The sequence below is a fragment of the Acinetobacter modestus genome, from assembly GCF_014636095.1.
GTDB lineage: Bacteria > Pseudomonadota > Gammaproteobacteria > Pseudomonadales > Moraxellaceae > Acinetobacter > Acinetobacter modestus.
Genome location: NZ_BMDV01000002.1, coordinates 287,915 through 462,810, shown reverse-complemented (window position 1 = coordinate 462,810; position 174,896 = coordinate 287,915). Strand labels below are relative to the sequence as shown.

169 protein-coding genes, 2 tRNA genes, 1 other RNA gene and 1 pseudogene (1 of these 173 cut by a window edge) are annotated in these 174,896 nt (G+C 37.9%); 92 read left to right on the top strand and 81 right to left on the bottom strand.

Annotated elements, in window-relative coordinates; genetic code table 11:
* Positions 1 to 1,409 (bottom strand): ESPR domain-containing protein (locus tag IEV17_RS06305; RefSeq protein ID WP_227554453.1); only part of this gene is annotated, 1,409 nt, incomplete at its 3' end.
* A 272-nt stretch (positions 1,410 to 1,681) separates the two neighbouring features.
* Here IEV17_RS06305 and IEV17_RS06300 point away from each other — a divergent pair.
* From IEV17_RS06300 to IEV17_RS17140, 4 genes are all read left to right on the top strand, one after another.
* A complete protein-coding gene (locus IEV17_RS06300) occupies positions 1,682 to 2,017 on the top strand; it encodes a helix-turn-helix transcriptional regulator (RefSeq protein WP_081399781.1) in 336 nt (111 codons plus the stop codon).
* Between the two features lie 72 nt (positions 2,018 to 2,089).
* On the top strand, positions 2,090 to 2,689 hold the full coding sequence (locus IEV17_RS06295; protein WP_004661524.1) for a phage tail protein: 600 nt from the start codon (positions 2,090 to 2,092) through the stop codon (positions 2,687 to 2,689).
* A 332-nt stretch (positions 2,690 to 3,021) separates the two neighbouring features.
* Complete coding sequence (locus tag IEV17_RS06290) at positions 3,022 to 3,723, top strand: response regulator (protein WP_034601242.1); 702 nt, start codon at positions 3,022 to 3,024, stop codon at positions 3,721 to 3,723.
* 682 nt (positions 3,724 to 4,405) lie between these two features.
* On the top strand, positions 4,406 to 5,002 hold the full coding sequence (locus IEV17_RS17140) for a sensor histidine kinase (RefSeq protein ID WP_227505844.1): 597 nt from the start codon (positions 4,406 to 4,408) through the stop codon (positions 5,000 to 5,002).
* Between the two features lie 46 nt (positions 5,003 to 5,048).
* Here IEV17_RS17140 and IEV17_RS06280 read toward each other — a convergent pair whose 3' ends face one another.
* The 5 genes from IEV17_RS06280 to IEV17_RS06260 are packed head-to-tail and all read right to left on the bottom strand — an operon-like array spanning position 5,049 to position 8,918.
* Entirely contained in the window at positions 5,049 to 5,528 is a 480-nt protein-coding gene (locus IEV17_RS06280) for a type II secretion system protein M (protein ID WP_004661518.1), read from the bottom strand.
* Positions 5,528 to 6,667: a type II secretion system protein GspL gene (gspL, locus tag IEV17_RS06275; RefSeq protein ID WP_004661516.1), complete on the bottom strand. Its 1,140-nt coding sequence runs from the start codon at positions 6,665 to 6,667 to the stop codon at positions 5,528 to 5,530. Before gspL ends, IEV17_RS06280 begins: the two co-directional genes overlap by 1 nt.
* 38 nt (positions 6,668 to 6,705) lie before the next feature.
* Positions 6,706 to 7,161: a phosphohistidine phosphatase SixA gene (sixA, locus tag IEV17_RS06270; protein ID WP_004661514.1), complete on the bottom strand. Its 456-nt coding sequence runs from the start codon at positions 7,159 to 7,161 to the stop codon at positions 6,706 to 6,708.
* Positions 7,162 to 7,218: 57 nt separating this feature from the next.
* A complete protein-coding gene (locus IEV17_RS06265; RefSeq protein WP_004661512.1) occupies positions 7,219 to 8,292 on the bottom strand; it encodes an NAD(P)H-dependent glycerol-3-phosphate dehydrogenase in 1,074 nt (357 codons plus the stop codon).
* Positions 8,293 to 8,339: 47 nt separating this feature from the next.
* Positions 8,340 to 8,918 carry a nitroreductase family protein gene (locus IEV17_RS06260; RefSeq protein WP_034601240.1) on the bottom strand — a complete coding sequence of 193 codons (579 nt, stop codon included), beginning with the start codon at positions 8,916 to 8,918 and terminating at the stop codon, positions 8,340 to 8,342.
* Between the two features lie 195 nt (positions 8,919 to 9,113).
* Between IEV17_RS06260 and IEV17_RS06255 the strand changes: the two genes are divergently transcribed.
* Complete coding sequence (locus tag IEV17_RS06255; RefSeq protein WP_004661508.1) at positions 9,114 to 9,497, top strand: hypothetical protein; 384 nt, start codon at positions 9,114 to 9,116, stop codon at positions 9,495 to 9,497.
* Positions 9,498 to 9,543: 46 nt separating this feature from the next.
* Here IEV17_RS06255 and IEV17_RS06250 read toward each other — a convergent pair whose 3' ends face one another.
* Positions 9,544 to 9,786: a hypothetical protein gene (locus IEV17_RS06250; protein ID WP_004661506.1), complete on the bottom strand. Its 243-nt coding sequence runs from the start codon at positions 9,784 to 9,786 to the stop codon at positions 9,544 to 9,546.
* Between the two features lie 140 nt (positions 9,787 to 9,926).
* On the bottom strand, positions 9,927 to 11,114 hold the full coding sequence (locus IEV17_RS06245) for a phosphoglycerate kinase (protein WP_004661505.1): 1,188 nt from the start codon (positions 11,112 to 11,114) through the stop codon (positions 9,927 to 9,929).
* Between the two features lie 139 nt (positions 11,115 to 11,253).
* On the opposite strand from IEV17_RS06245, the gene IEV17_RS06240 reads away from it, so the two are divergent.
* Both IEV17_RS06240 and IEV17_RS06235 read left to right on the top strand, forming a co-directional pair.
* Positions 11,254 to 11,637 carry a DUF2237 family protein gene (locus IEV17_RS06240; RefSeq protein ID WP_004661504.1) on the top strand — a complete coding sequence of 128 codons (384 nt, stop codon included), beginning with the start codon at positions 11,254 to 11,256 and terminating at the stop codon, positions 11,635 to 11,637.
* Positions 11,637 to 12,230 (top strand): Maf family protein, encoded by a 594-nt coding sequence (locus IEV17_RS06235; RefSeq protein ID WP_004661503.1) that lies wholly within the window; start codon positions 11,637 to 11,639, stop codon positions 12,228 to 12,230. Before IEV17_RS06240 ends, IEV17_RS06235 begins: the two co-directional genes overlap by 1 nt.
* Positions 12,231 to 12,310: 80 nt before the next feature.
* On the opposite strand, the gene IEV17_RS06230 is transcribed toward IEV17_RS06235, so the two are convergent.
* Both IEV17_RS06230 and IEV17_RS06225 read right to left on the bottom strand, forming a co-directional pair.
* The gene (locus IEV17_RS06230; protein ID WP_004661502.1) at positions 12,311 to 12,688 is read right to left on the bottom strand and encodes a hypothetical protein; all 378 of its coding nucleotides are present in this window, start codon (positions 12,686 to 12,688) and stop codon (positions 12,311 to 12,313) included.
* Positions 12,689 to 12,886: 198 nt separating this feature from the next.
* On the bottom strand, positions 12,887 to 14,377 hold the full coding sequence (locus tag IEV17_RS06225; RefSeq protein WP_004661501.1) for an MFS transporter: 1,491 nt from the start codon (positions 14,375 to 14,377) through the stop codon (positions 12,887 to 12,889).
* 125 nt (positions 14,378 to 14,502) lie between these two features.
* Between IEV17_RS06225 and IEV17_RS06220 the strand changes: the two genes are divergently transcribed.
* On the top strand, positions 14,503 to 15,099 hold the full coding sequence (locus IEV17_RS06220) for a TetR family transcriptional regulator (RefSeq protein ID WP_004661499.1): 597 nt from the start codon (positions 14,503 to 14,505) through the stop codon (positions 15,097 to 15,099).
* Between the two features lie 131 nt (positions 15,100 to 15,230).
* Here IEV17_RS06220 and IEV17_RS06215 read toward each other — a convergent pair whose 3' ends face one another.
* From IEV17_RS06215 to IEV17_RS06205, 3 genes are all read right to left on the bottom strand, one after another.
* Complete coding sequence (locus tag IEV17_RS06215; RefSeq protein ID WP_004661497.1) at positions 15,231 to 16,484, bottom strand: serine hydrolase domain-containing protein; 1,254 nt, start codon at positions 16,482 to 16,484, stop codon at positions 15,231 to 15,233.
* Positions 16,485 to 16,566: 82 nt separating this feature from the next.
* Positions 16,567 to 17,421, bottom strand: a complete 855-nt coding sequence (locus IEV17_RS06210; protein ID WP_004661494.1) for a MaoC family dehydratase — start codon at positions 17,419 to 17,421, stop codon at positions 16,567 to 16,569.
* Between the two features lie 66 nt (positions 17,422 to 17,487).
* A complete protein-coding gene (locus IEV17_RS06205; RefSeq protein ID WP_004661493.1) occupies positions 17,488 to 18,879 on the bottom strand; it encodes a 3-oxoacyl-ACP reductase in 1,392 nt (463 codons plus the stop codon).
* Positions 18,880 to 19,103: 224 nt separating this feature from the next.
* Between IEV17_RS06205 and IEV17_RS06200 the strand changes: the two genes are divergently transcribed.
* Positions 19,104 to 20,630 (top strand): acetyl-CoA C-acetyltransferase, encoded by a 1,527-nt coding sequence (locus IEV17_RS06200; protein WP_004661491.1) that lies wholly within the window; start codon positions 19,104 to 19,106, stop codon positions 20,628 to 20,630.
* 155 nt (positions 20,631 to 20,785) lie between these two features.
* Here the strand turns inward: IEV17_RS06200 and IEV17_RS06195 are convergent, their stop codons facing one another.
* The 5 genes from IEV17_RS06195 to IEV17_RS06175 all read right to left on the bottom strand — a co-directional run bounded on the left by IEV17_RS06195 (position 20,786) and on the right by IEV17_RS06175 (position 24,006).
* Positions 20,786 to 21,481: a hypothetical protein gene (locus tag IEV17_RS06195; protein ID WP_004661489.1), complete on the bottom strand. Its 696-nt coding sequence runs from the start codon at positions 21,479 to 21,481 to the stop codon at positions 20,786 to 20,788.
* A 59-nt stretch (positions 21,482 to 21,540) separates the two neighbouring features.
* Entirely contained in the window at positions 21,541 to 21,894 is a 354-nt protein-coding gene (locus IEV17_RS06190; protein ID WP_034601236.1) for a hypothetical protein, read from the bottom strand.
* Positions 21,895 to 22,017: 123 nt separating this feature from the next.
* Positions 22,018 to 22,803 (bottom strand): glutathione S-transferase N-terminal domain-containing protein, encoded by a 786-nt coding sequence (locus IEV17_RS06185; protein ID WP_004661485.1) that lies wholly within the window; start codon positions 22,801 to 22,803, stop codon positions 22,018 to 22,020.
* A gap of 11 nt (positions 22,804 to 22,814) precedes the next feature.
* Positions 22,815 to 23,327 (bottom strand): ribonuclease E activity regulator RraA, encoded by a 513-nt coding sequence (gene rraA / locus IEV17_RS06180; protein ID WP_004661483.1) that lies wholly within the window; start codon positions 23,325 to 23,327, stop codon positions 22,815 to 22,817.
* A gap of 13 nt (positions 23,328 to 23,340) precedes the next feature.
* Complete coding sequence (locus IEV17_RS06175) at positions 23,341 to 24,006, bottom strand: NAD(P)H-binding protein (protein ID WP_004661481.1); 666 nt, start codon at positions 24,004 to 24,006, stop codon at positions 23,341 to 23,343.
* A gap of 211 nt (positions 24,007 to 24,217) precedes the next feature.
* Between IEV17_RS06175 and rpsT the strand changes: the two genes are divergently transcribed.
* Positions 24,218 to 24,484, top strand: a complete 267-nt coding sequence (rpsT, locus tag IEV17_RS06170) for a 30S ribosomal protein S20 (protein ID WP_004639414.1) — start codon at positions 24,218 to 24,220, stop codon at positions 24,482 to 24,484.
* Between the two features lie 117 nt (positions 24,485 to 24,601).
* On the opposite strand, the gene IEV17_RS06165 is transcribed toward rpsT, so the two are convergent.
* Positions 24,602 to 25,333 carry a histidine phosphatase family protein gene (locus tag IEV17_RS06165; RefSeq protein ID WP_004661479.1) on the bottom strand — a complete coding sequence of 244 codons (732 nt, stop codon included), beginning with the start codon at positions 25,331 to 25,333 and terminating at the stop codon, positions 24,602 to 24,604.
* 51 nt (positions 25,334 to 25,384) lie between these two features.
* Positions 25,385 to 26,242 carry a 3'(2'),5'-bisphosphate nucleotidase CysQ family protein gene (locus IEV17_RS06160; RefSeq protein ID WP_004661476.1) on the bottom strand — a complete coding sequence of 286 codons (858 nt, stop codon included), beginning with the start codon at positions 26,240 to 26,242 and terminating at the stop codon, positions 25,385 to 25,387.
* Positions 26,243 to 26,253: 11 nt separating this feature from the next.
* On the opposite strand from IEV17_RS06160, the gene IEV17_RS06155 reads away from it, so the two are divergent.
* The 4 genes and pseudogenes from IEV17_RS06155 (at position 26,254) to IEV17_RS06140 (ending at position 29,031) form a co-directional block, all read left to right on the top strand.
* Positions 26,254 to 26,958, top strand: a complete 705-nt coding sequence (locus IEV17_RS06155) for an HAD-IA family hydrolase (protein WP_004661475.1) — start codon at positions 26,254 to 26,256, stop codon at positions 26,956 to 26,958.
* Positions 26,942 to 27,370: an RNA-binding S4 domain-containing protein gene (locus IEV17_RS06150; protein ID WP_004661474.1), complete on the top strand. Its 429-nt coding sequence runs from the start codon at positions 26,942 to 26,944 to the stop codon at positions 27,368 to 27,370. Before IEV17_RS06155 ends, IEV17_RS06150 begins: the two co-directional genes overlap by 17 nt.
* Before the next feature lie 158 nt (positions 27,371 to 27,528).
* Positions 27,529 to 28,502 (top strand): annotated as a pseudogene (gene recA / locus IEV17_RS06145) (recombinase RecA).
* 46 nt (positions 28,503 to 28,548) lie between these two features.
* Positions 28,549 to 29,031, top strand: a complete 483-nt coding sequence (locus IEV17_RS06140) for a regulatory protein RecX (RefSeq protein WP_004661472.1) — start codon at positions 28,549 to 28,551, stop codon at positions 29,029 to 29,031.
* Between the two features lie 10 nt (positions 29,032 to 29,041).
* On the opposite strand, the gene ffs is transcribed toward IEV17_RS06140, so the two are convergent.
* Positions 29,042 to 29,138: signal recognition particle sRNA small type (ffs, locus tag IEV17_RS06135), an RNA gene on the bottom strand.
* A 319-nt stretch (positions 29,139 to 29,457) separates the two neighbouring features.
* On the opposite strand from ffs, the gene IEV17_RS06130 reads away from it, so the two are divergent.
* A complete protein-coding gene (locus tag IEV17_RS06130; RefSeq protein WP_004661471.1) occupies positions 29,458 to 30,321 on the top strand; it encodes a YbgF trimerization domain-containing protein in 864 nt (287 codons plus the stop codon).
* Positions 30,322 to 30,389: 68 nt separating this feature from the next.
* On the opposite strand, the gene IEV17_RS06125 is transcribed toward IEV17_RS06130, so the two are convergent.
* From IEV17_RS06125 to IEV17_RS06115, 3 genes are all read right to left on the bottom strand, one after another.
* Positions 30,390 to 32,261 carry a SurA N-terminal domain-containing protein gene (locus tag IEV17_RS06125; protein ID WP_004661470.1) on the bottom strand — a complete coding sequence of 624 codons (1,872 nt, stop codon included), beginning with the start codon at positions 32,259 to 32,261 and terminating at the stop codon, positions 30,390 to 30,392.
* Between the two features lie 128 nt (positions 32,262 to 32,389).
* Complete coding sequence (locus tag IEV17_RS06120; protein ID WP_004661469.1) at positions 32,390 to 32,662, bottom strand: HU family DNA-binding protein; 273 nt, start codon at positions 32,660 to 32,662, stop codon at positions 32,390 to 32,392.
* 166 nt (positions 32,663 to 32,828) lie between these two features.
* Entirely contained in the window at positions 32,829 to 33,284 is a 456-nt protein-coding gene (locus IEV17_RS06115; RefSeq protein WP_004661467.1) for a phasin family protein, read from the bottom strand.
* A gap of 210 nt (positions 33,285 to 33,494) precedes the next feature.
* On the opposite strand from IEV17_RS06115, the gene IEV17_RS06110 reads away from it, so the two are divergent.
* The 8 genes from IEV17_RS06110 (at position 33,495) to fdx (ending at position 39,627) form a co-directional block, all read left to right on the top strand.
* Positions 33,495 to 34,142, top strand: a complete 648-nt coding sequence (locus IEV17_RS06110) for a hypothetical protein (protein ID WP_004661466.1) — start codon at positions 33,495 to 33,497, stop codon at positions 34,140 to 34,142.
* Between the two features lie 108 nt (positions 34,143 to 34,250).
* Positions 34,251 to 34,724 carry an Rrf2 family transcriptional regulator gene (locus IEV17_RS06105; RefSeq protein WP_004661463.1) on the top strand — a complete coding sequence of 158 codons (474 nt, stop codon included), beginning with the start codon at positions 34,251 to 34,253 and terminating at the stop codon, positions 34,722 to 34,724.
* Position 34,725: 1 nt separating this feature from the next.
* Positions 34,726 to 35,943 carry an IscS subfamily cysteine desulfurase gene (locus tag IEV17_RS06100; protein ID WP_004661462.1) on the top strand — a complete coding sequence of 406 codons (1,218 nt, stop codon included), beginning with the start codon at positions 34,726 to 34,728 and terminating at the stop codon, positions 35,941 to 35,943.
* Positions 35,944 to 36,034: 91 nt separating this feature from the next.
* Entirely contained in the window at positions 36,035 to 36,421 is a 387-nt protein-coding gene (gene iscU, locus IEV17_RS06095; protein WP_004639432.1) for a Fe-S cluster assembly scaffold IscU, read from the top strand.
* Between the two features lie 29 nt (positions 36,422 to 36,450).
* Positions 36,451 to 36,771: an iron-sulfur cluster assembly protein IscA gene (gene iscA / locus IEV17_RS06090; protein ID WP_004661460.1), complete on the top strand. Its 321-nt coding sequence runs from the start codon at positions 36,451 to 36,453 to the stop codon at positions 36,769 to 36,771.
* 83 nt (positions 36,772 to 36,854) lie between these two features.
* Complete coding sequence (hscB, locus tag IEV17_RS06085) at positions 36,855 to 37,373, top strand: Fe-S protein assembly co-chaperone HscB (RefSeq protein ID WP_004661458.1); 519 nt, start codon at positions 36,855 to 36,857, stop codon at positions 37,371 to 37,373.
* Positions 37,374 to 37,411: 38 nt separating this feature from the next.
* On the top strand, positions 37,412 to 39,271 hold the full coding sequence (hscA, locus tag IEV17_RS06080) for a Fe-S protein assembly chaperone HscA (RefSeq protein WP_004661455.1): 1,860 nt from the start codon (positions 37,412 to 37,414) through the stop codon (positions 39,269 to 39,271).
* A gap of 17 nt (positions 39,272 to 39,288) precedes the next feature.
* Positions 39,289 to 39,627 (top strand): ISC system 2Fe-2S type ferredoxin, encoded by a 339-nt coding sequence (gene fdx, locus IEV17_RS06075; protein ID WP_004661453.1) that lies wholly within the window; start codon positions 39,289 to 39,291, stop codon positions 39,625 to 39,627.
* A 53-nt stretch (positions 39,628 to 39,680) separates the two neighbouring features.
* Here fdx and IEV17_RS06070 read toward each other — a convergent pair whose 3' ends face one another.
* The 5 genes from IEV17_RS06070 to IEV17_RS06050 all read right to left on the bottom strand — a co-directional run bounded on the left by IEV17_RS06070 (position 39,681) and on the right by IEV17_RS06050 (position 46,960).
* A complete protein-coding gene (locus IEV17_RS06070) occupies positions 39,681 to 40,451 on the bottom strand; it encodes a hypothetical protein (RefSeq protein WP_004661451.1) in 771 nt (256 codons plus the stop codon).
* 33 nt (positions 40,452 to 40,484) lie between these two features.
* On the bottom strand, positions 40,485 to 41,921 hold the full coding sequence (locus tag IEV17_RS06065) for an adenylate/guanylate cyclase domain-containing protein (protein ID WP_004661449.1): 1,437 nt from the start codon (positions 41,919 to 41,921) through the stop codon (positions 40,485 to 40,487).
* Between the two features lie 49 nt (positions 41,922 to 41,970).
* On the bottom strand, positions 41,971 to 42,405 hold the full coding sequence (locus IEV17_RS06060) for an HIT domain-containing protein (protein WP_004661448.1): 435 nt from the start codon (positions 42,403 to 42,405) through the stop codon (positions 41,971 to 41,973).
* A gap of 199 nt (positions 42,406 to 42,604) precedes the next feature.
* The gene (gene mfd / locus IEV17_RS06055) at positions 42,605 to 46,066 is read right to left on the bottom strand and encodes a transcription-repair coupling factor (protein WP_034601229.1); all 3,462 of its coding nucleotides are present in this window, start codon (positions 46,064 to 46,066) and stop codon (positions 42,605 to 42,607) included.
* A gap of 81 nt (positions 46,067 to 46,147) precedes the next feature.
* Entirely contained in the window at positions 46,148 to 46,960 is an 813-nt protein-coding gene (locus tag IEV17_RS06050) for an SDR family NAD(P)-dependent oxidoreductase (RefSeq protein ID WP_004661444.1), read from the bottom strand.
* 267 nt (positions 46,961 to 47,227) lie between these two features.
* On the opposite strand from IEV17_RS06050, the gene IEV17_RS06045 reads away from it, so the two are divergent.
* Complete coding sequence (locus IEV17_RS06045) at positions 47,228 to 47,818, top strand: DUF4291 domain-containing protein (protein ID WP_004661442.1); 591 nt, start codon at positions 47,228 to 47,230, stop codon at positions 47,816 to 47,818.
* Between the two features lie 99 nt (positions 47,819 to 47,917).
* Here IEV17_RS06045 and aceI read toward each other — a convergent pair whose 3' ends face one another.
* Positions 47,918 to 48,352, bottom strand: a complete 435-nt coding sequence (aceI, locus tag IEV17_RS06040; RefSeq protein WP_004661441.1) for a chlorhexidine efflux PACE transporter AceI — start codon at positions 48,350 to 48,352, stop codon at positions 47,918 to 47,920.
* An 87-nt stretch (positions 48,353 to 48,439) separates the two neighbouring features.
* On the opposite strand from aceI, the gene aceR reads away from it, so the two are divergent.
* From aceR to IEV17_RS06020, 4 genes are all read left to right on the top strand, one after another.
* Positions 48,440 to 49,333, top strand: coding sequence for an HTH-type transcriptional regulator AceR (gene aceR / locus IEV17_RS06035; RefSeq protein WP_004661440.1), 894 nt, complete (start codon positions 48,440 to 48,442; stop codon positions 49,331 to 49,333).
* Between the two features lie 107 nt (positions 49,334 to 49,440).
* Positions 49,441 to 50,430, top strand: a complete 990-nt coding sequence (gene tal, locus IEV17_RS06030) for a transaldolase (RefSeq protein WP_004661439.1) — start codon at positions 49,441 to 49,443, stop codon at positions 50,428 to 50,430.
* A gap of 72 nt (positions 50,431 to 50,502) precedes the next feature.
* Positions 50,503 to 51,153, top strand: coding sequence for a leucine efflux protein LeuE (gene leuE / locus IEV17_RS06025; protein WP_004661438.1), 651 nt, complete (start codon positions 50,503 to 50,505; stop codon positions 51,151 to 51,153).
* A gap of 107 nt (positions 51,154 to 51,260) precedes the next feature.
* Positions 51,261 to 52,439: a benzoate/H(+) symporter BenE family transporter gene (locus IEV17_RS06020; protein WP_004661437.1), complete on the top strand. Its 1,179-nt coding sequence runs from the start codon at positions 51,261 to 51,263 to the stop codon at positions 52,437 to 52,439.
* A 43-nt stretch (positions 52,440 to 52,482) separates the two neighbouring features.
* On the opposite strand, the gene IEV17_RS06015 is transcribed toward IEV17_RS06020, so the two are convergent.
* The 6 genes from IEV17_RS06015 to pepN form a co-directional block, all read right to left on the bottom strand.
* A complete protein-coding gene (locus tag IEV17_RS06015; protein WP_004661436.1) occupies positions 52,483 to 54,315 on the bottom strand; it encodes a monovalent cation:proton antiporter-2 (CPA2) family protein in 1,833 nt (610 codons plus the stop codon).
* Positions 54,316 to 54,431: 116 nt separating this feature from the next.
* A complete protein-coding gene (locus tag IEV17_RS06010; protein ID WP_004661433.1) occupies positions 54,432 to 55,151 on the bottom strand; it encodes an MgtC/SapB family protein in 720 nt (239 codons plus the stop codon).
* A 56-nt stretch (positions 55,152 to 55,207) separates the two neighbouring features.
* On the bottom strand, positions 55,208 to 55,900 hold the full coding sequence (locus IEV17_RS06005; RefSeq protein WP_004661432.1) for a PA4824 family protein: 693 nt from the start codon (positions 55,898 to 55,900) through the stop codon (positions 55,208 to 55,210).
* Between the two features lie 310 nt (positions 55,901 to 56,210).
* Positions 56,211 to 56,627: an RDD family protein gene (locus tag IEV17_RS06000; protein ID WP_004661429.1), complete on the bottom strand. Its 417-nt coding sequence runs from the start codon at positions 56,625 to 56,627 to the stop codon at positions 56,211 to 56,213.
* A gap of 69 nt (positions 56,628 to 56,696) precedes the next feature.
* Entirely contained in the window at positions 56,697 to 57,380 is a 684-nt protein-coding gene (locus IEV17_RS05995) for a dienelactone hydrolase family protein (RefSeq protein ID WP_004661428.1), read from the bottom strand.
* A 111-nt stretch (positions 57,381 to 57,491) separates the two neighbouring features.
* Positions 57,492 to 60,098, bottom strand: coding sequence for an aminopeptidase N (gene pepN, locus IEV17_RS05990; RefSeq protein ID WP_004661426.1), 2,607 nt, complete (start codon positions 60,096 to 60,098; stop codon positions 57,492 to 57,494).
* Between the two features lie 344 nt (positions 60,099 to 60,442).
* Between pepN and IEV17_RS05985 the strand changes: the two genes are divergently transcribed.
* Complete coding sequence (locus IEV17_RS05985) at positions 60,443 to 60,700, top strand: hypothetical protein (protein WP_004661424.1); 258 nt, start codon at positions 60,443 to 60,445, stop codon at positions 60,698 to 60,700.
* Positions 60,701 to 60,760: 60 nt separating this feature from the next.
* Here IEV17_RS05985 and IEV17_RS05980 read toward each other — a convergent pair whose 3' ends face one another.
* From IEV17_RS05980 to IEV17_RS05965, 4 genes are all read right to left on the bottom strand, one after another.
* Positions 60,761 to 61,234: a DUF2147 domain-containing protein gene (locus tag IEV17_RS05980; protein ID WP_034601217.1), complete on the bottom strand. Its 474-nt coding sequence runs from the start codon at positions 61,232 to 61,234 to the stop codon at positions 60,761 to 60,763.
* A gap of 206 nt (positions 61,235 to 61,440) precedes the next feature.
* Positions 61,441 to 61,878 (bottom strand): DUF2147 domain-containing protein, encoded by a 438-nt coding sequence (locus IEV17_RS05975; RefSeq protein WP_427832718.1) that lies wholly within the window; start codon positions 61,876 to 61,878, stop codon positions 61,441 to 61,443.
* A gap of 240 nt (positions 61,879 to 62,118) precedes the next feature.
* Positions 62,119 to 62,595, bottom strand: a complete 477-nt coding sequence (locus IEV17_RS05970) for a DUF2147 domain-containing protein (protein WP_004661419.1) — start codon at positions 62,593 to 62,595, stop codon at positions 62,119 to 62,121.
* A gap of 142 nt (positions 62,596 to 62,737) precedes the next feature.
* Positions 62,738 to 63,211 carry a DUF2147 domain-containing protein gene (locus tag IEV17_RS05965; RefSeq protein WP_004661417.1) on the bottom strand — a complete coding sequence of 158 codons (474 nt, stop codon included), beginning with the start codon at positions 63,209 to 63,211 and terminating at the stop codon, positions 62,738 to 62,740.
* A 228-nt stretch (positions 63,212 to 63,439) separates the two neighbouring features.
* Here IEV17_RS05965 and IEV17_RS05960 point away from each other — a divergent pair, with 228 nt between their 5' ends.
* Both IEV17_RS05960 and thiM read left to right on the top strand, forming a co-directional pair.
* A complete protein-coding gene (locus tag IEV17_RS05960) occupies positions 63,440 to 64,600 on the top strand; it encodes a hypothetical protein (protein WP_004661416.1) in 1,161 nt (386 codons plus the stop codon).
* Positions 64,601 to 64,635: 35 nt separating this feature from the next.
* The gene (thiM, locus tag IEV17_RS05955; RefSeq protein WP_004661413.1) at positions 64,636 to 65,451 is read left to right on the top strand and encodes a hydroxyethylthiazole kinase; all 816 of its coding nucleotides are present in this window, start codon (positions 64,636 to 64,638) and stop codon (positions 65,449 to 65,451) included.
* Positions 65,452 to 65,482: 31 nt separating this feature from the next.
* Here thiM and IEV17_RS05950 read toward each other — a convergent pair whose 3' ends face one another.
* The 3 genes from IEV17_RS05950 to IEV17_RS05940 form a co-directional block, all read right to left on the bottom strand.
* Entirely contained in the window at positions 65,483 to 66,334 is an 852-nt protein-coding gene (locus tag IEV17_RS05950; RefSeq protein ID WP_004661412.1) for an AraC family transcriptional regulator, read from the bottom strand.
* An 87-nt stretch (positions 66,335 to 66,421) separates the two neighbouring features.
* Positions 66,422 to 66,784 carry a 5-carboxymethyl-2-hydroxymuconate Delta-isomerase gene (locus IEV17_RS05945; protein ID WP_004661411.1) on the bottom strand — a complete coding sequence of 121 codons (363 nt, stop codon included), beginning with the start codon at positions 66,782 to 66,784 and terminating at the stop codon, positions 66,422 to 66,424.
* A 9-nt stretch (positions 66,785 to 66,793) separates the two neighbouring features.
* Positions 66,794 to 68,506, bottom strand: coding sequence for an AAA family ATPase (locus IEV17_RS05940; protein WP_004661410.1), 1,713 nt, complete (start codon positions 68,504 to 68,506; stop codon positions 66,794 to 66,796).
* Positions 68,507 to 68,665: 159 nt separating this feature from the next.
* Here IEV17_RS05940 and IEV17_RS05935 point away from each other — a divergent pair, with 159 nt between their 5' ends.
* Together IEV17_RS05935 and IEV17_RS05930 are read left to right on the top strand one after the other, a co-directional pair.
* Positions 68,666 to 69,631 (top strand): alpha/beta hydrolase, encoded by a 966-nt coding sequence (locus tag IEV17_RS05935; RefSeq protein WP_004661407.1) that lies wholly within the window; start codon positions 68,666 to 68,668, stop codon positions 69,629 to 69,631.
* Positions 69,632 to 69,662: 31 nt separating this feature from the next.
* Complete coding sequence (locus IEV17_RS05930) at positions 69,663 to 70,376, top strand: glutamine amidotransferase (protein WP_004661406.1); 714 nt, start codon at positions 69,663 to 69,665, stop codon at positions 70,374 to 70,376.
* A 411-nt stretch (positions 70,377 to 70,787) separates the two neighbouring features.
* Here the strand turns inward: IEV17_RS05930 and IEV17_RS05925 are convergent, their stop codons facing one another.
* Complete coding sequence (locus IEV17_RS05925; RefSeq protein ID WP_004661404.1) at positions 70,788 to 72,515, bottom strand: glutamine--tRNA ligase/YqeY domain fusion protein; 1,728 nt, start codon at positions 72,513 to 72,515, stop codon at positions 70,788 to 70,790.
* Positions 72,516 to 72,682: 167 nt separating this feature from the next.
* On the opposite strand from IEV17_RS05925, the gene IEV17_RS05920 reads away from it, so the two are divergent.
* The 3 genes from IEV17_RS05920 (at position 72,683) to nfsB (ending at position 74,798) form a co-directional block, all read left to right on the top strand.
* Positions 72,683 to 73,192: a peptidylprolyl isomerase gene (locus IEV17_RS05920; RefSeq protein ID WP_004661403.1), complete on the top strand. Its 510-nt coding sequence runs from the start codon at positions 72,683 to 72,685 to the stop codon at positions 73,190 to 73,192.
* A 21-nt stretch (positions 73,193 to 73,213) separates the two neighbouring features.
* Positions 73,214 to 73,930, top strand: coding sequence for a UDP-2,3-diacylglucosamine diphosphatase (locus tag IEV17_RS05915; protein ID WP_004661400.1), 717 nt, complete (start codon positions 73,214 to 73,216; stop codon positions 73,928 to 73,930).
* A gap of 214 nt (positions 73,931 to 74,144) precedes the next feature.
* Entirely contained in the window at positions 74,145 to 74,798 is a 654-nt protein-coding gene (gene nfsB, locus IEV17_RS05910; protein ID WP_004661399.1) for an oxygen-insensitive NAD(P)H nitroreductase, read from the top strand.
* 44 nt (positions 74,799 to 74,842) lie between these two features.
* Here the strand turns inward: nfsB and IEV17_RS05905 are convergent, their stop codons facing one another.
* From IEV17_RS05905 to tsaE, 5 genes are all read right to left on the bottom strand, one after another.
* The gene (locus tag IEV17_RS05905) at positions 74,843 to 75,703 is read right to left on the bottom strand and encodes an EamA family transporter (RefSeq protein ID WP_004661397.1); all 861 of its coding nucleotides are present in this window, start codon (positions 75,701 to 75,703) and stop codon (positions 74,843 to 74,845) included.
* Between the two features lie 79 nt (positions 75,704 to 75,782).
* Positions 75,783 to 76,295: an RNA chaperone Hfq gene (gene hfq, locus IEV17_RS05900; protein ID WP_004661396.1), complete on the bottom strand. Its 513-nt coding sequence runs from the start codon at positions 76,293 to 76,295 to the stop codon at positions 75,783 to 75,785.
* 90 nt (positions 76,296 to 76,385) lie between these two features.
* A complete protein-coding gene (gene miaA / locus IEV17_RS05895) occupies positions 76,386 to 77,330 on the bottom strand; it encodes a tRNA (adenosine(37)-N6)-dimethylallyltransferase MiaA (protein WP_004661394.1) in 945 nt (314 codons plus the stop codon).
* A 6-nt stretch (positions 77,331 to 77,336) separates the two neighbouring features.
* Positions 77,337 to 79,277, bottom strand: coding sequence for a DNA mismatch repair endonuclease MutL (gene mutL / locus IEV17_RS05890; RefSeq protein WP_004661392.1), 1,941 nt, complete (start codon positions 79,275 to 79,277; stop codon positions 77,337 to 77,339).
* The gene (tsaE, locus tag IEV17_RS05885; RefSeq protein ID WP_004661391.1) at positions 79,267 to 79,743 is read right to left on the bottom strand and encodes a tRNA (adenosine(37)-N6)-threonylcarbamoyltransferase complex ATPase subunit type 1 TsaE; all 477 of its coding nucleotides are present in this window, start codon (positions 79,741 to 79,743) and stop codon (positions 79,267 to 79,269) included. The genes mutL and tsaE overlap by 11 nt, the downstream gene beginning before the upstream one ends.
* Positions 79,744 to 79,850: 107 nt before the next feature.
* On the opposite strand from tsaE, the gene IEV17_RS05880 reads away from it, so the two are divergent.
* The 4 genes from IEV17_RS05880 (at position 79,851) to IEV17_RS05865 (ending at position 82,354) form a co-directional block, all read left to right on the top strand.
* Positions 79,851 to 80,483, top strand: a complete 633-nt coding sequence (locus IEV17_RS05880) for a hypothetical protein (RefSeq protein WP_004661389.1) — start codon at positions 79,851 to 79,853, stop codon at positions 80,481 to 80,483.
* Positions 80,480 to 81,388: a pseudouridine synthase gene (locus IEV17_RS05875; RefSeq protein WP_004661388.1), complete on the top strand. Its 909-nt coding sequence runs from the start codon at positions 80,480 to 80,482 to the stop codon at positions 81,386 to 81,388. Before IEV17_RS05880 ends, IEV17_RS05875 begins: the two co-directional genes overlap by 4 nt.
* A 109-nt stretch (positions 81,389 to 81,497) precedes the next feature.
* Positions 81,498 to 81,812 (top strand): type II toxin-antitoxin system RelB/DinJ family antitoxin, encoded by a 315-nt coding sequence (locus tag IEV17_RS05870; protein ID WP_004661385.1) that lies wholly within the window; start codon positions 81,498 to 81,500, stop codon positions 81,810 to 81,812.
* 98 nt (positions 81,813 to 81,910) lie between these two features.
* The gene (locus tag IEV17_RS05865; RefSeq protein ID WP_004661384.1) at positions 81,911 to 82,354 is read left to right on the top strand and encodes a GNAT family N-acetyltransferase; all 444 of its coding nucleotides are present in this window, start codon (positions 81,911 to 81,913) and stop codon (positions 82,352 to 82,354) included.
* On the opposite strand, the gene IEV17_RS05860 is transcribed toward IEV17_RS05865, so the two are convergent.
* Positions 82,355 to 83,071 (bottom strand): pseudouridine synthase, encoded by a 717-nt coding sequence (locus tag IEV17_RS05860; RefSeq protein ID WP_004661382.1) that lies wholly within the window; start codon positions 83,069 to 83,071, stop codon positions 82,355 to 82,357.
* A gap of 246 nt (positions 83,072 to 83,317) precedes the next feature.
* On the opposite strand from IEV17_RS05860, the gene IEV17_RS05855 reads away from it, so the two are divergent.
* Together IEV17_RS05855 and IEV17_RS05850 are read left to right on the top strand one after the other, a co-directional pair.
* The gene (locus tag IEV17_RS05855) at positions 83,318 to 83,833 is read left to right on the top strand and encodes a glycine zipper domain-containing protein (RefSeq protein ID WP_004661380.1); all 516 of its coding nucleotides are present in this window, start codon (positions 83,318 to 83,320) and stop codon (positions 83,831 to 83,833) included.
* 144 nt (positions 83,834 to 83,977) lie between these two features.
* Complete coding sequence (locus IEV17_RS05850; RefSeq protein WP_004661379.1) at positions 83,978 to 84,979, top strand: LLM class flavin-dependent oxidoreductase; 1,002 nt, start codon at positions 83,978 to 83,980, stop codon at positions 84,977 to 84,979.
* A 40-nt stretch (positions 84,980 to 85,019) separates the two neighbouring features.
* Here IEV17_RS05850 and IEV17_RS05845 read toward each other — a convergent pair whose 3' ends face one another.
* Together IEV17_RS05845 and ppsR are read right to left on the bottom strand one after the other, a co-directional pair.
* Positions 85,020 to 85,736 (bottom strand): hypothetical protein, encoded by a 717-nt coding sequence (locus tag IEV17_RS05845; protein ID WP_004661376.1) that lies wholly within the window; start codon positions 85,734 to 85,736, stop codon positions 85,020 to 85,022.
* Between the two features lie 66 nt (positions 85,737 to 85,802).
* On the bottom strand, positions 85,803 to 86,639 hold the full coding sequence (gene ppsR / locus IEV17_RS05840; protein ID WP_004661375.1) for a posphoenolpyruvate synthetase regulatory kinase/phosphorylase PpsR: 837 nt from the start codon (positions 86,637 to 86,639) through the stop codon (positions 85,803 to 85,805).
* A 158-nt stretch (positions 86,640 to 86,797) separates the two neighbouring features.
* On the opposite strand from ppsR, the gene ppsA reads away from it, so the two are divergent.
* The 14 genes from ppsA to alr all read left to right on the top strand — a co-directional run bounded on the left by ppsA (position 86,798) and on the right by alr (position 102,105).
* Complete coding sequence (gene ppsA / locus IEV17_RS05835; protein ID WP_004661374.1) at positions 86,798 to 89,176, top strand: phosphoenolpyruvate synthase; 2,379 nt, start codon at positions 86,798 to 86,800, stop codon at positions 89,174 to 89,176.
* Between the two features lie 65 nt (positions 89,177 to 89,241).
* On the top strand, positions 89,242 to 90,003 hold the full coding sequence (locus IEV17_RS05830) for an RDD family protein (RefSeq protein ID WP_004661373.1): 762 nt from the start codon (positions 89,242 to 89,244) through the stop codon (positions 90,001 to 90,003).
* Positions 90,004 to 90,303: 300 nt separating this feature from the next.
* On the top strand, positions 90,304 to 91,356 hold the full coding sequence (gene cyoA, locus IEV17_RS05825; protein ID WP_004661372.1) for a ubiquinol oxidase subunit II: 1,053 nt from the start codon (positions 90,304 to 90,306) through the stop codon (positions 91,354 to 91,356).
* A gap of 3 nt (positions 91,357 to 91,359) precedes the next feature.
* Positions 91,360 to 93,351 (top strand): cytochrome o ubiquinol oxidase subunit I, encoded by a 1,992-nt coding sequence (gene cyoB / locus IEV17_RS05820; protein ID WP_004661371.1) that lies wholly within the window; start codon positions 91,360 to 91,362, stop codon positions 93,349 to 93,351.
* A 4-nt stretch (positions 93,352 to 93,355) separates the two neighbouring features.
* Entirely contained in the window at positions 93,356 to 93,976 is a 621-nt protein-coding gene (gene cyoC / locus IEV17_RS05815; protein ID WP_004661370.1) for a cytochrome o ubiquinol oxidase subunit III, read from the top strand.
* Positions 93,976 to 94,305, top strand: coding sequence for a cytochrome o ubiquinol oxidase subunit IV (locus IEV17_RS05810; protein ID WP_004661369.1), 330 nt, complete (start codon positions 93,976 to 93,978; stop codon positions 94,303 to 94,305). Before cyoC ends, IEV17_RS05810 begins: the two co-directional genes overlap by 1 nt.
* 10 nt (positions 94,306 to 94,315) lie before the next feature.
* A complete protein-coding gene (cyoE, locus tag IEV17_RS05805; protein WP_004661368.1) occupies positions 94,316 to 95,194 on the top strand; it encodes a heme o synthase in 879 nt (292 codons plus the stop codon).
* Between the two features lie 87 nt (positions 95,195 to 95,281).
* On the top strand, positions 95,282 to 97,393 hold the full coding sequence (locus IEV17_RS05800) for a tetratricopeptide repeat protein (protein WP_004661367.1): 2,112 nt from the start codon (positions 95,282 to 95,284) through the stop codon (positions 97,391 to 97,393).
* Positions 97,394 to 97,399: 6 nt separating this feature from the next.
* Positions 97,400 to 98,137: a DUF3142 domain-containing protein gene (locus tag IEV17_RS05795; RefSeq protein ID WP_004661366.1), complete on the top strand. Its 738-nt coding sequence runs from the start codon at positions 97,400 to 97,402 to the stop codon at positions 98,135 to 98,137.
* Positions 98,138 to 98,265: 128 nt separating this feature from the next.
* Positions 98,266 to 98,649, top strand: coding sequence for a 30S ribosomal protein S6 (gene rpsF / locus IEV17_RS05790; protein ID WP_004654408.1), 384 nt, complete (start codon positions 98,266 to 98,268; stop codon positions 98,647 to 98,649).
* An 11-nt stretch (positions 98,650 to 98,660) separates the two neighbouring features.
* Positions 98,661 to 98,888 (top strand): 30S ribosomal protein S18, encoded by a 228-nt coding sequence (gene rpsR / locus IEV17_RS05785; RefSeq protein WP_000090661.1) that lies wholly within the window; start codon positions 98,661 to 98,663, stop codon positions 98,886 to 98,888.
* A gap of 12 nt (positions 98,889 to 98,900) precedes the next feature.
* On the top strand, positions 98,901 to 99,347 hold the full coding sequence (gene rplI, locus IEV17_RS05780) for a 50S ribosomal protein L9 (RefSeq protein WP_004661365.1): 447 nt from the start codon (positions 98,901 to 98,903) through the stop codon (positions 99,345 to 99,347).
* Positions 99,348 to 99,529: 182 nt separating this feature from the next.
* Complete coding sequence (dnaB, locus tag IEV17_RS05775) at positions 99,530 to 100,975, top strand: replicative DNA helicase (protein WP_004661364.1); 1,446 nt, start codon at positions 99,530 to 99,532, stop codon at positions 100,973 to 100,975.
* Positions 100,976 to 101,034: 59 nt separating this feature from the next.
* Positions 101,035 to 102,105: an alanine racemase gene (gene alr, locus IEV17_RS05770; protein WP_004661363.1), complete on the top strand. Its 1,071-nt coding sequence runs from the start codon at positions 101,035 to 101,037 to the stop codon at positions 102,103 to 102,105.
* Positions 102,106 to 102,151: 46 nt separating this feature from the next.
* On the opposite strand, the gene IEV17_RS05765 is transcribed toward alr, so the two are convergent.
* The 4 genes from IEV17_RS05765 to IEV17_RS05750 all read right to left on the bottom strand — a co-directional run bounded on the left by IEV17_RS05765 (position 102,152) and on the right by IEV17_RS05750 (position 105,919).
* Positions 102,152 to 102,886 carry a proteasome-type protease gene (locus IEV17_RS05765; protein WP_004661362.1) on the bottom strand — a complete coding sequence of 245 codons (735 nt, stop codon included), beginning with the start codon at positions 102,884 to 102,886 and terminating at the stop codon, positions 102,152 to 102,154.
* Between the two features lie 18 nt (positions 102,887 to 102,904).
* Complete coding sequence (locus IEV17_RS05760; protein ID WP_004661360.1) at positions 102,905 to 103,684, bottom strand: transglutaminase family protein; 780 nt, start codon at positions 103,682 to 103,684, stop codon at positions 102,905 to 102,907.
* The gene (locus tag IEV17_RS05755; RefSeq protein ID WP_004661357.1) at positions 103,681 to 104,283 is read right to left on the bottom strand and encodes an alpha-E domain-containing protein; all 603 of its coding nucleotides are present in this window, start codon (positions 104,281 to 104,283) and stop codon (positions 103,681 to 103,683) included. Before IEV17_RS05755 ends, IEV17_RS05760 begins: the two co-directional genes overlap by 4 nt.
* A gap of 85 nt (positions 104,284 to 104,368) precedes the next feature.
* Positions 104,369 to 105,919 carry a circularly permuted type 2 ATP-grasp protein gene (locus IEV17_RS05750; protein WP_004661356.1) on the bottom strand — a complete coding sequence of 517 codons (1,551 nt, stop codon included), beginning with the start codon at positions 105,917 to 105,919 and terminating at the stop codon, positions 104,369 to 104,371.
* A gap of 212 nt (positions 105,920 to 106,131) precedes the next feature.
* On the opposite strand from IEV17_RS05750, the gene IEV17_RS17135 reads away from it, so the two are divergent.
* Complete coding sequence (locus tag IEV17_RS17135) at positions 106,132 to 107,142, top strand: helix-turn-helix transcriptional regulator (protein ID WP_004661355.1); 1,011 nt, start codon at positions 106,132 to 106,134, stop codon at positions 107,140 to 107,142.
* A 373-nt stretch (positions 107,143 to 107,515) separates the two neighbouring features.
* Here IEV17_RS17135 and IEV17_RS05740 read toward each other — a convergent pair whose 3' ends face one another.
* From IEV17_RS05740 to IEV17_RS05720, 5 genes are all read right to left on the bottom strand, one after another.
* Positions 107,516 to 108,835 (bottom strand): adenylosuccinate synthase, encoded by a 1,320-nt coding sequence (locus IEV17_RS05740; RefSeq protein WP_004661353.1) that lies wholly within the window; start codon positions 108,833 to 108,835, stop codon positions 107,516 to 107,518.
* A gap of 58 nt (positions 108,836 to 108,893) precedes the next feature.
* Entirely contained in the window at positions 108,894 to 110,060 is a 1,167-nt protein-coding gene (locus IEV17_RS05735) for an ATP phosphoribosyltransferase regulatory subunit (protein WP_004661352.1), read from the bottom strand.
* 198 nt (positions 110,061 to 110,258) lie between these two features.
* Positions 110,259 to 111,296, bottom strand: coding sequence for a carboxypeptidase-like regulatory domain-containing protein (locus IEV17_RS05730; protein ID WP_004661349.1), 1,038 nt, complete (start codon positions 111,294 to 111,296; stop codon positions 110,259 to 110,261).
* A gap of 267 nt (positions 111,297 to 111,563) precedes the next feature.
* Complete coding sequence (locus tag IEV17_RS05725) at positions 111,564 to 111,878, bottom strand: hypothetical protein (RefSeq protein WP_004661347.1); 315 nt, start codon at positions 111,876 to 111,878, stop codon at positions 111,564 to 111,566.
* 39 nt (positions 111,879 to 111,917) lie between these two features.
* On the bottom strand, positions 111,918 to 112,943 hold the full coding sequence (locus IEV17_RS05720; RefSeq protein ID WP_004661344.1) for a type I glyceraldehyde-3-phosphate dehydrogenase: 1,026 nt from the start codon (positions 112,941 to 112,943) through the stop codon (positions 111,918 to 111,920).
* Positions 112,944 to 113,197: 254 nt separating this feature from the next.
* Between IEV17_RS05720 and alaS the strand changes: the two genes are divergently transcribed.
* From alaS to csrA, 3 genes are all read left to right on the top strand, one after another.
* The gene (alaS, locus tag IEV17_RS05715; RefSeq protein ID WP_171062406.1) at positions 113,198 to 115,888 is read left to right on the top strand and encodes an alanine--tRNA ligase; all 2,691 of its coding nucleotides are present in this window, start codon (positions 113,198 to 113,200) and stop codon (positions 115,886 to 115,888) included.
* A gap of 66 nt (positions 115,889 to 115,954) precedes the next feature.
* Positions 115,955 to 117,235, top strand: a complete 1,281-nt coding sequence (locus tag IEV17_RS05710) for an aspartate kinase (RefSeq protein ID WP_004661340.1) — start codon at positions 115,955 to 115,957, stop codon at positions 117,233 to 117,235.
* Between the two features lie 240 nt (positions 117,236 to 117,475).
* Entirely contained in the window at positions 117,476 to 117,739 is a 264-nt protein-coding gene (gene csrA, locus IEV17_RS05705; RefSeq protein ID WP_004661337.1) for a carbon storage regulator CsrA, read from the top strand.
* Positions 117,740 to 117,817: 78 nt separating this feature from the next.
* On the opposite strand, the gene rnhB is transcribed toward csrA, so the two are convergent.
* The 3 genes from rnhB to IEV17_RS05690 form a co-directional block, all read right to left on the bottom strand.
* Positions 117,818 to 118,384 (bottom strand): ribonuclease HII, encoded by a 567-nt coding sequence (rnhB, locus tag IEV17_RS05700; RefSeq protein ID WP_004661335.1) that lies wholly within the window; start codon positions 118,382 to 118,384, stop codon positions 117,818 to 117,820.
* A gap of 60 nt (positions 118,385 to 118,444) precedes the next feature.
* Entirely contained in the window at positions 118,445 to 118,810 is a 366-nt protein-coding gene (locus tag IEV17_RS05695) for a hypothetical protein (protein WP_004661333.1), read from the bottom strand.
* 145 nt (positions 118,811 to 118,955) lie between these two features.
* Entirely contained in the window at positions 118,956 to 119,330 is a 375-nt protein-coding gene (locus tag IEV17_RS05690; protein WP_004661331.1) for a hypothetical protein, read from the bottom strand.
* Between the two features lie 215 nt (positions 119,331 to 119,545).
* On the opposite strand from IEV17_RS05690, the gene IEV17_RS05685 reads away from it, so the two are divergent.
* Positions 119,546 to 120,100 carry a cytochrome b gene (locus tag IEV17_RS05685; RefSeq protein WP_004661330.1) on the top strand — a complete coding sequence of 185 codons (555 nt, stop codon included), beginning with the start codon at positions 119,546 to 119,548 and terminating at the stop codon, positions 120,098 to 120,100.
* Positions 120,101 to 120,144: 44 nt separating this feature from the next.
* Here IEV17_RS05685 and IEV17_RS05680 read toward each other — a convergent pair whose 3' ends face one another.
* The 4 genes from IEV17_RS05680 to IEV17_RS05665 form a co-directional block, all read right to left on the bottom strand.
* The gene (locus tag IEV17_RS05680) at positions 120,145 to 121,143 is read right to left on the bottom strand and encodes an adenosine deaminase (RefSeq protein ID WP_004661329.1); all 999 of its coding nucleotides are present in this window, start codon (positions 121,141 to 121,143) and stop codon (positions 120,145 to 120,147) included.
* Positions 121,144 to 121,224: 81 nt separating this feature from the next.
* A complete protein-coding gene (locus IEV17_RS05675; RefSeq protein ID WP_004661328.1) occupies positions 121,225 to 122,544 on the bottom strand; it encodes an NCS2 family permease in 1,320 nt (439 codons plus the stop codon).
* A gap of 330 nt (positions 122,545 to 122,874) precedes the next feature.
* A complete protein-coding gene (locus tag IEV17_RS05670; protein WP_004661327.1) occupies positions 122,875 to 123,072 on the bottom strand; it encodes a hypothetical protein in 198 nt (65 codons plus the stop codon).
* A gap of 333 nt (positions 123,073 to 123,405) precedes the next feature.
* Positions 123,406 to 125,610 carry a TonB-dependent receptor gene (locus IEV17_RS05665; RefSeq protein ID WP_004661325.1) on the bottom strand — a complete coding sequence of 735 codons (2,205 nt, stop codon included), beginning with the start codon at positions 125,608 to 125,610 and terminating at the stop codon, positions 123,406 to 123,408.
* A gap of 284 nt (positions 125,611 to 125,894) precedes the next feature.
* Here IEV17_RS05665 and IEV17_RS05660 point away from each other — a divergent pair, with 284 nt between their 5' ends.
* On the top strand, positions 125,895 to 127,958 hold the full coding sequence (locus IEV17_RS05660; RefSeq protein ID WP_004661324.1) for a TonB-dependent receptor plug domain-containing protein: 2,064 nt from the start codon (positions 125,895 to 125,897) through the stop codon (positions 127,956 to 127,958).
* 164 nt (positions 127,959 to 128,122) lie between these two features.
* Positions 128,123 to 128,344, top strand: a complete 222-nt coding sequence (locus IEV17_RS05655; RefSeq protein ID WP_004661322.1) for a DUF6500 family protein — start codon at positions 128,123 to 128,125, stop codon at positions 128,342 to 128,344.
* A gap of 9 nt (positions 128,345 to 128,353) precedes the next feature.
* Here IEV17_RS05655 and IEV17_RS05650 read toward each other — a convergent pair whose 3' ends face one another.
* The 3 genes from IEV17_RS05650 to IEV17_RS05640 are packed head-to-tail and all read right to left on the bottom strand — an operon-like array spanning position 128,354 to position 132,039.
* Positions 128,354 to 129,826 carry a sulfite reductase subunit alpha gene (locus IEV17_RS05650; protein WP_004661321.1) on the bottom strand — a complete coding sequence of 491 codons (1,473 nt, stop codon included), beginning with the start codon at positions 129,824 to 129,826 and terminating at the stop codon, positions 128,354 to 128,356.
* A 10-nt stretch (positions 129,827 to 129,836) separates the two neighbouring features.
* Complete coding sequence (locus IEV17_RS05645; RefSeq protein WP_004661319.1) at positions 129,837 to 130,427, bottom strand: PepSY-associated TM helix domain-containing protein; 591 nt, start codon at positions 130,425 to 130,427, stop codon at positions 129,837 to 129,839.
* Positions 130,428 to 130,461: 34 nt separating this feature from the next.
* A complete protein-coding gene (locus IEV17_RS05640; protein ID WP_004661318.1) occupies positions 130,462 to 132,039 on the bottom strand; it encodes a DUF2271 domain-containing protein in 1,578 nt (525 codons plus the stop codon).
* 312 nt (positions 132,040 to 132,351) lie between these two features.
* Here IEV17_RS05640 and IEV17_RS05635 point away from each other — a divergent pair, with 312 nt between their 5' ends.
* The 4 genes from IEV17_RS05635 (at position 132,352) to IEV17_RS05620 (ending at position 136,617) form a co-directional block, all read left to right on the top strand.
* Complete coding sequence (locus tag IEV17_RS05635; RefSeq protein WP_004661316.1) at positions 132,352 to 133,233, top strand: DUF4198 domain-containing protein; 882 nt, start codon at positions 132,352 to 132,354, stop codon at positions 133,231 to 133,233.
* Between the two features lie 115 nt (positions 133,234 to 133,348).
* Positions 133,349 to 134,350 carry an AraC family transcriptional regulator gene (locus IEV17_RS05630; protein ID WP_004661314.1) on the top strand — a complete coding sequence of 334 codons (1,002 nt, stop codon included), beginning with the start codon at positions 133,349 to 133,351 and terminating at the stop codon, positions 134,348 to 134,350.
* A 97-nt stretch (positions 134,351 to 134,447) separates the two neighbouring features.
* Positions 134,448 to 135,071, top strand: coding sequence for a sterol desaturase family protein (locus IEV17_RS05625; protein WP_004661313.1), 624 nt, complete (start codon positions 134,448 to 134,450; stop codon positions 135,069 to 135,071).
* 133 nt (positions 135,072 to 135,204) lie between these two features.
* A complete protein-coding gene (locus tag IEV17_RS05620) occupies positions 135,205 to 136,617 on the top strand; it encodes a hypothetical protein (protein WP_004661310.1) in 1,413 nt (470 codons plus the stop codon).
* A 60-nt stretch (positions 136,618 to 136,677) separates the two neighbouring features.
* Here IEV17_RS05620 and IEV17_RS05615 read toward each other — a convergent pair whose 3' ends face one another.
* A complete protein-coding gene (locus IEV17_RS05615) occupies positions 136,678 to 137,010 on the bottom strand; it encodes a DMT family transporter (RefSeq protein WP_004661309.1) in 333 nt (110 codons plus the stop codon).
* A gap of 102 nt (positions 137,011 to 137,112) precedes the next feature.
* Positions 137,113 to 138,993 carry a tRNA uridine-5-carboxymethylaminomethyl(34) synthesis enzyme MnmG gene (gene mnmG, locus IEV17_RS05610; RefSeq protein ID WP_004661307.1) on the bottom strand — a complete coding sequence of 627 codons (1,881 nt, stop codon included), beginning with the start codon at positions 138,991 to 138,993 and terminating at the stop codon, positions 137,113 to 137,115.
* A 251-nt stretch (positions 138,994 to 139,244) separates the two neighbouring features.
* On the opposite strand from mnmG, the gene IEV17_RS05605 reads away from it, so the two are divergent.
* From IEV17_RS05605 to IEV17_RS05565, 9 genes are all read left to right on the top strand, one after another.
* Entirely contained in the window at positions 139,245 to 139,559 is a 315-nt protein-coding gene (locus IEV17_RS05605; protein ID WP_004661306.1) for a hypothetical protein, read from the top strand.
* 202 nt (positions 139,560 to 139,761) lie between these two features.
* Positions 139,762 to 140,667 carry a 50S ribosomal protein L11 methyltransferase gene (prmA, locus tag IEV17_RS05600; RefSeq protein WP_004661303.1) on the top strand — a complete coding sequence of 302 codons (906 nt, stop codon included), beginning with the start codon at positions 139,762 to 139,764 and terminating at the stop codon, positions 140,665 to 140,667.
* Between the two features lie 14 nt (positions 140,668 to 140,681).
* Positions 140,682 to 141,545 (top strand): DUF3426 domain-containing protein, encoded by an 864-nt coding sequence (locus IEV17_RS05595; RefSeq protein WP_004661300.1) that lies wholly within the window; start codon positions 140,682 to 140,684, stop codon positions 141,543 to 141,545.
* A gap of 375 nt (positions 141,546 to 141,920) precedes the next feature.
* The gene (gene fis, locus IEV17_RS05590) at positions 141,921 to 142,190 is read left to right on the top strand and encodes a DNA-binding transcriptional regulator Fis (RefSeq protein ID WP_001086304.1); all 270 of its coding nucleotides are present in this window, start codon (positions 141,921 to 141,923) and stop codon (positions 142,188 to 142,190) included.
* Positions 142,191 to 142,271: 81 nt separating this feature from the next.
* Complete coding sequence (gene purH, locus IEV17_RS05585) at positions 142,272 to 143,846, top strand: bifunctional phosphoribosylaminoimidazolecarboxamide formyltransferase/IMP cyclohydrolase (protein ID WP_004661299.1); 1,575 nt, start codon at positions 142,272 to 142,274, stop codon at positions 143,844 to 143,846.
* 106 nt (positions 143,847 to 143,952) lie between these two features.
* Positions 143,953 to 145,239, top strand: a complete 1,287-nt coding sequence (gene purD, locus IEV17_RS05580; protein ID WP_004661296.1) for a phosphoribosylamine--glycine ligase — start codon at positions 143,953 to 143,955, stop codon at positions 145,237 to 145,239.
* Positions 145,240 to 145,840: 601 nt separating this feature from the next.
* Positions 145,841 to 146,716, top strand: coding sequence for a MetQ/NlpA family ABC transporter substrate-binding protein (locus tag IEV17_RS05575; RefSeq protein ID WP_004661294.1), 876 nt, complete (start codon positions 145,841 to 145,843; stop codon positions 146,714 to 146,716).
* Between the two features lie 69 nt (positions 146,717 to 146,785).
* On the top strand, positions 146,786 to 147,811 hold the full coding sequence (locus IEV17_RS05570) for a methionine ABC transporter ATP-binding protein (RefSeq protein ID WP_004661292.1): 1,026 nt from the start codon (positions 146,786 to 146,788) through the stop codon (positions 147,809 to 147,811).
* Complete coding sequence (locus tag IEV17_RS05565) at positions 147,808 to 148,503, top strand: methionine ABC transporter permease (RefSeq protein ID WP_004661291.1); 696 nt, start codon at positions 147,808 to 147,810, stop codon at positions 148,501 to 148,503. Before IEV17_RS05570 ends, IEV17_RS05565 begins: the two co-directional genes overlap by 4 nt.
* A 57-nt stretch (positions 148,504 to 148,560) precedes the next feature.
* On the opposite strand, the gene IEV17_RS05560 is transcribed toward IEV17_RS05565, so the two are convergent.
* Both IEV17_RS05560 and IEV17_RS05555 read right to left on the bottom strand, forming a co-directional pair.
* The gene (locus IEV17_RS05560; protein WP_004661290.1) at positions 148,561 to 149,427 is read right to left on the bottom strand and encodes an arginase family protein; all 867 of its coding nucleotides are present in this window, start codon (positions 149,425 to 149,427) and stop codon (positions 148,561 to 148,563) included.
* A complete protein-coding gene (locus IEV17_RS05555) occupies positions 149,421 to 150,407 on the bottom strand; it encodes a hypothetical protein (protein ID WP_004661289.1) in 987 nt (328 codons plus the stop codon). The genes IEV17_RS05560 and IEV17_RS05555 overlap by 7 nt, the downstream gene beginning before the upstream one ends.
* A gap of 373 nt (positions 150,408 to 150,780) precedes the next feature.
* Between IEV17_RS05555 and gloB the strand changes: the two genes are divergently transcribed.
* The 8 genes from gloB to IEV17_RS05515 all read left to right on the top strand — a co-directional run bounded on the left by gloB (position 150,781) and on the right by IEV17_RS05515 (position 162,119).
* Positions 150,781 to 151,512, top strand: coding sequence for a hydroxyacylglutathione hydrolase (gloB, locus tag IEV17_RS05550; protein ID WP_004661288.1), 732 nt, complete (start codon positions 150,781 to 150,783; stop codon positions 151,510 to 151,512).
* Positions 151,513 to 151,798: 286 nt separating this feature from the next.
* A complete protein-coding gene (locus IEV17_RS05545) occupies positions 151,799 to 152,005 on the top strand; it encodes a hypothetical protein (protein ID WP_004661287.1) in 207 nt (68 codons plus the stop codon).
* A 298-nt stretch (positions 152,006 to 152,303) separates the two neighbouring features.
* The gene (gene ahcY / locus IEV17_RS05540; RefSeq protein ID WP_004661286.1) at positions 152,304 to 153,686 is read left to right on the top strand and encodes an adenosylhomocysteinase; all 1,383 of its coding nucleotides are present in this window, start codon (positions 152,304 to 152,306) and stop codon (positions 153,684 to 153,686) included.
* Positions 153,687 to 153,760: 74 nt separating this feature from the next.
* On the top strand, positions 153,761 to 154,597 hold the full coding sequence (gene metF / locus IEV17_RS05535; RefSeq protein WP_004661285.1) for a methylenetetrahydrofolate reductase [NAD(P)H]: 837 nt from the start codon (positions 153,761 to 153,763) through the stop codon (positions 154,595 to 154,597).
* Positions 154,598 to 154,618: 21 nt separating this feature from the next.
* The gene (locus IEV17_RS05530) at positions 154,619 to 155,341 is read left to right on the top strand and encodes a 16S rRNA (uracil(1498)-N(3))-methyltransferase (protein ID WP_004661282.1); all 723 of its coding nucleotides are present in this window, start codon (positions 154,619 to 154,621) and stop codon (positions 155,339 to 155,341) included.
* A gap of 114 nt (positions 155,342 to 155,455) precedes the next feature.
* Positions 155,456 to 158,332: an EAL domain-containing protein gene (locus tag IEV17_RS05525; RefSeq protein WP_004661281.1), complete on the top strand. Its 2,877-nt coding sequence runs from the start codon at positions 155,456 to 155,458 to the stop codon at positions 158,330 to 158,332.
* Positions 158,333 to 158,524: 192 nt separating this feature from the next.
* Positions 158,525 to 160,795 carry an NADP-dependent malic enzyme gene (locus IEV17_RS05520; RefSeq protein WP_004661278.1) on the top strand — a complete coding sequence of 757 codons (2,271 nt, stop codon included), beginning with the start codon at positions 158,525 to 158,527 and terminating at the stop codon, positions 160,793 to 160,795.
* Positions 160,796 to 160,892: 97 nt separating this feature from the next.
* Positions 160,893 to 162,119: a multifunctional CCA addition/repair protein gene (locus IEV17_RS05515; protein ID WP_004661277.1), complete on the top strand. Its 1,227-nt coding sequence runs from the start codon at positions 160,893 to 160,895 to the stop codon at positions 162,117 to 162,119.
* A 74-nt stretch (positions 162,120 to 162,193) separates the two neighbouring features.
* Here the strand turns inward: IEV17_RS05515 and tsf are convergent, their stop codons facing one another.
* Both tsf and rpsB read right to left on the bottom strand, forming a co-directional pair.
* Positions 162,194 to 163,072 (bottom strand): translation elongation factor Ts, encoded by an 879-nt coding sequence (gene tsf, locus IEV17_RS05510; protein WP_004661274.1) that lies wholly within the window; start codon positions 163,070 to 163,072, stop codon positions 162,194 to 162,196.
* Between the two features lie 137 nt (positions 163,073 to 163,209).
* Positions 163,210 to 163,962: a 30S ribosomal protein S2 gene (gene rpsB, locus IEV17_RS05505; RefSeq protein ID WP_004661273.1), complete on the bottom strand. Its 753-nt coding sequence runs from the start codon at positions 163,960 to 163,962 to the stop codon at positions 163,210 to 163,212.
* 222 nt (positions 163,963 to 164,184) lie between these two features.
* On the opposite strand from rpsB, the gene map reads away from it, so the two are divergent.
* The 4 genes from map to IEV17_RS05485 all read left to right on the top strand — a co-directional run bounded on the left by map (position 164,185) and on the right by IEV17_RS05485 (position 169,304).
* Positions 164,185 to 165,009 (top strand): type I methionyl aminopeptidase, encoded by an 825-nt coding sequence (gene map / locus IEV17_RS05500; RefSeq protein ID WP_004661270.1) that lies wholly within the window; start codon positions 164,185 to 164,187, stop codon positions 165,007 to 165,009.
* Between the two features lie 194 nt (positions 165,010 to 165,203).
* The gene (locus tag IEV17_RS05495; RefSeq protein WP_004661269.1) at positions 165,204 to 166,259 is read left to right on the top strand and encodes an OmpW/AlkL family protein; all 1,056 of its coding nucleotides are present in this window, start codon (positions 165,204 to 165,206) and stop codon (positions 166,257 to 166,259) included.
* Positions 166,260 to 166,649: 390 nt separating this feature from the next.
* Positions 166,650 to 167,999, top strand: a complete 1,350-nt coding sequence (locus tag IEV17_RS05490; RefSeq protein WP_004661267.1) for an MFS transporter — start codon at positions 166,650 to 166,652, stop codon at positions 167,997 to 167,999.
* A 90-nt stretch (positions 168,000 to 168,089) separates the two neighbouring features.
* Positions 168,090 to 169,304, top strand: a complete 1,215-nt coding sequence (locus tag IEV17_RS05485) for an alginate export family protein (protein WP_004661266.1) — start codon at positions 168,090 to 168,092, stop codon at positions 169,302 to 169,304.
* Positions 169,305 to 169,499: 195 nt separating this feature from the next.
* On the opposite strand, the gene IEV17_RS05480 is transcribed toward IEV17_RS05485, so the two are convergent.
* Positions 169,500 to 170,684 (bottom strand): trypsin-like peptidase domain-containing protein, encoded by a 1,185-nt coding sequence (locus IEV17_RS05480; RefSeq protein ID WP_004661264.1) that lies wholly within the window; start codon positions 170,682 to 170,684, stop codon positions 169,500 to 169,502.
* Positions 170,685 to 170,879: 195 nt separating this feature from the next.
* Between IEV17_RS05480 and IEV17_RS05475 the strand changes: the two genes are divergently transcribed.
* The 4 genes from IEV17_RS05475 (at position 170,880) to IEV17_RS05460 (ending at position 172,716) form a co-directional block, all read left to right on the top strand.
* Positions 170,880 to 171,638 (top strand): Nif3-like dinuclear metal center hexameric protein, encoded by a 759-nt coding sequence (locus IEV17_RS05475; protein WP_004661263.1) that lies wholly within the window; start codon positions 170,880 to 170,882, stop codon positions 171,636 to 171,638.
* A gap of 144 nt (positions 171,639 to 171,782) precedes the next feature.
* Positions 171,783 to 172,409 carry a superoxide dismutase SodB gene (sodB, locus tag IEV17_RS05470; protein ID WP_004661260.1) on the top strand — a complete coding sequence of 209 codons (627 nt, stop codon included), beginning with the start codon at positions 171,783 to 171,785 and terminating at the stop codon, positions 172,407 to 172,409.
* A 146-nt stretch (positions 172,410 to 172,555) separates the two neighbouring features.
* Positions 172,556 to 172,631 (top strand) — tRNA-Asn (locus IEV17_RS05465).
* Positions 172,632 to 172,640: 9 nt separating this feature from the next.
* A tRNA-Asn gene (locus tag IEV17_RS05460) sits at positions 172,641 to 172,716 on the top strand.
* Positions 172,717 to 172,827: 111 nt separating this feature from the next.
* On the opposite strand, the gene IEV17_RS05455 is transcribed toward IEV17_RS05460, so the two are convergent.
* The 3 genes in view from IEV17_RS05455 to recO are tightly spaced (at most 55 nt apart) and all read right to left on the bottom strand, a layout consistent with a single transcriptional unit that may run on beyond the window.
* Positions 172,828 to 173,484: a MiaE family protein gene (locus IEV17_RS05455; protein WP_004661259.1), complete on the bottom strand. Its 657-nt coding sequence runs from the start codon at positions 173,482 to 173,484 to the stop codon at positions 172,828 to 172,830.
* 4 nt (positions 173,485 to 173,488) lie between these two features.
* Positions 173,489 to 174,217 carry a pyridoxine 5'-phosphate synthase gene (pdxJ, locus tag IEV17_RS05450; RefSeq protein WP_004661256.1) on the bottom strand — a complete coding sequence of 243 codons (729 nt, stop codon included), beginning with the start codon at positions 174,215 to 174,217 and terminating at the stop codon, positions 173,489 to 173,491.
* Positions 174,218 to 174,272: 55 nt separating this feature from the next.
* Positions 174,273 to 174,896 carry the 3' portion of a DNA repair protein RecO gene (gene recO, locus IEV17_RS05445; protein WP_004661253.1) on the bottom strand. It continues 84 nt past the right edge of the window, so 624 of the gene's 708 nt are visible here — the last part of the coding sequence; its start codon lies beyond the right edge, outside the window; the stop codon is at positions 174,273 to 174,275.

The following is a 174,896-nucleotide window of genomic DNA, read 5'->3' as shown; positions in this document are numbered from 1 at the left end:
TCGCCCTTGTCACCTTGAGCGCCTGTGGCTCCAGTTGCACCCGTAGCACCTACATCACCTTTATCGCCCTTGTCACCTTGAGCGCCTGTGGCTCCAGTTGCACCGATATCACCTTTGTCGCCTTTTGCTCCAGTTGCACCTGTAGCACCGATATCACCTTTATCGCCCTTGTCACCTTGAGCACCGGTAGCTCCTGTTGCACCAGTCGCGCCCGTAGCACCTACATCACCTTTATCGCCCTTGTCACCTTGAGCGCCTGTGGCTCCTGTTGCACCAGTTGCGCCCGTAGCACCTACGTCACCTTTATCGCCCTTGTCACCTTGAGCGCCTGTGGCTCCAGTTGCACCCGTAGCACCTACATCACCTTTATCGCCCTTGTCACCTTGAGCACCCGTAGCTCCAGTTGCACCCGTAGCACCGATATCACCTTTATCGCCCTTGTCACCTTGAGCACCCGTAGCTCCTGTTGCACCAGTCGCACCCGTAGCGCCGATATCACCTTTATCGCCCTTGTCGCCTTGAGCACCCGTAGCTCCTGTTGCACCAGTCGCGCCTGTAGCACCGACATCACCTTTATCGCCCTTGTCGCCTTTGTCACCTTTTAAAGAGGCTAGCCACTGCGTTTGTGTACCAACATATCCACCTACAACTGCAAGTTCATAAGCACTTTTACCATCAGCTCCACCGCCTGTTGGTAAACCATCAATTTGGCTTTGTAAACTCGTTAATTTAGTATTTACAGCAGTAAAAGCACTTCCTATATTTGTATAATTTGACCCTTGTATGACATAAGTTGGGCCAGTAAATACGCCTCCGCTAAAACCTGCACCACCACCAAAAACATTGGCCAACGAATTTAGTTGGCCAAAATTAACTGCATCATTTGTAGATATACCGTTTGATAGGTTGGTGATCTTATTATTATTGAAGGAAATTGAACCATTTCCAGGATCATTCCCTAATGCTCCCTTAGAGGTAATTCCGCCTGCTCCAACTTTTAAAGTATCAGTGCTAATTGTTACATTTAAATCATCATTCAACAGTTTATTATCGGAAACCAATGTACCTGAAGGTTGATTTAAACAATAAAGTGTTCCCCAGTATTGTTGTGAAATAATCGTATTATTCAATGCAGCAGTCGCAATACTCGGATTATTGTTAGAGCCTTGTGCGCCACATGTAATCACTTGCTCAGCAAACACTTGTTGTGAAACCAAACTGATTAAAGATAGACCTGTAGCCACAACCAATGGTTTTAACTTAAATAACTGGATGTTACTGGCTATTTTTGATGGTTGTTGCACGCTTCCAGTGACCTGACTCCCCTTACCTGAATTTTTGGTATTTTCTGATACAACGACACAGCACCCTAGAGATTTATTCCAAATTTTTTTAAAGATAAGATTCATACTATTCCCTTCTTTTTGTGAATATAAACACATAAATTAGAGAGTATTTTTAGTAATAAAGAATCATTGAAATTTGGTAGAAAAATAAAAAAATATCGATAAAAAAAACTGTTTGGAATAACAAATTTCAATGATGTAAATCATCTTCAACTCACATTTAATAACGTGAAAACAAAACAAGAAAAAATTAAATATTTTTTATCATTAAAAACAAGGATTAAACATGAGTATCTTAGAAAGACTAAGCAAGCGCGAACGTCAAATTTTTTTAAATGTTGGTATACAATTATCGCGTTAAAGAAATATCCATCAAACTACACATCAGTGAACGTACTGTCACAACCCATCAAGAAAATATTTACCAGAAATTAAAAATCCATCACCGCGCCTGCTTAATTCAATTTTGCCCCTATTATTCAGAATTCCTAAACAATCTTACCTCTAGAGAACGCAGCATCGTTCAGCTATTGACCCAAGATCTATGTAGTTCAGATATTGCCGTACAGCTCAATCTAACAATTGAAACTATTTATAGTTATCGCAAATCGATAAATCGAAAATTCAAAGCAATCCAAGAAAAATACGATGTTTTGGGGGTATGCGCCTAACTCAAGATCAATTTTAATGACTTACACAACAATGACTAACAACACTTCTGAAAACTAAAAGGAAAAAATTATATGAGCGCAGATCCATTTGTTGGTGAAATTATTCTTGTTCCGTACAACTTTGTCCCTCGCGGCTGGGCTATTTGTAATGGACAATTACTTTCGATCGCACAATACCAAGCATTATTCAGTTTATTAGGTACAACCTATGGTGGTGATGGTGTGAGAACATTTGCATTACCGAATTTAGTAAATCGATTTGCGCTAGGCGTAAATACTAATGCACAGCTTGGTCAGGCGGCTGGTAATAATAGTACGACCATATTAGCGAATAACTTACCACCTCATAACCATGTGATTGCAGCTCAAACTGTCTCTGCAGCAGTAACGTTTACTCCTCAAGCAAGTTCTGCTGGTGGTAATACATCAAGTCCAACAGATGCTATCTGGGCAAATGCGAATGATACAACCACAGGTGGAACACTTGATACTTTCGCTCAAAATGTAGCCCAACCAGTCAACATGAAAGCAATACAAGGTAGTGCTCAAGTGACCATACCTTTGCAAACCACTTCTAATACAGGTTCTGGACAACCAATTAATATAACAAACCCATATTTAGGCTTGTATTACATCATTAGCTTGGAAGGCATTTATCCTTCACGACAATAATTGTATTTTTATCACAATGAATCTAGATATGTTAATTCAAACTAGATTCATTGTACTGAGATAATTATTTGAGGAATACAACGTAAAGCATAAGTTACAGAATATTTTTAAAAGTTAAAATTAAAGTAATTTTTAGGTGAATTATAGTATAAAAATCAGATATTAAAAAATATAGATTAATAATAATGATAATTAATAAGTTATCGTTTATTATTATTAAAAATTAAAACAAGTATTAATTTAAAATAAATAAATGAATTATTATTAAAAAAATATAGAAAATATAGAAAGCATGTTTATAATTAAAAAAGCTTCACTACTTGATAATTATGATGATCGAACAAACGATAGAAAAAGAAGCACATTTTGACAGCCCTCTATTTTCATTCGACTTACCTAAACCGGTATTGATTGTCGAAGATGACAGCATTATTCAAAATAGATTAAAAAAACTATTAATAGATCTTAATTACAATAATGAAGATTTAATCTTTTCTAATACACTGGACCAATCAATAGCCTCAGTAAAAGCAAAAAAAATTGCTTTTGCTCTAGTCGATTTGGGCCTACCCGATGGTAATGGCACTAAACTAATCAGAACTTTACGCCAAAAGAATCCCACTGTTCCAATTTTAGTTATATCTGCATGGAGTACAAGAGAGGCTATTTTTAAAGCGATTCAAGCAGGTGCAACTGGTTATTTATTAAAAGAGCGAGATGATTTTGAAGTCCTCATGTCTATTAAGCAAATCTTAAAAGGCGGCATACCAATCGACCCTTTTCTTGCTCAGATTATTTTAACAAATATGGTCAAAAAGCCACAAAAGATTAAAAACTCACCAGAAAATTTATCTGCAAGAGAATTAGAAATTCTAGATTACGTTACTCAAGGATTTAACAATCAAGATATAGCAAATGAATTAGGATTATCGCGTTATACCGTAGAAGCTCATTTACGCAATATATATAGTAAGCTTGCGGTAGATAGTCGTTCTAAAGCAATAAAAATTGCATATTCATTGGGTTTATTCTGAAAATTGGGAAAGAAATTATAAATAAATGTCGATTATTCAAAATTCATTTAACCTATTTATTCCTATTTTCATCATAGCATTTGGTGCTATTTTACTAACCACAACTTTAAAAAAATATTTACCTCCTTCTATTTCTTGGTTATCAATTTTCCTAATGATGACAGGATCTAGTTTATTAATTCTGCATTTAGCCCCTGTTCAAAAAACACCTCATTGGTATTTCTTTTTCAGCTTAATTTATTTAGGTGTATTTTTCTCATTTGCTCAAGCAGTTTTATATAAGTTCAATCAATCTTTTTCTTTCAAATTCAGTTTTATTCTGGTTAGTATTTTTATTCCTATATTATTTTATTTCGCTTATCTAAATTCAAAATTAGAACTTACTTTGCTTATTTCTTTCCTTTTTTCGGCGTGCATTGTTGGCTTAAAATTTCCAAAAATCTTCGCTGTAAATAGCTATAGTATGATAGACAAAGTGATCAAAATTATTTTTCTATCATCAGGTTTAATTTTTATAGTCCCTCTCATCGATCAGAAAATTATTTTTCAAACAGTGCACACAGATCATGATTGGTTTCAAATACAATTGTGCTTTTTATTTGGGCTGCTGATTTTTTCAACATTATTAATTATCAGTAATGTCAAAGATATTTTAAACATTCATCAAACAGAATTAGAAAGAATGAGACGTCAGGAGCGACTACAATTTTCTCATGATTTACATGATATTTTAGGCAGTTCTTTAGTTCGTTCTATTGGTGTGATTAGCCAAAGTAAAGAAAATTTTGATAACCAACAGTTCTTATCTATTCTGAAACTGCTACGTGATGATCTCAGAGAAGTCATCGACAGTGGATCAAGTGTCTCAGGTGAAGTTCCGAAAACACCTATTTTATGGGGAGCGCCTGTTAGACATAGATTTAGTCAAATTTTCAATGAGTTAAGTATTCAATCTGTTTGGGATTTTGCAGAAGTTTGGCATTCACAACCTAGTGCATTGGAATGTTTGACATTATTGCGGATTACAGAAGAAGCACTTACCAATGTCATCAAACATAGCTACGCCAAGAAAGTCATTGTTCGTTTGTATTTTTCTGACCTTAAACAAATTATTTTAGAGATTGAAGATGATGGGATCGGCTTTAATGTCGATGAAGTGAATAGTGCAAATGTCAATATTGGTTTACGTAGCATGAAAATTCGTCTTGAGAAAATTCATTCTGTCATGGATGTTCAGTCCAAGCGTGGTCAAACCATCATTAGAGTTATTCAGAGTTAATCATGATGAATCTATAAATATAAAGGAGCTACAAGCTCCTTTATATTTATTGCACGGTCGCAGTTAACTTGATTTGATTGTTATTTGAAACCATGTCCATTTTTTGGATGCTTAACCCCATTTGAGAGAGTTGCATTAAAAAGTTTGCAAGAACAGCATAATTTTGATGTTCAGCGACAATTTGAATTTGCTCACCATTTTGCTGTGAAGAAACTGATAAGCCTTGTTGTTGTGCCGTACGTTGAATTTTATCTGCTGCTGATAGCTCCAGATCATTTGCAGGTTTCATTGTTGCTGCATTACTTTGCATCCAAACCGTTAAATCTTTTAATTCATTTAAACGTTTTTGCTGTTGCTCGGCCAAAGCATGCATTTTCCATAATGCAAAACCAATAATCACAACAACTAAAAAAACTGTTGTGAAAATTACCATCACGCGTTCACGTACAGATAAGCTCTGTAAATATTGATTTAAGGTTTCAATTTTTTGATCGAAACTATTTTGTAGACCTGTTAATGCTTTCATTATTTTACTTTTACCACCCCAATCGCACCAATCGAATCTGCTTGAACGTTACCCAATTCAGCTTGGAAACCTTGTTGGTTTAATTGTTGAGTTAATCCTTGTAAGTCATCTGCGGATTTAGCTTTTAATGACATTGCTAAAGTCGAAGCATCATAATTGACTTGCTGAGCAATGATCTGTTTCTGCATTAAAATCGGTCCTACTCTACTCAACAACGAAAGTGCTTGTGTATCACCTAGCTGACTCATACGTAATTGACTTTCAAACTGACTTTTAATGTTTTGCTCAGTAACGCGACTATTTTCACCAAACCAGAATTTATATTGATCTATCGCCTGAGCCGATGTCTGATCAGCCACTTTTTTTAGTTTAGACCAACGCAAAGCATCATAACCTAATTGAACAAAAATAACGGCAACCAAAACCAATGCTGAAGCTTTCCAATAACCTGACCACTGAACTTCTGCATTCTTGGATTTTGGCAAAACATTAAATGGATGCTGTTTTGCCTTTGCCAAGGGCTGAAATTGGTAACTAAATTCAGTGTATTGATCTTGGCTTGAAGCAGCCATAACAGTTGCTAATTCAGTTGAATTAAGATTTGCCAGCTTATAGTTCGTTTCAGGTGTTTGAAACTCGAGGAATAATCCCAAGTCATCCACTGAATTACCAGACCATTCCGATTCTCTTACCAATAAGTGATCATACAGGTTTGCAATCACAACTTGGTTTTCTTCTGGTGTTGGCAATATTAGAAAATCAGGTAAAAACGCTGCAATTTGAATTGGCAAAAGACTAAGTGCGTGTTGCCATGTCTCAACTGTGGAATGAGCCACGCCCATCACATTAAGCTGATCATTTTGAAAATGATGAACCACCTTCATTTGATCGATTGGCAAAGTCACATATTCTTCTAATAAGTATTTAAGCCCTTCTTGCCCTAACTGCTTGTAGTGCATTTTTGTCATAGGTTGCTGCAAGATTTGCGCATTACGACTTGGAAAATAGACCATCGCCTCTTTTCCATTATGCGCTTGTAAGTCCTGAATCAACTGCTCAAGACTATTTGCCTGTAACCAATTTTCCCCTGCCGACCAATACCATGTTCCATTGGTTTCGGGCATCCATATATACAGCATCGGTGTTCAGTACCCTTATCCTATCGCGGATATATAAATTATAGTGTTGGTATAAAACGATTCTTTTGTGTTGATAAACCATTGGCAATCACAGCTTGATCATAAATACGTGCTTCTGCTAATGCAAACGGATTAAAATTCTCATGGGTCAATTGCTCTGCGATATGTGCAACTACATTCATATGACAGACCACAGCAATGGATTCATAGGGTAATTTAGATAACCATTCAATTGCATCTTTAGCATCATCATCAGGTTTAATTTTATCGCAAATTAAAACAGGAATACCGTGAAAATGAGCCTTGATGTGTGCCAAAGTTTCTTGGGCACGTAATAGCGGACTAACAATAAAAATTTCAGGCTGAATGACATCTTTTAAAAAATGTCCTGTTTGCTCTGCTTGTTGATGTCCACGCACTGTTAATGGGCGTTGCGTATCATTACCGTTAATTGCTGGAGATGCTTCACCGTGACGTACTAAAGTTAACTGCATAAAACGACCTTATTATTTATACCTATATATTAACAATGATTGATGACAGTTTTCTGATTAAACTTCATGATGTGGTAAAACAAATTCTACATCACTACGATGACCATTTTTCATCAATGATAAAGCGATCGTCATTGGTGGCGCATTTTCAAAAATAACTTCATATAAAGCATTGGTAATCGGCATGTAAACATCCAGTTCTTGTGCTTTAGCACGTACTTGGACAATGGTATTAATCCCTTCAGCTGTTTGACCTAACTCTTTAGTTGCTTGATCAAGTGTTTTACCCGAACCGAGTGCAAAACCAATTTGATAGTTACGACTTAATGGACTATTACAAGTTGCAAATAAATCACCTACACCAGAAAGCCCTAAAAAAGTTAAAGGATTTGCACCCTGCTTGACTGCAAAACGACTCATTTCCGCCAAAGCACGGGTTAAAATCATGCTTTTGGTATTTTCACCGATGTTATAAGCAGCACCCATACCCATCGCAACTGCATAAATATTTTTTAATGCTCCACCCAGTTCTACACCGTGTACGTCATCGCTACCAAACACACGGAATAACGCACTATGCAAAGCATGTTGTACCGCATAACGTACCAATTCCGATTCACTTGCAATCACTGTTCCTGATGGCATACCTGCCATAATTTCTTTTGCTAGATTTGGACCTGATAAAACGCCGTAAGGAACTTCTGGTAATTCTGCACGAATAATCTCACTCATGAAACTAAAGGTTTTTGCTTCAATTCCTTTGGTTAATGAAACTACTGCTTGGGCTGTAATAAACGGCGCAATTTGTTTTAAAACATCACGAAATGAGTGACTCGGAATTGCGACCAAAATAATATCTCGATCTCTTACTGCTAATTCTAAATCAGCAACAGCGCGCAAAGCTGGCTCTAATGGATAATCAGGTAAATAACGTTTATTAATATGTGTTTGATTAATTTCTTCTGCTACAGCCGCATCTCGAATCCAAATCATGGTATCGCAACCATTGCGTACAGCTAAATTTGCCATTGCTGTACCAAAACTTCCACCACCTAATACAGTAATTCTTAATGCTGTTTTTTGATCTACTGCCACAGGCTCAACTAAATCACTAAATTTTAACTCTGTCATTTTTTTTCCTGAAACCAATTTCTTTCTTTAATCATTCATCAATAAGATTAAACTTGTTGCCATACTTTTAAAAAATCTTGACTCTCTATTTCTGCACGAGGTGCAATCGTTTTAGCAGCTGTTCCAATATAAATAATACCCGAAATCAAATCTTGCTCTTTTAAGCCAAATTGTTGCTTAAGCCAATTGGATTCTACAACTGCACCAGAACGCCACATACTCGCAAAACCTTGTGCTTGTAATGAGAGTAAGAAGTTTTGAACAGCGGCACCCGTACTTAAAATTTGTTCGAAGTGCGGAACCTTTGGGTGATCTTGGATCGTAGTTAAGGCTAAAACAAGTAAAGGCGCGCGAAATGGATGATGCTTCACTCTTTCTAATTGTGCAGGGTCATTTTCGCCCATATCAGCTAAAGCATTTGCTAAAAACTCACCAAAAGCCGCTCGTTGCTCAGGTGTTACAATCACAAAACGTGTTGGTTTTAAACGATGATGATCAGGTGCAGTCAATGCAGCTTGTACTGCTTTTTCGAGTTGTTGTAAATTTGGCGCTGGTTCAACAAGCTGACCAATAGATTGACGTTGATGAATATTTTGATGAATTGTCTCTATATTTGAGTCCGTCATTGACATGAATCTAACTAACACAAGGATTTGTTTAGATTAGCATAATCTAGCCAATTTCCACCACGTTTAATCCTTGCTTAATCATCAATTTGAGAAATTTAACAGAGCGTCACTACAAACTGTACATAACCTGCAAAAGCAATTAAAAATAATATGTTCAAATAATCCAATTAGGTAACTACTTGAGAACAAGCAATGAAAAAAACGTTAATCATGAGTTTATTAGGTGGCTTGGTACTCGGGCTCACCGCATGTGCATCTACACCAACCAACACCTTAGCGATCCAAAAAGAAAATAATCAATATGAAGTGACGGGAATTGGTAAAACCAATTTGATCGCTAAAAATAATGCCATTAGTGCCGCTCAAAAAACTTGTACCCGAAATACATCACCAGTAGTGGTTGATGAGAAAACTGCATATCAAGGCGTTTTAAAAGGTGTAGTCGATGAACAAACAGGCAAATTGGTTGAAGCTGCTGCGGGTGTACTTGGAACGATTACAGGTAAAAATGCTTCATTAGCCAAAGATGATGACTATCAAACAACGCTTACTTTCTATTGCAAAGCCAATTCATAAATATAAAAAAGCCGATATTAATATCGGCTTTTTTATTACATTCAGCTTAGTGAGCTTCGCTCGCAGCCTCTTCTGAAGCTGGGCTTACTGCTTCAGCATTTTTCTTATCTTGTAATTCTGGCTTATCAATTGCGTTGATCGCAGCTTGTTGCTCTGGAGTAGTCGGTGCTGATACTTCTGAAGCTACTTGTTCTTGCTGTTCAACATTTTTTGCTTCTTCTTTCTTTCCACATGCAGTCAACATGATTGGAGCAATAATTAAAGCGGCAAGGGTTAATTTCATTTTCATCACGGCTTTCCACAGTTACTTGGTTAAGTTGATGACAATCATATTGCAAATATATGACATTTTAATGACACAATAAAAAGAGCCGATTGATATCGACTCTTTTTTAAATCAATTGTTATATAACGGAAGCTAAACCTTACTTAAGCACGCTCAAGTAAAACAGCCACCGCAGGTAATGTTTTGCCTTCTACAAATTCTAAGAATGCACCACCACCCGTTGAGATATAACCGATTTGATCAGCTACTTCATATTTATCAATAGCTGCTAATGTATCACCACCACCTGCAATTGAAAAACCAGCAGATTCAGCAATTGCCAATGAAAGCGTCTTGGTTCCTTCACCAAATTGATCAACTTCAAATACGCCTACTGGACCATTCCAAAGAATCGTTTTTGATGTTTTTAAGATTTCTGCAAAAGCTTGTGCAGTTTCAGGACCAACATCTAAAATCATGTCAGTATCTGCAACATCTTCTACTTTCTTAACAACTGCTTGAGCATTTGCTAAAGAACCCAAGAAGTCACTGAAGTCGATTTGAGTTGCATCAGCAACAACGACATCAGTTGGTAATGGAACACTTACTTTTGCAGCAATTTGTTTTGCAGTGTCAATTAAATCAGCTTCATAGAGAGATTTACCAACATTGAAACCAGCAGCAGCAAGGAATGTATTAGCAATACCACCACCCACAATCAATTGATCACAAATAGTAGAAAGTGAATTTAATACATCAAGTTTTGTTGATACTTTAGAACCTGCAACAATTGCTACCATTGGTTTTTCAGGTGTTTGCATTGCTCGACCTAGCGCATCTAATTCAGCGGCTAATAACGGACCAGCAGCAGCAACTTTTGCAAAACGTGCTACGCCTTCTGTTGACGCTTCTGCACGATGAGCAGTACCAAATGCATCCATAACGAATACATCACAAAGTGCTGCATATTTTTGTGCAAGCTCTTCTTTGTTTTTCTTTTCGCCATGATTGAAACGTACATTTTCAAGTAATACCACTTGACCCGCTTCAACCTCAACGCCATCTAAATAATCAGTAAATAATTTAACATCCTGACCCAAAGCAGTGCTTAAATAAGCTGCAACTGGTGCAAGTGATTGCTCTGGCTTTGGCTCACCCTCTACAGGACGACCAAGATGAGAAAATACCATTACCGCAGCGCCTTTATCTAACGCAGCTTTGATTGTTGGTAATGCAGCACGTAAACGTGCATCGCTGGTAATTTCCCCATTTTTTACAGGAACGTTTAAGTCTTCACGAATAAGAACACGTTTACCTGCTAAATCAAGGTCAGTCATGCGCTGAAAATTCATGGATGGCTCTCTAGTTGATTTTAAAAACGGCACAATTTTAAATGATTCTCTGAAATAAAGGTGAGTTTTTTTGCAGAAAAGCTGTCTAAAATTTCACTTTTGATTATCATAATCATCGTCATTAAATCTTTGTATTCTTATGTCTATTCATCCTGATCCAAAAATTAATCGTTTAAATGTTCTTGGCGAACCTTTATCTAGTTGTTGCTTTGACCCGATCACGGGCTATTTTCGTAATGGTTTTTGCCATACGGCGATCACGGACTTAGGTCAGCACACCATGTGTGCGCAAATGACTTCAGATTTCTTAAATTTCTCACAAAAAGTTGGGAATGATTTAATTACGCCTTTACCAGAAGTGGGTTTCCCTGGATTAAAACCAGGTGATTTTTGGTGTATTTGCGTCACACGTTGGGTTGAAGCATACGAAGCAGGTCATGCCCCACCGATTAAGTTGAATGCATGCCATAACGCGGTTTTGCATTATGTGCCACTGAATATTCTCGTGGAATATGCGGTCTAATGAATCAGTTTGAATTGATTTTGGCATCGAGCAGCCAAACCCGTAAAGACTTGATGGATCGTTTACGATTGGACTATCGTTGTATTTCACCTGATATTGATGAATCTGCAATGGGTGAATTACATGCCGATGATTTGGCTAAACGTCTGGCTTATGAGAAGGCACGTGTCATTGCTGAACAAAATCCAAATGCGATTGTCATTGGTTCTGATCAAGTCGCTTGGCGTGAACACGCGCCATATGATTTTATCGGTAAGCCTTTAAGTGTTGAAAATGCTATTCAACAATTACAAGAAAACTCAGGAAAAATCGTGTTTTTTAGCACCGCTCTCAGTGTTCAGCACTTGCAATCAGGATTTAAAAGAACACTGGTTGAGCATTACCAAGTGAAATTTCGCCAATTGACACTGACTGAGATTGAACATTATATCGAGATTGATCAACCGTTACATTGCGCAGGCAGTTTTAAGTGTGAAAGCTTAGGGATTAGCTTATTTGAGAAAATGGTTGGTGATGATCAAACTACATTGATGGGTCTACCCATGATTCAATTATGCAAGATCTTACGTGCTTTCGAGCTTAAAGTTCCTTAGAAAACCTTATCTAAGCTTATTGAGACAAGGTATTTTTTCAGGTCAATTAAGTTAGATACAGCTCCAATCCCCTTTTTTCACTATAAACACTTATAACCAGTGCTTTGAAGACCTTGTTTAATAAACTTTGCATTATCTTCAGGCATTGTTTCTCTTAACTGGTCGATTGATTTCTGAAAATATGGATGAACTTTAGATTGATTAGCTATATAAGTAATCCTTTCCGCTGCCTGTACCGCATCACAAACGGTTTTTTTATCTTTAATTTTATTCAGATCAAAATCATTATCTATTAAAACTTCAAATCCATTCATTAATGCAGGCATATCACTGTAAATAATTTTTAGTAAAGCATAAAATTCCTTCATATCTTTTTTCGTTGGTTCTACTTCATAAGCCTGTGTTGAAGTTGATCCCATCAGAGCGATTAATGTAAGAAATAGCGCAATCTTTTTCATTTTATAAGTTATTGCAAAATATATGAAAAATTAGTATAGCATTTCATTATTAGCACTGAAAACTACATTTATGAACCTTTATTACTACATAACAAATTATTAATATTCGATTTTGCTTTAACGCTATCAAATTTTAATAATAACTGCTTATTTTAGCCACACCCTTACCCAAACCCAATTTGGATAAGGGTAAACCACCTATTCTTCAACTGAAGAAACTCTCTTCGGCAAAGCAAACCAAATAAAAATTGACAAGATCAAGAACAAGAGCGCAGCCAAATTCAGTACGGAACGATGCGATTGACTAAAGGCCTGTTTTGCAGCTTCAATCAAATGTTCAGCAATTGTTGGCTGTAATTGCTTAGCGGCTTGAACTGCCTCACCAATCGAACTACTCACCTGTTCGATAATGTTATGTGGCACATCGACTGGAACCACAATCGAGTTGGCATAAAACCATGACAACATCAAACCGAAAAAGGCAATTCCTAAACCTGCTCCCAACTCATACGCCATTCCCTCAATTGCCCCTGCTGCGGTCGCCTTACTTGACGGCACAGAAGACATAATTGCAGAGGTTGAAGCCAGTAAAGCAATTTCAACACTGAGGCCCAACACAACCATCCAGCCCCATACTTGCATCTGCGCCTGCATAAAGTCAGTATTTGCCAAGCCCCATAAACTTAAAGCACTCATCAACATACCAAGCGATGCAACTGAGCGCAGACCGAAATGATTGACCAGCATACTAGCAATCGGACCACCTAAACTAATCGCAATCATAAAGGGTAAAATAAATGCCCCAGCTGCCAATGGTGAAAGCTGATAAACAAATTGTAATTCCTGTGAAATCAGCAATTCAAAACCGACCAGTGCCATCATAGATACAATCGCCATCACTACACCTGTCGCAATCACAGGATGTTTGAATAATTGAATATCAATCATTGGAGAGGTTGATGTGAGCTGTGTACGAATAAAGCCAATCAATAAACTAAAACCCACTGCAAAGATCAAAACCGACCAGATACTAAAACCATGCATCACTGTTTTAATCGCATAGATCATACTTAGGATAGCTACCACCAACACAATAGCCTGTAACAAGTTAAGATTCTGCTTCGGTTGCCCTGCCTGTTTCGGAATGACAAATATAGTAAAAATAATGACAGCAAGCATAATCGGAACATTAATCAAGAAGACTGAGCCCCAATGAAAATGCTCCAATAGAAAACCACCCAATAATGGACCAAATGCAGCACCGCCGCCGCCAACTGTAGCCCAAATGCCTAGAGCAAAATTACGTTGTTTTTCATCAAGAAAAGTATTACGAACTGCAGATAAAGTCGCAGGCAAAATCATGGCTGCACCAACCGCCAATAAAGCACGTGAACTAATCAGTGCATATGCAGTAGAAGAAAATGCGGCCGCCAATGATGCTAGGCCAAACAAAATCCCACCAATCACCATGAGCTTTTTAAAGCCAATACGATCTCCCAATGCCCCCATCGGCAAAATAAGACCTGCCATGACTAAAGAATAAATATCAATAATCCACAGCAACTCATTTGCCGATAATGAAAGGGACTCGCTTAAAGTCGGTGTTGCGACATGGAGGACAGTTGCATCAATTGATACAGGGAGATAGATCAATACAACGATTGCAAGAATTAACCACTTGCTAGACATAAATTTCTCTAAATTGGACAAATGTTCAAGTCGATGTTATTATAACCAAAATTGAACACTTGTCCAATTTAAAGATATGCGTTATTTTGTTTGTGTTTGTGACTATCGCCTAAGGCGCTGAAAGTATGGCTTATTTAAATAAAGAACAACGTCGTGAAATGATTCTACAAGCAGCCATGCAGGTTGCCTTGAACGAAGGCTTCTCTGCGATGACCGTTCGCCGTATTGCCACCGAAGCACAAACATCAACAGGACAAGTCCACCATCATTTTGCTTCTAACTCACACCTCAAAGCAGAAGCATTTATTAAGCTCATGCAGCAACTTGATGAGATTGAAAACCAAGTTCATACCACAAATTATTTACACCGCCTCTCGCTTCTACTTGGATGTGAAAATATTGAACAAATTCAACCCTATTTACGACTGTGGAATGAAGCTGAAGTGCTCATTGATCAGGATCAAGAAATCAAACTTGCCTACAATATTGCCATGCAAGATTGGCATCGTTCTATTATTCGTATGATTGATGAAGGTCAAGCTCAAGGGGAATTCGAATTTGACACGAATAGTCATGATATTGCTTGGCGATTGATTGCTTTTGTCTGTGGGCTAGAAGGCATTTATAAACTGGGTTTGAATGGTTTAAATGAGGTCGATTTTAAAAGACATACTGATGCAATTATTCAGGCAGAGCTATTTAAAAAAAATTTAGATAAATAATACCTAGATTTAGTACAAATCCTAAAACCACTTTTTTTAAACAATTATTGCATTTTGAAGAGAGTTGATAACTTTGAAAATAAATGTGAGGCTGTTATTTACTATATGCAGCCTCATTACACAAGATCAAATTAAAACCAACCTTTCCGTCCATTTAAAATCGCATCTGCACAGCGTAGCGTTTCTTGGCTCAAACCCCACAAACGATAATCCCCTGTTGCAGAGGTAATATTAAAATTATGCGTATAAGCAAAACTGAGTTCACGGTCTGGATCACACCATGCCCCTGAACCATTAAAACCAACATGTCCAAAACCATGTGGCGCACGCTTACCCATTGTTAAAATACGGTGATAGCCTAAACGCCAATGCATTGGAATTGGCATCACTCGATCACGTGCTTTAGATTGTACGGTGCTTAACTGCTTAAATACTTCTGGACGAATCAATTGTTGACCATTCCACTGTCCTTGATTGGCAAGCATCGCATAGACTTTTGCCAAACTATCTGCGGTAAAGACTCCATTTGCCGCTGGAATAACAGCTTGTAAACCAGCATCACTATAGAAGCTAAAATTACGCATGCCTTTTGGAATCATGGCATCTTGGAAATCTTGAGGGCTTTGTCCTGAAAGTTCTAAGAACTTTTCTGATAATGAGGCTTTGCGAGGTTGATCAGTTTTTTTAACTTGTGGCTTTGGTGCAGATGGTTTTTTAGGTTTTTCAAGTAACCGAGCAACTCGCTGTAATTCAGAGTTTGGTGTACCAAAATATGCACCATCCAATTCAAGCGGTTGCACCAGATAACGCTGCATTAACCAACTTAAAGGCTGTTTCGCTGCTTTTTCAATGACCCCACCTACGAGCCAACCATAGGTCAGCGGTTGATAAGCAAAGCTTTGTCCTGCTGCAAAACGAGGAGTAGCAGCTGCCATTACCTCTAACATATGCGACCAATCCAACATTTCTGTTGCTGTCTCAATCGTATTGCGAATATCGAATAAACCACTTTGATGCGATAAAACATGACGCAATGTTATATTGGCTTTACCATTTTGGGAAAACTCAGGCCAATAATGTGCAATAGGCTGATCATAATCCAGTAAGCCTTCACTTACTAAAATATGTGCAAGCGTTGCTAAAATTCCTTTACCTGTCGAATAACACATTGCCAAAGTATCAGATTGCCAATCTTGTTCTTGAGATTTTTTACCAGTAAAAATATCAACAACTTTCTGACCTTGGAAATATATCACCAATGCAGCGCCACCCTGATGACTTCTCGCATCTTGCAAACGACTGAATTGGGTTGCTAGGTCAATAAAACGATGATCAACCTTGCCATGATAATTATGCGTATCGGCAAATAAAATCTCTTTAATCAATGCACACATCCTTATGATATTTATATTTTTTAGAATAACCCTCTTGCGAACAAAAGGGCTGACTCAACAATACTATTCAGTATTAAAGTGCTTTCACTGTTCCCGCAACATGCGGCTTTTTAGATTTAACGTTACGAATCAAGAAGTCAGTTTGTTTTGATTCAGCAGCTGTTAAAAACTCAACAGTTGATGGTAAATACATCGGCAATTTAAACCAAACATCTGCTTCATAAGCAGCGGGTAACTCAATACTCGCCAAAGCTTTTGCCTTACTCCACATGCCATGTGCAATCGCTTGTTTAAAACCAAATGCTTTAGCTGTGACTGCATGAATATGAATCAAGTTAAAATCACCTGAAATCAATGCGTAGCGGCGACCAGTATTCTCAGAAATATTCCATTCTGCTTTTGGCTGATATGCAGGTTCTTTAGATTCTTTCGATTTTTCAGAAGCTTTTTTCTCAGTTTTTTGACGTGATAAATAAGTCGTTAAACTTTCCATCACCACTTCACCGCCCACTTTGGCAGTTGTAATGAAATCGAATTGTAAGCCTTTATCATGTGGCTGAAGTTCGCCAAATTTACATGACAACGTAATTTGCTCATTTACAGCGATTTTACGTGTTTGCTTGATTTGGTTACGAATATGTACCAATCCTAAAATCGCAAATGGAAATGCTTCACTTGTCATCATGTGCATTTGCAGACTTTGCGAGAGTACTGCTAGATAAATTGCTGGTACAAAACCATCATTTTTAAAACCACAAATTTCGTTATAGCTTTCTAAATGTTTTGCATCAATGTTAAGCGTATCTACCACATATTCAACTTGTGGTAATACTTTTTCGCCTTTTGGCTTTTTAAAAATTAAACCTTGAATAACTTTTGGATAAGCTAAGTAAGGCTTTGGTAATTGACTAAAATGGCGTGTATTCATAATGAACCTTTCTATATTTTTATAAAAAAGGGATGCACAAGCACCCCTCTTCAAAACTTTTAACGCTTAAGCGCCCAACAAGCTTTGACCGCATACGCGAACAACGTTGCCTGTCACACCTGTTGAACCAGTAGAAGCATACCAAGCAATTGCTTCAGCAACATCTACAGGTAAACCACCTTGGTTCATTGAGTTCATACGGCGACCTGCTTCACGAATCGCAAATGGAATCGCAGCAGTCATTTGAGTTTCAATAAAGCCTGGTGCAACCGCGTTGATCGTAATACCATTCTTCAATGTTGGTGCAGTAAATTTAACCAAACCAATTACGCCTGCTTTAGACACTGCATAGTTGGTTTGACCCAAGTTACCCGCGATACCACTGATTGATGATACACAAACGATACGACCATTTGCATTTAAACCATCATTAGAAAGTAAGTAATCGTTAACACGTTCAATTGCAGACAAGTTAATGTTGATGACTAGATCCCAAAGCTCTGGCTTCATGTTTGCCAAAGTTTTGTCACGAGTAATACCAGCATTGTGTACGATGACATCCAAACCGCCTTGTTTAGCAGCAGCAGTTTTGATTTTTTCGCCAGCGTCAGCAGCAGTAATATCGATTGCCAATACTGAACCGCCAATTGAACCCGCAACACGCTCAAGATCAGCTTGTTGTTGCGGAACATCTAAGCAAATCACATGTGCGCCATCACGTGCCAATACTTGTGCAATTGCCTCACCAATACCACGGCTTGCACCAGTTACTAGTGCAGTTTTACCCGCAAGTGGCTTAGCCCAATCTAATTTCACTGTTTCTGCTTTAGAAATACGGATCACTTGACCAGATACATAAGCAGAACGTGGTGAAATTAAGAAACGTAAAGTAGACTCTAAGTTTGCTTCAGCACCTTGATCTACATAAACCACTTGAGCAGTGATACCCTTTTTGAATTCTTTACCAACAGACTTCACAAAACCTTCAAGCGCACGTTGAGCAATCGCTTGTTTTACGGTTTTAGCTGTTTCAGGTGTTGTACCAATTACAATTACACGACCAGAACTTGAGATTTGACGTGCGATTGGATTAAAGAAGTTATACAACGCTTTTAACTGTTCAGAATCTTGAATACCTGATGCATCAAATACGACTGCTTTAAACTTAGATTCTTTATCATCTGCATTTAAAGGACGAAGGTTTAAACCTACTTTTGCAGCAGTTTGTTGTAATTCAACATTATTGCCTACGTAGCTATCTGCATGGATATTGCTAAGAACTTGTGCAATAGAAGCAGAAATAGTGCTTGAAGGTGCTGCGCCAAGCAATACGGCACCATTTACAACAGGTTGGGCACTTTCAAAACGATCTAAGCTAACTGGTGATGGTAAACCTAAATTTTTTACAACAAATTTACCCAAAGGTGATTGTGTAAATGCTTGGTATTGATCGGTCATGATTATTATCTCTCATACAAATGAATTTTTTACAAACATCTAAACCATGTCAGCAAAATAACATGAAACCAATGTTTGATTGACTCACAATAAATCATACTTGACTTCATGTCTGGATGTCTTGACCTGAATGTGGTCTAAAGCGTCATTCTAGTCAATACAGCAGTATTGGAAATATGCTATGGTTATAGCAAGAATATCGCAATTATGCTTGGAAAAGCCTTATGAGCAAAACAACTCAAGAAAATCCAGCAGTCGAGAATTCTGCTCAAGAGACTGTGTCAAATACATCAAAAGCAACTTCTACTCCAAGTAAAAGTGCTGACGCAACTCCTAAAGCAGCAAGTACGACAACTAAAACGACTCGTCCTCGTTCTACCAGTCGTAGTACAAAAAGCACTGCTTCTTCTACATCTACAAAAGTAGCACCAGCTAAAACAACCAAACCTTCTGTTCAACAGGATAAAATCATGAGCCAAAACACTGTTCGCCGTGTTGCCATTATTGGCGGTAACCGTATTCCTTTCGCACGTTCTAACGGCGCTTATTTTACAGCTTCTAACATCGACATGTTTACAGCTGCATTAAACGGTTTGGTTGAGCGTTTCAACCTACAAGGTCAACGTTTAGGTGAAGTGGTTGCTGGTGCAGTATTAAAACACAGCCGCGACTTCAACATGACACGTGAGTGTGTGTTAAATACTCAACTTGCTCCTGAAACTCCAGCTTGCGATCTTCAACAAGCTTGTGGTACTGGTTTACAAGCTGCATTCCAAGTTGCAAACAAAATTGCTTTAGGCCAAATCGAAGTAGGTATCGCTGGTGGTGTTGATACTACATCTGACGCTCCGATCGCTTTCGGTGATGGTTTACGTAAAGCTTTGCTTGAGCTCAACATCGCTAAAACAGGTAAAGATCGTTTAAAAGCTTTATCTAAAATCAACGTTAAAGATCTTATGGATGCACCTAAAAACGGTGAACCACGTACTGGTTTATCTATGGGTGATCACCAAGCAATCACTGCCCTTGAATGGGGTATTGCTCGTGAAGATCAAGACGTTTTAGCTGCCTCTTCTCACCAAAAAATGGCAAAAGCATACGAAGAAGGTTTCTTCGATGACTTAATCACGCCGTTCTTAGGTTTAAGCCGTGACAACAACTTACGTGCTGACTCAACTGCTGAGAAATTAGCAAAATTAAAACCAGTATTTGGTAAAGGCGAAGCTGCAACAATGACAGCGGGTAACTCTACTCCACTTACTGACGGTGCTTCATGCGTACTTTTAGCTTCTGAAGAGTGGGCTAAAGCAAATGGTCATGAAGTTCTTGCTTACTTAACATTCTCTGAAACTGCTGCAGTTGATTTTGTTGGTAAAAAAGAAGGCTTATTGATGGCTCCTGCTTATGCAGTTCCACGTATGCTTGAGCGTGCTGGTCTTAAACTTCAAGATTTCGACTACTACGAAATCCACGAAGCGTTTGCATCACAAGTACTTTCTACTTTGAAAGCTTGGGAAGATGAGAAATTCTGTAAAGAGCGTTTAGGCTTAGATGCACCTTTAGGTTCAATTGATCGTAGCAAATTAAACGTTAAAGGTTCTTCTTTAGCGGCGGGTCACCCATTCGCTGCAACTGGTGGTCGTATCATCGCGACTGCTGCGAAAATCTTAAACCAAAAAGGTTCAGGTCGTATCTTAGTTTCGATCTGTGCTGCTGGTGGTCAAGGTGTAACGGCTATTATTGAAAAATAATCGCTAACCTGATCAATAAGGGGCTATATCTTTGGATTTAGTCCCTTTTTATTATATTGAGACAGGAAGATATAAACCGCTACAATAATCAATCTTTGGCTATCTATCTTTTTAATAGTTATAAATATGCTTTCTATTAAAAACCCTAGAAACTATTAATGTAAAAATAATCGATGGGATATAAATAAAAAATAGAAAATATATTTCTTATTTTCTTTGTACAACCTTATTAACTCATCACTTTCAATATTAATATTCTTACTTTTAAAACCATAAACCAAACTATAGTTTTTTAGAGGATACAGGCTCTCTTTTGATATTTTTATTTGTGCATATTCTCCTTTAAAACGACCAAAACTACACTCATTTACATCAACAAGATTACAAATTAATACAAAATCTTTATATTTATCATTAACTTCTGCAGCATAAGCCCAAGTATCTTGTCGTCCTCCACGTCCAGAATTAAAAAAACCCTTTATTTGAACATTATATATTTCTGCACTCTTATAACTTTTATCAATATTATAAAAAAATAAAATAGAAAGTTTTTCTGATAAGTCAAAAACCATTATTGGTACTAAAAGAAATGCTATTAGAAATAATTTCATTTTATCTTTCCTGTAGTTACTCCAATCTACTTGAGGCTTAGTTCCGAAATCATAATGCAAACTCACAAAAAGTAAGACTAGAAGCAACATCATAGCAATAGATCCTATGGATAGAACCCTTAATCCATAGAAACCATCATAATGCATTACACAATAAGAGGCTAAAATTGAATAAAAAAATATAGCCAACAACCATATAATTTTTAGAGTAGAATTATTCACCAAATACGTTAATTTCATCAGATAAAATATCTCCTTAGGTTTTATATATTTTAATTAATGATTTATTCTCTTAATTTTTATTTTTTCGCTCTTTGAAACCTTACATAATAATCATTTAAAACTTTAATCACCTGTTTCAACTCTCTCAAATTTTCTTCTGTATTTCCTAAGCGCTCAACAAATCGCTGTAAGTGCAATTCCAAATCAATCTTTTCATTAATTTGCGGTGCAATCCTAAACAGCTTCTCTAGATCATCAAATCGATCTAATTTTCGATTTGAGAAATATTCCAGACGAAATCCTAACTCATTCAAAACGATGCCTTTATAAATTGCACCACGACTATCAAAAACCAAGTCATTTTCTTTAAGGAATAACTGTTCAGGTGTTTCCTTTGAACTTTTGAATAAGTTAGTCAGTTGGCTTAACATTTTGGGAATGATCATGTGGCTATTTCGAGCCTATTAAACCGCTAAACCAATCATTGAAGCAACTGCTAGACTCAATATATAAAAAAAGCATCTTCTAAAAGATGCTTTTTACAATTTATTCTATTATCCGTACTGCTTCTTGAGATACTCAACAATTTTAGCTGACTCAAACATTTTCACGCCTGTGTTCGGATCAACCAAATATGGAACTTGAATATCTCGCCCCATCACTTCAACAACCTTTTCGCGCTTCCCATTCGGTAATGGAATATATTGACCAGGTTTTAAACGCAAAATTGCTGGTCCAATATCTTGCCAACGTTCTTTCGCAACATTATGCAAAATATACGGAATTTCCAACTCAGTCAGAACTTCACGAACCAATCGTGTATAGGGACTTCCTTCAAAACTCCACAATTCAAGTAATTGTTCTGGTGCTGCTCGATTAACAATTTTCTTGTTAATCCATACACCACGTGCTGCATTTGCAAGTGAGGCTAAAGCAGAAACATAAGGAAGCTTTGGATAGTGGCTGAATTTTTTCGGCGTTTGCCCTGTTTTACCGTAGTGCTTGAATAGATGGTGGATAATCTGTTGTGACTCGTATAACTGATCACCCGTGTTTTCATCAATCAAAAAAGGAAACTGTTTCTTACCACCTTTTTCCTTGACGATTTGGCGATATTTTTGACCACCTTTCGGACATGGATAAATTTCCACATCTAGGTTCAGCATGGTAATCACTTCACGGACACGGCGACAAAAGGGTGAACCTTCAAACTCATAAAGTTTTAACGGTTTTGAAGGCTGATTCGGTTGGGGTGTTCCCATCACACCTCTTCCGCCTTCAATTAAAGTTGCAACAACAGATTGTAAAACCTTAAATTGATGATTCACCATTTTGAGCATATTGCTATCCTTTAGCAGTCAACTAGTTTTTCTTTCGCGATTACGATGCCATTATTATCGGCATAGATATAATCGCCAGAATTGATCGTCACACCACCAAAATACAATGTAATATCAACTTCACCTATGCCCTTACGATTACTTTTTTGTGGAATTGCAGCCAATGCATGCACACCTAAATCAAGTTCGGCAATTGCATCAACATCACGCACACAACCGTAAATCACAACACCATTCCAATGATTCTTCACAGCTGATTCAGCAATCAAATCGCCCATCAAAGCACAGCGCATCGAAGCACCACCATCAACAACCAAGACTTTTCCTGCACCATCTGTTGCTAAAAGCTCTTTTACACGTGAGTTATCTTCAAAACACTTAACTGTTACAACCTGCCCACCAAAGCTCTTGCGTGCACCATAACTCTTAAAAAACTTCCCGTCTAAAGATGGTGTTACGACCTGTAAATCTTTCTCAGGATTATCATCTAACAAGTCGCAAGTTACAAAAGGAATCGTAGTCACTGAAAAATCTCCATTATTGGGTTTGTTGTATCATCAAATTATCGTACAGCTTGAATGCAGCTGTCTGAGTTTGAGCTGCATTTAGCATAGTATGCGCCAATTGTTCTGCGGTTACAGGCTTATATTTAAACGGCTTGGTCCAAGTTTTTTCGACCAATTTAAATAGCGTTTGCGCCACATCTTCTAAAACTCGTACTTCACTACGCTTACCAATTAAGAGTGACGGTTGAAAAATTGAGAGCTTATACATCGACAAGCTTTTTAAGTAGTTTTCTAACTCGCCTTTAACTTTATTATAGAAAACTGGTGAATTAGCATTCGCTCCTAAGGCACTGACCACCAATAAATGAATATTTTTATCTTGGATTAAATCAGCAAAATGAGCGTTAATTTCATAGTCAATTGCGTAAAATGCTTGTTTCGATCCAGCTTGTTTAATCGTGCTACCTAAGCAACTAAATGCATGAGTATAAGTACTTACATCTTCATCATTCAAAAGCAAAAAATCTTCTAGAACAAGTTGGGTCACTTTACTATAAGATTTTAATTTATCTGAATTTTTCCTTACTACAACAGTCACAGAACTAAAATCATTTGACTGTTCCAATTCAGCCACTAGCGCTTCACCCACTAGCCCGGTAGCACCAATAACAATTGCCTTTTTGTCACCTATTCTCATTTTTATTTATTCCGACTCATAACTAAGCCTAATGTAACGTTTTCTTGCAAGATTATCACCTGTTAAATGTACTTAAAAGTATCACAAGGCTTGACTTCGGGGCTTAGTTTCCTCAAAATATGGCACTTGTTTACGGGCTGGTGAATGTTGCCAATATTTTTGGTTTTAACTTCAGCCCGCCCAGACCAACTTATTTTCAAGGAGTGCACGAGTGGCAAACTCTGCTCAAGCTAAAAAACGTGCTCGTCAAAACGTTAAAGCACGTAAACACAACGCAAGCTTGCGTTCTATGGTTCGTACTTACATCAAACGTACTGTAAATGCGATCGCTGCTGGTGACTATGCTGTTGCTTCAGAAGCTTATAAAACAGCTGTACCTGTAATCGACCGTATGGCTGATAAAGGCATCATCCACAAAAATAAAGCTGCTCGTCACAAGAGCCGCTTAAACGCTCAAATTAAAGCTTTGGCTAACTAATTTGATGCATGTAAAAAAGCCCGATTTTCGGGCTTTTTTATTGTCTTCAATTTAGTAATGCAACGTTAGTATTTTTTAATTTTAAATTGCACAATTCAATCATACTTTTCAAAAATCTTATTTATTCTGAAAGTCTTTAATGACCAGTTCATGCTTTTGACCACGCCAAATCCATTTTAGCTTACTATTGCTAAAATCCTCACCCTCAAACCACACAAATAAGCCCTCCATCATCTCAGGCCAATCCGACTTATCAATCTGTGTTTGACCTGAAATCACTGCAACAATCGCAGCAATAATGGTGTCGTGGCTAACGGCCAAGCTTAAACCCTGATGTTGCGTCGGATGGGTATGATATAACAGCTCCAAAACATCAAAAACGCCTGTAATTGGATGTTTCATACCAGGCAAAGCATTGTTCACAAAACTATTAATAAACCCTAATGCGCCTTGTTTACGAAAGTAAGGGGCTGCTTGCTGAATATCCAGCACAAAGCTTCCGGGTTCTACTAACAATCGCTGCTCAACAATTTCGATCGTATGCGTATTTATTGCCTCATGAATCCCATCTGCACCTTGAATCATTAATGCAGCCGTATCAACACAACGCTGAATCGGACTAGAGATACAATGCTGAATTGCTCGATCCGTATTTTTAATAAGATATTGACCCCATGCATAAGCCAAATCTCGACCTTGCTCCGTTAATTGCAAGTCATAACCAGCCAATCCCTGCCCATTCACCAACTCACGTAAAGAGTGACGAGTAAACAACGTGACAGGAGTTGAAGCATCTGGCAGTAAATCAATTGCTTCAAACATACTTTTAGGCAATAAATGCAGGGCCATATTCACATACAAGCTTAAATTTAGCTCACTATACCACGCACGCTAGAAGACTCAATCTAAAATGCCTGAATGCGCCAACGCCTCGTAAGCAATTTTTTTGCAATATTGATCTCTAAATGCGATAAAACCACCATTCAAAACAGTCTCACGCTGATTATATTGAAATGGTTTTCCATCCAGAGTCATCAATCCACCACCGATACTTTCAAGTAAAGCTTGTCCTGAACTCGTATCCCACTCTGAAGTTGGATGAAATCTTGGGTAAATATCAATTTCACCCTCTAACATCATGCAGAACTTATAGGCACTCCCTGCCTCACGTCTTTCTACAGCACGATCTCGCAAAATTGGTTCGATAAAGTTTTTATATTTGGGGTTTTTACTGCTATGGCTTAAACCAATTTGAAGTGGTGCTGCCAAATCATGTTCTTCGATCTTGTATTGAAACCATTCTTGACGGCTAAAACTATACTTATAAGGTAAGTGTGACTGATAACCAATATACATGACCTGTTCACAGGGTACGGCGATAATTGCAAAAGTCGTTTCATTACCCTCGATCAAGCTTAAATTAATCGTAAATTCATCACGCTCATGAATAAACTCTTTCGTACCATCTAAAGGATCGAGCATCCAGCAACGCGACCAAGCAGATCGAGCAGAATAATCACTCTCCTCTGACAACACTGGTAACTCCGGTGTAAATTCTGCTAACTGCTTTAATAAAAAACGATTTACTTTTAAATCTGCCTGAGTCACAGGCGAATCATCACTTTTTTCCTGAATATTAAACTCACCACCCGCACAATAATTTTGATATTCTTCCAATAATATTTGACTTGCCTGCGCCATGATTGGCACAAGTTTCAGAATAAATTGATCTTGTGGGGCAAGCGTTTTAATAAACATAGATCAGCCTTATGTCATATTCAGATTTACAGCAGCAGCCTATCGCCATGTTCGACATGGATGGCACATTACTCGATTTAGCCTTCGATGATTTCATTTGGAATCATTGTTTACCTGAACGTCATGCCCAAACACATCAATGCAGTTTAGAGCAAAGCAAACAAACACTATTCCAATTTTACCAACAACATAAGCATACACTATCTTGGTATTCTTCGGCGTATTGGACTGCTAAAGTTGGCGTAGATGTTTTACAACTACAATATGAACACCGTGAAAAAATTCGCGCACGTAAAGGTTGTCATGAATTATTAGAACAACTCAAAGCTCAAGGCTATCGCTGTTGGTTACTGACCAATGCCGATCGAGCAGGCTTGCAACTGAAGCTTGAAAATGTCGAACTTAGCCCTTACTTTGAAGTCATGATCAGTAGCGAAGAGCTTGGGCATGCCAAAGAAGAAGTCGCTTTTTGGCAAAAGTTACAACAAATACATCCATTTGATCCAGCTCAAGCAATATTTATTGATGATACGGTTGCGGTACTCCAAGGCGCTGAGCGTTTTGGTATTAACCAATTGTTTAGCATTTTACAACCATCTAGTGCTAAACCAGCTCGACTCGCCACGGAAGTAGCGTACCCATCACTCGATCATTTAACCAATCTCTTTGATTATCTTGACACCAACTTACAGGTAACAGATGCCAAAACAGCATGAATCAGACAACATGGATGCCATGCGCATTGATAAATGGCTTTGGGCTGCACGTTTTTTTAAAACACGCTCTATTGCCAAAGCCGCAATTGAAGGTGGTAAAGTCCATCACAACAATGACCGCGTTAAAGTTTCTAGAGACGTCCGTATTGGAATGGAACTCACCATCCAGCAAGGTTTTGAGAAAAAGACCGTTGTTGTGAAAGCACTATCGGCTGTTCGAGGTGGCGCCCCAATGGCTCAACTTCTTTATGAAGAAACACCTGAAAGTATTGAGCGTAGAGAGTTGCATGCATCACAGCGAAAATTGCATAATCTAGCCCGACCTGATCACCGACCAAGCAAAAAAGATCGTCGTGATATCAATCGTTTTAAACAAGAAAATGTACAATCATGGTCATATCATGATGAATAAAATTTTCTAATTTGGATGCGTCATCTTGTGTCGTATTAGCACAGATCAGATGTGGAATATACAACTAGAATCTGCCACTATACTCAAGTCCCAACAAGTTGAGATTCAATACATCCACTTGGGTTAGTCGTTAAGAAATAAAGTTTTGAGGTTTTGAGATGGATGATAATAAAAGCAAGGCGTTACAAGCAGCCTTAAGCCAAATTGAAAAGCAGTTTGGTAAAAATACCGTGATGCGCTTAGGTGATAATACTGTACAAGCTGTTGAAGCGGTTTCTACAGGTTCTTTAACTCTCGATATCGCATTAGGGATTGGCGGATTACCTAAAGGTCGTATTATCGAAATTTATGGTCCTGAATCTTCAGGTAAAACGACCATGACATTACAAGCGATTGCTCAATGTCAAAAAAATGGCGGTACCTGTGCCTTTATCGATGCAGAACATGCATTAGATCCAGAATATGCACGTAAGCTTGGTGTAGATATTGATAACCTTTTGGTTTCACAACCTGACCACGGTGAGCAAGCACTCGAAATCGCCGATATGTTGGTGCGTTCTGGTGCAATCGATTTAATCGTTGTCGATTCTGTAGCAGCATTGACCCCTAAAGCCGAAATTGAAGGCGAAATGGGTGACTCACACATGGGCTTACAAGCACGCTTAATGAGTCAGGCTCTACGTAAAATTACAGGTAATGCGAAACGCTCGAACTGTATGGTGCACTTAAGTTCTACGCTTCTGTACGCTTAGACATCCGTCGTATTGGTCAAGTGAAAGAAGGTGACGAGATCACAGGTAACGAAACGCGTGTTAAAGTTGTAAAAAACAAAATGGCGCCTCCGTTCAAAGAAGCTGTGTTCCAAATCATGTATGGCAAAGGCACTAATCAGTTAGGCGAATTGGTTGATCTTGCTGTTCAACAAGACATCGTACAAAAAGCGGGTGCTTGGTATTCTTATCAAGGCAATAAAATTGGTCAAGGTAAAAATAACGTGATTCGACATTTTGAGGAAAATCCAGCAATGGCTCAAGAAATCGAAAAGGTCATTCGTGAACAACTTCTTACTAAAAACAACAAAGAAGCAGCTCAAACTGAAGATGAAGAAGAACCAGATTTTTTAGAAAGCTAAGCTGAAACGCCCTTCGGGGCGTTTTTCTTTCATGAGGATATAAAACTTGTTTAATTCTGAAAAAATAGAGAAACCCAAAACATTGACAGGTGCAAGATTACGCTCTTATGCATTTGCCCTTCTTACACGTCGAGATTATTCCAAAGCAGATCTCGAAGCAAAATTAAATCAATATGCGATCAATCCAGAAGAGGTCGCAAATCTAGTTGATGAGTTAGCACAACAAAATTACCAAAGCGACCAACGTGTTGCAGAACTCACACTAGCCAGTCAACTTAAAAAAGGTAAAGGATTACAAAGAATTAAACAGGCTTTAAAAGCAAAACAACTCGATACAGAACTTATTACTGAAGAACTTTCAGAAGTAGATTGGCTAGATCAAGCTTATCAACTCAAAATAAAGAAATTTGGGATAGATGTAGAGACAGATCCAAAACTAAAAGCAAGACAAATTAGATTCTTACAATACCGAGGATTTGATATGGGAATAATTATGAAAGCAATTGCTCGAACGAGCGATGAAGAATAAATGGTGGCAGCCCTACTAGCATTACTTCGGCACATCATAGATCTATTACCGTTGCTACCTTCCGGTCCTGGCGGGGTTCATAGAGTACAATTGCGAAGCTACCAGCAGGGCTACCATTGCCTGACAAAGTATAGAGATTTTTGCCTGAGTTGCAAGACTTGTATCTGTTTTTAAGTGACTTTTTGATTCAATTGCTTATTTCATCAGCAAAATCTATCTCTATATTATCTATTTAATTTAAAAGTGTATAAACATTAAACAACAGATAATTTCTTTATTCGAAAAATGCTTGAAGATTGTAAATGCTTATTGCATTTAAATGAGTTGCTGCTTTAATGACTAAATCAAAAACATAGATCTAGTGTGCTACAAGTAAACATGAGGACTTGTTCGCTCACGGCTTTTTAACTTTATGGATGAATTTTTATGCTAAAAAAGTATTCCGTACTTTTTACTGCCTTACTCGCTAGCGCACATTTATATGCAAATGTTCCCATTGAATCTCGTGCACTCAGCCAGACGATTGCAGATAATACAAATATCTCTAATACTGGCTCAAACCTAAATTGGGATCTCATTCAAAAGAACCAAAAACTAGAAGAAGAAGTTCGAAAATTACGAGGCCAATTAGAAGAGCATGACAATTCAATTGAGCAACTGAAAAAAGAGTTGGCCAATCGCTATACAGATTTAGATCAACGCTTAGAATTACTCTCTCAAAAAATTGACCCACCAGAAGAAAATACAGAACCAGAAAATAGTACGACAACTGATACAGTAAAAACAGAAACAAACTCAGCTCCAACACCTGCACCCACATCAACAGCTCCTAGTCCTGTAAAACAGGATTCAGTGCCTCAAACACCTGCCGTACAACCGAAGTCAAATACCGCTACCACGAGCAATACCAACAACCAAATTGAGCTAGAAAAAGCAGCATATACGGTTGCACTAGATGCCTACAAACAAGGCGGGGCAAAAAAAGCCATTCAACCAATGCAAAATTTCATTAAGAACCACCCAAATGGAATTTATGTTGGAAATGCTTACTTTTGGCTGGCTGAGTTTTATTTAGCTGTTGAACCTGTTGACTATAAAGCAGCCAAACAAAACTATAATATCGTAGTAACACGCTATCCTAATTCAGCAAAAGCTTCTCGAGCGGTTTATCAACTTTATAGCATTGCAAAAGAAGTCGATAAAAATACTGCTCTTGCCAACCAGTATAAAACAAAGTTGCTTAACCAATATCCACAATCCGAAGAAGCTAAATTTATTCAGAAAAAATAATGCTTATAATGCATAAAAAAGCCAGTTCATAAGAACTGGCTTTTTAAATTTCAAAGCTTAGATCAAACTTATTTGATCTTCGCCTGTGATTTTAAATAATCAGTATAGTCTTCTAGTAACTGCTGACCACGGAACTGCTGATACAACTTAGTTAACTCAGTAATTTGCTCCGGCGGCAACTCATTTGCAGCATTAGTATTCACGTTTGAAACTGCAACGATAACCAACTCATTAGGTAATTTTGCTGTCGTAGCAGACCACATACCTTCTTTAGTTGGCGCTGGAATACTGAAAGCAGCACGCTCAATTGCACGTTTTAAACCTTGAGAACGCGCAAATGTACCTGCATCTTCAAAAGTGACTTGTGATTTTGCAACAACTTGTGCAGCAGGTAATGCTTTAAAATCAGCTAAAATTTTTGCAATTTTTGCTTGAGCAGCTTTATATGCCTTTGCTTCAATGACTTTTGCTTTTACTTCAGCAGTCGCTTGATCTAATGGTTTAACGCCCGCTGCATGGTAATTACGGACTTTAATCCAAATCGTATCACCATTCGCTAACTGAATATTAGAAGATGCATTACGGTCACCGTTTTTCACATCATCATTAAACAGTTTTGCTTTAACATTTAAATCGCTCAAATAAGGATTTTGAGTGGTTAAGGTCACCCCATTTAAAGATTCAACACGAGCACCCTTTACCTCTTGAGCAACTGCTTCTAAAGAGTCATTACCCACAACCATTTCATTTAAGCTATTTACAGTATCGCTAAATAAATTTGCAGTTTTTGCCTTCTGCACTTCAGCTGTTAAGCGAGCTTTCTCACTCTCAAAAGAAGGAATATTTGCAACTGGTGCATTTGCTTCAATAATATGGTAGCCATATTGTGTTTTAACAGGCTTAGAAACTTCACCATTCTTTAAGGCATTAACCGCATTATCAAAGTCGGCTGAGAAAATACCTGGCGCATAAGCATCAACTAAACCACCCTGTGCTTTTGAAGTCGGGTCTTCTGAGAATTGTGCAGCCGCTTGAGCAAATGACATTCCACCTTGAATCTTGGCATAAACATCATTCGCAATTTTTTGAGCTGCTGCAGCATCACGTGCATCAGTTGTAATTAAAATATGCTTAACTTCACGTTTTGCATCTTTCTGCTGCTTTTCAACAAAAGCCTTATAAGCCTGTTGTAAATCAGCCTCAGTGATATTTAAATTAGTTTGAGGCAATAACGCTGGGCTTAAAACCACATAATCAACATCAACACTTGCAACTTGCTTAAATTCATTTTTATGCTTGTTGTAGTACTCTGTTATTTCTTGAGTTGACGCAGTCAAACCTTTTTTATAATCATCCAACTTAATACTTGCTAAATGCAAAGTACGCTGTTCTGTTTGCAAACTCGCAAGCTGATGTAAATCAGATTTACTCACCAACGCATAATCTAACAAAGTCGATGAAATCATTTTTAGTGCATGATCTTGACGCAAGCTAGCAATTAGAGCTTGGTTAGTCATTCCGACTGAACGTAAATAATTTTCATACAACTTTTGAGAAAACTTTCCATTTTCTTGGAAACTTGGCTGTTGTGCCAACATTTGCTCCAGCTGAGTATCGCTTAAAGAAATACCCAGCTTTTCCGCCTGCTGTTGCAATAAAGAGCGTGCAATCAGCGCATCTAAAGCTTTTTGCTGAATAACTGGCTGATTTAAAAGAGACTCATCACCCTTTACCATTGATAAATATTGATCTTTATAATTTTTAGTCGCACTTTCCAAGTCTTTATTAGAAATATCTTGTCCGTTAACAGATTTCGCAACGTCTGCTTTATTACTGCCGCTAAAATATCCTTCAATACCTACAAGCGCTAAAGGGGTCAAAAACAAAACTAATAGGACTTTGCCAAGCCAACCCTTAATGACTGTACGAAATGATTCCATAAGTATTCCAATATTTTATTTCGGGGCAATTTTAACTGAAAAACCAAAGCGAATGAATGCTGAATAAAGTATTTCATTCAATAAATAAAAAACGCACCCAAAATGGTGCGTTTTCTGATTTAAAAAGATTACGCAACTGAATCTTTTAAACCCTTACCTGGTTTAAAACTAGGTACTTTGCTTGCTTTAATTTGAAGCTCTTCACCTGTTTTAGGATTACGACCAGTACGTGCAGCACGTTCTTTAACGCTAAATGTACCAAAACCAACTAAAGTAACCGTATCACCGCTTTTAAGTGCTTCAGTGATTGACGCAATTGTTGCATCGAGTGCCTTACCAGCATCCGATTTAGATACTCCCCCTTTTTCAGCAATCGCATCAATTAATTCTGATTTATTCATGATAAAAAATATCCTCTTAATATCGTTTGTTAAGATCCAAGGCTATAGTTTAAAAGGCCATGCCGCCTTTATAGCAATGCTTTAGGGGAGAACGCAATACTAGAAAGGCTTTTTAGCAAAAATAAATACTCAAAAACCACATAAACAGACGAGTGCCTATATTTTTTTACTTTTTATTCAATTTACTCTTTAATTGATTATTTTCTTCAATCAATGCATCTACTTTAATATGTAGCTGAACTAAAAGTTGCTCGATATGCTGGAGATCTTTTGGAGTCACTAGACCAATACGATTCAACGAATGATTCACACCTGTGTCTAAAATTTTTTCAACTTTATCTTTAGTATCCGTCACTGATTCTTTGGCTTTTTCAGTCACTTTTCCAACAGTGTTATCAGCAAAATCGACGGTCTTGGATTCTAGCTCTTCACCCACCTTGACTAAAGAGTCAAATAATTTATTTCCCTCTTCTTCGGCGCGTGAAAAAGCACCTAATCCAGCCAGCCAAATCTGTTGCGTATACTTTTTGAAATCAAGGGCAGATTTTTTAGAACTCTTTGATTTTAGCTTAGTTTTTACCTCTGCCTCATCAGTTGGGTGTTCTACATTTGAGTTGTCCATTAACCATTACTCCCAAGCACTTTACAAACAGTATGTCGTATTTAACCATAAAAATGTTTTTATAATATCAAAGTTAAGACTTGATCGTTTTAAAAAACTGTTCTACAAAGCAATAAAGTCATGTAAATTATTTTTAACAATTGAGTATGGATACTCAGATTTACGTGCTTTATGAAATTTATAGTGTGATTGGCAAGGATAAAGAGACCTATGAGTGATACGCAACAAAGACATAAACACCCCCATTTGTTGCTAAACATTGTCATCATTGTTTTAGAAACTTTTTTTTCATTCATTCTCACGCATGATGCAACTTTACGCTTGCAAGCGAAAAAACTTATCGATGAAAAAGTTACCATTCGAATCAACAGTTATATTCCTTTTTTTGACTTTTATGTCCAATTTACCGAAAAAGGAATTTTATTTGATATGAAAGCACTAGATCGAAAAGTTGATCTAGAAATAAATAGCACACTCATCGATTTGATTAAAATTTTCGTATTTAATAATCAGCGCAGTATCTACAATATGCGTATTTTAGGTGATGCAAGACTTCAAGAAGATGTGATGGATTTAATCCCTCACCTCACACTCACGAGTATATTCGCAAATTGGAAACAATGGTTCAATGCATTTGATAGTGATGCAGAAGCTATCGCGTCTCAGCAACGAATTGCGCCATTGCTTGATAAAATCGATCAGCAACGCTCTGAGATCAACTCATTATTGGTTGAAGTTAAACAATATCAAAACCGCATTCATCGCCTGCAAAAACGCCAACGTTGGATTAATATTTCATTTGCTGTATTCAGCTTTATTTTAATAGGCTTTTTCGTTTATAATATGTGGATACAATAATTCCAACATATTTCACTTTTCACACGCATTTTGGCAATTAAAAAACTTGACTATTTTAGTCGGAATTCATAAAATTTAGACATCTAGTCTAACCATGTGTACCGAATCATGCGTCTTACAACTCGCGGTCGTTACGCAGTGACTGCTCTACTTGATTTAGCTTTGCAGCCAACTGAACAAACGATCACGCTTGCCGAAATAGCAGCACGTCAATCCATATCAGTCGCCTATTTAGAACAGTTATTCGCAAAACTTAAACGACATGGGTTAGTTTCGAGTGTTCGTGGTGCTAATGGTGGATATCATCTTGCACGAAATGCAACTGAAATTACCGTGCTAGAAATTATCGAAGCTGTAAATGAAACCGTCGATGCAACACGTTGCGACCATAAAGGCAATTGTCAAAATGGTGCAATGTGCTTAACACATGACTTATGGCAAGAACTCTCCCACCATATTGCCGATTATCTCGCAAAAATCTCTCTTGCAGACCTGATCGCACGCGACAATGTTCAAACTGTTGCACTTCGCCAAAACTCAGCAAGTTTAGATTCAGCCCTCCTATCGGTTACAGGTATTTGACATGAAACGTCCAATTTATCTTGATTATGCAGCAACAACACCAGTACTTCCTGAAGTTGCAGAACGTATGATGGAATGTTTAACCTTCGAAGGGACTTTTGGTAATCCTGCATCACGCTCACATGCCTATGGTTGGCAAGCTGAAGAAAAAGCTGAATATGCACGTGAACAAGTTGCAAACCTAGTTAAAGCAGATCCACGTGAGATCGTTTGGACTTCTGGTGCGACTGAATCTGACAACTTAGCACTAAAAGGTATTGCTCAGTTTTACGGTTCAAAAGGCAAGCACATCATTACTAGTAAAATCGAACACAAAGCTGTGTTAGATACTTGCCGCGAGCTAGAAGAACAAGGTTTTGAAATTACTTATTTAGAACCTGAACCACGTACAGGTTTAATTACGCCTGAAATGGTGAAAGCAGCTTTACGTCCAGATACCATTCTTGTTTCACTGATGATGGTGAACAATGAAATCGGTACGATTACTGACGTAGCAGCTATTGGCGAGTTAACACGTTCGAATAAAACATTCTTACACGTTGATGCTGCACAAGCCGCTGGTAAAGTTGAAATCGATCTTTCAACTATGAAAATTGATTTAATGAGCTTCTCTGGTCATAAAATTTATGGCCCTAAAGGAATTGGTGCTCTATTTGTCCGCCGTAGCCCACGTGTTCGCTTAAAAGCACAAATGCATGGTGGTGGTCATGAGCGCGGTATGCGTTCTGGTACTTTAGCAACTCATCAAATTGTAGGTATGGGTGAAGCTTTTGAAATTGCTGGTAAAACTATGCAAGCAGAACAAGAGCGTCTTCGCCACCTACGTGACAAACTATGGAATGGCTTCCAAGACCTTGAGCAAGTGTTCTTGAATGGTCATCCGACTGAGAACGTTGCAAACTATCTTAATGTCAGCTTTAACTTCGTTGAAGGTGAATCATTAATGATGGCGTTAAAAGATCTTGCAGTGTCAAGTGGTTCAGCATGTACTTCTGCAACACTAGAGCCTTCATATGTATTACGTGCTTTAGGTTTATCTGATGAATTAGCACATAGTTCAATTCGTTTCAGTTTTGGTAAATATACAACTGAAGCTGATATTGATCATGTGTTAACAATTACCAAAGCTGCTGTTGAGAAATTACGTGAACTTTCTCCGCTTTGGGATATGTATAAAGAAGGTATCGACCTTTCAACAGTTGAATGGGCTGAACACTAATTCATTGTAGTTTGAATTGAACTCTTCATTGAAAACAGTGTTTTAACCCTCATATTAATATTAGGCTGACCCCGAGGTTTGGAGAAGCGACATGGCTTATAGCGAAAAGGTAATTGATCATTACGAAAACCCTCGTAATGTTGGTGTATTAGACAAAAATGCAGAAAACGTAGGTACAGGTATGGTCGGCGCACCTGCATGTGGCGACGTGATGCGTTTACAAATTCAAGTCGATGACAATGGCGTAATTGAAGAAGCTCGCTTCAAAACTTACGGCTGTGGTTCTGCAATCGCATCAAGCTCTCTTGTAACTGAATGGTTAAAAGGTAAAACGCTTGATGAAGCTCAAGCAATCAAAAATATTGATATTGCGACTGAGCTTGCGCTTCCACCAGTAAAAGTACACTGCTCTGTATTGGCTGAAGATGCAATCAAAGCTGCGATTGAAGACTATCGTGGTAAGAAAGCGAAAGCTTAATTGATGACCGAAATAATATTGGAGTTTTCATGATCCATTTAACTGAAAATGCTGCGACTCACATCAGCAATTACCTGCAAAACCGCGGTAAGGGTGAAGGCATTCGTATTGGTGTGAAAACTTCGGGTTGTTCTGGGTTGGCTTATGTACTTGAGTTTGTCGATGATATCGATACACATGATCAAGTGTTTGAACAACTCGGTGTTAAAGTTTTTGTTGACCCTAAAAGCCTCGTTTATCTCAATGGTTTAGAGATGGATTATGTGAAAAATGGTTTGAATGAAGGCTTTGAATTTAACAACCCTAACCAAAAAGGTGAATGTGGTTGCGGTGAATCATTTACCGTCTAACTAGCAACACCCTCTTTCTTTTCGTCAAAACAGTGTGTTCCGCACTGTTTTAACGTATTTATTAATAGCGGAATTCATCTCCCATGAATCATTTTGAGTTGTTCCAATTACCAGAAGCACTCGATATAGATTTAGCAGCTTTAAAAAAACAATTTTTAAGTTTGCAACAGCAATATCATCCCGATAAAGCCACTGACAAAGATCAAGCATTGATCAAGTCGAGTGAAATCAATCAAGCGTATAAAGTGCTCTCACAAGTTGATAGTCGTGCGGCGTATTTACTTGGCTTAAAAAAACAAGATCATCACTTGGATCAATCCATTAGCGATTTTGAATTTTTACAATCTGCACTCGAAATGCGTGAACAGCTTGATGAGGCCACCTCTACCGAGCAACTTAGTACCTTAAAAGTTGAAGTTCAGCAATGGATTGACGGGTTAGTTCGTGAATTTAAAATCGATTTTGCTGAAGAAGACTGGGCTGAGGCTCGTGATACCGTTCGTAAACTACGTTTTTTTCAACGTGTAATGAATGATATTGATAAAGCTGAAGATCGTATGTTGGACGAAGAAGACAGCTTCGATCTCGATGATGATTTTTAATCCGCTGTTACCGAATATTTTCAAGGGATACCTCACGCATGGCACTTTTGCAAATTGCTGAACCAGGTCAATCTACTGCTCCGCATCAACATCGTATTGCGATCGGTATTGACTTAGGGACAACCCACTCTTTAGTGGCGACAGTGCTATCGGGAAAACCGAAAGTTCTGCAAGATGATAAAGATCGTGTACTACTACCATCGATTGTTCATTACGCAAAAGATTCAACGACGTTTGGTTATGAAGCCAAGCCGTTTATGATGACTGACCCCAAAAATACTGTTGTTTCAGTAAAACGTTTTATGGGTCGCTCACAAGCAGATATCAAATTCCAGCATCCGTATACACTTGTTGGTGCAGAAAATGAGATGCCAGCATTTGAAACTGCTGCTGGTCGCAAAACGCCTGTCGAAATTTCTGCTGACATTTTAAAACAGTTAAAAGACCGTGCCGAAGCAAGCCTCAACAACCCTATCAACGGTGCAGTGATCACTGTTCCAGCATATTTTGATGAAGCACAACGCCAAGCGACACGTGATGCTGCTCAACTTGCAGGTTTAAATGTTTTACGTTTGCTGAATGAACCCACTGCGGCAGCTGTTGCCTATGGATTAGACCAAGATACCAACTTGAGTACCGATCGTAACTACGTGATTTACGACCTAGGTGGCGGTACATTTGACGTTTCAATTTTACGTTTCTCACAAGGTGTCTTTGAAGTTCTCGCAACAGGTGGACATACCGCACTTGGTGGTGATGACCTTGACCGCCTAATCGTGAAATGGGCAAAAAAACAGCTTAATATCGAAACTCTAAGCGATGAAGAATATGCTGTTTTTGTTGTTGCAGCGCGCCAAGCCAAAGAATACTTAACAAATCATGAAGCTGCTGAATTAAAACTACTGGATGATCGCCTCACTTTAGATCGCCCAACTTTTGAATCGATTATTCAAGTTGCACTCGATAAAACCATGAGTGTATGTAAACGTGTACTGCGTGATGCGAAACTTGAACTCGATGAAATCGAACATGTGGTTTTAGTAGGTGGTTCAACACGTTCGTATGCCGTACAAAAAGCTGTACACGAATTATTTGAACGTGAACCACTCTGTACTATCAATCCTGATGAAGTCGTTGCAATTGGCGCATCTATTACCGCCAACCAGCTCATAGGCAACAGTCAAGATGGCTCATTATTACTTGATGTCACGCCACTTTCTCTTGGTCTAGAAACCATGGGTGGATTGGTTGAACGTTTGATTTCACGAAACACCGCAATCCCTGTAGCTCGCCGTCAAGAATTCACCACTTATCAAGATGGTCAAACAGCGATGTTGATTCATGTGGTACAAGGTGAACGTGATTTAGTCGAGCATTGTCGCTCATTGGGTCGTTTTGTTTTACATGGCATCCCACCAATGACTGCTGGTCAAGCACGGATTGAAGTGACCTTCCAAGTTGATGCGGATGGCTTACTGACAGTATCTGCGAAAGAAACTACTTCTGGTGTTCAAGCGCAAATTGATATCAAACCATCTTATGGTCTATCTGCAGCGGATACTGAACGCCTCTTGGTTGAAGGTTTCCAACATGCGGAAGAAGACAAACAATTGCGCCATCTGCAAGAAACAAAAGTGGAAGCACAACGTGAGTTGGAAGCTTTAGAACAAGCGTTAAAAGCAGATACCGATTTACTCTCTCAGCAACAAGCACGAGATCTAATTCTTGCTGCTGAAGCGTTAAAAGCTCGTCTTAAAACCGATGAGCTTGCAGCGATTGAACATGCCGTTCAACAACTTAAAATTCACAGCGATGCCTTTGCAGCACTTCGTATGAATCGACATATTGACCATGCCTTAAAAGGTACAAAACTTGAAGATTGGTCAAACTCAAACTAAAGGTATAGGTGATCAATATGCCACGTATTAAAGTTCTTCCTCATGCACTCATTTGCCCTGAAGGTGCAGAATTTGAAGTCGAACAAAACGCCAATTTATGCCAAAGCTTATTGAAACAAGGCATTAAAATTGAACATGCTTGCGACATGTCTGCGGCATGTACGACTTGCCACGTGATTGTTCGTAAAGGATTCGATAGCCTTGAAGAAATGAACGATGTTGAAGCGGATCTACTTGATCGTGCATGGGGCTTAGAACCTGACTCTCGCCTGTCATGTCAAGTTGAGATCGTTGATGAAGATTTAGAAATTGAAATTCCGAAATATACGATTAATCATGCTTCGGAAAATCACTAAGCTTTATCCATAAAAGAACTCCTCTTTATTAGAGGAGTTTTTTTAATTTAAATTTATTGATCAACATCATAATCATCAAAATATTGCCAAATAGACTCCACATGATCTCTATAAGCACCTTTATCTATAGGTAGATCATATAATATTTGCAAATCTGGATTATATTTGAGTAATTGTGCCATATTGGTCAATTGAATATTTTGCTCAAAATCCAAACTATTTTCAGAAAAATCATGTGCATCCACATGACAATACATTTGCCAATCTCCGCCTGCATGAGATACCCAGCGTATTGGCAATTTTCCATCAATGACACAAGAACACGCAATAACCCCTAAATATTGTGGGAATGCTTTGTATGCTTGCGGATTAAAATCTCTGGTGAAAGGAGTCGCATCCATCACTTCCTGATAGCCTGTAAATGCAATTCCCCGTTCCGCAAAGAAATTTTCAATATCACCATCTTGACGTTTTGCATTATTCAACCAGATTACTTGCCATTCAGTTAGACGTTCTCCACGGTCAGCAGTAAATACGCCTGTTTGAGGTTCATTAATCCAGCAGCTTTGACGTATCAAAACCAAAGGATGTTCCGCTCCCGCAGTTTGTTCGGAAAACTGTTGAGCATCTTCATAACTGGAAAATGCACAATAATAATCTTGCCCCTCATATTCATCTAGCGCACCACGTTCTGGATGACACCAAACTCGATATTCAAGAACATCATCATAAAAATAACCTGCACCTGACTTTACCAAAGCAGGATACTCACCCACCATACTCTCATCAATAGCCACTGGATACTGTGAAACGAATGCAGACATTATTTCAACTCTATAATTAATTATTGAATGTTTTTATCTTACTTCATCATCCAAAGTCAGTTTTGGAATACCCTGAGCATTGGTAATTTTTTGTTGTGTTTTGATACGCTGAACCATATTCTCCAAAATTTCAACTAATTCTGGATATTCATAATTCTGCACTTCCTCTAAGTTCAAGACCAGATGGAAGCCTTTATAATCGAAATCAAACCATTTTTGTGTATCGGATTTCTTACCTGTGAATTTTTCCATTACCTGCCAAGTTTTAACAGGTCCTTGAATCCCTTTTAAATAAATTGGCACTTTCGGTACACACAAAAACTCACCTTTAATCAGTTGGTGAGTGTCATCCGCAATTAAGATTTCATCAACTTCAGCAGCAGACTGCAAACGTGCTGCTAAATTAACATCACGACCAACAATGGTGTAAGCCATACGATGCGAAGCCCCGTAGTTGCCTACGTGACAATAACCCGTACTAATACCCATTCGAATGTGCAATGCTGGATAGCCCATTTTCTTCCAACGCTCACGCAACAATTTCATTTGCTGACGCATTGCGATCGCCATTTCTACACAAGACTTCGCATCTTGTTCAACACCCTGAGAATTTGGATCACCGAAGAAGATGAGAATCGCATCGCCCATAAACTTATCAACGGTTGCTTCATACTGTTTTGCTATTTCAGTCATATGACTTAAATAATCATTAAGTAAAAAAGCTAAATCATCAGGAATAAGGCTTTCTGAAAGTTCAGTAAACCCTTGAATATCGGAGAAGAAAATGGTTAATTTCTTACGTTTGTATTCAATTTTAGCTTCAGCTTCCCCACGCATGATCGACTGCCATAATTGTAATGGCGCATATCGACTCAATTGGTTAGCAAAAGCAATGTAGCGTGTCATTTGGTTATGATAATGCTGACGCTGTTGCCCTAAAATATTGATTCTTCTATGTTGATAATAGTTACCAATCACAATAAACATCATTAAACCAAATAAACTAACAACAGTCAGTTCTGGATTTGTAGGTTCGAAATATTCTTCAGCACCAAAAATTGCAAAAGTACAAAAGTAAAAAGTGAGAACACCGATCAGTCCGATTAAACACGCAACAGGGAGTGTAATTTTATTATTTAAACCAACGTAAAGAAGTCCAAATAAAATCGTAAAAGTAGGAACTAAACTTAGGTGTAACCCTGCAAGTACAATCGCAACGATGACCGCTTCAAAAGCAAAAAGTACGTTTTTTTCAGTATTCTTATCAAATTTGTATTGGAGCCAGTTGTCTAATTTAGGACAGATTAGGAAATGAATCAGTAATAAAGGAAGGATGTAAAGCTGATAGTTAGCACTCGGTGCGGTAAATGTATAAATTACCAAAATCAATGACAATATCGAATATCCCATCAAACGATGAAAATAAGCGAACTGTCTAGGTTCTTTATCTATTAACCTATCTAGTGGCACCCTATCCTCCTTCCTTATTATAGAAGATTGTTTTTATTTTATATTTCCATCAATCCATACGCCAATCGAATGGCATATCGCCTTGACCACGTAATGCAAGCATCAAGGTTTGACGCATATGCGCAAGTACATCATTACTATAAGGTACCGCAGGCGTGCCCCAAACAGGTTTCGGCCACGCAACATCATTTTGATAACGCACAACATGATGAAAATGAAGTTGTGGTACAACATTACCTAATGCAGCAACGTTCATTTTGTCTGCACGAAAAACCCGTGACAATTGACTAGATAACCAGCTAGATTCGCGCAAGAACTGCTCTTGATCAGCTTGGCTTAATTCATATAACTCGGTAATTCCCGGTACACGTGGTACAAGAATCAACCATGGAAATTGCATATCATTCATTAAACGACATGTTGAAAGCGGAAAATCGCCTACAAAAAATGTATCTTGAGCAAGTTGTGGATGCAAACTAAACATATCTTTATAAATGATGCAGAATAATGATGATGGTCAATACTATCACATCAGTTTTGATGTGAGTATTATTAGTCACCTGTTTGATTACAAATAACAATGATTTTCTTTATTTATTACATCAACATCTGACAAAAAACAGATTCTTTGCTTAAAGAAAATCAAAGTAGTTTAATTATGCAGCAAAAAATTTACTTTTCAACTAACTATGTAGTTCGTTGAGTAGTTTATTCAATAGATCAACAATAAACTGAATCCGCTTATCGTACTCAGCCATTTGCACTGTGATCTTTAAGCGTTGACCACCTTCCATACGATAGTGGGTTGGATTCTTTTGCATTAATTGAATGATACTGATTGCTTGCACTGGTGTGTCTGGCGAAAATTCAATGTATCCACCATTATTATTGACATCAATCTTAGTAATCCCTAGCTGCTCTGCCTTCAAACGTAATTGATGCACACTAAACAATTGTTTGACTGACTGAGGTGGAATGCCAAAACGATCAATGAGTTCCATCCGAATATTATCAAGTTTCTCTTGCGTATCAGTATTACTAATACGCTTGTAAAACAGCAGACGTTGATGAACATCCCCTAGATAATCATCTGGAATCAGCGCAGGCATGTGTAGGTTAATTTCAGCAGTTAATGACAAAGGTGCATCAAAGTTTGGCGTTTTACCTTTTTGGATGGCTTTGGTCGCTTTCTCTAGCATTTCCATATACAAGCTATAACCAATCGCTTGCATCGAACCACTTTGCTGCTCACCGAGTAATTCACCCGCACCCCGAATCTCCAAATCTTCAGTTGCAAGCATGAATCCTGCACCCAGTGTTGAAGCACGTTGAATGGCATCAAGACGCTTTTCTGCATCGCCTTTGAGATGTTTTAGCGATGGAACCAATAAATAAGCATACGCTTGGTGATGCGAACGCCCAACACGACCACGTAATTGATGCAATTGCGCCAAACCTAACTTATCTGCTCTTTCAATGATAATCGTATTGGCATTGGGTACATCAATACCCGTTTCGATAATGGTTGAACATACAAGAACATTATATTCTTTGTGATAGAACTGTTGCATGACCTGCTCAAGTTCACGTTCGCGCATTTGTCCATGTGCAACTGCAACACGTGCCTCTGGAACTAAATTACGAATCGTTTCTGCTGCTCTTTCAATGGTTTCAACTTCATTATGTAATAAATAAACCTGACCACCACGTAACAACTCACGCAAAATCGCTTCTTTAATTGAGTCATCCGTATGTTCTTGAACAAAAGTTTTGACGGCTAAACGGCGAGCAGGCGGCGTTGCAATAATCGAAAGATCACGCATCCCAGAGAATGCCATATTCAGAGTTCGTGGAATCGGTGTCGCCGTTAGTGTCAGCATATCCACATCGGCACGTAAAGCTTTAATCCGTTCTTTATCACGAACACCAAAACGATGTTCCTCATCAACAATCATTAATCCAAGGTTTTTGAATTGAATGTTTTCTTGCAGAATTTTATGCGTTCCCACCACAATATCAACTTTGCCTTCAGCTAAATCTTCAATCGTTTTCAGATGCGTTTTATTACTACCAAAACGAGACAGCACTTCAATACGCACCGCTGTATCAGCAAAACGATCTTTAAAGGACTCATAATGCTGCTGTGCCAGTAGCGTAGTAGGAACTAATACCGCAACTTGCTTGTTGTTTTGTACTGCAACAAAAGCTGCTCGCATCGCCACTTCAGTTTTACCAAAACCGACATCACCGCAGACCAAACGATCCATTGGTTTCGCCAACTGCATATCATGGAGGGTTGCTTCAATCGCATTGGCTTGGTCTAAAGTCTCTTCATAGGCAAAGCCACTGGAGAATTGCATATATCCAGTATGATCCAATTCAAAGGCAAAACCCGGTTTCGATTGACGGCGTGCCTGAATATGTAACAACTCAGCCGCAACATCATGGATTTGCTCTAAAGCTTTCCGCTTGGCTTTACTCCATGTATCTGTACCTAATTTATGCAAAGGTGCTAAGTCTGGATCGCCACCACTATAACGACTGATCAGGTGTAAATTGGTGACAGGCACATAAACTTTTGCACCATCCGCATAATCGAGCTGTAAAAACTCATGATCCTGTTGATCAATTTCTAAGGTAATTAAGCCTGCATAACGCCCAACACCATGATCGATATGTACTACAGGCGCGCCAATACTGAGTTCAGTTAAACTCCGAACAAGAAACTCTTCAGAAACTTCTTGTTGACGCTTACGACGTCTTTGTACTACCCGATGTTCATAAAGTTGATTTTCAGAAATGACTGACAGTTGATTGCTGAGCACCAGTCCACGATCTAATGGCGCGCTTGTGATTGCAACTTGTAGCTTGTCTTTCTGAAATTGAACAAAACTCTCTACATTTTGGATTTCGCCTAGAACCGAACGTAATGCATCTTTTAAAGTTTCACGCCGACCTGCGCTTTCTGCTACCAATAAAACAGGATGTTTAACTTGGTCAATATAATGTTTAACTGCTTCAAAGGGCTGTTCTTTTTTAGGATCAACTGCAAGCTTTGGTGGTTGTTCTGCTGCAAGATTTAAAACACCTACTTTTTCATCAAATGCTTCTGCTGAAGCTAAAATCCTTGGAAATTGGTTTAATGCCTGTAACACATGATTTGGCATTAAAAAAAGTTCTTCAGGCGGAAGAATTGGTTGGTCGATGTTATGACGGCGATCTTCATAACGACGAACCACTTCTTTCCAAAAATTGATTAATTCATCTTCAACTTCGTTATTTGTAATGACAACGCAATTCTTTGGTAAGTATGTCATAAGCATACTTTGCGCTTCCATCACCTTTTTCTCAAAGAATAAAGGTAAATAGAACTCTAATCCCGGTGTTGCAATTCCTTCAAGTACATCTTGATAAATTGGGTTTTTCTTAGGATTCGCAGTTGGAAAACTTTCTGCGTAACGATCTCTAAAGGTAGAACGTCCCTCTTTTAAAGGAAATTCTTTTGCTGGTAAAACGGTGAAGTTTTTTAAAGATTCAGTGGTTCTTTGCGTTTCTGGATCAAAAAATTTTAAGCTTTCAATTTCATCATCAAATAAATCAATTCGAATCGGTTGATCTTGTCCAGATGCATAAATGTCCATGATACTGCCACGAACTGCAAATTCCCCATGATCATAAACAGTATCAACCAAACGATAACCCGCCTGCACCAGTTGCTTTTTCTGTGCTTCCAAATCGAGTCGTTGTCCAACTTTAATATCAAAGTGTTCACCAACCACCCATGAGTACGGTGCAACACGTTGCGCTAAGGTACTTGCAGAAACCAGTAGAATACCCTTTTGTGGCATATTCGCTAAAATCGCCAAACGTTCAGAAACAATATCTTGATGCGGAGATAAACGATCGTAAGGCAAGATTTCCCAATCAGGAAAAATCGTTGGTTTTATCCCGTAAAATTCAAGTTCACTTTCGAGCTGAGCAAGATGCTGATTATTTCTCGCAACAATCACATATAAATTTGAACTTTGCGTGGCAATTTCTTTGAATAATAATGCTGCTGATGATCCAAGTAAGGAACCAATCCAGCGTTTTTCGCCTGCTTTGAATTGTTGTAGGTTTAATTGAGAGATTTCTTGTTGAAACATAGAGAAAATCATGTAATCGAAAAGACAATAGGCTTAGTTTAACATGGAGTTTTTTATGTGGATATGAATCCAGAAAGAAGACTAACTGGATTTATCCTTTAATTTTTTCTCTAATCGACGATCCATCAAACGAAATAATGGTCGAGTTAAATTCATCACTGTTGTCGGCGCTGTATTCAGTAAAGCATTGGCAATTGCACCACTGGTACTGGTAATACGATAAGATTTTTGCTGTACAGCTTTGACAATCCAGCCTGCGGCGGTGGACGTATCTAGCATCCGCATATGTTTATAAATCGTTGTTTTAGATGACATGGGGGTTCTGACCATTGGAAAATAAACAATACTCACATCAATTCCTTGATCACCTAGCTCCATTCTGAGCGAACGTGAAAAGGATTCTAAAGCCGATTTACTGGCTAAATATGCTGAAAATAATGGAATTGGAACTTGAGTTGACATAGTAGAAATATTGACAACATGTCCCTCACCTTTTTCCAGAAAGTGTGGCAATAAGGCTAATGTCAAACGCACTGCTGCAAAATAATTGATTTGCATGGTACGCTCAAAATCGTGCAGCCGATCTAATGCCTGAATAATTGGACGACGTATTGAACGAGCAGCATTATTAATCAGGACATCAACTTTTGCATGTTCACTAAGTATTTGTTCAATACAGTTTTTAGCATGATCTTCCTGAGTAATATCTACAGGATAAATCCATACTTGACCGCCTTGCTGTTGAATGACCTGCTGTACTCGTTCCAATTCATCTTTACGACGAGCAATTAGACAAATTTTCGCACCCAATTCAGCTAGCTGAATCGCAGCCTGTTCACCAATTCCACCTGATCCACCTGTCAATATAATGGTTTTTCCTTGTAGGTTTGTCATACGTTTTCCTATTTTTTATACAATATATAATTATCCATTTTGATCTTATTCATTTAGCTTCTAGGAGAAAAGTCTTCTTCGGAAAAACTCAAAGAAAGCCTTTCTCAAATTATGATTAAGCTCACCAATAATTTTGATTTACTTAGGCTATTTAACTCGCTATCCTATTCAAATCGTTTATATGCGATAAAAATGAAACTTACGATCATTTAAAAATCGAATAGTTATCTTATTTTTAATAAAAAGAGAGAAATTTAATCTAAATCTATGTCAATAATCATTCCCACTCAACAAATTCGAGCTGTTTATAACGAACAGACGATTCGAGTTTATCAAGCTTATTCTGATGCTATTGCAAATGCCGCCCTTCTTAATCAAACTTTTGTCTCACCACCATTTAAAATGGAAAGAATGACATGGATCAAACCATCATTCCTTTGGATGATGTATCGTGCAGGCTGGGGTTTTAAAGACAACGGACAAAATCGTATTTTAGCTATAGACATCACCCGTGAAGGTTTTGAATGGGCATTGGCACATAGCTGCCTCAGTCATCGTGATCCGTCATTAAGCGAAGAAGAATGGCAACAACGCAAAGATCATTCACCTGTACGGATTCAATGGGATCCTGAACGTGATCTATTATTACAACCACTTGAACATAGGGCGATACAAATCGGACTGAGTAAAGAAGCGGTTCAACGCTATGTCAATCAATGGATTGTTTCGATTACAGACCTTACACCACTTGCACATCAGATTTATGCTTTAGTACAAAAGAATAAAATGGAAGAAGCTCAATTATTATTACCAAAAGAAATGGTATATATTCCTTCAATAAAAAGAGATTCACTCTGATTGAGTTACTTTTTATTGAAAAATAGGATTTTCTAAACTTTTTTCAGCATCAAATCGTAAAATAATAAAGGCTGATTTCTCAGCCTTTATCTATATTTATTAATTTACAGAAGCCAACTTCACATCAGGAAAGAAACGCTCTTCTACCATGTCATAACACCATTGGAAGATAAAGGTATAAACCAAAATACACATCGTTAGACCAAAATCTAAAATTAATGCATCAATAAAGCTCATCTTCATCATATAAGCAATAATTGGAATGGTCGCAAGCATCAAACCACCCTCAAAACCAATCGCATGCAAGATACGCACAGGGATAGTTCGTTTCCACTGATATTTATGTTCAACTTTCTCAAAATAATGGTTAAAAATCATGTTCCAAATCACTGAAATGACGGCCATGATTACACCTAGAATACCGGTCACCTCTAAAGGCATACTAAAAATAAAACTTAACGCAATTGCGATGATGACCAATAAGATCACTTCATAGCTAATTGCATGAATGAGTCTTCTTCTGGAAATCAACATTTTATAACACTCTTTTGTTTGGATACTTGTCATTTTATTTTTATAATTTTGATTAATCTAATCAGGTTCTTTCAGTTTTTTTGACAGATGAATATTAATCAAGAACAACTTCTAATGTTCCAGACCGTAATCGAAACAGGTTCATTTTCGGCTGCTGCGCGGAAACTCGGTAAAGTTCCTTCGGCAGTGAGTATGTCAATTGCCAATTTAGAAATTGATCTCAATCTCAATTTATTCGAGCGAATTGGACGTGAACCTACACCAACACCTGCGGCTATGGTTTTATATGAGAAAACTCAACAACTTTTGATTGAGATAAATCAATGGAAACAGCATGCTCATGCACTCAGCACTGGACTAGAGTCAACCTTAAACATTGTCGTGGTTTCTGAATTGCTGCATACCAATTGGACAGATTACATCACGTTGCTTGAACAACATTTTCCAAATCTGACCATTAATATTTTTTCTGCTCCTCAGGAAGATGCTTTACAGATGTTACTGGATCAGTCTGCGCAACTTGCACTCATGTTTGAACGAGAACAGTTAGATAGTCGTGAACAATTTGTTGAATTAAAAAGAGAAGCTCTTATTCCAGTGATTGCTCAAGGTCATGCTCTAGCCCAATTTGAGCAAATTTCATTTGAGCAAATGGTGCAGACACGCCAAATCGTGGTCGCTAGCCGTGACCATAGCATCAAGCCAGAACTACTATTTTCTAAAAATTATTGGCGCACAGATAATCATCACTCTGCGTGTATGATGATTCTTCGGAATTTAGGTTGGGGTGTTTTGCCCTTAGAAATGTTTAATGAAAACCCTGAATTAAAGAAAAAGCTAAAAGTTTTGCAACTTTATGATTTCACACCTAAGTTTGAATACTATGTCGATCTAGTTTGGAGTCGGGAAAGCGAGTTAGGTGTTGCTGCTAGATTTTTGATTGAACACATTCGACTACTACGTCAGCAACCTAGAAAATAGAGTAAATCACTCAGGTTTAAATGTATTGAATGCGATGCTTTGCTTTCCTGTAGATTGTGCTATAAAGAAGTTATCCATAATTTTGTTTAAGTAAGAACGCTATATCAATGACTCAGACTGCATTACACCAATTAAAAAATTTAACAACCGTTGTTGCCGATAGTAGTGATCTAGAAGCGATTGAAAAATTTCGTCCCTTAGATGCAACAACCAATCCATCACTTATTACAGCAGCGGCTGAACAACCTGAAAGTAAGCAACTGATTGAAGATGCTTATACACAAGCAAAACAAGAAGGCTATCAAAGTGATGAACTGATTGAACGCACCATTGATATTTTGACGGTGAAGTTTGGCGTTGAAATTTTAAAATTGATCGATGGACGTGTTTCAACTGAAGTCGATGCTTCTCTTTCTTATGATACTGATGCGACGATTGCCAAAGCGCGTGAACTTTCTAAACTTTACCAAGGTTATGGTATTGAGCAATCTCGTATCTTAATCAAGATCGCATCAACATGGGAAGGCATTCAAGCAGCTAAAGTTTTAGAGGCTGAAGGAATTCCATGTAACTTAACATTATTGTTTGGTTTGCATCAGGCCCAAGCTTGTGCAGATGCAAAAGTAACCCTTATTTCTCCTTTTGTCGGTCGAATTTTAGACTGGTATAAAAAAGCGGAAGGCATCGAGCAATACCCAATCGAAAACGATCCAGGTGTTCTTTCAGTCAAGAAAATTTATAACTATTACAAACAACACGGCATTGCGACACAGGTCATGGGAGCAAGTTTCCGTAGCACAGCACAAGTCCTTGGTTTAGCAGGTTGTGACTTACTCACAATTGCACCAAATCTATTGGCTCAACTTGAACAAGATCAACAGGTTGTTGAAGCTCAACTCAGCTCAACTTCGGCGCAACAAGCTGAGAAAATTGAACGTACAGCTCAAAGCAAAGAAAGTTTTAAAGCTGAACTTGAGCAAGATTTAATGGCTTTCCAATTACTACAAGGTGGTATTGATGGCTTTATCAAAGCACGTGATCATTTGAGTTTATTACTGCGTCAATCTTTTGGTATTGATGCAGAGATTCGACCTTAATTAGTTTATTTTTCACCTATAAAAACCGATTTTTGTTATATTAGCGAAAATCGGTTTTTTAATGAGTAGATTGTGTTCGGCATAACAGATTTAACCACTTTCATTATTGGTACAATCTTAATTGTGTTATTGCCTGGCCCAAACTCTTTATATGTAATGTCAGTCGCTTCACGTTATGGCATTCGCACGGGCTATGCAGCAGCATGTGGTGTATTTACAGGTGATTCGATTTTAATCCTGTGTACGGTATTAGGTGCAGCGTCATTATTAAAAGCCTTCCCGATTTTATTTGTCGTTTTAAAATTAACAGGCGCTTGTTATCTCGCATATCTAGGTTTCAAACTATTACAAAGTGCGTATCAGACATGGAATAAGCCTCCACACCCTACAGAAATGGCTGATTTACCACGTTTAGATCAAATTCATCCCTATCGTACCGCCCTCAGTATCAGTTTACTTAATCCTAAAGCGATTCTGTTTTTCCTGTCTTTTTTCGTGCAATTTGTACAACCCAATTATGCTTATCCAGCACTCAGCTTTCTGGTCTTAGCCATTATTGTTCAACTGGTCAGTTTTACCTATCTGACAGCTTTGATTTTCTCAGGTGTTAAATTAGCAAACTTTTTCAAACATAATTACAAACTTGCCGCTGGAGGTGTTTGTAGCGTGGGTATTTTATTCTTTATGTTTGGATTACGACTAGCAACGTCTACCCTTGCATAATCCTGTTTTGATCATATGATCAATTAATTCCATCATTTTAAAACTACGATTTCCGCTGAATTAACGATATACTTTTCAACAAATTTTAATCAAGTATAGATGCATTGATGCAACGTCTAATTCAAGATTTTTCGATTCCTGCTGTTTTTGCTGGCTTTATTACCTTCCTGATTGGAATAAGTGTTTCTGCGGTACTGGTCATTCAAGGCGCGCAATCTCTCGGTGCAAATACAGCACAAATCAGCTCTTGGTTTTGGGCATTAGGTTTGGCAATTGGATTATCAGGACTCATCTTATCTTGGAAATATAAATATCCAGTTGCTACTGCATGGTCGACGCCCGGAATTGCTTTAATTATTGCATCGACTGGTCATTATGATTTGTATGAAGCAATTGGTGCTTTCTTAATTTGTGGCGTCGCAATCGCAATCGTTGGATTTTCAGGCATTTTCCAAAAGTTACTGGCTCATATTCCTCAAAGCCTCACGTGTGCGATGCTTGCAGGGATTTTATTAAAATTTGGAATTCAAATCTTTAGCAGCTTAGAAAGTCAGCTCGGTTTTATCTTAAGCATGTTAGCAATTTATCTTGTTTCAAAACGCTTATTGCCTCGTTATAGCATTGTGCTGACAGTGATTTTAGGTGCAATGATTTGCCCTCTATTTATTGATTTTCAATTACATTCAATCACTTGGTCTTTTACTCAACCTGTATGGATGCAACCCTCATTTTCATGGTCTGCATTACTGGGTCTAGCCTTACCGTTGTTTGTCATCAATATGACTTCGCAAAATTTGCCCGGTATTGCCATGATTAAAAGCTATGGTTATCACCCACACGTCAATCAACTAGTAGGCTGGACAGGTATTGCACATACGATTTTCGCCCCTTTTGGTTGCTTCTCGATAAATTTAGCCGCGATTAGTGCAGCGGTCAGCTTAGATGATCAAGTGCATCCTGATCCGAGCAAACGCTATATTGCAGGTATAAGCTGTGGTTTGTTTTATATTTTAATGGGGCTTTTCGCTGCAACCTTAGTCAGTTTGCTCATGTCATTTCCGCCTATTTTTATTGTTGCACTTGCAGGTATTGCTCTATTTGCCACGATTAGCCATAACATTGCAGTGGCTTTTGCAAACGTAGAAGAACGAGAAGCAGCATTACTCACCTTTTTATGTAGCGCATCTGGGATTCAGTTTTTCGGAATTGGTTCTGCATTTTGGGGACTTTTATTGGGTATTTTTGTTTTAGTTTTATTCAAATTTAAATTAAAAAATAAGTCTTAGTCTAGCTAAGACCTATTTAAATCCATTTTATTTCAAAGTCGATTTACCTATCTTCTACATCCTTTTCGGTTTCTTCACCATTTAGAATTCGTCCTGCTTGTTTAGGTCGAATCAATGGTGCTGTAGGTCGAGGATGGGAATGTGAGTATTGTAAACCCACCCCTGCGTAGACATCATCCGCAGCAATTTCTGTTTCAAAACGCTCATTATCACGTTCTCGAATTTCATTTGAGATCATGCGAACCTCATCTTCATCGACACCTAATTGCTCTAAAATGACTTCACCGAATTTAATCGCAGATTCAAAGGTTTCACGAATCAGATAATCGACTTTTTGTTTGACCAAATGTAGTGAATGTTCCCGATCATAAGAACGAACCAAGACTTTGGCTAACGGAAATTCATGCGTGACCAATTCCACAATTCGATTGGTTGTTTGTTTACTGTCAACACAAATCACGATTGCTTCTGCCGTTGAAGCGCCTGAAGCATGTAAAATATCAAGACGACAACCATCGCCATAGTAGATTTTAAAACCAAATTTTTCTGCGTTTTGAATCATGTCGATGTCATTATCAATAATCGTGACATCCACTCCTCTTGCCAAAAGCAATTGACTGGTTACCTGACCAAAACGACCAAAACCAATCATTAGAATACTGCCGCTTAGACCTTCAGCAATATCGACATTATCAAGAGAAACTGTATCTTTGGTTTCGGTAAATCGTTTAAAAAGAATGCCTAAGATTGGAGTTAACACCATAGACAGTACAATAATTGCTGTTAAATTCGACTTAACTGTATTATCAATCACTTGGGCAGAGACAGCAGCAGAAAACAGAACAAATGCAAACTCACCACCTTGAGCCATCAGTAAGGCGCGATCCAAAGCTTCCGTATGCCGACTTTTAGTCAGACGAGCAACAATATAAATCATGACTGATTTAGCAAACATCATTGCAACTACGCCACTCAAGATTAATTGCCAATTTTGCTTCACGATTGATAAATCTAGTGACATTCCAACACCAAGGAAAAATAGTCCTAATAAAATTCCTCGAAATGGCTCAATATCGGCTTCAATTTGGTGTCTAAAAGTTGATTCTGATAGCAACACACCTGCAAGGAATGCACCCATTGCCATGGATAAGCCACTAACTTGCATCAATAAAGCAGCGCCCAACACCACTAAAAGTGCAGCAGCAGTCATCACTTCTCGTGCTTTTGCGGCAGCGAGTAATCTAAATAAAGGATTGAGTAACCAATAACCTGCGACGATTAAACCTGCAATTGCAATTAAACCAATACCTATATTTTCTAAACGTGCTGAGGTACTTTCCACCACATGATTCGGTGCCATAAAAGCAACAATTGCCAGTAATGGGACAATCAATAAGTCTTCAAATAATAAAATTGCGACAATCTTTTGCCCTTGTGGCTGAGCGATATCACCGCGATCACCCAAGAGTTGCATCACAATTGCGGTAGACGTCAGTACAAAACCTGCTGCGCCAATAAATGCAACTTGCCATCTAAATCCAAATAAAAGTCCAACACCTGTTAATGCCAAAGCACAAGCAATAATTTGCAAAGTTCCTAAGCCAAAAATCTCACGCCTTAGACTCCATAAATGTGAGGGCTGCATTTCCAACCCAATCACAAATAAGTACATGACAATACCAAGCTCTGCAATATGTAGAATCGAAGCAGAATCATGAAAAAATGCGAATCCAAATGGACCAATAACTAAACCAGCAATCAAATAACCAAGAACTGAGCCTAAGCCAATTCGTTTAAAAATAGGAACGGCTATTACGGCCGCTGCCAATAAAACGACAGGGGCAATTAAACTGATTGAGTGTGCTTCTGAACTCATACTGTTCTCATTTTTATTTATCTGATTTTATTGTATGTGAAACAATAAAAGACTTATATATCAATTACGAGATAGTTATTCCCAATAGAGCTATTTAAAGTATTGATATACATAACTTAGTTAATTGCATTTTTATCCCAGAAAGCTTGACGAATTTGTGGCATCGCGTTCAGATGATTAATAATATGCTGCGCATCTTCAGTCTCAATTGAACTCGCAATCAGTGTCGCCTCGATCTCAACCTCTTTTTCACCAAACGGCGTTACATCAATATCTTTGGCAGGATAGTTATGATGTTTCAAAGTTAGATTCAACTCGTCCATGACTACCTTACTCTGAGTACGATCACAAATAATATAGATGACATGTAAGACTTCTGCCTCATCATCTAATGGACGACGATCTATGGCATGAACAATAGGTCTTAACAACGTATTTGCCGCTAAGATACAAGCAGTTGCAAGTATCGCTTCAACAATCAAATCAGCACCTGCTGAGGCACCGACAGCAGCAGAACACCATAATGTCGCAGCCGTATTTAAACCATGAATGTTGCCTTCTTGGCGCATAATCACACCTGCACCTAAGAAACCAATTCCTGAAACGACATAAGCAATCACTCGAACTGCTCCATCAGCTCCAGTCAAATTAATTGCAATATCTACAAAAATTGCTGCGCCTACAGCAACTAAAACATTTGTTCTAAGTCCCGCTGTACGCTGTCGATATTGACGTTCAAATCCAATCAATGCACCTAAAATGAATGCAACAGATAAACTAATTAAAGTATCAATGATATTGGATAAATCTGTATTTTCTAGAAATTTTAATTGCATTTGACACCTATTTATTATTAGTGATTCTAATAATGGATAAAATGAATCTAAGATAATTATGATGATGGCGTATAGCTTAAGCCCAGTCCAAACCAATGCTGTTTTAAACGATGTAGACGATCGCCGAAGGAAGCTTCTAAAGTAAGTACATTGGGAATCAAACTATATTGCAACGCTGTCTGGAAAAATTGCGCTTGGCGATCTTGATTATATGTTTCAAGTGTTACACCGACATGCTCAGTCACCGTATAGGTTGAAGCAATTCCCCAACGAACGAGACGCTCATCGCTCTGTTGATAACCGAGATTGGTATCCAATGCTAAACGTTGATCTAAAAGTTGAAAACTGACAGGAATATTCAAAAACCAGTTTAAATCCCCATGATGAGCAACATCATCACGGGATATCTGTAAACTACTGGCAACACCCCAGTCATTTTCCATTGGCTTTAAAATGCTTTTCGCTTGAACCGAAAAGCCATGAATCTGATCCTGATCTTTACTTGAGTGATAGCCCAAAGATACTTCTAAATTTTGATTGAGATTACAAGCAGGTACAACTTGATAAGACCAAGTTCCATCCTTGTTATAACTATAAGTGCTTTCTAGCTGACACTGCTGTGCTGCTGTAATAGAGACATCATCGGTGTTGATGAGTGGACCCGCCTTACTCTTTTGAGTCAGCAATAATCCACACAAAATAAATACGTTAACAATAGCAAGCCATTGAATGGAAGCGTGAAAAAACATAGGCTTCTCCCCATTTTAGGTGAGAAACTAAACAGGATGCAGTCAATACAATAAATTTTGTGGGTACAGCAAAATTTTATAGAAGGGTTTAGAATATTTTTAACAAAGCTATCTAATTGCAAGATAGCCGACCTAAATAGCTCGCTTGCTCAGTATTCGCTTTGGCTTAATCCTTTATTAAACCCGAACCTCGAACAACTTCCCATTTAGGATCTCCGTGAATAAACTCAATGGCATTATAGGACACGCGAATTGATCCACAAGCCCTATCGTATGAATTTTTCATTACATGAGAGAATTTCACTCTAAATTAAAGTTCTCTAACCACTACTGTTTTTGCCATTTTGTCGTGCCAGCCTTGTTTCTTAGAATCAAAAGCTACCCAAATCAAACCAATAAATAGAACTAATATTGCTGGGAAATAACCGATATATCGAATAATTCCTTGTCCAACAGTAATATTTTCACCAGTCCTTTCATCTAGTACTTTTAAACGTAGTAAACGTTTTCCTGGCGTACCTGCAAATTTAACCCAACAAAATACAAAAAATACTGCAAACAGAATTTGCCAGAGCCAGTCAATTCCTGAACTTAAGCGAGATGAATAGGTTGATTCCCAGCCTAAAAGCATTGCAATAGGAATCAATGCAACAAAAATAATAATGTTATCAATTATTGATGCTGCAAAACGTATCCAAAAACCAGCATATTCGTACTTATGTGACATGTTCCCCTCTCTTCTATTTCTCTAGAATATAAATACTTATAAATTATCTATTTATCAGCATATCACTCATCAAGTATTTTGTTTTAATTCTCGATCAAAAAAATCAACCGTGCGCTGCCAAACGACTTTAGCCTCTGGAAGTCCACGACTAACACTGCGGAAACCATGTGGCATATTGTAAGTATAAGCTTCCACTCGATCACCCAATTGTTGAATCAGTTTATTGCGCTTAGTTGCTGGACAAAATGGATCAACCGTAGACCAATGCCCTTGTAAAATACGCACTTCATCTAAAGATTCTTTTTTCGGTACACCTGCACCTTCAATTCCCAAAGAATGATGATAAACCACGGGTGCCAACATATCTTCGCGCTTGGCCATCTGAATCACATAGCCCCCTGTTAAGCACTGCCCTAACATGCCTAAACGACCATTCGATCTTGGGTCTGCCTTTAATGCATCGAGTAATACATGAATTTCTTGATTAACTTCACTGTCCGCTGAATTGATACGTCCTGCCTTGCTCACCATAGCACGAATACAATATTTGACTGCACCACCACTAAATAAATTAGGCACGTAAACCAAATAGCCCCGATTAGCCAAGTCTTGAGCATCTTCTCGATAGACATCGAGGATACCAAATAACTCGTGTAGCAATAAAATCGCAGGCGTTTTTTCAGAGCTTTGTGCAGGTACATACACTTCAACTTCGATTTGACGTGTCGGTAATGTGATTGTTTTTATTTCCATTGCAGTCATCCGTTACATTCGAATGATTTCCATACTATTTCTGACAATATTAATTGTCAAATAAAAAAGGATGTCTGACGACATCCTTTTTGCATTCATTTAATCAGTAAATTAAATACTGAGTAAACTGTTCAATGTTTCTGCTACATTTTTCGATTTTACTTTAGGCTGCAACGCCTTAAGCGCCTGTTGCACCTGACTACGTTGTGGTTCAGCCAAGGTGTACCAACGTGACAGCACTTGTAATAACCGCGAACCTAAAATTGGGTTTTTCTCATCCAAATAAGCGGCGAGCTCAATAAAATGATCGACACCAAAGCTCCACGTATTCACTGGATTTGCAGAAAGTCCACCACTCACTGCACGGATACGGTTCGGTGTTCCCAAATCATAATCGGCGTGCTTAGTCAGATACTCAATCGTTTCTGCTGTCGCACATGGATTCGAAGCTTGGATGCTAAACCATTGATCTAAAGACAAGGCTTCATCTTTAAAACGGTTATAGAAATCTGCAAGTGCAGCCTGTGCTTGTGGCGCATCATTCCAGACTAAAACACGTAATGCGCCTAAACGCTCAGACATATTGCCTGTTTGTTGATATTGCGCATAAGCCAAATCAAACACAGACTCATCGCCTTGGCGTGCCAACATATTCAGAGTGATATTCTTTAATGAACGTACGCCCATCGCCAAAGAAAACTCTTTTTGCTGGTCTGGATCTAAGGCCAAATAAGTCTCTTTCCAGAATGAACCTAAATCACGTGCTAAACGATCCAGCACAGCTTCACGCTTTTCACGAATCAGTTCAGGCTCATAGTCTTGATCTATACGACTACCTAAATAGTTTTCACTGGGTACATCAAATAAACGCGATGCCAATAACGGATCTTTATTCACTAAGTCTGGCAAGGTATTTTTAATTGCCTGAATATAGGTATCCACCTTATGGTCTTCTAAAAGAATACGTTCTAATAAGGTTTGTGTCGCTTGCCATTGGTTAAAGCCATTGGTTTCGTGCTGAATCAAGAAGGCAAGATCATCATTGGAATAATCAAAGACTAAATTGACAGGTGCAGAGAAATTACGTAATAACGAAGCTACAGGTTGCTCAGAAACACCTGTAAATTCAATTGTTGCTTCATCTTGATCAAATAAATACACGCCATCTTTGACCTCATTCACAAACAGATCAGTGCTGTGCAAGGTATATTGTTCACCTGTATTGGCATTAAATAATGCGAGAGCCACAGGAATTGGCACTGCCTTGAGGTTTGGATATTTTGGATGTGCTTTCAAGCTTTGTTTGAAGCTTAAACGATAAGTCTGTGCAGCGGCATCATATTCACCTTTAGCTTCTAACTTTGGTGTACCAGGTTGGTTATACCAAGTGAGGAAGTTAGATAGATCAACACCTGAACCTGCGCTCAATGCAGCAACCCAATCTTCAACCGTAACCGCTTGCCCATCATGGCGTAGGAAATATTCATCAGTCCCTTGACGGTATTTTTCTTTACCCAATAAAGTGGCCATCATGCGGTTGATTTCAGCACCCTTCTCATACACTGTCGCGGTATAGAAATTGTTGATCTCAACAAAATGATCTGGACGAGGCGGATGGGATAATGGGCCAGCATCTTCTGGGAATTGATGCGATTTCAATACTGCCACATCATCAATTCGTTGTACGGCTGCTGATTGTAAATCCTCAGAGAAAGACTGATCACGGAAAACGGTTAAGCCCTCTTTTAAACACAATTGGAACCAGTCACGGCAGGTAATTCGGTTGCCTGTCCAATTATGGAAATATTCATGTGCAATCACAGACTGAACTCGCATAATCGCAGCATCAGTGGTGTATTCCTCATCGGCAAGCACACAAGACGTATTAAAGATATTTAAACCTTTATTTTCCATTGCACCCATATTGAACTGACTGACCGCGACAATCATATAATTATCGAGATCGTAAGGACGACCATAGTGTTCTTCGTCCCAACGCATCGAATGCTTTAATGCTTCCATTGCGATGTGACATTTCGGAATATCTTTCTCGATTGCATAAATTTCTAAAGCAACATCACGACCTTCCGACGTGGTGTAACGATCTTTCAGTACCGCCAAATCACCAATCACACAGGCAAATAAATAGCTTGGCTTTTTGGTTGGATCTTGCCAAATTGCAAAATGACGACCTTCCCCAGCTTCACCCGTTTCCAACAAGTTACCATTAGCAAGTAAAACTGGATATTTTTTATCGGCTTCTACACGCGTGGTAAATTCAGCCAATACATCAGGACGATCTGGATAGAAGGTGATTTTACGGAAACCTTCTGGTTCATTTTGGGTAACGAATAAATCACCTGCTTTATATAACCCTTCAAGCTGAGTGTTCGATTCAGGATGAATAATGACTTGGATTTTTAAAATGACCTGATCTGGTGCATCAGTGATCACCAATTGTTCAGTATCCAAATGATATTGTTCAGCGCTAAGGGTTTGCCCATTCAATTGAACCGATTTCAATTCAAGATCACGACCTAACAGAACCAATTCCCCTGCAGTCTGACGCTTCATCACCAGTGTAGAATCAACAATCGTATGATCATCATAAACTTGAATATTTAAATTGATTGATTCAACCAAGAACGATGGCTTTTGATAATCTTTTAAATAAATCGTTTGATCTGCTTGTACAGGAGGCTGTGCCGCAATATTCATCAGTATTCCTTATCGTTCATCATGTCGGATGGTCTTGTTATCAAGACTTCTTGATTAGTCGATCATACGCCAACTTACAAAAGCTGTCTTTAAGCCCATATCTTAGTTTCAAGTATTTTTATTGGGGTTTAGTTCAGTAATTTTCAAATTAATTGATTAAAATGGAATTCTATTTAGACAGAATAACAACAGTATTTTCTAATTTTAAATAAACGCTACAAAATTAACCAAATTCTAAGGTTCGAATTACATTTTTTTTATGCGCTTTACATTTTGTGCACGGTTATTGCTTAAGTTTATATGCCAATGTAGGTAATACAATAAAACAAGCGAGGGTTAAGACGATGGAATTAAAAGCACACTTATATCGTTTAGAAAATATTAAAGCGATCCATGATCTCGCAAAAGCAGGTGTGGATCATCATGTCATTTCCGTTTTTTTAACAGCAGAAGGAATCGAACTCAGCAGCTTAGAAGTAACGAATATCGTAAATACCTATGACGAACTTGGAAAAGAAAAATTACCAAGTAAAAAAGTCCAAGCGCTTATCAACGCCAAAAAAATCGGTCAGGAGGACGAAAACTTACCATGCCCTGTTTAACTTTTATATTTAATAAAAAAACCTCGAAATATTTTCGAGGTTTTTTTATTACACTAATAATTAAGGATTCGCACTATCTGTTCGTAACCAGACGACTGTACGACCTAAGGCAGAAACGCCCATATAACCGCGCATACGTAAACGTTTACCTTCCCCCGTTACGACCGCTTTACCTTTATAAACTTTACCACTGCTCGCCTCTAATACTCGACCATCGATATAGGCATCTGGTTTATCTGGATCTTCTCTAAAACCTGATAAAATTTCTAAACCAAGCAATGGCTTATTTGTATTTGGCGCTGCGCATTTGATGCAGTTAGTCAATGAAAAACCACGAGCGTTAGGATAGCGATAAACTATTTTACCGTGAAAACGGCCATCTGATCCTTTACGAATCTCGACAATTGAAAGCTGTTCACCTGTACGTTCTTCAATACTTTTCCAATAACCTTCGATTGAAGCGGAATAGGTTGTCATGCTTAAAAAAGCAATAGAAAGCCCCATGAATCCCTTCATGAATATTTGATTTAGCATACTAACCCCGTCTTTTAAAAACTAACCCATTCATCTTTATAGGTTTAATTATTGAAACTTATCACACTTCATTAGAACTTTCACTCTACTGGTGCGTTCTTTTGCTTAAAAAACAACTTATCTAACTGATATAATTCATGTAATCAATAACATTATTTTTTAAATACAAAATAGATTCTTAACATTTCTCTCAACTTACAAGATTTTTAAGGATTGGCATGATCCGTTCTTAGCCAAACCACGGTCCGCCCTAAAGCCGAGATACCCATATAGCCACGCATCCGTAAGCGCTTACCATCACTCGTTACAAGTGCCTTGCCCTTGTAGATTCGGCCACTTGTAGGTTCCATTATTCTACCATCAATATACGCATCTGGATTTTCAGGATTATCTTTGAGCTTTGATAAGATTTCTAAGCCAAGGATTGGATGATTGGTATATGGCTCAGGGCATTTAACACAATTGGCTAACTTAATACCGTGTGCGTTGGGGTAACGATAGACAATTTTGCCATGATAATAACCGTCAGTGCCTTTTCTAATTTCGACAATTGAAAGCTGCTCACCCGTACGATCATCTATACTTTTCCAGTAACCCTCGATTGAACTTGCATAACTACTAATACTTGTAATAGCCAATGCCATTCCGATTAGGCATTTCTTTAATGAATTTTTATACATAGAAGCCTCAACGTTTTGAATAAGGAAAATCTTTTTTATGCTCGATCTCTTAGGATAGAGCATAAAAAAACCTCTCTGATTCAATATCAAAGCATTGAAACTGATCTACATAAATGAATTCATAAAATGACTAAAATACAATTAGACATCAATTCATTAAGATATAAACCCTGATATTGAACCAAATTTATTTGTTCAACAGGGTTAAGGATTGGCACTGTCAGTCCTAATCCAAACTTGGGTACGACCTAAAGCAGAAATCCCCATATATCCGCGCATGCGTAAACGTTTACCATCAGCACTTAACTGAGCTTTGCCTTTATAAACATTGCCCGTTTTAGGTTCGAGTACTTTTCCATCAATATAATGGTTTGGATTTTTAGGATCTTCTCTCAAACCTGATGCGATCTGAAGTCCTAAAATAGGTTTGTTTTTGAAAGGCTCAGGACATTTGACACAATTAGTCAATACCGTACCACCACCCGGTACTGGGTAACGATATACAATTGTTCCTGTATAAGTATTATCAGGTTTCTTTTTAATTTCTACGATTGAAAGCTGTTCACCCGTACGGTCATCAATACTTTTCCAAAAACCTTCAGGTGTCGCCGCGAAATTAGCAGTTGCGAATAGGGCAAATGAAATTCCCACGAGTCCTTTCATGAGTGAGTTTTTTTGCATAATCTGCTCCCTAATGCAAAATAGATCCATCTGATATACATTTTTATTCCAATGTTCTTAGACAGTCAACAAGACGAATGGATATTTAATTGCTTAAAATCACAATGAATTTTAAGCAACTCACATATTAAAAAAGAAATGATTACGGGTTCGCACTATCTGTACGTATCCAAACCGTATTTCTACCCAAAGCCGAAATTCCAACATAACCGCGCATATTTAAATGCTTACCATCTGCATTTAATCGAGCTTTACCTTTGTACACTTTTCCAGTTTTGCTCTCTAAGATGCGCCCATTAATAAAACTATTTGCTTTATTGGGGTCTTCAACCAAACCAGTTAAAACTTCTAAACCTAAACGCGGTTTTCCTGTATATGGCGGTGGACAGTTAACACAATGTGTTACGATCGCCCCTTGTGCATTCGGATAGATATATACGATTTTTCCGCGATAGGTGTTATCCGCTGCTTTCCTGATTTCAATGATGGTCAGTTGTTCACCCGTACGATCATCAATACTGCGCCAATAGCCTTCAATTGAACTTGCATATGAGAGAATACTTGTAAAACAAGCAATTAATGCAATAGAGCATTTCAACAATATTTGATTATTCATCCTTATCCCTTTCTACTTCTATAAACAAACTTAAAAACATCTTTTAATTGGGACAGAAATTTACCATATTTTAAAAAATGGATAAGCCACCTGCTTAGCTTTTATATAAAATTCAGTGGATTAAATCTCAATACAAAACTACTTTTTCAGTGCAAATAATCTTTTTCTCACTCCGAGCACGAGCAATGTATAATCCTTTCATTTCGTGGTTATATAGGTTTATTGTCAATGGATTTACAGATTCTGCAAAAGCAGCTAGATGAAAGTAGCCATTGTCCATTGTGCCAAGCATCCATGTTCTGGATTGAAGCTGAACAATACTCGCAAGAATTCCAATTTCATGAATGTAGTCATTGCCAACATCGTGTATTTAAAAGTGACAGCAAACTGAATTGCCATTGTGCACAATGCACCGCTCAACGCAAAAAACAAACTCAACAAACCATTTTACAAGAACAACGTAAATACAAAGTCAAAGATGAAGTGATTTATAGCCTAAATCAACTCAGCTTTATGCATAAATTATTTTTACTAAGTTTGTTGGACAGTTATGCTCGTGAAGATGTACAGCATGATGAATTAATCCACTGGAAGAACATTAAATATCATGATTTCACCCCCAATTATTTATTTCAAAATCAACTCGTTCAAGAGTTACTCAAATTAGGCATCTTTAAATCACAAGATTCGAGCCTAGAAACAGAACATTTTTATCTTAATCTTCGGCTTGATGGTTATTCTGATCCGAGTCTATTTAGTGTAACCCAACAATTGCGCCATTGGTTTTATGAGAATCTAAGTTTAGGTATTCCCTTCAAAACGACAGATGAAGTTAAAGATGCTTTGTATTTGATTCTTTATCAAGAAATCGTACAGTTCATGCAGTTTTATTGTAGAACTTGGGGAATTCAAATTGCAGGTAATCGCTCCTTTCAGGCCTTTTGCTATCGCTTGATGGAAGGACTCGCAGTGGGTCAAATTTTTTACTTAATTCAAACTGCGTTAGAGTACCTCTATAAGCAAAAAGCATTGCAGCCAAGAAACGATAAATTTATTAATACCAACTTACTCAAAAAGACATTAGAACAATATCGTGAACGTGCTTTGGCTGAACGTTGGGAAACCACGACATTACCTCGCCCATACACCATTCCATTTAGTAAAATGAGCGAAGTGTTATTATTTAAATTTTTAGGTTACGACGAAAGTGTTTTTATTCAACCTGTATGGAAATCTTGGCGCAAGATCGAACCTCGTTTAAATTTTTATGCAGTAAAACGTTGCATGTATTGCGGTTCAAATGATCTTGTAGTCGATTATGATGCTACAGACTATGTATCATTGATTTGTCGTCGATGTAAGCATCAAGACCACTACTTTACGCGTTAAACTATTATTTTTTTTAAATTTTTAAGGGGTGATGAATGTCACAAAAACAACAACTCATTGAAAAAGTGATTGAAGCTTGGCAAGCTCTTCAGCAACAAGCCCCGTTGGTACAATGTATTACCAATAGTGTCGCCAATAATTACGTCGCAAATATCTTACTTGCAGCTGGTGCATCGCCCGCAATGATCGACAACCCATTTGAAGCAGCAGATTTTACAAAAATTTGTGCAGCTTTAAGCATCAACATTGGTACACCGACGACTGAACAAACTCAAGCGATGCTCATTTCTGCTGAAACAGCACAACAGCAACAAAGACCATGGGTACTCGATCCTGTTGGCTATGGATCAATCCTGAAATGGCGTAGTGAAACTGTTGATCAATTACTCAAGTTTCAACCCACCATTATCCGCGGCAATGCCTCTGAAATAAGTACTTTAGCAGGTAGTCAAGTTCAATCTAAAGGTGTTGATAGCACATTAAATAGCCATGATGTTTATGCTCAAGCAAAAAGCTTGTTACAGCATACTGAGTGTGTTGCGATTTCTGGTGAATCTGACTATATCATTTCCAAACAATTGGATATGGTAATCAAAGTAAATGGTGGTTGCCATTTACAGCCTAAAATTACTGCAACAGGATGCGCTCTAGGTGCATTAACCGCCGCTTATCATGCAGTAACAAATTCAACCATTGCGGCGCTTGCTGCACATATTCATTTTGCTATTGCAGGCAAACTGGCATATGAACATGCTCAAACAGTTGGAAGCTTTAATGTCGCTTTTTTAGATTATATTCATATGCTCGATGATAATTTAATTCAACAATATGTAGACATTGAAATTTTATAATTCAGCTCTGCTTATTCGCAGAGCTTAAACCCTATTTCAGTAACAAATAAATGTCTGTGATCAAATCACATTCATCTACATCATGAACAAAGTTGTGGTAGTGAAAAAAGACGGGAAAATCCCCTACTTCACGCGCTGATTGTGGTAACCAGTCCCGATATAAATAGTAAACACTGTTTTTAATATGATCGTGACTGCCCAAATGCCGAATAACGGCATAGTTGCCTTTGGGAAGAGTACCTGTGCTTACACCGTATGTATTTTCAGGTATATTCGCCGTGATTGTTCCAGCAATGTCAAAATGGAATTCATCACTTAAAGTCTGTTCAGGGTCAGAAAATGGAATACCGTAGGTGCGGCTTTTTGCTATAGGAGATAATCCCGTTTCTTTGCGCCACTGAATAAATTGTGCTGCCGTTTCAAATACACGTTCTGGTGCGCCATGATGAGAAATAAATGCGATTTTCTCTTCTGCTCTTTCTACAATATTAACGTTCATCATGATTTCTCTCGGAGGTAAAGAAAAAACAAACCTTTCATGCCAAGACGACCAATGCGGCTGTTCTCTAAAAGCACTTGGGGTTTGATCAAATGAACGTTTAAATGCGCGGCTAAATGCTTCAGGGCTATCAAAACCAGACTGTAAAGCAATATCAATAATTTTGGTGTCAGTAGAAAATGCAAGTTGAAATGATGCTCGTTTCAGACGGGATAATTGAATAAACTTCATCAGATTCACACCTGTATTCGCTACAAAAATGCGATGGAAATGAAATTTAGATAGTGATGCAACTTGACTCAACGTATTCAAATCTAGCTCATCATCTAGATGTTGCTGGATGTACTCACATACACGTTGCAACTTCTGATCATATAGCGACATACATTTAACTCAATTCATTTGATGAAAGCTAATTTGCCAGATTCATATCCTGTAAACTTGATCAGAATTGCGGATTTTCAAATCAAATTAAATCGTCGCCTTAAAATAATTCTCTTTTGGCATATCAATCACTTCAACACATAATTGAATTGAATACTCAGCCTCATTTTTTAGATAACCTTTTTGTTCTAACAATCGGAGTAATGCCTCACCTGCTGCTTGCTTCTGAACTTGGGTTCGTCCACTCAAAATATAAAGTTTTAGATGAACATAAGCTTCTTGATGATCCTCCAACCCAATCAAAAACACCTTATCTTTAAAAATGCGCGACTTAATATCATGGGCACTAAATAATCCAGTCTCAACCAATACTGTATTGACTAGCTTAAGAAGTTTTTGCTGATCAAGATCAGCTAAATTTGCTGAATAATTTGCAATCAGATGAGGCATTTAAATCCCTTATTCAATAAACAGTAATGCTAAACGTACTTGATCATAAGCCATGCGCGGACTTGTAGCTTCCACAATTGGACGTAACTTAATGGAACCATCATCGGTAAAATGCTCAGGATTTTTACGTTTGTGTAACCGTTTATAAATCTTACGAACTTCTTCAACGACTTCTTCACCAGGGTTAGCAATAGAAATATCTAATCCTTGTTCTTTATGCAATCGTGCGAGATGGTTAATAATCGTTGCAGGCGTTAGCCCTCGCTCATGGGCAATATCTTCAATTTCATATCCTTCTTCAAATAAAGCCCGCGTTTCATCTAAGGTCGCTGCTGCATAATTTTGTTTTTCGCCTTTCGAAAGCTTCTTCTCGTTGCGTGCAATTTCAGTTGCATTCAGCGTACCGCCACAATGACGAATAAAGGCATTATGCTGTGGCGTTAGATCAATATTTTCAAAATTCACTTCTGCTTCAGTCGATAATTCCTGAAAACGGCGGTCTGCTTTAATTGCTAAACTATCCAACTCTAATGCTTGTTCATTAAACCCAAGCAATTTCAGTCCAGTCAGTGACTTTAATCGAGACAAAGCTACATAGCCCTGACCTTTTTCAAAAGTATGCGTTAAATTAATTTCTGCTGCTTCTAAAGTCATACCCTGACTTTTATGAATGGTAATCGCCCACGCCAGACGTAAAGGAATTTGCTGAAAACTGGCAATCACCTTACCTGCTTCATTTTCAATTGACCATGTTTCTGGCTCAACAAGTAATGTCGTTCCATCTGTCAATTTGACTTTTGGTAAGATCCCTTGTTTATCATCTTCCTCAAAACCAATCACTTCACCTAAACTGCCATTGATATAACCCATATCAAAGTTATTTTTGACAAACATCACTTTGGCATGCTTTTTAAGAGTCAATTCTTCAGGTGCGCGTACCGAGGACTTCAGTGTTTCGATTAATTTTTCATTACCATCTAAAACAGCATTAAATTGATGACTTTCATTCTCAATTTCGTTCAGATGCTGATAATTGATATTATCCACATCCATATTATGTGTGTATAAACGGGTAAAGGTTTCACCAATATCATGTTGACGTGATTGTTGTAATGCAAAAATATGATTCTGCTGAATGCTCTGTGCTCGAATCGCATTTAATATCTGATTTAAAATTTCATCATCCTGACGGTGTTGCTCAGTCAAATAACAAACTCGGAATTTTGCTTCAACCCAAGCCTCAGACATGAAGCAAAATTTATCTCGATTGCTTTCATCCTTCTTACCTACTGGTGGTAACTGAAAAAAGTCACCTGCAACAATGACTTGAATTCCACCAAAAGCCTCATCACTTTCTTTAAAGTATTTAAGCACCTGATTGACTAAATTAAGCTGTTTGGCATGCAGCATTGAAATTTCATCAATAATCAAGACCTGGGCATTTTCTAAATGCTCTTTTAAATATTTACGCTCTTTCATACGCTTCAGATCATCATCATTCAAACGATCTTTAATCCCAATCCCTGCCCATGTATGAATGGTCATTCCATTCATATGCGTAGCCGCGATCCCTGTAGAAGCCGTAATCGCAACGGGGACTTTTCGCGCTTTAAGATAGTGAATATATTGATTAAGCGTATAGGTTTTTCCTGCACCCGCGGAACCTGTTAAAAAAACATTTTCCCCAGCTTTAAGTAACTTCAGTGCAGTCTCTTGTTTCATAATTTCTTCAGTCAAAAACAACAGCACATAGCTTAACGATTTTTTTGTAAAAGTAAAAACTCAAACTGATTTTGAGAACTGTTTGTATCTCATTTTTACATTGACATCCAAACATTTTCATTTAATGTGTTTCTTAATTAATTCAGATTAGATATAAAAATGAACAGTTCAAATTCATATAAATATCAAACAGATATACTAGGAGAAGATTATCAGCAACTCACTTTAAATTTTGCTGATGATTATGATGGTAAAGTCGTTGCAACATTAGTTCGTAAGAAAGCAGCTCAAGCCACCAAGAAAGCGGTTCTATATATCCACGGTTTCTGTGATTACTTCTTTCAAACGGAAATGGCAGAGCAATTTAACCAGCATGGTTATGATTTTTATGCTCTCGATCTCAGAAAATATGGTCGCTCAAAATTACCGCATCAGAAGTTTTATTATCTACTCGACTTACGTGAATATGATGCTGAGATCAGTAAAGCACTAGAAATTATTGGTCAAGAAAACCATAACCAAGTTTTACTTGCAGGACATTCTACAGGCGGTTTAATTACTACACTTTATGCCGCACACTATCCAGACCATCGACTCATTAAAGCTTTATGGACCAACAGTCCATTTTACGATTTCTATAAAAGTGTAATAGAGAAAAAAGTTGGTATTCCCTTATTAAGTGAAGTTGGTAAACGTTTACCAAATGCAAAATTCCCAAGTGGCTTAAATCAATGGTATACACCAAGCCTACATAAAGCATTTTATGGCGAATGGACTTTCAATTTAGAGTGGAAACCTAAATCAATGCCTTTTGTAGACTTATGCTTTGTACATGCAATACATGAAGCACAAAAAGAAATCCGTCGCGGTATTAATTTAAATATTCCAACCTTGATTATGCATTCACACCAATCCAAATATCCAAAAAAATGGGGTGTTGATGCACAGCAAAGTGATGTGATTTTAGATGTCAAAGATATGACTCACAATGCGAAGAAAATGAAAGGTGATGTACAAACCTTAGCAATCAAAAATGGCTTACATGATTTGGTCTTATCTGCACCACCTGTGCGAGAGAAAGTCTATCAGGATTTATTTTCTTGGCTTGAACAAAAAATGCCTTAACTAAGCTCTATTTATAGTGATTACACAGATTATGGATACTTCAATTTCTTTGCCTAAAACAGTTTATGCAATTCAGCATCTTGCCTTTGAAGATTTAGGTTCATTAGAAGATATTTTTTATCAACTCGGTTTCCGTGTTCGTTATTTCGAAGCAGGTGTAGATGATCTTAAACCCGCTTTAAATTATGAAGGTCTTACCATTATTCTTGGTGGACCAATTGGTGTTTATGAAACTGAAGACTACCCTTTTCTTATAGAAGAAATTGAAGGCCTCAAGCAACGCTTGAATGCGAATAAACCAACTATTGGTATTTGTTTGGGCGCACAATTGATTGCACACGCATTAGGTGCAAAAGTCTACGCAGGTCATCAAAAAGAAATTGGTTGGAGCCCATTAGAAATAAAAAATGTTGATCAAAATTCATTATCAGCATTAGAAAATATTCATGTCTTACACTGGCATGGTGATACTTTCGATTTACCATCACAAGCAACTTTACTCGCTAGCTCAGAAATTTATCCAAATCAGGCATTCGCTGTGGGAAATAATATTCTAGCTTTACAATTCCATCTTGAAATTACTCAGCACAGTTTTGAAAAATGGTTGATTGGTCATACTTGTGAGATACGTCATGCAGGTTTGTCCATTCCTCAATTAAGACAAGCTAATTTAGATTATGCTGAACAATTAGAAAGTAAATGTAGGGCAATTATTGAAGTTTTTTTAGAAAAACTTAATGATTAAATTCAAGACTCAAAAATAGTATGTTTATGATAAATTTAGACATACTATTTGCATAACTTAAATTAGTTATTTGAAAAATAGAATATTACACTTATTAAAATTTTATTACAGAAACAAACATTAAGACCAATAAGTAACGACACTACTCGCAAGCTATTTTCTAAAAAAACAATAAAATAACATTATTCATTCATACTCTTTTAGTTGGAATAAAAATATGATCAAGTTAATAAAAAGTTTTCACTCAATCAATACTTATTTATTCATGTCTACGGCTTTACTTATTTCAATGATTATTTATTTCTATCACATAAATCCATAATATAATAAAAAAAGCCCAATTTTAAATTGGGCTTTCTTATGTCTAAACTAAATTCTTCGAGCTAAAAAGAGTTCAAATTCACCTAAATGTTATTTCTTCTCTACTTTAAAGCTATCTTTTAGATCTAGAATACGGTTAAACACTGGTTTTTCAGCTTGATGATCATGTTGATCCGCAACAAAGTACCCCTCACGTTCAAACTGGAAACGATCTTCAGGTTTCGCTTGTGCTAAAGCAGGCTCAATTACCGCTTGAACGACTTTTAATGATTCAGGATTTAGATTTGCCAAGAAATCATCGTCTGCGTCTGGTGCAGCTTCTGTAAATAGACGATCGTAAATACGAACTTCCGCAGGTACACCTTTTGTCGCAGAAACCCAATGAATCACACCTTTTACCTTACGACCTTCAGGGTTTTTACCTAAAGTTTCAGGGTCAATTGAACATTTAAGTTCAATCACTTCACCATGAGCATCTTTAATCACTTCATCACATTTGATCACATAAGCATGGCGTAAACGCACTTCACCATCAGGAATCAGACGCTTAAAGCCTTTCGGTGGTACTTCTTCAAAATCTTTACGATCAATATAAAGTTCACGTGTTAAAGGAATGATACGTTCACCCATATCCACATTCGGATGACGTGCATGGGTAAGATCCAATTCTTCAGGCAAATTGGTCAAGGTTACTTTTAATGGGTTGAGTACAGCCATGCCACGTGCTGCTGCATTTTCCAATGACTGACGGATACAGAACTCAAGCATTGCCACATCAACAATACCATCTGTTTTCGATACACCAACACGCTTACAGAAATCGCGCAAGCCTTCTGCAGTAAAACCACGGCGACGCATACCCACTACTGTTGGCATACGTGGATCATCCCAACCCTGTACATGATGACCTTCAACCAATTTGCGTAATTTACGTTTAGAGGTAATGGTGTAATCGACATTTAAGCGTGAAGACTCGTACTGACGTGGTACAGCTTTTGAGTGAACTTTCTCTACAATCCAGTCATAGAATGGACGGTGATCTTGGAATTCTAAAGTACAGAGTGAATGAGTAATGCCTTCGATTGCATCTGACAATGGATGAGCATAGTCATACATTGGATACATTTTCCATTTATCGCCCGTTTGGTGATGCTCTGAATGCAATACACGATAAAGAATCGGATCACGCATATGCACGTTCGGGCTGGCCATATCAATTTTGGCACGCAAAACAGCACCGCCTTCCTGAATTTCACCATTACGCATTTGCTCAAAACGTGCCAAGTTCTCGGCAACGGTTGCATCACGGTAAGGTGAATTTTTACCAGGTTCAACGAAATTACCACGATTCAGCTTAATTTCTTCTGGAGTTTGCAAATCAACATAAGCATCACCTTGTTCAATCAACTGAACGGCCCATGTATAAAGTTGATCAAAATAACCTGAAGCATAGCGAGGCTCACCATTCCAGTTAAAACCTAACCATTTCACATCATTGGCAATACCATCAACATATTCTTGTTCTTCGGCATCTGGGTTTGTATCATCAAAACGTAAATTACATAGACCATCAAATTCTTCAGCAATACCAAAGTTCAAACAAATTGCTTTGACATGACCAATATGAAGATAACCATTTGGCTCAGGTGGAAAACGTGTTACTACTTTTTGGGTGCGCCCTTCTTTAAGATCGTCGGTAATGACTTGACGAACAAAATCTAAGCCTGCCTGTTGTTCTTGCTGCGCGGCATCGACAGAGGCATGAGTATTCGGCGTCGGGGTCTTTGGCAGTTCAGAAACAACATCATTTGGCTTCATAGGGTGTAAATCACTTCTTACAGTTAAAAATGGGAAATAAAAACGCAATCTTTACTATTTATGAAAGATTTTAACGTTTTTTACTTGCCTTGTAGTTTACAGTTTGCTTATGCTTCTCTCAACCAAAAACCCATGGTCAATTTGCCCATGTTTAGGAGATTAATGTAATGAGTTTTCCTCAAGTCGAATTAAACACCAACAAAGGTCGTATTGTTCTTGAGCTTAACGCTGAAAAAGCACCAAAAACGGTTGCAAATTTCTTAGAATATGTACGTGACGGTTTCTATGACGGCGTAATTTTCCACCGCGTGATTGATGGTTTCATGATCCAAGGCGGTGGCATGGATGAAAACTTCAAAGAAAAAGCAACACGTGATTCAATCGAAAACGAAGCTGATAACGGCTTAAGCAACGATGAAGGCACAATTGCAATGGCGCGTACTCAAGCTCCGCACTCAGCATCTGCTCAATTCTTTATCAATGTTAAAAACAACTCTTTCTTAAACCATACTGGTAAAACAGCACAAGGCTGGGGTTATGCAGTATTTGGTAAAGTTGTTGAAGGTCTTGATATTGTAGAAGCGATCAAAGGCGTACGTACAGGTAACCGTGGTTACCATGCAGATGTTCCTTTAGAGAACGTTGTGATCGAATCTGCTAAAATTATCTCTGAATAATTTTATCCGACAGGATTCTTTGTGACTTATCTGTTTATTTCAGATCTACATTTGTCACCTGATCACCCTCGACTCGTTCGAGGGTTTTTGGCTTTATTGAAACAATATCAAGATAAAAACACTCAACTCTATATTTTAGGTGACTGGTTTAATGCTTGGATTGGTGACGATTACACCGCCTCATGGTTAGATGAAATTGTCAGTGCCTTACAACGATTTACCGAAGCAAATAACCAAGTATATTTCCAAGTAGGCAATCGTGATTTCGCCTTAGGTCAAAAATTCTTAAAGCAATTTAACGGTATTCTATTGCCAGACGTTTATAGCCTACAGATTCAGCAGCATAGATTCCGACTGGAACATGGCGATGCACTCTGTACTGACGATGTTGCCTATCAACGTTTTCGTAAAGTGATTCGTAATCCTGTTCTATTAGGGCTGATAAAGCGAACCCCTCTAAGTTTCAGGCAAAAACTTGCAAATGGTTTTCGGAAAAAGAGTAGTGAAACCAAACAACTAAAAAGCTATGACATCATGGATGTGAATGAACAAGCCGTCGAAAATGTAATCACTCAAGTCGATTATTTAATTCATGGTCATACCCATCGTCCTGAAATTCATCAAGTATTGAATAAGCAACGTATTGTTTTAGGTGATTGGCGAGAAAATTCAGCTTGGATTTTAGAACTTAATAAGCAAGAAGATTATCAATTAGACTTTAAACAGTGGTTTTATTAATCATTTTTGCAGCTCTACTCATTCCTTTCCTTCTTTTAATCCAATAATTTTATAAAACATTTATCAGCTTTAATTCCTTACACTTTATCAAAGCTTTAAACACTTTAACTCACTCACATACGACTTAAATCTATATAGAAATCACATTTAGCTACTTTCAGTGAAATTTAGATCAAGTAGAATAAATTAAATTTCTAAATCGAGTTAATGACGGATGGATACTTTAGCTACAGCAAAAACACGTTACGCCACAAAAGCTTATGATGCAGAGAAAAAAATTCCTCAAGCGCAGTTTGAGAAATTGTTAGAAATTTTACGCTTCAGCCCTTCTTCAGTAAATATTCAACCTTGGCATTTTTTAATTGCTGAAACAGATGAGGCCAAACAACGTATCGCATCAGCTTTAACAGGCAATTACATCTATAACGCGGCTAAAGTTCTAAACTCCTCCAACACCTTGGTATTTTGCACGCGTACTGATATTTCTGCTGAATACTTAGAACAATTATTACAGCAAGATGATGTCAGTGGTCGTTTTAAAGATGAGACAGCTAAACAAGGTCAACGAGATACTCGCCAAGGTTATGTTGAATTCTATCGTAATGAATTAAAAAACCTCCCTGCTTGGATGGAAAATCAAACTTACCTTGCACTTGGACAACTCCTTTTTGCTGCAGGTCTAGAAGGCATTGATGCAACACCAATGGAAGGATTTGACAGAGAGTTAATCAATAAAGAATTCGAGTTAACTGAAAAAGGCTTAAAAGCATCTGTTATTGTTTCACTCGGCTATCGTAGCGAAAATGACTTTAATGCCAAATTACCTAAATCACGACTATCTGATGAGGTTGTTTTTACACGTTTATAATAATCCCTCATCCAATGGGAGTGACTCAATTTACTCCCATTGTTTTAATTCATCATTGCTTTAGCCAATAACATGACTGCAACAATACCACTGATTAATCCAATCCAGGTATAAGCTTTTAAACGTTCTTTAAATAACACCACGCCACTGATTACACCTAATACCACTACCAAGATATTCATACCAGCAAAGACAATGGCTGGGGTTTCTTTGAAAATCATATGTGCTTTAACATACAAAGCAATATTGGCAAAGTTCAGTACACCCAAACATAATCCCATAAAAATGTTTTTAGGTTGCCAGTTCGGTTGGGTAATGGCGATATAAGTGATAGATAAAATAAAGGCTGTAATAAAAGTTAAATTTAGCGTGACCGCAAACTGTAAACCTAAACTACTGCTATATTTTAGTAATACATCAATAGCTGAATAACCCGCCCAAACACTAAACAAAAATAAGGCTGATTTTAAGCTCATGCCTTTACTTGCCTGCTCTGTGGCCTGTCCTATAATGATCGCTAAAATTGCAATAACTCCGAAAACCACCCCAATTAATTTTAATTGGCTAAATTGCTCACCAAAAACAAAATAAGCTGATAATAACGAGAGTATTACCGCTAACCGTTGGGCAATTTCAGTTTTTAAGATACCTGCGAATTGTAGCGATTTGGCTAAACATAAAAATATACTTGGTAATAATAGACCTAAAACAAGAATTAACCACCAAGGCGTATTATTGAGAGAAATATGGCTAATATCGGTTTTAAACCAATAAAAGCATAAAAGACTGGCACTCAAATAATTCCATGCAATGATTTGAAAAACATCAAAACCTTTTGCTTTTAGATATTTTAAAAGAATCGAGACCAATACACTACAACATGCAGCTGCAACAATCATTTCCATAGTTTTTTCTAGCTATGTAAAAACATAAAAAAAAGCCAGTCTATTATTAGACTGGCTTTTTTAAAAGATCATAGATCAATTAACGATTATTTTCGTCTTCTTGACCATCTTCAAATTTAGTTTCGCCATCGAAGCCACCTTGATGACCAAAGCCACCTTGACCGCCGAAGCCACCTTGACCGCCGAAGCCACCTTGACCACCGAAGCCACCTTGACCACCGAAGCCACCACCTTGACCACCGAAGCCACCTTGACCACCGAAGCCACCACCTTGACCGCCAAAGCCACCTTGACCACCAAAGCCGCCAGTAGAACCTTGACCACCGAAACCACCAGTAGAACCTTGTGCAGGGAAACCACCAGTAGCACCTTGTGCGCCAGCTGGACGTGGGTTACGCGCAGGTACAACTGTAGAAATCGCGTGTTTATAAACCATTTGACTTACAGTGTTTTTTAATAAAACTACATATTGATCAAAAGATTCAATATGCCCCTGTAATTTAATACCGTTCACGAGGAAAATAGAAACTGGAATACGTTCTTTACGGAGAGAATTTAAGAACGGATCTTGTAAAGTTTGACCTTTAGACATTTTTAACTCCAAAAAATTTTAAATCAGCGCAAAAAAACTATCTTTATTTTTCAACTAAAAATTATAAAAAGACAGCCTGCGAATTTTGCTTTATCCAAAGAAGTTTCGCAAGTCTTCTTTCGCCTGCTTTATCGTCACGTAAGTTTTAAAATCGTGTATTTCTTGCAAAGAACGTAACCAAGTGTATTGACGTTTGGCAAGTTGCCGTGTCGCAAATAATGCTTTGTTCTCCATTTCTACTTTATTTTTGAGACTTAGGTCACTTTTTAATAAAAAATCTAAAGCTTGACGATAACCCACAGACCGCATGGATGGTAAATTATCATTTAAATCGTATTTTCTAATTAATTCCTCTACTTCATTTAAAAATCCAATACTCCACATTTTGCTTAAACGTTGCTCAATGCGTTGATGTAATTCTACCCGATCTGGCATCAATGCGTAATTATGAAATATGTAACGATATGGTTGATTTTTAGGTTGTTCAGCTTGTAATTTTGTTATTGGCTCGCCCGTAATTCGATAAACTTCCAATGCCCGAATAATTCGTTGTTTGTCTGACACTTTGAATTTCTGCCCAGCAATTGGATCCACTGCGACCAATTCATCATAAACCGCCTGCCAACCTTCCTCTTCTGCTTTTAAATTAATGGCATCCCGAATACTTTGATCTGCATTAGGTAAATTATCAGCCAGTCCTTCTAACAGAGACTTAAAGTACAGCATGGTTCCCCCCACCAAAATCGGAGTTTTACCGCGTGCGTGCATATCATCAATCAGTGGACAGACATCTTCAACAAATTGTGCTGCTGAATATACGTCCAATGGACTAATAATATCGATTAAGTGATGCGGATATTGTTGTTGCTCTTCTTTTGTGGGTTTAGCAGTCCCAATATCCATATCTTTATAAACTAAAGCTGAATCCACAGAAATCAATTCGAAATTACCGCGTTCATAGAGTTCGCATGCCAATGCTGTTTTACCACTTGCGGTAGGCCCCATTAGATTGATGACGGGCAATTGATTTGACATGTAAAACTACTCTCCTCGAGCAAATAATTTATCTAATTGATGCAATGGAAATGCGCGCCAAGTTGGACGCCCATGATTACATTGACTGGCAAATTCAGTTTGTTCCATTTGGCGTAATAAAGCATTCATCTCCGAAAGACTGAGTTGTCGGTGTGCTCTTACAGCTCCATGACACGCCATACCAGCAAGAAGCTCATCACGTTTTTGTAATAGCCCCCTAGCTTCATCATTTGGATCAAGATCATTTAGTAATTCTGGAATTAAATTACTAAAGTCAGCTTTATGCAAAATGGCAGGCACACCACGCACAATCACCTGATCATCGCCGTATTGATCAATTTCCAAACCCAAACGTTCTAATTGTGGTTGTAAATCTTCAATACGTGTGGCTTGCATACGAGTAATGGAAACAACTTTAGGGATCAGCAGTTGTTGCGAAATCCAAAACTCAGGTTTATCCCATGCCGACTTCATCTGCTGCAACAAGATACGTTCATGTGCCGCATGCATATCCACAATAATCAGGCCTTCAGTATTTTGCGCCAAAATATAGATGCCATGCAGTTGTGCGATTGCAATTCCCAAAGGAAACTCATCCACACGTGATGGGCCTTGATCATTTCCATCTTCGGTTTCTTCACGTAAAGGCGCTAAATAGCTTTTGAGTGCATTATTTAACTGTGTAGAACCATTATAACGTGGTTCTTGAGGTGTTGAATTGTACTGTACTGCCTGTGGGCGGCTTTGATTAAACTCAGTGAGTAAATCTGTCGAAACAACAACCTGCTGATTGTCTTGTCGCTCAGGCTCAGCTACTGCTCGATGTAAATTGAATTGTTCTTGGTATTTTGGCTGAGGCTGATAATTAAAATTTTCTGCCTCAGCTTCATCTGTTTTCATCGCTTGTGCTAAATCAGCAGTTGCGGTTTGAAATTGAGACAAGGTTGCTTTGGCATAATGCCGTACAAATTCATGTACTTCACGCTGGTTCAGAAAACGAATTTCATGCTTGGTTGGATGCACATTGACATCAATATTTTCTGGATCAACTTCTAAAAACAATAAATAAGAAGAATGTTGATGACCATGCAAAATTCCTTCATAAGCCATACGTAAAGCGTGTGAAATGGTTTTATCTTTGACAATACGACCATTCACATACACATATTGCATGTCAGCCTGTGCGCGTGCGTCGGAAGGATGTCCAAACCAACCTGACAAACGCATATTGATACTTTCAGCATCGATCCAATAGGCATTTTGAATAAACTGTTGACCTAATAACTGCTGGACACGCTGATAACGTAATTCACCACTATCAGCAATCGGCAAATTTAAACGAATATTATCGTTATGTTCGAGTACAAAACGAATTTCAAAATGAGTCAAAGCCAAACGGCGGACTATTTCTTCGATATGCCCAAATTCTGTACTTGGTTTTTTTAAAAACTTTCGGCGCGCTGGCACATTGAAAAATAAATCTTGTACACGAATATGTGTACCTTTTTGTGCTGCAACAGCCTGTATTTGTTGATGATCAAACGCTGTTCCATTCACTTCAACCTGATAACCCACGCCTTGTTCATCTTGGCTACTGGTCAACGTCAAACGTGATACCGCAGCAATCGAAGCTAATGCCTCTCCACGAAAGCCTAAACTAACAATTGCATGCAAATCTTCCGATGTTTTAATTTTACTTGTCGCATGCCGCATCACCGCTAATGGTAAATCTTCAGGATGAATTCCATGACCATTATCAATGATTTCAATCAGGGTCGAACCACCTTGCGCCACCCGAATAATAAGTTCGGTTGCGCCAGCATCGATTGCATTTTCTAATAATTCTTTAACAACTGATGATGGACGTTCAATCACCTCACCCGCAGCAATCTGGTTGGCTAAGGCAGCATCAAGGGTATGAATACGACGAGTTGAATCATGCGCCATTCAATTGTTCCTGCAAAGTTTGAGATAAAGATTCGGATTCAGTGGTTAGCGTAACAAACCGAGTCAATTCATCATCCGATTTTTGGATATCAATCACTACATCAGCTTTTGGAATTTCATTTCCACCTTTTGAAGGCCATTCAAATAAGAATAAAGCATCTGGGGTTTCTAAATAATCACGAATTCCCATCAGTTCTAATTCATAGGGATCATCTAAACGATATAAGTCAAAATGGAAAATTTCTTTGCCTTGAATTGTATATGGCTCAACCAAGGTATAAGTTGGGCTTTTTACTGAACCCTGATGTCCAAAATTCTGGATAAAATAACGCGTAAATGTAGTTTTCCCAGCACCTAAATCACCAATCAAATATATAACGCCTGAATGCACTTGTTGTGAGAGCACTTGCGCAAATTTTTGAGTGTCTTGTTCATGATTTAAAGTAAATTTTACTGAATATGACATGGCAAATAGAATAAAATTGGGATACCCGCTATGATAACATCGCCCTGCATTAAAGCCTAATGCACCGAAATGAATTGCTTCTTTTTAAAACGCTCAAGATTTTAAATATGACCTTACAAAATAGAGTAAACCCTTGGGGAAAATTGCATCAGCATCCTTCTAAAAAAGCGATGCTGATGGGAAATCGTGGCGGTCGTCTCCATAACTCGAATAAACAGATTATTAAACAATGGGCAACACAGTCATGGATTCATTGTTTAACGAAATTTGGTAATATTAAAAGAGAAGTTTTTGGTGACTCTTATTCAGAATTATTTTTTTTAGATGAAGCCACAGCTTTGTCTGCAGGACATCGTCCCTGTGGCGAATGCCAAAGAAAACGTTATCAAGAGTTTAAAAAAATCTGGTTAAATATCAACAATGCAGGTATATCAATTTCAGCAAAAGAAATGGATAAACGTATCCACCAAGATCGAATCAATGCTGAAAAAAGGCAGCATACATTCCAAGCAAATCTTTCAGAACTGCCTATTGGAACTTTTTTTGAATATGCTTCTGAAGCGATCGTAGTTTATAAAGAAAACTGTTATTTGATTTGGTCTTTTGATGGCTATCAAAAGAAAATTGAATTACCTCAAAATCTTATAGTTACTGTGTTAACACCTCAAACTTTTGTAAAAATGTTTGATCATGGATATGTCCCAAATTTTCATTCTTCAGCATCACTCAAAATAATATGAATATGGTTGAAAATTTTATCCCTCCAATGATCAATGGGGTTAGTGCCAGTAAAGTCTTTTTACCTCAAAATATTTCGGCATACACCATTTTTGAATATCTTTGCCAACACTTCTCGCATATTCAAGCCAGTGAATGGCAGCAGCGCTTTGCTGATCAATTAATTTATGCGGCTGATGGTGACATCTTAAACATAGAAAGCCACTATACGCCTAATAGCCATATTTTTTATTATCGTTTTCTTGCTCATGAAGTTTCTGTCCCATTTCAGCATGAGATTTTATTTGAAAATGAAAATTTACTCGTTGTTGATAAACCCCACTTTCTGACCATGACCCCAACTGGGCAATATGTTCAGGAAACATTATTAGTACGTTTAAAAAAGCAAACTGGATATGAGGATCTGACCCCGATTCATAGACTCGATCGCGAAACAGCGGGCATCGTTTTATTCTGTAAAAAACCAGAACTTCGAGGAATATACCAACAACTTTTCGCTGATAGGAAAGTACAAAAAATCTATCATGCGATTGCAGCTTATCGAGCTGAATTACATTTCCCGCAAATATTACAGCTCAATTTAGAAAAAGGTCAGCCGTTTTACACGATGCAAATTAATTCTGAAAAACCTCAGAATTCTGAAACTTTGATAGAGCTTCTGGAACACAATCAACATTACGCAAAATATCAGCTTAAACCCAAGACAGGGAAACAACATCAATTGCGTGTGCACCTTAATTACTTAGGCATTCCAATTTTAAATGATCCGTTTTATCCAGTTGTCGCACATAAAGCTGATGATGACTTTGAACAACCGCTCCAGTTGTTGGCAAAACAGATTTATTTTATAGATCCCGTTTTAAATCAAGAAATGCATTTTAATTCTAAATTTGAATTGACACTGTAAATACAACGTAATGACAAAATTTCTATTTTTTCACTTCAAAAATATTGAAATTACATTGCAATGGTTTAGAATACATGACGATAATTAAAAATATTTGGTCGTATTCTGTATGCGAAAAACAGAAGTTTATCAAGTTCGCCTTGATTCACAGGAAAAGAAACAAGCTTTTGCTGTTTTTAAGCAGTTAGGTATATCCCCTGCTCAAGCTGTTCGTCTTTTCTTTAAACAAGTTGTGTTGACGAAATCAATTCCTTTTGCGATTGAAAATCAAAACATTAATATGGAACAGTTACTCAAGCTCCGTAAATCTAAAAATGCAGCAATAAATGATCCTGCAGCTGCTGTAGATTTGGATGTTGAAGACGATCATGAAGATCTATTTGAAGAATTGAATGCACTGTTAGGCGAAAGTGACAAAACTTAACAATGTTGCATTTATAAACAAGTTTTTATTTTTTAAGCTTAAATTTTTTCGTTATTCTGACAGTCCAAATAAAATTATAAGTGCAAGGATGGACAGGAATGATTGTTAAACGAGCAACAAAAGAAGATCTTTACCAACTTGCTGTCTTGTTTGATGAATACCGTCAATTCTATGGTACATCATCCAATGTTGAACAATCCTATCAATTTCTAAAACATCGTTTCGAAAATAAAGATAGTGTCATTTTCATTCACGTTAAAGATGATGTCCTCACAGGCTTTGTTTTACTGTACCTTGCTTTTTCATCTGTTTCTTGCGAAACCTATTATATTTTAGATGATGTTTATGTAACCCCATCTTATCGAAAACAAGGATCGGCTAAGCAATTAATTGACACTGCAATCCTTTTTGCTCGCCATGAAAATGCACAAAGAATTAGCCTTGAAACACAAAAAAATAATTACGAGTCTCGCCGTCTTTATGAACAAATGGGATTTATTCAAGATGATGAATTCAAAACCTTTCACTGTTTTTTAAAATAGTTATTCGTCATCTAAGGCAATATTTTGACTCAATCGTTTTTGAGAAGATGTAAGATAAATCCATTCACCTTCTGGTAATTCAGGAAGCTCAAGTAATCCTATTTGCTGGCGGTGTAAAAGCTCAACTTTATTTCCGACTGCTGCAAGCATACGTTTAACTTGATGGTAAACACCTTGATGAATTGTCATTGCCAATTGATGCGTGGAAAATAGTTGAAGATTGGTTGCAGCATAAATACCTTTTTCATTCCTTAGCTCAACCCCCTGTTCTAAAGCCATTAATTGCTCAGCTGAAATCGGATCGGCAGTCGTTACATGATAAACTTTGGGCACATGCTTACGGGGATTGGTTAAGGCTTGTAAATATTGACCATCATCAGTCAATAACAATAATCCAGTAGTATCTTGGTCTAGTCTTCCCACACATTGAATACCCCGATGGATCAAAATTTCAGGTAGTAAACTAAATACACTTTTATGATGCGTTGCCTGATGTGAACATTCATAACCCTTCGGTTTATTTAAAACAATGTAGAGATGTTCTCGATATTGGTATTCTTCACCAAATACTTGAAAGCAAAGCTGATCCGTATTTATATTCTGTTTAGGGTTTTCACAAACTTGCCCTTCAATCTGCACAGAACCATTTTTAATTAACTGTTGGCAATACTTTCTTGAACCAAAGCCTTGCGATTGCAAAATTTTTTCCAACAGCATAACTACATCCTCATCTCAAACTGAGTCTATTGTACTCGATTCAGCTAGGTATCGTTGGTTACAGCATACTCATTCTTATTTTTTATAATTTATTCACAATCTGTTCATTTGTAATAGAACATATACAAAACTCTCGCCAAACTCTCTCAATCATCCTATTGCGCTCCATATTTTCACTTAAAAGTCTTGTTACATTTGTCTCAAGCAAAAGAATACTGTCCAAAAGAATGGATAAGGAGTTTCACCATGAAATCGAATATGTGGTTATGTAGCGTCATCTTGGCAACCTCTTCAATGATGACCGTTGCACATGCAGATAATACAGCACGTGTTGCAGCAACTTCAGCACTCGGTAGTATTGTTGGTACAGCAGTTGGTAAACAACTTGGCGGTAATACGGGTGCCATGATTGGTTCCGCAATTGGTGGTGCTGGTGGTGCTGCAGCATCAAGCAATAAACGTGATCGCACTGAAGCCGCGATTGGTGGTGGACTAGGCGGTGTTGGTGGTTACACCGTTGGACGTAATGTCGGTGGAACGAATGGCGGCTATATTGGCGCTGGTTTGGGTGCAGCAGGTGGAGCAGCTTTAGGTCAAAAAGTTGGTCAAGATCGTGAAGAAGACCGTCGCTACGAAAATCGTCGTTCTTACGATGACCGCCGTTATAACAATCGTCGTTCTTATGATGATCGTGGATACTATAAATCTCGTCATCATTACCGTCATGATAATGGCTATCACCGTGGTTGGTATAAAGATTAATCATCAAATCCTAACACTTTCTCTTTTGGCGCCTTCGGGCGCTTTTTTTTATTTTATCCAATTCGCAACAAATATCGATAATATTCGATATGCAAAAACAATCTAATATCGTATTATTTCGATATATGATTTTGAGAGTCAAAAATGAAGTCACTACAAGAGATCAAATTTTCAATTTTGGAGTTAGCTCCTGTCAGAGACGATAAAAGTATTGAATTTTCACTTCGTCATGCACTGGAACTTGCTCAACATGCTGAAAAGCTTGGTTATGAACGTTTCTGGTTAGCTGAACATCATAATATGGATGGAATTGCGAGTTCCGCAACTGCAGTTTTACTAGGATTCATCGCAGCAAATACGCAAAAAATTCGCCTAGGTTCTGGTGGCATCATGTTACCTAATCACGCGCCATTAGTTGTTGCAGAACAATTCGGGACTTTAGCAACACTTTATCCAAATCGTTTTGAACTTGGCTTAGGCCGAGCACCAGGAACTGATCAAATGACGATGCGTGCATTACGGCGTGGGCGTCAAGAAACAGAAGATCAATTTCCTCAGGATGTAATGGAAATTTTGCAATATTTTAAAGTACCGCAACCAAATCAAAAAATAATTGCAACGCCAGGTCAAAATACCCATGTCCCTGTTTGGTTACTTGGCTCAAGTTTATTCAGCGCACAATTGGCTGCAAAGCTCGGACTTCCCTATTCTTTTGCATCACATTTCGCCCCACGTATGTTAGGTCAAGCAATCGAAATTTACCGTGAGAATTTTCAAGCATCTGAATATCTTGATAACCCATATGTTTCAATGGGCGTACCAACAGTCGTTGCGGCAACTGATGAAGAAGCACAATATTTAGCAACTAGTTCTTATCAAAGAATTTTAAATTTGATTCGTGGCAATAGCCTAAAGTTAAAACCACCAATTGATTCAATCGAAGGATTGGCTTCAGTTTCAGAACAGATGGCGATTCAAAATTTTTATGCGATGGCACAAATTGGTTCAAAAGAAACTGTGAAAGCTGGATTAAATAAGATTGCTAGTCAATACGATGTTGATGAATTCATTTTTACATGTGATATTTATGATACTGAAAAACGCCTAGAAAACTTTAGTTGGTTGATGGATCTTAAAAACAAATAATTTCTCATTTTCAAGTAAGCATTATTCACAACAATAATGCTTACTCCACCACACCGACATATTGATAAGTAGTATTGTTTTTACTGTAACGTAAATATTTTTCTTGTGGTTTATAATTCTTATCTAACAACATAATATCAATATTATTCAAATTCTTATCTATTCGAATATAATCAGGTATATCACTCGGCCCTTCATGATTTTTACAGTCAAAATCAACTTTGATGTGATCAAATTTTGCTGTTTTGGTCTGAAAAATTTTTATCGGCTGAATTCTCCCTGTCTTAATAGGTTGAAACGCATGAACTGCATAAGCTCCAATACAACTACTCCCTTTATAATAATTTTCAATCAAATAAATAGGTTGTTTAACGAAATCAGATTGTTTTACATCTAAGATAAAGCCAGTATCTATAGGCGTTAAAGTAAATTTCCGTTCATTTTGAGTTTGCACATAAGAAGAATATTCCTCCATAGTACCTCCACTTCCCACATCGAAAGTATAAAACTTTAAACGTTTATCAGGTGAATAATGAATACGTAGATTATATTGGTCTTGAAATGTAGGAAAAGTATAATTAAAACTTCTGGAATCACTTTCTATTTTTGCAACTATTTCTGACTCAATCGTTTGATTCACTTCGTAAAAGTCTTTTTGCGTATAGTGTTGAATTAATTTTTTCTCAAATTGAGCTAACGTTTCTGCGTGTGTTTCTGAAATTAAAATTAACGGCAATAAAAATAGAATTTTTTTCATTATTATTTCCTGTGGATTGGATTCTTCAAAAAGCGCAGACAATTCTACGCTTTTTGAATGGCACAATTATCCAATACGACGTTTTAAACCAGTTAACTGTAAAATACGCGTTGAAATTTCTTCAATCGACATTTCAGTGACGTTCAAATACTTAATACCTTCAGAAATATAAATACCCTCAATGGCACGTAATTCCATTTGGCACTGACTAAAACTTGCATAACGACTATTCGCTTTTCGTTCGCTACGAATAGCAACCAACCGCTCAGCATCAATCATTAAACCAAAGAGCTTATTTTTATGTGCTCGTAGCACAGCAGGTAAACGATTATCGTCTAAATCTTCTTCAGTTAAAGGATAGTTCGCAACACGAATTCCAAACTGTAATGATAAATAAATCGAGGTTGGTGTTTTCCCAGACCGAGAAACGCCAACTAAAATCAAGTCAGCTTTATCATAATGACGAGTTCGAGCACCATCATCATTGTCTAATGCAAAATGTACTGCATCAATACGAGCCTTATAAGATTCAGAATCTGTTACAGCATGAGTCTGTCCAACTAAAGTTGTCGGTGGTGTCCCCAACTCTTGCTCAAGTTTACTAATCAATCCCTCGAAAACATCCAAATTTACGGCTTTAGCTGTATTAATAATTTCACGGACATGTGGGTCTACCAATGTGTCAAAAACAAGCGGTAAACATCCATCTCTTGATTGGCATCCATTGATGTCAACAACCACATTCATTGCAGCTTCTTCAGTGGTAATATAAGGCATAATATGAATATCAAAATCGACATTCGGAAATTGCGCAAGTAGTGAATGTCCAAGGGTTTCTGCGGTAATTGCAGTACCATCCGAAATAAAAAATACACTCCGTTTAATTTGTTTACTTTCGGGCATCAAAATTCTCCTTAAACATTTGTCTTAGTGCTCTATAATCTTTATAGTAAACTCATCTAACATGACTGTCGCTTAGTAAAATACTAAATCTAAGCACATTCGTATAATTTCATACCAATGATGGTCATTCATACTGCAAAAAAAGTGGAGTAAATACTTTGGAAGCGCGCGTAATCGGTCTGGAAAAATTAGGGAAACACGATGTCGAACTCGTAGGTGGGAAAAACTCATCTTTGGGTGAAATGATCAGCCATTTATCCAATGCTGGTGTATCGGTACCTGGTGGCTTTGCAACAACTGCTGCTGCCTATCGTGAGTTCTTGGATCAAAGCGGCTTAAATGCTCGAATTCAGGCTGAACTTGAGCAGCTAAATGTTGATGATGTAAACGCACTTATAGAGACAGGCGCTAAAATCCGTAAATGGATCGTTGATACCCCACTTACTGCTAATTTAGAACAAGAAATTCGTGACGCGTTTACAGCACTTTCAAACGGTAATCCAGACATCGCTGTTGCTGTACGTTCTTCTGCGACGGCAGAAGATTTACCTGATGCTTCTTTTGCAGGACAACAAGAAACTTTCTTAAACATTCGCGGAATTGATAACGTTCTTATCGCGATTAAAGAAGTTTTTGCTTCACTTTATAATGACCGTGCGATTGCTTACCGTGTACACCAGGGCTTTGAACATAGTGTTGTTGCCCTATCTGCAGGTGTACAACGTATGGTTCGCTCTGAAACTGGTGCTGCTGGCGTTATGTTTACGCTTGATACAGAATCAGGTTTCCGTGATGTGGTATTTATTACAGCATCTTACGGTTTAGGTGAAATGGTCGTTCAAGGTGCGGTAAACCCTGACGAATTCTACTTATCTAAACCACTTTTAAATGCTGGTAAACACTCAGTTTTACGTCGCAACCTTGGTTCTAAACACCAGAAAATGATTTATGGTGAAGAAGGTGCTGCGGGTAAATCAGTTGTTGTGGTTGATGTTGAAAAACCAGAGCGTCAACAATTCGCATTAAATGATCATGAGCTGCATGAACTTGCAAAACAAGCATTGATCATTGAGCAACATTACGGCTCACCAATGGATATCGAATGGGCGAAAGATGGTGATGACGGTCAAATTTATATCGTTCAAGCACGTCCAGAAACAGTAAAAAGCCGTCAAAATGTCGGTACCATGGAACGCTACTTGTTAAAGCAACGCGGCACAGTTATCTGCGAAGGTCGTTCAATTGGTCAACGTATCGGTTCGGGCAAAGTTCGTGTCGTAACTTCGATTAAAGAAATGGATAAAGTACAAGACGGTGATGTTCTTGTATCAGACATGACTGACCCAGATTGGGAGCCAGTAATGAAACGTGCTGCAGCGATTGTGACCAATCGTGGTGGCCGCACTTGTCACGCTGCAATCATTGCACGTGAGTTAGGTGTACCAGCAATCGTCGGTTGTGGTAATGCAACAGAAGTATTAACCGATGGTCAAGAAGTAACCGTTTCATGTGCTGAAGGTGATACAGGCTTTATCTATGAAGGTGCATTAGATTTTGAGGTTCAACGTAACTCAATTCACTCAATGCCAAAACTTCCATTTAAGATCATGATGAATGTTGGTAATCCAGACCGTGCATTTGACTTTGCTCAAATTCCAAATGAAGGGATTGGTCTTGCACGTCTTGAATTCATCATTAACCGTATGATCGGTGTACATCCTAAAGCGCTTCTCAATATTGACAGCCTACCACGCGAAACGCGTGCTGCTGTAATGACACGTACATCAGGTTATTCTTCGCCAATCGAATTCTATGTAGAAAAGTTAGTTGAAGGTATTTCAACACTTGCAGCTGCATTTGCTGAAAAACCAGTCATCGTTCGTATGTCTGACTTTAAGTCAAATGAATATGCAAACTTAATTGGTGGTAAATTATACGAGCCAGAAGAAGAAAACCCGATGTTGGGCTTCCGAGGTGCGAGTCGTTACGTATCTGACAACTTCCGTGACTGTTTTGAGCTTGAGTGCCGTGCTTTGAAGAAAGCCCGTGATGAAATGGGTTTAACCAATATTCAAATCATGATCCCATTCGTGCGTACAGTGTCTGAAGCAAAACGTGTGATTGAGTTGCTTGCTCAAAATGGTTTAAAACGTGGTGAAAATGGTCTAAAAATCATCATGATGTGTGAGCTTCCAACCAATGCTTTATTGGCTGAACAGTTCCTTGAACATTTCGATGGTTTCTCGATTGGTTCAAATGACTTAACACAATTAACACTTGGTCTTGACCGTGATTCTGGTATCGTATCTCACTTATTTGATGAGCGTGATCCAGCGGTTAAAGCCCTTCTTTCTATGGCAATTCATGCATGCCGTAAAGCAGGAAAATACGTTGGTATTTGTGGTCAAGGTCCATCAGACCACCCTGACCTTGCTAAATGGCTCATGGAACAAGGTATTGAATCTGTGTCACTTAACCCTGACTCAGTGCTTGATACTTGGTTCTTCCTTGCTGAAGAACAAATCAAGAAAGCCTAGTCTTTTTTAAAAAAGACCCTTTCGTAGGGTCTTTTTTCATCTTTAGTCATTGAGAATTTTTAATTATGCAAATTTACTTGGCTCGTAATAATCAACAAGCTGGACCTTATAGTTTAGACCAACTGAACCAAATGCTTTCTAGCCAACAAGTATTACTTACAGACTTGGTTTGGCACGAAGGTATGAGTGAATGGAAAACTCTTGGCGAACTCACTCAAGGAAAACTTGTCTACGAACCTGTAGGTTATTCATCTTTTAACAATCAAATTAACAATGAAACTGAGCAGTCAACTTTTAAAATTAAAGTTGAACAAAAAACATCTGAACTCGCCTCATTTCATTCTCGTGCACTCGCTAAGGTGATTGACTTAACACTTTGGCTTCCAATGGCTGCTATACCATCTTTTTTCTTTAACGAAAGTCAGTACACAGAATTATTTAAAATTCAAAAGCAATTACAAGCAAGCCAAGTCGCTTCAAGTGAAGCAGTTGAGTTGCAGCATCAACTTATGCAGCTTATTCCAAATGAAGCATGGATGAGTATTTTTGTTTATTTGATTCTCATGCTGATGCTACAAGCTTTTTTAATTGCGAAGTCAGGACAAAGCATTGGTAAAAAAATAACCAAAATCAAAATCGTAGATGCTGAAACACATACGGCAGTCAATACGATTAGAGCTTTTTGGTTGAGAAGTGCTTTATTTATCATTCTGAATTTATTGTTTATGCCATTTATTACCATTATCGACTATGCTTTCTTTGCATTTAATAAAAATCGCCAAACTTTGCACGATAAATTGGCAAAAACTAAGGTCGTAAAGCAATAATTTTTAATTAACTAAGCAAAAGAGGATTTATTCCTCTTTTTTACTCTATAAAATTGATATTTATAGAAAAAATATACATTTCAACAACAATTCCTACAAAATAAATCAGGTTTTAAAACAAGTATTTCTGACTGTGTTAGATGTAGCTTAGTTTTTCAATATGAGGCATAATGCCCGACAACGTAGCGGTGTCGCATGATTGCTAAGCATTTCACAAAAAATTCTTATCAATCATGCGACACTTTAATCGCTATCCCATAATTTAAATTAGGGAATGGGACTCTTCACCGAGGTTGTAAAATGAGACAAACGATTTTAGCTGTATTGTCTTTATCAACGATGGCTGCACTCTTAACTGGGTGTGGTGGTGATATGGTACTTCTAAACAATAAAGGTCCAGTTGGTCAAGGTCAAAGTAGCCTGATGATGACTGCGATCTATCTAATGCTATTGGTGGTAATTCCATCAATCGTTATGGCATTATGGTTTGGTTGGCAATATCGCGCATCGAATAAAGATGCAGACTATAAACCTACTTGGGCACACTCTACGACAATTGAGATCGTTGTTTGGGGTGTTCCTGTCATTATTATTGGTATTTTAGCTTGGTTAACTTGGTGGGGTTCCCACAAGTACGACCCTTACCGTCCGTTAGAATCAGATAAAGCACCATTAACTATTCAAGCTGTCGCTGAACAGTTTAAATGGATTTTTATCTATCCTGAGCAAAACATTGCAACGGTAAACGAAGTACGCTTCCCAGAAAAAACGCCTGTAAGCTTTAAGATTACTTCTAACTTTACGATGAACTCGTTCTTCATCCCACAGTTAGGTGGTCAGATCTATGCAATGGCGGGTATGCAAACTCACCTTCACTTGTTAGCAGATGAACCAGGTGTTTTCCGTGGCTTCTCAGCAAACTATTCAGGTTACGGTTTCTCTCAAATGCGCTTTAAAGCACACAGCGTAACTGAAGCTGAATTTGCAAAATGGGTAGAAGCTGTTAAAGCTGGTAATGGTACAAGTATCAATGCTGAAGCAATTCAAAAAGGTACACTTGACCAAGCTGAGTTAGCAACGCTTAAAGATGGTGATCGTTCTAAGCATCAGATCGAGCATTTAGTGAATCGTGCTAAAGCTGCTGGTGATGAAGAAGCACTTGCTAAAGCTGAAGCAATGAAACCGTTCCCGACTAAGCCACACCCTGTGACTTATTACTCTTCTGTTGAGCCTAAGTTGTTTGAAACAATCATCAACCGCTATATGAGTAACTATCACGGTGCTGACCACTCTGCTGGACATGCAACAGCAGAAACTCATGCTGCAGCTGAACACGCTGCTCAAGGGGAATAAGACATGGATATGATTTTTGGTAAACTGGGTTGGGACTCTATCCCGACGGAGCCAATTGTACTTGTCACCATGGTCCTTATGGCACTTGGTGGAATTGCAGTTGTTGGCGGTATTACCTATTTCAAAAAATGGGGATACTTATGGAACGAGTGGTTTACATCAGTAGACCATAAGAAAATTGGTATCATGTATATCATCGTATCAGTAGTCATGCTTTTGCGTGGTTTCGCCGATGCGATCATGATGCGTTTACAACTTTTCCTCGCGAAAGGCGGTGGTGAAGGTTACTTACATCCTGACCACTACGACCAGATTTTCACCGCTCATGGTGTAATCATGATCTTCTTCGTAGCGATGGGTCTCGTTGTTGGTATGATGAACATCTCAGTACCATTACAAATCGGTGCTCGTGACGTTGCATTCCCATTATTAAACTCTTTAAGTTTCTGGTTATTCGCAGGCGCTGCTGGTTTGATGATGGTTTCACTTGTATTAGGTGAATTTGCTGCGACTGGTTGGATGGCTTACCCTCCTCTATCTGGCATCCAATATTCTCCTGGTGTCGGTGTTGACTACTATATCTGGGCACTCCAAGTTTCTGGTTTAGGTACGCTTTTATCTGGTGTTAACTTCTTTGTTACCATCATTAAAATGCGCGCACCTGGCATGAAATTAATGGACATGCCTATTTTTACATGGACTTCACTGTGTACGGCTGTATTAATCATTGCATCATTCCCTGTATTAACAGGTACGCTTGCAATGCTTACTTTAGACCGTTATTTCGGTTTCCATTTCTTCACTAATGAGCTTGGCGGTAGCCCAATGCTTTACGTGAACTTGATCTGGACATGGGGTCACCCTGAAGTATATATCTTGGTATTACCAGCGTTTGGTTTATACTCAGAAATCGTTGCAACCTTCTCTCGTAAAGCGTTGTTCGGTTATAAGTCTATGGTGTATGCAACTATCGCGATTACTGTACTTGCGTTCGTTGTATGGCTTCACCACTTCTTCACCATGGGTGCTGGTGCGAACGTTAATGCGTTCTTTGGTATCATGACCATGGTTATTGCGATTCCTACAGGTGTGAAAATCTTCTCTTGGTTATTCACGATGTATAAAGGTCGCATCACCTTTACTACTCCAATGTTATGGACGCTTGGCTTCCTAGTAACATTCGGTATTGGTGGTTTAACTGGTGTACTTATGGCTGTTCCGCCTGCGGACTTCCTTGTGCACAACTCACTCTTCTTGATCGCTCACTTCCATAACGTAATTATCGGTGGTGTGGTGTTTGGTATGTTTGCCGGCATCATCTTCTACTGGCCGAAAATGTTTGGTTGGAAGCTCAACGAAGCATGGGGTAAAGCTGCGTTCTGGTTCTGGTTCTTCGGTTTCTATTTTGCATTCATGCCACTTTATATCCTTGGTTTCATGGGTATGACTCGTCGTTTGAATACATATGACAACCCAGAATGGGATCCATACTTAGCGATCGCATTATTTGGTGCTGTTCTTGTTGCAATTGGTATTGCATGTTTCTTAATGCAAATCATCGTTGGTTTCTTACAACGTAAAGACAACATGGACTACACAGGCGACCCTTGGGATAGTCGTACACTCGAATGGTCTACGTCATCTCCTGCTCCATTCTATAACTTTGCACATGTACCAGAAGCTAGCGGTGTTGACCGTTTCTGGACTGACAAAGAAAATGGCGTAGCATATGCACGTAACACTAAATATGAAGATATCCACATGCCGACTGATCGTGCTGCTGGTTTCGTGATTGCAATGTTCATTACTGTACTTGGCTTTGCTCTCATTTGGCATATTTGGTGGCTAGTCGTTGTTTCATTCGTTGCTGCAGTTGTTAGCTTGATCGTAAGCTCATTCACTAAGAATGTTGATTATTATGTTCCTGCTGCTGAAGTAGAGCGTATTGAAAATGAACGCTATGCATTACTTGAAAAACACTTGAAGAAGGACTAAGGAAATGGCTGAAGTACTTCATCACGACAACCACGGTCACGATGGTCATCACGAACATGATGATACCGACTTAACCGTGTTTGGTTTCTGGACATACTTGATGAGTGACTTGATTCTTTTCGGATCACTCTTCATCGCGTTCGCTGTATTGAGCAGTCATGTCCCACCTGGTACTCCAAGTGCAAAAGACTTATTCAGTGAATCATTGGGTTATGTATTAGGTGAAACCTTTGCCCTTTTGATCTCTTCTGTAACTTTTGGTTTTGCAGTACTTGCATCTTATAAAAAGAACGTAAATCAAGTCATCACTTGGTTATTCATTACATTCCTTTTTGGTGCAACCTTCATCGGTATGGAAATCAATGAATTCCATCACCTTGTTCATGAAGGTCACGGTCCAACTCATAGTGCATTCTTATCATCGTTCTTTACTTTGGTTGGTACACACGGTATCCACGTAACTTCTGGTTTAGTGTGGATGTTGGTATTGATGTATCAGATCAAAAAGAATGGTTTGACCTTACCGAATACACGTCGTCTTGCTTGCTTAAGCTTGTTCTGGCACTTCCTTGACATCGTTTGGATCTGTGTATTCAGCGTCGTTTACTTACTGGGAGTTCTCTAATGAGTGGTCATGACCATAATGCTGCAGGTGCGTCGCACGGTAACTTTAAGCAATACACTGTTGGGTTTATCCTATCTGTTATCCTCACCATCATCCCATTCGGGATGGTGATGGCAGGTGGTTTTAGCCGTGGCATCTTAGTTACTGTTATTGCAATCGCAGCTGTTGCTCAGGTAATCGTACAACTTGTGTATTTCTTACACATGAATACATCATCTGAACAGCGCTGGAACCTTATTGCATTTATCTACACAATCTTATGTATTGCTGTACTTTTAGTCGGCTCTGTGTGGATTATGAATTACCTACACTACAACATGATGATCTAAACTGATTGTCATGTGGAAAAAGTATTTATTCCTGACTAAACCAGGAATTCTCTTCGGTAATTTTATTACCACCTTGGGCGGCTTCTTTTTAGCCGCCCAAGGCTCTATAGACTTCCTCTTATTATTAATTACATTACTTGGAACAACTTTTGTGGTTGCTTCTGGTTGTGTAGTCAATAATGTTATTGATCAAGACATCGATCAAAAAATGCAACGCACAATGAATCGTGCTCTTGTTAAGAAAACTATATCTCCTACTATTGCAATGTTTTATGCTCTTGTATTAGGTGTGATTGGTTTTAGCATGCTTTGGTTCTATGTGAATGCCTATGCATTTTTATTCGCAGTCATTGGTTTTGTCGTCTATGTCGGTTTTTATAGTTTGTGGACGAAACGTACCACGATCCATCAAACCGTGATTGGTAGTATTTCTGGAGCGAGTCCACCTGTTATTGGTTATACGGCTGTAAGTCATCATTTCGATTTGGCTGCTCTTCTCATTTTTATTGCATATGCCTTATGGCAAATGCCGCATTCATGGGCAATTGCGATTTATCGTTTTGAAGATTACAAAAACGCAGGCGTGCCTATTTTACCTGTTGCACGTTCTATTCATAGAACTAAAATCGAATCGCTGATCTATGTGGTTTTATTCACTGTTGCGATGAATGCTTTGTATATATATGGATATACCAATATTATGTTTTTGGTCATCTGTAATGCACTTTGTATTTACTGGTTTTATATTGGTATTTTAGGATTTAAAGCTGAAGATGATCAGCTTTGGGCAAAACGCTTTTTCCTTTTTTCAGTAATCTTAATTACTGTGATTAGTTTAAGCTTTAGCTTTACATTTAAAAGCCCTGCACCCTTCCTCCCTATTTTTTAAAAAGATAGAGACTTCTCTGTCTTTTTATTCCCCGCTTCACTTGTTATCATTTCGTGCAATAAAAACATTTCACCCTTTATTGCCTAAATGAAACTACAAAACAAATTTATATTCAAATCAATTGTCTATTCTTCACTTTCATTCGTAATTTACTATAGCCCAATCACCTATGCTGGTGTAGAGCAATTTTGCGAGCCAAACCTTGCCATAAATGACAAAAATTTAAACGGTTGTAGCAATCTTCCTGTGTTATATCCAGCAAATGATAGTCAAACCAATATGACATTACTACTCAGCGACTTAGGGCTTGCAACAATTAAGCCGATGACAGCTGACCCCAATTTATGGGATGCGGTATATGGAATGGTACCTTTTGATGCAGCAAATCTGTCATCTCTGACTCAGAATAAAATGCCAAATCAAAGAAAACTATTAGAAAGAAATGACACCGTTTTTGACGAACGTTGCACGAGCTTTGATTCAGGTAATCAAGCTTTTAATACACAAGTACAAAATAATAAAGCGATCCCAAATCTAGAAAAGCAAATTTTGATTTCTGAACGCAAGAAAATGAATCAGTGTGGTGACAAAATTGAATTGATTGCGATTAATCCAAATTGGTCAATCACAACACGTCAATATGCTTCTTATTTAAATGCGAGCATTCTGTTTTATAATAGCAATTATTCAGCAGCGAATAAAATTTATACCGTCTTAACCACCGTTGAAGATACGTGGTTAAAAGAAACATCACAATATATGTTAATTCGAACATCACTCAATTCCGCCTATGCGACTGGCGTAGATAAATATGGTGATGTTTATTTAGACAATATTAACCAAAATTTACTTAAACAATTCTTGGATAATATTAATGCCTATTTAAAAGCCTATCCAGATGGACAATATGTCGCGAGCGCTCGTGGTTTTATGCGTCGTGGTTTTTGGCTTTCAAAACGCCAAGATTTATTAGTCAATGAAATTGTCTGGCAACTCAAAAATCCGACATCAAAATTTTATAATTTGGAGATGAGTGAACTTCCTGCTGAAATTGATCGCCGAGTGTTCGATAGCTCAGCTTTTAATGTTAACAATCTAAAAGACCCTTTCTTTTTGGCAGTATATGATTTGATGCATATGCGTGAATCGAGTTCAGATAATTATCGTCCAATTTCTTGGACACAACTGAATACACAAAAAGAACTATTTAAAACTCAACCTGAATTATTTCAATATTTACAAGCTGCTCACTTATTTTTTGTTCAAAATAAAGCTCAAGAAGCTCAAAATTACTTACCTAAAGCAAATGCTAAAAATAGTAGTTATTTGCAGTTAAGCCAAACTTTTTTGAGAGGACAAATTTTAGAAAAAATTGGACAGCCTCAAAATGCTGAAGAATATTGGCGTCAGCAACTTGCACAGGCCAAAGATAGTTATCAACGCGGTTTATTTGAAACAGCATTATCCAATCATTTGGCAATAAAACAGGACTATTCAGCATTTATAGGAAAAAAAGCTCAAATTACTCAGCCGAACCTACAGAGAAATTTTATTACCCAAATCGCAGATACAAACAGTTTGCAAAAATTGATTCAATCTGAACAAAGCAACATAGATCAAAAACAAGCTGCGATCTACACCCTTCTAAGTAAAAGCTTAGTACATCAACAATTCGAATTGTTTAAACAAAGCTATGCTTTTATGCCTAAAAATGCCATGCAATATAAAGGTTATAACAGTGACAATGAACAATTGAAGAATAAACCAGATTTTTCTAATTTCATTTGGAATGGAGCAAACATTACACCACAACTAAAATGCTCAAATTTAGAGACTTTAGTTAATCAATTGGCTCAGACACCTAAAGATCCATTATTAAATGTTTGCTTAGGAGAATATTTCCGTAGTGAACAAGGATATTCGTTGCAGCAGCTTTCTTATAATGAAAAACAAACATCAAATTTTTCAGGCAAAATTTTTGCTCGTGGTCAGATTTATCAAGATCTCATCAAATCATCAAGCAAAAGCGATTTACAAGCTTACGCCCTTTATCGCGCAATACAATGTTATGCACCAAGTGGTATTAATGATTGTGGTGGTAATGAAGTAAACAAAACTGTCCGCAAACAATGGTTTGATCAAATCAAAACAGATTATCCAAATACTAGTTGGGCAAAATCACTGAAATATTATTGGTAATTGACGATGTTGAAGTGGCTGAAAGTGATCATTTTCACTTTTTTTATTTTTAACTTATTTGCTTGCCAACCTGCACAATCTACAACGCCAACAATTGATGCAAATCATTTCGATTCATTTTGGATTTGGGGCAACATTCAATCTACGCCTTACTTAAGTAAGGCGAAAGAACTATATATTTTGCAAGGAGAAATTCGATATTCAAAACAAAAGCATAGCTCCATATTGATCCCACAAGGTGTTTGTATCCTAAAATTACCCCGTCAGAAAATTTGGTTAGTTTTTCGAACACATCATCTGGCTTGGAACGAACAAAACTATCAAACTGTTTTCAAACGTTTAGAACATTGGAGAAATCAAGGGAATCAAGTTCAGGGAATTCAAATTGATTTCGACAGTCGAACCCATGATTTAAAAGAATATGCCCTTTTTCTAGAAAGTTTCAGAAAAAGACTCCCTCCCTCTTATCAACTTAGCATTACAGGATTACTTGACTGGACAAATTTTAAGGATCAGAAAACTTTAACTATTTTGAGAAATAATATCAGTGAACTTGTGATCCAAACCTATCAAGGTACAACCACCATTCCCAATTACCCACAATATTTAAAACGTATCTCCGCAATGCAACTACCTTATAAAATCGGTTTTGTACAAAATGGGTTACATCAAAATAACTCAAACGATTTTAATGACCCTCATTTTAAAGGCTATGTCATCTTTTTACTTCGATCTAAAACATGAATTTACTTGCGATTTAAATGAAATGTGTCTAAAATCCCAGCTTCGCAATTTGCGACATAACTTTTTAGTTATGACTCCTTGCTTCTGACTTTTTAGTTAGGGGCTGCTTAAACCGTAAGGAGCTGACAATGCGTCACTACGAAATCGTACTATTGGTACACCCAGACCAAAGCGATCAAGTTGTAGGTATGGTTGAACGCTATATCTCTCAGATCAAAGAAGCTGAAGGTCAAATTCACCGTTTAGAAGATTGGGGCCGTCGCCAATTGGCTTACCCAATCAACAAGATTCACAAAGCACACTACATTCTTATGAATGTTGAATGTGGTCAAACGACTCTTGATGAATTAGAAGAATTGTTCCGTTATAACGATGCAATCATTCGTAACATCATCATCCGTCGTGAACACGCAATTACTGAAGAATCTTTACTTGCTAAGAGTGCTGAAGAGAAACGTGCGCGTAAAGCTCAACGTGAAGAAGCACAACAAGCAATTCAAGAAGCTGAATAAGGAGAACCTCAATGGCACGTTTTTACCGTCGTCGCAAGTTCTGCCGCTTTACAGCTGAGAATGTTGCGTACATCGACTACAAAGATATCGACACTTTAAAACAGTACATCACTGAAAACGGCAAGATTGTTCCTAGCCGTATTACAGGTACTAAAGCTCGTTATCAACGTCAATTAGCGTTAGCTATTAAACAAGCTCGCTATTTGTCTTTGATTCCGTACACTGACAACCATAAGTAAGTGAGGTGAGCTGTGGACGTTATCTTATTACAACGCATTAAGAATCTTGGTAAATTAGGCGACAAAGTATCAGTGAAAGCTGGTTACGGTCGTAACTTCTTGATTCCTCAAGGTAAAGCAGTTGCTGCTACTGAAGCAAACACTTCTGCTTTTGAAGCACGTCGTGCTGAACTTGAAAGACAAGAAGCTGAAGTATTAGCTGCTGCGAATGCACGTGCTGAACAATTGAACGAAGTTAACATTGTAATCACTGCGAAAGCTGGTGACGAAGGTAAACTTTTCGGTTCTATCGGTACTCGTGACATCGCTGATGCTTTAACTAATGCTGGTCTTGTTGTTGACCGTGCAGAAGTTCGTTTACCAAACGGTGCGCTTCGTCACACTGGTGAATTCAACATCGCAATCCAATTGCATCATGATGTTGTTGCTGAAGTTCTCGTTACTATCGTATCTGAGTAATTTCTGCAAAGAAAAGAGCATGTTTTTACATGCTCTTTTTTTATGCCTAAAATTTTATATTTTTAGTACACTCTACTTTTCCACCAATTAAACAATTTTCTTCCAATTAAATTCTCCTGTCTACGTCCATTTGGATTAAGATAGTCAGTCGTTACAGTTTCATCTTTTTATTAGGTCTTGTTATGTCACAGGCGAATGCCAATTTTACGAAAAATTCTCCAAACACAGAGAGTAAAGTGAGTGACTCAGGTCAATTAAAAGAATTTCGTACACCACCGCACAATCTCGCAATTGAGCAAGCTGTGCTCGCGGCATTAATGACGGTCGCCGAATCATTTGAACAAGTCAGCGATTTACTTAAAGAAAATGATTTTTATGCGACACGTCATAAATATATTTATCGTGCAATCGAAAAACTAGCGCAAGAAAACTCGCCTTATGATGCTGTATTGGTCAATGATTGGTTACTCAAACAAAACCTGCTTGATGCAATTGGTGGTGAAGAATATTTAATGCAATTGATGGCAGATTCACCTTCAAGCTTTTACAATCTTGAAATCTATGCCAATAAAATTAAAGAATTTTCAACACTACGCGCAATGATTAAAGTCAGTAGTGATATTTTACAAAATGCTTATGACACAAAAGGTCGCCCTGTCAGTGAAATCCTAGATTTAGCAGAAACCAGTATTTTCTCTTTGGCCGAACAGCATAACAATAACAAGAAAGATTCAGGGCCAAAATCGATTAGCTCTGTCACTGCTGATGTGATTTCTAAACTCGATGAACTTTCTAAATTAGATGGCAACATTACAGGTTTAACCACAGGTTTCTTAGAGTTAGATAATAAAACCTCAGGTATGCAAGCTGGGGATTTGATTATTGTTGCAGCCCGCCCTTCGATGGGTAAAACCACCTTTGCCATGAACTTAGTTGAAAGTGTACTGCAATATAACCGCTTACCAGCCCTTGTATTCTCGATGGAGATGCCAGCTGACTCGATTGCCATGCGTTTGATCTCAGCAATGGGTAAAGTTCACCAAGGACATTTGCGTTCAGGTAACCTCGATGCAGATGAATGGACCAAAGTCACAGGAACTATTCTTCAATTACAAGAAATGCACCTCTATATTGATGATTCCTCTGCTCTACCACCAACCGAACTGCGTGCACGTGCTCGACGTATTGCCAAAATGCATGATGGTAAAATTGGTTGTATCATGGTCGACTACTTACAGTTAATGAAAGTGCCTGGGATGGGCGATAACCGTGTGGGTGAGATTTCGGAGATTTCACGAAGCTTAAAAGCACTGGCCAAAGAAATGCAATGTCCTGTCATTGCACTGTCTCAGCTTAACCGTAGTTTGGAGAACAGACCAAATAAACGCCCTGTCATGTCAGACTTACGTGAATCAGGCGCAATCGAGCAAGATGCTGACTTGATCATGTTTATTTATCGTGATGAAGTCTATAACAAAGAGTCTAAAGAAGCTGGTACAGCCGAAATTATTATCGGTAAACAACGTAATGGTCCAATCGGTTCAGTTCGTCTTGCCTTTGAAGGTCAATACACTCGCTTTAGTAACCTTTCACCTGAGTTCTATGCTCAATACGATGATGAGGAATAATCCCTCGGTTATCGATCTGCCTTAAATACTTTCCATGTCGACCCAAAGGAGAAATCAGGGTGCGCCAAGCAACAGTTTATATTGATAGTGATGCACTACAATATAATTTAAACCGCGTTAAACAACTTGCTCCACATTCACAAATTGTTAGTATGGTCAAAGCAAATGCTTATGGACATGGAGTTAAAGACTGTTTAGCCGCCTTGGATGCCACAGATGCCTTTGGTGTCGCCTGTTTAGAAGAAGCTTTAGAGATCAGGCAACTGGGATATTCTCAACCCATCACTTTGATTGAGGGCATATTTTCAGAAGACGAAATGCAACAAGTAATTGAGCACAAACTCGAATGCCTTATTCATCAAAGTCAACAAGTTGAATGGTTGATTCAGCATAAGCAAGCTTATAATGCTTTGGGTTTAAAAGTTTGGGTCAAGCTAAATAGCGGAATGAACCGTTTAGGCTTTAAAGTGACTGAAATTATCGATGTCATTCAACGTCTAAAGTCAGAAGGCTTTCGCTGTGTCCTCACCATGCATTTTGCCAATGCAGATGCCGATCACCCTTTAAATGAACAACAAAAGCAGCAATTTCTCCATGTCAAAGAAGCATGCGCCCCTATCTTAGCATCATGTTGTAACTCCGCTGCGATCTATAAATATCCTGAATTGCATTTCGATTTTGTTCGCCCAGGTATCATGCTTTATGGTGCAAGTCCATTTGCTGACAAAAATGTATATGAACTCGATTTAAAGCCTGTAATGACCTTTAGTGCAGAAATCATTGCGCTTAATCAAATTCAACAAGGTGAATTTGTAGGATATGGTTCTAGCTTTACGGCTTCATGCCCATCAAATATTGCCATTGTTTCGATTGGATATGGTGATGGTTACCCACGTGCTTATTTAAAACCAAATTTCGTTGCGATTGATGAACAACTTGTTCCTGTTATTGGCCGTGTCAGTATGGATATGATTGCGATTGACGTTACTCAGGTTAAAGCTGAATTAGGTACTAAAGTAGAACTATGGGGCAAACATCGACTCGTCGATGATGTCGCTGCGGCAAATGGAACGATTGGTTACGAATTATTATGTCGGTTAAGTAATAGACCTATTCGAAAAGTGATTTAAAACAGATAAAAAATCCAAGCCTTTGCTTGGATTTTTTCTTAGATGATTACAAACCATAATCAGTCGTAGGCTTTGGCAATTCTTGAAGTCCACGGCGTAAGGTTTCAGACCATTGCTTACTAATTTGAGTAAAATAAGGATCATCTTCTCGGATGCGTTTCCCTTCAGGAATTTTAAAACTATCTTTATGATAAACCAACGCGTCTAAAGGCAATCCGACAGAAACATTAGACCTTAATGTTGAATCAAAAGAGATCAAACTGCAACGTAACGCATCATCTAATGGCATCGTATAGTGCAGTGCACGATCTAAAATTGGCTTTCCATATTTACTTTCACCAATCTGAAAATATGGCGTATCGGTGGTTGCACAAATAAAATTGCCTTGAGGATAGACATTATAAAGTTGCATCTCCTCACCTTGTATCTGTCCACCTACCAAAATACTACAGGAATAATTCATCTGTTCCTGAGTATCAGTCGTAACATCCTCAAGCACCTTACGCAAAGTCTTTCCAATTAATTCAGCAACTTCAAACATGGTATTTGCGCTATATAAATTTGGTTCTTGATGTAATGCTAAAGCATTTTGTAAATGACCAATGACAGCTTGAGTTGTTGCTAAATTACCTGCTGTTTGTAATGCAATAAAACGCTCACCTTCAACACCAAAAGTATGTAATTTACGAAATACAGAAATATGATCGACCCCTGCATTAGTTCGAGTATCACTAATCAATACCAAACCTTGCTCTAATCTTAATGCACAACAATAGGTCATCTCTTTTTCTCTTTACCTTCAACAAGCCAAAACTTGAACCGTAGATATCATACTTTCCACCCCACCTTGCTCACGGATACCTCGAATTGGTGCAACATCTAAATAATCACGACCAACTGCGACATAAATATGATTTTTTGGGGTAAATATCTGGTTACTTACATCGAAACAATACCACTCATTTTCTACAAAAACCTCAGCCCATGCATGACTGGCTAGGTGTGGTTGATTTTCATCATATATATAGCCAGATACATAACGAGCTGGTAAATGTAATCCACGGCACATCGCAATTAAAATATGTGCATGATCTTGGCATACACCTTGTCTTGCATGAAATGCATCAATTGCAGAAGTCGTCACTGAGGTGGTCTCAGGCTGGTACTGAACTTGTTGTAAAATTTTCTCAGATAAAATTATTAAATGCTTACGATCTTTTACTTTGACCACTGCCTGAGCAAAATCAAGCATACTTAGATCGCAACACGTCATCATGGTACGCTGCAAAAAAAGCATTGGAGAAACATCCGTTTCTACATAGCCGAGTTCTGTTGCATATAAATCAACGACACCTTGCGCCATAATGGTCAAGTAGCGATAATCATGTCTCTGAGTTGCAGTGATCCATAAATTATTAAATGCGTCTCTTTGACATGAATATTGTCCCGGCACACTAATATGCCAGTTTTCTATGCTTTGGTGCATAGAACTCTGCGGCATCATTTTAATCGATTGCACACTATTTCGAGCAACTTGCGTATAACGATAGTGCGTTTGATGATTCACCATGAGTTTCATGAGAATGCCTCAAATTGATTTTCTAACTTATAGGTAAAGGCATAAAACTGATTTAAATAAGGTTGCTCTTTTAGAATCTGCCAATTTGGCTGCAAGTCATCCCAACCCAGTTCAAATAACTGTCCAATAATCGGATCAATCGAAGCTATAACATCCTGAATATTATGTTGAAAACGGAAATGCGTATCAATTTTCTCAATACATTGCCCAACATGAAAGAATAAGAAAACATCGTTTTGTTCTGTTTTTAAGAGAGCACAACACTTCCCTACGACGGCTTGAATCTCTTCACCATCAGATACTGCATTTTTAATTATATGATTCAGCTCAGCATAAGTATGAGCTGTCAGTAAACCACGTAATTCTTGAATATTATCTCGAGCAATCTCAAGCTGGCTCAATAAAGAATAGGGTTGTTGATGATCTAGCATAAAATTATTCAGATTCTCAGCATCATCGATATGTAAACAAAGCGCTTGAGCAAAATCTGCTGCTTGTTCATCATCACAAAATGGCAAATGGCTAGCAACATGACCAATTCTAAATAAATAACGACCTAACCAATAAATATGATGAGCGCTTGAATTAAGTAAAACCATAAATGTCCTCCCTTATATATGATCAAATCCCCCAAAGCACGGCACTAGACCAGATACTTTGGACTAAAACTCTTAAGGAAAACGTTCAAGAATGTAATGTTTCTACAACCCATGTATCTTTGATACCACCGCCTTGAGAAGAATTAACCACTAAAGAACCCGCTTGCATCGCAACTCGAGTCAGACCTCCTGGCACAATTTCAGTACGATAAGGCGAACTCAAAACGAATGGACGTAAATCGATATGTCGTTCAGCAACCCCTTCAGACGTTAATGTTGGTGCTACAGAAAGTGCCAGAGTTGGTTGTGCAATATACAAATGTGGTGTTTCAATAATTTTTTCTCTAAATAGTTCAATTTGTTGTTGATCTGCTTGTGGTCCAATCAACATCCCGTATCCACCCGAACCTTGAGCCTCTTTAACAACCAATTTTTCTAAATTATTAAGTACATAATCCAAGTGTTCTTGATCACGACATTGATATGTCGGAACATTATTTAAAATTGCTGTTTCACCCAAATAAAACTTAATCATTTTATCAACATAAGGATAAATTGATTTATCGTCAGCAACACCTGTACCTGGTGCGTTTGCAATCACAACATTCTTCTGTAAATATGCTGACATGAGTCCTGCGACTCCTAATGTGCTATCAGGTCTAAAAGTTAACGGATCAAGGAAATCATCATCGACACGGCGATAGATCACATCAACTTGCTGACGACCACGGATTGTTTTAACAAACACTCGATCGTTCTCTACAAATAAATCTCGACTCGTGACTAATGGCACATCCATTTCTCGTGCTAAAAATGAATGCTCATAATAAGCACTGTTAAAACGACCCGGTGTTAATACCACAATAAGTGGCTTATCCACATAAGCGTTCTCTTCTAAAATTGCTCTTAATAAAGTTGGATATTGTTCTATGCCTTGCAAATTGTTACTGATGCACAAATCAGGCATTAGTTTTTGACTAATCTTACGACTCTCAATCATATAAGATACGCCAGACGGTGTTCTTAAGTTATCTTCAAGTACGAAGAAATCACCCTGACCATCACGAATAATATCAATACCGCTAATTTGTGAATAAACCTTCCCTTTAAGATGATGATTTAACATATGTGGCTGAAATGCTTCATGCGCAATCACTTGATCAGCAGGAATCAGCCCCTCTTTTAAAATATTTTGTCCATGATAAATATCATCTAAAAATGAATTGAGTGCTTTCACACGTTGTGCGCAACCTGATGAAATTTTTTCCCATTGTTTTTTTTCAATCACTCTTGGAATCAAATCATAAGGAATGGTTCGCTCAGCACCCTCTTGATCGCCGTAAACATTGAATGTAATCCCCTGATAAAGGAAATGTTGTTTCGCTTGGCTACCAAGTGTTCGTAACTCATCAAGACTGCGAACACTTAACCACTGTTCAATTTTTTTCGAAGCTTCCGCATTAAAACTTTTGTCATCAAGCATCTCGTTAAAAAACTCAGATTTAAGCTGCTCAAACAAGTTTGTGCTGACACTAAGCTGTGGGATAAATGTAGACGAATGGACTGATACCGCTGCCGTTTGCTCTTGAGTATAATAATCCGCACTGACATGTAGGTTGTGTTCTTGTTCTGACATAGAAACCTCGTCTCATCATTTATTTATATCTTAAATAAGCAATTTCAATGCCACTTATATAAAACGATTATTTTTTCATCAGGATTAAGATCATTCAATAAATCAACAGTTGTTTCAGTCGTAAATACGTAATCTCAAGATCATAGGCTTGCTAAATAGTGCTAGTTTTTTTATTGTGTCTGCTTTAGACCATTAAATTACGTATTACGCTTATGTCATCCGTACAAGAAAAAGAAACTTCCAATAGCCTTTATCGCCAATGGCAGATATTGTCTCGTCTTTCTACAGGGAAATGGATGGGGACACGTGAATTACAAGAAACATTACAACGTGAAGGAATCGAAATTAGCCTTCGAACCATTCAGCGGGATTTAAATCAGATTGCTCAACGCTTTCCCATTGAAAGTAATAAGACTGTACCGCAAGGTTGGCGTTGGCGTTCAGATGCACCGATCCAAAGCTTGCCACATATGACCAGCTCTCAAGCTGTAACTTTTATGATGGTAGAAGAGCATTTAAGACACTTACTTCCGCCAAGTTTACTTGAAGAAATGACACCTTGGTTTGATCTGGCAAAACGTAGTTTGTCTACACAAAACAATGTCAGACAATGGATCAATCGAGTTCGTATTGTTCCTGCTTCGCAACCATTAATCCCTCCGATGGTTGATAAACACGCTCAACAAGCAATTTATGAAGGCTTGCTACAAGATAAACAAATTGAATGTGTATATAGAGCACGAACCAATTCAGGGGAAGATAAATCCTATATTTTAAATCCTTTAGCTTTGGTTCAAAAAGGTGCAGTAATTTATTTAATCTGTACCAGAAATGATAAAACTGAAGTACAAACTTTTGCCTTGCACCGCTTTAAAGCAGCAATTGTACTTGATAGCCGTGCTTTACATCCCGTAAATTTTGATATTGATAATTATATCGAATCAGGCGCGTTGGGCTTCCGTGTAGATTACAGCAAACCGACTGAACAAATTCAGCTCAAACTAACGATGACTGAAAGTACAGCAAAAAGCTTTTATGAAAGTCAGTTAAGTAAAGACCAAAAGATTACGCCGTTAGAAGAAAATATTGTTGAGGTTAGTGCAACAGTTCCTTTTACCTCTCAACTGGTTTGGTGGCTCAGAAGCTTTGGCAAGAAACTACTAAATATTGAACCTACTGCTGCTTATAATGCAGTGAAAGAGGTTGAGGAAAATACTGAATAAAAAAAGAGAACCTTTCAGTTCTCTTAAATCTTTTATCAGTCTTATATTTAAGCTTAAGGTTTGTTCTTATTATATTAAACACAGTCAAACCAATTTCTCTCCCCGCCCGATCAAAATTGGTCTGTACCTTTTTGCTCTTTTTGACGTGAATTAACATTGGCATGCTAATTCATATCCATTGTAACGGATTCTCTTTTTCGTCATCATTAAAACCCTCTTTGTTTGAATGTATAGTTAATATAATGAGGATTTTTTAAGTTGTGAAATAATAAAGATTGAAATCAAAAGCTGATTTTTTGCTAGGTCGTTTGAATAACTAAATCTATAAAATAAAAAAGCTCCCATACGGGAGCTTTTCAATCGTCACATCAGCTTATGCCGAAAATGGATGACGTAATACAATTGTTTCCGCACGGTCTGGACCTGTAGAAACAATATCAATTGGGCATTCAATTAACTGCTCAAGACGTTTTACATAAGCTAACGCATTTGCAGGAAGTTGATCAATTTGAGTTAAGCCTACTGTAGACTCACTCCAACCTGGCATTGTTTCATAGATTGGTTTTAAGCTTTCAAATGAAATTGCATCAGAAGAACCTGCACAGCCTGAATCAACATCTTCATAACCTACACAGATTTTGATTTCTTCTAAACCATCCAATACATCAAGCTTAGTCAAGCAAATACCAGATAATGAGTTTACTTCAACTGAACGACGTAGGATTTCAGCATCGAACCAGCCACAACGACGTTGACGACCAGTAGATGCACCAAATTCGTGACCCACAGTACCTAAATGACGACCAATCGCATCACCTGTATCTGTAGCAGCATCGTAATGCAACTCGGTTGGGAATGGACCCGCACCTACGCGCGTTGTATATGCTTTAGTAATACCTAATACATAATCTAAATGTAATGGACCCATACCAGAACCAGAACTTACGCCACCAGCGGTTGTATTAGAACTTGTTACAAACGGATAAGTACCATGATCGATGTCAAGCAACGAACCTTGAGCACCTTCAAACATAATTGACTTACCTTCTTTACGGTAATCATGTAACACTTTGGTCACGTCAATCACTAATGGTGCAAGCACTTCACGCCATTGATTACAAAGCTCAAGTACATCTTCAAATTTAACTTCATCAACGCCATAGAATTGAGAAAGTTGGAAGTTATGAAGCTCTAGCATTTCCTTAAGTTTTTCTTCAAGTAATGCGCCACCACGAATTAAATCAGCTACACGTACAGCACGACGCGCAACTTTATCTTCATAAGCTGGACCAATGCCACGACCTGTTGTACCAATTTTGGCATTACCACGTTTTTTCTCACGTGCTTGGTCTAGTGCAATATGGTTGGGCAAAATCAAAGGACAGTTTGGTGAAATACGTAAACGCTCTTTAACAGGCACGCCTTCCGCTTCCAAAATTGCCATTTCTTTGATTAATGCTTCAGGAGAAAGAACAACACCATTCCCGATTAAGCACAATACGTTTTCACGTAAAATACCTGATGGAATGAGGTGTAATACAGTCTTCTTACCACCGACGACAAGTGTGTGACCTGCATTGTGTCCACCTTGATAGCGTACGACCGCAGCCGCCTGATCTGTGAGCAGGTCGACGATCTTACCTTTACCCTCGTCGCCCCATTGGGTACCCAGTACCACAACATTTTTGCCCATAATAGCCTCATTACATCATGCTGTTAAAATTGGAAGCTAAGCTTTTTCAACTTAGCAATTAAATTTTTTCAATTACCCATTGCCCATTTTGCGACACCATTTGATGCGTCGCATAAGGTACAGAGCTTAAATCATCATTACCTAACAATTGCACTACACTTAAACCTTGAGTACGTGCATCAGCAATTGCATTCAATAAATCTTGTTGATTGCCTTTAGGAGCGACCACTGTTTCAATTTCAGCAAATTGCGTAGCGCCTAAAGCATATAAATCACAACTAAAACCTGTTGCTGGACGAGCACGACCAAAGTGCTCACCAATACCATCATAACGCCCACCCTGAGCAAGTGGCGCAGCGCGATTAGGCGCATAAATGGCATACATCAAACCCGTATGATAGTGGTAACTACGCAGTTCAATGACATCTATACCAATATCAAGGCTAGACCAGCGAGATCTTATTTCTGCAAAAGTTGTTCTCAATGCATCAAACGCATTTTTAAAATCAACATCATTTAAAACATCTGGACTTAAATGTGCTTGCAAAGCTTCTAGATCGCTCGCATAACGACCTAGAGCATAAAAATCAGTACCCATTGGCAAGTCTTGAGTAAATTCTTCTAATTCTGGTAAAGCCTTACGCTGATATAAATCAGACAGCTGATTTTCAGTATTTTTATTTAAACCAGCGCGCTTAACCAGACTACGGAATAAACCAACATGACCTAAGTCTAAGTGAACACCTTGTAAACTATCTGTTTTTTTCAATAAACCAAGCATAACATCAATCATTTCGACATCAGCTTCGATGCTGTCATGACCATATAGCTCCGCACCCAACTGGAGTGGAGCACGTGTTGCATTGAAGTTTTGCGGTTTTGTATGAAGGACTGTACCTGCATAGCAATAACGAGCTACACCTTCAATTGGTCGAACATGCGCATCAATACGTGCAACTTGCGGTGTCATATCCGCTCGGACACCAAGCAAACGACCAGAAAGTTGATCAATAACTTTAAATGTAACCAAATCTAAATCTTGATTTGATTCTGAAAGTGAAGATAACGATTCGATGTATTCAATAAATGGTGTATATACCAATTGATAACCGCGAACTGCAAGAAAATCTAACGCTTGTCTACGCAAAGCTTCAACAACTTGCGCTTGTTCGGGCAATACATCTGCTACCCCATCAGGGAGCAACCATGTCTCTGAAATGGTCATGTTCAAACCTAAAATCTGTTCAATGTGGAGGCATCCACACAAAAAGCAACCACATAAAAAAATCGGGTGAATGCCCGATTCAGCGTAGTGTAGCACGAAGATTTATATGATGCACCTGAGAATTTTAGGAAATTGAGTCTTTTAAACATAGGTATCTAGTGTGGATACCTATGAAAATACCAAAGATTTTAGAGTTAGTTATGCTGCACTGTATTCATATTTAACATCGTAAGTAACGCTATATCCATTCGCATTTACTGTCGCATTGATATTTCCTACAGATCCATTAAAGCTACAACTATTAATCTTGAATTGACCTTGTGGTAATTGCGCAGTTACATCATTAGAACCACAGAATTCAGATTGATTAGTAGGTTTTGGTACATTATTTATCGTTACAGATGCACCTTGCCCCATTACTGAAGTTGTCACTTTTAAATTATAATTTCCTGAAGGGATATTTGGATTATTACTTAGATCAACAACAATATTTAAACCAGTCGTATTGACACTATAGTTCCATTCAAACGGTTGACCATTAACGACATACTGCACATTACAAGTATATGTGCTACCAATACCCGTACAGACACTATTTAAACCATTAATTTTAACTTGATCTAAAACTTTATCTAAGCCTGTTGAATTTGCAGTAAATGCCGTTTTAAAAATATTCGGATAACCCGTTGTTGCACTAAAGCCATTTGCTTCAAACACTGTTTTTAAATTCGCAACAACTTCTTTAGCCGATTGTTCAATCGCAGTATTGATTTCTTCTATTGTACTATCTTTAACTAATGTCGCCCAATGGTTATAAATATCTGCTAATGAATTATAATCGCGATTTTCAGGTTTTTGATTAATTGCCAAAATCGCTTGGCTCGTCAATTGCGTGACATTGACATTACCAGCCCCACCCGCATAAGAATATAAAGTCACATCACCCTTTGTTGCTTTTAATAGATATGGTGCACCTTTTTCAACATCAATACTAAACTTGCCATCCATCCCCACAACAACGGATTTTTTTACACCATTTTTATTAACGACTTCCAAATTAGCTCCAGCCAAAGCTGCCCCTGTTGCAACAGTCCCTGTCAATTTTTCAGTCGTTGTTTGCTGTTGCCCACCATTATTGTTATTTGAACTATTATCATCATTACAACCTGTGACCATTACAATCGCACTAAATAAGGCTGAGCAGATTGCTATACGTTTTAAAACTATTTTTTTCATTATCAATTATCCTTATGTGTTTAGTGATCAATGCTTTGTGAAGCACGATTTATAATAAGCAACAGCCAAAACACACTTCAAGTTAGTTTTCAGTCAAAATAATAATTAAAAAATATTTAACCATCTAACAAAAATTAATCATTGTTTTGCATAAATTTTACAATTCCATATAGAGTCTTTACTTATTTTAAATTTGTATCAAAATATTTTTAAAAACAAATATTTAATTAAAAACAATTGTCAATTCCCCATTTGAGGAATACTCATTCATGACACATTCTTCCCACCTTTAACCACAATTTCCAAAACATTCACCAACTCAACATTTTGTTTTTCTAATGCAGCAATATTAGCAACAGTCCTATCTAAAACTTCTTGTTGTACATGCATTTTCTTAGCGAGATCCTGCATAATTTCCAAACTCTTTTTTAGATGCAACTCTAAATGCGCTACTTTTTCTTCTAATTGCGCAACATAAATATCTTGGCTTTGTACAGTTGACGTTTTAAACTGAAACCAAAATAAAAAAGCAACAGCCACCAATAAAACAATCAAGAAACCCCAAATCAACATCAATGTCATAATTTCATCCCCAAATTTTCTTTTTAATATATGATCTGTTTAATTACAAAAAGATTCACACAAATCAAGTAGTCGATTCGCATATCCCCATTCATTATCATACCATGCAAACACTTTAGCTTGATGACCCACCACAATGGTTTGAGTTAAATCGACGATTAAAGAATAGGGTGAATGATTAAAATCACTTGAAACCAAATCTTCATCTGTCACTTGCATGATCTGCGCATAATCATATTGAGCTGCTTTACTCAAAACCTCATTGACTTTGTGTACTGTAATAGGTGAATGCGAAACAAAAGTTAAATCAATTGCTGCGACATTAATGGTCGGTACACGAATTGAATAGCCAGCAATTCGACCTTCCATTTTTGGCATGACTTGTTTTAATGCCCCTAATGCACTCGATGTGGTTGGAATAATATTCTGTCCTGAAGCTCGCGCACGACGTAAATCTCGATGTGCATGGTCTAATACCGATTGATCTGCTGTGACTGCATGGATTTCTGTCATTAAAGCGGTATCAATCCCGAAAGCATCATCAATGATTTTGACCAACGGAACCAAGGCCTGAGTAGTGCAAGATACACTCGAAATAATTTGATCAGTTACTTTCACATCATTGTGATTAACACCATAGACAATTGCTGCATCGACCGAATCAAAAGGTGCAGCCCCAATAATCACGCGCTTTGCCCCTGCTTCGACATGCCGAGTCGCATCAGCACGTGAACGGAATAGACCTGTACATTCCAATACAACATCTATTTTTAAATCTGCCCAAAGGAGTAATTCAGGTTGAGCCTGTTTAAATACCTGTAATTTTAATTGTCGTTGATGGGACTGAATATTTAAAAATATCTGTTCATTTTCAATCTGAATTTCAACTTGACCTGCAAAACGTCCATGAGTGGTATCGTATTTAAACAGATGTACCAAAGTCTGCACATCGGCAATGTCGTTGATAGCAACGATATCAAATTGAAATTGTTTTGGACTCTCAAACCATGCACGTAATACATTTCGACCAATTCGACCAAATCCATTGATAGCGATACGTTGCATGCAGAGCCCTTTCATCAAAACATCATCTTTTCTATGCTATATGGTAAAACATGAACAGCGCTATTGAATATAGATTTTTAGCTTAAACACAGTTTTATATGATATTGCTTGTAAAATCGTTGGTTGGGATCATATTTTCCGTTATAATTTAGCACTTTTAAAATCTATGTCATGCAATAGGTTCGATTGTAGAACTTAAAAACAACGTGTTCTGTTGCATATAGCCAAATTCAAAATTATGGAGTGTCTTGGTTGTGAGTACTCGTTTTATGACATCCGCTGAAATCCGTGAAGCATTTTTGCGTTACTTCGAATCGCAAGGGCATACACGTGTTGCTTCGAGTTCTCTCGTTCCTGCCAACGACCCAACTTTACTGTTTACCAATGCTGGTATGAACCAGTTTAAAGATTGTTTCTTAGGTTTAGAAAAGCGTGATTATGTTCGTGCTGTTTCATCTCAAAAATGTGTACGTGCAGGCGGCAAACACAATGACCTCGACAATGTAGGTTATACCGCACGTCATCACACTTTTTTCGAAATGTTAGGTAACTTTTCTTTCGGTGATTATTTTAAAGAAAATGCACTGAAATTTGCTTGGGAATTTTTAACCAGCGAACAGTGGTTAGGCTTACCGAAAGATCGTTTATATGTCACGGTTTATCATACCGATGATGAAGCATTTGATATCTGGAACAAAGAAATCGGAATCGATGCTGAACGTATCATTCGTATTGGCGATAACAAAGGTGGCAAATACGCGTCTGATAACTTCTGGGCAATGGGCGATACAGGTCCTTGTGGTCCATGTTCTGAAATCTTCTATGATCATGGCGATCATATTTGGGGTGGTTTACCAGGCTCACCTGAGGAAGATGGCGACCGTTTCATCGAAATCTGGAACAATGTATTCATGCAGTTCAACCGTACTGCGGATGGTATAATGCACCCTCTTCCAGCACCTTCTGTAGATACAGGTATGGGCTTGGAGCGTATTTCTGCGGTTCTGCAACATGTAAATTCAAACTACGAAATTGACCTGTTCCAGCACTTATTAAAAGCAGCCGCTGAAATCATTGGTTTAGACACCACTGCAATTGAAGCTGAAGCGAAAGCTCAGAATAAACCAGTTGAATACCCAGCTTCTTTAAAAGTCATTGCAGATCATGCACGTTCATGCTCATTCTTGATTGCTGACGGTGTTAATCCTTCAAATGAAGGTCGTGGTTATGTGTTGCGTCGTATCATTCGTCGTGCAGTGCGTCACGGCAACAAACTGGGTGCGACTGGTTCATTCTTCTACAAGATGTTGCAACCTTTGATTGAAGTCATGGGTGAAGCATATCCTGAACTTGCAGCACAGCAGGCACGCATTGAAGCGCAACTGCTGAAAGAAGAAGAGCAATTTGCTAAAACACTTGAACAAGGCCTGAAATTACTTGAAGGTGAATTGGCTCAGCTAAAAGGCAATGTGATTGCTGGTGAAACTGTATTTAAACTTTATGATACATATGGTTTCCCAACAGATTTAACCGCTGATATTGCACGTGAGCGTGATCTTACGATTGATGAAGCTGGTTTTGAAGTTGAAATGGCTGCACAACGTCAACGCGCACGTGATGCAGGTAAATTTGCAGTTGACTATAACAGCATTGTTAAAGTTGAAGGCGAAACTCAATTTGATGGTTATGATGCAACTCAAGGTCAAGGTCAAATTGTTGCGATCTATAAAGATGGCGTTCAAGTTGATGAAATCAACGAAGGTGACGAAGCACTGATCGTATTGAACCAAACCCCTTTCTATGCAGAAAGCGGTGGTCAGATTGGCGATACAGGTATTTTCAAAAACGATACCGGTATCTTTGAAGTACAAGATACTAAAAAATCTGGTGGTGCTTTTGTACACCAAGGTATCGTCACTATGGGTAGCCTCAAAGCAACTCAAAATGTTGAAGCGACGGTTAAAGCAGATATTCGTGCAGCAACAGCACGCAACCACTCTGCAACTCACATTCTACACGCAGCTTTACGTCAAATTTTGGGTGAACATGTTCAACAGAAAGGTTCTTTGGTTGCGAGTGATATTTTACGTTTTGACTTTGCCAATGACCAACCTGTTTCATTTGAACAATTGCAACAGATTGAGCGTTTAGTTAATGCTGAAGTGATTGCCAATACAGCAGTAAGCACTGAATTACTTGATATTGAATCAGCGAAAGCCAAAGGCGCAATGATGCTGTTCGGTGAAAAGTATGGTGAAGAAGTTCGCGTACTGTCTATGGGTTCTGTGATTGAAGAGAAAAACTTCTCTATCGAGCTTTGTGGTGGTATTCATGTTAAGCGCACTGGTGATATTGGTTTATTCAAAATCACTTCTGAAGGTGGTGTAGCAGCTGGTGTTCGCCGTATTGAAGCTGTAACAGGTATAAAAGCACTTGAAGTTGTTCAAAAAGCTGAAGCTGATATCCAGACGATCAATGCTTTATTGAAAGCGCAAAAAGATCAAACTGTAGAAAAAGTTGAATCAATTGTTGAAACAGCATCAAGTCTGCAAAAGCAAATTGAACAATTGAATCAAAAATTAGCCAGCTTCCAAGCAGCTGATTTATTAGATCAAGTCAAAGAAATTGCTTGTCGTCAAACGCTTATCACATCAGTAAAAGGTTTAGATGCCAAATCATTACGCAATCTTCATGACAGCGTAAAATCAAAATTGGAAGATGCAGTCATTATTTTAGCTGGTGTTGATGGTGATAAAGTGAGTTTAATCGCCTCCGTCGCTAAACAATATGCTGCAACTCTAAAAGCAGGTGACATCATCAAACATTTAGCTCAAGAGCTTGGTGGCAAAGGTGGTGGTAAACCTGACTTAGCACAAGGTGGCGCGCCACTTAACGAGAAGTTTGATCAAGTAATCGCAGCATTACCTGCTTGGCTTGAGCAATAATAAAAACTTCACTTTTGTGTAACTGACCCTGATGCCTCTCAGGGTCATGGCTTATATGGAACAACTATGGCTTTAATCGTTCAAAAATATGGCGGTACCTCTATGGGTACTCCTGAGCGCATTTTAAATGTTGCTCATCGTGTCAAGCGTTGGCATGATCATGGTCACAAAGTGGTCGTGGTTGTATCGGCAATGAGTGGTGAAACCAACCGCTTACTTGCGCTTGCTAAAGCCATTACTAGCACCCCTAACCCACGTGAACTTGATCAAATGGTGTCTACGGGTGAACAAGTAACGATTTCCATGTTAGCTATGGCACTGAATTCAATTGGTGTAGAAGCTAAATCATACACTGGACGTCAAGTTGGTATTAAAACTGACAGCGCGTTTACCAAAGCGCGTATCGAATCTATTGATACCGATGTCATGACAGCTGATTTAGACGCTGGTCGTGTGATTGTTGTCGCAGGTTTCCAAGGCTTTGATGCTGAAGGAAATATTACAACATTAGGTCGTGGTGGTTCAGATACCTCTGGTGTAGCACTTGCAGCTGCATTAAAAGCAGACGAATGCCAAATTTACACTGATGTGGATGGTGTTTATACCACTGACCCTCGTGTAGCACCTAAAGCGAAAAAAGTTGACCGTATCTCTTTTGAAGAAATGCTTGAAATGGCATCTTTAGGTTCAAAAGTTTTACAAATTCGTTCGGTTGAATTCGCAGGCAAATATCAGGTTCCATTACGTGTATTATCAAGCTTTGATAATGACAATGACGGCGCATTTGATGAAGATTTCAAACAAAACGTAGGCACACTAATCACGACTGAGGCAGAAGACGACATGGAACAACCAATTATTGCAGGCATTGCATTTAACCGTGACGAAGCAAAATTAACGATTTTGGGTGTTCCAGATGAACCAGGCATTGCCTCTAAAATCTTATCACCGATTAGCGATGCCAACATTGAAGTGGATATGATTATCCAAAATGTTGAAGAAGATGGTACTACTGATTTTACCTTTACTGTAAATCGCAATGATCTTGCTAAAGCTAAAGCAATCTTGGATCAAACAGCAAGCAGCATTGAAGGCTGTGAAGTTGTCACTCGCGATGACATCGTAAAAGTGTCTATTGTTGGTGTAGGTATGCGCTCACATGCTGGTGTAGCAAGCAAAATGTTTACAGCTCTTGCAGATGAAAGCATTAATATTCTCATGATTTCTACTTCAGAAATTAAGATTTCTGTCATCATTGAAGAAAACTACTTAGAGCTTGCTGTACGTTGCCTACATACTGCTTTTGGTTTAGACCGTGAACATGGCGAAAGTAGTGCACGTGCTTAATTAATAGTAGAATAAACATATTTACTTTCAAGTAAATAGTAAAAAATACAGAGCCACTATAGTTTTTATTACAGTGGCTCTGTTATATTAAGTTATGAGGTTTTTCAGAAGAATTCGACAGAACTTACGAAAAAAAGCTGTTTTTTACATATTTCTGTTAGAATTTTCTGTATATTAAGGCTGTGCTTTCAAACAATGAATTCCCTGTCGCAAGTTTAAGCGTTTAGCAAGGAGATAAACATGCTGATTCTGACCCGTCGTGTCGGAGAAACATTAATGATTGGGGATCAAGTCAGTGTTACTGTGCTTGGCGTAAAAGGTAATCAGGTGCGTATTGGTGTAAATGCTCCAAAAGAAGTTTCCGTGCATCGTGAGGAAATTTACCAACGTATCCAACATGAACGTGCTATGCATGAGCATTTACAACATCTTGATCAAGATTATCAACTTTCTTTTGAAGAAGATAATAACGATTTCACTCGACATAATAACTTCAATCGTTAATGTACAGAATTCTTCTCTAACAATTAAAGCGACTAATCATTAGTCGCTTTAATTGTTTATGGAGACTCAATTATATATTTATAAACCCAGTGCTTTTTTTACTGGCGCATAACTACGACGATGCTGATCAATCACGCCATACGCTGCGATTGCTTCAAAATGTGCTTTGGTTGGATAGCCTTTATGTTTTGCAAAACCATAATTAGGATACTGCTGATCTAGTTCATGCATTTGACGGTCACGTGTTACTTTAGCCAAGATACTTGCTGCACTAATCTCCGCATGACTTGCATCCCCACCAACAATCGCTTCACACGATATTTCAATTCCTTTCGGAATTTGGTTGCCATCAACAATCACTTTTTCAGGCTGCATATTTAAAGCATCTACAGCACGACGCATAGCTAAAAAAGTTGCCTGTAAAATATTAATTTCGTCAATTTCTGCGTGAGAAGCTTCTGCAATTGACCAAGCTAAGGCCTTCTCTTGAATTTCTAAGAAAAGTTTTTCACGTTTCTTTTCAGTTAATTTTTTAGAATCATTTAAACCCTCAATCGGATTATTGGGATCTAAAATTACCGCAGCAGCAACAACTGAACCGACCAAAGGCCCACGCCCTGCCTCATCTACACCAGCAACAAACATGATATTACTCACAAAGATTAGCTGCTTCAAAGCAGCTAATTACAACTTATTTAAACTGTTCTATTTTATCACTTCTGATACGCAAGCGTTCATCGTTTTTGCTACAGCAACACCTGTTAATGCTGTTCTAGCTTTTGAATCAACTGCCGCTAAAGCAAGCTCTGATGGAGATAATACAGTAGGTGCATTTTTACCAACACATTTACAAATTTGCTTTTTCTTCTGTTGTTTTTGGCTCTTAGTCATTAATTTACTTGCAACTTTCCAAGCGGCGAAATCATCGATATCATAAGTACATTTGGTTTGTGCTGCAAATTGTATTGCTGACGTACCCATTTTCAATTTAGTTGGTTCAGCACTTTGTGCGTCAACACATGCCAATAAGGTAAAGAAAGATAAAATAATAGAAAATTTGTTCTTATTCATATAAAACCTATTCTAAATGTAAGTATTTTTATAATTTAATCATATAAATTTATTAACACGATCTCCAATTACAAGACTATATCAGTTTCATTTAAAAAAGCAGAACCAAGTCAAACTTAGCTCTGCTCAGCGTATTTCATGAGAATTATTTCTTCAACACTTCTGCAACACATGCATTCACTGTTTCCGAAACAACTTGATTCACAATCGTTGCACGCGCTGTAGGATCAATCGCAGCTGTGGCCAATTCAACAGTGGTTACACTATTTGGTGCTTTTTCACTAACACATCCACATACATTCGTTTGAATGTTTTCACGTTGCTCAGATGTCATTAAACGTGTCGCTGTTTTCCATGCTGGTAATGTATTGATCTCATTAATGCATTTTGCATTCACGGCAATTTTTAATGCAGCCATACCTAGCTGCTGAGATGTTGTTGCAGTGGAATTATTAGTATTTGGCGCAACACACCCATTTAAAGCAAATAACATAGGCACGATAAAGAATAATTTTTTCACGAACTCAAACCTGTATCCAAAATTTTAGCACGCGTATTGTGCCTAAAGGATCACTTGAAAGAAATGACTGTGTAGATTCTTTACATAATATAACAATCAAGTTGCATTTTACTTACTGTTCTACACGTAAAACGCTCTGTTACATATACGCTGTATATGAAGAAAAATGAGCTATTTAAAATCGTAAAACTCATACTCACCGCTAGGATGTTGCGATGTCAACCTCAGCACAATATTACACTCGCACAGCGCAAATTTTACATTGGCTGATGGCGGTTATTTTTATCACTGCTTGGCTGATCGGCTTTTATAGCGGTAATTTTCTCAGCTATGACGTTGATGGAAGCTTTAAAGGCAATGTTATTACACTACATAAAAATATAGCGACCACCATTATCTTTCTGGTTGTGATTCGAATTTTTTGGCGTTATACCCATCCAGTCCCTAAGCTACCAAACACCATGTCACCTATGATGAAGACTTTGGCTCATATCGGCCATTTCTTACTGTATCTCATGCTACTTGCGCTACCAATTACCGGTTGTTTATTTAGTTGGAGTGCTGGACATCCAGCCCCTGTTTTATATTTATTTGAAATTCCTCGCCTAGTTCAAGACAATCCTGACCTGCTTGAAATAGTGAAACCATTACACATTTATCTTTCTTGGTTTGCAGGGTTACTTATTGTTGGTCATGCTTTAGCAGCAATAAAACATCACATCATTGATAAAGATAATGTTTTATTGAGTATGTTGCGCCAATCTAAATAAATCCTGACACATAAAAAAAACCGCTTAACGCGGTTTTTTTACATTTAAATCTTTTTCACTTCTGCAATCCATTTCTGTTTTTCATCATCAGAAATAAAGGATGCCTCAAAAGAGTTAATTGCAAGTTGCTTAAGCTCATCATTCGATAAATCTAAAGCCTGCTGAATTGCTACAAAGTTATCATTCATATAACCACCGAAATATGAAGGATCATCCGAGTTTACAGTAACATGCACACCCTTTTGTAATAAACGGCGGATGTTATGCTCACCCATGTCATTGACAACACAAAGCTTTAAATTACTTAAAGGGCAAACTGTTAATGGCATTTTTTCTGCGATTAAACGCACCATTAGCTGCTCATCTTCTTCTGAGCGAACACCATGATCAATACGGTTTACTTTGAGTAAATCCAAAGCTTCCCAGATATATTCTGGTGGGCCTTCTTCACCTGCATGCGCCACAATCAAGAAACCAGCTTCACGTGCTTTGGCAAAAACACGTTCAAATTTCGAAGGAGGATGCCCTACTTCGCTTGAATCTAAACCAATTGCAATAATGTCATCTTTAAATGGCAAGGCTTGCTCAAGTGTTTCAAATGCTTTTTCTTCACTTAAATGACGCAAAAAGCACATGATTAATTGAGAACTAATCCCTAATTTTCCTTGAGCATCTTTACAAGCACGCTTTAAACCTGCCAGTACCGTTGCAAATTCAACCCCACGCTCAGTATGTGTTTGTGGGTCGAAGAACATCTCTGTATGCACTACACGATCTTCAGCACATTTCTCGAAATATGCCCAAGCCAGATCATAAAAATCTTGTTCATGCACCAGCACGTTCGCACCAGCATAATAGATATCAAGAAATGATTGAAGATTATGGAAGTTATAGGCTTGCTTTACTTCCTCAACTGATTGATAAGGAATCTGAATCTGATTACGCTGTGCAATTGCAAACATTAGTTCTGGTTCAAAAGTCCCTTCAATATGCACATGCAATTCGGCTTTGGGTAAAGCACGAATCAGCTCGACTTGATTCATATTAACTCCACGTCTAAATAAAAAAGGGTGTTGCCTGTTCGGTACACCCTCTAAAGGTTTTATCAATAACTTTTAAATGGCTTAACCACCAAATGCAATAAATTTAAATACCCACAGTGCAGCAATAATCCAAACCATGTAAGGAACTGTTTTTGCTTTGCCTGTAAATAATTTTACTAATGCATAACTAATAAAGCCCATTGCAATACCATCTGCAATTGAATACGTAAATGGCATAAATACAATCGTTAAAAATGCAGGCACTGCTTCTGTAATATCATCCCAATCAATATGTGTGATTCCTTGAATCATCAACACACCGATAAATAATAATGCAGGAGCTGTTGCAAAACTTGGAACAGATTGAGCTAACGGTGCCAAGAATAAGCAGCCAATAAATAAGAATGCAACGACAACGGCAGTCAAACCCGTACGACCACCCGCAGCAACACCCGATGCAGATTCAATATAAGGCGTAGTTGAAGAAGTACCTAATGCTGCTCCAGCAACAATTGCTGTTGAATCAGCGAATAGTGCTTTCTTCAAACGAGGTAACTTACCATCTTGTAGTAAACCTGCACGGTGTGATACACCAACTAAAGTCCCTGTACTATCAAATAAATCGACAATAAAGAAGACAAAAATCACTCCAATCATACTTGCAGTAAATAGACCTTCAAAATCCATTTGCATAAAGGTGGGTGCAATCGATGGAATTTGTCCAACAACTCCTTTAAATTCATTTAAACCTAAAGCTGTCGCTATTCCAGTCACAGCAAGAATACTAATGATGATCGCACCACGAATTTTAAACTGGTGTAAAACGACAATCATTAAAAAGCCAAATAAAGCCAATAAAACTGTTGGTTGTTTGATATTTCCTAAACCCACTAAAGTGGCTGAGTTATCTACAATGATACCTGCATTTTTAAGCGCAATGAGAGCAAGAAATAAACCAATACCCCCGCCAATCGCAAATTTAAGCGACATAGGAATGGCATTGACAATCGCTTCACGAATTTTAAAAAAGCTGATTGCCAAAAAGATTAAACCTGAAACAAAAACAGCCGCAAGCGCCGTCTGCCAAGGTACACCCATGCCTAAACAGACCGAATAGGTAAAATACGCATTTAAGCCCATCCCCGGTGCAAGTGCGATTGGATAATTAGCAACAATCCCCATTACCAAGCAACCAATAGCAGCAGCTAAACAGGTTGCAACAAACACGGCACCATGATCCATTCCAGTTTCGGAAAGAATAAGTGGGTTTACAATAATGATGTAACACATTGTCAAAAATGTAGTTACACCCGCTAGAACTTCTGTTCTGAAGTTGGTTTTGTTCTCACTTAATTTAAATAAGCGTTCTAAAACACCAACCGAAGCATTAGGCGTTGTCATAACATAGCACCTGTTAAAATCTGAGATCTTAGGACTTGAAATCTATACTCTTGCATTTCAATCTTTTTTGAATTTGCGAAATGGCATACACAACGACAAAGCAATCTATATGCCAGCCGAATGCTTGTGACACCAACAAGATGTATAAATGTGACCCGCTATCAAAATGTAAAAAGCTGCATAACGAGATGCAGCTTTTTATTTAATGGTAAATATTTTAACAGATTCTAAGCAAAACTTGATGGCTTCAAATCAAAAAAAGCCTAGTGATCATACATCCAACAAAGACACATACACTGAATTGCAATAATTATTGTTTAATATCAATGACTATTGATTGTTCTTATACGATGACAAATGTGTATGCTTGGTATAATTAGGATTATTCTGGATCACATGCAAACTATGTTCCGCATCATTTACAATTTTCATGAGCTCTTGGCGTCTTTTATCTTGGGCATCTACATATGCAGCGTAACCCAAAACGACAATCGAACAAACAACAAGCAATGGAAGGAATATCTTCATTATTATTATCTCTATTGTATGCTTTTCTTGAATATTAACAAAAATAAACAAAAACGAGAACTAGTTAACATTAAATAATCACAAATTAAAAATAAGTCACAATTATATGATTATTTATGAATTAATTTTGTACATTTTTCATCCAAATAAATCTTAAATTATTTATATTCTTAATGCAATTGCATTTTATATAATTCAATAAGATAGCTTGAAATTTAAGCATTTTTTATAACATTTGGTAAAATTAAAGATGGATTATTATCAAAAAATCAAATAAAAAAGCATCTTTAGTTTAACTAAAGATGCTTTTACTCATATGCGATTTAAACAAGTTTAAAACTGATAATTCAATCGAACTAGAACATTACGTGGCGTTCCAGGCATTGACTCTGAGCGCCAATAGTCTTTATTGGTTAGGTTATTTACAGCAATCGTGACATTCCATGGATCAGCACTATAGCCAATTGCAGCATCTAAACGCGTGAATCCTTGAAAATCGATAGGCGTATTATCTAAATTGCCATTTGAATATATCTTCGCATCACCAACGTAAGTTGCGCCAATTTCACCATAGATCTTCTCGACTGGTAAATAGCGTATAAATAAGTTTCCAGTATGGCGTGGAGTATTATTGAGTACTTTACCAACATTGGCAGCTTTATTGTCTTTAGAAATCTCTGTATCCATATAGCTATAGCCTCCCCGTACAAACAAGTTATCTAAAGCACGTCCAATAAAGCTAAACTCTACCCCTTTAGACTGATGCTGTCCTCCCACAACCCATTCTTCTGGTTTGTTTACTGAATCAGGCTGGTAACGAATATTATTTTTACGGATATCATAAATAGAAAGCTGAGTATTTAAACGATCATCAAGCCAATCACTTTTTACCCCAATTTCGTATTGTTCGTTATATTGTGGTTTCGCATCAAAAGCATTTAACTTGCTATCTCCTGAGACCACATTAACACTGACACGCCCACCAAAAGGTGCGAAGCTTTTGCTATAGGAAGCATAAAAACTTTGGCTCTCTATCGGTTGCCAAATAAAACCAACATTCGGACTGAAGCTTTCGCCATCGATACTACGATGATAGTCTAGAGCATCACTAGCCTTCAGACGATTGGTTGTTTCAGATCGAAAATAATCATAGCGACCACCTAACATCACTTTAAAATAATCATTAAAACTAATGAGGTCTTGAACAAATAAACCATAAGCTTCATTTTGGTTATAGTTGTGAGTTCTAATTGTTAAATCACCTGTACCTCGAGAACTACTACGTTCTCCTGTAATTGGATTAACATAGCCATATATAGCTGAGCCATTTTTATTCTGATTCGCTAAAAGTGGTTCTCGCTGCTCATATGTCCAATCAGCACCAATCAATACATTATGTTTTAACCGTCCTGTATCAAATTCTCCACGTATATCAAAAGTGTTACTGGTGGTTTTGTTATTGGTTTGCTGCCAATAATAAATCTGCGAAATTTCACCGACATGTCCTTTACATGAACCCGCATTTGAAATCACTGTATTTTCAGTAGTGCAAAGCCCTCCCAAATAGAAATGATCAAAGTTTTGTTGAGCCTCTCGGTAGCTCACAGCCCAGTGAAAATTCCATTTTGGCGCAAACTCATAATTCAAATCAGAACGAGCAACTTGTAAAACATCATTTACGTAGTCACCCTCTTGCGCAAAACCTGTTTTGATTGAAGTTCCCTGTGGTAGTGCAGAAAATGATGGACCACGATCAGGCACACGATGTAGTTTGTCGTAGGTATATTGCATCGTCCACGTTAGACCATCATCATTTTTATAAGTAAAGCTTGGCGAGAGCATTTCAATTTTATTTTCGATCCCAGAACGAAAACTATTTGACTCTCCATATTCACCAGTCAAACGTACAGCTAGATTATCTGTAAGCACTTGGTTTAAATCAGCTGTCGTACCGTAATTGTCATAAGAGCCTGTATAAAGACCAACTGAACTTTTGGAATCAAAGTTGGCAAATTTACTCACCATATTGATCACCCCACCGCCTGAACTACGTCCGTAAAGAACAGATGCTGGACCCTTCAATATTTCAATACGCTCAATATTTGCAGTACTACGGCGAACTTGACCACTTTCACGCACACCATCACGATAAATATCGCCTGTATCCGCATTAAATCCGCGCAAGTTGATGCCATCTCCACGCATGTCATAGTTCGTTGATACCCCAGGTGTTCCCTGTAACATCACACTTAAATCATTTGCACCATAGATTTTATATTTCTGAACATCAATCGTATCAATCGTTTGAGGAATATCTTTTTTCTTTAGCCCATTCCGAGTCACACTGGCTTGTTCATAATCAATATAGCTTTTAATTGGATCAAGCTCGCTCATTGCTTCAATTTTAATCGTTGGCATAACCGCAGTCTGAGTATTGTTCTCGTTGGCAAATAGGTACTGCGCTTGTAAGAGCATTAAGCTTAATGCACTAAATCTAAAAATAGGCTTGTGAGAGAGCGTAACATATCGAGATGTCATAAGAATTCCAAACAAAAAATCAGACAAATATTAAGAAAAACTTAAAATATAAAAAACAATACAATATTAATGAAAATAATTCTTATTTTCACCATATTTTACATAAATTCTTTATCTCAGCTTATTTAGCAGTCAATTTTTATAAAATAATGCTCTTTAATAGAGCATAACTGATTAAAAAATATTTTTTAAATCTGAGGCTTATTTAAGCTAAATTCCATTTTTCTACACAATTTTACATTAGGCTACACACAAAATAATTTGATCTTTTTTGGGGTACTTGAATGAAATATCCACTCTATTCTGGGAAATTGAGTGTACTTAGCTCGGCATTACTGAGTATCAGCACTTCAGTTTTCGCCGCTGATAGCAACATAACAACACCTACAGAAGCGGCAACGCAGGTTTTACCTACCCTATCGTTTAAAGCATCAGCAGAGCCACAAAAACCAAAAGATGATGATATAAGTGCTGTACCTAAAACCATAATCACCCGTGATGAAATGCTACAGTACGGCGATCAATCCGTCATGGATGCATTGCGTAGAGCTGCTGGATTTCAACTTCCGACACCAGGACAAGGTCCACGCGGTGGTGGTGGCGCTTCTGGAATGCGTTTCCGTGGCGGAGCTGGTCCGACATTCCTTATCAATGGTGAACCTGTGCAAGGTGGACCACGTGGCGGGATGTCTATTATTGACACGATTACCCCTGAAATGATTGAACGAATTGAAGTCGTAAAGCAGCCAAGTGTTGCTCAAGCGTCTGTTGCGTCATCAGCTGTTATCAATATTATTTTGAAAGAACCTCTCGATAGTCGTATCAGTGGCTCGATAAAAGTAGGTTATGGTAAGTATGAGGATTCTGAGAAACAATCAAAGAGCGAACAAAAAATCAGCCTACAAGCTGATGGTCGTGAAAATCAATGGTCATATAGTGTTTCTGCAAATCAAATGTGGGTTGATAACACATCCCTAACCAAAACAGAAACATCAGCGGGTACACGTGAACAATCGCGCACGGTCAATCGAAGCATGCAAATGTTTTCACCTCGCTTGCAATACGATCTCGATGATCAACAAAAATTGATTGCCGAATTATTCTATCGCAACATCAAAATGGATGGTTATTCAGCCAATCAAACGCAAGATGATAAGAATGATAGCATTCGTTTAAATACACGTTATGAACGAAAAGACAAAGACTTAAGCGATAAGATTCGACTATCAGTTGAACGTCAAACCGAAACTCAACTCACCCGCTCACCTCAAAATAACATTTATACAGATGAAACCATTCATGAATATGGTCTCGCTTATGATGGGATGCGTAAATTAGATCCGACTCGTCAAATCAAATTTGGTGTTGATACACGGAGTAGTAATTTAGACAGTAATGTGAGCAATAGTTTAGATGAGCAACGTTATGCTTTATATGCTGAGGGAAGCTGGCGTTTCACAGATCGACAAACGATTACGTTGGGCGCGCGCCAAGAATGGTTAAATCGCTCTGGTCTAGTTGATTATCAGGACCAACATCTTAGCCCTGTACTTGCTTATCGTTTTGATCTAACCGAACAATGGTCGATTCAAACCAACCTGAGCCAAGCATTTAACAGCCCAAAAACTGATCGTCTAATCCCAAACGTAACTGTTTCTACAGATAGCGATGCTGGTTCATTGAATAATCCTGATCGCGGCGGTAATCCTGACTTAAAACCAGAGAAAACAAGTGCTGTAGAGTCAACTCTGGCATATGACTCAGCGAATGGTGGTATGAGTTTAACTGCATATCATCGCGAAATTAAAGATTACATCGAAAGGGTGATTGCGCTTGAAGGTTCACGTTATGTTGAACGTCCACAAAACCAAAATCAAGCAACGACCTATGGTGTTGAATTGTCTGGACGTTATGCGCTGAAACAAACGGATGCAGGTCATTCATTTATGCTGAATGGGCAAATATCAACGATTCGTGCAAAAGTTGAAGATGAACAACACAATGAGCGTTTAGTCCGCGATGTTGCCCCATACAATGCAAGTGCAGGTTTATCTTATAACTTTAAGCCTTGGCAGCTTTCTACCAGTATGAATCTAAGTTATACGCCTGAGTTTACGCGTGGCTTAGATGGTCAGCCTTATGATCGAACAACCAATCAACGTTTTGGATTAGACCTCAGTGCAACCAAACGTTTCACTGGTGGCTGGGCAGCAAGTTTAAATCTCAACAATCTACTCAGTACAGATTATAAAGAACGACTGACCAATCAATCTGACGGTAGTTTATATCAAGCAAGAACAAATCAAGGTATGGCGAGTTTCCAATTCTCTGTTGAGAAAAAGTTCTAACTTTTCTGCCTAGACTAAGTTGATTCATGATTAACAAAAGCCAGCTATGAAAATAGCTGGTTTTTTAGATTTCAAAATAGATATTAAAAATCTAACTATGAGAATTTTCGATATTGGGAATGCTATGATCTGCATATTATTTTCTTTAATGAATAAAGGATAATATGAGAGCCGAACTCAAAGCCAAAATCCTACAGGTCTGCGATGAAAAAATTGCAAAAAAAGGCAGTAACGTCGGACTTTCTTTTTATGCTTTCTTTGCCAATAAAAATGATGATCCTGAATGCTTAATGGAAGCTGCCCATTGGTGGATCATTGAACATCAACTTGATCATTTTGAAAAAGCTGACAAGATTAAAGCACTGGTCTTAGCCCAATCTGATTAATCCAAAGATTTAATACACATCACGTTGATAACGCTGTTGCTGCTTAAGCAGTTCTACCTGTTCATGTCCTAGAATCTCTTTTAGAACTTGATCCACTCCGCTCGCCATGCCTTGTAAACTACCACAGACATATATCGCTGCGCCTTGTGCAATCCATGCTTGTAATTTAACTGATTGTTTTCTTAGACAATCTTGAACATAGACTTTTTCAGCTTGATCACGTGAAAAAGCATAATCCACATGCTCCAGAAAACCATGCTGCTGCCAATAGCGAATTTCTGTTTGATATAAATGATCAAACTGCTGCTGTCTTTCACCAAAAATTAGCCAATTATTTTTATATCCCCAATGCTCACGTTGGCGTAAATGTGCAACTAGACCTGCGATTCCCGTACCATTGCCAATTAAAATCAGTGGTCGTTCATCATGAACTAAGTGGAAACTTGGATTATGACGTATATTGGCTTGCAGCAATTGGTCTTGCTCCAACCCCACCGTCAACCAACCTGAGCCTAGTCCTAAACCTGATACAGTCTGTTGCTGTCTCACCACCAATTCGATTAAACCGTTTTCAGGTAAGCTTGCAATCGAATACTCACGCTGAGCTAAGGATTCAAATTGTGTAATCCATTCAGCAAATGAAAGTGATGCACGAGGAGGTAATTTTCTTAAATTTAAGCAGCGCAGTTGAGGAATGAAATCCACTGCATCTTCTTGCTGTTGCGCTACTAAAAAATTCTGAATATCAGTCGTATTATTTTCACATTGAATTTCTAAAATATCGCCTGATGACCAAACTAAATCTTGTTCAGAAATCAATTGGATTTTATAAATTGCTTCCCCAATACTGCCTTTATTCAGGCATTGGCGATGAGCAAACTTTAATTCTATACGCTCTTTTTCAATGGATAGCGCAGAAAATTGAATGGTGGTTAACTGCTCCAAGCCAAGCAACCATTGTTCTAAATCACGACTATTAAGTTGATCAACACAGACCGTCGGAAATAGAGCTTGAGCTTGCTGCTTCAATAACCATTGTTCTAGTGTTTTCCCAAACTGACAAAAATTCGAGTAACGTTGATCACCCAATCCAAGCACTGCAAATGATAAATGCGATAAATCTAAAGATTGGGACAATATTTTATGCACAAATGGCTGGGCAGCATCAGGTGCATCCCCTTCGCCATAGGTACTCACCACCCATAAAATACGTTGATGTTGCATTAAATCAGCAATACTCAGTTCTTGAATATTTCGAATTGCAGTGTGATGATCAATTAAACGCAATTGTTCGGCGGTGTGATTTGCCCAAGATTCAGCATGACCCGATTGACTTGCATACACCACCAAATAAGCAGGATGATCTTGCTTGGCTTTTTGCTTCACATGACGTTGTTGCCATAACAACCAAACGATGATAAAGAGATGTAGACTCAATAATATTGCCAATATCACAATAATCGTCAGTACAGCTTGAGTCATCCTTTCACCCTTAAATGGCAGACCAAATGAGCAAAATAATTGCCGATAAACTACATGCCGTTAAAAGCAGATGTATCACTAAACGGGTTTTAATGGTCAGGAACAGAATATAACCTGCCAACGATAATAAAATAATGATGATCGCACTAATATCAATTAACCAATGCCAAGCTGTTCCAACATTTTTCCCACGATGCAGATCATTCAATAATGAAACCGTAGTGGCTGGTTTCTGCGTTATCTCAACATCACCATTGTCGAGCAACACCCATAAGTCTGTTGAACCTGCTGGGCTTTCGAGACGAATCATGACTTCACCATCCATCACTTCGCTACTTTTATAGCGGCCAATCAAAGGCTGTTTTGTACGAACATATTCAACAATACTTTGACTTGGATTCTCTTGTTTTTGCAGAGACTTAACTAGTGTTGGTGGCAAAGTGAATGTGGTCGTTTGCTCTTCATTCTTTGATTTAAACCAATCAGGATTATTGAGAAATAGACCTGTGGCAGCAAAGAAGATCAAAACGATAAAGGCAAAGGCAGAAAGCCAACCATGCACATAACGTGCATGGCGGTAAAAATCACGGCGTTGATACAAGGGACTAGCCTCATAGATGGAGTGATACTAAAAATTAAGCACCACGTTGGAAATTCAGTTTAACTGTACCAATTTCTGCTTGAGCAGGAAGCGTTTGTGTCGCTGATTTTGGTGTGACATTCAACTCAATGGTTTGATAAGAATGATCACCATGCTCACGTGAGGTTTCAATATGAATGATATATTTACCTGCATTCACTATTTTACCCGCTTCGTCTTTACCATCCCAAGCCAACTTATACTGTCCTGGTTGACGTGAAGGTTTTGCAACAGCATCTAAGTTTGGCATTTGACGACCATATCGACGCCACCAAACATAGTTAGAGTTAATCCACTTCTCATCTTTACCCCAGACAGCCAGTGTACGCACAATCTTTTTATCACTGTCTGTAACCCAAACTGACACATAAGGTGCACGGTAGTTGTCTACTGCAATCTTTGGAATATTCACTTCTAACTGAGCTTGGTAGCCTTTTGGCCAAGCTGTTGCTGTACCAGTTGCAGCTACATGACGCATTGTTTTAGGTTGATTGGCATCTAATAATGATGACCAGCCTGAACTTTGATAACGTGTACCATCAGTTGCAACAAGTTGAGCTTCATAACCGACGAGTTGTTCAATCAGTTGCATCCCTTCATGCGCAGGCATTGCGGTTAATGCTGTTGCTAAAGCATCTGAATCGGCTGCACATTGTCCAACCACAACACATTGTTCAACGTTCTGAATCGGATGTCCTGTATGTGGATTTAACAAATGCGATTGATTTGTGAACCCACGATAGCCTTGACCACTAAAAGCTATAGCTTGATCTTTAAGGTTGAGTACTTGAGTTGGTGCAACATTATCAAAACGTTCATTCGGATCTTGTACACCAACTTTCCAACCCGCTTGTTGAGGTGATTGCCCCCAAACACGCATATCGCCGCCAATATCGATCAGAATACCTTGTAAATGTGGCACTGCTTGTTTAGCTGCTAATAAAGCCCGATCAATTACATAACCTTTAGCGTAAGCATCAGGTGCGATTTTAATAGCCGATGTTGTTTTAATCTGCTTGGTTACAGGATTCAGTTCAATACTTTGCGTTTGTAACTGTCGTAATAAAGATTCTTGAGTGTTGTCATCCAAACGTTGGACTTGATTGCTATTTTCCCATAATTGAATCAATTGCCCCAAACGTGCATCAAAACCGCCACACGTTGCACTGCGCCACTGTTCACAAGCTGCGACAACATCATAAAGCTCAGATGAAGCCGAAATTTGCTGCTCACGATTTAATTGGCTAATTTCACTATCATCACGCCAAACAGAAAGAATCTGATCAAGCCTCGCAATTTCTGTTTGAATTGCTTGTAAAGCTTTTTCTGCATCTTGTTGCTGGGATGTAGTGACAACAACATCTAAAGATGTGCCTAATACATGATCTTGATGAAAACGATAACTTGGTAATTGGATTGGCGCGGATAATTGATGTGCATCTTTTATATTTATACTTAGTTCATCTGCTTGAGTCACCGTAAATGGGGACATCAAAACAGTTAACGCAGCCATCAACGGAGATAAACGAAAAATTATCTGTATTGGACGAAAAATTTGTTGAGTTGATGACATACGGGGATTCCATTTTCCAAGATTTACTTAAAATCTACTGGTCGCTCAATTAAAGTAATGCTCTTCTCTTTCTGTCTCAACACTTAACTTAGACTATGATATAATTTGATCAAATTTTTCAATAAAATCAATAATATTAAGCTGAATTAAAAATTAAGTTAAAAGAGAGGAATAACTTTTTAATCATCAACTTAGTTTTTGAACATGACGATTAAAAATTTATCGAAATGATATTGCAATTGATACTCGTTATCAAGTAGATTGTGGCAAATCTTTTGCATTTTTGTATATTTCTCTTTTAAGGAATTTTTCATGCGTCATTTGATTACGACTGGATTACTCGCGCTGTTACCAACCTTGAGTTTTGCTCATACTGCCAGCCCATTTTTACTGCCTGAAGTCTTCGATAGCAAATCTGACAGTGTGAGCTTTCAAAGTGGTATTACAGTAGAAAAATTCTTTGTCCCAAGTAGAAATTTTAAAACCAGCTATCAAGTCACAACGCCTGAAGGTAAAACTGAATCTTTCAATGCAGCAGCTGAACTTAAAAAATTTAATATCGCTGAATTCAATTTAACCAATGATGGTACCTATCGCATTCGCACAAAAGAAGCGACTGGTAATCCAACTAAATATGCTCAAATTGATGGGCGTTGGTTACGTGTTCGTCCATCACGACCTGCAAATGCTGCACCTATGCAACCTCAAGCAAATGCTGAACAAAAAGCACCTCAGCAAGCAAGCCAACCACCACGTTTTGTGACAGAGGATCAAATCCCAGCTAGTGCAAAAACACTTCAAACAACAAACTATTATCTTGCTGAAAGCTTTGTGACCAAGGGTAAACCTAGCCCAATTCCACAAATTGAAAATAAAGGTTTTGAGTTTAAGTTTTTAACTCATCCCAATGAACTGTACGCTGGTGAGTCATTAAAAGCTCAAGTTTTAATAGATGGAAAACCTGTACCAAATTTAGAAGTTGATGTATTTAAAGGTGCGAGCAGCTATCAACCAAATGCTAAACGTGAACAACCGCACGTGAAAACTAACGCTAAAGGTGAGCTTGAAATTAAATTTAATGAAGCTGGTATTTATTTAATTGCAGCGAGTTATCCAGAAGCGAATAGTGACAATACCAAACAACCTGTTACTCAAACATACACGTATAGTGTTACAGTTGAAGTAACTGAATAATATATTATTCTGGCACTTCACTTAGTGTAAGTGCCCTTTTCTTTTATAATAAAATAGCATCCACTTCTAAAATAAAAATAGTATATTGTTTTAAAACGTTCAGTTACTTTGTTTTATGACTTCAAAGAAAACCAGTGATGCAGGTATTTTTTTATGGATGGTTTATCAAACCATGCAGAAGATGAATTTAGATGCCGCAGCCATTTTTGCTAGTGTGCATTTACCAGATCAACCTCCAGACAAATTCGTTCGCCGCGATAACTCAACTCAATCGCGTTTTTGGCAAGCAGCAGCAGAAATTAGTCAAGATTCAGATATTGGTTTGCATGTAGGTTCGAATGTGCCTGCATTTCGCGGACAAGTAATTGAATATCTTTTTTTAAGTAGCCCAACCTTTGGGGATGGTTTGAAACGAACCATTCGATATCAAGCATTATTGACAGACGCAATGTCATTTAAGCTTTTATTCAAAAATGAAACGACTGCAATTATTTCTGGTCTTAACCATCCAATTCGACATTATTTAGAATGTGCGATTGGAATTTTACTCAATTTTTTTAAATATATGAGTGAAAATACTTTTTTACCGATTGAAATTGGTTTGCCATATCTTGATGGTACAACACAAGAAGAATATTTTAAAACATGGGGTTGTCCTGTCAAACTTGGACAAATCGAAGGTTATATTGAATTTAATAATGACTTATTAGGACAATCTTCCCCTGCCTACGAACCTGAATTATTAAAAATCCATGAACACCATGCAAAATCTCAACTTGAACTCCTCAATAAACACAAACTCATAGAACAAATAGAAAAAATTCTGGCAAGTGGTCTATTAGAATCAGGGGAATTTGACCAGAATATCGTTGCTAAACATTTAAATCGTAGCGCTCGCAGCTTAAGAGCTGATTTACATTTACTTAATACTAGCTACGAAAAAGTGATTGCGGGTTATCGTGAACGTCTAGCAAGACGCTTATTGTCTCAGACACAAGAGAATATTGATCAAATTGTTTACTTAACAGGATTTTCTGAACCATCAGCCTTTTCTAGAGCATTTAAACGTTGGACTGGGGAAACACCAACAGCTTATCGCCAAAGAAAACAAAAATAATTTGATCTAATAGGCAGATTAAAACTGTCAGAGCGGTCAAAACATTTCCTTTTTCTTTTTCTAAAATTCGATGCATGTTTTATTCGGTATATTCAACATGATTGGTTTCCCTGTAGGTATCTTTGTTGCAAATGGTATGGAATGGTATTTTCATAAAGTTTGGTTACATGAATTTCCAAGTAAAAATAGAAATAGTCCTTTTTTTACTCATATTGCTCACCATAAGCGTGCTCGTTTGAATAACTTTCATGACGAAGGTTATGCAGAATCCATGTTTAAAAATGCTGAAATGTATAATGAGAAATCGGCACTTATCGGTCTAGCAGCAGCATCAACTATTTTTCTGCCTGTTGCCCCCTTCTTTACTGCTGGTTTGTATTACGGCATTTGGAATTATTGGAAAGTTCATGCCAAATCACACTTAGATCCAGAATATGCAAAAAAACGAATTCCATGGCATTATGATCATCACATGACCAGCAACCAAAATGCGAATTGGTGCGTCACTAAACCTTGGTTCGATTATATTATGGGAACGCGTGTTTTAACTGATGTATCGCATACGGAAACAAACCCTCTAGCCATCAAAATGCCATTATGGTTAGAAAAAAAAGTGAATCGTGTTGCTCGCCGTGTATTACCTAAAGCCTATGCAAAAATTGATGCTAATACTCAACTAGATCAGCAGAATTTAAAACAAGGGATTGAAATCGCTTTGTAAATTTTATTTTATTGAGGATAAACAAGCCTAATCACTACGATTAGGCTTTAAAAATTATTAATCTGGGAGCTTTTAAACACAATAATAAATCGATATTATTCTGCTACAAAATAATCCTAGTAGAAAACTAACAATGTTAAATATTAAATCGAGTGTCGCTGTCTTAACTACATCATTAATACTATCTGCTTGTGGTAGTGATAATCATCAATCTAAAGAAAATAATTCGACTAGCCCTGCAACCTTCACAACTGAGTTTAAAAGTGATTTAACTTTACAAAAAGATTCAGACCCAGTCATTCAGATTGCAGGAAGAACGAGCAATCAAGATGATAATATAAATGCTTATTCAGTTACGCATCATTTTGAAAAATCAAAATCTTCAATTATTTTTAGTTATAATTTAGATAAAAATGATGTAAGTAAAACTTTGTATGTCAAATACGATCCGATACTCAAAGAAATATTAGGCGCTTCAATTAAAAGTAGTCCAACTAAAATAGGTGAATTACAAGTAGGGTCTATGCAGTATGCTTGTAGTGAATTTTTTTATGATGCTTGCAAAAACATTCAAATTAACTTTGATGATAAAACAGGTTATAGCGAGCTTACGTTTCATAATGCAAAACTATCCACTTCAAACCTAACTGATTCAACCAATACAATCAAAAGTTTCATCACTTTAAATGGAAAGCTAGCAGGTTCATTATCTAATTTGCCTCAAACATTCGAAGATATTAGAAAAACAAGCGTGTCAAATCTCTTAATAAATCAACAAAAAAATATGCCATTAGCAGTTATATACGATCCTATTTTGAAACAAATTTCTTTCGACACTTATACAGAAAATAATTTTGATACTGGTTTAAAATTGGACCAGTTCATTACAACATTAAATGATAAGTTCCCACCCTCTACTATACTTAGAACAGAAACATTAAGCGGTTTATCTGGTGCATGCATATCGAAGATAAGCGATATTTATGCATCACCATCATCTATTACGGTTACTGAAAACTCAAATGATATTACTTTAACATTTGATCAGACAAGATATAAGCATACAAATGATGCTCTTTTAACTCCAAACCTACCATTGTTAGATACTTGTCCTTCTACATACCGCGAATTAAATGGTTTCGTGAAGGTAAATAAACCCCATACAAAGCTACAAATTAGCCCTATCAAAAAAGAAGATTTTGGATATTCAGATTTTCAAGTTCCTGCACAATATTTTGATGTCGCTAATCATAACTTACAGAAATTTGGTAATGATTTTATCGATGTTGAGATAAAGAATAAACAAATTGAAAAAGTTAGCTTTCATGAATACGATTTGAGAGCCGCTCCTAACTCTAATGTGCTTACAGTTTTTAGATATACTTTTACATGCGATGCCAAGAAATCATGTAAAGGAATATCTTACGATGATAAAAATACAAGTATCACATTTAAAAATACAAATTTATTTTATGAAGAAAATCAATTTGACACAATCAACCAGTCAATTACTTTAAATGGTGTATTTGATTTTGCTGGACGTTAATTTTGATTTATAAAATTTGAGTTAGAAACCGAGCAAATATCAGCTCGGTTTCTTATTTGATTAATGAGAATTCGTTTTCGACAATAAGTTTAAAATCAATACACCACTCATAATCAGTACAATCCCAATAATTCCCCAAACATCTAACTTCTGATCAAATACAAACCATGCCACGGTGGTAATTAAAACAATTCCTACACCCGACCAAACTGCATAAGCAATACCGACAGGGATTATTTTTAAGGTTAAAGATAAGCAATAGAATGCAATCATATAACCAAGAATCACAACTATAGATGCAATCGGCTTAGTAAACCCTTCACTACTTTTTAAAGCAGAAGTAGCAACAACTTCAGCAACAATTGCGATAAATAAAATGAGCCAATTCTTCATTCAATTTCCCATAGATAAATGGTTAAGAACAAAATCATAAAAATTAAAAAAATACCCTCTTATAATAAGAGGGTATTTTTAACACGTAACTTTATACAAGAATTATGCTGATTTCTTCGCCATATTATTTTTGCGAATAGTGATCATCAATAATTGTACTGCTGCGGGAGTCACACCTGGGATACGACTAGCTTGTGCCAAAGTTTCTGGACGAACTGTTTTTAACTTCAAGGTGATTTCACGTGACAAACCTGAAATCCCATCATATTCAAAATCAGCAGGAATTCGGGTTTCTTCTAGACGTTTCAATTGTGCAACATCTTCATGCTGACGATTAATATAGCCTTCGTATTTCACCGCAATTTCGATTTGCTCACCCACTTGCTCTGAAACTTCAGAACCCGTTAATTCTGCAATTTGACTGAAATTGATATTTGGACGTTTCAACAAATCAATCGCACTACATTCTTTACTAAGATCAGCACCCGTCATTTCAACGAATTTTTTACCCATTGGATTGTTTGGCGCAGCCCACAAATGCTGTAAACGAGAAGTTTCGCGCTCAACAGCTTCCATTTTTTCGCTATATGCAGCCCAACGTTCATCATCCACTAAACCAAGCTCACGGCCAATAGACGTTAAACGTTGATCGGCATTGTCTTCACGCAACATCAAACGATATTCCGCACGCGAGGTAAACATACGGTACGGCTCTTTAGTACCCAGCGTGATCAGATCATCAACCAATACGCCCATGTAAGCTTGATCACGTTTTGGTGTCCACTCTTCTTGTTCCCACGCACGGCGTGCAGCATTCAAACCAGCAAGCAAGCCCTGTGCACCCGCTTCTTCATAACCTGTGGTACCGTTGATTTGACCAGCAAAGTACAGATTTTGAATCGCTTTGGTTTCAAGTGTAAATTTCAATGCTTGTGGATTGAAATAATCATATTCGATCGCATAGCCCGGACGTAAGATATGCGCATTTTCCATACCACGGATCGAACGAACTAAATTGAACTGTACGTCAAACGGCAAAGAAGTCGAAATTCCGTTTGGATAAAGTTCATGTGTATCCAAGCCTTCTGGTTCCAAGAACACTTGATGTGAATCTTTATCAGCAAAACGGTGAATTTTATCTTCAATTGATGGGCAATAGCGCGGACCTACACCTTCAATTACACCCGTATACATAGGTGAACGATCTAGACCACCACGAATAATTTCATGGGTTTTTTCGCTTGTATGGGTAATATAGCAATTCACCTGTTCAGGATGCATAGATGCATCACCCATAAATGACATTACAGGCGATGGGAAATCACCTGGCTGTGGCGTCATAACAGAGAAATCAACAGTACGCGCATCAATACGTGGCGGCGTACCTGTTTTTAAACGACCTACTGGCAATTTAAGTTCACGCAAACGATGAGCTAATGCAATTGACGGTGGATCGCCCGCACGACCACCACTTGAGTTTTGTAGACCAACGTGGATCACACCACCCAAGAAAGTACCTGTCGTCAATACCACAGTTTTAGCATCAAAACGGATGCCCATTTGAGTCACAACACCCTTAACGGTATCGCCTTCAACAATCAAATCATCCGCAGCTTGTTGAAAAATATCCAGATTCGCTTGATTTTCTAAAGTATCACGAATTGCAGCTTTATAACGAACACGGTCAGCCTGTGCACGTGTTGCACGTACAGCCGCACCTTTACGAGAATTTAGAATACGGAACTGAATACCACCTTTATCCGCAGCAAGTGCCATTGCACCACCTAGTGCATCGATCTCGCGGACAAGGTGTGATTTACCAATACCACCGATTGCAGGGTTACAGCTCATCTGCCCCAAAGTTTCAATATTATGCGTCAACAATAATGTTTGTCTTCCCATACGAGCAGCAGCAAGCGCTGCTTCCGTACCAGCGTGACCGCCACCAATTACGATAACGTCGTAAACTTTAGGATAGTGCATAGTGGTAAATGTGTATTCAAAAAATGACAGAGTATTATACAGGATTTTTCATATTAAGTTGACAAAAACTGTCAATATTCTTATTCACTAGAAATCAATGAGCTGTATACAAAACACACAAAAAGAAACCTTCTGTTGCATTTTTCTTCTATGGTTAACAAAGCGCCACACAATCATTAACCTGATCACCACTGTTTTATTGAATGAATTTCTTATTCTAGTTAATGCATAAAATACTTTAGGAAAATGATATGAACAAAAAGCTTTTAATTTCATCGTTTCTTTGTAGCCTATGTTTAGCTGTAACTGCACAAGTAAATGCTAAATCGACTGTTGATGCTCAAACTCAAAAGTATCAACAAGTTTGTAAAAGCAAAAAACAAGGTGATATGGTTTCTTTTGCTTATAAAGGTGTTGTTTATAACGGCACATGTGAACCGAATGAAGCTGGAAAACTAGCATTCCAGCCACCGATACCTGCTAACAACGCGACACCTGAAACTCAAAGCAAAATTTCAGAAACTCAGTCCGCACCTCGTCCAGTAAGTTCAGTACAAACACCATAGATTTGTGCAAATAGGAAAGTTATAAATATTTAAAATGATAAAAGAATGTGACGTAAGCGCATTCTTTTATCGTATTTGATGTGATCAACACACTAAATTCAAAAAAAAAAGATCTTAAAATTGTAATCTGCCTATTTTATAATCCCTTTAGGCAAACTGAATCTATTACAATAACCCCAAATACATTTACTTAGGTTTTCCTGTGAACTGGCTACAAATTCATATTACCGTTGATCAAGATCAAGTTGAGCTTACTGAAACACTGCTTCTCTCTTTAGGTGCTGTGAGTGTGACTTTGGATGATGCTGAAGATCAGGCACTTCTTGAACCATTACCGGGTGAAACGCCACTATGGAATAAAGTTATTGTTACTGGAATTTATCAACAAGAAGAAGATGATCCTATCGATGTGGATACCTTAGAAGCTTTCCTCAAGGCGCAACTTCCTAACGTTCCGATGCGTCATGAATATTTAGAAAATCAAGTATGGGAACGCGCATGGATGGACTATTACGAACCAATCCAAATTGGCGAGAAATACTGGATCGTACCTGAGTGGTTAGAACCACCTGAAGCTGATGCAACAAATATTAAACTTGATCCAGGTCTTGCTTTTGGTACAGGTAACCATGCAAGCACTTTCTTGTGCCTACAGTGGTTGGGTAAAACCGACGTAAAAGATACAATCGTCATTGACTACGGCTGTGGTTCAGGCATTTTAGGCGTTGCAGCTTTACTGCTTGGTGCTAAAAAAGTTTATGCCACTGATATCGATCCTCAAGCAGTATTGGCTACAAAACAAAATGCAGAATTAAATGGTGTACTTGAGCGTCTTTATGTAGGATTACCTGAAGAGTTTGAGCAAGAATTCAAACAACAACAAGCGGACATACTTGTCGCGAATATTTTAGCGGCACCGCTAATGGCACTTGCGCCTGAATTCTCAACTTTATTGAAAAATGAGGGTGAATTCGCACTTGCTGGTGTAATCGAAGAGCAAGTTGCTGATGTTTCTAGTGTTTACTCTGAATTTTTTGATATATTACAGATCGAAAAACGTGAAGAGAACTGGTGTCGCATCTCAGGAAAACGTAAAACAACAATTTGAGAAATTTGTTCCTTATGAGTGAAAAACAAACCCGCTGCCCTAAATGCTCAACCGTGTATAAAGTAACCCTTTCACAACTTAGCGTTGCACAGGGCATGGTTTGTTGCCCAAAATGTATCATTAATTTTAATGCATTAACGAATCTAATCGATTCTGAAACGGCTGACACAGCCCTAACACCACCAAATCGTTCATTATTTTCTTCGATTCAACCCGATAGTTCTTTTGCTGAGAAGCAAATGCAAATTTTGAGTATTTTTGATCAGAAAATTGAGAACTCAAATATTGATTTATTGACTTATTTAAATAATTTAAATTACTTTAATACTGAACCTGTTACGGCATTGCCTAATTTGAACTTATCAGAAGATAACTTATTAATCGACCATGAACAAAATCATAAACAACATGGCTGGCTTTATTACACATTGTGGGGATTAGGCAATATTGCATTAATTCTAGTTTTTGCTTTTCAGATTTTATGGTTCAATCCAAAACTCATGCATGATAGTCCAGCATTGAATCGCATCTTTAACTATGCTTGCAGTGTAGTAACGTGCAAAATAAAGAATGAACAATATAAATTTCTTAGTTTTGAAAAAATAAAAATTAAACGTGTAGGAAAAGATGAAACAAGCTTCACGGGTGTATTAGTAAACCGTCACAAAGATAGTCTTGTGATCCCCTCTATTAAAGTGATTCTAAAAGAAAATGGAGAAGTCATCACCGATATCACTCTAAAGCCACAGGATTATTTAGTGGATAGTTTAAAAAGCATCCAAAGAATCCCAACGAATAGCCCTTTTAGATTCGAATTTACAGTGCCAAAGAGTAAAAATAGCTTCGATGATTATAGTTTAGAAATTGTACAACCTTAAAAGCATAAAAAAATGACAAAAAAATAAAAAAAAGTGCAGTTAATTTGCTCACTTTTTCGCAGACAGTGGTATGATACGCGCCACGAATGCTTAACCCACTTACTCCTCGTTATTTATAGACAATAAAATCGTTAAACGAACTGTGCTTCTAACACATAAGCGCATTGTTGGTTTTTTTGTTTTTGAAAGTAGGCTGTAACAAATATTTAACTATTGTTACGCTTATTTTTTACACAAATCGAGGATTTGTGGCAAGCTAATAGTCCCTTTGTTTTAGAGTCACTGTTTTAGGATCTAAAACAGGACTCAGTAATTTAGACCACATTTACATATCACTTTATCCAAGTGGTATTTTGATTTTTCGGATTAACACGCATGAATAGCAAATCTCCTATTTTTACGGCTCAATCTGATGTCGCTCTTCGCATCCATGTAGATCGCGCAGTTCGTCATTATTTTGCACAATTGCAAGGTGAGCAACCATCTCAAGTTTATGACATGGTTTTAGCAGAAATGGAGAAACCTCTTTTATCTGTGGTCTTAGAATACACTCGTGGCAATCAAACGCGCGCTGCTGAGATTTTAGGCCTTAACCGCGGAACTTTACGTAAAAAGTTAAAAGCTCACGGTTTAATGAGTGAATAATTGATAAAATGCTCACGTTCTCGTGGGCATTTTTTTTTGCCTTTGTTTTAATCTGTAGACTTCAAACTGTTGACTAGAATCATGACTATCAAACGTGCTTTAATCTCTGTTTCCGACAAAACTGGAATCGTTGAATTTGCTCAAAACCTTGCTGGATTAGGGGTAGAAATCTTATCTACGGGTGGTACATATAAGTTGCTTAAAGACAACAATATCGCTGTAGTAGAAGTTTCTGAACATACAGGTTTTCCTGAAATGATGGATGGTCGTGTTAAGACACTACATCCAAAAATTCATGGTGGTATCTTGGCGCGTCGCGGTCTAGACGAAGCTGTGATGCAAGAACACAATATCGATGCAATTGATCTTGTCGTAGTAAACCTTTATCCATTTGCTGCAACAGTTGCTAAACCAAACTGCTCACTCGCTGATGCGATTGAGAACATCGACATTGGTGGTCCAACAATGGTGCGTGCAGCAGCGAAGAACCATGCTTCTGTGGGTATTATTGTAAATGCTTCTGACTATGATTTAGTCGTTGCTGAATTAAAAGATAATGGTGCACTTTCTTACGAGACTCGTTTCGACTTAGCGGTAAAAGCGTTTGAGCACACAGCACAATATGATGGCATGATTGCATCTTATCTTGGTGCTCGTGTTGGCAAAGCTGAGGGTGAAGCAGATTTATTCCCTCGCACGTTTAACACCCAACTTAATAAAGCTCAAGATTTGCGTTATGGTGAGAACCCTCATCAAAATGCAGCATTCTATGTTGAAGCAAATGCGAAAGAAGCATCAGTTTCAACTGCGAAACAATTACAAGGCAAAGAATTGTCTTATAACAATATTGCAGATACAGATGCAGCACTTGAGTGTGTTAAATCATTTGCAAAACCTGCTTGTGTCATCGTTAAACATGCAAACCCATGTGGTGTTGCAGTTTCATTAGATGGTATCCAAGCGGCTTATGATCTTGCTTATGCAACTGATCCTGAATCTGCGTTTGGTGGCATCATTGCATTCAACCGTGAATTAGATGTTGCAACTGCACAAGCCATTGTGGATCGCCAATTTGTTGAAGTGATTATTGCACCAAGTATTGCTGAAGGCGTACTTGAGGTCACTGGCGCGAAAAAGAATGTACGCGTGTTAGTCTGTGGTGAACTTCCTGCAATCGATGCACGTACCGCTCAACTTGACTATAAACGCGTGAATGGTGGTTTGTTAGTTCAAGATCAAGACTTAGGTATGATCACCAAAGATGATCTAAAAGTAGTAACTAAACGCGCACCAACCGAACAAGAAATTGATGATCTTATCTTTGCTTGGAAAGTAGCAAAATATGTGAAATCAAATGCGATTGTTTATGCTAAAAATCGTCAAACGATTGGTGTAGGCGCAGGTCAAATGAGCCGAGTAAACTCTGCTCGTATTGCTGCAATCAAAGCTGAACATGCTGGCTTAGTCGTTGAAGGTGCGGTCATGGCATCTGATGCATTCTTCCCATTCCGTGATGGTATTGATAATGCGGCTAAAGCTGGCATTAAATGTATTATCCAACCAGGTGGTTCTATGCGTGATGAAGAAACAATTGCAGCCGCTGATGAAGCTGGTATTGCAATGGTGTTCACGGGTATGCGTCACTTCCGTCATTAATACCCCTAAGTCCCTCTTTCTTGCGACACCTAAATCGCATCCTAGGGGGACTTTTTTATTCTGAACAGGTATATTCTTAAATACGGAAAAAGGAAATAACTTAATAATGAATATTTTAGTTTTGGGTAGCGGTGGCCGTGAACATGCACTTGCATGGAAAATCGCACAAGATTCAAAAGTAACACAAGTTTTTGTTGCGCCGGGTAATGCAGGCACAGCAACCGAAGATAAGTGTCAAAACGTTGACATCGATATTTTAAATAATCCTGCCATTATCGAATTTGCCAAAGAAAATGATGTGGCATTGGTGATTGTTGGTCCTGAAGCACCTTTAGTCAATGGTGTGGTTGATGCAGCACGTGAAGCAGGTTTAAAAATCTGGGGACCGACTCAGTACGCTGCACAGCTTGAAGGTTCTAAAGCATTCGCTAAACATTTCTTAAAACGTCATAATATCCCAACAGCATTTTATGATGTATTTACTGAAGTAGATGCTGCAAAAGCTTATATCGAAAAACATGGCGCACCAATCGTGATCAAAGCGGATGGCTTAGCGGCAGGTAAAGGTGTAATCGTTGCAATGACCAACGAAGAAGCTTTTGCTGCGATAGACGATATGCTTGCAGGCAACAAGTTTGGCGACGCTGGTTCACGTGTTGTAATTGAACAATTTCTTGCAGGTGAAGAAGCAAGTTTCATTTGTATGATTGATGGCAACAACATTTTACCTATGGCAACTTCACAAGACCATAAACGTATTTTTGAAGGTGACCAAGGCCCAAATACTGGTGGTATGGGTGCTTACTCTCCTGCTCCAGTTGTTACATCAGAAGTATTTGAACGTGTAATGAATGAAGTCATGCGCCCTACAGTTGATGGTATGGCAGCTGATGGTCATGTTTACACAGGTTTCTTATATGCTGGTTTAATGATTGATGAACAAGGTCAACCACGCGTTATTGAATTTAACTGTCGTTTCGGTGATCCAGAAACACAACCGATTATGATGCGCTTAAAATCATCTTTAGTAGATTTGGTTGAAGCAGGTATTGCGGGTAATTTACCAAGCGAAGCTGAGTGGGATGAACGTAAATCAATCGGTATTGTACTTGCAGCTGGAGGATACCCTGATACTGTACGTAAAGGTGATGTGATTTCTGGTATCGGACAATCTCCTGAAGATACCAAGATCTTCCATGCAGGTACGGCAACGACAGAAGATGGCCATATCATCACAGCTGGTGGTCGCGTTCTTTGTGTAACAGCATTAGGTGATACAGTACTTGAAGCGCAGATCAATGCTTTAGAAGTGTGTGGTCAAGTGACATTTACAGGTATGCAGTATCGTAGTGATATTGGTTACCGTGCGATTGCACGTGAACAAGCTGAATAAGCCTTATCACGATGAAAGGAAGCCTTCTTCGGAAGGCTTTTTTATTCACAAATAGTGCATAAATCAAGCATCTATATTCATTATATAAATAACAAATTCAGAAAAATATATATTCAATTTAAAGTAAACTATTTGCAATCTGTATTCAGAAAAATTCATAAAACTATCATTCATTTATATTTACTTAGAACATAATTTTTCTTAAATAATCATACCATTAGACTTTGAAGTATCGAGCACAACTACTATAACAAGATCTAAATTATTGGTATGATTGGTAAATTAATAGATGAATTGTTAACTATAGTTAAGATTCTTTTTGATCATTATCATATATTTAGAATATTAATTTTAAATTGTGACATTTCATCTACTTCAAGATTTAGCGTAAGAATAATTTGATTGGCTCTTCTTCTTAGTCTAGTAGCATTAGAGTAGAACATGAACAATCATCTATTTTTCGATGTTGTAAAACGTCTTAGATTCAAAATCTATAATAATTTTGAATGATGATGCCAATTTACAACATACAAAACCATTGCGATTCCTGATGCTAGAGGAAGGAAGATTTTCTCGGCATTGTTCCGACTAGGATTTATACATGAAAAAGCTGATTAGCCTTTTTTTAAGTGTATCGGTGTTATTACTTGCAGCATGCAGTAAACAGCCTGATACCGCATCTACTGAGCAAAAAGCGAATGCTGGTGGATTACAAACTGTTGTTATGGCATCTACTGGCTCAGATGCTGATATTTGGCGTTATATTGCAACTTTACCTGAAACCAAAGCCGCAGGTATTAAACTTGAAGTCAAAAACTTCACGGACTATGTTGCAATGAATACAGCTGTTGCTAATAAAGAAGTTGATATTAATGCCTTCCAATCTTACGCTTACCTTGTTGCTTTTAATGCGGCAAATAAAGATAAGATTGCACCTGTTTCAACGACTTATTTAGAACCGATGGGCATTTATTCAAGTAAAGTCAAAAAAGTTGAAGAATTTGCTCAAGGTGCAACCATTGCAATCCCAAATGACGGTGCAAACGAATCACGTGCATTGTTACTTTTACAAAGCGCAGGTTTAATCAAATTAAAAGCTGATTTCGATCCTGTGAAAGGCACACCTGCGGACATTATCGAAAATAGTAAAAAAATCGTAATCAAGCCAATTCAAATGGCGACAGCTGTACGTGTAAAAGACGAAGTTGATGCGATTTTATTAGGTAATACCTTGGCTTTAGAAGGTGGTTTGAACGTTCTTAAAGATGCAATCTATTACGAACCAATTGATCAAAGTACTAAATTAAATGTCAATGTTTTAGCAACTGCTGAATCTCGTAAAGACGATGCAGTACTACAAAAAGTTGGTGCGCTTTATCATACAGAAGCTGTGAAAAAATATGTGCAAGAACATTTTGCAGGTACAAAAGTTGATGTAAACAAACCGACAAGCTATCTCACTGAAGCAAAATCGTAATATAATATTTTCAATGAAACAGGCAAAGATATTTGCCTGTTTTTTCTTTTTTGCTTAGTACTGACGAACATGATCCAATTTAAAAACATTTCGAAACACTATCAATTGAAAGGTCAAACGATCAACGCACTGGATCAAATTAATTTAGAGATCCCAGAAGGCAGCATCTTCGGCATTATTGGTTATAGTGGTGCAGGTAAAAGTACGTTGATCCGTTTGATTAATTTGCTTGAACGCCCGACTCAGGGACAAGTGATTATCAATCAGAAAGACTTTACTGCAATGGATGCGCGTACGCTTCGTCAAGAACGTGCAAATATCGGCATGATCTTTCAACATTTCAATTTACTGCAAACTAAAACAGTATCTGAAAATATTGAAATGCCACTCAAATTATTGGGGCATAACAAAGCTGATCGTGAAAAGCGCTTAGCAGAGCTATTAGATTTCATCGATCTCAAGCATAAGAAAGATGCCTACCCTGATGAACTTTCAGGTGGACAAAAACAACGTGTAGGTATTGCCCGCGCGCTTGCAAATCATCCTAAAATTTTACTATGTGATGAAGCAACCTCTGCACTGGACCCTCAGACCACACAATCCGTTTTATCGTTATTAAAAAAGATTAATAAAGAACAAAAGATTACCATTGTAATGGTCACCCATGAAATGGATGTAATTGAGTCAGTCTGTGACTATGTTGCAGTCATGGAAGCAGGCCATGTGATTGAAACAGGCCCCACCCTCAATATTTTTAGCCAACCTCAGCATTCGACTACAAAGACCTTCATTCAAACAGTTTTGCAACAACAGTTACCAATTAATATTCTCAATAACCTTGAACATAAGCATCACAATAGTATTTATAGTCTGCAATTCTTGGGGACGTCTGCTCAAGAAACAGTAATTCAAGCTGTGATTAAGCAATTTGATTTGAGCCTAAATATTCTTTTTGCCAACATGACTGAAATCAATGGTACTGTGATTGGACAGATGTTTATTCAACTTTTGGGTGATTCAACGACTATTCAAGATGCCATTAAGTTTCTTGAGCAACAAGGCGTGAAAGTTGAACAATCAGGAGTGAGCCAATGAGAGATTTAATCGTACAATGGCTTACTGAAGCTTCCGCGCCGTTTTGGCACAGTTCCCTTTCAATTGATCAGTTCGTCACGGCATTACAAGAAACCTTTCAAATGGTGTTCTTCTCATTGCTTTTTGGTTGTATTTGGGGATTGATTCAAGGCGTAACTTTAGTTGTCACTCGCACAGGTGGTATCTTACAAAACCGAGCAATCTATTATTTTCTCAACCCAATTGTAAATGCACTACGTTCTTTACCATTTATCATCTTACTTATTGCAGTCATTCCATTAACTAAATTATTAGTTGGAACTTCGATTGGTACTTGGGCTGCGATTGTTCCACTCACCATTTACGTAGGTCCGTATTTAGGGCGATTGATTGAAACTTCATTACTTGAAGTGAATGAGGGTATTATTGAATCAGCTCAAGCTATGGGTGCCTCGCCTTGGCAGATCATTTTTAAATTTATTATCCCCGAAGCACGTAGCTCATTAATTTTGAATCTGACCACAGGGACGATTTCCTTAATTGGTGCAACTGCAATGGCTGGCGCAGTTGGTGCAGGAGGTATCGGTGATTTAGCTATTTCCTATGGTTATCAACGCTTTGATACTAGTGTTGTTATTTTAACCGTGATTGTACTACTAATTTTAGTTCAACTCGTTCAATCATTTGGTGATTGGTTAGCAAAATTACGCTAATCACAGCATAAGACGAAGCTCTCATTTTGAGGGCTTTTTTTGTATCTTTCTACTATTTCAAGGAAAGTAAATTTCATTTGCAGCTTTAAATGTATTGACATGTAAAGGGACTAAATCATCCAGTTCTTGATACCCACCCGCCAATACAAACAGTAATGGAATTTTCATTTTTTTTGCCATTTCAAAAACTAAGCGATCTCGCTCATATAACAACTCAGTGGTAAACCATTTGGAGCCATATTTATCTAGTTGGTGGCAGTCCATCCCCGCTTGATAGATAATTAGATCTGCTTCCCAATGTGAAGCATATTGAAACGCTTCAAAAATTGCTTCGCGATACAAATCAAAATTACCCTGTTTAGGATGAATATAGCGAGTCAAACTACGTTCACCAGCCTTACAACCAAAACGAACTCCAAAAATACTAAAATTAATCAAATTGGTCATCCGATTGGTAAATATTGCTGTGCCATCGCCTCCATGTTGATCACAATCTAAAATAAAAATCCGCTTCTCAGGATTTTGTTTTGCAACCAATGCCAAGCCATTAAAAGTACAATATGCGGCACCTGACTCATAACTCGCATGATGAAAACCTTGTGCAATATTTGCAGCAATCCCTTCTTTCAATGCGATCTCAGCTCCTAAAAGCTGCCCCGCTTGCACCGACAGAATGGCATCCCTTAATTGCTCATTCCAAGGTTTAAAACCCTGAATAGTAGCAAATGCAGATTCTCCCGATAAAAAGGCTTCCACATATTCTGGGTTATGTAGTTTTTTTAATATCTCAGTATCAATTAAACCTGGATCAATTAAATCAACCATTTGATGAGTTCGCAGCACATCAGCGACGGCTGTCAGTTTTTCCATACTGTTGGTATGTGTTCTTGCAAAATAGCGTGGTGCGTAACAAGCTTTTAGCATGGATGCCCTACATAAATTTGATCTTTTGCAATCTCAATCAGTTGACTTAGTTCCGTCGTATCAGGTCTAAATAATCCATTATCTACCTGTTGTTTAAAATGATACCCAAACGCACGTGCACGGTTTTTTGGCGAAACAGCCAGTGTCGTTAATCGTAAAAACCAAAAACCATTCATTTGAGAAATTGGGATCACATATCCTTTATATTGTTTATTAGGCTTCTTTTCCAGCGCATCGACTTCATAACTTGCAGAGAAAAGACTTCCTGCAGGTAAGCGCACCCCATTCATCATCAATGGCACGAGACTGATACAGGAGTGATTATCCCCCATATTCAGTTTCTCCATCATAATGGGTAAACCATTATCATCCACAAAAATATTAATTTCACCTTGTCTCAATAAACGATGATGTGCAATTCGCAAGAAAAATTTTTCTGCCATCGGACATGAGCCAACTTTGGGCTTTTCCTCTAGAGAATGACACTCAATCATTTCAATTTGATCAATTGTTTGTGGAAGAATAATATCTGAAAGTAATTGGCAAATTAAAATGCTTTCTTCAAGCTCTGCATATTGATGGATTTTTCTAAGCTTCGCTTGAAAATCAACTTCTTGTTGCAAATTTTGAGTAAATGTATCTTGTGAATTAGAACGTTCTAAATATTGTTGCACATCAATATTAATATCCAAATTACGCCAAGTTTCTAACACTAAACCATATGAAGAACTTTGATTTAAAATGTTTTTCAATCCTTTAACCTCGTAGTCTTCAAAAATACGAAAGTCTTGAAATCCCAACATATCACGAGGTTGTGAAACAAATTCAGCAATCACACGAGTGGCTTGAGTATAACCACAACCACGACGCTCTGTTTGATGGCTAAAATGCTCATTCAACATTTCTGTAAGTTTGGAAGACAAAGGATATAAATGTTTTTTGAAGATAACGACAATCTCATGATCTACCAAATCAGTCATAATGCTCTCACTTTATTCTTATGATTTATTTTTCATTTCATCTTTAAATGTTTTACTTCGTTAAATATTGTTAAATCTAATTTTTAAACTATGTTAGCTTTAATTAAGTATTTTTCACACCACCAAAGATGAATATAAACCATTAATTTATCAAAATTTTATATCATATTTATAGAAAAATTATAACTTGTCAACTTGAAAAATGCTTCATGATTGAAGCTGTCATAATATGCCCTAAAAAGTCAGCATTCTGTATCAATTCTTACGCAAGCTTTTGCACTCTTATACATTTACACTTAAACTAATTATGATTTGATTATTCAAATACTCTATTCATCAATAACCACATAAATCAGAGATTTAGGATTCGGCCATGCATTATAAAATTCATGCAATTGACGTAAAAAATGCCTTAAAAAACTATATTTGGTTATTAGAAGATACTCATACGCAAGAAGTTGTAGCAATTGATCCAACAGAAGCAGCACTTGTTATCGATTTTTGCGAACAACATCAACTTGAGTTGAAACAAATCTGGTTAACACATTGGCATCGAGATCATACTGATGGTGTACAAGGTCTATTGGCTGACCAAAATTTACCAGTTTTCGGTCCACGTGATGAACTCAGTAAAATTTCGTTTATATCGAATCCACTTCAACATAACGACCATTTTCACTTTAATGATTTAAAAGTTGAAATTATTGCAACACCAGGGCATACACTAGGTCATATTGTTTATTTTATTGAAGAAATAGACACGCTTTTCTGTGGTGACACATTATTTGCAATGGGTTGTGGACGCTTATTTGAGGGTTCTGCTGAACAAATGTACCACTCATTAAATCGCTTAGCAGCGTTGCCAATACAAACCAAAGTTTATTGTACACATGAATATACGCTTGCAAATGCTGAGTTTGCATTAACAATTGAACCTCATAACGTTGCACTACAAGAACGCATAAAGGAAGTCAAAGCATTGAGAGATGCAGAACAAATTACTCTGCCAAGTACAATTGAATTAGAACTTGAAACAAATCCTTTCTTGCGTACAGAAAGTGCCGAAGATTTCGCACGGATCAGAGCGCTTAAAGATCAGTTCTAATTTTAAAGTTCTACTTTTTAAAGGCTAAAATTTAGTTTTTAAAAAGTAGAAAGTGAAATCATTTTTTACATTTATTCTGGATCAATATCCAATTCAAGAAAAAACAATATAAATAAATAAAATCAATTATTTAAATAATTTTATCAGATAAAATTTAAGTTTAATTTCAGTTTCAATTAATCTAATTTTACATTAGTTACATGAAGAAAAATAAATATATGCAATCCCCCTTTAAAATTTTTTAGGTCACCCTTATTAATAAATACAAGTTAAAAGGAGTTCTGGAATGAAAAACAGAGTTGTGAAAGCAAAAAATTTATTGGCTTTTCGTATTTGGTTAGAAAAATTAGGATATTCAGTAAAAAGTTTAGCCGACAATAAAGGTTTTACCTTTAGTTTTAAAAAAGAATACGGTTTGGTCACGTGTGACTTATCTGGAAATGCCCTAGCCATGCAGCTTGGCGAAGAATTTGAAGATCATTTAAAAGCTTAATGCAATTCTTTTGTGCATTCATAAGGATTTCAAAGGGATTTGGAATCCTTGATCGTTCATTCAAAAAATTTAATCACTTATCCCAATCTAATTCTTCATTTTATAGCCATCTCAAACAAAATAGCATTGGAACTAAAATCATTTCCAAGTATTATAATGCCCAGTCGAGGGATGCTGCGACGATTGATTAGCACTAAAAATCAATTTGCCAGGCTCGACGATCGGTTATACGCTCGCTTTAACCAACAACGGCATCCGCGAACAGAATGATCCATACTATTTTTTCTAGGAGATCCTGATGAACGCGGTTACTGCTTCATTTACAGATTATAAAGTCGCTGATATTTCTCTTGCTGACTACGGCCGTAAAGAAATCAAACTTGCTGAAGCAGAAATGCCAGCTTTGATTGGTTTACGTAAGCGTTATTCAGCAACTAAACCACTTGCTGGCGCAAAAATTTTGGGTTGTATTCATATGACAATCCAAACTGCAGTTTTAATCGAAACACTCGTAGAACTTGGCGCCGAAGTTCGTTGGACATCATGTAACATCTTCTCTACTCAAGATCACGCTGCTGCTGCTATCGCTGCTGCGGGTATTCCTGTGTTTGCTTGGAAAGGCGAAACTGAAGAAGAATACATGTGGTGTCTTGAACAACAAATCAATGTAAATGGCACACCTTGGGATGCCAACATGATTCTTGATGATGGTGGTGATTTAACACTACTTGTTCACGAAAAATACCCTGAAGTGATTGCAAAAATCCACGGTGTAACTGAAGAAACAACAACAGGTGTTCAACGTCTGTATGAAATGTTACGTGATGGTACTTTAAAAGTTCCTGCAATCAACGTAAATGATTCCGTAACGAAATCTAAAAACGACAACAAATATGGTTGCCGCCATTCTCTAAATGATGCGATCAAACGTGGCACAGATATGTTGTTATCTGGTCGTCGTGCACTTGTAATCGGTTACGGTGACGTAGGTAAAGGTTCTGCACAATCACTTCGTCAAGAAGGTATGATTGTACGTGTAACTGAAGTAGATCCAATCTGTGCAATGCAAGCATGTATGGATGGTTACGAAGTTGTATCTCCATACAAAAATGGCGTTCAAACAGGCAAGAAAGAAGACATCAACCTCGACCTTCTTCAAAGCACTGACCTTATCGTAACTACAACGGGTAACTACCACGTTTGTGATTCAGCAATGCTTGATTCATTAAAAGCAGGTGCGGTAGTGTGTAACATTGGTCACTTTGATACTGAAATCGACACAGCTTACCTCCGTGGTTACAAATGGGTTGAAGTTAAGCCTCAAGTTCACCAAGTGTATCGTTCAGAAAATGAAAATGATTACTTAATCCTTCTTTCTGAAGGGCGTTTAGTGAATCTTGGTAATGCAACAGGTCACCCATCACGTATTATGGATGGTTCTTTTGCTAATCAGGTATTGGGGCAAATGCACTTGTTCGCTGAGAAATTTGCTGATCTTCCTGAAGATCAAAAAGCTGAGAAAATCCGTGTAGAACTGATTCCTAAGAAATTAGATGAAGAAGTTGCTGCTGCAATGGTTCTTGGCTTTGGTGGTGTATTAACCCAGTTAACGCAAGTACAAGCAGATTACCTCGGCGTTCCTGTGGAAGGTCCATTCAAATCTGACGCTTATAAATACTAAGAAAATCAGGGCAGACGTTTACGGACTGCCCTTTTTTCTAAAATAATGTCTAAGCGATTAAAAAAGGATTTGAAATGACGAAACGTGTTCCTATTTCTTTTGAATTTTTCCCGCCAAAAACTGATGCTGGCGCTGAAAAGTTACGTATCGTTCACCAAGAACTACAACTATTAAACCCAGAGTTTTTCTCAATTACTTATGGTGCTGGTGGTTCTACTCGTGAACGTACTTTAGCAGCCATTAATGATTTTAATGGCAAAGGTACGCCCGTCGCCCCTCACCTTTCTTGTATTGGTGATGATAAAGCTCGTATTGCTGAGCTGTTAGATTTATATAAATCACAAGGGATTGACCGCATCGTAGCATTGCGTGGTGATTTACCTTCAGGTCAAGTTGGCCTTGGCGAATTACCTTACGCTCAAGATCTTGTTCGCTTTATCCGTGAACATTCAGGCGATCACTTCCATATTGAAGTGGCTGCTTATCCAGAAATGCATCCTCAAGCCGATACATTTGATGGTGACATTCAACGTTTTGTTGAAAAAGTGAATGCAGGCGCGAACGCAGGTATTACCCAATTTTTCTTCAATCCAGATGCTTATTTCTATTTCATCGAACGTATTGCCAAAGCTGGTGTGGATATTCCCGTTGCACCAGGCATCATGCCAATTACCAATGCAAGCAATTTAATTCGCTTTGCGGATGGAACTGGTGCAGAAATTCCACGTTGGATTCGCAAACAACTTGCTGCTTATGGTGATGATAGCGAAAGTATTAAAGCATTCGGTCATGAAGTGATTGTTAAACTTTGCGAACGTTTAATTGCTGGCGGAGCACCGACCTTACACTTTTACTCAATGAACCAAACAGAGCCAACTCGACAACTCGTTGTTGATCTTGGTTTAAACTAAATTGTACGAGCCTTACCCAGCATGAACCGTTTTTATATCGAAACAGAATTAAATACTGGCAATACGATTGAATTAACAGAATCGGTGTTTCATCACTGGGTACGAGTGCTTCGTGCAAAAGAGCAAGATCAAGCCATCTTTTTCAATGGAAAAGGTGGTGAATATATCGTAACCCTTACTGAAATTAATAAGAAAAATGCTTTTGTTTCTATTGATCAATTTAACTCTATAGATCGAACAGCACCTGTTAAAGTAATTTTAGGCCAAGTCATGAGCAAAGGCGATCGTATGGATTATGCGATTCAAAAAGCCACTGAACTTGGTGTCACAACTATTCAATTATTGACTAGTGAACGTTGTGAAATGCGGTTAAGATATGAACGTGATCAAAAGAAATTAGATCATTGGCAGTCAATTGCTATTGCTGCGTGTGAACAATGTGGAATGAACAAAGTTCCAAATGTTCTAGCACCAATTAGTTTAACCGATTGGGTAAAATCGGCACAGCTACCACAATCACGTTTTGTGTTAGCGCCAAACAAAGACCAAGAAAATGTAGTACTAAATAGCCAGCCTAATTTAGCCCTACTGATTGGTCCAGAAGGTGGTTTAAGTGAAGCAGAAATTGATGCTGCTAACCAAAATCATTTTCAAAACTGGTGTATTGGAGATCGTGTTTTAAGGACTGAAACCGCTCCAGTTGTAGCTTTATCAATTTTAAATTATCACTTTTCAACCAAATAAAGTATTTGCATTGCTTTCCATCTGGTTTAACGGTAATTTAAAATAAAACTATATCCTGCTTACAAAAATAATGATTGTACGCATAGATAAATAATGAAAAGGACTATTCTTTGTATGCTCGGGGTTCATGAAAAAAATTTGCCACAATTTGTTTATACGGATCAAATTAATTATACGAATCATGTACGTCTATTTATATTGAGTGTGTTTTGCATTTCTCTCTTAGATTATGTTTTATTTGGATTTTTTTATTCTTTTAGTGCAAATATTTTTACGACTTGGATTAGTATTTGCCTTAGCATTTTATTTTGCTTTTATTGTATTTGTCATTTTTCGATAAAACATTATTCATCTGTTAGGTTTGCACACAAGACAAATATCGCCTTTCAAATTATTTGCTTTTTCACAGGATTATTACTGGGTATCAGTACGATTATCATCAATTATTTTTTGATCAAAGATGTACCAAATTTATCTGGTTCCCATATTTTAACTTTAACAGCACTACTACTCACCTCCTCACATATTATTGCCCTTACCTTTCTTACTCAACATGTTAAATATTTCTTTTTATTTTTTATTCCAAGTATTACCCCATTAGTTTTTTCTCAAATTTTACATCGCGACCAAGAACATACGCTTTTTTATCTTGCTTATTATTCATCTTTCTTTGCGACACTTTTATGTGCACAAGCAACTTTTAAAATTCACCAACGCTTATACCAAGTTTTAGAAAAAAATAAACAATTGGTCGATGTAGCTGAACAACACAATCAATGGACCGAAGAACTTTGCCAACAATTACAACGTGAAGTGAATAAATCGAAAGATATTGAAGCTCAACTACAATTTAACAATCATTTATTAGAGCAAAAAGTTCGCGAGCGTACTTTTGATTTAACAGAAATCAATAATAGTTTGCAGGAACATCGTCAAAATTTAGCTTTTGCACATGAAACTGCGGGTATTCGACCTTGGGAATGGAATTTAGAAAATAATACTGTTGGGATTACCAATTCTCATCGTAAAGAAGTTACGCGTGATTCTGAGAATCACTATTCGTTGCTGCATAAAATCGTACATCCTGATGATGTTGAACGTGTTAAAAATACACTTTACAAACATCTATGCGGCCAAACTAAACGTTACGAAGAAACTTTCCGCATTAAACGACCGAGTGGTGAATGGGTTTGGATTCATGATGTTGGTCAAGTCATTTTAAGAAATCCAAAAGATGAGACTCCCCTACGCATGGTCGGTATTCATCGTGATATTAACCAAGAAAAGAAAGACCAAGAACGGTTAAAATTAGCAGCGAGTGTATTCGAACAAGCTTCAGAAGGTATCTTCATTCTAGATGATAGCTTCCACTATCTTGAAGTTAATCCTAAATATGAACAATTAACGGGTTTAGATAAACAGTTCATATTAGAAAAACAACTTTTTGAGATTACAAAACAAAATAAACAGCATCATCATAATTTTCATCTGTCTATCCTTGATACTTTGCACGAAGAACATGAGTACGAAGGTGAGTTTCAGGAAACTTATCTTTCTGAAAAATCATGTTTCCTTTGGATTCATATCAATGCTGTAAAAGATGAATCAGATCGAGTAATTAATTATATCGGGATTGTCTCTGACCAAACTGAACGTAAACATCAAGAGCAACGTTTATCATATTTAACCAATTACGATACCCTGACCGATCTGCCTAATCGCTTCTATTATCACCAGCAACTGCATCAATATTTGGTCAATGAAGCTTCGATACAGAATTTAGCAGTTATCCGACTTAATATTGACCGTTTCCGTGCCTTGAATGAGTTACTTAGCAATCAAGCGGGTAATGAACTTTTGAAGCAAGTGGCACAACGTTTACGTATCAGTAATATTGATGCACTTTTAGTCTCACATTTAAGTGCAGACGATTTTGCAATTATTTATGAAATGTCACCGTTACATCCGCCAATTAATCAGTTATGCAGTAACATTGTTGAAGCTTTTAGCAAACCGTTTTATATCGCTAATCAAGAGTATGTGGTCAGTATTTCGATTGGAGTTGCGATTTACCCTGAACACGGGCGTCAAGTCGATAACTTAAATACCCATGCCGAGCAAGCATTAACAGAAGCCAAACGCTTAGGTGGAAATACAATCCGTTATTATTCTAGTGAGCGAACCAACTTCGTCGTTAAGCATACTGATTTAGAGCTTGATTTGAGAAAGGCGATTCAAAACAATGAACTCGTTGTTTATTATCAGCCAAAAATCACTGCTCAGAATTGTCAAATTAATGGATTTGAAGCACTCATTCGTTGGAAACATCCAACGAAAGGTCTAATCATGCCTGATATTTTCATTCCTTTAGCAGAAAGTACCAGTCTAATTTCTGATATTGGACGATTTGTCTTGTATGAGGCAGCGAAACAGTTACAAGAATGGCAAAAACTAGGTTTTACTAACATCCATATTGCTGTAAACATTGTTGCTCAACAAATTTTGCGTGGTCAGTTATTGCATGATATTGATGCTGTACTCGATCAATACTCTATTACAGGTGAAAATTTAGAGTTAGAAATTACCGAATCAGCATTTTTAGAAAATACTGAAAGTGTAAAAACAATTTTGTGCGCATTGAAAGAACGTAATATTTCAATTGCACTGGATGACTTTGGTACAGGCTATTCTTCTCTGGCTTATTTAACTGAATATCCAATTGATATTTTAAAGATTGATCGTGCATTTATTTCGAAAATTGGTAACGCAAAACAAGATGCGATTGTTAATGCCATGATCGCGATGGGTAAAACAATTGGCTTAAAAGTTGTCGCTGAAGGCGTTGAAACAGAACAGCAATGTGAATATTTGAAACGACAAAACTGTGACATATTACAGGGTTACTTATTTGCCAAACCCTTAACTGCCGTACATGCGACTGAATACTTACAGCAACATATGCATCTAGCAATTGCAAGATATTCCATTTAAAACCATATTTTGAGCTTTTTGGCAGTTTAATTTACGCCCAATATAAATTGTCAATAAGCCTATACGTTCAGTGAAAATAAGCTTTTTTGACTGGGCGAAAACATGAACTAGTGCTATATTCTTGTGCACTTATCTTAATATAATCATCAGCCATGTATATGCCTGATTATTATCGGAACAATCGAGACTCAGATGGACGATCAATCTTTAAAAGAAGCCGCTTTGTATTACCATGAATTTCCTACACCTGGAAAAATCAGCGTGACACCGAGCAAGCAACTCGTAAACCAACGAGACTTAGCGCTTGCGTATTCTCCTGGTGTTGCTGCTCCATGTCTAGAAATTGAACGTGACCCTTCTGCTGCTGCAAAATATACAGCACGTGGAAATTTGGTTGCCGTCGTGAGTAATGGTACAGCAGTGCTTGGTTTAGGAAACATTGGTCCTCTTGCTTCTAAGCCTGTTATGGAAGGTAAAGGCGTTCTATTCAAGAAGTTTGCTGGTGTTGATGTATTTGATATTGAAATTGCGGAAAATGATCCAGACAAAATCGTTGATATTGTTGCTTCATTAGAACCAACTTTTGGTGGTATCAATCTAGAAGATATCAAAGCACCAGAATGTTTCTATATAGAGAAGAAACTTCGTGAACGCATGAAAATTCCTGTGTTCCATGATGACCAACATGGTACAAGTATTATCGTAGGTTCAGCGTTATTGAATGCTTTACAACTCGTTAATAAAAAAATTGATGAAATTAAAATCGTTGCATCAGGCGCTGGTGCTGCTGCATTATCATGTTTAGATTTGCTTTGTGCATTAGGCGTAAATAAATCGAATATTATTGTAGCTGATTCTCGTGGTCTTCTAACAACTTCACGTGAAGGACTTGATGAATCGAAAAAACGTTATGTTCAAGATATTTCAGCGACTCAATTACATGAAGTCATGGCTGGCGCAGATATGTTCTTGGGTCTTTCTGCAGCAGGAATTTTAACCAAAGAAATGGTTAAAGAAATGGCTGAAAACCCAATTATTTTTGCACTTGCAAACCCAGATCCAGAAATCTTACCTGAACATGCGCATGAAGTTCGCCCAGACGTGATTATGGCAACTGGTCGTTCAGACTATCCAAACCAAGTGAACAATGCGCTTTGTTTCCCATATATTTTCCGTGGTGCGCTCGATGTCGGTGCTACAACGATCAACGAAGATATGAAAATTGCTTGTGTACATGCGATTGCACGTATGGCACATGTTGAAGCAGATGCTGCGACTTACGGTGAAAAATCTGCATCATTCGGTCGTGATTACTTGATTCCTCGCCCTCTAGACCAACGCTTGATTTTAGAAATCGCACCTGCGGTTGCTAAAGCTGCAATGGATTCTGGTGTTGCGACCCGTCCAATTGAAGATTTCTCTGTATATCGTCAAAGACTTTCTGAGTTTGTATATAACTCAGCATTCTTAATGAAACCAATTTTCTCACAAGCGAAAACTGATCCTAAGCGTATTGCATATGCCGAAGGTGAAGATCAACGCGTATTACGTGCGGTTCAAATTGTTGTAGATGAAGGTCTAGCTAAACCAATTCTTGTTGGTCGTACAGCCGTTATTGAAGATAATATCAGAAAACTCGGTTTACGCTTACAGCACGGTGTTAATATTGAAATCGTCGATCAAGAAAAAAATCCTTTATATGATGATTTCTGGAAAGACTACTACAATACAATGCAACGTAAAGGCGTAACTGTTGAATATGCGCAACGTGAAGCACGTCGTCGTTCAACCTTAATCGCTGCATTGCTAGTTAAGTTTGGCAAAGCTGATGGTATGCTATGTGGTACTTATGCGAGCTACGATATCCATTTAGATTTCGTTAAAAACGTGATCGGTTTAAAAGAAGGTCGTAGTACATTCTTTACACTCAATGCATTAATGCTTGAAGATCGCAACTTGTTTATTGCCGATACCTATGTAAATACCAATCCAACTGCTGAACAACTTGCAGAGATGACTATTTTAGCAGCCGAAGAAGTGCGTCGTTTTGGTATGACCCCTCGTGTCGCTTTACTGTCTCACTCAAGTTTTGGAAGCGATCAAGTTGACCCAAGTGCTCAGAAAATGCGTGAAGTTTATCGTTTACTTTCTGAACAAGCCCCAGAACTTGAAGTTGAAGGTGAAATGCATGGTGATGCTGCATTAGATGATAATATTCGTCATTTTGCATTCCCAAATTCTCGCTTTAAAGGTTCAGCAAACTTGTTGATCATGCCGAATTTAGATTCTGCAAATATTTCATTCAACTTGTTAAAAGCAACATCTGGTAATAATGTAACGATTGGTCCAATCTTGTTAGGCGCAGCAAAGCCAGTTCATATTTTAACACCGACAGCAACTACCCGCCGTCTAGTGAATATGACAGCTTTAACTGTTGCTGAAATTCAGCAAAGCCAAAACTGATACAGTTTAAGCATAGCTTTTAACATTAAAAGCTATGCTTAATGCTTGAGAAAACCTCTATTCTGTAGCATGATTGTGTGAAGAATAGAGGTTTTTTATGCAAGTTTATTTAGTAGGCGGTGCTGTTCGAGATCATTTACTCGGTCACCCCTATCACGAAAAAGATTATGTTGTGGTTGGAGCAACACCTGAACAATTATTATCTGAAGGCTACCAACCCGTTGGAAAGGATTTTCCTGTATTTCTTCATCCAAAAACAAAAGAAGAATATGCACTAGCACGTACTGAAAGAAAATCAGGCATTGGCTATCACGGATTCCAATTTTTTACTGATACCACTGTTAAATTAGAAGAAGATTTAATTCGCCGTGACTTAACAATTAATGCAATGGCAATGGATGAAACTGGACAAGTTTATGATCCATATGGTGGTCAAAAAGATCTTGATCAGAAAATCCTACGCCATGTTTCAGATGCATTTACAGAAGATCCCTTACGTGTGCTACGTGTTGCTCGCTTCGCTGCTCGCTATGCTAGTTATGGATTTGAAATTGCAGAAGAAACTTTGCAATTAATGAAAAGGATTGCCAATTCAGGGGAACTGAATGCTTTAACACCTGAACGTGTATGGAAAGAGACTTCTCGTGCATTGATGGAAGATCATGCCAATATTTATTTTCAAACATTAAGAGATTGTGATGCGCTAAAAGTACTGTTTCCTGAGATAGATGCATTATTTGGTATTCCTCAACGCCCAGAGTACCACCCTGAAATAGATTGTGGTGTACACACCTTAATGGCACTAAAACAAGCTTGTCAGGCCAACTATGGACTAGATGTACGTTTTGCTGTCTTGGTACATGATTTAGGGAAAGCACTTACCCCAACTGAGGAATTACCACGACATATCATGCATGAGGAACGTGGATTAGAACCCGTTACAAACGTATGTGAACGCTTGAAAGTTCCCACACATCTGAAAAATTTAGCTTTAATTGTTTGCAAAGAACATCTTAAATGCCATCAAATCAAGAATTTGAAACCTGGTACTGTATGGCGTTTACTACAGCGCTTAGATGTTTTACGAAAACCAGAAAAAGTCATTGCTTTTGTGCAGGCTTGTGAATGCGATGCTAAAGGTCGATTAGGTTTAGAAGATCGCCCTTACCCACAAGCACAGTATATTTTGGATGCCATGGAGATTGTTCGGAATATTAGAGCACAGGATTTACCAGAACATGTTCAAGGTGCAGAAATTGGTGAAATGCTCATTCAGTATCGAATTGAAGCATTGGCAAAACTTAAAGAAACACATGACGAATAATTTTTAAAAATTAACATAAATAAAAACCCAGTCATTATGACTGGGTTTTTTAACTTTTACTGATTCAATAAAAATTATTGAGCAGCAGCAGCTTGAGCAGCAGCAACTTCGTCAGCAAAGCTCATTTCAGCTTTCTTCTCAATACCTTCACCTACTTCGAAGCGAACGAATTGAGCTACAACTGTACCAGTTGCTTTTAATACGTCAGCAACTTTTTTGTCGTTATCGATAACATACATTTGACGATCAAGTGCAACTTCGTTCAAGTATTTCTCAACTGAACCAGTTACCATTTTCTCAACGATGTTTGCAGGCTTACCTGATTCTAATGCTTTCGCTTCAGCAATTTCTTTCTCTTTAGCGATCAAGTCAGCAGAAACAGATTCAGCATTTACTGCAACTGGGTTGAACGCAGCAACGTGCATTGCAATACCTTTACCAGTGTCAGCATCACCTGTGTAAGAAACAACAACACCGATTTTTAAACCGTGCTTATAAACAGCCAAGTTTTCGCCTTCAACGATTTGAGCACGACGAACTTGAATGTTTTCACCAATTTTTTGAACAAGTGCAACACGAGCTTCTTCTACAGTTGCGCCATCTTCAAGCTTAAGTTCAGCAATTTTTGCAGCATCAGTTTCATTTGCAGCAAGTGCAGCAGCAGCAACTTTATCAGAGAAGTTTTTGAAGTTTTCGTCTTTAGCAACGAAGTCAGTTTGACAGTTAACTTCAACAAGAATTGCTTTATTACCGTTTTGGATGATAGTGATCGCACCATCAGCAGCAATGTTACCTGCTTTTTTAGCAGCTTTTGCTTGACCTGATTTACGAAGGTTATCAATCGCAAGTTCAATGTCACCGCCTGCTTCTGTTAATGCTTTTTTGCATTCCATCATTGCAAGACCAGTACGGTCACGTAATTCTTTTACCATGCTTGCAGTAATTGCAGTCATGTTGATCTCCTAAAATCGGTAGAAAATAAATCTGTTCAACAAAAACGGCCCAAAGAAACTCTGGACCGTTTGCAATCTCGACGCTTAATTTGCCACCATTACATGTCGCAAAAATGACAAGCTTGCGTCAAACCGCATTAAGCCTCAGAAGCGTCTTTTGCAGCGTCATCGCCTTTAGCTTGTGCATTCGCTTGTGATTGAGCATATTCTTTACCAGCAAGAATTGCATTTGCCATAGCTGATGCATATAAAGTTACTGCACGGATCGCATCGTCATTACCAGGAATAACATAATCAACGTTATCTGGGTTAGAGTTTGTATCAACGATACCGATTACAGGAATACCTAAGTTTTTCGCTTCTTTGATTGCAATCGCTTCGTGATCAACGTCGATTACAAATAATGCGTCAGGTAAACCACCCATGTTTTTAACGCCGCCTAAAGCACGTTCAAGTTTTTCCATCTCACGAGTACGCTCTAAAGCTTCACGTTTAGTAAGCTTAGCAAAAGTACCATCTTGAGATTGAGTTTGAAGATCTTTTAAACGGTTGATAGATTGGCGAAGTGTTTTCCAGTTCGTCAACATACCACCTAACCAACGGTGATCTACATAAGGTTGACCAGCACGTTGAGCTTGTTCACGGATGATGTTAGAAGCAGCACGTTTAGTACCAACGAACAATACTTTGTTCTTTTTGCTTGCAAGATTGTTAACAAAGTTCAAAGCATCATTTAACGCAGGAACAGTGTGTTCAAGGTTGATGATGTGAATTTTGTTACGCGCGCCGAAAATATATTGACGCATTTTTGGGTTCCAAAAACGAGTTTGGTGACCAAAGTGTGCGCCTGCTTGAAGAAGGTCGCGCATGCTTACGTTGTAATCTGCCATTTTCTTTACCTTAAAGTTTGGGTTAGGCCTCCATATATCCGCATTCTCCACCTATTGCTAGGCACCCAGAGTAATGTGTCGATATATGTGCGGATTTTTGATAACTATTCATCAGTTTTTCGCACAACTTTTATAAGCAAAATTGTCACGAAAAGCATTTGATAAAATAGGCGGCTATTTATACCATAGACGCTTGCAAATTACCAAAAGTTTTTAGAGATCATGAACACGACTTATACAGCTCCTCGTCGATTAATCAAAACGCCCGAAGAAATTGAAAAGATGCGTGTTGCAGGAAAACTGGCGGCTGAAATTTTAGACATGATTAAGCCGTATATTAAAGCAGGCGTAAATACCCTAGAACTTGATACAATTTGTCGTAATCACATTGAAAATGTACAACAAGCAATTCCAGCATGTGTTGGCTATGGTGCTGCACCTGGTCGTCCAGCATTTCAACATTCAATTTGTACTTCGGTTAACCATGTCGTTTGTCATGGTATCCCCTCTGAAAGTAAAGTTTTAAAAAATGGTGATATTCTCAATATTGATGTAACAGTCATTAAAGATGGTTATCACGGCGATACCAACATGATGTATATCGTCGGTGGAGAGACTTCTATTCTTGCGAATCGTCTCTGCCAAGTTGCACAAGAAGCCATGTATCGTGGTATGGCCACGGTTAAACACGGCTCATATCTTGGCGATATTGGGCATGCAATCCAACAATATGTTGAGTCTGAACGTTTTAGCGTTGTACGTGAATATTGTGGTCATGGTATTGGCAATGTCTTCCATGATGAACCACAAGTTTTACACTATGGTCAGAAAGGTACGGGTATGCGCTTAGAAGCAGGCATGACGTTTACGATTGAACCAATGGTCAATGCAGGGGTTTGGCAAACAAAACTTTTAGGTGACAAATGGACTGTGGTTACTAAAGACCACAAACTTTCAGCTCAGTATGAACATACCATTTTGGTAACAGAAACAGGCATCGAAGTACTTACTGCTCGTCCTGAAGAAGATTTATCTCGTTTTATGTAATTTATTTCGTTAAAGAAAAGCTACTTCGGTAGCTTTTTTTAATATCCATAATTTCTTCATTAATTCATCTAAATCAAACAAAAGTCTTCATAAGCATAACAATTATAAATTCTAACTAAACAAACCATTTAGTAAAAAACGTTATTTTTATCAGAATAAAAAGTTTCTTATAAATCGGACATGGAGTCCTCACTATGAAAAAACGCATGCTATGCATTGCAGTAGGAATTGCTGCAACCCTACCCACTATTAGTTTTGCGGAGTCACCTTATTTTAGTTTAAAAGATGGAGATGGTTTCAAACGTTTCTCTCTTTCAGCTGGTTGGTTACATGCCATGCCACAAGGTTCTGCAAATCCTATTAATATCAATACGACTGTAGCTGAGGGAACACAATCTAAAGTAGGTGATGTGTCTAAACAAGCCGTACTAGATGCAGCAGTCAAAGATTCCAACCCTATCGTTTACGGCGCCATTAATTTATGGCCAACCGATACTGTATCTGGACTTGCAACAGGTACAGCTACCATTAAAGGATTATCCAACTGGCAAAGCCAAGGTACAGGTTTAGAAGCGGACAATGTAGATACCGTCGGTATTATGGCGAATTATCACTTTACTGATAATTTATCTCTAGAGATTAAGGCAGGAATTCCTCCAAAAGTTGATATTAAAGGAAAAGGCGACATATACGCGCCATTAAGTGGGTCAGCAAGTACTATTTTAGGTGATATTGACTTAAAACAGGATCTTCATATCACAGATCTGACCCAAGGAGGCAAAGCAGCAACTGCACGTGCTTGGCTACCTGCGGTGGAACTCCATTACCAGTTTGGTAAATCAGGCGTGAATAAATTCCGACCTTACGTTGGAGCAGGTGTGATGTATGCTTATTTTAATGATCTTAAAATGAACTCGGGCATAGAATCTGATTTAGTAAAAGCTGGTCACATGATCCAAAATATCCATGACGGCAAAGCGGGAGCTGCCTTAGATGGTAAGACATCATCAGCAGATCCTATTGTCAAATTGGAAGCGACTGATACTTTTGCTCCGATTGTCACAGTAGGCGCAACTTATGATTTCAATCCGAATTGGTTTGCCGTTGGATCAGTTTCTTATTCAAAAATGAATAATGAAGCAAAAATCTATGTGACTGACCGCAATACAGGTAAAGAGTTGATCCAAGCAAATACCAAAATTGATATAGACCCACTCATTACTTATTTAGGCGTTGGCTACCGCTTCTAAACCAAGATCGAGAAAAAACAGCTTCGGCTGTTTTTTTATTTATCGCCACCTTTTAAATCATCATGCATAAAAAATATGCACCAATTGCAATCATTTTCGAAATAACGAAGAAACATAAATATCAATAAAGCATATGAGATTCATTGATAAATAACATCCATCAATAGAAATAATATTTCCAATATAATTATATATTTATAATTATAGAGTTAATTTTAAATTTTGATCAAATTTGTTTTTTGGCACACCCCTTGCTTAGTAACAAGCATCATGAATCAACGACGATTCATAAAAAATTTGCTGACGGCCAATGAAGTCCGTTCTGTTCGGTTTGTGTATGCAGAAATATTGCATAGCAAAAATATATTTCGTTCAGTTCAGGGGAAGGTTATGTCTTCAAAAATGAATCTAAATGCTAAAAAAGCAACTGAAATAAAATTATTTAGCTTTTCAACGCCTGCCATGCGTGCTTTTCATATGACTTGGCTCGCATTCTTTGTATGTTTCTTCGCTTGGTTTGCTTGTGCACCATTAATGCCAGTCATCAAAGGTGAATTTAATCTAACCAAAGACCAAATCGCAAACATCAATATCGCTGCGGTTGCAATCACAATTCTGATCCGACTCATTGTTGGTCCACTCTGTGACAAATATGGACCACGCAAAACCTATACTGCTCTTCTCATTGTTGGAAGTATTCCTGTTTTCGGTGTTGCAGCAGCAAATACTTATGAATCGTTCTTGTTTTTCCGTCTCTTGATTGGTGCAATTGGTGCGAGCTTCGTCATCACCCAATATCATACCAGTGTTATGTTTGCACCGAATGTCGTCGGTACAGCCAATGCGGCTTCTGCAGGTTGGGGAAATGCGGGTGGAGGTGCAACACAAGCAATCATGCCATTAATTCTCGGTGCAATTGTGATGTTTGGTGTAGAACAAGCAATGGGTTGGAGAATCGCTTTACTTGTACCAGGCATTATGATGGTAATTGTTGGTGTACTTTATTGGAAACTTACACAAGACTGTCCACAAGGAGATTTCAAAGAATTACGTGCTAATGGTGTAGAAGTTGGTAGCGGTAAAAAAGGTGGGGTTGCTATCTTGATGCAAGCTGCTCGTAACTATCGTGTTTGGATTCTATTTGTTTCTTACGCAGCATGTTTTGGTATTGAGATTTTCATTCATAATATTGCTGCGATGTATTATGTCGACCACTTTAATATGGGCTTAAAAGAAGCAGGCTTAACAGCAGGTATCTTTGGTCTACTTGCCTTATTCGCTCGTGCTTTAGGTGGAATTGTTTCAGATAAAGTTGCGATTTCAAAAGGTTTAGATGGTCGTACAAAAGTATTATTTATTCTTATCTTATGTGAAGGCTTGTTCCTCATTCTCTTCTCACAAATGAATACTGTAGCTCTTGCTATTATCAGTATGACTGTCTTCGCGCTCTTCACACATATGTCTTGCGGAGCAACTTATGCTTTAGTTCCTTTCATTGACCGTAATGCACTTGGTGGTGTGGCGGGCATTATTGGTGCTGGTGGTAATGTTGGTGCGGTTGCAGCAGGCTTCTTACTCAAAGGCTTACTAGATGTTCAAACTTGCCTCATGATTTTAGGTGGTCTTGTAACTGTGGCTGCCTTCGGTGTCATCCTCATCCGCTTCTCTGTAGAACATAAAACAAAAGAACAGCAACTGTTTGACCAAGCTGTGCTTGAACGCAACTCTGTCACCTCTTAATCATCCTTCACTTAGTGCGGGGAAACTTACCTTTCCCCTGCACAATATCTAAATTAAATCCAGAAATTATAATCTCTCAGGGGTCTCAATATGAAATTGAATCTTCTTAGCTTTGCTATGCTCAGTGTTTTAACAACTACGACATTTGCCGCAGATAACTTTTTAAGCCAAACTAAATTTTCTCTCGATAGTCGCCTGCGTTACGAATTGGTTGACCAAGATAACCAACTAAAAAATGCTGATGCTTGGACTTTGAGACTACGCCCTTCACTGGAAACTGGCTCTTGGCATGGCTTAAGCGCATTTGTACAAGGAGAAGGCACTGTCGAAATTAATGATGATTTCAATAGTACACGTAATGCTGAAACAAACTACAGTACAGTACCTGATCCTCAAAACTTACAATTGAATCAAGCTTATTTAAAATATGCTTATAGTCCAAAGTTTGATTTAAGTATTGGTCGTCAAGCTATTAATTTAGATAATCAGCGCTTTGTAGGCTCCGTAGCTTGGCGTCAAAATGATCAAACCTTTGATGCGATTAGTTTAAATATTAAACCTTGCAAAGAGTTTGGTTTCTATTATGCCTATATTGATCAAGTCAATACTATTTTTGGCAGTGAAGATGCAAAACCTAAATTTGTAGCAGCTCAAGATGGCAAACAAAACAGTCAAATTCATTTAATTCAAGCTAAAATGAATTACAACCCATTGTTGAACGCAACATTATATGGGTATTTGATGGATTTAGAGGATTTAAGTGCTTGGTCAAATCAAACCTATGGCTTACGCTTAACAGGTAAGAAAAACAATTTTAGATACGTTGCTGAATATGCCAAACAAAGTGAATATGCTGACCAACCTATAAATTATGATGCAAATTATTATGCATTAGAATTAGGTTACAGCATCACGGATAAAGGCTCGGCACTGGGTGAAATCGCACTTGGCTATGAAGTGCTTGGTAGTGATGATGGAAAAATTGCATTTCAAACACCATTGGCGACTAAACATAAGTTTAACGGATGGGCTGACTTATTCTTGACAACGCCTGTGAATGGTTTAACTGACCTTTACATTTCATCAAATTTTAATGTATTTGGTAAAGGTAAATTAGGCACTGAACTACATCAATATCGTAGTGATGAAAAAAATATGGATTATGGTCAAGAATTCTCTGTTTCTTATTCTCATGCTTTGCCTATTAAAGGCCTGTCTGCTCTAGCAAAATTCTCAGATTATCAAGCGGAAGAGTTTTCTGTAGATACTCAAAAGTTATGGTTGCAAGTAGATTATAAATACTGATATTGAGTCGTTGTAATCTAACTATAAAAAAACTGTCATCAAATTATCAAATTTCGATGGTGTAATAAAAAATAAAAAACTCCAAAATTTGCAAAAAGCTTGCTGATCGACCTTTATCAGCAAGCTTTTTTCTTTTCATAAATAAAAAGGCTACCTAAGTAGCCTTTCATATTCAAATTAAATCATAAGATCATATTAGTCTTGACGCTTAGGCAATGGGATATATTGCGACTGCGCATTTTGTTGGGTTTTTCTCTCTCCAACTTTTACTTGCATGCTCTGTTGCTTACCATTTCTTTCAATCACCACATCAATCACACTTTGTGGTGCTTGCAATGCAACATAGTTGATCAAATGTGAAGCTGAAGTAATTTGCTCATTATTGACTTGAATAATTTTATCGCCGCGTTTTACACCTGCCACATCTGCAGGACCATCACGTAAGACATCAGCAACAACGACTCCAACAGGTTTCGCAGCCAATACGTCCTCATCCATCGTATTAGGAATTAAGCTAATACCTAACCAACCACGAACAACACGACCATCTTTCAAAATTGAATTTAATACTTGCTGACAAATTTTCGCTGGAATTGCAAAACCAATCCCTAATGAACCGCCTGATTGAGAGAAAATCGCAGTGTTTACGCCGATTAAATTCCCCGCAACATCAATTAATGCACCACCTGAATTACCGGGATTAATCGCCGCATCAGTTTGAATAAAGTCTTCATAGGTATTGATACCTAAATCTGAACGACCTGTCGCCGAAATAATCCCTTGGGTAACTGTTTGCCCCACGCCGAATGGATTACCGATTGCAAGAACAACATCACCAACTTCATTACCACTGAGCTTAAACGGTAGAACAGGAAGCTTGTCTAACTCAATTTTAATCACAGCTAAATCAGTATCAGGATCTGTACCAATGACTTTCGCCTCAGCACGACGACCATCATGCAATGCCACCACAATATGCTCTGCCTGAGCAATCACATGATTATTCGTCAGAATATAACCATCTGCACGAACAATAACACCTGAACCTAAACTATTTTCATTTTGAGGCTGTTGAGGAATTTGATTACCAAAAAACTCACGAAATACAGGATCATTCAATAAAGGATGATTCATCTGTTTTACTTTCTGTGTGGTAAAAATATTTACGACCGCTGGTGCAGCAACTTTTACGGCAGCACTATAGGAAACCACCCCACCCGTTCGAGTTGTATCAATAAGGGGTTCCACTTTTTCAGCAGGCATTTTGACCCCATCAGCAGCAACTGTTGGTTTAGGCTGATGTGATTTCTGCCATGCTAGAAAACTGAATATAACAATGACAAGTAAAACCCAAGGTAACCATGTAAATGCACGGCGCACGATTATTATCCTCTAAGCAAAATTATGTTATGGACAAGTTTATTTATTGAAGAAGAACAACAACTTTCAGTTATTGTAAAGTAAATTGGTTTAAAGCAATGTAAAAGTTAAAAAAGTTTTGTCTAGCTTTAGTTACATTTAAAAATATGCTTTTATTAAGCTGAATCTATAAATATCATTCAGTTGAGGAATCGCATGGCAAATTTGCATGATATTGTGCAATGGTGTAATCAAACTTTAAAAGTTAGTGAGTTTAAAGATTACGCACCCAATGGCTTACAAATTGAAGGCACGCCTGAGGTAAATAAAATAGTCTGTGCTGTTACAGCCTCAGAAGATGCAATTAATGCAGCTATTGCGCAACAAGCAGATGCCTTACTTGTCCATCATGGTTACTTTTGGAAAGGTGAAGCCTATCCTATTACAGGTATGCGTGGTAATCGAATCAAAAAATTAATTCAGAACAATATCTCTTTGATCGCTTACCATTTGCCTTTAGACTCACATCCCGCACTTGGCAATAATGCCGCAATTGCAGATTTAATCGGTTTAAAAAATCTAGAAGCTTTAGATCCATTCGAAAAGCATCCGATTGGGAATATAGGCTATTTGGAAAATCCATTAAGCCCAGAGCAATTTAAAACAAATTTACAGGCTATTTTTGATTTTAATGTGATTCATTTGCCGAGCGAGAAAGCTCAAATCCAAAAAGTAGGATTTTGCACAGGCGGCGCTCAAGATTTTATCAATAAAGCAGCAGAAAAAGATTGTGATGCTTATATTTCTGGCGAAGTGAGTGAGCGTACTTTTTATGAAGCCAAAGAATTAGGGGTTCATTATTTTGCCTGTGGTCATCATGCAACTGAACGATATGGCGTACAACGTCTTGCTCAAGCAATTACAAATCAGTTCGCTGTAGAAACTATCTATTTCGAACTAAATAATCCGATTTAATAGAATTGACGAATCCGATTTTATTTATCGTTTTTAATTGAACCTTTATTGTATATCGTTCTTTAAAAGACTGCCCTATTATCTTTGGAATCATTTACAATAGAGCCACTTAACGTAAAACCCAGCAATTGCAAGGATTGGAACATGACAACCATTACTTTACCTGCACTTCCATATGGCTATGATGATTTAGCTCCGCACATTACTCGCGAAACTTTAGAATACCATCACGATAAACATCACAATACTTATGTTGTTAACTTAAACAACCTAATCAAAGGCACTGACCTTGAAGGTAAAACTTTAGAAGAAATCATCAAAGCATCTGCTGGTGACGCTTCTAAAGCAGGTATCTTTAACAATGCTGCACAAGTATGGAACCACACATTCTACTGGAACAGCATGAAGCCAAACGGTGGTGGTAAACCAACTGGCGCAATCGCAGCTAAAATCGAAGAAGCTTTTGGCAGCTATGAAAAATTTGCAGAAGAATTTACTGCTGCTGCAACGACTCAATTCGGTTCAGGTTGGGCTTGGTTAGTTGCTGACGAAGTAAATGGTAAATTATCAATTACTAAAACCGCAAATGCAGATACTCCACTTGCTCACGGTCAAATTGCAGTATTAACAATCGACGTTTGGGAACATGCTTACTACATCGACTTCCGTAACTTACGTCCAAAATACATCGCAACTTTCTTAGAAAGCCTAGTGAACTGGGACTATGCAAATGCAAAACTTGCTGGTCAAGCAGCAGGTGTTGAGAAATAATTTTTATTTCTTGAATAAAAACTGCCCACTTCGGGCAGTTTTTTTATAATTAAAAATTAAAAAGCATATTTATCAAGCAAACGATTCATTTTATTTATTATTCTTATTGACGCATCTGAAATTCATCCCTAAAATGCGCATCAGATTCTCCAATAGCTCAGTCGGTAGAGCGACGGACTGTTAATCCGCAGGTCCCTGGTTCGAGCCCAGGTTGGAGAGCCAATCTACTATTCTTCCATAGCTCAGTCGGTAGAGCGACGGACTGTTAATCCGCAGGTCCCTGGTTCGAGCCCAGGTGGAAGAGCCAAGATTCTAAAAAAGCCCCGATCAATAATCGGGGCTTTTTTATTACTTAATAACAAAAATGACCAATAAGAAAGCTCCTGATCGACAGAAGCTTTTTGTCTTTTAAATCAGCTTAGGCGGCGACCCGCGTTGGCACACCGCTATGGAAGCGGAACGTCTCATCGGGACTTAAAATTAGATTTTTTTCCACTTCACGAATATGCTCAATCCGTTGCTGGATCGTCTCTTCTGGATCTTTAAGTTTCGCCGTTTTTGCAACATCTAAAGCTAAAGCCAAATAGTCCTCAAAATGACGAGATTCAGACTTAAGTAAGTAGCGGTAGTAACGCCCCAGCTCATCGTCCACAACAGGTGCCAGAGCATAAAAACGTTCACACGAACGTGCTTCGACAAATGCACCGATAATCATGACATCAATTAAAGCTTCAGGCTCATAGGTACGGATTTCTTTACGTAATCCACCTGCATAGCGCCCTGCACTCAAACCCTTCCACTCTTGGCCACGTTTGTTCATGAATTCCAAAACCTGCTCATAATGCAGCATTTCTTCACGCACCAATTGCGCCAATTTCACTTGCAGATCTGTAAAAAAGCTATAGCGGAACATCAAATTCATGGCCGTACTTGCCGCTTTTTTCTCACAGTTGGCATGATCTTGCATTAATACATCAAGATTATTAATGGCCTCATCTAACCATGCTTGAGGAGTCACACAACCTAAAAATGCGATGACAGGTTGCATCAACTCATCATAATTTACACTACTCATCAACTTATCTCGCAGCAGCCTGAATCGCTGCTTTCATATCTGTTACTGCTTGAGACAAACCCACAAATACACTGTCAGCAATAATCGAATGACCAATGTTGAGTTCATGAATTTGTGGAATTGCTGCAATCGCTGCCACATTATCCAAATTTAAACCATGTCCAGCATTCACAACCAAGCCTTTTGCCGCTGCATACTCAGCACCTTTGATAATACGAGCTAATTCAGCTTGTTGCTGCTCATCTGTTTCGGCATCAGCATAAGCGCCCGTATGGATTTCAATCGTTGGTGCACCACATGCCACAGCTGCATCAATCTGTGCAAAATCTGCATCGATAAACAAAGACACATCACTGCCAATCGCTTTCAGTGCTTCAGTTGCCGCCTTCACTTTTTCAAAATGCCCAATCACATCCAATCCACCTTCGGTGGTCACTTCTTGACGACGCTCAGGTACAAAGCAAATATGCTGAGGTTGAATCTCTTTGGCAAATGCAACCATTTCATCAGTTACCGCCAATTCCAAATTCATACGTGTTTTTAATAATGGACGCATACGACGTACATCATCATCTTGTATATGGCGGCGATCTTCACGCAAATGTAAAGTAATCCCTTCAGCACCAGCTTGTTCGCACACCAAAGCAGCCTGAACTGGATCAGGGTAAGCTGTACCACGTGCTTGTCTTAATGTCGCAACATGATCAATGTTTACACCTAAGATTGCAGCCATAAAAAATATCCTATCGGTTTAGCCCTGAATCATTATTTTAAATACATCAGGAATATCAAGTTTGTGTACTTTGAATCCAAAGTTGACGGCTTTTCAGCGGTCGATCACCCAACAAGGAGCTAATCATTTGACGGTATAGTTTACCCAATAATTGCAATTGTTCGTGAGAAAAATCCTGCCCATCTTCATAACTTTGCATTGAAGCAATCAACACACCATCAAGTGTTGAACGCGAGGCTTGTGAAACTGGCAGAAAGCCATCATTGAGCTGAAATTGATAATGCTGGTTAACCTGAATGTCTTGTTGACTCGCATCTGTTGAGAAATCAATGGCATAGCCAAGTTCCACCAATAATACATGCTCAAATTGACGCAAAATCTGCCGAAGAAATACAGCAGCTTGTTCGTGTGTGGCCAATTGCTGTAACAGCACTAAAATTAACTGATATTGTTCAAATGTTTGCGGCATCATCTCTTCTAAGGGACATAGTCGCAATAGAATTTCATTTAAATAAAAACCAGCAAAAAATGCATCACCATGAAAGAATACAGGTTGATTCAGAATTTCCAGTTTTGTGAAGTTTTTTAGTTCAGATTTGCCTGTGGCTTGCAGAAGAATAGGCTGATATTGCGGCGGTGGGGTCTGTCTTAGAATCCCATCCACCCGACCATATTCTTG

Bases quoted from the DNA above. Each gene is read 5' to 3' on its own strand.
- IEV17_RS06300 (WP_081399781.1), top strand. From the start codon at position 1,682: ATGTTGGTATACAATTATCGCGTTAAAGAAATATCCATCAAACTACAC.
- IEV17_RS06295 (WP_004661524.1), top strand. From the start codon at position 2,090: ATGAGCGCAGATCCATTTGTTGGTGAAATTATTCTTGTTCCGTACAAC.
- IEV17_RS06290 (WP_034601242.1), top strand. From the start codon at position 3,022: ATGATCGAACAAACGATAGAAAAAGAAGCACATTTTGACAGCCCTCTA.
- IEV17_RS17140 (WP_227505844.1), top strand. From the start codon at position 4,406: ATGAGACGTCAGGAGCGACTACAATTTTCTCATGATTTACATGATATT.
- IEV17_RS06280 (WP_004661518.1), bottom strand. From the start codon at position 5,528: ATGAAAGCATTAACAGGTCTACAAAATAGTTTCGATCAAAAAATTGAA.
- gspL (WP_004661516.1), bottom strand. From the start codon at position 6,667: ATGCTGTATATATGGATGCCCGAAACCAATGGAACATGGTATTGGTCG.
- sixA (WP_004661514.1), bottom strand. From the start codon at position 7,161: ATGCAGTTAACTTTAGTACGTCACGGTGAAGCATCTCCAGCAATTAAC.
- IEV17_RS06265 (WP_004661512.1), bottom strand. From the start codon at position 8,292: ATGACAGAGTTAAAATTTAGTGATTTAGTTGAGCCTGTGGCAGTAGAT.
- IEV17_RS06260 (WP_034601240.1), bottom strand. From the start codon at position 8,918: ATGACGGACTCAAATATAGAGACAATTCATCAAAATATTCATCAACGT.
- IEV17_RS06255 (WP_004661508.1), top strand. From the start codon at position 9,114: ATGAAAAAAACGTTAATCATGAGTTTATTAGGTGGCTTGGTACTCGGG.
- IEV17_RS06250 (WP_004661506.1), bottom strand. From the start codon at position 9,786: ATGAAAATGAAATTAACCCTTGCCGCTTTAATTATTGCTCCAATCATG.
- IEV17_RS06245 (WP_004661505.1), bottom strand. From the start codon at position 11,114: ATGAATTTTCAGCGCATGACTGACCTTGATTTAGCAGGTAAACGTGTT.
- IEV17_RS06240 (WP_004661504.1), top strand. From the start codon at position 11,254: ATGTCTATTCATCCTGATCCAAAAATTAATCGTTTAAATGTTCTTGGC.
- IEV17_RS06235 (WP_004661503.1), top strand. From the start codon at position 11,637: ATGAATCAGTTTGAATTGATTTTGGCATCGAGCAGCCAAACCCGTAAA.
- IEV17_RS06230 (WP_004661502.1), bottom strand. From the start codon at position 12,688: ATGAAAAAGATTGCGCTATTTCTTACATTAATCGCTCTGATGGGATCA.
- IEV17_RS06225 (WP_004661501.1), bottom strand. From the start codon at position 14,377: ATGTCTAGCAAGTGGTTAATTCTTGCAATCGTTGTATTGATCTATCTC.
- IEV17_RS06220 (WP_004661499.1), top strand. From the start codon at position 14,503: ATGGCTTATTTAAATAAAGAACAACGTCGTGAAATGATTCTACAAGCA.
- IEV17_RS06210 (WP_004661494.1), bottom strand. From the start codon at position 17,421: ATGAATACACGCCATTTTAGTCAATTACCAAAGCCTTACTTAGCTTAT.
- IEV17_RS06205 (WP_004661493.1), bottom strand. From the start codon at position 18,879: ATGACCGATCAATACCAAGCATTTACACAATCACCTTTGGGTAAATTT.
- IEV17_RS06200 (WP_004661491.1), top strand. From the start codon at position 19,104: ATGAGCAAAACAACTCAAGAAAATCCAGCAGTCGAGAATTCTGCTCAA.
- IEV17_RS06195 (WP_004661489.1), bottom strand. From the start codon at position 21,481: ATGAAATTAACGTATTTGGTGAATAATTCTACTCTAAAAATTATATGG.
- IEV17_RS06190 (WP_034601236.1), bottom strand. From the start codon at position 21,894: ATGTTAAGCCAACTGACTAACTTATTCAAAAGTTCAAAGGAAACACCT.
- IEV17_RS06185 (WP_004661485.1), bottom strand. From the start codon at position 22,803: ATGCTCAAAATGGTGAATCATCAATTTAAGGTTTTACAATCTGTTGTT.
- IEV17_RS06175 (WP_004661481.1), bottom strand. From the start codon at position 24,006: ATGAGAATAGGTGACAAAAAGGCAATTGTTATTGGTGCTACCGGGCTA.
- IEV17_RS06165 (WP_004661479.1), bottom strand. From the start codon at position 25,333: ATGGCCCTGCATTTATTGCCTAAAAGTATGTTTGAAGCAATTGATTTA.
- IEV17_RS06160 (WP_004661476.1), bottom strand. From the start codon at position 26,242: ATGTTTATTAAAACGCTTGCCCCACAAGATCAATTTATTCTGAAACTT.
- IEV17_RS06155 (WP_004661475.1), top strand. From the start codon at position 26,254: ATGTCATATTCAGATTTACAGCAGCAGCCTATCGCCATGTTCGACATG.
- IEV17_RS06150 (WP_004661474.1), top strand. From the start codon at position 26,942: ATGCCAAAACAGCATGAATCAGACAACATGGATGCCATGCGCATTGAT.
- IEV17_RS06130 (WP_004661471.1), top strand. From the start codon at position 29,458: ATGCTAAAAAAGTATTCCGTACTTTTTACTGCCTTACTCGCTAGCGCA.
- IEV17_RS06125 (WP_004661470.1), bottom strand. From the start codon at position 32,261: ATGGAATCATTTCGTACAGTCATTAAGGGTTGGCTTGGCAAAGTCCTA.
- IEV17_RS06120 (WP_004661469.1), bottom strand. From the start codon at position 32,662: ATGAATAAATCAGAATTAATTGATGCGATTGCTGAAAAAGGGGGAGTA.
- IEV17_RS06115 (WP_004661467.1), bottom strand. From the start codon at position 33,284: ATGGACAACTCAAATGTAGAACACCCAACTGATGAGGCAGAGGTAAAA.
- IEV17_RS06110 (WP_004661466.1), top strand. From the start codon at position 33,495: ATGAGTGATACGCAACAAAGACATAAACACCCCCATTTGTTGCTAAAC.
- IEV17_RS06105 (WP_004661463.1), top strand. From the start codon at position 34,251: ATGCGTCTTACAACTCGCGGTCGTTACGCAGTGACTGCTCTACTTGAT.
- IEV17_RS06100 (WP_004661462.1), top strand. From the start codon at position 34,726: ATGAAACGTCCAATTTATCTTGATTATGCAGCAACAACACCAGTACTT.
- iscU (WP_004639432.1), top strand. From the start codon at position 36,035: ATGGCTTATAGCGAAAAGGTAATTGATCATTACGAAAACCCTCGTAAT.
- iscA (WP_004661460.1), top strand. From the start codon at position 36,451: ATGATCCATTTAACTGAAAATGCTGCGACTCACATCAGCAATTACCTG.
- hscB (WP_004661458.1), top strand. From the start codon at position 36,855: ATGAATCATTTTGAGTTGTTCCAATTACCAGAAGCACTCGATATAGAT.
- hscA (WP_004661455.1), top strand. From the start codon at position 37,412: ATGGCACTTTTGCAAATTGCTGAACCAGGTCAATCTACTGCTCCGCAT.
- fdx (WP_004661453.1), top strand. From the start codon at position 39,289: ATGCCACGTATTAAAGTTCTTCCTCATGCACTCATTTGCCCTGAAGGT.
- IEV17_RS06070 (WP_004661451.1), bottom strand. From the start codon at position 40,451: ATGTCTGCATTCGTTTCACAGTATCCAGTGGCTATTGATGAGAGTATG.
- IEV17_RS06060 (WP_004661448.1), bottom strand. From the start codon at position 42,405: ATGTTTAGTTTGCATCCACAACTTGCTCAAGATACATTTTTTGTAGGC.
- mfd (WP_034601229.1), bottom strand. From the start codon at position 46,066: ATGTTTCAACAAGAAATCTCTCAATTAAACCTACAACAATTCAAAGCA.
- IEV17_RS06050 (WP_004661444.1), bottom strand. From the start codon at position 46,960: ATGACAAACCTACAAGGAAAAACCATTATATTGACAGGTGGATCAGGT.
- IEV17_RS06045 (WP_004661442.1), top strand. From the start codon at position 47,228: ATGTCAATAATCATTCCCACTCAACAAATTCGAGCTGTTTATAACGAA.
- aceI (WP_004661441.1), bottom strand. From the start codon at position 48,352: ATGTTGATTTCCAGAAGAAGACTCATTCATGCAATTAGCTATGAAGTG.
- aceR (WP_004661440.1), top strand. From the start codon at position 48,440: ATGAATATTAATCAAGAACAACTTCTAATGTTCCAGACCGTAATCGAA.
- tal (WP_004661439.1), top strand. From the start codon at position 49,441: ATGACTCAGACTGCATTACACCAATTAAAAAATTTAACAACCGTTGTT.
- IEV17_RS06020 (WP_004661437.1), top strand. From the start codon at position 51,261: ATGCAACGTCTAATTCAAGATTTTTCGATTCCTGCTGTTTTTGCTGGC.
- IEV17_RS06015 (WP_004661436.1), bottom strand. From the start codon at position 54,315: ATGAGTTCAGAAGCACACTCAATCAGTTTAATTGCCCCTGTCGTTTTA.
- IEV17_RS06010 (WP_004661433.1), bottom strand. From the start codon at position 55,151: ATGCAATTAAAATTTCTAGAAAATACAGATTTATCCAATATCATTGAT.
- IEV17_RS06005 (WP_004661432.1), bottom strand. From the start codon at position 55,900: ATGTTTTTTCACGCTTCCATTCAATGGCTTGCTATTGTTAACGTATTT.
- IEV17_RS06000 (WP_004661429.1), bottom strand. From the start codon at position 56,627: ATGTCACATAAGTACGAATATGCTGGTTTTTGGATACGTTTTGCAGCA.
- IEV17_RS05995 (WP_004661428.1), bottom strand. From the start codon at position 57,380: ATGGAAATAAAAACAATCACATTACCGACACGTCAAATCGAAGTTGAA.
- pepN (WP_004661426.1), bottom strand. From the start codon at position 60,098: ATGAATATTGCGGCACAGCCTCCTGTACAAGCAGATCAAACGATTTAT.
- IEV17_RS05985 (WP_004661424.1), top strand. From the start codon at position 60,443: ATGGAATTAAAAGCACACTTATATCGTTTAGAAAATATTAAAGCGATC.
- IEV17_RS05980 (WP_034601217.1), bottom strand. From the start codon at position 61,234: ATGCTAAATCAAATATTCATGAAGGGATTCATGGGGCTTTCTATTGCT.
- IEV17_RS05975 (WP_427832718.1), bottom strand. From the start codon at position 61,878: ATGGCATTGGCTATTACAAGTATTAGTAGTTATGCAAGTTCAATCGAG.
- IEV17_RS05970 (WP_004661419.1), bottom strand. From the start codon at position 62,595: ATGCAAAAAAACTCACTCATGAAAGGACTCGTGGGAATTTCATTTGCC.
- IEV17_RS05965 (WP_004661417.1), bottom strand. From the start codon at position 63,211: ATGAATAATCAAATATTGTTGAAATGCTCTATTGCATTAATTGCTTGT.
- IEV17_RS05960 (WP_004661416.1), top strand. From the start codon at position 63,440: ATGGATTTACAGATTCTGCAAAAGCAGCTAGATGAAAGTAGCCATTGT.
- thiM (WP_004661413.1), top strand. From the start codon at position 64,636: ATGTCACAAAAACAACAACTCATTGAAAAAGTGATTGAAGCTTGGCAA.
- IEV17_RS05950 (WP_004661412.1), bottom strand. From the start codon at position 66,334: ATGTCGCTATATGATCAGAAGTTGCAACGTGTATGTGAGTACATCCAG.
- IEV17_RS05945 (WP_004661411.1), bottom strand. From the start codon at position 66,784: ATGCCTCATCTGATTGCAAATTATTCAGCAAATTTAGCTGATCTTGAT.
- IEV17_RS05940 (WP_004661410.1), bottom strand. From the start codon at position 68,506: ATGAAACAAGAGACTGCACTGAAGTTACTTAAAGCTGGGGAAAATGTT.
- IEV17_RS05935 (WP_004661407.1), top strand. From the start codon at position 68,666: ATGAACAGTTCAAATTCATATAAATATCAAACAGATATACTAGGAGAA.
- IEV17_RS05930 (WP_004661406.1), top strand. From the start codon at position 69,663: ATGGATACTTCAATTTCTTTGCCTAAAACAGTTTATGCAATTCAGCAT.
- IEV17_RS05925 (WP_004661404.1), bottom strand. From the start codon at position 72,515: ATGAAGCCAAATGATGTTGTTTCTGAACTGCCAAAGACCCCGACGCCG.
- IEV17_RS05920 (WP_004661403.1), top strand. From the start codon at position 72,683: ATGAGTTTTCCTCAAGTCGAATTAAACACCAACAAAGGTCGTATTGTT.
- nfsB (WP_004661399.1), top strand. From the start codon at position 74,145: ATGGATACTTTAGCTACAGCAAAAACACGTTACGCCACAAAAGCTTAT.
- IEV17_RS05905 (WP_004661397.1), bottom strand. From the start codon at position 75,703: ATGGAAATGATTGTTGCAGCTGCATGTTGTAGTGTATTGGTCTCGATT.
- hfq (WP_004661396.1), bottom strand. From the start codon at position 76,295: ATGTCTAAAGGTCAAACTTTACAAGATCCGTTCTTAAATTCTCTCCGT.
- miaA (WP_004661394.1), bottom strand. From the start codon at position 77,330: ATGTCAAATCAATTGCCCGTCATCAATCTAATGGGGCCTACCGCAAGT.
- mutL (WP_004661392.1), bottom strand. From the start codon at position 79,277: ATGGCGCATGATTCAACTCGTCGTATTCATACCCTTGATGCTGCCTTA.
- tsaE (WP_004661391.1), bottom strand. From the start codon at position 79,743: ATGTCATATTCAGTAAAATTTACTTTAAATCATGAACAAGACACTCAA.
- IEV17_RS05880 (WP_004661389.1), top strand. From the start codon at position 79,851: ATGACCTTACAAAATAGAGTAAACCCTTGGGGAAAATTGCATCAGCAT.
- IEV17_RS05875 (WP_004661388.1), top strand. From the start codon at position 80,480: ATGAATATGGTTGAAAATTTTATCCCTCCAATGATCAATGGGGTTAGT.
- IEV17_RS05870 (WP_004661385.1), top strand. From the start codon at position 81,498: ATGCGAAAAACAGAAGTTTATCAAGTTCGCCTTGATTCACAGGAAAAG.
- IEV17_RS05865 (WP_004661384.1), top strand. From the start codon at position 81,911: ATGATTGTTAAACGAGCAACAAAAGAAGATCTTTACCAACTTGCTGTC.
- IEV17_RS05860 (WP_004661382.1), bottom strand. From the start codon at position 83,071: ATGCTGTTGGAAAAAATTTTGCAATCGCAAGGCTTTGGTTCAAGAAAG.
- IEV17_RS05855 (WP_004661380.1), top strand. From the start codon at position 83,318: ATGAAATCGAATATGTGGTTATGTAGCGTCATCTTGGCAACCTCTTCA.
- IEV17_RS05850 (WP_004661379.1), top strand. From the start codon at position 83,978: ATGAAGTCACTACAAGAGATCAAATTTTCAATTTTGGAGTTAGCTCCT.
- IEV17_RS05845 (WP_004661376.1), bottom strand. From the start codon at position 85,736: ATGAAAAAAATTCTATTTTTATTGCCGTTAATTTTAATTTCAGAAACA.
- ppsR (WP_004661375.1), bottom strand. From the start codon at position 86,639: ATGCCCGAAAGTAAACAAATTAAACGGAGTGTATTTTTTATTTCGGAT.
- IEV17_RS05830 (WP_004661373.1), top strand. From the start codon at position 89,242: ATGCAAATTTACTTGGCTCGTAATAATCAACAAGCTGGACCTTATAGT.
- cyoA (WP_004661372.1), top strand. From the start codon at position 90,304: ATGAGACAAACGATTTTAGCTGTATTGTCTTTATCAACGATGGCTGCA.
- cyoB (WP_004661371.1), top strand. From the start codon at position 91,360: ATGGATATGATTTTTGGTAAACTGGGTTGGGACTCTATCCCGACGGAG.
- cyoC (WP_004661370.1), top strand. From the start codon at position 93,356: ATGGCTGAAGTACTTCATCACGACAACCACGGTCACGATGGTCATCAC.
- IEV17_RS05810 (WP_004661369.1), top strand. From the start codon at position 93,976: ATGAGTGGTCATGACCATAATGCTGCAGGTGCGTCGCACGGTAACTTT.
- cyoE (WP_004661368.1), top strand. From the start codon at position 94,316: ATGTGGAAAAAGTATTTATTCCTGACTAAACCAGGAATTCTCTTCGGT.
- IEV17_RS05800 (WP_004661367.1), top strand. From the start codon at position 95,282: ATGAAACTACAAAACAAATTTATATTCAAATCAATTGTCTATTCTTCA.
- IEV17_RS05795 (WP_004661366.1), top strand. From the start codon at position 97,400: ATGTTGAAGTGGCTGAAAGTGATCATTTTCACTTTTTTTATTTTTAAC.
- rpsF (WP_004654408.1), top strand. From the start codon at position 98,266: ATGCGTCACTACGAAATCGTACTATTGGTACACCCAGACCAAAGCGAT.
- rpsR (WP_000090661.1), top strand. From the start codon at position 98,661: ATGGCACGTTTTTACCGTCGTCGCAAGTTCTGCCGCTTTACAGCTGAG.
- dnaB (WP_004661364.1), top strand. From the start codon at position 99,530: ATGTCACAGGCGAATGCCAATTTTACGAAAAATTCTCCAAACACAGAG.
- IEV17_RS05765 (WP_004661362.1), bottom strand. From the start codon at position 102,886: ATGACCTATTGTTGTGCATTAAGATTAGAGCAAGGTTTGGTATTGATT.
- IEV17_RS05760 (WP_004661360.1), bottom strand. From the start codon at position 103,684: ATGAAACTCATGGTGAATCATCAAACGCACTATCGTTATACGCAAGTT.
- IEV17_RS05755 (WP_004661357.1), bottom strand. From the start codon at position 104,283: ATGGTTTTACTTAATTCAAGCGCTCATCATATTTATTGGTTAGGTCGT.
- IEV17_RS05750 (WP_004661356.1), bottom strand. From the start codon at position 105,919: ATGTCAGAACAAGAACACAACCTACATGTCAGTGCGGATTATTATACT.
- IEV17_RS17135 (WP_004661355.1), top strand. From the start codon at position 106,132: ATGTCATCCGTACAAGAAAAAGAAACTTCCAATAGCCTTTATCGCCAA.
- IEV17_RS05740 (WP_004661353.1), bottom strand. From the start codon at position 108,835: ATGGGCAAAAATGTTGTGGTACTGGGTACCCAATGGGGCGACGAGGGT.
- IEV17_RS05735 (WP_004661352.1), bottom strand. From the start codon at position 110,060: ATGACCATTTCAGAGACATGGTTGCTCCCTGATGGGGTAGCAGATGTA.
- IEV17_RS05730 (WP_004661349.1), bottom strand. From the start codon at position 111,296: ATGAAAAAAATAGTTTTAAAACGTATAGCAATCTGCTCAGCCTTATTT.
- IEV17_RS05725 (WP_004661347.1), bottom strand. From the start codon at position 111,878: ATGACATTGATGTTGATTTGGGGTTTCTTGATTGTTTTATTGGTGGCT.
- IEV17_RS05720 (WP_004661344.1), bottom strand. From the start codon at position 112,943: ATGCAACGTATCGCTATCAATGGATTTGGTCGAATTGGTCGAAATGTA.
- IEV17_RS05710 (WP_004661340.1), top strand. From the start codon at position 115,955: ATGGCTTTAATCGTTCAAAAATATGGCGGTACCTCTATGGGTACTCCT.
- csrA (WP_004661337.1), top strand. From the start codon at position 117,476: ATGCTGATTCTGACCCGTCGTGTCGGAGAAACATTAATGATTGGGGAT.
- rnhB (WP_004661335.1), bottom strand. From the start codon at position 118,384: ATGTTTGTTGCTGGTGTAGATGAGGCAGGGCGTGGGCCTTTGGTCGGT.
- IEV17_RS05695 (WP_004661333.1), bottom strand. From the start codon at position 118,810: ATGAATAAGAACAAATTTTCTATTATTTTATCTTTCTTTACCTTATTG.
- IEV17_RS05685 (WP_004661330.1), top strand. From the start codon at position 119,546: ATGTCAACCTCAGCACAATATTACACTCGCACAGCGCAAATTTTACAT.
- IEV17_RS05680 (WP_004661329.1), bottom strand. From the start codon at position 121,143: ATGAATCAAGTCGAGCTGATTCGTGCTTTACCCAAAGCCGAATTGCAT.
- IEV17_RS05675 (WP_004661328.1), bottom strand. From the start codon at position 122,544: ATGACAACGCCTAATGCTTCGGTTGGTGTTTTAGAACGCTTATTTAAA.
- IEV17_RS05670 (WP_004661327.1), bottom strand. From the start codon at position 123,072: ATGAAGATATTCCTTCCATTGCTTGTTGTTTGTTCGATTGTCGTTTTG.
- IEV17_RS05665 (WP_004661325.1), bottom strand. From the start codon at position 125,610: ATGACATCTCGATATGTTACGCTCTCTCACAAGCCTATTTTTAGATTT.
- IEV17_RS05660 (WP_004661324.1), top strand. From the start codon at position 125,895: ATGAAATATCCACTCTATTCTGGGAAATTGAGTGTACTTAGCTCGGCA.
- IEV17_RS05655 (WP_004661322.1), top strand. From the start codon at position 128,123: ATGAGAGCCGAACTCAAAGCCAAAATCCTACAGGTCTGCGATGAAAAA.
- IEV17_RS05650 (WP_004661321.1), bottom strand. From the start codon at position 129,826: ATGACTCAAGCTGTACTGACGATTATTGTGATATTGGCAATATTATTG.
- IEV17_RS05640 (WP_004661318.1), bottom strand. From the start codon at position 132,039: ATGTCATCAACTCAACAAATTTTTCGTCCAATACAGATAATTTTTCGT.
- IEV17_RS05635 (WP_004661316.1), top strand. From the start codon at position 132,352: ATGCGTCATTTGATTACGACTGGATTACTCGCGCTGTTACCAACCTTG.
- IEV17_RS05630 (WP_004661314.1), top strand. From the start codon at position 133,349: ATGACTTCAAAGAAAACCAGTGATGCAGGTATTTTTTTATGGATGGTT.
- IEV17_RS05625 (WP_004661313.1), top strand. From the start codon at position 134,448: ATGATTGGTTTCCCTGTAGGTATCTTTGTTGCAAATGGTATGGAATGG.
- IEV17_RS05620 (WP_004661310.1), top strand. From the start codon at position 135,205: ATGTTAAATATTAAATCGAGTGTCGCTGTCTTAACTACATCATTAATA.
- IEV17_RS05615 (WP_004661309.1), bottom strand. From the start codon at position 137,010: ATGAAGAATTGGCTCATTTTATTTATCGCAATTGTTGCTGAAGTTGTT.
- mnmG (WP_004661307.1), bottom strand. From the start codon at position 138,993: ATGCACTATCCTAAAGTTTACGACGTTATCGTAATTGGTGGCGGTCAC.
- IEV17_RS05605 (WP_004661306.1), top strand. From the start codon at position 139,245: ATGAACAAAAAGCTTTTAATTTCATCGTTTCTTTGTAGCCTATGTTTA.
- IEV17_RS05595 (WP_004661300.1), top strand. From the start codon at position 140,682: ATGAGTGAAAAACAAACCCGCTGCCCTAAATGCTCAACCGTGTATAAA.
- fis (WP_001086304.1), top strand. From the start codon at position 141,921: ATGAATAGCAAATCTCCTATTTTTACGGCTCAATCTGATGTCGCTCTT.
- purH (WP_004661299.1), top strand. From the start codon at position 142,272: ATGACTATCAAACGTGCTTTAATCTCTGTTTCCGACAAAACTGGAATC.
- purD (WP_004661296.1), top strand. From the start codon at position 143,953: ATGAATATTTTAGTTTTGGGTAGCGGTGGCCGTGAACATGCACTTGCA.
- IEV17_RS05575 (WP_004661294.1), top strand. From the start codon at position 145,841: ATGAAAAAGCTGATTAGCCTTTTTTTAAGTGTATCGGTGTTATTACTT.
- IEV17_RS05570 (WP_004661292.1), top strand. From the start codon at position 146,786: ATGATCCAATTTAAAAACATTTCGAAACACTATCAATTGAAAGGTCAA.
- IEV17_RS05565 (WP_004661291.1), top strand. From the start codon at position 147,808: ATGAGAGATTTAATCGTACAATGGCTTACTGAAGCTTCCGCGCCGTTT.
- IEV17_RS05560 (WP_004661290.1), bottom strand. From the start codon at position 149,427: ATGCTAAAAGCTTGTTACGCACCACGCTATTTTGCAAGAACACATACC.
- IEV17_RS05555 (WP_004661289.1), bottom strand. From the start codon at position 150,407: ATGACTGATTTGGTAGATCATGAGATTGTCGTTATCTTCAAAAAACAT.
- gloB (WP_004661288.1), top strand. From the start codon at position 150,781: ATGCATTATAAAATTCATGCAATTGACGTAAAAAATGCCTTAAAAAAC.
- IEV17_RS05545 (WP_004661287.1), top strand. From the start codon at position 151,799: ATGAAAAACAGAGTTGTGAAAGCAAAAAATTTATTGGCTTTTCGTATT.
- ahcY (WP_004661286.1), top strand. From the start codon at position 152,304: ATGAACGCGGTTACTGCTTCATTTACAGATTATAAAGTCGCTGATATT.
- metF (WP_004661285.1), top strand. From the start codon at position 153,761: ATGACGAAACGTGTTCCTATTTCTTTTGAATTTTTCCCGCCAAAAACT.
- IEV17_RS05530 (WP_004661282.1), top strand. From the start codon at position 154,619: ATGAACCGTTTTTATATCGAAACAGAATTAAATACTGGCAATACGATT.
- IEV17_RS05525 (WP_004661281.1), top strand. From the start codon at position 155,456: ATGCTCGGGGTTCATGAAAAAAATTTGCCACAATTTGTTTATACGGAT.
- IEV17_RS05520 (WP_004661278.1), top strand. From the start codon at position 158,525: ATGGACGATCAATCTTTAAAAGAAGCCGCTTTGTATTACCATGAATTT.
- IEV17_RS05515 (WP_004661277.1), top strand. From the start codon at position 160,893: ATGCAAGTTTATTTAGTAGGCGGTGCTGTTCGAGATCATTTACTCGGT.
- tsf (WP_004661274.1), bottom strand. From the start codon at position 163,072: ATGACTGCAATTACTGCAAGCATGGTAAAAGAATTACGTGACCGTACT.
- rpsB (WP_004661273.1), bottom strand. From the start codon at position 163,962: ATGGCAGATTACAACGTAAGCATGCGCGACCTTCTTCAAGCAGGCGCA.
- map (WP_004661270.1), top strand. From the start codon at position 164,185: ATGAACACGACTTATACAGCTCCTCGTCGATTAATCAAAACGCCCGAA.
- IEV17_RS05495 (WP_004661269.1), top strand. From the start codon at position 165,204: ATGAAAAAACGCATGCTATGCATTGCAGTAGGAATTGCTGCAACCCTA.
- IEV17_RS05490 (WP_004661267.1), top strand. From the start codon at position 166,650: ATGTCTTCAAAAATGAATCTAAATGCTAAAAAAGCAACTGAAATAAAA.
- IEV17_RS05485 (WP_004661266.1), top strand. From the start codon at position 168,090: ATGAAATTGAATCTTCTTAGCTTTGCTATGCTCAGTGTTTTAACAACT.
- IEV17_RS05475 (WP_004661263.1), top strand. From the start codon at position 170,880: ATGGCAAATTTGCATGATATTGTGCAATGGTGTAATCAAACTTTAAAA.
- sodB (WP_004661260.1), top strand. From the start codon at position 171,783: ATGACAACCATTACTTTACCTGCACTTCCATATGGCTATGATGATTTA.
- IEV17_RS05455 (WP_004661259.1), bottom strand. From the start codon at position 173,484: ATGAGTAGTGTAAATTATGATGAGTTGATGCAACCTGTCATCGCATTT.
- pdxJ (WP_004661256.1), bottom strand. From the start codon at position 174,217: ATGGCTGCAATCTTAGGTGTAAACATTGATCATGTTGCGACATTAAGA.